Origin of the sequence: Flagellimonas algicida, from assembly GCF_049629585.1 — a bacterium.
In the GTDB taxonomy this organism is placed as follows: domain Bacteria; phylum Bacteroidota; class Bacteroidia; order Flavobacteriales; family Flavobacteriaceae; genus Flagellimonas.
Genome location: NZ_JBMYIX010000001.1, coordinates 1,038,088 through 1,268,773, shown reverse-complemented (window position 1 = coordinate 1,268,773; position 230,686 = coordinate 1,038,088). Strand labels below are relative to the sequence as shown.

General features: G+C 44.2%; 212 protein-coding genes, 1 other RNA gene, 1 pseudogene and 1 riboswitch (2 of these 215 running past the window's edge). Of the genes and pseudogenes, 81 read left to right on the top strand and 133 right to left on the bottom strand.

What is annotated here, in order from left to right:
- The 11 genes from ACPD8L_RS05685 to ACPD8L_RS05635 form a co-directional block, all read right to left on the bottom strand.
- Positions 1–355 carry the beginning of a bifunctional alpha/beta hydrolase/OsmC family protein gene (locus ACPD8L_RS05685; protein WP_423942451.1) on the bottom strand. The gene continues 857 nt to the left of window position 1, outside the view, so only the first 355 of its 1,212 coding nucleotides appear in the window; its start codon is at positions 353–355; its stop codon lies beyond the left edge, outside the window.
- Between the two features lie 68 nt (positions 356–423).
- Positions 424–1,140 carry a DUF2490 domain-containing protein gene (locus ACPD8L_RS05680; RefSeq protein WP_423942449.1) on the bottom strand — a complete coding sequence of 239 codons (717 nt, stop codon included), beginning with the start codon at positions 1,138–1,140 and terminating at the stop codon, positions 424–426.
- Entirely contained in the window at positions 1,140–4,343 is a 3,204-nt protein-coding gene (locus tag ACPD8L_RS05675) for a WD40/YVTN/BNR-like repeat-containing protein (RefSeq protein WP_423942447.1), read from the bottom strand. The genes ACPD8L_RS05680 and ACPD8L_RS05675 overlap by 1 nt, the downstream gene beginning before the upstream one ends.
- Before the next feature lie 112 nt (positions 4,344–4,455).
- Positions 4,456–5,739, bottom strand: a complete 1,284-nt coding sequence (locus ACPD8L_RS05670) for a metal-dependent hydrolase family protein (protein ID WP_423942446.1) — start codon at positions 5,737–5,739, stop codon at positions 4,456–4,458.
- A 29-nt stretch (positions 5,740–5,768) separates the two neighbouring features.
- Complete coding sequence (locus tag ACPD8L_RS05665) at positions 5,769–7,193, bottom strand: amidohydrolase family protein (RefSeq protein ID WP_423942444.1); 1,425 nt, start codon at positions 7,191–7,193, stop codon at positions 5,769–5,771.
- Complete coding sequence (locus ACPD8L_RS05660; protein ID WP_423942442.1) at positions 7,190–7,768, bottom strand: YdeI/OmpD-associated family protein; 579 nt, start codon at positions 7,766–7,768, stop codon at positions 7,190–7,192. The genes ACPD8L_RS05665 and ACPD8L_RS05660 overlap by 4 nt, the downstream gene beginning before the upstream one ends.
- Before the next feature lies 1 nt (position 7,769).
- The gene (locus ACPD8L_RS05655) at positions 7,770–9,383 is read right to left on the bottom strand and encodes a M1 family metallopeptidase (RefSeq protein WP_423942441.1); all 1,614 of its coding nucleotides are present in this window, start codon (positions 9,381–9,383) and stop codon (positions 7,770–7,772) included.
- A gap of 43 nt (positions 9,384–9,426) precedes the next feature.
- Positions 9,427–10,761 carry a M28 family peptidase gene (locus ACPD8L_RS05650; RefSeq protein ID WP_293301264.1) on the bottom strand — a complete coding sequence of 445 codons (1,335 nt, stop codon included), beginning with the start codon at positions 10,759–10,761 and terminating at the stop codon, positions 9,427–9,429.
- An 11-nt stretch (positions 10,762–10,772) separates the two neighbouring features.
- Positions 10,773–11,276 carry a VOC family protein gene (locus ACPD8L_RS05645; RefSeq protein WP_116218021.1) on the bottom strand — a complete coding sequence of 168 codons (504 nt, stop codon included), beginning with the start codon at positions 11,274–11,276 and terminating at the stop codon, positions 10,773–10,775.
- Positions 11,277–11,318: 42 nt separating this feature from the next.
- Positions 11,319–12,848 carry a nuclear transport factor 2 family protein gene (locus ACPD8L_RS05640; RefSeq protein ID WP_423942439.1) on the bottom strand — a complete coding sequence of 510 codons (1,530 nt, stop codon included), beginning with the start codon at positions 12,846–12,848 and terminating at the stop codon, positions 11,319–11,321.
- Positions 12,845–15,055, bottom strand: a complete 2,211-nt coding sequence (locus ACPD8L_RS05635; RefSeq protein ID WP_421809665.1) for a bifunctional alpha,alpha-trehalose-phosphate synthase (UDP-forming)/trehalose-phosphatase — start codon at positions 15,053–15,055, stop codon at positions 12,845–12,847. The genes ACPD8L_RS05640 and ACPD8L_RS05635 overlap by 4 nt, the downstream gene beginning before the upstream one ends.
- Before the next feature lie 103 nt (positions 15,056–15,158).
- On the opposite strand from ACPD8L_RS05635, the gene ACPD8L_RS05630 reads away from it, so the two are divergent.
- On the top strand, positions 15,159–16,961 hold the full coding sequence (locus tag ACPD8L_RS05630; RefSeq protein ID WP_423942438.1) for a glycoside hydrolase family 15 protein: 1,803 nt from the start codon (positions 15,159–15,161) through the stop codon (positions 16,959–16,961).
- A 133-nt stretch (positions 16,962–17,094) separates the two neighbouring features.
- Here the strand turns inward: ACPD8L_RS05630 and ACPD8L_RS05625 are convergent, their stop codons facing one another.
- The 5 genes from ACPD8L_RS05625 to ACPD8L_RS05605 all read right to left on the bottom strand — a co-directional run bounded on the left by ACPD8L_RS05625 (position 17,095) and on the right by ACPD8L_RS05605 (position 23,467).
- On the bottom strand, positions 17,095–18,906 hold the full coding sequence (locus tag ACPD8L_RS05625) for an acyl-CoA dehydrogenase family protein (protein WP_423942436.1): 1,812 nt from the start codon (positions 18,904–18,906) through the stop codon (positions 17,095–17,097).
- A 39-nt stretch (positions 18,907–18,945) separates the two neighbouring features.
- The gene (locus tag ACPD8L_RS05620) at positions 18,946–19,302 is read right to left on the bottom strand and encodes a four helix bundle protein (RefSeq protein WP_272609818.1); all 357 of its coding nucleotides are present in this window, start codon (positions 19,300–19,302) and stop codon (positions 18,946–18,948) included.
- A gap of 33 nt (positions 19,303–19,335) precedes the next feature.
- A complete protein-coding gene (locus ACPD8L_RS05615) occupies positions 19,336–20,526 on the bottom strand; it encodes an acetyl-CoA C-acyltransferase (protein WP_423942434.1) in 1,191 nt (396 codons plus the stop codon).
- 73 nt (positions 20,527–20,599) lie between these two features.
- Positions 20,600–23,005: a 3-hydroxyacyl-CoA dehydrogenase/enoyl-CoA hydratase family protein gene (locus tag ACPD8L_RS05610; protein WP_423942432.1), complete on the bottom strand. Its 2,406-nt coding sequence runs from the start codon at positions 23,003–23,005 to the stop codon at positions 20,600–20,602.
- Positions 23,006–23,020: 15 nt separating this feature from the next.
- Entirely contained in the window at positions 23,021–23,467 is a 447-nt protein-coding gene (locus tag ACPD8L_RS05605; protein WP_116218013.1) for a MarR family winged helix-turn-helix transcriptional regulator, read from the bottom strand.
- Positions 23,468–23,768: 301 nt separating this feature from the next.
- On the opposite strand from ACPD8L_RS05605, the gene ACPD8L_RS05600 reads away from it, so the two are divergent.
- Positions 23,769–25,193, top strand: a complete 1,425-nt coding sequence (locus tag ACPD8L_RS05600; RefSeq protein ID WP_423942430.1) for a BspA family leucine-rich repeat surface protein — start codon at positions 23,769–23,771, stop codon at positions 25,191–25,193.
- A gap of 88 nt (positions 25,194–25,281) precedes the next feature.
- On the opposite strand, the gene ACPD8L_RS05595 is transcribed toward ACPD8L_RS05600, so the two are convergent.
- From ACPD8L_RS05595 to purL, 3 genes are all read right to left on the bottom strand, one after another.
- Positions 25,282–27,051, bottom strand: coding sequence for an AMP-dependent synthetase/ligase (locus ACPD8L_RS05595; protein WP_293301244.1), 1,770 nt, complete (start codon positions 27,049–27,051; stop codon positions 25,282–25,284).
- Positions 27,052–27,222: 171 nt separating this feature from the next.
- Positions 27,223–28,863: a beta-N-acetylhexosaminidase gene (locus tag ACPD8L_RS05590; RefSeq protein WP_421809659.1), complete on the bottom strand. Its 1,641-nt coding sequence runs from the start codon at positions 28,861–28,863 to the stop codon at positions 27,223–27,225.
- A gap of 32 nt (positions 28,864–28,895) precedes the next feature.
- The gene (gene purL / locus ACPD8L_RS05585; protein ID WP_421809658.1) at positions 28,896–32,567 is read right to left on the bottom strand and encodes a phosphoribosylformylglycinamidine synthase; all 3,672 of its coding nucleotides are present in this window, start codon (positions 32,565–32,567) and stop codon (positions 28,896–28,898) included.
- Positions 32,568–33,043: 476 nt separating this feature from the next.
- On the opposite strand from purL, the gene ACPD8L_RS05580 reads away from it, so the two are divergent.
- Positions 33,044–34,636: a zinc-binding metallopeptidase family protein gene (locus ACPD8L_RS05580; protein WP_423942427.1), complete on the top strand. Its 1,593-nt coding sequence runs from the start codon at positions 33,044–33,046 to the stop codon at positions 34,634–34,636.
- 75 nt (positions 34,637–34,711) lie between these two features.
- On the opposite strand, the gene ACPD8L_RS05575 is transcribed toward ACPD8L_RS05580, so the two are convergent.
- Positions 34,712–35,926: an RsmB/NOP family class I SAM-dependent RNA methyltransferase gene (locus tag ACPD8L_RS05575; RefSeq protein ID WP_293301238.1), complete on the bottom strand. Its 1,215-nt coding sequence runs from the start codon at positions 35,924–35,926 to the stop codon at positions 34,712–34,714.
- 59 nt (positions 35,927–35,985) lie between these two features.
- Here ACPD8L_RS05575 and ACPD8L_RS05570 point away from each other — a divergent pair, with 59 nt between their 5' ends.
- Positions 35,986–37,017 carry a WD40/YVTN/BNR-like repeat-containing protein gene (locus ACPD8L_RS05570; protein ID WP_421809655.1) on the top strand — a complete coding sequence of 344 codons (1,032 nt, stop codon included), beginning with the start codon at positions 35,986–35,988 and terminating at the stop codon, positions 37,015–37,017.
- 58 nt (positions 37,018–37,075) lie between these two features.
- On the opposite strand, the gene ACPD8L_RS05565 is transcribed toward ACPD8L_RS05570, so the two are convergent.
- The 9 genes from ACPD8L_RS05565 to ACPD8L_RS05525 form a co-directional block, all read right to left on the bottom strand.
- Positions 37,076–37,426, bottom strand: coding sequence for a DUF6515 family protein (locus ACPD8L_RS05565; protein WP_421809654.1), 351 nt, complete (start codon positions 37,424–37,426; stop codon positions 37,076–37,078).
- A gap of 105 nt (positions 37,427–37,531) precedes the next feature.
- Positions 37,532–37,972 (bottom strand): hypothetical protein, encoded by a 441-nt coding sequence (locus tag ACPD8L_RS05560; RefSeq protein ID WP_421809653.1) that lies wholly within the window; start codon positions 37,970–37,972, stop codon positions 37,532–37,534.
- Positions 37,965–38,489: a hypothetical protein gene (locus ACPD8L_RS05555; RefSeq protein ID WP_421809652.1), complete on the bottom strand. Its 525-nt coding sequence runs from the start codon at positions 38,487–38,489 to the stop codon at positions 37,965–37,967. Before ACPD8L_RS05555 ends, ACPD8L_RS05560 begins: the two co-directional genes overlap by 8 nt.
- Before the next feature lie 33 nt (positions 38,490–38,522).
- A complete protein-coding gene (locus ACPD8L_RS05550; RefSeq protein WP_421809651.1) occupies positions 38,523–39,065 on the bottom strand; it encodes an RNA polymerase sigma factor in 543 nt (180 codons plus the stop codon).
- Between the two features lie 350 nt (positions 39,066–39,415).
- The gene (locus ACPD8L_RS05545; RefSeq protein ID WP_293301228.1) at positions 39,416–39,769 is read right to left on the bottom strand and encodes an IPT/TIG domain-containing protein; all 354 of its coding nucleotides are present in this window, start codon (positions 39,767–39,769) and stop codon (positions 39,416–39,418) included.
- A gap of 497 nt (positions 39,770–40,266) precedes the next feature.
- Positions 40,267–42,093 (bottom strand): ABC transporter ATP-binding protein, encoded by a 1,827-nt coding sequence (locus ACPD8L_RS05540; RefSeq protein ID WP_293301226.1) that lies wholly within the window; start codon positions 42,091–42,093, stop codon positions 40,267–40,269.
- Positions 42,094–42,097: 4 nt separating this feature from the next.
- Positions 42,098–43,804, bottom strand: a complete 1,707-nt coding sequence (locus ACPD8L_RS05535; RefSeq protein WP_423942424.1) for a phospho-sugar mutase — start codon at positions 43,802–43,804, stop codon at positions 42,098–42,100.
- A gap of 56 nt (positions 43,805–43,860) precedes the next feature.
- The gene (locus ACPD8L_RS05530; protein ID WP_116217999.1) at positions 43,861–44,808 is read right to left on the bottom strand and encodes a glycosyltransferase family 2 protein; all 948 of its coding nucleotides are present in this window, start codon (positions 44,806–44,808) and stop codon (positions 43,861–43,863) included.
- Positions 44,809–44,850: 42 nt separating this feature from the next.
- Positions 44,851–45,372, bottom strand: coding sequence for a DUF4199 domain-containing protein (locus ACPD8L_RS05525; RefSeq protein WP_421809648.1), 522 nt, complete (start codon positions 45,370–45,372; stop codon positions 44,851–44,853).
- A 160-nt stretch (positions 45,373–45,532) separates the two neighbouring features.
- Here ACPD8L_RS05525 and ACPD8L_RS05520 point away from each other — a divergent pair, with 160 nt between their 5' ends.
- Positions 45,533–45,802: a type B 50S ribosomal protein L31 gene (locus tag ACPD8L_RS05520; RefSeq protein ID WP_116217997.1), complete on the top strand. Its 270-nt coding sequence runs from the start codon at positions 45,533–45,535 to the stop codon at positions 45,800–45,802.
- Between the two features lie 85 nt (positions 45,803–45,887).
- Positions 45,888–47,063: a GlmU family protein gene (locus tag ACPD8L_RS05515; RefSeq protein ID WP_421809647.1), complete on the top strand. Its 1,176-nt coding sequence runs from the start codon at positions 45,888–45,890 to the stop codon at positions 47,061–47,063.
- Positions 47,064–47,101: 38 nt separating this feature from the next.
- Here ACPD8L_RS05515 and ACPD8L_RS05510 read toward each other — a convergent pair whose 3' ends face one another.
- The 8 genes from ACPD8L_RS05510 to ACPD8L_RS05475 all read right to left on the bottom strand — a co-directional run bounded on the left by ACPD8L_RS05510 (position 47,102) and on the right by ACPD8L_RS05475 (position 57,498).
- A complete protein-coding gene (locus ACPD8L_RS05510) occupies positions 47,102–48,415 on the bottom strand; it encodes a sulfatase family protein (protein WP_421809646.1) in 1,314 nt (437 codons plus the stop codon).
- 128 nt (positions 48,416–48,543) lie between these two features.
- Positions 48,544–49,575, bottom strand: a complete 1,032-nt coding sequence (locus tag ACPD8L_RS05505) for a metallophosphoesterase family protein (protein WP_421809645.1) — start codon at positions 49,573–49,575, stop codon at positions 48,544–48,546.
- A gap of 99 nt (positions 49,576–49,674) precedes the next feature.
- On the bottom strand, positions 49,675–51,135 hold the full coding sequence (locus ACPD8L_RS05500; RefSeq protein WP_423942422.1) for a hypothetical protein: 1,461 nt from the start codon (positions 51,133–51,135) through the stop codon (positions 49,675–49,677).
- A gap of 14 nt (positions 51,136–51,149) precedes the next feature.
- A complete protein-coding gene (locus ACPD8L_RS05495; RefSeq protein WP_423942420.1) occupies positions 51,150–52,598 on the bottom strand; it encodes a hypothetical protein in 1,449 nt (482 codons plus the stop codon).
- 70 nt (positions 52,599–52,668) lie between these two features.
- Positions 52,669–54,717: an amidohydrolase family protein gene (locus tag ACPD8L_RS05490; protein WP_423942418.1), complete on the bottom strand. Its 2,049-nt coding sequence runs from the start codon at positions 54,715–54,717 to the stop codon at positions 52,669–52,671.
- 220 nt (positions 54,718–54,937) lie between these two features.
- A complete protein-coding gene (locus tag ACPD8L_RS05485) occupies positions 54,938–55,603 on the bottom strand; it encodes a hypothetical protein (protein WP_423942416.1) in 666 nt (221 codons plus the stop codon).
- 13 nt (positions 55,604–55,616) lie between these two features.
- A complete protein-coding gene (locus ACPD8L_RS05480) occupies positions 55,617–56,492 on the bottom strand; it encodes a leucine-rich repeat domain-containing protein (protein ID WP_423942415.1) in 876 nt (291 codons plus the stop codon).
- A 73-nt stretch (positions 56,493–56,565) separates the two neighbouring features.
- On the bottom strand, positions 56,566–57,498 hold the full coding sequence (locus ACPD8L_RS05475) for an ankyrin repeat domain-containing protein (RefSeq protein WP_423942413.1): 933 nt from the start codon (positions 57,496–57,498) through the stop codon (positions 56,566–56,568).
- A 489-nt stretch (positions 57,499–57,987) separates the two neighbouring features.
- Here ACPD8L_RS05475 and ACPD8L_RS05470 point away from each other — a divergent pair, with 489 nt between their 5' ends.
- Positions 57,988–59,100 carry a leucine-rich repeat domain-containing protein gene (locus tag ACPD8L_RS05470; protein ID WP_423942412.1) on the top strand — a complete coding sequence of 371 codons (1,113 nt, stop codon included), beginning with the start codon at positions 57,988–57,990 and terminating at the stop codon, positions 59,098–59,100.
- 9 nt (positions 59,101–59,109) lie between these two features.
- Here the strand turns inward: ACPD8L_RS05470 and ACPD8L_RS05465 are convergent, their stop codons facing one another.
- Both ACPD8L_RS05465 and ACPD8L_RS05460 read right to left on the bottom strand, forming a co-directional pair.
- The gene (locus tag ACPD8L_RS05465) at positions 59,110–59,430 is read right to left on the bottom strand and encodes a hypothetical protein (RefSeq protein WP_421809638.1); all 321 of its coding nucleotides are present in this window, start codon (positions 59,428–59,430) and stop codon (positions 59,110–59,112) included.
- Positions 59,431–59,598: 168 nt separating this feature from the next.
- On the bottom strand, positions 59,599–60,216 hold the full coding sequence (locus ACPD8L_RS05460; RefSeq protein WP_423942410.1) for a hypothetical protein: 618 nt from the start codon (positions 60,214–60,216) through the stop codon (positions 59,599–59,601).
- Between the two features lie 123 nt (positions 60,217–60,339).
- Here ACPD8L_RS05460 and mtaB point away from each other — a divergent pair, with 123 nt between their 5' ends.
- Entirely contained in the window at positions 60,340–61,668 is a 1,329-nt protein-coding gene (mtaB, locus tag ACPD8L_RS05455; protein WP_423942408.1) for a tRNA (N(6)-L-threonylcarbamoyladenosine(37)-C(2))-methylthiotransferase MtaB, read from the top strand.
- A 50-nt stretch (positions 61,669–61,718) separates the two neighbouring features.
- On the opposite strand, the gene ACPD8L_RS05450 is transcribed toward mtaB, so the two are convergent.
- A complete protein-coding gene (locus ACPD8L_RS05450) occupies positions 61,719–62,012 on the bottom strand; it encodes a GNAT family N-acetyltransferase (RefSeq protein ID WP_116217986.1) in 294 nt (97 codons plus the stop codon).
- A gap of 160 nt (positions 62,013–62,172) precedes the next feature.
- Between ACPD8L_RS05450 and ACPD8L_RS05445 the strand changes: the two genes are divergently transcribed.
- A complete protein-coding gene (locus tag ACPD8L_RS05445) occupies positions 62,173–62,835 on the top strand; it encodes an alpha/beta hydrolase (RefSeq protein ID WP_423942406.1) in 663 nt (220 codons plus the stop codon).
- A gap of 46 nt (positions 62,836–62,881) precedes the next feature.
- A complete protein-coding gene (locus tag ACPD8L_RS05440; RefSeq protein ID WP_423942404.1) occupies positions 62,882–63,856 on the top strand; it encodes a lytic transglycosylase domain-containing protein in 975 nt (324 codons plus the stop codon).
- A 97-nt stretch (positions 63,857–63,953) separates the two neighbouring features.
- On the opposite strand, the gene ACPD8L_RS05435 is transcribed toward ACPD8L_RS05440, so the two are convergent.
- From ACPD8L_RS05435 to ACPD8L_RS05425, 3 genes are all read right to left on the bottom strand, one after another.
- Positions 63,954–64,628, bottom strand: a complete 675-nt coding sequence (locus ACPD8L_RS05435; protein WP_293301196.1) for a hypothetical protein — start codon at positions 64,626–64,628, stop codon at positions 63,954–63,956.
- A 387-nt stretch (positions 64,629–65,015) separates the two neighbouring features.
- Positions 65,016–65,597 (bottom strand): DUF5063 domain-containing protein, encoded by a 582-nt coding sequence (locus ACPD8L_RS05430; RefSeq protein ID WP_423942402.1) that lies wholly within the window; start codon positions 65,595–65,597, stop codon positions 65,016–65,018.
- A 245-nt stretch (positions 65,598–65,842) separates the two neighbouring features.
- On the bottom strand, positions 65,843–66,118 hold the full coding sequence (locus ACPD8L_RS05425; RefSeq protein ID WP_423942401.1) for a hypothetical protein: 276 nt from the start codon (positions 66,116–66,118) through the stop codon (positions 65,843–65,845).
- A gap of 5 nt (positions 66,119–66,123) precedes the next feature.
- Here ACPD8L_RS05425 and ACPD8L_RS05420 point away from each other — a divergent pair, with 5 nt between their 5' ends.
- On the top strand, positions 66,124–66,252 hold the full coding sequence (locus ACPD8L_RS05420) for a hypothetical protein (RefSeq protein ID WP_423942400.1): 129 nt from the start codon (positions 66,124–66,126) through the stop codon (positions 66,250–66,252).
- Positions 66,253–66,389: 137 nt separating this feature from the next.
- Here ACPD8L_RS05420 and ACPD8L_RS05415 read toward each other — a convergent pair whose 3' ends face one another.
- The 3 genes from ACPD8L_RS05415 to ACPD8L_RS05405 form a co-directional block, all read right to left on the bottom strand.
- Entirely contained in the window at positions 66,390–66,806 is a 417-nt protein-coding gene (locus ACPD8L_RS05415) for an RDD family protein (RefSeq protein ID WP_423942398.1), read from the bottom strand.
- Positions 66,807–67,069: 263 nt separating this feature from the next.
- Positions 67,070–67,639, bottom strand: coding sequence for a hypothetical protein (locus ACPD8L_RS05410; RefSeq protein WP_423942396.1), 570 nt, complete (start codon positions 67,637–67,639; stop codon positions 67,070–67,072).
- Between the two features lie 179 nt (positions 67,640–67,818).
- The gene (locus ACPD8L_RS05405; protein ID WP_423942395.1) at positions 67,819–68,334 is read right to left on the bottom strand and encodes a DUF2892 domain-containing protein; all 516 of its coding nucleotides are present in this window, start codon (positions 68,332–68,334) and stop codon (positions 67,819–67,821) included.
- A 168-nt stretch (positions 68,335–68,502) separates the two neighbouring features.
- On the opposite strand from ACPD8L_RS05405, the gene rpmH reads away from it, so the two are divergent.
- The gene (rpmH, locus tag ACPD8L_RS05400; RefSeq protein WP_082433296.1) at positions 68,503–68,661 is read left to right on the top strand and encodes a 50S ribosomal protein L34; all 159 of its coding nucleotides are present in this window, start codon (positions 68,503–68,505) and stop codon (positions 68,659–68,661) included.
- 92 nt (positions 68,662–68,753) lie between these two features.
- Entirely contained in the window at positions 68,754–71,606 is a 2,853-nt protein-coding gene (carB, locus tag ACPD8L_RS05395; protein WP_421809629.1) for a carbamoyl-phosphate synthase large subunit, read from the top strand.
- Positions 71,607–71,678: 72 nt separating this feature from the next.
- On the opposite strand, the gene ACPD8L_RS05390 is transcribed toward carB, so the two are convergent.
- The 3 genes from ACPD8L_RS05390 to ACPD8L_RS05380 form a co-directional block, all read right to left on the bottom strand.
- Complete coding sequence (locus ACPD8L_RS05390) at positions 71,679–72,926, bottom strand: autotransporter outer membrane beta-barrel domain-containing protein (protein ID WP_423942394.1); 1,248 nt, start codon at positions 72,924–72,926, stop codon at positions 71,679–71,681.
- A 63-nt stretch (positions 72,927–72,989) separates the two neighbouring features.
- Positions 72,990–73,607 carry a DUF7151 family protein gene (locus ACPD8L_RS05385; RefSeq protein WP_116217977.1) on the bottom strand — a complete coding sequence of 206 codons (618 nt, stop codon included), beginning with the start codon at positions 73,605–73,607 and terminating at the stop codon, positions 72,990–72,992.
- 211 nt (positions 73,608–73,818) lie between these two features.
- Complete coding sequence (locus ACPD8L_RS05380; protein ID WP_116217976.1) at positions 73,819–74,259, bottom strand: carboxymuconolactone decarboxylase family protein; 441 nt, start codon at positions 74,257–74,259, stop codon at positions 73,819–73,821.
- A 253-nt stretch (positions 74,260–74,512) separates the two neighbouring features.
- On the opposite strand from ACPD8L_RS05380, the gene ACPD8L_RS05375 reads away from it, so the two are divergent.
- The 4 genes from ACPD8L_RS05375 (at position 74,513) to ACPD8L_RS05360 (ending at position 80,852) form a co-directional block, all read left to right on the top strand.
- Positions 74,513–74,911, top strand: coding sequence for a hypothetical protein (locus ACPD8L_RS05375; RefSeq protein ID WP_293301175.1), 399 nt, complete (start codon positions 74,513–74,515; stop codon positions 74,909–74,911).
- A gap of 147 nt (positions 74,912–75,058) precedes the next feature.
- On the top strand, positions 75,059–76,141 hold the full coding sequence (locus ACPD8L_RS05370) for an efflux RND transporter periplasmic adaptor subunit (protein WP_423942392.1): 1,083 nt from the start codon (positions 75,059–75,061) through the stop codon (positions 76,139–76,141).
- A 24-nt stretch (positions 76,142–76,165) separates the two neighbouring features.
- Positions 76,166–79,435 (top strand): efflux RND transporter permease subunit, encoded by a 3,270-nt coding sequence (locus ACPD8L_RS05365; RefSeq protein WP_423942391.1) that lies wholly within the window; start codon positions 76,166–76,168, stop codon positions 79,433–79,435.
- Positions 79,422–80,852 carry a TolC family protein gene (locus ACPD8L_RS05360; RefSeq protein WP_423942389.1) on the top strand — a complete coding sequence of 477 codons (1,431 nt, stop codon included), beginning with the start codon at positions 79,422–79,424 and terminating at the stop codon, positions 80,850–80,852. The genes ACPD8L_RS05365 and ACPD8L_RS05360 overlap by 14 nt, the downstream gene beginning before the upstream one ends.
- Before the next feature lie 654 nt (positions 80,853–81,506).
- Here the strand turns inward: ACPD8L_RS05360 and ACPD8L_RS05355 are convergent.
- From ACPD8L_RS05355 to gndA, 3 genes are read right to left on the bottom strand one after another with little or no spacing between them, the layout of a single operon-like run.
- Entirely contained in the window at positions 81,507–83,540 is a 2,034-nt protein-coding gene (locus ACPD8L_RS05355; RefSeq protein ID WP_423942387.1) for a S9 family peptidase, read from the bottom strand.
- A 51-nt stretch (positions 83,541–83,591) separates the two neighbouring features.
- Positions 83,592–84,512 (bottom strand): mechanosensitive ion channel family protein, encoded by a 921-nt coding sequence (locus tag ACPD8L_RS05350; RefSeq protein WP_423942385.1) that lies wholly within the window; start codon positions 84,510–84,512, stop codon positions 83,592–83,594.
- Between the two features lie 30 nt (positions 84,513–84,542).
- On the bottom strand, positions 84,543–85,952 hold the full coding sequence (gene gndA / locus ACPD8L_RS05345) for an NADP-dependent phosphogluconate dehydrogenase (protein WP_423942383.1): 1,410 nt from the start codon (positions 85,950–85,952) through the stop codon (positions 84,543–84,545).
- Between the two features lie 167 nt (positions 85,953–86,119).
- On the opposite strand from gndA, the gene zwf reads away from it, so the two are divergent.
- Both zwf and pgl read left to right on the top strand, forming a co-directional pair.
- Entirely contained in the window at positions 86,120–87,652 is a 1,533-nt protein-coding gene (gene zwf, locus ACPD8L_RS05340) for a glucose-6-phosphate dehydrogenase (RefSeq protein ID WP_423942381.1), read from the top strand.
- Positions 87,653–87,753: 101 nt separating this feature from the next.
- Positions 87,754–88,473, top strand: coding sequence for a 6-phosphogluconolactonase (pgl, locus tag ACPD8L_RS05335; protein ID WP_423942380.1), 720 nt, complete (start codon positions 87,754–87,756; stop codon positions 88,471–88,473).
- Here pgl and ACPD8L_RS05330 read toward each other — a convergent pair.
- The 6 genes from ACPD8L_RS05330 to ACPD8L_RS05305 are packed head-to-tail and all read right to left on the bottom strand — an operon-like array spanning position 88,457 to position 93,749.
- Positions 88,457–89,002 (bottom strand): acyl-CoA thioesterase, encoded by a 546-nt coding sequence (locus tag ACPD8L_RS05330; RefSeq protein WP_116217966.1) that lies wholly within the window; start codon positions 89,000–89,002, stop codon positions 88,457–88,459. The two genes, pgl and ACPD8L_RS05330, sit on opposite strands and share 17 nt — an antisense overlap.
- The gene (locus tag ACPD8L_RS05325) at positions 88,999–89,367 is read right to left on the bottom strand and encodes a 6-phosphogluconate dehydrogenase (protein WP_116217965.1); all 369 of its coding nucleotides are present in this window, start codon (positions 89,365–89,367) and stop codon (positions 88,999–89,001) included. Before ACPD8L_RS05325 ends, ACPD8L_RS05330 begins: the two co-directional genes overlap by 4 nt.
- A gap of 3 nt (positions 89,368–89,370) precedes the next feature.
- Positions 89,371–90,717 carry a DNA recombination protein RmuC gene (locus ACPD8L_RS05320; RefSeq protein ID WP_293301157.1) on the bottom strand — a complete coding sequence of 449 codons (1,347 nt, stop codon included), beginning with the start codon at positions 90,715–90,717 and terminating at the stop codon, positions 89,371–89,373.
- 60 nt (positions 90,718–90,777) lie between these two features.
- Positions 90,778–91,557 carry an ABC transporter ATP-binding protein gene (locus tag ACPD8L_RS05315; protein ID WP_423942378.1) on the bottom strand — a complete coding sequence of 260 codons (780 nt, stop codon included), beginning with the start codon at positions 91,555–91,557 and terminating at the stop codon, positions 90,778–90,780.
- Positions 91,557–92,588: a FecCD family ABC transporter permease gene (locus tag ACPD8L_RS05310; protein WP_421809620.1), complete on the bottom strand. Its 1,032-nt coding sequence runs from the start codon at positions 92,586–92,588 to the stop codon at positions 91,557–91,559. The genes ACPD8L_RS05315 and ACPD8L_RS05310 overlap by 1 nt, the downstream gene beginning before the upstream one ends.
- Positions 92,589–93,749 (bottom strand): ABC transporter substrate-binding protein, encoded by a 1,161-nt coding sequence (locus ACPD8L_RS05305; RefSeq protein WP_423942376.1) that lies wholly within the window; start codon positions 93,747–93,749, stop codon positions 92,589–92,591.
- A gap of 54 nt (positions 93,750–93,803) precedes the next feature.
- A riboswitch (cobalamin riboswitch) is annotated at positions 93,804–94,024 on the top strand.
- Positions 94,025–94,093: 69 nt separating this feature from the next.
- Between ACPD8L_RS05305 and ACPD8L_RS05300 the strand changes: the two genes are divergently transcribed.
- Positions 94,094–95,950: a TonB-dependent receptor plug domain-containing protein gene (locus ACPD8L_RS05300; protein ID WP_423942374.1), complete on the top strand. Its 1,857-nt coding sequence runs from the start codon at positions 94,094–94,096 to the stop codon at positions 95,948–95,950.
- 17 nt (positions 95,951–95,967) lie between these two features.
- Entirely contained in the window at positions 95,968–96,903 is a 936-nt protein-coding gene (locus ACPD8L_RS05295; RefSeq protein WP_423942372.1) for an ABC transporter substrate-binding protein, read from the top strand.
- 28 nt (positions 96,904–96,931) lie between these two features.
- Here ACPD8L_RS05295 and ACPD8L_RS05290 read toward each other — a convergent pair whose 3' ends face one another.
- A complete protein-coding gene (locus tag ACPD8L_RS05290; protein WP_423942370.1) occupies positions 96,932–98,425 on the bottom strand; it encodes a S41 family peptidase in 1,494 nt (497 codons plus the stop codon).
- A 210-nt stretch (positions 98,426–98,635) separates the two neighbouring features.
- Between ACPD8L_RS05290 and ACPD8L_RS05285 the strand changes: the two genes are divergently transcribed.
- The 5 genes from ACPD8L_RS05285 (at position 98,636) to ACPD8L_RS05265 (ending at position 101,709) form a co-directional block, all read left to right on the top strand.
- Positions 98,636–99,145, top strand: coding sequence for an RNA polymerase sigma factor (locus ACPD8L_RS05285; RefSeq protein ID WP_293301144.1), 510 nt, complete (start codon positions 98,636–98,638; stop codon positions 99,143–99,145).
- Positions 99,132–99,551, top strand: a complete 420-nt coding sequence (locus ACPD8L_RS05280; RefSeq protein ID WP_116217956.1) for a hypothetical protein — start codon at positions 99,132–99,134, stop codon at positions 99,549–99,551. Before ACPD8L_RS05285 ends, ACPD8L_RS05280 begins: the two co-directional genes overlap by 14 nt.
- A gap of 11 nt (positions 99,552–99,562) precedes the next feature.
- Positions 99,563–100,102: a DUF4252 domain-containing protein gene (locus ACPD8L_RS05275; protein ID WP_116217955.1), complete on the top strand. Its 540-nt coding sequence runs from the start codon at positions 99,563–99,565 to the stop codon at positions 100,100–100,102.
- 113 nt (positions 100,103–100,215) lie between these two features.
- On the top strand, positions 100,216–100,755 hold the full coding sequence (locus tag ACPD8L_RS05270; RefSeq protein ID WP_152130843.1) for a DUF4252 domain-containing protein: 540 nt from the start codon (positions 100,216–100,218) through the stop codon (positions 100,753–100,755).
- 138 nt (positions 100,756–100,893) lie between these two features.
- Positions 100,894–101,709, top strand: a complete 816-nt coding sequence (locus ACPD8L_RS05265; RefSeq protein WP_116217953.1) for a mechanosensitive ion channel family protein — start codon at positions 100,894–100,896, stop codon at positions 101,707–101,709.
- A gap of 27 nt (positions 101,710–101,736) precedes the next feature.
- On the opposite strand, the gene purB is transcribed toward ACPD8L_RS05265, so the two are convergent.
- A complete protein-coding gene (purB, locus tag ACPD8L_RS05260; RefSeq protein ID WP_423942367.1) occupies positions 101,737–103,080 on the bottom strand; it encodes an adenylosuccinate lyase in 1,344 nt (447 codons plus the stop codon).
- Between the two features lie 48 nt (positions 103,081–103,128).
- Complete coding sequence (locus tag ACPD8L_RS05255; protein ID WP_421809615.1) at positions 103,129–103,701, bottom strand: hypothetical protein; 573 nt, start codon at positions 103,699–103,701, stop codon at positions 103,129–103,131.
- Positions 103,702–103,733: 32 nt separating this feature from the next.
- Here ACPD8L_RS05255 and ACPD8L_RS05250 point away from each other — a divergent pair, with 32 nt between their 5' ends.
- Positions 103,734–104,207, top strand: coding sequence for a heme-binding domain-containing protein (locus ACPD8L_RS05250; RefSeq protein WP_116217950.1), 474 nt, complete (start codon positions 103,734–103,736; stop codon positions 104,205–104,207).
- On the opposite strand, the gene ACPD8L_RS05245 is transcribed toward ACPD8L_RS05250, so the two are convergent.
- Positions 104,170–104,868, bottom strand: a complete 699-nt coding sequence (locus tag ACPD8L_RS05245; protein ID WP_421809614.1) for an SIR2 family NAD-dependent protein deacylase — start codon at positions 104,866–104,868, stop codon at positions 104,170–104,172. The two genes, ACPD8L_RS05250 and ACPD8L_RS05245, sit on opposite strands and share 38 nt — an antisense overlap.
- An 88-nt stretch (positions 104,869–104,956) precedes the next feature.
- Here ACPD8L_RS05245 and ACPD8L_RS05240 point away from each other — a divergent pair, with 88 nt between their 5' ends.
- From ACPD8L_RS05240 to ACPD8L_RS05230, 3 genes are read left to right on the top strand one after another with little or no spacing between them, the layout of a single operon-like run.
- Entirely contained in the window at positions 104,957–105,610 is a 654-nt protein-coding gene (locus ACPD8L_RS05240; RefSeq protein ID WP_423942365.1) for a TrmH family RNA methyltransferase, read from the top strand.
- 40 nt (positions 105,611–105,650) lie between these two features.
- Positions 105,651–106,178, top strand: coding sequence for an SRPBCC family protein (locus ACPD8L_RS05235; RefSeq protein ID WP_116217948.1), 528 nt, complete (start codon positions 105,651–105,653; stop codon positions 106,176–106,178).
- 1 nt (position 106,179) lies between these two features.
- Positions 106,180–106,560 carry a VOC family protein gene (locus ACPD8L_RS05230; protein WP_421809612.1) on the top strand — a complete coding sequence of 127 codons (381 nt, stop codon included), beginning with the start codon at positions 106,180–106,182 and terminating at the stop codon, positions 106,558–106,560.
- Here the strand turns inward: ACPD8L_RS05230 and ACPD8L_RS05225 are convergent, their stop codons facing one another.
- From ACPD8L_RS05225 to ACPD8L_RS05210, 4 genes are all read right to left on the bottom strand, one after another.
- Positions 106,561–108,246 carry an alpha-amylase family glycosyl hydrolase gene (locus ACPD8L_RS05225; RefSeq protein WP_423942364.1) on the bottom strand — a complete coding sequence of 562 codons (1,686 nt, stop codon included), beginning with the start codon at positions 108,244–108,246 and terminating at the stop codon, positions 106,561–106,563.
- A gap of 97 nt (positions 108,247–108,343) precedes the next feature.
- Positions 108,344–109,120, bottom strand: a complete 777-nt coding sequence (locus ACPD8L_RS05220; RefSeq protein WP_116217946.1) for a carboxypeptidase-like regulatory domain-containing protein — start codon at positions 109,118–109,120, stop codon at positions 108,344–108,346.
- Positions 109,121–109,195: 75 nt separating this feature from the next.
- The gene (locus tag ACPD8L_RS05215; RefSeq protein ID WP_116217945.1) at positions 109,196–110,962 is read right to left on the bottom strand and encodes a DEAD/DEAH box helicase; all 1,767 of its coding nucleotides are present in this window, start codon (positions 110,960–110,962) and stop codon (positions 109,196–109,198) included.
- A gap of 145 nt (positions 110,963–111,107) precedes the next feature.
- Positions 111,108–111,686, bottom strand: coding sequence for a non-canonical purine NTP diphosphatase (locus tag ACPD8L_RS05210; RefSeq protein ID WP_423942362.1), 579 nt, complete (start codon positions 111,684–111,686; stop codon positions 111,108–111,110).
- A 59-nt stretch (positions 111,687–111,745) separates the two neighbouring features.
- Here ACPD8L_RS05210 and ACPD8L_RS05205 point away from each other — a divergent pair, with 59 nt between their 5' ends.
- Together ACPD8L_RS05205 and serA are read left to right on the top strand one after the other, a co-directional pair.
- The gene (locus ACPD8L_RS05205) at positions 111,746–112,198 is read left to right on the top strand and encodes a methyltransferase family protein (protein ID WP_116217943.1); all 453 of its coding nucleotides are present in this window, start codon (positions 111,746–111,748) and stop codon (positions 112,196–112,198) included.
- A gap of 155 nt (positions 112,199–112,353) precedes the next feature.
- A complete protein-coding gene (serA, locus tag ACPD8L_RS05200; protein WP_423942360.1) occupies positions 112,354–114,246 on the top strand; it encodes a phosphoglycerate dehydrogenase in 1,893 nt (630 codons plus the stop codon).
- Positions 114,247–114,348: 102 nt separating this feature from the next.
- On the opposite strand, the gene rlmH is transcribed toward serA, so the two are convergent.
- Complete coding sequence (gene rlmH, locus ACPD8L_RS05195) at positions 114,349–114,822, bottom strand: 23S rRNA (pseudouridine(1915)-N(3))-methyltransferase RlmH (RefSeq protein WP_423942358.1); 474 nt, start codon at positions 114,820–114,822, stop codon at positions 114,349–114,351.
- A 250-nt stretch (positions 114,823–115,072) separates the two neighbouring features.
- On the opposite strand from rlmH, the gene nadC reads away from it, so the two are divergent.
- Genes nadC through priA form a run of 4 tightly spaced genes read left to right on the top strand, consistent with a single transcriptional unit; the run spans position 115,073 to position 119,796 of the window.
- Positions 115,073–115,930, top strand: a complete 858-nt coding sequence (gene nadC, locus ACPD8L_RS05190) for a carboxylating nicotinate-nucleotide diphosphorylase (RefSeq protein ID WP_423942356.1) — start codon at positions 115,073–115,075, stop codon at positions 115,928–115,930.
- The gene (locus tag ACPD8L_RS05185; protein WP_293301113.1) at positions 115,931–116,911 is read left to right on the top strand and encodes a YihY/virulence factor BrkB family protein; all 981 of its coding nucleotides are present in this window, start codon (positions 115,931–115,933) and stop codon (positions 116,909–116,911) included.
- Positions 116,886–117,335: a DUF2147 domain-containing protein gene (locus ACPD8L_RS05180; RefSeq protein ID WP_293301110.1), complete on the top strand. Its 450-nt coding sequence runs from the start codon at positions 116,886–116,888 to the stop codon at positions 117,333–117,335. Before ACPD8L_RS05185 ends, ACPD8L_RS05180 begins: the two co-directional genes overlap by 26 nt.
- Before the next feature lie 4 nt (positions 117,336–117,339).
- Positions 117,340–119,796, top strand: coding sequence for a replication restart helicase PriA (gene priA, locus ACPD8L_RS05175; protein ID WP_423942354.1), 2,457 nt, complete (start codon positions 117,340–117,342; stop codon positions 119,794–119,796).
- Here priA and ACPD8L_RS05170 read toward each other — a convergent pair whose 3' ends face one another.
- Positions 119,797–120,489 (bottom strand): LytR/AlgR family response regulator transcription factor, encoded by a 693-nt coding sequence (locus tag ACPD8L_RS05170; protein ID WP_100818563.1) that lies wholly within the window; start codon positions 120,487–120,489, stop codon positions 119,797–119,799.
- Positions 120,490–120,726: 237 nt separating this feature from the next.
- Between ACPD8L_RS05170 and rpsF the strand changes: the two genes are divergently transcribed.
- The 4 genes from rpsF to ACPD8L_RS05150 all read left to right on the top strand — a co-directional run bounded on the left by rpsF (position 120,727) and on the right by ACPD8L_RS05150 (position 122,405).
- On the top strand, positions 120,727–121,065 hold the full coding sequence (gene rpsF, locus ACPD8L_RS05165) for a 30S ribosomal protein S6 (RefSeq protein ID WP_116217936.1): 339 nt from the start codon (positions 120,727–120,729) through the stop codon (positions 121,063–121,065).
- Between the two features lie 4 nt (positions 121,066–121,069).
- On the top strand, positions 121,070–121,366 hold the full coding sequence (rpsR, locus tag ACPD8L_RS05160) for a 30S ribosomal protein S18 (protein WP_116217935.1): 297 nt from the start codon (positions 121,070–121,072) through the stop codon (positions 121,364–121,366).
- A gap of 14 nt (positions 121,367–121,380) precedes the next feature.
- Positions 121,381–121,833 (top strand): 50S ribosomal protein L9, encoded by a 453-nt coding sequence (rplI, locus tag ACPD8L_RS05155; RefSeq protein ID WP_116217934.1) that lies wholly within the window; start codon positions 121,381–121,383, stop codon positions 121,831–121,833.
- Between the two features lie 101 nt (positions 121,834–121,934).
- The gene (locus ACPD8L_RS05150) at positions 121,935–122,405 is read left to right on the top strand and encodes a DUF6495 family protein (RefSeq protein ID WP_116218691.1); all 471 of its coding nucleotides are present in this window, start codon (positions 121,935–121,937) and stop codon (positions 122,403–122,405) included.
- A gap of 556 nt (positions 122,406–122,961) precedes the next feature.
- Here the strand turns inward: ACPD8L_RS05150 and ACPD8L_RS05145 are convergent.
- Positions 122,962–123,711, bottom strand: coding sequence for a hypothetical protein (locus ACPD8L_RS05145; protein WP_423942351.1), 750 nt, complete (start codon positions 123,709–123,711; stop codon positions 122,962–122,964).
- Positions 123,712–124,262: 551 nt separating this feature from the next.
- On the opposite strand from ACPD8L_RS05145, the gene hisS reads away from it, so the two are divergent.
- Positions 124,263–125,651, top strand: a complete 1,389-nt coding sequence (hisS, locus tag ACPD8L_RS05140) for a histidine--tRNA ligase (protein ID WP_421809605.1) — start codon at positions 124,263–124,265, stop codon at positions 125,649–125,651.
- On the opposite strand, the gene ACPD8L_RS05135 is transcribed toward hisS, so the two are convergent.
- Both ACPD8L_RS05135 and ACPD8L_RS05130 read right to left on the bottom strand, forming a co-directional pair.
- Positions 125,635–126,186, bottom strand: a complete 552-nt coding sequence (locus ACPD8L_RS05135) for an NUDIX hydrolase (protein ID WP_423942349.1) — start codon at positions 126,184–126,186, stop codon at positions 125,635–125,637. The two genes, hisS and ACPD8L_RS05135, sit on opposite strands and share 17 nt — an antisense overlap.
- A gap of 307 nt (positions 126,187–126,493) precedes the next feature.
- The gene (locus tag ACPD8L_RS05130; protein ID WP_293301097.1) at positions 126,494–127,582 is read right to left on the bottom strand and encodes a M42 family metallopeptidase; all 1,089 of its coding nucleotides are present in this window, start codon (positions 127,580–127,582) and stop codon (positions 126,494–126,496) included.
- Positions 127,583–127,684: 102 nt separating this feature from the next.
- On the opposite strand from ACPD8L_RS05130, the gene ACPD8L_RS05125 reads away from it, so the two are divergent.
- Entirely contained in the window at positions 127,685–128,389 is a 705-nt protein-coding gene (locus tag ACPD8L_RS05125; RefSeq protein ID WP_423942347.1) for a DUF4294 domain-containing protein, read from the top strand.
- On the opposite strand, the gene ACPD8L_RS05120 is transcribed toward ACPD8L_RS05125, so the two are convergent.
- Positions 128,386–128,622, bottom strand: a complete 237-nt coding sequence (locus ACPD8L_RS05120) for a DUF6095 family protein (RefSeq protein ID WP_116217929.1) — start codon at positions 128,620–128,622, stop codon at positions 128,386–128,388. The two genes, ACPD8L_RS05125 and ACPD8L_RS05120, sit on opposite strands and share 4 nt — an antisense overlap.
- A gap of 56 nt (positions 128,623–128,678) precedes the next feature.
- On the opposite strand from ACPD8L_RS05120, the gene ACPD8L_RS05115 reads away from it, so the two are divergent.
- A complete protein-coding gene (locus ACPD8L_RS05115; protein ID WP_423942345.1) occupies positions 128,679–129,998 on the top strand; it encodes a GntP family permease in 1,320 nt (439 codons plus the stop codon).
- Between the two features lie 9 nt (positions 129,999–130,007).
- On the opposite strand, the gene ACPD8L_RS05110 is transcribed toward ACPD8L_RS05115, so the two are convergent.
- The 10 genes from ACPD8L_RS05110 to ACPD8L_RS05065 form a co-directional block, all read right to left on the bottom strand.
- Positions 130,008–130,901 (bottom strand): DUF4249 family protein, encoded by an 894-nt coding sequence (locus ACPD8L_RS05110; protein WP_423942343.1) that lies wholly within the window; start codon positions 130,899–130,901, stop codon positions 130,008–130,010.
- Positions 130,902–130,905: 4 nt separating this feature from the next.
- Positions 130,906–133,314, bottom strand: a complete 2,409-nt coding sequence (locus tag ACPD8L_RS05105; protein ID WP_116217926.1) for a TonB-dependent receptor — start codon at positions 133,312–133,314, stop codon at positions 130,906–130,908.
- A gap of 150 nt (positions 133,315–133,464) precedes the next feature.
- A complete protein-coding gene (locus ACPD8L_RS05100; protein ID WP_423942342.1) occupies positions 133,465–135,687 on the bottom strand; it encodes an NADP-dependent isocitrate dehydrogenase in 2,223 nt (740 codons plus the stop codon).
- 622 nt (positions 135,688–136,309) lie between these two features.
- On the bottom strand, positions 136,310–136,660 hold the full coding sequence (gene rplS, locus ACPD8L_RS05095; protein WP_116217924.1) for a 50S ribosomal protein L19: 351 nt from the start codon (positions 136,658–136,660) through the stop codon (positions 136,310–136,312).
- 113 nt (positions 136,661–136,773) lie between these two features.
- Positions 136,774–137,109: a hypothetical protein gene (locus ACPD8L_RS05090; protein WP_423942340.1), complete on the bottom strand. Its 336-nt coding sequence runs from the start codon at positions 137,107–137,109 to the stop codon at positions 136,774–136,776.
- Positions 137,110–137,115: 6 nt separating this feature from the next.
- A complete protein-coding gene (gene trmD, locus ACPD8L_RS05085) occupies positions 137,116–137,790 on the bottom strand; it encodes a tRNA (guanosine(37)-N1)-methyltransferase TrmD (protein ID WP_293301082.1) in 675 nt (224 codons plus the stop codon).
- A 35-nt stretch (positions 137,791–137,825) separates the two neighbouring features.
- Positions 137,826–138,269 carry a GNAT family N-acetyltransferase gene (locus tag ACPD8L_RS05080; protein ID WP_423942338.1) on the bottom strand — a complete coding sequence of 148 codons (444 nt, stop codon included), beginning with the start codon at positions 138,267–138,269 and terminating at the stop codon, positions 137,826–137,828.
- A gap of 59 nt (positions 138,270–138,328) precedes the next feature.
- Entirely contained in the window at positions 138,329–138,934 is a 606-nt protein-coding gene (locus ACPD8L_RS05075; protein WP_293301078.1) for a tRNA (guanine-N1)-methyltransferase, read from the bottom strand.
- 117 nt (positions 138,935–139,051) lie between these two features.
- Positions 139,052–140,500, bottom strand: a complete 1,449-nt coding sequence (locus tag ACPD8L_RS05070) for a glyceraldehyde-3-phosphate dehydrogenase (protein ID WP_423942336.1) — start codon at positions 140,498–140,500, stop codon at positions 139,052–139,054.
- Positions 140,501–140,632: 132 nt separating this feature from the next.
- The gene (locus ACPD8L_RS05065) at positions 140,633–142,024 is read right to left on the bottom strand and encodes a trypsin-like peptidase domain-containing protein (RefSeq protein ID WP_293301075.1); all 1,392 of its coding nucleotides are present in this window, start codon (positions 142,022–142,024) and stop codon (positions 140,633–140,635) included.
- A 133-nt stretch (positions 142,025–142,157) separates the two neighbouring features.
- On the opposite strand from ACPD8L_RS05065, the gene dapF reads away from it, so the two are divergent.
- The 4 genes from dapF (at position 142,158) to ACPD8L_RS05045 (ending at position 145,298) form a co-directional block, all read left to right on the top strand.
- On the top strand, positions 142,158–142,934 hold the full coding sequence (gene dapF, locus ACPD8L_RS05060) for a diaminopimelate epimerase (RefSeq protein ID WP_423942334.1): 777 nt from the start codon (positions 142,158–142,160) through the stop codon (positions 142,932–142,934).
- On the top strand, positions 142,928–143,461 hold the full coding sequence (locus ACPD8L_RS05055; RefSeq protein ID WP_293301071.1) for a GNAT family N-acetyltransferase: 534 nt from the start codon (positions 142,928–142,930) through the stop codon (positions 143,459–143,461). Before dapF ends, ACPD8L_RS05055 begins: the two co-directional genes overlap by 7 nt.
- The gene (mltG, locus tag ACPD8L_RS05050; protein ID WP_423942332.1) at positions 143,451–144,494 is read left to right on the top strand and encodes an endolytic transglycosylase MltG; all 1,044 of its coding nucleotides are present in this window, start codon (positions 143,451–143,453) and stop codon (positions 144,492–144,494) included. Before ACPD8L_RS05055 ends, mltG begins: the two co-directional genes overlap by 11 nt.
- A 195-nt stretch (positions 144,495–144,689) precedes the next feature.
- Positions 144,690–145,298: a hypothetical protein gene (locus ACPD8L_RS05045; RefSeq protein WP_423942330.1), complete on the top strand. Its 609-nt coding sequence runs from the start codon at positions 144,690–144,692 to the stop codon at positions 145,296–145,298.
- A gap of 55 nt (positions 145,299–145,353) precedes the next feature.
- Here the strand turns inward: ACPD8L_RS05045 and ACPD8L_RS05040 are convergent, their stop codons facing one another.
- Genes ACPD8L_RS05040 through dnaA form a run of 3 tightly spaced genes read right to left on the bottom strand, consistent with a single transcriptional unit; the run spans position 145,354 to position 147,980 of the window.
- Positions 145,354–146,085, bottom strand: a complete 732-nt coding sequence (locus ACPD8L_RS05040) for an SAM-dependent methyltransferase (protein WP_116217914.1) — start codon at positions 146,083–146,085, stop codon at positions 145,354–145,356.
- Positions 146,086–146,089: 4 nt separating this feature from the next.
- Positions 146,090–146,542, bottom strand: a complete 453-nt coding sequence (locus ACPD8L_RS05035) for a low molecular weight protein-tyrosine-phosphatase (protein WP_423942328.1) — start codon at positions 146,540–146,542, stop codon at positions 146,090–146,092.
- 13 nt (positions 146,543–146,555) lie between these two features.
- Positions 146,556–147,980, bottom strand: coding sequence for a chromosomal replication initiator protein DnaA (gene dnaA, locus ACPD8L_RS05030; RefSeq protein WP_116217912.1), 1,425 nt, complete (start codon positions 147,978–147,980; stop codon positions 146,556–146,558).
- Positions 147,981–148,183: 203 nt separating this feature from the next.
- Between dnaA and ACPD8L_RS05025 the strand changes: the two genes are divergently transcribed.
- On the top strand, positions 148,184–148,582 hold the full coding sequence (locus ACPD8L_RS05025; protein WP_423942327.1) for an acyl-CoA thioesterase: 399 nt from the start codon (positions 148,184–148,186) through the stop codon (positions 148,580–148,582).
- 226 nt (positions 148,583–148,808) lie between these two features.
- Here the strand turns inward: ACPD8L_RS05025 and ACPD8L_RS05020 are convergent, their stop codons facing one another.
- Genes ACPD8L_RS05020 through ribD form a run of 4 tightly spaced genes read right to left on the bottom strand, consistent with a single transcriptional unit; the run spans position 148,809 to position 151,928 of the window.
- Positions 148,809–149,417: an IMPACT family protein gene (locus ACPD8L_RS05020; protein WP_423942325.1), complete on the bottom strand. Its 609-nt coding sequence runs from the start codon at positions 149,415–149,417 to the stop codon at positions 148,809–148,811.
- A complete protein-coding gene (locus ACPD8L_RS05015; RefSeq protein WP_423942323.1) occupies positions 149,417–150,280 on the bottom strand; it encodes an EamA family transporter in 864 nt (287 codons plus the stop codon). The genes ACPD8L_RS05020 and ACPD8L_RS05015 overlap by 1 nt, the downstream gene beginning before the upstream one ends.
- Positions 150,281–150,883 (bottom strand): HAD family hydrolase, encoded by a 603-nt coding sequence (locus ACPD8L_RS05010; protein ID WP_423942321.1) that lies wholly within the window; start codon positions 150,881–150,883, stop codon positions 150,281–150,283. It lies immediately after the preceding gene.
- Positions 150,876–151,928, bottom strand: a complete 1,053-nt coding sequence (gene ribD, locus ACPD8L_RS05005) for a bifunctional diaminohydroxyphosphoribosylaminopyrimidine deaminase/5-amino-6-(5-phosphoribosylamino)uracil reductase RibD (RefSeq protein ID WP_423942319.1) — start codon at positions 151,926–151,928, stop codon at positions 150,876–150,878. The genes ACPD8L_RS05010 and ribD overlap by 8 nt, the downstream gene beginning before the upstream one ends.
- A gap of 29 nt (positions 151,929–151,957) precedes the next feature.
- On the opposite strand from ribD, the gene ACPD8L_RS05000 reads away from it, so the two are divergent.
- From ACPD8L_RS05000 to ACPD8L_RS04980, 5 genes are read left to right on the top strand one after another with little or no spacing between them, the layout of a single operon-like run.
- Positions 151,958–152,443, top strand: coding sequence for a GNAT family N-acetyltransferase (locus ACPD8L_RS05000; protein WP_293301051.1), 486 nt, complete (start codon positions 151,958–151,960; stop codon positions 152,441–152,443).
- A complete protein-coding gene (prmC, locus tag ACPD8L_RS04995) occupies positions 152,443–153,381 on the top strand; it encodes a peptide chain release factor N(5)-glutamine methyltransferase (protein ID WP_423942317.1) in 939 nt (312 codons plus the stop codon). The genes ACPD8L_RS05000 and prmC overlap by 1 nt, the downstream gene beginning before the upstream one ends.
- A complete protein-coding gene (locus ACPD8L_RS04990; RefSeq protein ID WP_293301047.1) occupies positions 153,378–153,959 on the top strand; it encodes an LOG family protein in 582 nt (193 codons plus the stop codon). The genes prmC and ACPD8L_RS04990 overlap by 4 nt, the downstream gene beginning before the upstream one ends.
- Positions 153,960–153,962: 3 nt before the next feature.
- A complete protein-coding gene (ligA, locus tag ACPD8L_RS04985; protein ID WP_423942315.1) occupies positions 153,963–155,972 on the top strand; it encodes an NAD-dependent DNA ligase LigA in 2,010 nt (669 codons plus the stop codon).
- A gap of 25 nt (positions 155,973–155,997) precedes the next feature.
- Positions 155,998–156,255, top strand: coding sequence for a hypothetical protein (locus tag ACPD8L_RS04980; protein ID WP_423942314.1), 258 nt, complete (start codon positions 155,998–156,000; stop codon positions 156,253–156,255).
- 62 nt (positions 156,256–156,317) lie between these two features.
- On the opposite strand, the gene ACPD8L_RS04975 is transcribed toward ACPD8L_RS04980, so the two are convergent.
- A complete protein-coding gene (locus tag ACPD8L_RS04975; protein ID WP_423942313.1) occupies positions 156,318–157,787 on the bottom strand; it encodes a hypothetical protein in 1,470 nt (489 codons plus the stop codon).
- Between the two features lie 331 nt (positions 157,788–158,118).
- Between ACPD8L_RS04975 and ACPD8L_RS04970 the strand changes: the two genes are divergently transcribed.
- Positions 158,119–159,864 carry a BspA family leucine-rich repeat surface protein gene (locus tag ACPD8L_RS04970; protein WP_423942311.1) on the top strand — a complete coding sequence of 582 codons (1,746 nt, stop codon included), beginning with the start codon at positions 158,119–158,121 and terminating at the stop codon, positions 159,862–159,864.
- Positions 159,865–160,354: 490 nt separating this feature from the next.
- Here ACPD8L_RS04970 and ACPD8L_RS04965 read toward each other — a convergent pair whose 3' ends face one another.
- Together ACPD8L_RS04965 and ACPD8L_RS04960 are read right to left on the bottom strand one after the other, a co-directional pair.
- Positions 160,355–161,266: a bifunctional metallophosphatase/5'-nucleotidase gene (locus tag ACPD8L_RS04965; RefSeq protein WP_423942309.1), complete on the bottom strand. Its 912-nt coding sequence runs from the start codon at positions 161,264–161,266 to the stop codon at positions 160,355–160,357.
- Complete coding sequence (locus tag ACPD8L_RS04960) at positions 161,267–161,983, bottom strand: 5'-nucleotidase C-terminal domain-containing protein (protein WP_423942307.1); 717 nt, start codon at positions 161,981–161,983, stop codon at positions 161,267–161,269.
- Positions 161,984–162,083: 100 nt separating this feature from the next.
- On the opposite strand from ACPD8L_RS04960, the gene ACPD8L_RS04955 reads away from it, so the two are divergent.
- The 13 genes from ACPD8L_RS04955 (at position 162,084) to ACPD8L_RS04895 (ending at position 174,553) form a co-directional block, all read left to right on the top strand.
- Complete coding sequence (locus ACPD8L_RS04955) at positions 162,084–162,629, top strand: DUF6913 domain-containing protein (protein WP_423942306.1); 546 nt, start codon at positions 162,084–162,086, stop codon at positions 162,627–162,629.
- Complete coding sequence (gene dapA, locus ACPD8L_RS04950; RefSeq protein WP_423942304.1) at positions 162,629–163,519, top strand: 4-hydroxy-tetrahydrodipicolinate synthase; 891 nt, start codon at positions 162,629–162,631, stop codon at positions 163,517–163,519. The genes ACPD8L_RS04955 and dapA overlap by 1 nt, the downstream gene beginning before the upstream one ends.
- Positions 163,520–163,625: 106 nt before the next feature.
- Positions 163,626–164,462 carry an outer membrane protein assembly factor BamD gene (locus tag ACPD8L_RS04945; RefSeq protein WP_421809578.1) on the top strand — a complete coding sequence of 279 codons (837 nt, stop codon included), beginning with the start codon at positions 163,626–163,628 and terminating at the stop codon, positions 164,460–164,462.
- A gap of 23 nt (positions 164,463–164,485) precedes the next feature.
- Complete coding sequence (locus ACPD8L_RS04940) at positions 164,486–164,812, top strand: DNA-directed RNA polymerase subunit omega (protein WP_116217893.1); 327 nt, start codon at positions 164,486–164,488, stop codon at positions 164,810–164,812.
- Positions 164,813–164,815: 3 nt separating this feature from the next.
- Positions 164,816–166,021 (top strand): bifunctional phosphopantothenoylcysteine decarboxylase/phosphopantothenate--cysteine ligase CoaBC, encoded by a 1,206-nt coding sequence (coaBC, locus tag ACPD8L_RS04935; protein WP_423942303.1) that lies wholly within the window; start codon positions 164,816–164,818, stop codon positions 166,019–166,021.
- Positions 166,014–166,904 carry a type IX secretion system protein PorD gene (gene porD, locus ACPD8L_RS04930; RefSeq protein ID WP_421809576.1) on the top strand — a complete coding sequence of 297 codons (891 nt, stop codon included), beginning with the start codon at positions 166,014–166,016 and terminating at the stop codon, positions 166,902–166,904. The genes coaBC and porD overlap by 8 nt, the downstream gene beginning before the upstream one ends.
- Before the next feature lie 46 nt (positions 166,905–166,950).
- Positions 166,951–168,603, top strand: coding sequence for a DNA repair protein RecN (gene recN / locus ACPD8L_RS04925; RefSeq protein WP_421809575.1), 1,653 nt, complete (start codon positions 166,951–166,953; stop codon positions 168,601–168,603).
- Positions 168,604–168,692: 89 nt separating this feature from the next.
- Positions 168,693–169,505, top strand: a complete 813-nt coding sequence (locus ACPD8L_RS04920) for an enoyl-ACP reductase FabI (RefSeq protein ID WP_116217889.1) — start codon at positions 168,693–168,695, stop codon at positions 169,503–169,505.
- Positions 169,506–169,621: 116 nt separating this feature from the next.
- On the top strand, positions 169,622–170,629 hold the full coding sequence (locus tag ACPD8L_RS04915; RefSeq protein WP_421809574.1) for a glycosyltransferase family 2 protein: 1,008 nt from the start codon (positions 169,622–169,624) through the stop codon (positions 170,627–170,629).
- A gap of 3 nt (positions 170,630–170,632) precedes the next feature.
- Entirely contained in the window at positions 170,633–171,589 is a 957-nt protein-coding gene (locus tag ACPD8L_RS04910) for a CdaR family protein (protein ID WP_423942301.1), read from the top strand.
- Entirely contained in the window at positions 171,586–172,176 is a 591-nt protein-coding gene (gene coaE, locus ACPD8L_RS04905; RefSeq protein ID WP_293301014.1) for a dephospho-CoA kinase, read from the top strand. The genes ACPD8L_RS04910 and coaE overlap by 4 nt, the downstream gene beginning before the upstream one ends.
- Before the next feature lie 70 nt (positions 172,177–172,246).
- Positions 172,247–173,830: a sensor histidine kinase gene (locus tag ACPD8L_RS04900; RefSeq protein ID WP_116217885.1), complete on the top strand. Its 1,584-nt coding sequence runs from the start codon at positions 172,247–172,249 to the stop codon at positions 173,828–173,830.
- Positions 173,831–173,839: 9 nt separating this feature from the next.
- Positions 173,840–174,553 carry a response regulator transcription factor gene (locus tag ACPD8L_RS04895; protein WP_116217884.1) on the top strand — a complete coding sequence of 238 codons (714 nt, stop codon included), beginning with the start codon at positions 173,840–173,842 and terminating at the stop codon, positions 174,551–174,553.
- Between the two features lie 69 nt (positions 174,554–174,622).
- On the opposite strand, the gene ACPD8L_RS04890 is transcribed toward ACPD8L_RS04895, so the two are convergent.
- The 10 genes from ACPD8L_RS04890 to ACPD8L_RS04845 form a co-directional block, all read right to left on the bottom strand.
- Positions 174,623–175,957: a GntP family permease gene (locus tag ACPD8L_RS04890; RefSeq protein WP_421809571.1), complete on the bottom strand. Its 1,335-nt coding sequence runs from the start codon at positions 175,955–175,957 to the stop codon at positions 174,623–174,625.
- Complete coding sequence (locus ACPD8L_RS04885) at positions 175,954–176,445, bottom strand: gluconokinase (protein WP_293301008.1); 492 nt, start codon at positions 176,443–176,445, stop codon at positions 175,954–175,956. Before ACPD8L_RS04885 ends, ACPD8L_RS04890 begins: the two co-directional genes overlap by 4 nt.
- Positions 176,432–177,361, bottom strand: a complete 930-nt coding sequence (gene miaA / locus ACPD8L_RS04880; RefSeq protein ID WP_423942298.1) for a tRNA (adenosine(37)-N6)-dimethylallyltransferase MiaA — start codon at positions 177,359–177,361, stop codon at positions 176,432–176,434. Before miaA ends, ACPD8L_RS04885 begins: the two co-directional genes overlap by 14 nt.
- Entirely contained in the window at positions 177,358–178,167 is an 810-nt protein-coding gene (locus tag ACPD8L_RS04875; RefSeq protein ID WP_116217880.1) for an ion transporter, read from the bottom strand. The genes miaA and ACPD8L_RS04875 overlap by 4 nt, the downstream gene beginning before the upstream one ends.
- A gap of 29 nt (positions 178,168–178,196) precedes the next feature.
- Positions 178,197–179,528, bottom strand: coding sequence for an exonuclease domain-containing protein (locus ACPD8L_RS04870; RefSeq protein WP_423942296.1), 1,332 nt, complete (start codon positions 179,526–179,528; stop codon positions 178,197–178,199).
- A 17-nt stretch (positions 179,529–179,545) separates the two neighbouring features.
- Entirely contained in the window at positions 179,546–180,205 is a 660-nt protein-coding gene (locus ACPD8L_RS04865) for a YggS family pyridoxal phosphate-dependent enzyme (protein WP_116217878.1), read from the bottom strand.
- Between the two features lie 81 nt (positions 180,206–180,286).
- Positions 180,287–180,655 carry a hypothetical protein gene (locus tag ACPD8L_RS04860; protein ID WP_423942294.1) on the bottom strand — a complete coding sequence of 123 codons (369 nt, stop codon included), beginning with the start codon at positions 180,653–180,655 and terminating at the stop codon, positions 180,287–180,289.
- Between the two features lie 156 nt (positions 180,656–180,811).
- Positions 180,812–182,047 carry a DUF1015 domain-containing protein gene (locus ACPD8L_RS04855; protein WP_423942292.1) on the bottom strand — a complete coding sequence of 412 codons (1,236 nt, stop codon included), beginning with the start codon at positions 182,045–182,047 and terminating at the stop codon, positions 180,812–180,814.
- A gap of 6 nt (positions 182,048–182,053) precedes the next feature.
- Positions 182,054–182,941 carry a 3-hydroxyacyl-CoA dehydrogenase family protein gene (locus ACPD8L_RS04850; RefSeq protein WP_423942291.1) on the bottom strand — a complete coding sequence of 296 codons (888 nt, stop codon included), beginning with the start codon at positions 182,939–182,941 and terminating at the stop codon, positions 182,054–182,056.
- A gap of 52 nt (positions 182,942–182,993) precedes the next feature.
- Entirely contained in the window at positions 182,994–183,959 is a 966-nt protein-coding gene (locus tag ACPD8L_RS04845; protein WP_421809568.1) for a Gfo/Idh/MocA family protein, read from the bottom strand.
- A 114-nt stretch (positions 183,960–184,073) separates the two neighbouring features.
- Between ACPD8L_RS04845 and ACPD8L_RS04840 the strand changes: the two genes are divergently transcribed.
- Positions 184,074–184,715, top strand: coding sequence for a protein-L-isoaspartate(D-aspartate) O-methyltransferase (locus ACPD8L_RS04840; RefSeq protein ID WP_421809567.1), 642 nt, complete (start codon positions 184,074–184,076; stop codon positions 184,713–184,715).
- Here ACPD8L_RS04840 and smpB read toward each other — a convergent pair.
- Complete coding sequence (smpB, locus tag ACPD8L_RS04835) at positions 184,712–185,173, bottom strand: SsrA-binding protein SmpB (RefSeq protein WP_116217873.1); 462 nt, start codon at positions 185,171–185,173, stop codon at positions 184,712–184,714. The genes ACPD8L_RS04840 and smpB overlap by 4 nt on opposite strands.
- A gap of 80 nt (positions 185,174–185,253) precedes the next feature.
- On the opposite strand from smpB, the gene ACPD8L_RS04830 reads away from it, so the two are divergent.
- The gene (locus ACPD8L_RS04830) at positions 185,254–185,997 is read left to right on the top strand and encodes a DUF6503 family protein (protein WP_421809565.1); all 744 of its coding nucleotides are present in this window, start codon (positions 185,254–185,256) and stop codon (positions 185,995–185,997) included.
- Here the strand turns inward: ACPD8L_RS04830 and ACPD8L_RS04825 are convergent.
- Positions 185,994–186,551 carry a SixA phosphatase family protein gene (locus tag ACPD8L_RS04825; protein ID WP_421809564.1) on the bottom strand — a complete coding sequence of 186 codons (558 nt, stop codon included), beginning with the start codon at positions 186,549–186,551 and terminating at the stop codon, positions 185,994–185,996. The genes ACPD8L_RS04830 and ACPD8L_RS04825 overlap by 4 nt on opposite strands.
- 39 nt (positions 186,552–186,590) lie before the next feature.
- On the opposite strand from ACPD8L_RS04825, the gene ACPD8L_RS04820 reads away from it, so the two are divergent.
- Entirely contained in the window at positions 186,591–188,060 is a 1,470-nt protein-coding gene (locus tag ACPD8L_RS04820; RefSeq protein ID WP_421809563.1) for a PorP/SprF family type IX secretion system membrane protein, read from the top strand.
- A 6-nt stretch (positions 188,061–188,066) separates the two neighbouring features.
- Here the strand turns inward: ACPD8L_RS04820 and ACPD8L_RS04815 are convergent, their stop codons facing one another.
- Together ACPD8L_RS04815 and clpB are read right to left on the bottom strand one after the other, a co-directional pair.
- A complete protein-coding gene (locus tag ACPD8L_RS04815) occupies positions 188,067–188,663 on the bottom strand; it encodes a TetR/AcrR family transcriptional regulator (RefSeq protein WP_293300987.1) in 597 nt (198 codons plus the stop codon).
- 120 nt (positions 188,664–188,783) lie between these two features.
- The gene (clpB, locus tag ACPD8L_RS04810) at positions 188,784–191,384 is read right to left on the bottom strand and encodes an ATP-dependent chaperone ClpB (RefSeq protein WP_293300985.1); all 2,601 of its coding nucleotides are present in this window, start codon (positions 191,382–191,384) and stop codon (positions 188,784–188,786) included.
- 145 nt (positions 191,385–191,529) lie between these two features.
- Between clpB and ytxJ the strand changes: the two genes are divergently transcribed.
- Positions 191,530–191,919 carry a bacillithiol system redox-active protein YtxJ gene (gene ytxJ / locus ACPD8L_RS04805; RefSeq protein WP_293300983.1) on the top strand — a complete coding sequence of 130 codons (390 nt, stop codon included), beginning with the start codon at positions 191,530–191,532 and terminating at the stop codon, positions 191,917–191,919.
- Between the two features lie 26 nt (positions 191,920–191,945).
- Here the strand turns inward: ytxJ and ACPD8L_RS04800 are convergent, their stop codons facing one another.
- The gene (locus ACPD8L_RS04800) at positions 191,946–193,130 is read right to left on the bottom strand and encodes a hypothetical protein (protein ID WP_421809561.1); all 1,185 of its coding nucleotides are present in this window, start codon (positions 193,128–193,130) and stop codon (positions 191,946–191,948) included.
- 250 nt (positions 193,131–193,380) lie between these two features.
- Here ACPD8L_RS04800 and glyA point away from each other — a divergent pair, with 250 nt between their 5' ends.
- Positions 193,381–194,655 carry a serine hydroxymethyltransferase gene (gene glyA / locus ACPD8L_RS04795; RefSeq protein ID WP_423942288.1) on the top strand — a complete coding sequence of 425 codons (1,275 nt, stop codon included), beginning with the start codon at positions 193,381–193,383 and terminating at the stop codon, positions 194,653–194,655.
- A 69-nt stretch (positions 194,656–194,724) separates the two neighbouring features.
- Here glyA and ACPD8L_RS04790 read toward each other — a convergent pair whose 3' ends face one another.
- The 9 genes from ACPD8L_RS04790 to ACPD8L_RS04750 form a co-directional block, all read right to left on the bottom strand.
- On the bottom strand, positions 194,725–195,381 hold the full coding sequence (locus tag ACPD8L_RS04790) for a hypothetical protein (RefSeq protein WP_423942287.1): 657 nt from the start codon (positions 195,379–195,381) through the stop codon (positions 194,725–194,727).
- Positions 195,382–195,558: 177 nt separating this feature from the next.
- The gene (locus ACPD8L_RS04785; RefSeq protein WP_116217865.1) at positions 195,559–196,236 is read right to left on the bottom strand and encodes a response regulator; all 678 of its coding nucleotides are present in this window, start codon (positions 196,234–196,236) and stop codon (positions 195,559–195,561) included.
- A gap of 21 nt (positions 196,237–196,257) precedes the next feature.
- A complete protein-coding gene (locus ACPD8L_RS04780) occupies positions 196,258–198,363 on the bottom strand; it encodes a tetratricopeptide repeat-containing sensor histidine kinase (protein WP_423942285.1) in 2,106 nt (701 codons plus the stop codon).
- Between the two features lie 97 nt (positions 198,364–198,460).
- Positions 198,461–198,673, bottom strand: coding sequence for a hypothetical protein (locus ACPD8L_RS04775; RefSeq protein ID WP_423942283.1), 213 nt, complete (start codon positions 198,671–198,673; stop codon positions 198,461–198,463).
- 36 nt (positions 198,674–198,709) lie between these two features.
- A complete protein-coding gene (locus ACPD8L_RS04770) occupies positions 198,710–198,889 on the bottom strand; it encodes a hypothetical protein (RefSeq protein ID WP_423942281.1) in 180 nt (59 codons plus the stop codon).
- 139 nt (positions 198,890–199,028) lie between these two features.
- Positions 199,029–199,760, bottom strand: a complete 732-nt coding sequence (locus ACPD8L_RS04765) for a LytR/AlgR family response regulator transcription factor (protein WP_293300971.1) — start codon at positions 199,758–199,760, stop codon at positions 199,029–199,031.
- 128 nt (positions 199,761–199,888) lie between these two features.
- On the bottom strand, positions 199,889–201,394 hold the full coding sequence (locus tag ACPD8L_RS04760; RefSeq protein WP_423942279.1) for a choice-of-anchor Q domain-containing protein: 1,506 nt from the start codon (positions 201,392–201,394) through the stop codon (positions 199,889–199,891).
- Between the two features lie 32 nt (positions 201,395–201,426).
- Entirely contained in the window at positions 201,427–201,816 is a 390-nt protein-coding gene (locus tag ACPD8L_RS04755; RefSeq protein ID WP_423942277.1) for an acyl-CoA thioesterase, read from the bottom strand.
- Positions 201,816–202,880, bottom strand: coding sequence for a glutaminyl-peptide cyclotransferase (locus ACPD8L_RS04750; RefSeq protein WP_293300966.1), 1,065 nt, complete (start codon positions 202,878–202,880; stop codon positions 201,816–201,818). The genes ACPD8L_RS04755 and ACPD8L_RS04750 overlap by 1 nt, the downstream gene beginning before the upstream one ends.
- Positions 202,881–202,955: 75 nt before the next feature.
- Here ACPD8L_RS04750 and ffs point away from each other — a divergent pair.
- The 3 genes from ffs (at position 202,956) to fsa (ending at position 204,582) form a co-directional block, all read left to right on the top strand.
- Positions 202,956–203,054, top strand: an RNA gene (gene ffs / locus ACPD8L_RS04745) — signal recognition particle sRNA small type.
- Between the two features lie 24 nt (positions 203,055–203,078).
- Positions 203,079–203,888 (top strand): SDR family oxidoreductase, encoded by an 810-nt coding sequence (locus tag ACPD8L_RS04740; RefSeq protein WP_293300964.1) that lies wholly within the window; start codon positions 203,079–203,081, stop codon positions 203,886–203,888.
- 37 nt (positions 203,889–203,925) lie between these two features.
- Positions 203,926–204,582, top strand: coding sequence for a fructose-6-phosphate aldolase (gene fsa / locus ACPD8L_RS04735; protein WP_116217858.1), 657 nt, complete (start codon positions 203,926–203,928; stop codon positions 204,580–204,582).
- Between the two features lie 60 nt (positions 204,583–204,642).
- Here the strand turns inward: fsa and ACPD8L_RS04730 are convergent, their stop codons facing one another.
- Complete coding sequence (locus ACPD8L_RS04730) at positions 204,643–206,031, bottom strand: TlpA family protein disulfide reductase (protein WP_421809551.1); 1,389 nt, start codon at positions 206,029–206,031, stop codon at positions 204,643–204,645.
- Positions 206,032–206,200: 169 nt separating this feature from the next.
- Between ACPD8L_RS04730 and ACPD8L_RS04725 the strand changes: the two genes are divergently transcribed.
- A complete protein-coding gene (locus ACPD8L_RS04725) occupies positions 206,201–207,829 on the top strand; it encodes an ABC-F family ATP-binding cassette domain-containing protein (protein WP_421809550.1) in 1,629 nt (542 codons plus the stop codon).
- On the opposite strand, the gene ACPD8L_RS04720 is transcribed toward ACPD8L_RS04725, so the two are convergent.
- On the bottom strand, positions 207,826–208,545 hold the full coding sequence (locus ACPD8L_RS04720; RefSeq protein ID WP_423942276.1) for a hypothetical protein: 720 nt from the start codon (positions 208,543–208,545) through the stop codon (positions 207,826–207,828). The genes ACPD8L_RS04725 and ACPD8L_RS04720 overlap by 4 nt on opposite strands.
- Positions 208,546–208,760: 215 nt before the next feature.
- On the opposite strand from ACPD8L_RS04720, the gene ACPD8L_RS04715 reads away from it, so the two are divergent.
- On the top strand, positions 208,761–209,282 hold the full coding sequence (locus ACPD8L_RS04715) for a fasciclin domain-containing protein (RefSeq protein WP_116217855.1): 522 nt from the start codon (positions 208,761–208,763) through the stop codon (positions 209,280–209,282).
- On the opposite strand, the gene pheT is transcribed toward ACPD8L_RS04715, so the two are convergent.
- Positions 209,283–211,700, bottom strand: a complete 2,418-nt coding sequence (gene pheT / locus ACPD8L_RS04710) for a phenylalanine--tRNA ligase subunit beta (RefSeq protein ID WP_423942274.1) — start codon at positions 211,698–211,700, stop codon at positions 209,283–209,285.
- Positions 211,701–211,829: 129 nt separating this feature from the next.
- Between pheT and ACPD8L_RS04705 the strand changes: the two genes are divergently transcribed.
- Entirely contained in the window at positions 211,830–213,068 is a 1,239-nt protein-coding gene (locus ACPD8L_RS04705; RefSeq protein WP_423942272.1) for a peroxiredoxin family protein, read from the top strand.
- On the opposite strand, the gene leuB is transcribed toward ACPD8L_RS04705, so the two are convergent.
- Positions 213,065–214,183 carry a 3-isopropylmalate dehydrogenase gene (leuB, locus tag ACPD8L_RS04700; protein ID WP_423942270.1) on the bottom strand — a complete coding sequence of 373 codons (1,119 nt, stop codon included), beginning with the start codon at positions 214,181–214,183 and terminating at the stop codon, positions 213,065–213,067. The genes ACPD8L_RS04705 and leuB overlap by 4 nt on opposite strands.
- Before the next feature lie 32 nt (positions 214,184–214,215).
- Positions 214,216–215,388 (bottom strand): 2-isopropylmalate synthase, encoded by a 1,173-nt coding sequence (locus tag ACPD8L_RS04695; protein ID WP_116217851.1) that lies wholly within the window; start codon positions 215,386–215,388, stop codon positions 214,216–214,218.
- A 147-nt stretch (positions 215,389–215,535) separates the two neighbouring features.
- On the opposite strand from ACPD8L_RS04695, the gene ACPD8L_RS04690 reads away from it, so the two are divergent.
- Entirely contained in the window at positions 215,536–217,080 is a 1,545-nt protein-coding gene (locus ACPD8L_RS04690; RefSeq protein WP_423942268.1) for a hypothetical protein, read from the top strand.
- On the opposite strand, the gene ACPD8L_RS04685 is transcribed toward ACPD8L_RS04690, so the two are convergent.
- The 3 genes from ACPD8L_RS04685 to panB are packed head-to-tail and all read right to left on the bottom strand — an operon-like array spanning position 217,070 to position 219,021.
- Positions 217,070–217,795 (bottom strand): RluA family pseudouridine synthase, encoded by a 726-nt coding sequence (locus ACPD8L_RS04685; RefSeq protein ID WP_421809546.1) that lies wholly within the window; start codon positions 217,793–217,795, stop codon positions 217,070–217,072. The genes ACPD8L_RS04690 and ACPD8L_RS04685 overlap by 11 nt on opposite strands.
- Complete coding sequence (locus ACPD8L_RS04680; RefSeq protein ID WP_423942266.1) at positions 217,792–218,142, bottom strand: four helix bundle protein; 351 nt, start codon at positions 218,140–218,142, stop codon at positions 217,792–217,794. Before ACPD8L_RS04680 ends, ACPD8L_RS04685 begins: the two co-directional genes overlap by 4 nt.
- Before the next feature lie 60 nt (positions 218,143–218,202).
- A complete protein-coding gene (panB, locus tag ACPD8L_RS04675) occupies positions 218,203–219,021 on the bottom strand; it encodes a 3-methyl-2-oxobutanoate hydroxymethyltransferase (RefSeq protein WP_116217848.1) in 819 nt (272 codons plus the stop codon).
- Positions 219,022–219,092: 71 nt separating this feature from the next.
- Here panB and ACPD8L_RS04670 point away from each other — a divergent pair, with 71 nt between their 5' ends.
- Complete coding sequence (locus ACPD8L_RS04670) at positions 219,093–219,575, top strand: nuclear transport factor 2 family protein (protein WP_116217847.1); 483 nt, start codon at positions 219,093–219,095, stop codon at positions 219,573–219,575.
- A gap of 18 nt (positions 219,576–219,593) precedes the next feature.
- Here ACPD8L_RS04670 and ACPD8L_RS04665 read toward each other — a convergent pair whose 3' ends face one another.
- The 5 genes and pseudogenes from ACPD8L_RS04665 to ACPD8L_RS04645 form a co-directional block, all read right to left on the bottom strand.
- Positions 219,594–220,130: an STM3941 family protein gene (locus tag ACPD8L_RS04665; RefSeq protein ID WP_423942265.1), complete on the bottom strand. Its 537-nt coding sequence runs from the start codon at positions 220,128–220,130 to the stop codon at positions 219,594–219,596.
- A 10-nt stretch (positions 220,131–220,140) separates the two neighbouring features.
- Positions 220,141–220,692 (bottom strand): annotated as a pseudogene (locus ACPD8L_RS04660) (L-serine ammonia-lyase, iron-sulfur-dependent, subunit alpha); the annotation flags it as partial.
- Positions 220,693–220,802: 110 nt separating this feature from the next.
- Positions 220,803–221,468: an SCO family protein gene (locus ACPD8L_RS04655; RefSeq protein WP_423942263.1), complete on the bottom strand. Its 666-nt coding sequence runs from the start codon at positions 221,466–221,468 to the stop codon at positions 220,803–220,805.
- Positions 221,469–223,199, bottom strand: coding sequence for a tetratricopeptide repeat protein (locus tag ACPD8L_RS04650; protein ID WP_423942261.1), 1,731 nt, complete (start codon positions 223,197–223,199; stop codon positions 221,469–221,471). It lies immediately after the preceding gene.
- Between the two features lie 192 nt (positions 223,200–223,391).
- On the bottom strand, positions 223,392–224,816 hold the full coding sequence (locus ACPD8L_RS04645) for an L-serine ammonia-lyase (RefSeq protein ID WP_423942259.1): 1,425 nt from the start codon (positions 224,814–224,816) through the stop codon (positions 223,392–223,394).
- Between the two features lie 227 nt (positions 224,817–225,043).
- Between ACPD8L_RS04645 and dnaK the strand changes: the two genes are divergently transcribed.
- Positions 225,044–226,960, top strand: coding sequence for a molecular chaperone DnaK (gene dnaK, locus ACPD8L_RS04640; RefSeq protein ID WP_116217843.1), 1,917 nt, complete (start codon positions 225,044–225,046; stop codon positions 226,958–226,960).
- Between the two features lie 69 nt (positions 226,961–227,029).
- On the opposite strand, the gene ACPD8L_RS04635 is transcribed toward dnaK, so the two are convergent.
- The 4 genes from ACPD8L_RS04635 to ACPD8L_RS04620 form a co-directional block, all read right to left on the bottom strand.
- A complete protein-coding gene (locus tag ACPD8L_RS04635; RefSeq protein WP_116217842.1) occupies positions 227,030–227,674 on the bottom strand; it encodes a response regulator in 645 nt (214 codons plus the stop codon).
- A gap of 684 nt (positions 227,675–228,358) precedes the next feature.
- A complete protein-coding gene (locus tag ACPD8L_RS04630; protein ID WP_423942257.1) occupies positions 228,359–229,198 on the bottom strand; it encodes a hypothetical protein in 840 nt (279 codons plus the stop codon).
- Positions 229,199–229,452: 254 nt separating this feature from the next.
- The gene (locus ACPD8L_RS04625) at positions 229,453–230,484 is read right to left on the bottom strand and encodes a DUF4421 family protein (RefSeq protein ID WP_423942255.1); all 1,032 of its coding nucleotides are present in this window, start codon (positions 230,482–230,484) and stop codon (positions 229,453–229,455) included.
- Between the two features lie 21 nt (positions 230,485–230,505).
- A protein-coding gene (locus ACPD8L_RS04620) for a tRNA-binding protein (RefSeq protein ID WP_423942254.1) crosses the window boundary here: on the bottom strand, positions 230,506–230,686 show its 3' portion. The gene runs 176 nt beyond the window's last position; 181 of the gene's 357 nt are visible here — the last part of the coding sequence; its start codon lies off the right edge, out of view; the stop codon is at positions 230,506–230,508.

Genomic DNA, 230,686 nt, shown 5'->3' with positions numbered 1-230,686 from the left:
CGGCAAATAGGGAAGCTGCGCCACCGAGGGAATGGCCAATAATCAAGGTAGGCGCTTTATAATTGCCTTTCAAGTAGTCCGAAGCAGCCACCAAATCCTGAACATTTCCAGAAAAATTGGTGTTTTCGAAATCCCCTTCACTCTCTCCCAAGCCCGTAAAATCAAAACGGAGGACCCCAAATCCTTTGGAGGTCAATGCTCGGCTAATATGGGCAACGGCCAAAAGATTCTTGGTGCAAGTGAAACAATGTGCAAACAACACAAAGTTATGGGGATGTTGGTCTACGGGCAGCTCCAAGCGCCCCGCCAAAGTCTGTCCTTCCTTGTTGTTGAATGTTACTTTTTGTAGCCCCATGATGTTTTTTTAGGTTGATAGACATAAAATAGGCCCATTCACCATTACCTCAAAGGGGCCATACATGTTTAACTTTCGTCCTTGGCTTTTTTTGCAAAGACTTTTCTTAAGTCGGGATTAAAGAAGAAACCTATCTGTAACCGATCATAAACGGCATTGGCAAACTGGTTTCTGAGGTAGCCCACCTGTACGCTACTATTTTCCGTGATATGAACACCCACGGCACCATACAAACGGTTTTGTCCAAATAGGTCATCCTGTAGGTTGATGAACAACTCATCATAAAAATTCAAGAAAAAAGTATCGGTGAGGGGTAGGGTCATCTGGATACGGTAGCGTGCCCTGTGCTGGGTGTCGGTAGCGTCCCCTAATTCCAAAAAGCGTTGTTCCAAACGATAGCGGTGTTCAAAAAGTAATTCCCAAACCTTGTTTTTCAGAATAAACTGCTCAAAGATTCTGTGCTCCCTGCCGTCCAATCCGCCAAGGGGCTCATCAAAAGAACCATCGGTCTTGATAAAACCATACCCCATGGTGGCAATGGCATTGGGGTTGATATGGTAATTCAGCCCGGTACGCAACAACAACTGGTTAAAATTGCTGGTGGTCTCATAAAAACGGAATTGGGCCTCGGTGTGAACGCTAAGGCGTTCGGCAATCTTATTGGTGCCAAAATACATATACCAAGCCCCCCATTTGTCCTCTCCGGGTTCTTGGGCATTCAATACTACGGTAGCGGTAAGCGCGACCCAAAGGGTCGATAACAATTTTCTTTTTCTATGCTGCATTAATCTAAACTAAAGGTTTCTGTTTCTTTAAAAGGTGATGTATCCAAGGTTTCAATGGATTCTCGATATGGTTTCCATTTTTCGTTGAAGAAGGCATTGGTCTTGTCCAAGGCCGACTTTAACTCGTCTTCCGCAAAGCGGACCAATCTTTTTTCCGTTTCCGTGATTCCAGACTGGCGGGTGCTCACATAATAACTGGCCGTGCTGAGTCTTTGTTCCACTGATGGCTCTGGGTTTCGGGTAATGCCTTGGCGCTTGTCCTCCTTGCCCAAGTACAGCGCAACTACGGAATCTATCTCTTTTACAATGTTCTTTGAGGCCTCAATATGCTCCTTGAACTTTTCCTTATCCAAGTCTTGGAGCTCTTTTTGGAATTTGTTGGCCAAATTCTTGTTCTCCACCAATTGTTTTACGGCATCGGCGGCGGTTTGTGTAAAGCCTTCCAATTTTTTGCCTAGGGCATACACCTCATTGATGGAAGCCATGGAGGTATTCAACCTTGGGTCCGTTTTTACGGTCACTGAGGTGGAATCTTTTTGCTCGCCATAGTGGGCCACCACTTTATAGGTCCCCGGTTTAACGGATAATCCGCCCGACTCCCTCGGATTTTTTACAATGGTCCTTGATGGGGAAGCAGGGGCTTTCTCGTCCAATTCCCAATAGATTCTATGGAACCCGACCTTTTTGGGTGTCTTGTATTTTAAGGTTCTGATGAGCCTATCGCCATCGTAAAAATTAAAGAAGATGGAATCTTTGGTTTTCTCTTTGGATGTATCCTCTTCAGCGGCTTCGTCCTTGGTTTCATCAGCTTTTTCATCATCTTTCTTAGACGCTACATCTTTGATGTAGTAGGTAATCATAGCTCCTGATGGTCTGTTTTCGGCATTGTACAGGGCATCCCCGCCAAAACGGCTTCCGGTGGGTTGCTGGTAGGCGGCTAAATAGGCATCAGGACTTTTAAACAAACTAATTTCCTTCTGTAAAAGCGATGAGTTGTTGGCCAAGGCCCTTAAAGGTCTAATGTCATCCAAAACCCATGCGGCCCTTCCAAAGGTACCGATGATCAAATCCTGCTCTCTGGGATGATAGGCCAAATCTTTTGTGGAAACGGTGGGGAATCCTTTGTCCCATTTTTGCCATTTGGCACCTGCATCCAATGAAATGTAGAGACCATCATCGGTTCCCAAAAACAGGAGATTGGAATTTTCCGGGTCCTCCAAAATACTCAAGGTATAGCTCTCCACATCAGTTTGGTCCACGATACGGGTCCAGGTTTTTCCATAGTCCTTGGTCCGGTAGGCGTAGGGTGCATAGTTGAACCTTCGGTAATCGTTGGCGACCAATAGGGCCTCACCTTTATTGTTTTGGGAGGCTTTGATTTGGGGAATCCAACTGCCTTTTGGCAATCCTTTGATGTTGTTGGTAACATCGGTCCAAGTGGCACCGCCATTTTGGGTAAAGTGTACCCGGCCATCATCCGTACCGGCCCACAACATATCTTTTTCCACAGGCGAAGGTTCTATGACAATGATAGTACAGTGATTCTCGGCACCAGTGGCATCCATGGTAAGCCCCCCACTTTCACTTTGTTTTTGCTTTTCTGGGTCGTTGGTGGTAAGGTCTGATGAAATGACCTCCCATGTCAATCCTTTATCCGTGGATTTATGGACAAACTGACTTCCAAAATATACGGTGCTGGTATCAAAAGGGTCTTGGCCTATGGCCGCATTCCAGTTGAAACGAAGCTCCACTTTGGGGTCGGGGTGGGTTGGGCGGACGGTATAGTCGTTTCCTGTTTTCCAATCGTAACGGCGCACGTAACCTTGCTGGCTCATGGCATATCCAAATTGACTGTCATCTTTATCAGGGATGACATCAAAACCATCACCAAAGGCAATTTCCTGCCAGTAGCTGTTCCGAATCCCTTGGTCTCTCCACACATAGGCAGGGCCACGCCAAGAGCCATTATCTTGCATTCCTCCGTACACGTTGTAGGGATATTCGTTGTCCACATTGATGTGGTAAAATTGTGCCACGGGCAGATTACCAATGAATCGCCATGTCTTGCCACCATTTTTGGTGATGTTCAACCCACCGTCATTACCGTCCAGCATAAACTGTCCGTTGGTAGGATGTATCCACCAGGCGTGGTGATCGGGATGCACCCCATTGCTCACACCGTAGGCTGGCATCAATTGGGAGAAGTTTTTGCCCCCGTCTTCTGAAACATTGATGTAAGTGAACACGGAATACACCCGGTTTTCGTTCTGGGGATCCACATAGATTTCGGAATAATAAAAAGGGCGGTTGCCAATATCGTTTTTGTCGTTGATTTTTTCCCATTTGAACCCACCGTCGACCGACTTGTACAGGGCATTTTTTTGGGCCTCGACCAGAGCGTAGATCACGTTGGGTTTGTTTCGGGCTATGGCGATACCAATACGCCCCAGGTCACCCTTGGGCAGGCCGTCATCTTCCGTGATTTGTTTCCAAGTGGAGCCACCATCGTGGGTCATGTACAGCCCACTGCCTTCACCACCGGATTTGAAGAACCAAGGGTCACGTTTATGTTCCCACATGGCCGCCATCAATTTATTGGGATTGGTGGGGTCCATGACCAAATCGGCCACTCCTGTTTTGTTATTCACGAACAGTATCTTTTCCCACGTCTTTCCACCATCGGTGGTTTTGAAAACACCTCGTTCAGGGTGCTCGCCCCAAGGGGAGCCAATGGCCCCAACATAGACTACATCAGGATTGGTAGGGTCTATGATGACCCTGTGGATGTGACGGGTTTTTTCGAGTCCCATGGATTTCCAGCTTTTGCCTCCATCCAAGGATTTATAGATACCATATCCACCATTCAAGCTGTTTCTGGGGTTTCCTTCCCCAGTACCGACCCAAATTACGGATGGGTTGGATTGTTGAATGGCAACGGCACCAATGGAGGCAGTAACCTCATGGTCAAATATAGGTTCCCATTGGATACCACCAGAGGTGGATTTCCACAAACCGCCCGATGCGGTTCCCACATACATGATGTCCGGATTGGAAAGGACTACATCAATGGCGGTAACACGACCACTCATTCCAGCCGGACCTATGTTTCTTGGTTTCATATCTTGAACCAAATCCATTGAAAATTCTTGGGCAAAAAGAGATATTGATGCGAAGAGCATCAATAGGAAAAGAGGCTTTTTCATTTTTAAGGTCAATTAGTCGCCTAAAGATACCAAAAACCCCAAGTGGAATTCTTAAAAGGATGTTAACTGGAACCAGACCGCAGGGAAACCCTCTCTATTTGAATTGAATGGGCTATTCGTTTTTATAAACCACTCCATCTTTCATAACGAAACGTACATGTTGCATCTGTTCAATATGGGTAAGGGGATTGCCTTCCACGGCAATGAGGTCGGCCAAAAAGTTGTTTTTGATCTTCCCCAGATTTTCCAGATGGAATACCCTCGCATTCACTGAGGTCGCCGATTGTAAAGCCTTGAGGGGCTGCATTCCATATTCGACCATAAGTACAAGTTCCCTATAGTTTTCTCCATGGGAGAATACACCCACGTCACCTCCAAAGACAATGTCCACACCAGACTGTAGGGCCAAGGCAAAGGATTGCTTCTTTTTTGCGATGCGGTCTGTATCAGCCTCTTTGCCTTTTTTCCATCCTTTGTACTGTTCAATGGCATCGCCGGCAGCCAAGGTAGGGCAGAGGGCCACATTTTTTTCTTTCATCAGCTTGAAAATCTCCGTGGTGCCTCCATCTCCATGTTCTATGGTCTCCACACCACCCAAGATGGCTCGGCGCATCCCTTCGGGGGTGCTGGCATGGGCCACAACATATTTGCCTGCAGTGGTGGCGGTGGCTACCATGGCATCGATTTCTTCTTGTAAAAAGGTAGGTTGCGAGGTTGCACCTGGGCTCCAACGGTAATCTGCATAAATTTTGATCAAATCCGCACCATTCCCCATTTGATTCCTGACTTCCTTGATGGCCTCATCTCTTCCACTGACAGGTTCGGCACCCAAGGGAACGCTGACCCCATCATGAAATCCTTTTGGGCCATAGGCCCCTGTCGCCACAATGGCAGGTCCGGCCACTAACAATCGCGGTCCGGGGATGATTCCGTCATCGATACACTTTTTTAGATAGACATCGGTATACCCCGCACCTTCTGAGCCTAAATCACGCATGGTCGTTACCCCGGCCATCAAGGATTTTTCGGCATGGACGCTACCCCGGATGGCTCGTTCCACAGGGGATTCCTTTAAAACTTGGTCGTTCCAATCCGTTTCGTTGTAGGGATGCAACAACAGGTGGGAATGCCCTTCGATGAGGCCTGGCATCAGGGTCATCCCTTTTAGCTCGTGTTTGGTATAGGAGTTTGGTTTCTTTAGTCCACTTTCTGGACCAGTATAGGTAATTAGATTACCATTGACGGCCACCACCCAATTGGAATGCATTTCCTCACCATCGAATACCCGATCTGGGACCAATAAGACTTGTGCTTTTATAGGTATGGCAAGCAGAAATAGGAATAAAAGCCCCCAAATTTTTGAGCTTACCGTAATTTTTGGAGTGGAAGTGATCATTGTGTATGGTTTTTAAATTGAAATATGCATCAATCCATGATGGCAGAGTCCAATAGTTTCTGTAGCTGGGTTTCGGAGAACACTTGGGTTCCCTTAACTACCATATAAATTTGTTGCGTATTGCGAATATCTTCCAAAGGATTGTCATCCAAAATCACCAAATCCGATACGTTTCCTTTGGAAACACTGCCGTAGTTGTCCGATTTATCCAAAAACTGCGCACCATTGTAGGCTGATGTACGCAAAGCATCCAAAGGTGAAATCCCATTCTGCACCATGACTTCCAATTCTTTGTGGAGTGAGATACCTGGATAGGTGTAGGAGTTAAAGGCACCACTGTCCGAACCCGCCAAGAGTTTCACACCTGCATTATTAAGGGATTGGGCCAGTTGGCCAAAAAACGTATCCAGTTCCTTTCGGTTATTTCTGACTTCTTCCGAAGCACTCATGGCCCGTGCAATCCTACCTTGATAGGTTTGGATGATTCCTTGCCCCATATAGGTCAAGTACGGGTCGTTGGAATGGTCCACCTCATCCAAATAGCTTAATGTTTTTCCAATATGTAGTGTAGGAACCACAAAGACGTTATGATCTTTCAACAGGGTAAAAGTCTGTTGCGCAGTAGAGTCTGAATACGCTTGTAGTAGTGCGGGCATAGCATCCCAAAAACCCATTTCCCCGGATTTAAGCTTTTCGGTTATCTGCAGCTCATTGCTGGCACAACCTTTCATGATATAATAGAGATGCTCAATGGCATCCATACCTGCCTCCATGGTTTCATTCAGCGTAACTGTAAAGGGCATATGGCCCGAGACGGTCATACCTCTTTTCTGGGTTTCCTTGATTGCGCTGAGGTAATTCTCCCCCGAAATCCGGCTATCATAAAGTTTGACGAAATCAATCTGCAGCTCCTGAAGGGAATCTAAGGCGTTCTTAACATCCTCTTCAGTTTCCACTTCAAGAGAACCCGCCCATGTGGCATTAAGTCCATCAATCTTTGGGCCTGAAGTATAAATGGTAGGTCCCACCAAATCCTCGGAAGCAATCAGGTTTTTCCATTGGATGACGGAAGGCGTGAGGTCACCACCTGCGTCGCGGACGGTGGTAATCCCATTGGCAATGAACAGTTTTAAAAAGTTCTTGTTGTTGGCTACCAACGAATCACCTCCCCTAAGATGTATATGGTTGTCCCAAAAACCGGGAAGTACAAATTTTCCAGTAGCGTCTATAAGGGTATCGGGCTCGAAGGTGTTCTTGGTGCCTGCACCCAGAATTGCTTGGATTTCCCCATCGGAAATAAAGATATCCTGAGTCTCCACGGCCCCGGTTTCAAGATGGATGACCTGGGCATTGGTTATGGCCATGTCCACCCGCAGTTTGGAATTTTTGTCCATGCAGGCCATTGCAAGTATGGTCAATGTGGATATTCCCAATGTTTTGATGCTATGTCTCATCTTCCTAGGGTTCTATATTTGATGTTTTGGGCCGACATACCCACGATTTCAGCTATCCGTTTCTGTCGGGTATCTTCCCGCTTGGCCTGATTGAGCCAGTACAGATAACTTTTACGCTGACTATGGGTGAAGTTTTCAAAATTCTCTTGTGCCTCCTTGTTCTGGTCAAATGCCTGTTGAAGGTCCTCGGGAACTACTCCATTCTCCACATCGTCCAATGCGGTCCAAGAACCATTCTCCTTGGCAATTTGTATGGCGGCCAATCCACTTTTGTGCATCAATTTTTGGGATTTCAAATCTTTGATGTGCTCTTTGTTGAGTTTGCTCCATACACTCTTGGGTTTTCTAGGGCAGAAATATTGTCTCCGTTTGCCATCTCCCAGACTTTTAACCGTGCTGTCTATCCACCCGTAGCAGAGGGCAACCCTTACTGCTTCTTCCCATCGCATACTTTCCATATGGTGCTCTACCTTGTATAAAATGAGATGGATACCATCCGAGCTGTCATGGTTTTCGTGTAGCCAATCGCGCCATTCGGAATCGTTTTGGAAATAATGTTCGGGAAGTTCGTTCACATTAGATTTTTTGGGTTTCGATATAAAAATTAGGGTCAAAAATCAACTCGTTCCCCTTGAGGGATTCGGTTTTCCATTCTGAATTCGGGAAGAGCCATTGCTCGTTACCATCCACAAATACACGAATGGGCATATCAAAATCTTCTACAATATCCACATACCTATAGGTTATGGAACTGCCGTTTTGTTGGTATTCAAACTTAGGGATCATGGTGGTGCGCAGGTACTGGTTGAAGAAAGCGGACAGGTCTTTTTTGGTCTTTTCGCTGATGTAGTCCTCAATTTGCTGCGTGGTGACGGTTTTGTGGTAGAATTCGCTGTTCAGACCCCTTAAGATTTGGCGCCATAATTCGTCGTCCTCAATAAGTTGTCGTAAGGTATGGAGCATGTTGGCTCCTTTGTAGTACATATCCCCGGAACCTGCTTGGTTTACCCCGTAGGCACCAATAATAGGTCTGTCGTTTTGGATGTTGTTGCGTGTCCCCACCACATATTCCGAAGCGGCTTTGGACCCATAATGGTAATCCAGATAGAGGTTTTCGGAATAGGCGGTAAAACCTTCATGGATCCACATATCGGCGATGTCCTTGTAGGTGATGTTGTTGGCAAACCACTCGTGGCCCGCTTCATGGATGATGATAAAATCGAACTTAAGGCCCCATCCGGAACCCGAAAGGTCACGCCCCAAATAACCATTGGCGTATTGGTTGCCGTAAGTGACCGAACTTTGGTGTTCCATCCCCAAATAGGGTACTTCCACCAGTTTGAAGCCATCTTCGTAGAAAGGGTATGGACCAAACCAATGTTCAAAGGCCTTGAGCATCATTGGGGTCTGTTTGAATTGCTCTTTGGCTTTTTCCAAATTTTCGGGCAGTACATAATAATCCACATCCAAAGTACCTTTTTCTCCCTCGTATTTTTCGCCAAAATGAACATAGTTTCCAATGTTCACATTCACTCCATAATTGTTGATGGGATTGGCCACGAACCAGTTATAGGTCTTGAACTCTCCATCATTTTCCACGCCTTCCAGTTTTCCGTTGGAAATATCCATCAAATCTTTCGGGACAGTTGCACGGATGCGCATGCTGTCTACCTCATCGTACATATGGTCTTTGTTGGGCCACCATACACTGGCGCCCAACCCTTGGCATGATGTGGCCACAAAAGGATTCCCCTTGGTATCCTCTTTCCAGGAAAAACCACCGTCCCAAGGGGCTCTTACGGCTTCACGGGGATAACCGGAAAAATGGATGTCAATGGTATTGAACTCGCCCGGAACCTGCTCCTTCTTCAAGGTGATGAAGTGTGCATTTCCTTCGGAAAGGACTTCCAGAGGCAGACCTTCTTGGGTCACGGATGTTACTTGCATAGGTTCCTGCAAATCAATTTGCAACACTTTTGCGGCGTTGAGCACTTTGTAGCGAACCACATTGTGTCCTGAGATGAACTTCTTTTCGGGCTCAACCTTTACATTCAGGTCGTAGTAATTTAAATCCCACCATGCCCGTTCTGGGGTAATGCTTCCCCTTAAGGTATCCTGACGGGTAAAATTTTGGGCGGATGAGGCACAAAGCCCCAAAATAAATGCTGATACTATACAATACTGTTTCATATTCGTTCTCTAAAAAGCACTTGGACCAGACGTGCTATTGATTTTATCTAAAAACCTTGTTTGGAAAAACCACGGGGCTTTCATGTCCATCTTTGCCCACAGCAGCCACCCCAAAGAAAAAGTTGTCAATGACGATACCGTTCAGGGTATATTCATCAATATCTCCTACGTATCTGTGGTGGTCCCAAGTAGGGGAAGTGGTATCCCTCCAATAAATCTTGTATCCCACGGCGCCGTCTACCTTGCTCCACTTCAATTTAGCAGCGGGTTCCACAATTCCTCCTATTTCAACGGTTGTTGGTGCGGGAGGTGCCCAAGCTATGGAAGCCAAATTGATGGCATTTACGGCGGTCAATTTTTTGGCATATTCAAAATTCACGTGCTCTAAAACATCGCCATAGGCGATACCATCCTCCATACGGATATCTTGATGCTGTTGGGTATAGTTTTCATGGGCTTCCATGATACGTATCCCGGCAAAACCGGCATCGTTGAAGGGTCTATGGTGTCCACCACGTCCAAAACGGTCCAAACGATAGATGAGCATGGGGTTCATCTCGGGCATGTAGGTCTTGGTGGTTTTGTATACATATCGGGCCAATTGGCGTGAGATACCATCCACCTCACCGCCATAAAAACGTCTGGCGCGTCTTTCTTCCTCGGTTTCGGTAGGGGGGACAGGTTCCGAGAAAATGCGAAAATCCCGATTGCTGACCACGCCATCCACTCCGGTGATGTTGCCGATCATGTCGTTGTTGAAAATCCCAACAATGTCCCAGTTGTTTTGTTTGGCATGTGCGGCCAAGCCCCTGCCACCGTAAAGTCCCTGTTCTTCCCCGGAAAGCCCAACAAAAATGATACTACTCTCAAACGAATATTGGGAAAGCACCCTTGCCGCTTCTAGGGTTCCGGCCATGCCGCTGGCATTGTCATTGGCACCCGGTGAATCTGAAGTAAAGTTATTGGGGTCGCTCACCCGTGAATCAATATCCCCGCTCATGATGATGAAGCGGTTGGGGTATTTGGTGCCCCGTTTGATAGCTACCACATTCACTACCCAAACGTCCTTTACAATCCGGGCGCCTTCACCCTTTTTGATAAGATCCTTTTGATAGAAGACTTCCAAACAGTCCTTGCAATTGGAAGATATTTTTTCGAATTCAGATTTGATCCATCGTCTTGCAGCGCCTATGCCACGAGCTTGGGAAAGGGTGTCGCTCAAGGTGTGTCGTGTGCCAAAGTTGACCAAGGTGGTAACGTCTTTCTCTATCCGTTCCGCGGAAACCGTATTGATGATATCGTACAAACGCGTATCATCTTGTGCTGTTAGGATGGAAAGACTCAATAGTGAGAAAATAAACGCTATGCTTTGTTTCATTGGAATGAATTTTAGTTGCCTATGATTTCAATAAAAACCCCATCTGGATCTTGAATGAGGATAAAAGTTTTTCCATTGGGTAGTTTAATGGGGGTGTCCCCAAGAAATTCGATATTGTTTTCCCGAATTCGTTTTATGATGTCTGCTGTGGATTTTATGAAAAAGGTGGTGTATTGCATGCCGTTTTGGTCCTGTATGTGTTTGTCAAAACCCTTTTTGTCATTGCCGAACGACACCAATTTATACTCCGTGGCGTTCGGACTGTTCTTGAGTTTTAAAATTTTGACCAACAAAGGTCTTCCCCCGGTCAATCCAGAAGCTTTTCCAAAGGAACTGTCCAAATCCAGTTCGCCGGTTTCTTCCATGCCCATGATGTTGGTATAGAATTTAATGGAGGCTTCGAGGTCCGAGACGACCACTCCTATGGATACGGTCAGGTTTTCATAGTCATCTTGGGCACGTATGGTGCTGAAAGTCAATACTAGAATGAGATAGAAAAGGTAGTGGGTTTTCATACAGAGGCTTTTTTAGAAATCCCATGAAAGTAGCAAAAAGACTCATCGTAAAAAAGTGACTTTCACAATTTTTCCATTTTCAACCTCATAGATGGCGACGGCATGTACCTCGGAATCATTGACGGTTACCTGTTCTTCGTCAATGACCTTGTTCCCGATCACCATCCGATTTTTGATTTTACAGTGGAGGTTTGGGGTATTCTTAAAAAAGGTACCGTACCGTTCCTTTATGGCAGTTTTACCCTTACCGGTAACTTGGTTGGGAAAATTATGGAGGGTGATATGGTCTGCATAGGTGTCCGAAAAGCCATCTATGTCCCGAGCATTGTAGGCATCCAATTGTTCCTGTACAACAGATTCTGCATCTGCGGTTTCCTGATCGGGAAAAATAAAGGTCATGGAGGTGATGAGTCCTCCTTCAATGGTATAGAGTGCCACTTGGTGGCCTTGTCTACCATCAACCATGGTGATTTTCTCGTCAATCACTTTATTTCCAATGGTAATTCGTTTGATCACTTCAACCTTTGCATTCTTGGTATTGGCGTAAAACCGTTCGTAATTGGCGAGCATTTTGGCTTTTCCCACATACATGGTGTCGTTGGGAAAGCGTTGTGCCAACACATCATCCGTATAGCAGGATACAAATCCATCCAAATCCCTTTTGTTGAAAGTATCCACTTGTCTTTGCACAATTTCCTTGGGTGAAATCTCTGTGACCAAGGCCAATCGGGTTCCACTCGGGTTTACGGCCAATCGGGATATTTTAAAGACTTGCTCTTTATCAAAAAACTGAAAATCTTTAGTATCCCCCACTTTTGGATTATAGAGGGAAATCCGGTTGTCATTGGGGATAAGGAGTGCGCCATTGGGTAGCCATACCATATCTTCCACTGGGTTGACCAAGGTCAGGATGGTATCGATTTTATCATCGGTTACATCAAGGGATTTGATTTGCCACAGTTCTTTTTCCGAAGACTCCTTGCTGATAAAACTAACCAAATCTGTCCCAGGAATTTTATGCAGGGAGCGCCCCACATTTTTATTCACTATATGGTGGGAGCCTGTATCAAGGTCGATCACTGCCAAATCCATCCGGTCTGCTACCAATACGGTGGATACCAAAATATGGTCATTGTACCACACATGATAGCCTATCTTCAAATCGGAAATGGGTTCGGATTCCCCAGAATGGATATCGTATTCATACAATTGTTGCAGTCCATCCAGATCTAACCGAATGGCCGATATATTATCCTTTCCCGGTATCCTCACAGGCGAATATTCACTTCCCGTGGGGGTATTGGTGACCCAAGAAGAGGTGCTTCCTTGGTTGATATTGAACCGCAAGATGTCTGTTTGCCCCTCCCTTGTTGAGGAAAACAATACCGTATTATCGTCCCAAAACGAAGGCTGGTTGTCATAACCATGATTGTTGGATATATTCTTGGGATTGGACAATGGAGCACCCTTGGTATCCATATCAAGGTCAAAAAGATAGACCTCGGTATTAGCCTGACCGTAGCTGGAGAGGGTTCCCAGCAAACAAAGCACAAAACAAAATCGTTGTATCATGGTTTTGTAAACCGTTTTAAAAGTTCCCGTACCCGTTTGGTGCTCTCAACATGGTATTTGGCTTGGGTCTTTTTAAGCCCTACTTTAACGGTTATGGCCGAGCTGGGAAGTTCTTGGAACATAAATTCATCAGTCCAATCATCACCTATGGCAAACACAAAATCATAGTCATCCTCTCCCAGCATTCGCACTGCGGCCCTTCCTTTGTTCACGTTACTGCTTTTGACTTCCATGACCTTGTTTCCGTTGAGAACGCTAATATCGTCATTCCCAATGAGACTGGTTAAGACCGTATTCAGTTCAGTAGCTCTTTTTTCACCAAAGTCAGGATCAGTGTTTCGGTAATGCCATGCCATGGAGTAGTTTTTCTCCTCGATAAAAGATCCAGGCGTCCGATCTACAAAAGATTCCAGTACGGGTCTTATTTTTTCCATCCACTCGCTTTTTACATTTTCCAAGAGTTTAAAGTCCTCGCCATCCTTGGATATCCAAACCCCATGCTCTACGATCATATTGTACTTTTTGGGAAGGAACCATCTGCCAAAAGTCTGTTTGTCCCTGCCACTGATCAAGAATAGGGTGGTGTCCTTTTGGTTGTGCAACTGGTCCAATAGGATGTACAGTTCCTCATCGGGTGATGCTTTTTGGGGGTCTTTGTGAAACCCGGCCAAAGTCCCGTCATAGTCCAAGAACAACAGCCGTTTTGAAGAGTCTGCGTACTCCTTGGAGATGGTATTAAGGCAGTCGTTTGTAATCTTTTGGGAGATATAGGCATGCCCCAGTGTTTTCTTCTGGTTGAGGGCGCTCATGAATTCGTTGGCCCACACTTCCACATTGTAGCGTTCCAGTCGTTTTTGGAGGAATGTATTTCGGGATTGTTGCTCTTCCAAAGGCATGGTAATGGCCTGGCGCAAGGTATCCGCCTGTTGTTCAAAATTATTGGGATTGATCAAAAGGGCTTCGTTCATCTCATAGGCAGACCCGGCCATTTCACTCAAAATAAGCACTCCGGACTTATCCGTTCGCGTGGCAATGTATTCCTTAGCCACGAGGTTCATCCCATCACGAAGTGGGGTAAGCCATGCAATGTCACTGGAAGTGTACAGGTCGATGAGGTTTTCAAAGGGCAAGGAACGGTAAAAATACCAGATAGGGGTCCAGTTTACCGTGGATAGTTCACCATTGATGCGTCCCACCAACTCATCAATCTCTTTTTTGAGCAATTGGTATTGGGGCACATTGGAACGCGAGGGCACCGCAAGAATGATCAATCGTACCTTTTCCTTGTACTCTGGATATTTGTTGAGGAAATACTCAAAGGCATTGATGCGTTTGGCAATACCTTTACTGTAATCCAAACGGTCTATGGAGAGAATCAATTTGGTGTCCGGGGCAGAGGCCTTATGGTCATCCAACCGTTTTTGTAGATCGCTTCTGTTGTCTTTTTTCCGTTCTCCCTGAACCAAAGCGGCATCCCTGAATTTTTTGTAATCAATACCCATAGGGAAAGAGTCGACCTTAATGACACGGTTGTCCATGAAAATCTCGTTAAAGCTTACTTCCATTCCCAACAGTCTACGTACAGAGCTTAGAAAATGTCTTTCATAGTCGTAGGTGTGAAACCCAATAAGATCGGACCCCAACAAGCCTTCCAATATTTCTTCACGCCAAGGGAGGGTCCTGAAAATCTCGTAGGAAGGAAAAGGAATGTGCAAAAAGAAGCCAATGGAGGTGTTGGGTCGTTTTTCCCTGACCATTTGCGGAACCAGCATCAATTGATAGTCATGTACCCAAATGGTATCGTCCTCATCCGATTGTTCAATAATGGCATCGGCGAATTTCTGGTTCACGGCCTTGTAGGTGTTCCAAAAATCAAGTTCAAATTCGGAATACTTCAAAAAATAATGGAAAAGGGGCCATATGGTCCTATTACTGAACCCAAAATAAAAACCGTCCACTTCCTGGGCATTCAGTTTTACCTTGGCACATCCATTCTCTTTCAGGGCCTTGTCAATATCCTCCTCGAGCTCGGGAGGTGTGTCCTCATCCGTGAGTCCTGACCAACCTATCCAAAGGCTCTCACTGCCACTGTGCACCGATTTCATTCCGGTGGCCAATCCTCCTACACTGGGGATGGCGGTAATGCTTCCATTGTTGATTTGCAATTGAACGGGCAGTCGATTTGAGATTATGATAGTTTTGGCCATAAAAGGGTGTTTTTTGACAGGTTTTACTTTTAAGTTTCTTTAAATTTCGGGAAATTCGACTGTAAAAGCAATACATTCTAAACCTTTTGAGGATAATTAGCCTATGGAGAACCTGGATTATGGAATTATTGGAAATTGTAGGAGTGCGGCCTTGATCTCAAAAACGGGCTCGTTGGATTGGTGTTGTCTGCCCCAGTTCGATTCCACTTCTGTCTTTGCAAAGTTGTTGGATGAGGAAAAAGGAGGGAGCTTTGAGTTTCTTGTGGATGATGCCTATGAAACCCATCAGCAGTACTATGAAAGGACGGCCATATTGATTACACGTTTTTCCCAGGGGGAAGATGTCTTTGAGGTGCATGATTTTATGCCGAGGCACCACAAGCATAATAATGGAAAGTATAATGCCCCGCCCGAAATCGTTCGGTATGTAAAGTATGTTTCGGGAAAACCAAGCTTTAAGGTCAAGTACGATCCCAAACTGGAATACGGGTTGGGACAGACGGAGCATCATGTAAAAAAGGATTTTGTGGCAAGCCTTACCCATAAATTAAAGTATGATACCCTGTTCCTGTATACCTCTTTCAATAAAGAAGAGATTCTAGAGGGAGTGGAGATTTCTTTAAAAGAGGATGGTTATTTCATGATTTGTTACAACGAAAAGATCCTAAAACCCACTACGGAAAAAATGGCCTTGGAGTTGGAACGTACCAAAGTCTATTGGTTGGATTGGGTGGATAAGACCCCTACCTATAAAAAGTTCAACAAGGAGATTGTACGGAGCGCCATTACCCTGAAAATGCTTACTTACGATAAAACGGGGGCGGTTTTGGCCGCTGCAACGACTTCCTTGCCTGAAACCATTGGCGAGGTCCGCAATTGGGACTATCGGTTCTGCTGGATTAGGGATGCCTCCATGGTGATCAAGGTGGTTTCCGAACTGGGGCATAAGAATTCCGCCAAACGATACCTGCAGTTTATCATTGACCTTATGCCGGACAAAGATGAAAAGCTCCAGATCATGTACGGCATCAACCAAGAAAAGAAGTTGACGGAGCAGACTTTGGACCATTTGGAAGGATATAAGGGGTCCAAGCCCGTCCGTATTGGAAATGCCGCCTACAAACAAAAACAGAACGACATCTATGGCATCCTAATGGATGTTATCTATGAGCAGTTGGTGAAATTCAGTAATGATATTGAAAATGTGGAGGAACTCTGGAGCATCACCAAGGGGATTGTCTGGATTGTGAGCAAACACTGGAGGGAACCGGACAAGGGCATTTGGGAATTCCGAGGGGAAGACCGACATTTTACCTTTTCCAAAGTATTGTGTTGGGTGGCTTTGGACCGGGCCATTAAGGTGGCCAAGATTTTTGGAAAGACCCATAAGATTGAAAAATGGACTGCCCTTGAGCAAGAAATCAAAAGGGATATCCATGAAAATGCATGGAACAGTGATATCAATGCCTTTGTACAATCGTATGGTTCCCGTCATTTGGATGCCTCTGTACTATTGATGGAACCCTATGGTTTTATCAATGCCCGGGATCCCAAATATGTGAACACGGTCTACGCCATTGAAGAGGGGTTGAGCAACGATGGATTGTTGTATCGCTATAAAAATGAGGACGATTTTGGAGAACCCTCATCTTCCTTTACCATTTGTACCTTTTGGTTTATCAACAGCCTCTTTAAAATAGGAGAGGAAGAGAAGGCCTTGGAACTTTTTGAGCGTTTGCTGGGCCATAGTAACCATCTGGGACTTTTTAGTGAGGATATCGATTTCAAGACCAAACGTTTATTGGGCAATTTTCCCCAGGCGTATTCCCATTTGGCCTTGATTGAATGTGCCATCAACTTTTCAAGAAAGCAGAGCGAGGAAAAAATACTGGAATCCATCGCCTAGTTTCGGGAAGACACTATTTTTTAAATAGGCCATGGAACCACAGGTGTGTTGTCTGTGTAATCTTAAATGACACATAAAAAAACCGCCCTTTTAGGGCGGTTCTTCAGTTGTTTTGTTTCAAAAAACAATTGCATCAGTCAAAGGTGTACCCGTTATCTGCGGCCACTTTATCCGCAATTTGCGTGCGAAGTGCCACAACATTGGGCTGGTTAGTATATTTTGTGAAACGTTTCAGTCCCATGAGCATCATGCGTTGTTCATCTCCATCGGCAAAAGAAACTATGGCTTCTTTTCCTTTTTGGATGACGATATCCACGGCTCGGTACAAATAGAGTTTGGACATGGCAATTTGCGTGGCTTGGGCTTCTTCACCAAAACGTTTAGCATTTTTTTCGGTACGGAGGATGGTGGACTCGGCCAAATACACCTGAATCAATATATCCGCAGCGGATTGCAACAACATCTGGTGCTGTTCCAAATCCGGACCAAATTTTTGAACGGCGCTACCGGCGATCATAAGAAAGACCTTTTTTAATCGGGCCACCAAATCTTTCTCTTCGGAGAACAGTTCAGAAAAGTCGGGAGTATCAAAAGATGGGATGCCCATCAATTCCTCACCAACAGCAGTGGCAGGACCTAAAAGGTCCACATGACCTTTCATGGCCTTTTTGACCAACATGCCCACGGCCAACATCCGGTTGATTTCGTTGGTCCCCTCATAAATCCGTGAAATACGGGCATCGCGCCAGGCCGATTCCATTGGGGTATCGGCACTAAAGCCCATTCCTCCAAAAATTTGGATACCCTCATCCGTGGTGTGCTGCACATGCTCGGATACGGCCACTTTTAAAATGGAACATTCAATGGCGTATTCCTCAACACCTTTCAGCTCCGCTTCTTGGTGCGAGTTGCCTTCGGACTCCCGAATGGCAATCCGGTCCTCGATGTTTTTAGCCGCTCGATAAGAGGCCGATTCATCCACATAGGCATTGGTGGCCATATCGGCTATCTTGGCTTTGATGGCCCCAAAATTCATAATGGGAGTTTTAAACTGAATACGCTCATTGGCATATTTGGTCGCTTCATTGAGCACCCGTCTTTGAGCCTCCAAACAGGCAGCAGCCAGTTTAATCCGACCAATATTCAGGGCGTTCATAGCAATCTTGAATCCATTCCCTCTTTCGGAAAGCATATTTTCAACAGGTACTTTGGTTTCGTTGAAGAACACCTGTCGGGTAGAGGAGGAGTGGATGCCCAGTTTCTTTTCCTCATCGCCCAATGTGATGCCGTTCTCAGGATTGTTCTCAACTATGAAACCGGTGATGTTCTTGTCATCCTCGATTCGGGCAAAAACAATGAACATATTGCAGAATCCCGCATTGGAAATCCACATTTTTTGACCTGTAATGCTGTAATACTTGCCATCATCCGACAAAACAGCCTTGGTTTTCCCGGAATTGGCATCGGAGCCAGCCCCGGGTTCGGTAAGGCAATAGGCGCCAAACCATTCACCAGAGGCAAGCCTGGGGACGTATTTTTGTTTTTGTTCCTCGGTACCGTACAGGGTAATGGGCATGGTCCCGATTCCGGTATGTGCCCCAAAGGCCGTACTAAAGGAGCCTGTAGCCCCTGAAATGTAGTCACAGACCAACATGGTAGAGACAAAGCCCATTCCCATTCCGCCGTAGGCTTCAGGGACAGCAACGCTCAATAGGCCCAATTCACCGGCCTTTCGCATACACTCCTCGGTATAGGCGTAGTCTTTTTTCTCAAAACGTTCCCAATGCGCCCAAAGTTCCCGGTCTACAAATTCCTTGGTGCTTTCGCGCATCATTTTTTGTTCTTCGGTAAGGTCTTCAAGGGTGAAAACATCCTCACATGGGGTTTCCTTTACCAGAAACTGACCTCCTCTTAAAATGTCTTTATTTGTTGTTTCTGTGCTCATCTTTATAAGATTTTAGATTCAAGAGACAAGAATCAGGACTTATTTCAATCCATCTTGAAAGCTTGATATCATTTTTTGTAGTTGTTGGATTTTATGTTCTAAAAATTCAAATTTCTCTATAGAAATGTACTTTTGGTTCAAGGCAATAATTAATTGGGTTTCCCACTCAAAACTAGAACCAAGGCTTACTTCGATATAATTATTAAAATGCTTATTTGTTGATTTGCTTGTACCTTCGGCAATATTAGATGGAATGGATACTGCACAACGCGTCATTTGGGATACAAGATTGAATTTTTCCATAGCCGGAAATTCTTTTATCATTTGATAAGTTTCATCAACCAAAATCATCCCTTCCTGCCAAATTTTAAGTTTTTTAAAATTATGTCTTCCCATAGTCTTGAATCTTGGTTCTATCCGTCTTGGTTCCTAAGCTAAAAATTCAAATATGCCCGCAGCACCTTGCCCGGTTCCCACGCACATGGTCACCATACCGTACTTGCCTTTCATATTGCGTTTCCGCATTTCATCAAAGAGTTGCACGGATAATTTTGCCCCTGTACAGCCCAATGGATGTCCCAATGCAATGGCACCACCATTCACATTGACAATCTCAGGGTTTAGGTCCAGCTCGCGGATAACGGCCAAGGATTGTGAGGCAAAGGCTTCGTTCAATTCAATTAATTCAATGTCACTTTGCTTCATTCCGGCCTGTTTCAAGGCTTTTGGAATGGCCTTTACCGGTCCAATCCCCATAATCCTCGGCTCAACCCCCGCAGCGGCATAGTTCACCAATCGGGCAATGGGCTCCAGATTCAGTTCTTTCACCATTTCCTCACTCATCACCATGACAAAGGCTGCGCCATCACTCATTTGGGAAGAGTTTCCTGCAGTGACACTTCCGCCTGCCGCAAAAACGGGTCTTAACTTGTTCAGGGTAGGGATATTGGTGCCTTTTCGTGGCCCTTCATCCTTGGTCACAGTGTAGCTGGTAGTTTCCTTTTTGCCTGCTCCATTGATAAAGGTATGTTCCACTTCAATCGGTACAATCTGGTCTTGGAACCGATTTTCTTCTTGGGCTTTTAGGGCCTTCATGTGTGAATTATAGGCAAAGACATCCTGATCTTCGCGGGATACCTTGAACTGTTGGGCCACGGCTTCTGCGGTTAGCCCCATGCCCCAATAATAATCCTCATGTCCTTCTTTGGCTGTGGCATAATCCGGGGTGGGTTTGTAGCCCCCCATTGGAATATAGCTCATGCTCTCGGCGCCTCCTGCAATGATACAATCCGCCATTCCCGATTGGATTTTTGCGGTGGCAATGCCAATGGTTTCAAGCCCAGAGGCACAGTATCTATTGACGGTCACTCCCGGAACATCTTCAATGTCCAATCCCATTAAGGAGATGAGTCGGGCCATATTTAACCCTTGTTCTGCTTCTGGCATGGCGTTGCCCACAATGACATCGTCTATGCGTTTTTTGTCCAACTGTGGCAATTCCTTCATCATGTGTTCGATGGTCTCTGCGGCCAGTTCATCGGGTCTTTTAAAACGGAACAGTCCCCGTGGTGCTTTGCCCACTGCGGTACGATATGCTTTTACGATATATGCTGTTTTCATTTTTTTAGATTTTTAGATTCAAGAACCAAGAGAAAAGACGGCTGTCTTGGTTCCAATGTCTTGATTCTTGTTCCTAATTTCTCAGAGGTTTACCGGTTTTTAACATATGCTGGATGCGTTCCAAGGTCTTCCGTTCCGTACATAGTGAAAGGAAGGCTTCGCGTTCCAAATCCAAAAGGTACTGCTCGGTGACGTAGCTGGCTTCGGAAAGATCTCCACCTGCCATGACGTAGGCCAGTTTATCGGCTATTTTCTTGTCGTGTTCCGAAATGTAATGTCCGGCTTCCATGGAGTCTGTGCCCACCAAGAACATACCCAATGCTTGTTTTCCAAGCACTTTTACGTCTTTGCGTTTAACGGGTTTGGTATAGCCTGCCTCAGCCATTAATTTGGCGTAGGCCTTGGCCGTGGCAATTTGTCGGTCTTTGTTCACGACCACTACATCCTTTCCTTTTTGTAGAATGCCCAAATCGTAGGCTTCATAAGCCGAAGTGGACACTTTGGCCATTCCTATGGTCAGGAAGTATTCCTGTAGCACATTCAACTCCACATCATTTTTCCTAAAAGTATCCGAAGCACGGAGTGCCATTTCTTTGGAACCGCCCCCACCGGGGATGACCCCAACGCCAAATTCCACTAAACCAATATAGGTCTCTGCGGCGGCCACTACTTTATCGGCATGCATGGATAACTCACATCCGCCTCCCAAACACATGCCATGTGGCGCTGAGACGGTGGGAATGGAGGAATATCGCATCCGCATCATGGTATCCTGAAAGTATTTTATGGCCATGTTAAGCTCATCATACTCTTGTTCCACAGCCATCATGAAAATCATACCGATGTTGGCCCCAACGGAGAAGTTGGCGGCTTGGTTACCCACGACCAATCCTTGAAAGTCTTTTTCGGCCAAGTCCACGGCCTTGTTCAGTCCTGCGAGGACATCACCGCCAATGGTGTTCATTTTGGATTGGAACTCACAGTTGAGAATACCATCACCCAAATCCTCAATGACCACACCACTGTTCTTGAACACTTCGTTGGACTTTCGGATGTTGTCCAAAATGATGAAGGCATCCTGACCTGGGACCTTTTCCATGGTCTTTTTGGGAATGTCGTAGAAATAGGTGGCCCCATCTTTTACGGTATAGAACGAATCGATGCCTGCCGCTTTCATTTCAGTAACCCAAGGGGCGGCTTCCAGACCTTCGGCCTTGATGAATTCCAGACCTTTGTCCAATCCCACGGCATCCCAAATCTGGAATGGTCCGTGTTCCCAGCCAAATCCAGCCTTCATGGCATCATCAATTTTATAGAGTTCGTCCGAAATCTCAGGAATGCGATGGGTCACATAGGCAAATAGGGCCCCGAAGCTTTTTCGGTAGAATTCCCCTGCCTTGTCCTTACCATCGACCAATACTGGAAAACGCTCAATGACCTTGTCAATGGTCTTAGTGAGTTCCAAAGTGGCGAATTTTGCACTTTTTTTGGAACGGTAGTCCATGGTATCCAAATCCAATGTGAGGATTTCGCTCTTACCATTGTCACCTTTTACCTTTTTATAGAACCCCTGCCCAGATTTGCTCCCCAACCATTTATTTTCCATCATGGTGTTGATGAAATCTGGAAGTTTAAAGAGTTCATGACGTTCATCTTCCTTGCAATTCTCATAGATACCGTTGGCCACATGCACCAAGGTGTCCAGTCCTACCACATCCACGGTGCGGAAAGTGGCGGATTTGGGCCTACCAATGACCGGTCCGGTGAGCTTATCGACTTCTTCGACGGTCATGCCCAATTCCTTCACGGCATGAAAAAGGCTCTGGATGCTGAAAATCCCAATCCGGTTCCCGATAAAGGCGGGTGTGTCCTTGGCCACTACGGAAGTCTTGCCCAAGTATTGTTCTCCATAGCCGTTCAGGAAATCCAAAACTTCTTGGGAAGTCTTAGGTCCGGGAATGATTTCGAAGAGCTTTAAATATCTGGCCGGGTTGAAGAAGTGGGTGCCACAGAAATGTTTTTGAAAATCCTCACTGCGTCCCTCACTCATAAATTTGATGGGAATACCAGAGGTATTTGAAGTAATCAAAGTGCCGGCAGTACGGTGCTTGTCCAGGTTTTCGAATACCTGCTTCTTAATGTCCAGCCGTTCCACGACCACCTCGATGATCCAATCCACTTGGGCCACCTTGGCGATATCATCTTCCAAATTTCCCGTGGTGATCCTATCGGCAAATTTCTGGTGATAGATAGGAGAGGGTTTGGACTTCAATGCGGCGGCAAGGGAGTCATTGACCAAACGGTTTCTTACGACCTTGTCCTCCAAGGTCAAGCCTTTCGCCTTTTCTTTTTCATTGGGTTCCCGGGGAACAATGTCCAGCAAGAGAACTTCGACCCCTATATTGGCAAAATGGCAGGCAATGCCACTACCCATGATACCGGAACCGATGACGGCAATTGTATTGATATGCCTTTTCATTTATGAATGCTTGTTTTAATTAGTTGTTTTTATGTACACTTTTTTATCGGAAATAAGTTTGTTTATGATTTCAACGGTGTTAAAAAAACCGACCAAATCCTCTTCGGCGATGTGTTCCTTGACCACATCATTGAACCGGAGTACCACTCCCTTGGATTCTTCTCGTTTCTCCAAGCCCAAGGCGGTTAAATGTATCAGCACCCCTCTACCATCGTTAGGGTTGGGTTTACGCTGAATATACCCTCTTTCCTCAATATTTTTTAAAATTCTGGATAAGCTTGTGGCCTCCATGCCCATTTTAGGTCCCAGGGCAGTACTTGGTGTTCCTTTTTTGGGGTCAATGCTCAAAAGGGTAAAACCAATGGCCATGGTGATGCCATAGTTCTTGGCCTCTTCATTGTACATTCTACTGACCGCCTGCCATGTAGCCCGCAATGCATAATCAATGGTCAAATCCTTCATAGCCTAGTTTGGTTTCCTCAAATATAAACAAATTTATTATGCATGCATAATAAATTTAAGTTAACTCAAAAAGGAATAATATTCTGGATAAAGGATTTTTCGACAATACGCCAAATGGCAAGAGGTACAGTAAGATACACAAAAAGTTTGAGTTTTCCCTATCAAAGAATTGGTCATTGTTAATTGAACATTGCTTATTGAAACCCCATCCGTCAACCCAAACGGGCCATCCGTCAATTCAGCCCACAAAAAACCCCTTGGATTGCCCAAATTGCTGTTTTAATCCAAAAACCCAAAAATCATGAAATTAAAAAGATTGCTTTACACGGCTTTTTTTGTTCTGATGGTGGTTTCCTGTGGAAAGGATGACGCGATATCATCAGAAGAAACAAACCGTCCACCAAGTATCAAAGGATCCCAAACCTTTGATGCCAATGAAGATATAGACCATACTACCATCATTGGTACCGTTGAGGCCACTGATGATGATGGGGATGACCTGAGCTTTTCCGTTGCCACCAACAGCGATGGCCTATTCAAGATTACAATGGACGGCAAGTTGAGCCTGATCAGCGGAAAGAGCTTGGACTATGAAACCAAACCTTTACATACCTTGGTCATCAAGGTAGATGATGGAACGGACAGCACCCAAGAAGAGGTGTACGTGTCTGTGAACCTGGCTGCAACGAACCAGTCCCCACAATTGGAGGGCCAAAGTTTTGAAGTGGCGGAGAACATAGGTGATATGGATGTGATTGGCACTGTGGTGGCTATGGACGACGACGACTTGACCTTTGAGATTAAACAGAATGATGGGTATTCCATAAACGAGCCGTTATTTGCCATTTCAGCGGATGGCCAATTGACATTGATAGAGGGAGTCTCCTTGGATTATGAAACCGCCCATGAATTTGGTATTATTGTAACGGCAAGTGACGGGGAAAACATTGTGGAGGCATGGATGTATATTACCGTAATCGATGTGCCCGAGGCCCACCCCGATGACAAGAATGCTTTTGTGACCACTTGGGAGACCACAACCGATAATGAGAATATTCAAATTGGTTTGGAATCACTGTTCGATTATGACTTTACGATAAACTGGGGAGATGGCTCAATCAATAGTATCACAACAAGTAATCCAACTGGAATATTTCACCCTTATGAAACGGCAGGAACATATACCGTGGCCATAGTAGGTGATTTCCCTGCCATAAAAATGAATGCGGTAGGGCAAACAATCGAACAATTAAAAAGTATAGACCAATGGGGCAATATCCAATGGAAATCTATGGTAGGAGCTTTTTATCTATGTTTAGATATGCAGTATAATGCCACGGATGCTCCAGACTTGTCCCAAGTCACCTCAATGAATTCCATGTTCTATGGGGCTACCGCTTTTAATGGTGAGATTGGGGATTGGGATGTCTCCAACGTTACGAATATGGGAACGATGTTTGATCATGCAAATAGTTTCAACCAAGACTTGGGCAATTGGAATATAGCAAATGTTACTCAAATGCACGACATGCTAAATTTCTCTGGACTCGACCAAAGCAATTATAGCAATACTCTTATAGGCTGGTCTGGTCAACAGAATATCCCGTCTGATATTATTTTGGGGGCAGATGGACTTGTATACTGTGGACAAGAAGCCATAGATGCAAGAAATGAACTCATAAATACCTATGGATGGCAGATTTCGGGCGATAGCGAGTGTCAATAACTTTACAAACAGCTGATAAGAGAAAAAATGAATTATTAAAAAGGGGAAACCAATTTGGTTTCCCCTTTTATTTTTAGGAGTCAACCCATCAATGCCCATAAATATCATTGTAGAGGTCTAGATACTTTTCCTTTACGATTTTTCTGCGCAGTTTCATGGTAGGGGTCAGGTGGCCACTGTCCACACTCCAAACATCCGGGGTCAAACGGAACTGCTTTACCTTTTCCCACTTGGCAAAATCCTCGTTGGCCAGATCCACTTCTTCTTGGAAACGGGCAATGACCTTGTCGTTGAGGACAATATCCGAGTTTTCCCCTACTGTTACCTTATGACGTTTGGCCCACTCGTGCAGGAATTCAAAATTAGGTTGTATCAAGGCCGCGGGCATTTTTTCGCCTTCGCCCACCACCATGATCTGTTCTATAAAGCGGGATTGTTTAAATCGGTTTTCCAATAACTGTGGCGCCACGTACTTTCCGCCAGAGGTCTTGAAAATTTCCTTTTTACGGTCCGTGATGCGCAAAAAGCCATCGGCATCCACTTCGCCAATGTCCCCGGTATGGAAATAACCATCGGTGAGTACTTCGGCGGTTTTTTCAGGGTCTTTGTAGTAGCCCATCATTACATTGGGTCCTTTGCAGAGGATTTCGCCATCCTGGGCGATTTTCACTTCAACCCCATCAATGATACGGCCAACCGTACCTATTTTCCAGCCTTTGTTCCGTTGGTCATTCACGGCAATTACAGGAGAGGTCTCGGTGAGGCCGTAACCTTCCATGACCGGCATGCCTGCTGCGGCAAATACACGGGCCAACCGGGGTTGCAAAGCGGCACTCCCAGATACCATGACCGTAAGGTTTCCACCCAGCCCTTCTTGCCATTTGCTAAAGATGAGCTTTCTGGCGAGGCCCAGTTGTTTTTCGTACCACCAACCGTTTTTGCCGTAGGGTTCATATTTCAGGCCCAGATCCACGGCCCAGAAGAACAATTTCTTTTTCACCCCAGTAAGTAAGGTTCCTTTGGCAATGATGGCATCATAGACCTTTTCCAACAATCGGGGAACCACTGTCATTACGTTGGGCTTTACCTCTTTGACGTTATCGCTGATTTTGTCCAACCCTTCGGCAAAATGGATTTCAATACCACAATATTGGTAGAGGTAGAGGATCATTCGTTCAAAAATGTGACAGACGGGCAAAAAACTTAGGGCACTACCACCAGTTTCAAAAGGTACTCTTGTCTCACTGGAAATTACGTTGGACACAATATTGTCATGGGATAACATGACCCCTTTGGGTCTTCCCGTGGTACCCGACGTATAGATCAAAGTGGCCAAATCTTCTGGCTTCACCTGGTCTTTCAGTTTTTCCACCTCATCTTGGTTGGAATCGTCCGCTCCTTTTTCCAAGACTTCCCCCCAATTTTTACAGTTGTCCAGTTGGTCAAAGGAATATACATCCTTCAACTTTTTCAATTTATCGCTGATGGACAGTATTTTTTGGAGTACCTCATCACAGGAAACAAAACAATACTTAGCTTCGGAATGGTTCAGTACATATTCGTAATCCTCTTCGGAAATGGTTGGGTAAATGGGAACGGTCTGCGCCCCGATCTGGAGCACTCCAATGTCCATAATGTTCCATTCCGTTCGGTTGGTCATAGAAATTATGGCAATCTTGTCGTTGGGCTGTACACCCAAACGTAACAGGCCCCTGCTAATGGCATTGGCCTTGTTTATATATTCTTGGGTCGAGGTTGCTACCCATTTGCCATTGTATTTGGTGACCAATGACTTTTCCAGCGGAAGTTTGTTCAACTGGTAATAGGGGAAATCAAACAATCGGGTAACGTTTTGCATACTAAGTTTCTATTAGGTAATTGCAAAATAGGGAAAGGAAGCGGGATTTTAAAATGAAAAATTCAACCATACCCTATTCATTTTGATGAATACTTAAACAGGGATATCAAAAAAGCCTTCAAAAAGAAGGCTCTTACACGTTTGTATTCAATCTTGATTGAATGAAGAATGCTACTCTTCCAAGATTTTGGCATAGTTGATACCAAGGATATCCCACTCCTGCTGCTTTACCTGCAAGGCTTTTAAAAAATTGTTGAAGTCTTTGTTTTCCGTATTTGTCCAACCTACCTCGGCATAAGCTGCAATTCTAGGGAATGTTTGCCGTTCCACATCTTTGTTGGTCGGAGTCCATTCGCACCACATCTGACAGCCAAGTCCATAGATGTTTTTATGGTATTGTGGCTCCAGTCCTTTGGGAATGGGATCAAAACCATAGGCTTTCTCCAACGGGATGCTTTTGTAATCATAATCAAGGTAGGTATTGCTGTGAAGTGAATTGACAATGCCATAACCTTCTTGGGCCGCACTGGTGGCCAGTTCCAAATCCCCTTTCCAAAAATGGACCACTATGTTCTTGGCCAGTTCGGTCTCTGCATCTTTGTCATCTTTCTTTTCCTCAAAATCATCATGGATATTTTTGCCCATGATTTCGTTCCAACCCATCATACGTCTATTATGTTGCTCAATGAATCTGGAAATTTTATTGGTGAACCCTATCTGAAGGTCCGCAACGGTGGTTATTCCATTTGCCTCCATGTAGTCTTGTACATGTTTGCTTTTGTTCCAGACTTCGTAACCTACTTCATCGCCACCAATATGGATTACTTCTGAAGGAAAGAGTTCAAAAAGTTCCAACAGTACATCCTTGACAAACTGTTCCACCTTGGGATTGGTCACATCATAGTTGTCATAATGGCGACCAAACTTTACAGGGACATCAATATCCTCACCAGCAGTCCCAAGCCAAGTATATGAGGCAATTGCAGCACTGCTATGGCCGGGAATCTCAAATTCCGGTACAATGGTAATATGTCTTTCGGCAGCGTAGGCCACCAATTCCATGATCTGTTCTTGGGTGTAAAAACCGCCGTGCGCTTCGCCCGACAATTTACCGCTGCCCCAGGTTTCGATTTCAGAATCACTTCTAAAGGCTCCTACTTCAGTAAGTTTGGGGTATTTTTTTATTTCGACCCGCCATCCGGCATCATCTGTCAGGTGCCAATGAAAAACATTCATTTTTAGCGATGCCATCTGGTCCAATATTTTTTTGACAAAATCAGTCCCATGAAAATAGCGTGCCTCATCCAACATATAGGCCCGCCATCCAAATCGGGGCGAATCTTTTATCGTAATCGAAGGAATGAGCCGGAGTGATTCTTGGGCATCTTTTACAACCAGTTGCTTTAAGGTTTCACTTCCGTAGAAAAATCCGGCCGAAGTGTTTGCAGAAATAGTGATTCCTTTTGGTGACACTTCCAATGTATAGGCTTCCTTCCCTAAATTTGGATCTAGATCAAAAACAATATTTCCATTACCGGAATCGGACACGTATATTTTTGTTGACGTCAAAGAGGAAAGGTCATCACTTAGTTTATGGGCAACTTTTTGTGCCTTATCATTTAAAAAAGCAATGGTCATCCCATCCTCCAATGCAAAGGAGTTTTCGGATAATTGCACTTCATTGGGTTGGGGCAACAAATTGATTTCATCTGCCGTGAAACTTCTATGTTCACGCACACATGCTGTGGTCAAAGTCAAGAGGGTCGCACAGGCTAAAAAGACTGTTTTTACAGAATAAGGTTGGTTATTCACATTTTGGTTTTAAAAGTTATGGTCTAAGGGGGCTATTTTACATTCATTATCCATTCCCTTGCATTTACAAAAGCTTGGAGCCAAGGCGATACCACATCATTCCTATCCTTTGGATAGTGGGCCCAGTTCCATGGAAAGGTAGACCGTTCAATATGCGGCATGGTCACCAAATGCCTTCCGGTTTTGTCACAGAGCATAGCGGTGTTGTAATCGCTTCCGTTGGGATTGGCGGGATAACCTTCGTAGCCGTATTTGGCCACGATGCCATAGTCGCTTTCATCATGGGGAAGACTGAATTTCCCCTCGCCATGTGAAATCCATACCCCCAATGTGGTTCCGGCCAAGTTGGACAGCATTACCGAGTTGTTCTCTTGGATTTTTACCGATGTGAAATTGCTCTCGTGTTTCCCAGACTCATTATAGGTCATTTTGCCATGGGTTTCGTGTTCGGGATTGATGAGGTCCAATTCCATGAACAACTGGCAACCGTTGCAGATACCAACCGAAAGCGTATCGGGGCGGGCAAAGAAATCATTGATCACTTTGTTGGCCTTTTCGTTGTATTTGATTGCGCCGGCCCATCCCTTGGCACTGCCCAGAACATCGGAGTTGGAAAAACCGCCCACGGCACCCAAAAACTGAATGTCCTCCAAGGTCTCCCTACCCGAGATGAGGTCGGTCATGTGCACATCCTTTACATCAAACCCGGCCAAGTACATGGCATTGGCCATTTCGCGTTCGGAGTTGCTTCCTTTTTCACGAAGAATGGCTGCTTTGGGTCGGCTGTTATCTCTCGACTGCGCTCGAGATGACAGTTTCCCATCAAAACTTTCAGGAAAAATGTATTGTAAAGGCTGGTTTTTGTAATTCTCGTATCGATTTTTGGCCAAGCCTTTGGCCGTTTGCCTGTTGTCCAATAAATAGGAAGTCTTGAACCAGGTATCGCGAAGCGAAGCAATGTTCAATCCAATTTCCACCCCATTGTTTTTGATTTTCAAGGTGCTTTCTGAAGTGGGGGTTCCAATTTTTGCAAAATCGATGCCTGCTTCTTGGAGTGTACGTTCCACGGAGTTGTCCTTGGCTTGGAACACTACGCCGGCATTTTCACTGAACAAAAGCTTGATGATATCCGTTTCCCCAAGGCTAGATAGGTCCAATTCCGCTCCAAGGTCATTATCGGCAAAGCAGAGCTCCAAAAGGGTGGTGATCAAACCACCTGAAGCCACATCATGCCCGGCCAAAATCTGATCTTTTTTGATGAGTTCCTGTAAAGTATTGAAAACAGTCTTTACATAGTCAGCATCCAAAACCGATGGGGTTTCATCACCAATGCCATTCAAGATTTGGGCAAAGGAAGAACCTCCCAGTTTATGCCCATCCTTGGAAATATTGATGTAATAGAGGTCCCCACCATCTTTTTGTAGGACAGGCTCCACTACTTTGGTAATGTCGTTACAATTGGCCGCTGCGGAAACAATCACGGTTCCGGGGGACAAAACCTCACTATCCTTATATTTTTGCTTCATGGAGAGGGAATCCTTCCCAGTGGGAACATTGATGCCCAACGCAATACTAAAATCGGAGAGGGACTCAACGGCCTCGTACAAACGGGTATCTTCACCTTCATTTCGGCAAGGCCACATCCAGTTGGCGGAGAGTGATACTGATTTCAAGCCATCTTTCAAAGGAGCCCATACGATATTGGTCAAGGCCTCGGCCACACTATTTCTGCTACCGGCCTTGGCATCTATCAATGCAGAAATGGGGGAGTGCCCAATACTGGTGGCAATACCTTCCTTGGTCTTGAAATCCAAGGACATTACCCCACAGTTGTTCAAGGGTAGTTGAAGAGGGCCGGCACATTGTTGTTTGGCCACATGGCCACCCACACAACGATCCACCTTATTGGTGAGCCAATCCTTGCAGGCCACGGCTTCCAGTTGCAGTACCTGCTCCAAATAGTCGTGGAAATGCTCCAAGGAATAGGATAGGGCAGGGTAGATTTGTTGAGAGGTGGTGTCCTCCATAATGGTCTTGGGAGAGCTTCCGAACATATCCGAAAGTTCCAAATCCATTGGTTTTTCACCTGTTTTTTCTGATTCAAAAGTAAACCGGTGGTTGCCAGTGACCTCGCCCACATTGTACATAGGGGCACGTTCACGGGCGGCTACGCGGTCCAATAAGTCTAAATCCTTTTCTCCGATGACGAGTCCCATGCGTTCTTGGGATTCGTTGCCGATAAGTTCTTTTTTGGATAGGGTAGGGTCTCCAACAGGGAGTTTATCCGTGTTGATGGTACCACCCGTATCTTCCACAAGTTCCGACAAACAGTTGAGGTGTCCACCGGCTCCGTGGTCATGGATGGAGACAATGGGGTTATCATGGCTTTCCAAAAGTCCGCGAACTGCATTGGAAGCCCTTTTTTGCATTTCAGGGTTGGAACGCTGCACGGCATTCAACTCAATGGCAGAACTGAATTCCCCTGTATCGGCGCTTGAAACTGCTGCACCGCCCATTCCAATACGATAATTGTCACCACCTAGAACGACTATTCTGTCTCCTTTCTTGGGGGTATCCTTCAAGGCTTGGTCCTTTTTTCCATAGCCAATACCGCCGGCCATCATGATTACCTTGTCAAACCCAAGCTTACGGGCTTCTTCCTGATGCTCAAAGGTGAGTACGGAGCCAGCAATGAGGGGTTGACCAAACTTGTTGCCAAAATCGGAAGCCCCATTGGAGGCTTTGATCAAAATGTCCATGGGGGTCTGATATAGCCAATCGCGCTTAGCCATACCCTTTTCCCAAGGACGATTTTCTTCCAAACGGGAGTAGGAGGTCATATATACCGCGGTTCCTGCCAAAGGCAAAGATCCTTTTCCTCCAGCCAAGCGGTCCCGGATTTCCCCTCCTGAACCTGTGGCAGCACCATTGAAAGGTTCAACGGTGGTCGGGAAGTTGTGGGTTTCTGCTTTTAGGGATAGGACGGAATCAAATTCTTTTTCTTCGTAGTAATCGGGCTTGTCCGCACTTTTTGGCGCAAATTGAATGGCTTTTGGCCCCTCAATGAACGCTACATTATCCTTATAGGCCGAAACAATATCATTCGGATTGGCTTCTGAGGTTTTTTTAATGAGCTTGAACAATGAGGAAGGCATTTCCTTGCCATCAATGACAAAGGTACCGTTGAATATTTTATGTCTACAGTGTTCCGAATTCACCTGACTGAAACCAAAAACCTCGGAGTCGGTCAATTTTCGACCCAATTTTTTGGAAAGGTCTTCCAAGTAGGTCACTTCCTCATCACTCAGGGCCAAACCTTCTTTTTGGTTGTAAGCCGCGATGTCGTCAATTTCCAAAATGGGTTCCGGAACAACGGCAATGGTGTATATGTCTTGGTCCAACCCTTTGTATTTTTGAAACAGCATAGGGTCGTAATCGGTATGGTCTTCCACAACGGCGTGGAACTCTTCAATCCGCAGGATGCCAACAATGCCCATATTCTGGGTGATTTCCGTGGCATTGGTACTCCAAGGGGTCACCATGGCGGCACGAGGCCCAACAAAAAAGGCGTCCAGTGACGCCGCTTCAATCTTGGGTTGGTTGCCAAACAACCATGTTAGTTTACTGTTGTCTTCCTGAGTAATTTCTTGAGTGGTCTGGACGGCAAAAACCTTGTTAGCCTTGTCCCCAAAAAAATGAATCATACAATGTATGGATTGAACGGTTTGAGAAAGTGCAAATTTACGGTTTTCAGTTTTATTTTTAAACCTCTTCGTTTCGAGTTTTAAACCAAGGATGTTAATTAATTCATGGTGTTTTAAAGGAAAAAATGCCCAACCATCAATTCAAAAGGGGTATTGGTGAATTGGGTTCCCCTTATGATGGATATTTTGGATAGATTTCATGTGTTATGGAAATCGAACAAAACAAGTATTGGGCAAAAAAGAATGTAAAATACTTGGTTGTTGGATTAATGATTGTAGTCTTTGTTTTTTTGATCATTGAATTGGAGGAAAGGGAACAGCTTAATTTTATTAAACATGTTCTGAAAAACTTCATTAGGAGTATAGCAAGGATTCGATAGGTATTGTCAAAAAACAGCATCGCCTCGGAAGTGTCAAAATGCAAACCGATTTATTTGTATTTTAGGAAGATACTTGCTAATTCAAAATCCAACCGTATGAAAATGTTCAAGACCCTATCGTCCGGGTTCCTTCTTCTTTGCTGTATTGCTACGGCAACTGCGCAAAAACAATATTCCAAACGACACATTGAAAAATTAAAGTCCGAAGCTGCCCAAATCGTGGAGGACCATGCCAAACAGTCCCAAGTGATGGTGGACAAAATCTTCAGTTTTGCCGAGCTGGGTTTTCAGGAAGAGGAAAGCTCCAAATATCTGACCGGGATTCTTGAGAACAATGGATTTACCATTGAACATTCCATTTCTGGGATTCCCACAGCTTGGTTTGCCACTTGGAGCAACGGGGATGGTCCCGTAATTGCCTTGGGGAGTGATGTGGATTGCATTCCCAAAGCCTCCCAATATCCTGGGGTGGCCTATCACAAGCCTATTGTTGACGGGGCTCCCGGTCATGGAGAGGGCCATAATTCCGGTATTCCGTTGAACATCACCTCCGCTTTGGCGGTAAAACAGATCATGGAACGCGAAAATATTGGGGGCACTTTGATTCTATGGCCTGGTATTGCCGAAGAATTGGTGGCCGCCAAGGCATGGTACGTTCGGGATGGTCTTTTTGACAATATCGACATGTGCATCTTTACCCATGTGGGCAACAATTTTGGGGTCTCATGGGGCCCAACCCGCGGAACGGGCCTGATTTCGGTGGAATACCTTTTTGAGGGAGAGGCGGCTCATTCGGCCGGTGCCCCATGGCGGGGCAAAAGTGCCTTGGATGCTGCGGAGCTCATGAATATAGGCTGGAACTACAAACGGGAGCATCTACACCCGTTGAAACGGTCCCATTCCATCTTTACCGATGCAGGAGATCAGCCCAATGTGGTACCCTCCAAGGCGGCCATTTGGTTTTATTTCAGGGATATCAAGTATGAAGGTATCATGGAGATGTATGCCGAAGCCAACGATATTGCCAAAGGTGCTGCATTGATGACAGGAACCAAAATGACCTCCAGGGTTTTGGGTACGGCATGGCCCAGACATTACAATAAAGTGATTGCGGAGACCATGTATGAAAACATCAAACAAGTAGGGTTGCCTACTTGGTCTGCGGCCGACCAAGCCCTGGCCAAAGCTGTCCAGATGGAAGTGGGCTCGGAGAAAACCGAAGGGCTTCCTACCGAATTGGCCGAACTGGGGCTTCCTGTATTGGAGCCTGTTAGCGGTGGTTCGGATGATATTGGTGATATCTCTTGGAAGGTGCCCACGGTTACCATGCGTTTTCCTTCCAATATCCCGGGATTGCAGGGGCATCATTGGAGCAACGCCATAGCTATGGCCACTCCCATTGCCCACAAGGGGGTTACGGCCGGGGCCAAGGCCGAAGCGATGACCTTATTGGACTTTTTCTTAAATCCTGAGTTGCTCAAAGGAGCATGGGATTACTTCAACAATGAACAGAGCAAAGAGACCAAATACCAACCCATGATCGCTGCGGATGATATGCCGCCTACGTATTTGAACAAGGATAAGCAGGACACCTATCGCTCGGAATTGCAGAAGTACTACTTCGACGAGACCAAATACGATACCTATTTGGAACAATTGGGCGTGGAATACCCTACGGTAAAAAAATAAAAGTTGTTGAAATGTTATATCGAGTGTGGCCGAAAACCGTTAGGCACATCTCGACTGCGCTCGATGTGACAGTATTTAGGCTTTCCTTTTGAGTAAGGCCATATAAAATCCGTCAAAACCACTTTCAGAGGCATACACGTTTTTCTCCCTGATGAACTCAAAATCCTTTCCATTTTCAGATTCGAGGAATTTTTTGACTTGCTCCGAGTTTTCTTGGGGAAGGATGGAACAGGTAGCATAGACCATTTGTCCACCTTTTTTGAGCATCTTGCTGTAGTTCTGTAGGATATCTTGTTGAACCCCAATGATACGGTCAATGAACTCAGGCTCCAGCTTCCATTTGGAGTCAGGATTTCTTTTGATGACCCCTAGACCGGAACAAGGCGCATCCAACAACAAACGGTCGGCGCTGTTGTACAGTTTTTTGATCACCTTGGTGGAATCTATGGCCCGGGTCTCCATATTGTGCACCCCATTTCGACGGGCCCTGACCTTCAACTTTTTGAGTTTACTCTCATAAATATCCAGCGCAATAAGCTGCCCCTTATTTTCCATATGGGAGGCCAAGTGGAGGGTTTTACCACCCGCTCCGGCACAGGCGTCCACCACACGTTGTCCAGGTTCAACCTCTAAAAAAGGGGCTACCAACTGCGATGAAGCATCCTGCACTTCAAAAAGTCCATCTTTGAAAGCGGAAGTGACAAATACGTTTTTCCGTTCCTTGAGCAGCAGAGCGTCTGGATAACCATCCAAGATTTGAGTTTCAATATCTTCCTTGGCCAAAAACGACCGGAGTTGATTCTTTTGAATCTTTAAAGTATTGGTACGGAGAATCACATCTGCCTGTTGGTTGAGTGCGGCGATTTCCTTGGTCCAAAGTTTGTTGCCCAAGGATTTTTCACCCAATTCATCCATCCAATCGGGAATGGATTCCCTAAACTTTCTAATTTTTGAAAGCTCATCAAACCGTCCTTTTATGCGACGCTCTGGAGTGCCTTCCAACTGTTTCCAGTCCGGGATGCGAATCCCTTTCAACACACACCAAACAGCGAATAGTCGAAATAAATGGGGACGGGTGAACGGTTCGTGGGCTTCGGCAATTTCAGCATACAACCGCTTCCATCGAACAATGTCATAGGTGGTTTCTGCAATAAAACCGCGGTCCCGTGCGCCCCAACGCTTGTCGTAACGCAATACTTTTTCAATGACCTTATCGGCATATTCCCCCTCATTGAAAATGAGGTTCAGGGCATCTATAACGGCAAAAACAAGATTTCGATGTAAGCGCATGGTATAAAATAAGTTGCAAAGGTATCATTTCTACTTACTTTTATAGCAAAATATCCACTATGCGATTTTCTGTTGGTATGCTATTGGCCATAATCTTGGTTTCTTGTATTGATGAAAAACAATCCCAGCCATTTAAAACGGTATCCGTGACCCCGGTTTATGAAGATTCGGTGAGCATCAGGGCCATTACTTTTTTGGACAACAATACCTTGGCCTTTGCGGGAAGTAGAGGTACCTATGGAACGGTGGATGTGAGGACCCAAAAAGTACGGACCAATATCCAGAAGTACGATTCCATTGTTCCCGAGTTTAGGGCCGTTGGAAATACGTCCACAGATTTTTTCATGCTTTCCGTGGCGAATCCGGCTTTGTTGTACAAAACGGGTGATCGGGGAAAAATGGAAGTGGTATATAAAGAAGAGGGCGAAGGCGTATTTTATGATGCCATGGCCTTTTGGAATGACGAGGAAGGTATTGCCGTTGGGGACACTGTGAATGGTTGTCTGTCCATTATCCTTACCACGAATGGGGGACAGACCTGGTCCAAGATATCCTGTGAAAATCTTCCAGAAGGAGTTGAGGGCGAAGGAGCCTTTGCGGCAAGCAACAGCAATATTGCCATTGCAGGCAATCACGTGTGGATTGGTACCACGGAGGGGAGAATCTATCATTCTTCTGATAAGGGAGCCACCTGGAGCGTACAGCAGAGTCCCATCATTCATGAAGAACCTACACAAGGCATCTATTCCATGGCCTTTTATAATGAAAGTATAGGTTTTGCCGTTGGTGGGGATTATACCCAACCGGATGCCAATACCGCCAACAAGATCATCACCCAAGATGGTGGTAAAACTTGGAATTTAATTGCCGATGGTCAAGACCCTGGCTATAAAAGTTGTGTGCAGTTTGTTCCCAATTCCGAAGGAAAAGGATTGGTGGCCGTAGGCTTTACAGGGATTTCCTATTCGGCCAACGGAGGTGAAAGCTGGAAATCCATGAGTGAGGAGTCTTTTTATACCTTACGCTTTTTGAATGATACGGTCGCTTTTGCCGCTGGAAAAAACAGGATTGCGAAATTGGTCTTCCAATAAAAAAAGAGCGACGAGATATCGCCGCTCCTTTGTTCAACAACTAACCAAATCAAAAAAACTATACGGTAACGACCCTGTAATATCGTCCTGTTCTTTTATACCAAACCCCTCTGTATTGGTATAATCTTCTGCCGTTAACATAGACCACCTTGGACCCTCTGGGCAAAACGGATACTTTAACCCCGCTGGGTGCGGCGCAGACCACATAGCTTCTGCCTCGGGCTCTGTACCAAATGCCATCGGCATAATAAAAGTTCTTGTTCTTATGTACCACCACATGGGGGCGGTTTATGGTGGTCACTACGGTTCCATAAGCTGGATATGTTCTTATTACAGTTCTCTGCGCATTGGCCACCGTCATACTTCCTATAAGGGCGACTATGATCAAAATTGTTTTTAAACTTTTCATGACTAATGGATTTTAAGGGTTTATATGGGTAAGACTTGGGTTGTTGAAAAAGGTTTAATCAAAAAAAGAGCCTTAAGGCTCTTTTATTTTTTGAAGTGATGGGAGTTATTCCCCTCCATTATGTTTCCGGTATTGCTGCAACAAACGCTTTTTAAAATCCTCTTCGGCCTTGATGAGCAGCAATGTTTTTTTGGCCGAGATGACCGTCCTGATTTTTGTGATGAAATCCTGTTCGGCATTGTGCTTTTCTTTCTGAAGGGCCATAAGATTGTTCAAAAGGGTGGAAGATTCACTGTCCGTTAAGTCTTGGGCCAGGGATATTCGGGAGCGAAGCTCCCTGCGTTCCTTTCTTCTAATGTTCTCCAGAGTTTCCTCATGGGCGTTGTAGATGGGCCAAAATTGTTGTGCTTCCTGACTGGTGAGCCCAACCCTTTCCGTGATAAAGGCCACTTTTAGGGTCTTTATACGGTCCCTGACCGGACCTTGGGCGTGCAAGTAAGCGGTTCCCATCAACAGAGCGAACAGTATGAGTATTCTTTTATTCATAATCGCTGTAATCTAAGTTTAGTTCGTCAATATCGTCTACGGTTTCATCCAAATATTGCAAAATATTTTCGGCATCCAGATCCTGTTCCAAAACATCGTTCAATTCCACATTGTCCAACGAGACCAGTTCGGCAAGTTCATAGGTATTGATATCCAGCTCATTACTTTCAAAATACTCATCTATCTCGGCATTGGCCAAGTCATCAAATGCAACGGTTGGAGTGGATTTCCAGTTGATGCCGAAGACCAAAACAAAGACTGCGGCCACGGCAGCGGCACCATAGTAAAACGTTCTATAGGATTTTAACTGGATGACCTTACCATTTTCCTTGACTGTTTTGGACATGATTTTTGGGGTTACCCCATCCCAATAGCCTTCGGGAATGGCAAAACCATCCGATTTTGGGATAACGGAATCCGTTTGGGCCTCTTTTTCCATCCGGGCCATAAGCCGATCATGGAAGCTGTCAAAGTAGCCTTCCGGGGTATTGAAACTATTTTTTTTATCCTTTTTCATGTCCTTAATTTGACTCCAAAACAAGCCAAAGGTTTAATTTTCCTTAAGATACGATTCAATTTTCTTTACGGCCAAATGATAGGAGGCCTTTAGTGCGCCGACCGAGGTTTCCAAGGCCTCGGAAATGTCCCCATATTTCATTTCCTGAAAGTATTTCATGGTGAAGACCAGCTTTTGTTTGTCCGGCAGGGTGGCCAGGGCCCTTTGCAATTTCAATTGGATCTCGTCCCCTTCAAAATATACATCGGATTGCAGGTTCTCCACCATGCGGTTTTTGAGTTCCTCATCACTGATTCCGGCTTTCTTGGATTTCTGCTTTAAAAAGGTCAGCGATTCATTGGTGGCGATACGGTACAGCCAAGAATACAGCTTGCTTTCGCCTTTAAAGCCGTCAATGTTACGATATACTTTAATAAAGGTATTTTGCAGCACGTCATCGGCATCGTCATGGTCCAGGACAATTCTTCGGATGTGCCAATATAGGCGTTCTTTGTAAGTGTTCACCAACACCTCAAAGGCCTTTGCTTGGCTTTCCTTTTGTTTGAGTTCTTTGATTAGGGCTTCTTCGACAATCAATTGTCCGTACAATTTGGTGCTTTGACTAAGATAGGGGTAAAAGGTTTAATGCAATTGGCAATTTTCAATGGACAATTAACAATGAGTAATGTGAGACCGTTATTTCGAACGAACGTGAGAAATCTGTTTTGGTGCATAGGGTTCAGTTGTCAGAAATCAGACCTCAGAAATCGGAAACCAAAATTTGGGCAAAGATGGTTTGAGCTTGAACTTGATATTTGAACTTTTAGGGGTTTGACACGAATTACACCAATTTGCACGAATATTTTAATAAAAAGAAAACCCCCGCTTAAGCGGGGGGTACTTCCATCAAATAAATCAAAATATGGGAATGGTACTTTCTTGTGATGTTATTTGAGTACCGAAAAAGTTCCGGTACTGGTAACGCTCTTGCCTTCTACAATAATGTTGATTTTGGAAGTTTTCGCTCCTTCGGGAACCAAAACTTGTATTGAAGAAGCTGTGGTATTGTCCACAGTGGCTAGAACTGTTCCGAATTTTACAACGGTATTGACCGAATTTGGACTAAAGTTTTCCCCAATAATGGTAACCATTGTGCCCTCTGCACCTAATGAAGGGCTAAAGCCTGTAATGGAAGGGGAGTTTTCCAAGGAATCATTTGAGGTGTTGTCTTCTTTACTGCAGGAAAAAACTGCTAAACTTAGGAACATGATAAATGATGTTCGTTGAATAATTTTCTTCATAATTTAAAATTTTCGGCAAGAAAGAGAAGAAATCAGAAGAAAGAGGAGGACAATTGACGGATGCCCCGTTTGAGTTGACGGATGAGTGCCAATAAGCAATTTTCAATGGACAATTAATAATGAAAAATAAACAATTGTCATTTCGAGCCTTGTCCAGAACGAAGTCGGAGGAGGTGTGGGAAATCTGTTTTGCCAATCAGAAATCAGAAATCGGACCCCGGAGTTTAGGTAGCGTTGAACTTGATTTTGAAATTTGAGCTTTCAAAAGGTCTGACACGAATGGCACCAATTTGCACGAATGTACCGGATGTCATTTCGAGCCCTGTCCTGAGCGAAGTCGAAGGAGCTGTGGGAAATCTATTCAAATATTAAATATTCAGACCTTAGTAATCGGAAACCAAAATTTGGGCAAAGATGGTTTGAGCTTGAACTTGATATTTGAACTTTTAGAGGTTTGACACGAATTGCCCTAATTTTCTCTAATGTGCGTCTTCTTTTTAGGAGGAGAACGATTGCATCTCTACGAGCTTTTTATAGCCTTTTTCGGACTTCATAAGCTCTTCATGGGTACCCTGTTCCACAATTTCACCTTTGTTCAACACCACAATGGAGTCCGCATTTTGGATGGTGGACAGGCGGTGTGCAATGACAATGGAGGTGCGGTTTTTCATCATTTTCTCCAGTGCATCCTGTACCAAGCGTTCACTTTCGGTATCCAAGGCCGAAGTAGCCTCATCCAAGATCATGATCGGTGGGTTTTTGAGTACGGCCCTGGCAATGGAGAGCCGCTGTTTTTGTCCGCCACTTAATTTATTGCCACTGTCTCCAATGTTGGTGTCGTACCCATGCGGAAGTTCCATGATAAATTCATGGGCGTTGGCCACTTTGGCTGCGGCAACAATCTCTTCGGTGGTGGCATTTTCCTTGCCCATGGCAATGTTGTTCTTCACCGTGTCATTGAACAAAATGGAATCCTGGGTCACCAGTCCCATAAGCCCGCGAAGGGACTTTTTGGAGATTTGTTTGATGTTGGTCCCGTCAATGAGGATTTCCCCTTTATTGACATCGTAGAAACGGGTGACCAGATTGGCCACGGTACTCTTCCCGCTTCCGGATTGACCCACCAAGGCTACGGTATGGCCCTTATCAACTTTTAGGTTGAAGTTTTTCAGCACATAATCGTCCTCATATTTGAAAGATACATTTTGAAGCTCAATACCTTGGTTGAAATCGGTTTTTTCCAATGCATTTTCGGCATCTTTAATGGGATTTTCCGATTCCAGGATTTCCAAGACCCGTTCCGCAGCGGCGTTTCCTTTTTTAACCCCGTAAGAGGCCTTGCTTATGGCCTTGGCCGGAGTAAGAATATTAAAGGCCAGACCCATGTAGGAAATAAAGGAGGCTGCGTCCAACGAGCCTTCCAATAATACCATCCGGCCTCCAAACCACAACAGCACCCCAAAGACCAATATCCCCAAGAACTCTCCCGTTGGCGATGCCAAGTTCTGTCGGTTCAACAAGGAGTTGGAGAACTTGAAAAAACGAATGGTGGAATTTTGGAAGGTCTTAAAGAATTTGGATTCAGCATTGAAAGCTTTGATGACCCGCAGTCCGCTCAAGGTCTCTTCCACGATGGAAAGGAACTCGCCCTGTTCTTTTTGGACCCGGTCCGATTTGCGTTTGAGGGATTTACCAATTCGGGAGATGATCATTCCGGCAATGGGAATAAAAATGAACACAAAAATGGTAAGCTTCACACTGATCAGGAACATTACAATGATCGTGAACAATATGGTTAGGGGTTCCCGTACGATCAATTCCAAAATGGAGAGGAAGGAATGCTGTATTTCCAGTACATCGGAAGTGATCCGTGCAATGACGTCCCCTTTTTTCTTTTCCGAAAAATAGGAAATGGGGAGGTCCACAATCTTTTCGTACATCTTGTTCCGGATGTCCTTGAGTACCCCATTCCGTAAAAACGTGATAAAGTACATGGCCAAATAGTTGAAGATGTTTTTGAACAGGAACAGGAACAAAATCAGCCCCACCGCCAAAATAAGCCCTTTCATGGGGTCATTTCCCGAATACTGGGTGACTTGGTAGTTCATGTAGTCCATGAAGTAATCCTTCAATCCACCGATGCCTTCCAATTTTGGAGGAGTGTGCACTTGCTGGGTCTTATCAAACAAAACATTGAGCATTGGGATAAGGGCAGCATAGGACAACGCACTGAAAAGCGCATAGAGGATATTGAAGAAAATGTTCAAAAAACCGTATTTACGGTAAGGTCCCGCAAAACGGAGAATCTTTCTAAAGTAGTTCATTCACCTACAAATTCAGTTCGGAAAGGATGCCGTCTATTTTGGCTTCCAACTGCGAATTTACGGATTTAAAATCCTCGGCCTTGTCCAATTTGGCATTTGTACTGATGTAAAACTTCACTTTGGGTTCCGTACCGCTGGGACGGGCGGCGATTCGGGTACCGTCCTCGGTTTCGTAAATCAACACATTGGATTTGGGCAGGTTGATGGTTTTTTCCTCACCGGTTTGCACATTTTTGGCGATGGAGGTATTGTAATCCTCAACCCACAATAATTTGGACCCTTGCACGGATTCCACAGGATTTTCTTTGAAATCCATGAGCATTTGTTTGATTTCCTCTGCGCCACTGATGCCTTTTTTGGTCAAGGAAATCAACTTCTCCTTATAGAACCCAAACTTGACAAAACAGTTGATCAGTTCCTTATAGAAAGAACCTCCTTCGGCCTTGGCACTGGAAGCGGCTTCGCAGGCGAGTAGGGTAGCGGTAACGGCATCCTTGTCCCTGACAAAATCCCCCACCATATACCCAAAGCTTTCCTCACCGCCCCCAATAAATTTGGAGTTGGGGAAATCCTTGATCATTTTACCGATCCATTTAAAGCCGGTCAAAGCCGTCTTGTACTCTACTCCATAGGCTTTTGCCATTTGTTCCACCATGGGAGTGGATACGATGGTTGAGGCTATGAATTCGTTGCCTTTAAATCCCTTTTCCTTGTAGCGGTCCAACAAGAATTTGGTCATCAGCACCATGGTTTGGTTGCCGTTGAGCAGTTCCATTTTCCCTTCAAGGTTTCTAACGGCTATTCCCAAGCGGTCACTGTCCGGGTCGGTACCCACCACCATGTCCGCACCAATTTCTTCGGCTTTTGCGATGGCCATGGCCAGTGCTTCCGGTTCTTCCGGATTGGGGGATGCCACTGTGGGGAATCCACCATCGGGCTTTGCCTGTTCTTCAATGATAGTGACATTTTTGTAGCCTGCGCGTTTCAATACCTCTGGAATGGCCGTGATGGAAGTGCCGTGCAAGGAGGTGAACACAATCTTGAAATCATCCTTGCCTTTGGTATTGAAACTGCCATTTTCCACAGAAGCTTTAAAGAAGGCCTCGTCTACCTCTTTGTCAATATGTTGAATCAGACTTTCATCGGCATTGAATTTGATATCCTCAAAGGAAAGGGAATCGATTTCCGCGATGATCTCGCCATCTTGGGGCGGGACAATTTGACCGCCATCTGCCCAATATACTTTGTATCCGTTATATTCCGGTGGATTGTGGGAAGCCGTGAGGACAATCCCCGCATGGCAACCCAAATAACGAACTGCAAAGGATAGTTCGGGGGTGGTGCGTAGTTCGGAGAACAGATATACCTTGATGCCGTTGGCCGCAAAGACATTGGCCACGGTTTTGGACAGCGTATCCGAATTATGCCTACAATCATAGGCTATCACCACTTTAAGGTCGGAGTCGGAATACGTTTTCTTTAAATAATTGCTGAGACCTTGGGTGTTCTTCCCCAAGGTATATTTATTGATTCTATTGGTGCCCACACCCATAATGCCTCGCATGCCCCCTGTGCCAAATTCCAAATCCTTGTAAAAGCGTTCCTTGAGTTCTTCTGGGTCGTTCTGGATCAGGTTTTGGATTTCTTTTTTTGTGGCATCATCAAAAAAATCGGTCAGCCAGGATTGTGCTGTGGAAGTAATGGCGTCCATAGTGTTTAGCTAAAATTTATTGTCTTAAAAATACAAAGATTATGGGTTGCAAACCCCTAAAGATTGATTTTATTGGAAATGGTATACCGTGTATCATTTTTTCTGGAGCGAACCATGATTTCACCAATAAACCCCGCCAAAAACATTTGGGTGCCTATGATCATGGCAGTCAGGGCGATATAGAATTGCGGTCGTTGTGTGATCAGGCGTCCGGTTGGGTTCAAAAACAGCTTGTCTATGCCCAAATAGAGGGAAAATCCGAAGCCTACGATGAACATTAAAACCCCCATGGCTCCAAAAAGGTGCATGGGTTGCCTGCCAAATTTGGAAACGAACCAAATGGTGATCAGGTCCAAAAATCCATTGATGAAGCGTTCCACTCCAAATTTTGTGGTGCCGTATTTTCGAGCTTGGTGTTGAACGACCTTTTCGGTAATCTTTGTGAACCCGGCATTTTTGGCCAACACGGGTATGTAGCGATGCATTTCGCCAGAAACTTCTATGGTCTTCACCACGTTATGATCAAAGGCTTTTAAACCACAGTTAAAATCGTGCAGTTTTACCCCAGAGGTTCTCCGGGCGGCCCAATTGAACAATTTGGATGGGATATTTTTGGTGATGACGGAGTCGTACCTTTTTTTCTTCCAGCCCGAAACTACTTGGTTGCCTCCTTGGACAATCAATTGGTACAGTTCTGGGATTTCCTCGGGATTGTCCTGTAGATCGGCATCCATGGTGATGACCACATTGCCCTGTGCTGCCTTGAACCCGGCGTGGAGGGCTTGGGACTTCCCATAATTCTTTAAAAAACGGATTCCCCTTACATGTCCATTCTTTTCGGAGAGATGGGTAATCGTTTCCCAAGATCCGTCCGTACTGCCATCATCAATAAAGATGATCTCATATAAAAAATGATTGGATTGCATTACACGTACAATCCAATCATGCAGTTCGTTGAGCGATTCTTGCTCGTTAAGTAAAGGAATTACAATGGAAATCTGCATTTCTTGTTTCTGGAATTCCCTTCAAAAGTAGTATTTTTTGCCTTAGTAGGCAGGTTTTGCCTTTTTCAAAATAAGACCGGTGATCAAACCCAAGACCAAGCCAATGACGCAACTGATGATCAAACCGATGGGGTAACTTATCCAGTTCATCTTTTTCCGCATCGTCACACCTTGTTCCCATTGTTCTTCCGTAAGCGATGGATTTTGTTCAAAGGTTTTTGGTTTTGCGATTTCCATGGCCTTGTCAATAAAATCAGGTTCTATGAAGTTGGTAAGGACATATTGGTACAATAGCGAGATAATGGCAGAAATCAATGCAATGCCAACAGCTACCTTTAAAGCTTCCCCGATTTTAAGATATCCTCCATTGGCCTTTTTAAATGCATTGACGCCCATAAAAATGGCTACGGCCGTTAAAATAACGGAAACGATCATGATTGGAGTGCTCATTTCGTAATGCATCTTTTGTGTGTATAGCATTACCCCGAATACTACAGAGACCAGGCCTAATAAAAGGCCATAGTTAAGAGCGAATTTACCGGTTTTTAGTTGTTGTTCTTCCATATAAAAAGTTTTTAGTGTTGATCTGTTTGTTAGTGGCAAAAAGCATAATTTTGTTACAGCTAAAGGTAGTTTTTTTCTTTTTTCCATTTTTAAAGTTGGAGGTATCAAAGAAATCATTAAATTTGCACCTCGAAAATTCTGAGATTAAGTATTTAAGACGATGAGAAAAGGTATACACCCAGAGAATTATAGATTAGTGGCTTTCAAAGACATGTCCAATGAGGATGTGTTCATCACCAAATCCACTGCAGAAGCGAAAGAGACCATCACCGTTGATGGTGTTGAGTATCCTTTGGTAAAGTTGGAAATCTCAAGAACTTCGCATCCTTTTTACACCGGTAAGACCAAATTGGTGGATACTGCTGGTAGGATCGATAAGTTCAAGAATAAGTACAAGAAATTCAAGAAAGAAGAGAAGAAGGCCGAGTAGGTCCTTACTTTCAACGAAATATATGAACGCTCCTGATGCTTTATCAGGGGCGTTTTTTAATTTTAGGGCAATCTAAATACGCGATATGAACTATATCCTTTCTGATGGTGATTACCGAAAAGCGATGCTTCCCTTCACATTTACCCGGCCCGTGGCCGAGATTCGTATAGGGATTTTGACCCTACGGGAGAAGTGGGAAAAATGGTTGCAGACGCAAGTCAGTTTCCGTACCGAGGAATATCTTTCTGTAAAGTTCCCACTTGTTGCCGCAGATAAGAATGTAGTGATCATAGGGAATATCCTTCCTGATGCCCCATTAGTGGAACAGATAAAACAGTTGGGGATGGGGCAAGCCTTGGTCTACAAAGACGAGGTGGTCGCCTACGGGACAAACGAACCGGAAAAACCTTTCCTCTTGGATGATTATGAAAGGGTTGAATATAAAGTGGAAGTCTTTGCCCTAAAAAATACATGGGATATTTTCAGTAGAAATGGAGAGGCCTTGGAAGCTGATTTTGAATTACTGACCAAGGGTAGGAAGAGTGCCTCCATATCGGACACCAATAGCCTGATACACCCGGAGAGAATCTTTGTGGAGGAAGGAGCTACGGTGGAACACAGTATCTTGAATGCCACTAAGGGGTCTATCTATATTGGTAAAAATGCCGAAATCTGGGAAGGAAGCCTTATCCGCGGTGGATTTGCCCTTTGCGACCACGCCATTGTAAAAATGGGCGGCAAGATTTATGGCCCTACCACTGTTGGACCTTATGGAAAGGTTTGTGGGGAAATAAACAACTCGGTTATTTTTGGACATTCCAGTAAAGGCCATGAAGGCTATCTGGGAAACTCCGTTTTGGGAGAATGGTGCAACATAGGGGCGGCTTCCAACAATTCCAATCTAAAGAACAATTACGCCAAGGTCCGGTTGTGGAATTATGATACCGAATCATTTGACCATACAGGGCTCCAGTTCTGTGGCCTTATGATGGGCGACCATAGTAAAACGGCCATCAATACCATGTTCAACACGGGTACGGTCATTGGGGTGAACAGTAACATCTACACGCCCGGATTCCCTCGGAATTTTATCCCAAGTTTTAGTTGGGGCGGAGCATCAGGGTTTAAGGAGTACCATCCCAAGAAAGCTTCTGAGGCTGCCAAGGTGATGATGGCCCGCAGGGGCAAGGAGTTTGACGAGGTTGAGGAAAATATCCTGAACAAGGTCTTTGAGCTCACGCAGAAGTGGCGCAAGTACTAGGGAAAGTCCACTGATTTCAGTCTATAAATTCTACAATATTATTTCCAATCTGGATGCCGTTTCAATTCCTTTTCCAAAGCAGTTTTAATATCCACTTGTTCGGTGGTAAGTGAATCTGAAAACAAGGGATTCTTTTCCAATAAATCGTTGCTCAGGTGATAAAACGTGCTGTCCGGGTACAATTTATAATCCAACGAACGCACAAATTGATTTCGATACCGGTTTACATTTTTGCCCCACTGGGGGTCATAATGAACAAATGCGGTTTCCCTTGGTGTATATGCCCCTCCGGTCAATAGCGGATAAAAGCTTTTCCCATCGGAACTGACCTCAGCCTTGACCATATCTCCAAATGTTGGGAAAAAGTCACTGAATTCTATCAGGTCATTAAAAACCTTACCTTCTTTGATTTGAGAGGGCCAATAGGCCACTAGGGGCACATGGGTGCCTGCATCTATGGTGTTTCCTTTGGCTCCTTGAACAGCGCCTTCGACCAGTTGTGATGTAATGGAGGGATGGGTGCCATTGTCCCCTGTGAAAATGATCAGTGTGTTTTCATCCAGTTGTAATTCTTCGAGTTTGCGAACAATCTTGCCCACAATCTTATCGGTGTAGGCAACCATGTCCTTAAAATAGGTGGTGTCGTTCTTATATCGGTTTTCGGAATCATTCCAATTCTGGGAATCCGGGGTGGGAACAAATGGGTCATGGACCAAGACCATGGGGTAGTATACAAAGAAGGGTTGGTCCTTTTTCCGTTCAATAAAATCCAGAATATAATTGGCAAAAATATCCGGGCCGTAATCATCCGAATTGCGGTCCAAGATTTGTCCATTTTGTTCGATCAAGGGGTCGGCATAGCGCCCACCATCGCTTCTTTGTTTGGTCAATTGCCATAGGCAGTATTCGTCAAATCCAAACTTGTTGGGCCTGGTATTGTCATTCCAATCCGATATGATGTCCTTATAGGCCAAACCGTTCAATTGCCATTTTCCGGCAATACAGGTTTCGTATCCTGCATCTTGCATCAGGTTCCCAAAGGTGTATTCTGAAAGGTTTAAATGTCCAAAATGATCATAATTGCGGTAATTGTATTTGCCTGTCATGATCTTTACTCTGGAAGGCGTGCATAGGGGTTGGGAGACGCAATTGGCAAAACGGATGCCCTGTGAGGCCATTTGATCGATGTTGGGAGTTTGGTAGGAAGTGGAACCATAGGCCCCAATACATTCGTACCCCATGTCATCGGCCATAATAAGAATCACGTTGGGCATTCGGGTGCTCTTTTCCTTAGTGCATGAAGCTGCGCATACGGCAAGCATTAGGATTAGGAGGTTAAATTTGGTTTTCATGGTGGTTGGAATGGTTATAATCTCTTGTAATGAAATCGGATTGGCCCTTTTTCAAACATAGGTGTTGGCAAAATCATAAATGTAATGGAAAAATACCTTGGAATCAATGGATTGAGGTATTTATGGAGTCACAGTTGCGAAATCAGTTGTTTGTCCTGTTCCGCCAAAGGCAAAAAGCTTATATCCAAATAGCCTCCACTGGCATTGTCATCACTTACTATTTGAGGTTTCCCTTTAATGGCTTCCAAGGAATTTTGATGGATGTGACCCGTAAATATGCCTAAGAGGTTCGGGGCATTGAAAACCTCCTTATGAAAGTTGAGCGTGGTGGCGCTATGCCCCTTTTCCGGCCATTTGGGGCGCCGTTCCAATTTAAAATTCCGGTCAGTGGCCGCATTCCAATTTGGATTCCCACAGCCAAAGGAAACACTCTTTCCGGGAGCATACATGGGAATATGTACCAACAGGACCAAGGGAACCCCACTGGCTACGTGCTCCTTAAAAAATGCCAGTTGCTCCTGATTGATTTGATAGGTGGAATTATCGATGGCCAAAAATCGCACCCCTTTGATGTCATAAGCGGCCATCAAAGGATGGTTTCCTTGGTAGAGGGGCAATAACCGTTTCTGGATCCAGGTATCGCGTAAATCCTCTAAGGATCCTTCCATGCCCTCGTAGTGCCAATCATGGTTCCCAGCAACGTAGATGTAGGGAATGCCGGTTTCCTTCAATTTTGACAATACCCACTCAATGGCCGCTTCGGAGGGGAAACTAAAAATATCCCCGACCAAGGTGATCACATCGGCATTGACTTTTTTGGCGAAAGCCAGGGTTTCTTCAAAGGCTTCTTCAGGATCGGTTTGTGCCCGTGTTTTAAAATGGGTGGTCTGATTATAGGCTTTGGCCATTCGGCCACTATATTCTTGATAAGGTATTCCCCTATCATCATCCTTGAATAAATGGGTGTCGGCAATATGAACCACCTTAATGGATTCATGGATGACCTCGGCATAGAAAAAGACTTTTTCCTGTTCCACGGTGGTACAGACCTTTAGGGGTTTATTGGTTTTCTTCCCCAAAGTACTTGAAAAAGCCTCCGAGGTAAGTCCCACCCCCATTAGGGCGGCAGTGGTTTTTTTAAAAAATGGCCTACGTTTCATAAACTATGGTTGGTTGGTCAAACACAAAAGCCCATGCAGGTCAGCCATATCTTTTGACCGCATATCATAATTTTCGGGCGATAGCGTACTTAAAAATAATCATTCCCGTGTTATGGTAAAATATTCTCCAATTGCCCCATATTGTAAAATATGGTCATAGGTAGGGTCAAATTCATTACGTAGAAACTCTGGGTAATCCCTATCCTGCAGGTAAATCGTGGATGACTTATACTCCATTTGATCAAAAGGAATCAAATCGGGATACATGGTATAGAGCTCGTCCGGAAGAGCAGATAGTGTTGGATAATTTTCTGGGTCACTTTCTATCCCCCAACTGGTGATATTGCAATTATCAGTGCCCAATGGTTCCGAACCTCCAAAATAATCAGACCTTCTTACATAACTGGTGTTCGTTGTAAGATCAAAGCCATTGATGCCGTCTTGGGTAAAACTTATACTAGGCTTTTCGGGTAAGGAAGTGATATTGGGCTTTGGTCCCAATAGGTGGTAATGGTAGCGTGCATTTTCATCAATTGTCATGTTAAAAAAAGTTTTGTAATGCGTAAATCGGTCCAGAAAACCTAGGGGAATCTGCATACCATTGTTAACATCGTTGACTTCCAGACAAAAATACCCGGTATGGGTCTTAAAGCTGGTTTCATTTTCATATCCTACCATTTGCAAGGTATAACGTTCGTTTTCAGGAATCACAGGAAAATAAGCATAGCTGTCGAAAGGTTGGAAATTTCCATAGTCAATGGTCAGGTCACTGCCCGCATCGGGGTTCTGAAAAAAGAGATACTTTAAACCTTCATCGGCATGTAGGATACTCATCATATAGGTAGTGTCTTCCCAATTGTTGATCGCATATTCAATAACTTTTGTGAATCCACCGTTTTGGGAGGTTTCGGCGGTAGCTCCAAATTCAGCGAATCGTAGAGTGGATATGTTACCTGAATTCACATTCCCCACGTTACTTATAAAGTTATTGAGTATTGGATATTGTCCTGGAATATTCTCTAGAGTCAATGTGAAAGATCCCAAATTGTTAAAAGGATTTCCGGGCAATCTGGTCTGGTATCTGGATTTTACCCAACTACTTCCTTTGGAAATGCCGGGATAAGACATGATATTGGATTGAGAACCATCACAAGACATACTTACGTTGTCTACAGTAAAGTATCGGGTTAGTTCCCTGTAAGAGAATAGGGTAACGGTAAATGTTTCTGTCAGTTCCGAGTCCAAGGCCGTGAACTCCAATGTCTGTCCACTTTCATAGGGCTTATGGTCTAAAATATCCCCGTTGGAATCATACAAAATGACCCAATTATCCTCGTTGTCAGTTTCTATTGTTCCATCAGATAAAAAGGTAAAATAAACCACAGGTTCTGGTTCCGGTTCTGGCTCGGGTTCTGGCTCGGGTTCGGGTTCCGGGTCTGGAGTTGAGCCCACGGGCTCTTTTTCAACAGGGGCTTCTTCCTTGGAGCAGCCAATGGCCAAAAACAAACTGAAAAATAAAAGCAAAAAAACTTTTGGGGCGAGGTTGGATTTTTTATTCATGGTAAAGGTTTCGATTATTCTTTTTTTACCCAGAAGCTTTCAACTTCTTGGCCATATTGGATGGTATCGTCATAATAGGAATCAAATTCAAAACGGATATGCTCCGCATAGTCTCTCCCTTTTATATAAAAAATTGACCCGGAATACTCAATTTCATCTAAAGGGGCCATATCTGGATACTTGGTGAGCAATTCTTCGGGAAACTCGTTTATCACGGGGTAATTTTGTGGATTGCTTACCACGGACCATCTTGTACTGTGGCAAAATTCCCCAGAGGTTGGCCAGGGTGTTGCCCAGTTATCAATTCTTCTTATGTAATTGAGGTCGGTAACCAAATCAAACCCATTGATCTGTTCAAGGGTGTAGCTTACACTTGGTTTTTCGGGATAGGAACTAATGTCCGGTTTAGGACCAAATAGGGTGTATTTATATTCCGTATTGTCCCGCACTATCCGCACGTCACTTCTGTAATGGGTGAAGCGGTCCAAATACCCAAAGGGTATCTGCATACCATTGTTCACATCATTGATGTAGATGCAAAAGTAGCCTACATCTGTCTTGAAGCTGTTTTCGTTCTCAAAAGCTCTAAGGGCAACCGTATAATCATCATTTGATGGGATTGCAGGAAGGTATGAGTAACTGTCAAAGCTCTGAAAGTCGGCATAATCCAAGGTTAGGTCATGGCCTACTTCAGGATTTTGGAAGAAGAGGTATTTCAATCCTTCATCTTCATGCAGCACACTCATCATATAGGTGGAATTCTCCCAGTTTTTCACCTGTTCGGTGCTCACCGTAGTAAATCCTCCATCATATGTAGCTTGATTGTTGTGGCCGAACTCTATGTATTTGAGGGTGGTGATGTTACCTGCGTTGTCATTATCCAGATTCCATCCCGAATTGTTTAGAATTGGATATTCACCAGGAACATTGGCCAAGGTCAAAGTGAATTCTCCCAGATTGTTTGGTGTTGGACTTGGTTGTACACTGGAGGGAATATACCTTCCTTTTTCCCAATGGCTCCCAATGGCGATATCCGGGTAAGTTGTGGCCGAGGTTTCGGTACCTTCACATGATTGAGAGGTTCCATCCACATCAAAATAATGCGTATAGGGTTCATTTTGAAGGATGGTGACGGTAATCTTTCCTGTGGGTTCTTCATCTTCTGCCCTGAACTCTACCATATCCCCACCTTCATAAGGTTTATAATCCAATAGATTCCCTTCGGAATCATGTATGATTATCCAATTGTCCATTTCACTGGTGTCTTCCGTAGTCCAATATGAGGTGAAAGTAAAATAGGGAGGAGGTTCTGGATCTGGCTCGGGTTCCGGCTCAGGTTCCGGAGTTTGCCCCACAGGTTCTTTTTCTGTTGGGGAATCCCCTTTTGAACAGCTGCTTATCAATACAAGACAAAAGAAAAGTAAGGGAATACTCCCCAAGGTGAGGCCGATTTTTTTTACCATATATTTAAATGTAGGATAAAAATTACATTTTTAATAAAAATATTAGATGAAAGGAAAAAATAGGGTCATGCTACTGCTTGACTTCCGGTTTTTCCGTAAAAGGCCGTATCCCAAACGCGGGATACACTTCTGTGGGATAGTAAAACGTACCTCCTTTGGATACCAATGAAATGGTCTTGATATCCTTGATGTTTTCTGCAGGATTACCGGGCACCAAAAAGAAATCGGCCAGTTTTCCGGGTGCAATACTGCCCAGATTATCCTTTCCGAGGTATTGGGCCATGTCGTAGGTGGCCAATTTCAGCAATTCAGCAGGAGTATAGCCCAGTTGTTGGTAGAGCTCCAGTTCGCGGTGCAGGAAGAACGCCCCGCCCAAATCGGTTCCAGGGACTATAAAAATGCCTTTTTCTTTCATAAGGGTAATGGTCTCCACAATTTTTTGATAGGCTTCCTTGTAGGCTTTGTCCTCCTCTTCATCGGCAATCTGTGCCATGGCCACTTTAAAACCGCGTTGCTCGTTGGGAGGTAAGTGGTCTATAAAATCTGTGGTGCCGGGAGAAATTTCACCGTTTCGGGAGAGCATCAATAACTCATGAATGGCCAAGGTGGGGTCTATTGCTGTGTTATTGGCCACAAAAAGGTCCAAGGTTTCCTGTACCTTGGGACTGTTCAAGTCCAACTCGGGGAATCGCTTCATGGCCGTTAGGCGCAATAGGGTACGGGTATCCTCCTCTGGCTCCAGTACCCAACCCAACATGGTTTGGTTAATGTGGGTCATTTCATCAAAACCAGCCCTGAGCATGGCATTGGCATTGGAGAAGGCAGGTACGTGTCCTGTAACAAACATACCCTTGTCATGGGCCTTTTTAACGATGTCCGGAGCCCAATCCCCATTCATGCTATTGTATAGTTTGATTCCATAGAAGCCCAAACTGTCATAGGTGTCCACGGCGGCCAAGGCTTCTTCCTTACTTTCCACCAAAATACCATTGTTGCTGTTGTACGGACTTTTTCCTTCAATAAAGCCGAGACGGGTAACACGTGGTCCGGCCAGCACTCCAGATTCTATTTTTTCAATAAGGTTGCTCAACACTTCGGTATCGTTCCCCATATCCCTGAACGAAGTGACCCCTGCCAAAATATTCAACAAGGCATCGTCATCTCCGGTATGGGCGTGCATTTCAAAAAGACCGGGCACCAAGGTACCTCCGTTGCCCTCGATTTCAACCTCACCTTCACTGCCTTGGGCATCAGGAGCCTCAATGGCGGCAATCTGTTCGCCATCGACCACTACGGAAACCGGTTCGGACAAGGCCAAAGCTTCTGGGTCAAAAACGCGGACATTGCGAATGCGTACTTTACCATCATACTTGTGGGCAAACTCTTTTTGTATGTTTTCATACCGATCGGCGGAATAATTTTCCGAGAGTTCGCGCATATCCTTTTCCACGGCCTCATATCCTTCCCGAATGGCAATGTATCGAGGGGTGATGTAGGCAAAGAAACGCTGGGCATCATCCAATATAAAATAAGAAGGGTCCAACCCTGCGCCGGATAGGGCATAGGAGGTCAGGGTCAATTCACTATCACCTGAAGGGTTGGGAACACTTAAAGTTTCCATTTCTTGCAAGGTCAGTTGACCTGCCGGGAGGACCTCCAAAGTATTTTCCGGGGCTTGGAGCAGTACTCTGGCTGTCAAAGCGTCCCCGTACGGACTTCCAAATTGATTTACGTATAGTTTTGGGGTTTCAATTGTGGCATTGCCTGAACCCGTGGCATCGGTCCACGAGGCATTTTGGCCATCCAAATTGTACTCCTCGTCAACGGCATTGCCAAAAGTGGTGTTCCCGGTTATGTTCCAATGAACTGGAAAGCCATCAGCGTTGAGCACGATGGTTTCTTTCATGGTTGGTCCACGTCCATTGTTCTTGTAGTCATAGTCAATGAGAATGGTATCTCCCGAAATGTGGGTCTTGAGATGTCCTACCTTGTTTTCGCCAACTATGACGGTATAGGTTTCATCACCTTGATAATTAATTAGGGAAGCAGGAGAGGCTTCTTTTTTACAGGAATAGGTGGCCAGAACAACAAGGCCCAAGAACAGCAAACGGAATTTCATACGGGTTGATTTTTAGTACTGGGCTTAAGGTATGGATTTTTATGGAATGAGGTGGAAAAACAAAGGGGTTGAATTTCAGGTTGTTGGCGAAATTCCAACTCAATGTGTAGGAAGAATAATGCTCCACTCAAATCGGTTCCGGGGAATACGTTGCCTGCCGCGATGTCTGCTACTGTGTTGTAAACTGTTTCTGCAAAGGAGGTGGACTATTTCAGTTCTTCTACATAAAATTGTCAAGTTTCTCACCGGGGAATAGTTGTGGGATGTAAAAAAATAAGCTGCTATTGTTTCTAAGAAGTTCTTCTTTCCTAATAGTAAAAGTTTGTTGCCATCCTACAAAACCTTTGGCTTGAATTAAAGCGTCAATGTACTCTGCAAAAGTACATTCTAAAGAACAAAATCCGTCACTTCCACTCTTTAAGTAATATAATTTATCTGTTATCGCTCCATTTTCAATAATGAAACCTACTCTTATCCAATCATTGTTATCATTATCATCAATATGACGAAAATTGAATAAATCTTCTTTTTCTTCCTCAATTATAGTATCAGCCCAATTGTCTAAAAACTTATCATAATTGAGTAAACTTCCCAAATTAGGGATATTGATTACCCCTTTTATATAATCTAAATCATCATAATTATGTTGTTTTTTTAAGAAATTTTGTCCATTATTAGGTTCATAATGCCATTCTATTTCTACTCCGTCCATTTGCCTATAAAATGCCAATACACTTTCTGGCATCTCACGGATTTTATAGTAATCTTTTAGGTCTTCAATATCCTCATCATCTAAACTAAGTGAAAGGAATTCTGTATCTACCTTAATGTAAGGATTATCTTTTAGTTGGTTTAATAAATCTTCAAATTTTTTAGTATAGTTCATTTTTCCTTTTAACCTATTTGGTTATTATAGTAATCTTTTGTTGTTCTTTCCAAATTTGTGGTAGATCAACCAACTCACTATTGCAGATTTCTATATAATTTAGATTTTCCATTTCTAAGAGTTTAGTGGGCAATTCTCTAATTTGTGTATTATTCAAAAAAAGTTCTCCTAATTGCGGAAGTTTGTAAATTACTTCTGGAATAAATTCTATGGGATTATGACACAATGAGAGCGTTGTGAGCTTTTTTAATTTTGCTATTGTATCTGGTAATTCAGTTAAATTATTACCATCAACACGTAGATCATCTAAATTTGTTAAGTTCAAAAGCCAATCGGGTAATTCGTGTTGAAATAATGCTGAAATATCTAAACGTTCAAGTGATATCAAATTACCAATCCAGGGAGGAACAATTGTAAGAGGGTTATTACCAATACTTAGGCTTTCTAATTGTTTACATTCTCTTAAACAATCTGGAATACTTTTTAGTTGGTTCTCTCTTAAATCAAGATAGGTTAGTTGTTCAAGTTGACAAATGGCTGGATCAACTTCAACGAGCTTGTTTTCAGCTAATGAAAGAAGATATAAATATCTTAATTTATTGATTTCAGCAGGCACAGAGATAATATCATTGTTATCTAATTGCAATGTCCTAAGTGCTGTCTTTTGAAAAACTGGTTCTGGAATTTTTTCCAACTTGCAAGATTCTATCCGTAGTTCATAAAGTCCTGGATTATGGTCCCCTAATACAAATTCTGGGATTTCAACTCCTTGTAAGTCAATCCCTCTTATGCTTATAAAAGCTGCTTCATCGCCTATAGCAGCTGAACCAAGTGGCACAGGCCTAGTTCCGTGAGGTACTTGTTTCTTTAATTCGTTTATAATGTCCATCTATTGCTAGTTGTTTTTAATATGCCATCTCATTATATCTTCTAAATTGCCTATGGTAGTGTAACTGATTTAATTAACTTTTCAAATATTCTATAATTTCCTTATTTCCTACTCGCTCTGCAAAATCTAGAGTGGTTTCGTTCTGAATATTTTTAATTCCTTCAATTTTAGCTCCTTTATTTATCAAAAATTTGACCATATCAAGATTTTCATACGAGATTGCCGTCCATAAGGCAGTGCCGTATCCTCCTTCGGCATTAATATCAGCTCCGTTTTCCAATAAAAAATTAACCATTTCTAAATTATCATTTTGATTATATAAGGCAACCATTAATGGAGTGCGTCCTTGCCTTATTTCATTGATGTTAACACCATAACTTATTAATAATTTAATACATTCTAAGCACCCTATTGCGGCAGCTTGTGTCAAAGCACTATCACCATTTTCGTCAACTAAATTAGGGTCGGCTCCTTCTTTGAGCAATAGGCCTACATTATTCGGATTAGAATAACTGCAAGCAATGATTAGTACGGTACGACTCAAATAATTTTCCTGAGAGTTAATATCAAATCCATTATCCAGTAAATAAATGATACATTCTTCTGCATTTTCTATCTTCACAACTACCCCAAGTAAGCTTTCATCATATTCATCCAATGAAAAAATATCAGCTCCTTTTTCTACCAACACTTTCATTTCTTCTAAATTAAGTTCTGATGCTTTGTTAAAAAGTTTTTTATTTAAATTAGATTTCATCATTATAATCTTAGAATGTAATTTGTCTTTAAGCTCCGTAATAAATTCTCTAACTTGTTCTGTAAGGCTACTGAGTTTTCTATTTAATGTTGCTTGAGGGGCCCCATTAGATATACCACCGTGGGTATCTATTTCTTTAGTACAGCCAACATCTAGGTCTTCAAATCCATCTAAATTAGTATTTGGATCAAGAGGCTCACCTTTAAACCCTCTTTTTCCATATCTTGTTCCCTGTTCAAATTTTTCCAATGCTTAATTTAACGTGGAATTTCCGATTACAATTTCCCATGGGGTTCTTTGATGAGGTGCTTAAATCCTCTCAATAATCTCTCTAATTTTCTTAGAGATGTCGCCTAAGCCTAAGAGTGAGGCTAAGAAACCTAAAACAATTGGGATCGTTTTTGCTAAAGCATCTTCCAATATTCTGGTATCCTCCAAAAATCAGATAAGGTTGTCAAATAACTGAAAAATATTACGGAGCACTAGTAAAGTACTGTTATCTTTTTCTTTTAAGAAATGCTTTTTGTACTACACAATATTTTTTGGTTCTTTATAAAATTACTTGCATCTTATTTTTTTTACTAAACACAAAACGAATCAATTTTATAAAATTCTTTAAAGGCCTACTATATTGTCTATAATTTCAATATGTAAAGTAGCACATTTAGAAAAAATTTAAAACTTTGCAAGTAATTTCATATAGAGCCTTTTTTTTATATTAATAAAAATTATGGTGCCATGAAATATTATACACTTCAGGAACTTTCAGCAACAAATCCTAGGAATGTTGTTAGGATTCAAGATCATCAGAAAGATGTTTCTGACTTTTTTAATAGGATAGAAGATTTTGAGAATCTAGAAGCCTTACATCTTACAAATTGTAATATTCAAAATATACCTGAATCTCTTTTTCTACTACCTAAGTTAAGGGTACTAAGTCTTGGGGATAATCAAATACAAGATTTACCTTCATTAAACAACGAAAATATTAGTATTGGAATGGTTTTCTTGGAAAACAATAGGCTTACAAGAATCCCAACTATTATTCTAAAATGTAAAAATATAGCTATATTAGAATTAGAGAATAATTTTATTAAAGAGTTACCTGAAGAAATAGGCTACCTTACTTGGCTCAAAAATTTATCTCTTAGTAATAATCAAATTCAACGATTGCCCGAAAGCATAGGTAGTTCACTTTTTGAATTAAATTCATTACGTATAAATAATAATCAGCTAAGTGAGATACCAAGTTCTATTGGAAATTATCAATATAATTTCAATTTTTTAGATGTGGGTAATAATCAAATTGAAGAATTGCCAGAAGAATTGATGAATCTAGAAAATTTAGAAAGCTTATACATTCACAATAATAATTTAGATGAAATGCCTTTTTGTATAAAAGGTATGGTAAACTTAGAAAACTTAGATTTATCGCAAAACAAAATTAAATATATTCCTACTTGGATAAATGAACTCAAACAATTAGTTTCTTTATATATTTCTGAAAATTTATTACAAAACATTCCAAGTTCTATAGGTACATTGAAACATCTAGAAACTTTACATTTATTTGAGAATAAACTTACAAAGTTACCTTCTGAGATTGGTAATTTAGAATCTCTTCAGGTTTTAGCAATAAATCAGAATCCAGTTCAAGAAGTCCCCCAAGAAATAGCTAATCTTCTGAATCTAAATGAGCTCTATATAAATGATACATCAATCAAAGAGTTACCTAATTCTTTACAAAACTTGACTAAGTTAAAGAAACTAGATATAACAAATAGTAAATATACCAAAAAGCAAGTTGAAATTCTAAAAGAAGAAATGCCTTATACTCAAATATATAGTTAGAAAATAACCCTAAAATGTAGGGAAAGCTGTTTCTATCATAAATTCAGCAGGATTATTACTTGCCATCATTAGTACCGCACTTGTGCCTTGTCCTTTAAAGCTAAGTTCATGATGTTCATTCTCCAAAGTAAACTCTACTTTTGCGTTCCACCAATCTTTTATTTTTTGTACAGTATCTTTTCCAAATTTAATTATTCCTTGTGCTAACTTAATCACCTTTTCCAACACCCAATCAATCGCTTTATTAATAGGTGCTTGAATCCTCTCAATAATCTCTCTTATCTTCTTAGAGATGTCGCCTAAGCCTAATAAGGAAGCTAAGAAACTCAATACACTTTTTTAGGATTTGATATACTTCTACATTATTTGCGACAAAGACTATATCAATGAATTAAATTTGGTGATTGCGTTCTCAATGGTTTCTATCAAATCTTCACAATTGTTTATCCAGTCTTCTTTTCTTATTTTTTTGATGATTGGAATGATTTCTTTTATTTCCTAAGCAACTAAAATCTCTATAATTTTTTCAATCGAATCACAAGTTTCTTCCTTTTCTATTCTTTCAATCAGTAATGGTACAAATTGTTTGAGTTTTTGGTCTTCGATATAGTTTACAACAGCTTCTCTTACAGCAATACGTCTATGAGTAAGATAAGGAATGATTAGGTTTACAGCTTCTTGGTTATCAATATCATGAGTATTTAAAGCCCAAATAACTTTTTCAACAAAATATTGAGTTTTTTTATCTTCTAACTGTAAGATGTTTATATAGATGGGTATGTTCCTTTCATCATCAACATCTTGTAAGATATCAAAAAATCTTTCTGCATTTTCTAAGCCTTGGTAATCAAAAATTTTGAAAGATATATCTAAAACGGTGTCAAACTGTTCTTTTCTTACAAGACTAACTAAAATTAATTCTAACTTTAGTTCCATTGACTTTTCTTCTCCAATCTTCATTAGATATTCATAGGCCAATTCTTTTAAAATTTCTATTGGATTGCAATTTCTAAGTTGCTCGAGGCATATACTACGAACCTTAACATAATCTTCAAGTGTATCAAATTGATTATCAAGACTTGCTAAAATTTTGCATATTTTAGTATGTTCGTCCATTTTTTATATTTTTTTCTTCACATACTTGCATTGGCAATTTTCCATAGGGTTCTTTGATGAGGTGCTTAAATCTAGCGAAAAAACAAATCACTATCTTTGCACCCCTCAATTAAAGGCTTGGTAATGAACAAAAAAGTCGCTTTTTACACCTTGGGCTGCAAGCTCAACTTTTCCGAAACCTCCACGATTGCCCGAAGTTTTGAGAAAGAGGATTTTACGCGTGTGGATTTTTCCGAGGAAGCGGACATCTATGTGATCAACACCTGCTCGGTGACCGAGAATGCCGATAAGCGGTTCAAGACCATTGTAAAGCAGGCCCAGAAGGGCAATCCCCATGCCTTTGTGGCCGCTGTGGGATGTTATGCCCAACTAAAACCCGAGGAATTGGCCGCTGTGGATGGTGTGGATTTGGTGTTGGGGGCCACGGAAAAGTTCAAGATCACGGATTACTTGAACGATCTTTCCAAAAATGATAGGGGAGAGGTGCACTCCTGCGAGATAGCGGATGCGGATTTTTATGTGGGCAGTTACGCCATTGGCGACCGTACCCGGGCCTTTTTAAAGGTGCAGGACGGATGCGACTACAAATGCACCTATTGCACCATTCCATTGGCTAGGGGCATATCACGCAGTGATACTTTGGAAAACGTGCTGGGAAATGCCCGTGAGATTGCCTCAAAGGATATCAAGGAAATCGTTTTGACCGGCGTCAACATTGGGGATTATGGTAAAGGGGAATTCGGCAATAAAAAGCACGAGCATACCTTTTTGGATTTGGTGAAGGCCCTGGATGCCGTAGATGGGATCCATCGTTTGCGCATATCCTCGATCGAACCCAATTTGCTGAAGAACGAGACCATTGATTTTGTATCACAGAGCGATACGTTCGTGCCCCATTTCCATATTCCTTTGCAAAGTGGAAGCGATGAAATTTTAAAGTTGATGCGCCGCAGATACCTGTCCAATCTTTATGTGGATCGGGTAAAGCGCATTAAGGAGACCATGCCCCATGCCTGTATTGGAGTGGATGTAATTGTTGGTTTTCCGGGGGAGACGGATGAGCATTTTCTGGAAACCTACCATTTCCTGAACGAATTGGACATTTCCTATTTGCATGTGTTCACCTATTCGGAAAGGGACAATACCTTGGCCGCTGAAATGGACCAGGTGGTGCCACAAAACGTACGGAGCAAGCGAAGCAAAATGCTTCGTGGGCTATCCGTCAAAAAAAGAAGGGCATTCTACGAAAGTCAGTTGGGTACCGTACGCACTGTTTTGTTTGAAGGGGAGAACAAGTCTGGTTACATTCACGGTTTTACCGAGAACTATGTAAAGGTCAAGGCGCCTTGGAATCCTGAATTGGTGAATACCTTGCACCAAGTGGAGCTTACCCAGATAGATGAGGACGGTCTAGTACGGTTTGAGTTTGTTTCCGATGCCGTAACGGCATAAAAAAAACCTCTCAAAGTAGAGAGGCTTTCAATGTTTTCATGCTGGTTTGGTCAGATGCGAATCCCTACGGGCAACATCTCCTTGTACTGTCTGTTTTTCCGTAAAAAACCTGCAATATGCGGGCTGGTGGGAACTACTCTCAGGTTCTTCTCCTGAATGTGGTGCAGAACGGCCTTGATAAAGGCTTCCTTAAAACCATCTTGGGTAATCCCTTCAGGAATTACCAACTTGGTCAAAAATACTTTACGCTCCTGTGAAGAGTACTCAATTTTAGCCAAAACGCCGTCGACTTTGGTCTCAAACTGGCGCAAGAAGCTATTGTCATTGATTTCAATTTCAGTCATATAGTATTGTTTTTAAAATTGACTCGACCTAAATTACCAAAGCGGTAATTGACTATCCCTTTAAAAAAAGCATTATGTCACGTGAGGTTCATTACAAAAGGGGTACAAAATTACTCAAAAAATTGCTAATTTCCTAACCCTTATCGATATTTGGTGCGAAATGCCCGACAATCCCATCCATATCTACCTCATGCCGGGAATGGCTGCCAACCCATCCATTTTTGATGGCCTAAAACTTCCTGCCGATACCTTCGAGATGCATACCCTGGAGTGGTTTGTTCCGGAAAAGGGTATGGACTTTGAGACCTATGCCATAAAGATGTGCGATAGGATTGCACATGATAACCCTGTTCTTCTTGGAGTGTCCTTTGGGGGTATGTTGGTACAGGAAATGGCAAAGCATATACAGACCCGAAAGGTGATTGCGGTATCCACGGTAAAGACCAAGGATGAACTGCCCAAGCGGATGATCTTTGCCAAGTATACCAAGGTGCATAAACTATTGCCCACGGGATTGGTGAACAATGTGGAGCTTTTGGCCAAATACGCCTTTGGGGAAACGGCCACTAAGCGTTTGGATCTCTACAAAAAATACCTTTCGGTGCGGGACAAACAATATATAGATTGGTCCATAGACCATATCGTTAACTGGAACCAGACCCGACCACCACAAAATTTGGTGCACATCCATGGCGGGAAGGATGCGGTTTTTCCCATGGCCAACATCAAAAATTGCATTACCGTAAAGAACGGAACCCACACCATGATCATACACCGGGCCAAGTGGTTCAATGAAAATCTCCCCTCAATTATTTTAGAATAAGGCCGTTCTTATAGTATCTTTACTGTAAATTTTATAGAATCTTGGTATGAAACAGATAAAAAATATATTGGCGATTATTGGTTTGGTGGCAGTGGTGAGTACGCTCATATTTGCGGTTCAGACCGATTCAGTGGACACGATTGAAAAGAAGGAGACACCTCCCAATGAGGTTAAGGATTTGGACAAGAATGTGGCCGACACCTATCAGATCAGTGCCATAGAGATTCCAAAGGATTTAAATTTTGCGGGCGAACCCGTTCCCCAGGAAGATCCAGAGATCATGGAGCGTGTGGACCGTGAATTTTTGGTGAACACCTATTGGCAGTCCAATGCCCTCTTGTTGATGAAACGGGCCAACAAATACTTCCCGATCATTGAGCCCATACTTAAAAAAAATGGCATCCCTGACGATTTTAAATACTTGGCCGTGGCAGAAAGTGGCTTGGAAAATCTGGTTTCTCCAGCTGGGGCCACTGGTTTTTGGCAAATTATGAAAGGGACTGGCAGGGAGTATGGTTTGGAAGTGAACTCCAATGTAGATGAGCGGTACCATGTGGAAAAGTCGACCCAAGTGGCCTGTGATTACCTTAAAAAATGGAAAGAACGTTTTGGAACCTGGACCTTGACGGCAGCAGCCTATAATGCGGGACCCGGAGGCATCCAAAAATATATGGGCATCCAACAGGTGAATGATTACTACGATTTGCTATTGGGCCAGGAGACCGGACGCTATGTGTTCCGTATTTTAGCGATTAAGGAAATTATCTCCAACCGCGATAAGTATGGTTTTCAGTTGGATGAGGAGGACATGTACGAAAAAGTACCAACCTTTACCGTTGAAGTGGATACCGCAGTGACCAGCTGGGCGGATTTTGCCGAACTTTACGAAATCAACTACAAGGTACTGAAACGCCACAACCCTTGGTTGCGCGAACCCCATTTGAACAACGCTTCACGCAAAAAGTACACTATTGAAATCCCCAATAAAGGCTACTACCGCGTGGGGAGTGTAGGGAGGTAAATAAGTGTACCGGATTTGAGGGTTCACTTATCGGTTTGGCTATGATTTCGTTGTGGAATCTTCGCAGGATTATTCCGACGAAATCCAGCCGTTTGATTTATAGATTAAACATCGATTTAGCTTTTTGCCACAATGAATTATAGCCATTGTTGCCATTAGTTTTTATTCCGTCAATTAAAGAATCCAATTCGGTTTGTTCCAAGTTGTTTGTATTGTCATAAATCAAATAAAAAGTCAATACAAAATTCCGAACCTCGTAAGTCAAAATCCTCAAATTTGAAGGAATTGTTTCAGTTCCATTTTTGGTTTTGTAGTCAAATCCATATTCCGTCGAAAGTGCGCCAGTCAATTCGTTTTTCAATATCCTTTTGGCGTTCATTTCTACTAGGTTAGTCTTTTTTGCCAAATAAGGTGCCCACATTAACTCAAACTTGTTTATACTCCGAATATTGAGATTACTTCCGCCTTTTAATGCTTTGATATCAAAAAGATAGCACGCAATTATTGGTCTTCCATTATTTTTTTTGAGTGTAAAAACAGGTGAAAAAATCCCGTTTTCAAAGCTCTCTCTGTCCTTTTTTGAAAATTCAGAGTTTTCTGGAAAAACATATTCCTTTTTAAAGTTTTCAAATATTCCGCCGTCATCGACAGTAAATTCTTTGGGAATTGGAATTGAAATACCTATGTCGTTCAATTCAACAGTATTTTCTAAAATTTCAACCTTTGGTTTGAATTTCAGCTCTCGGATTTTTATTTGGTCAGTTAGTTTCATTCAAATTAATGGCAACTTTAAAGATATGATTCGTTTTTAATGAATTATATCAGTCGATAAGTGAAGTTAATATTTTTTTGGTATAGATTCCAGTTGAAATTGAGGGTTAATTGACCAATACCCCATTTGGATTGACGGATGGCCAAAAAAAGGGAAAAGTCGTATGAAAGAACACCAACAAAAGCTGTTACCGCGCGGGGAGTGTAGGGAGGTAAATAAGTGTACCGGATTTGAGGGTTCACTTATCGGTTTGACTATGAGCAGGCGGGCTTTAGAAGCGCTTTCTTGTCAGCCGAGCCGATAGTTAGTTTATAGTTTTACCCTTTCGTATTACACTGTCGCCCCGCTTGCTTATAGTTTTTGTTAGCCACAGTATTTTTTCTTTTTTCACATTGCTACTTTTCCGTCATACCACAAATAATGTAATGCTCTCATTGCGTTAATGCAGTGATTCCCCCAATGGTGATTAAATCCGAATTTCAGTTGCCATAAAGCGTCTTCAATTGATTCGTCAGTTCCGATTTGGTCAATCTTAGTCAGTCCTTCTTTGAGGTCAGCGTAAATGTCGGCAAAGTCGTCAACTAACCAACCTTGAGAGGGTTCTCTATCGGTAATTTCCCACTCTTCACCTGGCTTTCCATTTTCTTCCGTGTATGTTGGGTCGAAAACTTCCCAATAAAAACTGTCTTTGCCAAGATTCGAAATCAGATTCATATTCATTTTTCTGAGTTCGTCTTTGTCAATTTCGTCAAATTTGCTCTCGGGTCCTGAATGAATCAACTCAATCGTTTCAAGGTTTAAAGCTGTTCTATATAATTCAGATAACGCTTTATGTGATTCTTTGTAGAATTGTTTTTGGTTTAAATCACCATTTTCTAACAACGTCACGAAATGTCGAGCTGCATTTAAGAAGTCAGTCGTTGATTTCTTATTCAGCAATTCTGTTATTTCAGTCGACAGTTGTTTCATTGTCTTTTCATATTGTGGTTAACTTTAAAGATATGATTCGTTTTTAATGAATTATATCGGTCGATAAGTGAAGTTGATGGTTTCCTGGCAAAAATTCAAGTGGCAATTGACCAATACCCCATTTGGATTGACGGATGGGCATAAAAAGGGAAAAGGTATATGGAAGAGACCCGAATAAGGGCTATTACCGCGTGGGGAGTGTAGGGAGGTAAGCTGCAATGGAGCTATCTATGGGATAAAAAACTCTAGTCACAGATTATATAAAATTCGGAATTCCCATATTCATCTGAAATTCCAAAGTCCAATTTGACTTTTGAAATTTTACCATCAATTTTTTTGACCAATTTGAAGGGGATTTCAAAATCAAAGGGAAGATTTGTTGCATCTTCTGGATGATCCAACCCAAGAACGGGTAATTTTTCAACCAATGTCTGTTGGGTACCATAAGCATCCGTAAAATAAAAGCGCAAGGCTCCCGGGTAAAAATCAAGAATATATTCCATGGCAGTGACCTTGAGCATAATCCATGTTTGTTGGTAATGGTCGTGAAGAAAAAGAAAATCAACGGGAAAACCCCAATCAATTGATCAATGCTTCATTTGAATTGACGGATGGCGATAAAAAGGGAAAAGGTATATGGAAGAATACCAAATAAGGGATGGATGGTAAGGCTGTTTCGGTTGAGGGGGTAGTACATGTTATAGTAGGACGAAAATTATGACATTGAAAAGTGAATAATACGTATCTATTGTTGGATAGGGTGAGTTTGGTTGATTCCAATGGAAAACATGATTAAATTTTATCTTCTACCACTAAGGTCTTCGAAATTACATCATGCCAAGCTTTTGCATTCCCACCCAAGAGAAGCGAAAATGTTTCAAAAGGTATCCACCTACAAAAGTATCTGACCATTGAAGTCTTAAAGTCAATATTCTTACCAGATAAATTAACGACTCTTGTTTTAGTGAAATGTTTCCCCACTGTTTTTCCTAAAAAAAACTCCATTAATATATAATATCCGGCAGAAGTAAAAATAAGAATCAATTCTTTGGGGATATATATGTTTATATACAACTTTTGTGTTTCCTGAATGACAAATGCCAATAGAAAACAAAACATTGTATCGATCAGATAATTGAAAAATCTTTTTTTCTTGGAAGCTTCTACAATTTGTATTGAATTGGAAACATTTGAATGGGGTATTTTCATTTTAAAATAAGTTTTTATTCACTCCTACTGAGGAATGAAGAAATGACTTATTCAAGAATAAAATCGGAATGAATTGACCAATACCCCATTTGAATTGACGGATGGGCATAAAAAGGGAAAAGTCGTATGAAAGAACAGCAACAAAAGCTATTACCGCGCGGGGAGTGTAGGGAGGTAAATAAGTGTACCTGATTTGAGGGTTCACTTATCGTTGAGTGTACGGTCGTTTTAATACCATTTATGCATTCATTTTTACAAGCTTTTTATTTAAATGTCAGTAATACAATAGTTTTAATTATCCAATTGGCTAATTCGGATTCATTAAATGCATTACTTTCTCTATACCTGAAGTTTCCAGGATTAAAAACTGACTGCCAATCTTCGTGCCCCAGCTTCTTGTAAGAACAATAGTTAAAATTCGGGATAGTATCATTTATAGGTTTGTTAATATTAATTACAATTTTTTCAATATCTCCATTATTTGAATCATGCTCGGAGAAATTGATAAACCGATGAATATTTGGGTGATATTCACTAATTTCATCAAGTATTATATGCTCGGATTCATCAATTTTTCGAATTCCTTGCCAATCGTTATTGTTTTCTTTGTCAACAATATAGCCATTATTTAAAAGTTCTTTTTTTACCAGATCGATAGAGTTCCTATATATATTTGTACTATCCAGATTAACAAATTCTATATAAAAAAATTTATCTTCTGCTTGTTCAACAGCCTGAATTTTCTCGCCTGATTCAATTGATGATTGTGAAATGTTTTTACAGGAAGTCAATAAAAATGCTGCGGAGAGATATATATAGAAAATCCTTCTCATTTTATTGTTTGTAATGTAAGATACAATTCAGTTTATTTTTTATGAATTATAATGACCATAAGTGAAGTAATAATTTCTTTGAATAATTTGCCACGGGCAATTGACCAATGCCCCATTTGGATTGACGGATGGCCCATCCCAACGAAAAAAAGAAAGTAAAATAAAGAAGCGGAGAACCCTTAGATCTTCTTCATCTGCTGCTGCATCATCTTGATCTGCTCGGTAAGCATATTGTTCTTGTCCAGCTTTTTGGCCTCTTGCAACAATTGGGTGGCCTCACGTTTTCTGCGCTTTTGCATGGCAATGCCTGCCAAGCTCAATTTGGCCATGGCCACATCATAATCCATGGTCAATCCCAGTTTTAGGGCCTTTTTAAAGTATTTTTCGGCCTGGGTAAGGTTTTTTTGTGAAAAGATGATCCCGTGTAGGTAGTTAAAGTACCCCTGTTGTTTTTTGATCAAGGCAGCTTCGGGGTTCTTGATCTTGTTCAACCACTTTTGGGTGCCTTCCAAATCCTGTTTGCGCATGCGCAAGAAGGCCAAAAGGATAAACTCGTTCCTGAAGTACAGAAAGATGAATACCAAGGAGAGCAGGATCAATGAAATACCATTGCCAATGTATCCTTCCACAAATTGGTATACGGCATAGGCTATAATGAGACCGGCTATAACGAGCTTAAGATTTTTGTTGAACATATTCCAGTTGATTTTCTTTGGATTAAAAGAGGTGGCAAAAGTAGTAAAAACTAAATTAAATATTTTTGTTCAGGGCTTGTCAAAGTAAAAAGTCTTCGTATATTTGCGCCCAGAATTTTTCGGGAAGACAATCTTTCCACCAACAAAATCCATTAAAAGAGTTCCGAAATGAAAAGAACGTATCAGCCGTCAAAAAGGAAGAGAAGAAACAAGCATGGTTTTAGGGAGCGCATGGCGACTGCCAATGGTAGAAAAGTTCTTGCGAGAAGAAGAGCCAAGGGAAGAAAGAAGTTAACGGTTTCCTCTGAGCCAAGACATAAAAAATAATGATAGTATTTTAGATTTAAATTAAAGGTGTTACTTTTCTAGGTAACACCTTTTTTTTGACTTGAAACCAAAAACGAGTAACACTTTTTAGAATGCCAAAGAGAAAAGATTTAAAATCCATTTTGATTATCGGTTCTGGCCCCATCATCATTGGCCAGGCATGTGAGTTTGATTATTCTGGTTCCCAGGCCCTTAGGTCGCTGCGTGAAGATGGGATAGAGACAGTCTTGATCAACAGCAATCCCGCTACGATTATGACAGACCCTTCCATGGCGGATCATGTATACTTGAAGCCCCTTACCACAAAATCAATCATTGAGATTTTAAAGAACCACCCCAATATAGATGCCGTTCTACCCACTATGGGAGGACAAACGGCCTTGAATCTTTGTATTGAAGCCGATGAAAAAGGCATCTGGGAAGACTTTGGCGTGGAGATCATAGGTGTGGACATCGACGCCATCAACATTACCGAAGACCGTGAAAAGTTTAGGGAGTTGATGTTGAAAATAGGCGTGGGCATGCCTCCACAAGCATCGGCCACCTCTTTCCTAAAAGGAAAGGAAATAGCACAGGAGTTTGGTTTTCCTTTGGTAATTAGAGCTTCATTTACCCTTGGTGGGGCTGGAGCGGGTATCGTATATGATCCAGAGGATTTTGATGATATGTTGAGCCATGGTCTGGAAGTATCACCCATTCACGAGGTGATGATCGATAAGGCCTTGATGGGTTGGAAAGAATACGAATTGGAATTGCTTCGGGACAAGAATGACAACGTAGTGATCATCTGTACTATTGAGAACATGGACCCCATGGGTATCCATACCGGAGATTCCATTACCGTTGCTCCCGCGATGACCTTATCTGACAGAACCTTCCAACGCATGCGGGATATGGCCATCCATATGATGCGAAGCATTGGGGATTTTGCTGGGGGATGTAATGTGCAGTTTGCCGTAAGCCCGGACGAAAAAGAAGATATTATTGCCATTGAGATCAACCCAAGGGTTTCCCGCTCATCTGCTTTGGCCTCCAAGGCCACAGGGTATCCGATTGCAAAAATTGCAGCCAAATTGGCCATCGGCTATACCTTGGACGAACTGGACAACCAGATTACCAAGTCCACATCGGCCTTGTTTGAGCCTACCTTGGATTATGTGATCGTAAAAATCCCAAGATGGAACTTTGATAAGTTTGAAGGTTCCGACAGAACCTTGGGACTTCAAATGAAGTCCGTAGGGGAAGTAATGGGTATTGGACGTTCGTTCCAAGAAGCCTTGCACAAAGCCACACAATCTTTGGAAATCAAAAGAAATGGATTGGGAGCCGACGGCAAGGGATATAAGGATTACGAGACTATCATTGAGAAGTTGAGAGTGCCCAGTTGGGACAGGGTTTTCGTGATTTACGATGCCATTCAACTTGGAATTCCATTGAAACGTATCCACGAAATCACCAAGATAGATATGTGGTTCCTAAAACAATACGAGGAATTGCATTACTTGGAGATGGAGATATCCAAATACACCATAGAAAGTCTGCCCAAAGCACTTTTGTTGGAAGCAAAGCAGAAAGGTTTTGCCGATAGACAGATTGCCCACATGCTGGATTGTTGGGAGAGTGAGGTGCACAGCAAGCGAATGGACCTGAACATCAATCGGGTGTATAAATTGGTGGATACCTGTGCGGCAGAATTCAAGGCCGTTACGCCTTACTATTACTCCACTTTTGAGGAAGAGATCGAAACTGCCGATGGTCAGCGTTATGTGGCCAACGACAGTGAGGTGACCGATAAAAAGAAAATTGTGGTACTAGGCTCAGGACCAAACCGTATTGGGCAAGGAATCGAGTTCGATTATTGCTGTGTGCACGGAGTTTTGGCTGCGGCCGAATGTGGTTATGAGACCATCATGATCAACTGTAACCCGGAAACGGTATCCACGGATTTTGATACGGCGGACAAGCTGTACTTCGAGCCTGTTTTTTGGGAGCATATTTATGACATCATCCTGCATGAAAAGCCCGAAGGGGTCATTGTTCAGTTAGGTGGTCAGACCGCCTTGAAGTTGGCCGAGAAACTGGATAAATACGGAATCAATATTATAGGAACCAGCTTTGAATCCTTGGATTTGGCCGAGGATAGGGGAAGCTTTTCCACACTATTGAAAGAGAATAACATTCCTTACCCAAAATTTGGGGTGGCCGAAACGGCAGATGAAGCTTTGGCCCTTGCCGATGAACTGAATTTCCCCCTTTTGGTGAGACCCTCCTATGTTTTGGGAGGACAAGGGATGAAGATTGTCATCAATAAAGAAGAGTTGGAGGCCCATGTGGTGGATTTGCTACGAAGCATTCCCAACAACAAGCTCCTTTTGGACCACTATTTGGATGGGGCCATAGAGGCTGAAGCCGATGCCATTTGTGATGGGGAAGATGTGTATATCATCGGAATCATGGAGCATATAGAACCCTGCGGTATCCACTCCGGGGATTCCAATGCCACTTTACCCCCCTTTAACTTGGGTGAGTTTGTAATGCAACAGATCAAGGATCATACCAAGAAGATCGCTTTGGCCCTGAACACGGTGGGATTGATCAATATCCAGTTTGCTATCAAAGATGATATAGTGTACATCATTGAGGCCAACCCGAGGGCATCCAGAACAGTTCCTTTCATTGCAAAAGCATATGGGGAACCCTATGTGAATTATGCCACCAAGGTAATGCTGAAGGAAAAGAAGGTGAAAGACTTTACGTTTGACCCTAAATTGGATGGATACGCCATTAAACAACCGGTTTTCTCCTTTAATAAGTTCCCCAATGTAAATAAGAACCTAGGGCCGGAAATGAAGAGTACAGGCGAAAGTATATTGTTTATTGATAGCTTAAAAGATGATGAGTTTTACAACCTATATTCTCGTCGAAAAATGTATTTGAGTAAGTAAAAGTAGAAAGAGGATAATAAAAAAAGGGGTTGATTTATCAACCCCTTTTTTATTTTTAGCCTGTTGTGGGGCTTATTGTTTCTTGGCATTTTCAATACTTTCCAGACGTTCGGAGAGCTTTTCAATAAGCTTATTTTGCTCTACTAGCTTGGTATTGATGTTTTTTAAGCTATCAATCTCTTTTTGTTGTTGGATGGTATGTAATGTCAACTCTTCTATTTTTTGCAATAAATGAGCGTCCATTTTACCAAGATTGATGCCTTCTTTTTTTACTTCTTCCGCACTTGGGATATTGGGAAGGTGACCATGTTCCTTTATATAAGACTCTACTTCAGATAAACTGAGAAGTTTGTGGTCTTTGGTAAATACAAAGTCGGGCCAATTTCCTTCAAGTTCAACTTTTACGCCTTCGGCAATGACATTTCCTGCCACTGCAAGCATATAACCTTGGGTATTGGTGGTCCCTATTCCTACATTTCCCATGCTATAAGAAAGATCGTTGCCGCTAATGGACCATGGGGATGATGGTAATGCCGATCCGTTGACCAAAATATTGGTGGCGTTGAGGGTTCCGTCCACATCCAAGGTGTATCCCGGGGTATCGGTTCCAATACCCACGTTTCCAGAATCAAAATAGGCATCCCCAGAATTGAGGCTCCACAAGGGGGATTCCAAGGCCAATCCATTGACCAAAATGTTGGTGGCGTTGAGCGTTCCGGCCACATCCAAGGTGTATCCAGGGGTGTCCGTTCCAATACCCACGTTTCCAGAATCAAAATAGGCATCCCCAGAATTGAGACTCCATAGTGGCGATTCCAATGCCGATCCATTGACCAGAATATTGGTTGCGTTTAGCGTTCCTGCCACGTCCAAGGCATATCCCGGAGAATTGGTTCCTATTCCTACATTCCCGGTACTGTAATAGGTGTCGTTTCCTGCTACCGTCCATGGTGAGGAAGAGTTCTCCAAAGGAGCTCCGTTCACCAAAATATTGGTAGCGTTAAGAGTGCCTGCTACATCCAAGGCATAATTCGGGGAATTGGTTCCAATACCTACATTTCCCGAAGTGTAGAATGCGTTGTTTCCCGTCAGACTCCAAATGGGTTCTTGAATAGAAGACCCATTCAACAGAATGCTACTGGCATTTATGGTGCCAGTAATGATGTTGGTTGCGTTCATTGTGCCTGATACATCCAAGGTATAGTTGGGAGACAGTGTCCCTATGCCCACATTCCCAGATGCTGGGAATGAGTTTTGTCCATAAGAAGACGTAAACACTAGGGCCAAAAAAAGTATGTAAATCGGGATTGTTCTTTTCATGATAATTCTAAAATCTAAATTTTAAGATATGTTTAGAGGTTTTGGATGTACCCAACATCTGTATTATTCATATTCCCTAAGCTCAAAGGATAAGTTTTCAAAATTATCGGCAAATACATTAATTCCATTTTGTAACTCCAGTCTAACCTGGTTATTGCCAACCAATTCACCTCGAACCCCGGTATGGGTGCTGGGGGTATTATAAAAAATGACCGTTTTACCAATGTCGATAGCCCTATCCAAAGTTCCCAAATATCTTCCTTGGGATTCCCGGACCCATGATATGCCCAAGCTCAAGGAATTTTCAACAATAACGCTGGTTGGGTCATCGGTCCCAGACTGACTTATCAATGATACGTATGAAGTAAATGGGAAACCTGAGGAATCCATGTTGCATAGGTATTCTGAGGAATCCACTTCTCCTGCCTCCAGTTCTCCATTATCATTGGCGTCCAAGCCAACATCGATACGAAAACCTCCTTGGGAGCAGTTCTCTCCGGGTTGTTCTATGAAAGTTGCTATTAGGCTGTTGAGTCCATCCGATCCGTCACTTCCATTAAGACCGTTGGTACCATCTTTGCCGTCAAGACCATTGGTTCCATCTTCGGGACTGCAAGAAAAAATAGAGAAAAATAAGATTGTTAGCACACCTAGTAGCGGCAGAGGTAAGTTCTTTTTCATGGGGGTTATCGGCAATATTATTTTATGTGTGTAAAATTAGGAAACCATCTCCAAAAAAAAATTACCATTAGGTGGAAAGCTCAATAAATCAGATGAAATGCACAGTAGGAAACATCTTTAAAGGGATTTTTCCAAGAATGGCCTAAATGACCAATATCCATAAAAAACAAAAGTCTCATTTGGAGTCCTTTGTGGTTTAAGAATGTATAGTTTAATATACTAAGGGTTTTTGTGTACTTATGGCTATTCGGTTCCATGCATTTATGGTAACAATTGCCATAATGATCTGGGAAATATAGCTGGCATCAAATCGTTCCATAGCTTTTGAATAGGTTTCCCGGGTGAGTCCTTGGTCATGGATCATCGTGACTTCCTCGGTTATTTTTAGGATGACTTTCTCCTCTTCACTGAACAGCTCGGTGTCCCACCAGGCATCTAAAAGGAACAATTTTTTAGGGTCTTCGCCCATTTTTAAGGCCTCTTGGGTATGCATATTGATGCAAAAAGCACAGCCGTTCAGTTGTGAAGCCCTTATTTTGATGAGTTCATAATGCAATTTGCTCAATTTTCCCTGTTTTAAATATGCCTCCAAGCCAAACATGGCCTTATAGGCCAAAGGTTCGGTTTCATCAATTTGAATTCGTTGCTCCATTGTTTATCTTCTTTTTAGATTTTAAGGCTAAGGTATCCAACCTAAAAACTAAAAAACTTAAGCGGGTTTAAGAACGTTTTTTGGCCAGACCGCAAATGCAGGAATATGTAGGGGAAGTATTTTGCGAAGAATTGAATTTCACGGTATTCCTACAAAATTTTTGACAAAAAAAGCAGACGATTTATCGAATTTAACCAATATTAACAATGACTATTTGTGCGTGTTGTTTGCGTGACATAGTTTTGTTCCCCAAATGAAAAAGGCACTAGCGCAATATTTGGTTCCCTTATGTATGCTTCTCTTGGGAGGATTCATGAACCATACCTATGCAGATGCGCAAGACACTTCGGAAAGTGCCTGTATCATTGACCATCAACACATCGATAATTCTACCGTTGCCATTCCTCTAAATGGGGTGGAGAAGAATCTTTTTGTGGAGATCACCGATGTGGAGGAACAGGAAGAACGTGATGAGAATACTACTTCTTCTAGTGTAGATGTACGGTTGGGCAGTTATTTGACTGCCTTTTTTAATGGCTCGCTCTCTGAGCAGACCTTTGGTCAACTTGAGACCAATCCAAGACATTTGGAACCTAATTTCACTACCGCAACCCAAAAGCGGCATATTAGGTTTCAAGTATTCCGAATTTAGAATTTTCCGCTTTTAGCTGGTCTCGTGGAATATGAGGCCGCTTTCCATCCTTTGAAATAATTTCAACACAATGGGGTAGGTCCATGGTAAACTGGATTTGGACTTCCCTTCAATCAATTAAACCAATTTTTTAAACCTGTAAACATTATGAGGAGAATTTCCATCTTCATTGGCATGTTTGTATTGCTGTTCCATGCAAGCTGCGAGTCCAAAAAACATGAAAAAAAGGACGAAACCAAGTATCTGGTCAGCAGTCCCATACGTATGGACACATCCATCACCAAAGACTACGTTTGTCAAATTCATTCCATTCGCCATATTGAATTGAGGGCACTTGAAAAAGGATACCTCCAACATATCTATGTGGATGAAGGGCAGCACGTAAAGAAAGGACAGCAGATGTTCCACATCATGCCCAACGTTTATCAAGCAGACCTTCAAAAGGCCAAGGCGGAAGCAGAAGTGGCCAAAATTGAATATCAGAACACCAAATTGTTGGCCGACAGCAATGTGGTGTCCGAAAATGAACTGGCCATGGCCAAAGCGGAATATGACAAAGCCAAAGCCGAGGTGACCTTGGCGGAAACCCATTTGGGATTTACAGATATCCGTGCCCCATTTGATGGGATCATGGACCACCTTGAAGCAAGGGAGGGTAGCCTTCTGGACGAAGGCGAACTGCTGACCACACTTTCCGATAACAGTAAAATGTGGGTCTATTTCAATGTTCCTGAGGCCGAATATTTGGATTATATCACCAGCGCCAACAAGGATAACAAACAAGCGGTGGACCTTTTGATGGCCAACAACAAGAAATTTAATCAATCCGGTATCGTGGAAACCATAGAAGGGGAATTTAACCACGAAACGGGAAACATCGCCTTTAGGGCCACTTTTCCCAATCCCGATGGGATACTTCGCCACGGGGAGACCGGTAGCATCTTAATGAAAGTTCCCTTGCAGAATGCCATGCTCATTCCCCAAAAGGCCACTTTTGAGGTATTGGACAAAAAGTACGTTTTTGTTTTGGACAAAGAGGACAAAGTGCAGCAACGAGAGATTACCGTGGGTGCCGAGTTGCCCCACCTTTTTGTGGTGGAAAGCGGAATTTCTGAAAATGACAAAGTCTTGTTGGAAGGCATACGAATGGTTCGGAGCGGGGAGAAAATCCATTACGGGTTTGAAAAACCGGAGGAAATCCTTTCCAAGCTAGACCTGTACACTGAGTAGTAGAACCCAAAATCTTTCAATAAGATGTTCAAAAAATTTATTCATAGGCCCGTTTTGGCCATAGTGATCTCCGTGATCATTGTGTTTACGGGGCTACTAGCCATAAAACAATTGCCCATATCGCAGTTTCCCCAGATTGCACCAACTACGGTAAATATCTTTATTGCCTATCCGGGGTCAAGTGCGGATGTGTTGGTGAAATCGACCTTGATTCCTTTGGAAACCTCCATCAATGGGGTACAGGGAATGCGGTACATAGCTTCCGATGCTACGAGTGCGGGGGAGGGTACCCTGCGTGTGATCTTTGAACCGGGCACCGACCCCAACCAAGCTGTGGTACGGGTAAAGACCCGGGTAGACCAGGTAATGCCCCTCTTGCCCGAGTTGGTACAACGTGAAGGAGTCATCATCACCCCGGTACAGCCCAGTATGCTGATGTATGTGAACCTGTACAGTGATGGCAAGGACAACGATGAGAAGTTCCTCTATAACTATGCCTACACCAAGATGATTCCAGAGATCCAACGGATCAACGGGATTGCCAGTGCGCAGATTTTGGGGAGCCGTAAATATGCCATGCGGGTTTGGTTGAAGCCAGACCGTATGCGGGCGTATAATATTTCAGCAGAGGAAGTTCTCGAAGCCATGGAAGACCAAAGTATTTTGGCACGTCCCGGGCGTTTGGGAAGAAGTTCCGGTAAAAAGGCCCAGTCCTTGGAATATGTTTTGGTGTACCAAGACCGGTACAGCGAACCTGAGCAGTACGAAGATATCATCATTAAGGCCAATGAAGAAGGAGAGTTGCTCAAGTTGGGTGATGTGGCCAATGTGGAACTGGGGAGTGAATTCTTCGATATCTATTCCAACTTGGATGGAAAGCCTTCAGCGTCCATTGTATTGAAACAAACCTTTGGAAGTAACGGTAGCGATGTGATCAAATCCGTTAAGGAAAAGCTGGATGAACTCGAAGCTGAAATGCCTCCGGGCATCGATTACAAGATCAGCTACGACGTATCCAACTTTTTGGATGCATCCATTGACCAAGTGCTCCATACGCTTCGGGATGCCTTTATCCTGGTGGCCATTGTGGTGTTTCTCTTCTTGGGGGATTGGCGATCCACATTGATACCGATCATTGCGGTACCTGTTTCCCTTATCGGTGCTTTCTTTGTGATGCAGCTTTTTGGTCTGTCCATCAACCTGATCACTCTGTTCGCACTGGTATTGGCCATTGGTATTGTGGTGGACAACGCCATTGTGGTGGTGGAGGCGGTGCACGTGAAAATGCACGAGGAAAACCTCACTCCCTATAAAGCTTCCTACGAAGTGTTGGGCGAAATTGGAGGCGCTATTATCGCCATTACCTTGGTAATGACCTCGGTATTTATCCCAATTTCCTTTATGACCGGACCGGTAGGGGTATTCTATCGGCAGTTTTCCATTACCATGGCAGGTTCCATTGTTATTTCAGCCATTGTGGCCTTGACACTGACCCCGGTACTCTGCGCCATGATGTTGAAAAATACCCATGGACAGCCCAGAAGAAAATCACCCGTAAACCGATTCATCGATTGGTTCAATGGAAAGTTTGAGAAACTCACGGGAAAATATGTAGGCTTTTTGACCAAGATCGTAAACCGAAGAGTGGTCACTTTTGGGGCCTTATTGGCGTTCTGTGCCGGTATTTTCCTTACCAATCAGGTATTGCCCGCAGGATTTATCCCCAATGAGGATCAAGGGATGATCTACGCTATTATCCAAACGCCTCCTGGGGCAACTTTGGAGCGTACCAATGAGGTGGCGCGTAAGCTTATGAAAATCTGTGAAGAGACCGAAGGAGTGGAATCCGTATCCTCTTTGGCCGGATATGAGATCATGACCGAAGGTCGGGGTTCCAATGCTGGTACCTGTCTCATCAACCTTAAACCATGGTCGCAACGAGAACATTCCGTACACGAGATCATGGAAGAGCTGGAAGAAGAAACCAAAGACCTAGGGGCGGTTATAGAATACTTTGAGCCCCCCGCCGTCCCAGGCTTTGGTTCCTCCGGCGGATTCTCCATGCGATTGTTGGACAAGACCAATGGTACGGATTACCATGAGTTTGAGCGTATCAACAATGCATTTATGGAATCCCTTCGGGAGCGCAAGGAGTTGACAGGTTTGTTTACCTTCTTTGCGGCCAACTATCCCCAGTACGAGTTGAAGATCAATAACAAAGTGGCCATGCAAAAGGGTGTTTCCATTGGTAAGGCGATGGAAAACCTTAATATTCTGATCGGGAGTACCTATGAGCAAGGCTTTATCCGTTTTGGACGTTTCTTCAAGGTGTATACCCAAGCGGCGCCGGAGTATCGTGGCATGCCTTCGGATTTGGAGAAATTCTATGTCAAGAATGAAGAAGGGGAGATGGTTCCTTACTCGGCTTTTATGACCATGGAGAAAAAGCTGGGTCCCAACGAGATTACCCGATACAACCTGTACAATTCTGCGGCCATTCGCGGATTACCGGCAGCGGGGTATACCAGTGGGGATGCCATCAAGGCCATCCAGGAAGTGGCGGAGCAGACCCTGCCCCGAGGGTACGATATTGCTTGGGAAGGTCTCTCCTATGATGAGGCACAGCGCGGTAATGAATCCATCTACATTTTTATTGTGGTATTGATATTCGTGTATTTGGTTTTGGCTGCACAGTATGAAAGTTTCCTATTGCCACTGGCAGTAATTCTATCGCTGCCTGTTGGGGTGTTTGGTTCATTCTTCTTGCTCAAGGTCATGGGGCTGTCCAATGACGTGTATGCCCAGATCGGGATGATCATGCTGGTGGGACTGTTGGGTAAAAATGCGGTATTGATTGTGGAATTTGCTGTGCAGAAGCACCGTCAGGGAGCTACCATACTTGCTGCGGCGATTGAAGGTTCCAAACAGCGATTCCGACCCATTTTGATGACTTCTTTTGCCTTTATCGCAGGTTTGATTCCGTTGGTGGTGGCCACTGGGGCTGGTGCCATTGGAAACCGGACCATTGGTGGTTCCGCATTGGGTGGAATGCTCATTGGAACCTTGTTCGGCGTATTGTTGATTCCAGGACTGTACTACCTTTTTGCCAAAATGGCTGAAGGCAAGAGTCTTATCAAGGACGAACACCATGAGCCTATTTCTGAAGAATTGTTCAGGACCAGTGAGGGAGAGAGCAAGATTAGAACAAGACTTCGTGAAATCAACAAGCTGTTGAAAAAAATGGCCACAAGAAATGGTAACAACAAGAAAAATGGAGACAATGATACGGAATAGGAAATTATACGGGGTCGCTGTGCTGGCAGCAGCGGCCTTTTACGCCTGTGTGCCCACTCGTGAAATCCGGGACGAAAACAGGACAGTGCCCGAGCAATATCAAAGCCAATCGACCGATACCGTGAATACAGGAGCGGTACAATGGAAGGAGTTTTTCAAGGACCCCAACCTGGTGGCCTTAATCGATTCGGCCTTGGTGAACAACCAAGAGTTGAACATCATTTTCCAACAGGTGGATATGGCCAAGAACGGAATTCAGGCCAAAAAAGGGGAGTATTTGCCCTTTGTGAACCTTTTGGCAGGAGCCGAAGTGGAAAAAGTGGGCGAATATACCCGAAATGGCGCCGTGGAGAAAAACCTTGAGGTCAAGGAAGGGGAGGAGTTCCCTGAACCGTTGACGGATTATAAGGTTGGGGCCTTTGCCACTTGGGAACTGGATGTGTGGAAGAAGCTTCGCAATGAGAAAAAGGCGGCTGTTTTTGAATACCTGTCCAGTGTGGAGGGCAAGAATTTTATGGTAACCCAGTTGGTTTCGGAAATTGCCGATTCATATTATGAGCTGATGGCGTTGGACAATGCATTGGCCATTATTCAGCAGAATCTCGAAATTCAGCAGAATGCCCTAAAAATGGTTAAGCTCCAAAAGCAGGCGGCAAGGGCCACCGAGTTGGGAGTCCGTCGTTTTCAGGCAGAGGTGTTGAAAAACCAAAGCCATAAATACGAGATTCAGCAAGAGATCGTGGAAACGGAGAACAAGCTCAATTTCTTGTTGGGACGTACCCCGCAACACATTCAAAGGGAGTCCGACAACTTTATCGATACCACTATTGATAGCATTTATGCCGGGATTCCATCACAATTGTTGCAGAATAGGCCTGATGTACGTCGGGCGGAGTTTGAGTTGGCAGCTGCCAAGTTGGACACCAAAGCTGCCAAGGCCAATTTTTATCCCCAGTTTACCATAAAGGCAGGCTTGGGATTGCAGGCGTTCAATACCAAATATCTTACCACCACCCCAGAATCCGTGTTGTATTCGGTCATGGGTGATATGGTAGCTCCCTTGATCAACCGAAATGCCATCAAAGCGGAGTATAAAAACGCCACGGACCGACAGTTGCAAGCGGTTTTTGAATACGAAAAGGCTATTTTGAATGCCTATATCGAAGTGGCCAATCAGTTGTCCAACATCGACAATCTGAAAAAGAGCTATGAATTAAAAGACGGTCAAGTACAGGCCCTCACGGAATCCATTGAGTTGTCCACACGCCTTTTCCAATCCGCACGGGTGGAATATATAGAGGTATTGTTGGCGCAGCGCGAAGCCTTGGAGTCCAAGATGGAGCTGGTAGAGACCAAAAAGGACCAGATGCTGGCCCAGGTGCATATGTATCGTGCCTTGGGCGGAGGCTGGAATTAAAAACCCCAAATCAATAGTTGTTGTGCCTACGTAATGCGCTATTGGTTTCTCAAAATGAACCCCCATTTACATTTGTAAATGGGGGTTTTAATATTCCTTAATTTTAATACTAAAACACTTTTATATATTGAGATACTTAGCTTATTTCAATGGAATTATATTTAAAGGGTACTTTTTTATCCTTGAATAAAATATTTCCGCACTTACAATATTTATTTGTGGGTCTATGGAGATTCTGTTGTGTACTGACTATATTTTCTTCTAGACATTGAGAACATTTTAAAGTGAAATATACTCTAGCCCAACTAGACTTGAAATTTGATTCTATATTATACTTTAAATCGATAAAAGGGTGGTAATCAAATTCAATTAAATAATTGATTTTTATGCTATTTGTATCCTTTATGACTTCCCTTAGAACTATGCTGCCAGGGAAACCTCTACACTTACTTTTGGGTGTGCAGACCCCTTTTTGGTTTATACCTTTAAATAGGATTGTTCTACGGTTTCTTTGACAATTAATACATGGTAAAGATATTTCCAACTCATCAGCAACTCTAACGAAGCTGTTAGGGCTTATCTTTAGATCGCAGTTTAAGCTATATTGAACCTTTTTCAAATTATAGAACCTGTTAATTAAACGAACAAAAAAGATTATTCTTTATCCTTATACTTCTCAAACCAAGCCAACACACTGGCTATTTTAGCGATCAAGTTACTAGGCTTGTTGGCTATTCCGTGTGAAGCTCCAGGAATTCGCACCATCGCAGTTTCCACATTCTGTAATTTCAAAGCGGCATAAAACTGCTCGGATTCCGCAATCGGGGTTCGGTAATCCTCTTCACCCGTCATGAGCATGGTTGGTGTGGTTACATTGCCCACATAGGTGAGGGGAGAACGTCTCATATAGTTTTCAGGATCTTCCCACGGTTTTTTTCCGAACCAATATTTGGAGAAGAACTGTACGCCATCGGCATAAAGGACAAAACTATACCAATTGATAACCGGTTTGGCCACTACGGCCGCCTTAAAACGGTCTGTTTTACCCACGATCCAAGCTGTGAGTACCCCGCCGCCACTACCTCCGGTGACAAAAAGGTTGTCTTGGTCCACAAAACCTTTGGCCAACAAAGCATCCACGCCAGACATGAGGTCGTCATAATCATGGTTGGGATAGTCATGATGGATAAGGTTGCCAAATTCCTCCCCATAGCTGGTACTTCCCCTAGGGTTGGTATAGAGCACCACATAACCAGCCGCTGCATAGGCTTGGATTTCCGCAGAATACACAAAACCGTAGCTGGTGAAGGGACCTCCATGGATTTCCAGGATCATAGGATATTTTTTGGAAGGGTCAAAATTGGGAGGCGTTACCACCCAGCCCTGTATTTTGCGTTGGTCATAGGAGGACTCCCACCACATCTCTTCCACCTTGCCCAAATTTTTGAACGAAAAGAGATCATCATTGAGCGCGGTCAAGCGTTTGCTGTTCCCTTTGGCATCCACAACCGCCAAATCTGAAGGATGGTCCGTTGTACCCAAGGTATAGGCGAATTTGTTGTTGGAAGAACCGGAAAAGCTGGCTGCATTGTAAGGTCTGCCCAAGGACAATCCTCCGAGACCTTCCACTATATCGGTCACCTTTCCGGATAGGGTCATAGAGGCCAGTTTCCCCAATCCCTTATCGGTGTAGGCAACATAGAGCCCATCTCCCTTGCTGTTCCAGACCATATCTTCCACATCCCTGTCAAAGTTCCCGGAAATTAATTGGGCATTGCTTCCATCCGCATTCATTACATAGAGATCGGTCAATTGGTAGCCTTGAAGACGGTCATCAAAACCCAAATAAGCAATTTTGGAACCGTCAGGGGAAAGCACGGGATTGCCATCAGGACCATTACGGTCGGTGAGGGCTTTGGTTTCACCGATGCCTACACTGATTTGGTAAATTTCGCTATCCAAGGCCTCAAACTCTTCATCCTTGTGAAAATTGGCACTGAAATAGAGATGTGTATCATTCTTGGACCAAATAGGACCTCCGTGGTCAAAATCGGTAAAAGTGAGCTGCTTGGGCGTTCCCCCGGAAATGGGTAGGGTGAACAATTGCATGTTTCCACCTTTTATATATCCTTGGCCATCCCCGCGATAGTTCATTTGGTCAATGTATTTGGGTGGGTCGTTCCATTTGGCGCCTTCGGGTTTGGCTGGCATCTTAATAATGGATTTATTTTCCTTGGGCACAAACATGTTGAAGGCCACATACCGGTCGTTGTGCGACCAAGAAACCTGCCCCGGAGCTTGTGGCGTATTGGTCAAGGCCATGGTTTCCTTGGTGTCCAACCACATGAGGTAGAGCTTCATCTTTTCATCGGCCATATTGGATTTGAAGACGATTTTTGTGCCGTCATGGGACCATTTGGGCGCAAAATCATTATGGTTTCCCGTGGTCAACGGACGGTTGTTGGAACCATCGAAATTCACGATCCAAAGATTGGATAGGTTTCTGTCGGTCATGACGTCCTTAAAATTCCGTACATAGATAATTTTGGAGCCATCAGGGGAAATCTGCGGGTCCGAAACGTACTCCATGTTGAAGATATCCAACAATTCCAAGTTGGACTGTACTTGGGTATATCCCAAAGGGATATAAGCGACCAAGAGAATGAAAGTGCTGAGCAGTTTTTTCATGGTATTGCGATTAGTTGATTAGTGTTTTGGGCGCTGGCCCAAAGCTTGATTTTATTTTTGAATGCTTTTATCCTGATTGACTTCCAACGTTGGGATTCTCACGATTTCAAATGTTGAGGATGCCAAGGTCACTTTACCGCCAGTCGCTAAAATCCTTCTGCCAATCTCTTCATTGAGAAGATGTTTGGTCATCCGCCGTTTTTTGTAGTCCACAATGTATCTCAAATTGAACTGAATCCAGTTATCGGTCATGGTGATGGCCAGCGTGGGATCTACTTGGGCATCTTCAATGTAGTATTTGTTAACGACATCTTTCCAGCCTGCAATGGAATTTTTCACATATTCCGATAATTTTTCCTGGGCTACGGAAATTACAATTTGTTTGGCCAATTCCATATCCGAGCCATATCGAATCGGAAGGTCGAACTCATCCCAAACAAAGGGGAAATCGAGGGAGTAATTATAAACGGGACCCTTAAACACAAAGGCATTGCTGATTTTGACAATCCGTCCACTGTAATTATCGCTGGACACCCATTCCCCGATTTCCATCATGGTGGTGTAAATGCTGTCTATATCGATGACATCTCCCTTTATGCCGTTCAATTCGATTCTGTCGCCCGGTTTGTAGACCCGTACAAAAAAGATATAGAAGGAACCGGCAATGCTCAGGATCAATTCTTGCAGGGTGATGGTGATGCCCGCCGTGAGCAACCCAATGGCAAGACCAAAATCATTGATGTTTCCCGTAAAATAGGAAATGGTGATTAGGATGATCAGAAAATATCCGATGACCTCTATGGCCTTTTGGGCTTTGTATTTCAGGGAATTGTCAGGAAGGTTTTTCTTGACCAATTGTCGTACCCATTTGACAAGCAGAAAAACCAAAACGACCCAAACCAAATACTTGATAATGGCAGTTGATACCGGATGGTCGGTAAGCCATTGTTGAATGTTTGATATGAGGTCCATAGGTTATTTAGATGTCATACGTTATGGGAGCTATTCCTCCCATTCGGTATGGAAAATTCCTTCTCGGTCTACCCGCTCATAAGTGTGGGAACCAAAATAATCGCGCTGCGCCTGAATGAGGTTCAGCGGTAAACGACTGCTGGTATAGGCATCAAAGTAGGTAAGGGCATTGGACAACCCGGGTAGGGGAATACCATTGGCCGCACCATAGGCCACCAGTTCACGGGCTGCATCAACCGTTCCCTGCACTTTTTTCACAAAAGAAGGGGAGAGCAATAGGTTTTGCAAGTCTTTATCCGCTCGATAGGCTTCGGTAATATCTGCCAAAAGGGCGGCTCTGATGATGCATCCAGCACGCCATATTTTGGCAATTTCCCCCAGTTCCAGTTCGTAACCGTACTCTTTGGAGGCATCTGCCAATTGGTGCATGCCTTGGGCATAAGTAATGATAAAGGCAAAATACAACGCCTGTTCCGCTTTGGAGGTAAAGTCGTTTTTGTCAACACCTTTAGGTGTTGGGTGGTTGTACAGTGCATCCGCTTTGACCCGTTCGTCCTTTAGAGCTGAGATTTCCCGCATGCTCACCGCCACATCAATGGTGGGGATGGGAATGCCCAAGTCCATGGCATTTTGGGAAGTCCATTTTCCGGTTCCCTTTTGTTTGGCCTTGTCCAAAATCATATCCACGAGGTCACCATCTCCCAAATCATCCTTTTGCTCGAAGATTTCTGAGGTGATTTCCACCAAAAAGGACTGTAATCGCCCTTGGTTCCATTCAGAATAGGTTTTGTGGAGTTCCGCATTGGAAAGTCCCCCCGCTTTTTTGAGCAAGTCGTAAATTTCTGACGTAAGCTGCATCAACCCATATTCAATACCGTTGTGCACCATTTTTACATAGTTTCCGGCCGACTTAGGCCCCAAATACGCTACACAGGGTTCACCTTTATACTTGGCAGAAACCGCTTCAAAAATGGGTTTTACATGTTGGTAGGCCTCGCGGGAACCCCCTGGCATGATGCTGGGACCTTTTCTGGCCCCCTTGGCACCACCGGAAACCCCGGCCCCAAAAAAGTTGATGCCTTTTTCCTTTAAATAGGCCTCGCGTCGGTCCGTATCCGTAAAAAAAGAATTCCCACCATCAATGATGATATCGCCTTGGTCCAAATGGGGCAATAAGCTCTCAATAACTATGTCCACTACCTTTCCGGCAGGGACCAAGAGCATGATTTTTCTAGGGGTGGTAAGGGCTTGTACAAAGGTTTTTACCTCAGTAGTAGCGTTCACTTTTGAGGTATCGCCACCTTCTTGGATCAGTGCATTCACTTTTTCGGTATCCAAATCGTTCCCGAAGGCGGTAAAGCCATTATCGGCCACATTCAAGATAAAATTGCGTCCCATTACTCCCAGGCCTACTAGGCCAAAATCATACGTATCTGTCATTGTGCTTCGTTTTCAGCTTCTTATGTTAAGACAATTTAAAGTAAGCTATTTGTTGAAATCAGAACCTAAAATAAACCTTATATTCGTTATGCTCAAATATAAAAGGACTTCATTGGATGACGTGTGCGATCATCCGAAGAAATTACTCAGCCAATATCAACTATCGTATGAAAAAGACCGAAAACCAAATGCTCGTGATTTTTGGGGCATCTGGCGATTTGACCGCAAGAAAATTGATTCCAGGCCTCTTTAATCTCTATTTGGCCAAGCAGCTCCCGCCCAATTTTGTGGTATTGGGAGCCAGTAGAAGTGACCTTACGGATGAGGCATTTCGGGATAGGGTGGTGTATAAAAGCCCCTATCTGAAGGAGAAATTACAAAAGCTGGGTGAAAGTGAGGTGAAAGGCTTCGCCGATAAGCTTTTTTATATGGATTTGGGGAAGGATTACGATACGGATTATGCGCCGCTTCGCAAACGGGTTGAAAGCCTGAAGGCCGATCATGATACCTCTGGGAATATCATGTATTACCTTTCCACTCCTCCTACATTGTATGAGACTATTGCCCAAAATTTGTCCGAAGCGGGCATGAATACCCAAAACAACGGCTGGAAGCGTTTGATCGTGGAAAAGCCTTTTGGATATAGTCTGGAAACCGCAAGGCAGCTCAATAAAGGACTTCACAAATATTTTACGGAACCCCAGATATACCGGATAGACCATTATCTGGGAAAGGAAACGGTACAGAACCTATTGGTGACCCGTTTTTCCAACAGCATTTTTGAGCCATTGTGGAACCGAAACTATATCGACCATGTGGAGATTACCAATGCCGAAAGCGTGGGAGTGGAGAAAAGAGGAGGGTATTATGACAAATCCGGGGCGCTACGCGATATGTTCCAGAACCATTTGTTGCAGATTGTATCCTTGGTGGTGATGGAGCCACCCATTGGGGACCAACCTGAGGAAATTCGTAACGAGAAAGTGAAAGCGCTGAAATCACTTCGTATCATGAAGGATGAGCAAACTTTGTTCGACAATACGATCCGTGCGCAATATGTAGCTTCCGAAATCAACGGGGAAAAGGTGAAGGGATATCGAGAAGAGGAGGGGGTAGACCCCAATTCCACTACCGAAACCTATGCGGCCATTAAGTTTTATGCGGACAACTGGCGCTGGCACGGGGTGCCGTTTTATGTGCGTACCGCAAAGCGGATGCCTACCAAGGTCACCGAGGTCGTGATCCACTTTAAGGCACCGCACCACCAGATTTTCAAGGATTCGGGTATGCAAAGCAAGGACAATAAACTGATTATCCGAATACAACCGGATGAAGGTATTTTGATCAAATTTGGGGTTAAGGTCCCGGGACAGGGTTTCAAGGTGGAGCGTGCCAATTTGGATTTTTATTACTCCAGTTTAGCTGAAACCTATGTCATGGAAGCTTATGAACGACTTTTATTGGATGCCATGCAGGGAGATGCCACACTTTATGCCCGTGCTGATGAGGTGGAAGCCGCTTGGGAATTTGTGGACCCAATTCTGGATTATTGGAAGAATGGCAAGGATGTGCGCATGTACGGATATGCTGCGGGGGTATGGGGTCCTGAAAATGCCGATAACCTTATGAATGGTTTTGGTTTTTGGCGGAACCCAGGGGAAAATCTCGCCGATGACCCCGGATATTGTGTGATTTGCTAATAACAATGAACAATGAACAATGAACAATGAACAATGAGCAATTGTCAGTTCGAGCGCAGTCGAGAACCAGTTTAGTCAAGAACAAATGAAATTAGATGTTGATGGAATTAAAAGTATATAGTGACAAACAAGAAGTAGCGGAGCAGTTTTCAACCTATTTTAAGGAGAAGGCCAGTTTGGGGGAGTTCCATGTGGCCCTTTCCGGGGGGAGCACGCCCAAAATTGTATTTGATGTACTGGCTGAAAAATTTTCGGATGAAATTGATTGGAGCAAGATTCATTTTTATTGGGGGGATGAACGCTGCGTTCCTCCTACCGATGATGACAGCAACTACAAAATGACCGTGGAGCATCTATTTTCAAAAATTGAGGTGCCCGAAGCCAATATCCATCGTGTATTGGGAGAAAATGACCCCAGTGGTGAAGCCATGCGCTATGCCAACCTGTTGGAAATCAATTTGGATAGGATAGAAGGCATTCCCCAGTTTGATTTGGTCATTCTGGGTATGGGCGATGACGGACATACGGCTTCCATTTTCCCCCATGAGATTGAGCTTTGGAACGCCGAGGACCATTGCGTAGTGGCCACCCATCCCGATTCAGGTCAAAAAAGGGTTTCCATTAATGGAAAGGTCATCAATATGGCCAAAGAAGTCGCTTTTTTGGTCACCGGAGCCTCCAAGGCAGAAAAAGTAAAGGCAGTTGTGGAAAAGACTGAAGATTCTGAAGTATATCCAGCTACCCTTGTTGACCCTTCATCAGGCAATCTGGTTTGGTTTTTGGATGAGGATGCTGCCGCTGGGCTTAGTCCAAATCCATAGTCACATTTTCCCCTTCCAAAAACTCCAAAAACTCGTTTACCTTAAAGTTGTTGGATTCGTATTTGCTGTCGCGATTATAGGCGGATTGCTTCCGTTCCTTACTTCGGGCGAATCGACGGATGTCCTGCTTGCTTTTTAAAATCAACCCGGGAACCGCTTTGTTTTTTCCGTTAGTGCCTTTGGATACCATGGTGAAATAGGAAGAGTTGCAGTGTTTTACCTCACCGGTGGTCACATTTTCGGATTCCACCCGGACCCCGACCACCATGGAGGTTTTTCCGGTGTAGTTGATAGAGGCCTTCAGCGTGACCAATTCACCTACTTCAATGGGATTTAAAAAATCTACCCGGTTCACGGAGGCGGTCACACAATAGCTTTGCGAATGCTTGGAGGCACAGGCAAAAGCAATCTGGTCCATAAGGTTAAGAATGTGCCCACCATGCACCTTGCCCCCAAAATTGGAATGGGAGGGAAGCATCAGTTCGGTAATGGAGACCCTACTTTCTTTGGACGACTTAAATTTTTTCATTGATTTCTGAATAGCGGTGACTTTTCCGTTTCCACTTCGGTGATAAAATATTTGGTATCGCCCAGCCAAAAGAAGGTGGCGTAGCGTTCCTTGTAGGTCACTTTGATGTACTGGCCTTGGTATTCCTTCATTTTTTCAATGATCTCCGTTTGGCTGTCCTCCACGGAAAAGGAAAATACATTGGTACCCGAAAGTCCCTGACTGATTTGTCCTTCCCAGGTTTTTACCACAACACCCCTACGACTGAATTTGATGAGTTCCCCAGAGCGATAGCCTTCACTGAAGGGCACGTAGTAGATAAAGGCAAAATAGGCTGCAATTCCCAACACTATGGCGGAAATGGCGATAAATAAAAACTTTCTCACGGCTTATAGTTCTAGTTTAGGGTCTTCTTCAAAATCATCCTCGTGGGCACGCTTTAAAATAGGCTCAGGCAAGGATTTTTTGGCTTTGGCCCCCATTTTTTTCAATCGTTCAATACTGGTAATGATGTTGCCACGGCCATCCACCAACTTGTTCATGGCGCCACGGTACTCACTTTTAGCTTCGTCCATTTTCTTGCCCACTTTGGTCAAATCGGATACAAAACCTTCAAACTTGTCATAGAGGGCGCCGGCCTGTCGGGCAATCTCAATGGCATTTTTTTGCTGTTTCTCATTGCTCCACATGGTATCAATGGTGCGCAGTGTGGCAAGCAATGTAGAGGGGGTCACAATGACAATGTTTTGTTCAAAGGCCTTGTTGTAAAGCGAAACGTCCTCGTTTATGGCCACGGCAAAGGCGGGCTCAATAGGTACGAACATCAATACAAAATCCGGACTTTCCATTTCATAGAGGTCCTCATATTTTTTGGCGGATAACTGTTCCACGTGCTTTCGCAGCGAGTTGATATGGTCTTTTAGGAATTTGGGCTTGTCATCTTCCTCGGCATTGGTATACCGCTCGTAATCGGTCAATGAGACCTTGGAATCCACGACCATTTTTTTACCATCGGGTAGGTGGATGATGACATCGGGCATGACCCTACTGCCATCATCACGAGTAAAGCTTTGCTGGACACTATACTCCCTATCTTTCTCCAAACCAGACTTTTCCAAGACCCGCTCCAATACCAATTCTCCCCAGTTTCCCTGCATTTTGCTATCCCCCTTCAATGCCTTGGTCAGGTTTTCGGCCTCTTGGGTAATTTTAAGGTTTTGGTTTTGGAGGTGGAGCAACTGTTCTTTGAGGGCAGAGTGTATGCTGATGTTCTCCTTTTGCGAATTTTCCACCTTTTCCTCAAACTCCTTTATCTTTTTGTTGAGAGGAGTGAGGATGTTCTCGATGTTCTCTTTATTGCTCTTGGTGAACTTTTCACTTTTTTCTTCCAGAATTTTGTTGGCAAGGACCTCAAACTCTTTGGTGAACTTTTCCTGTAGTTTTTCAACCTCTTCCTTTTGTTCCCTGTTTTTGAGTTGAAGGTTTTCCAAATCGGCCTGATAACGCACCAACTGGTTGCTTTGCTGTTCCTTTTCGGATTGTAACTGTTTCCGTTCCTCATCACCCAACAACAATTTGTCATTTAAGGATTTGATGGAGGCATGGAGTTGCTGTTCCCGTTCGCCCCAAACACTTTCGGTGGACTTGGTCTTTAACTTTTGGATGTACATACCACCAAACAGCCCCAAGGCCAATGCAATGATTCCTATAATGAGATAGATAAGTTCTGCGCTCATGAAAAGATTTCTTCGGATAAAGATAACGGATTCCGACGGATGCCGAAATGGAAAACATACTTACTTATTCACCTTGAATGTACCTGTTTTGGCATCAAACTGAATCATTTCCGAAGGAAACAAGCGCTCAAAATGGTGCTGCTCAATCAGTTCGCATGGTGTCCCGAACGGGTTGTTTACGCCGTCCAGAATCAAGGTCTTATCGCACAATTGAATGGCCAAATCAATCTCATGGGTAGTAAAGAGAATGGTTTTTTGGTTTTGATGGGCCAATTGCTGTAACAATTTCAAGATTTGAACCTTGTGGTAGAGGTCCAAATGGGTGGTGGGCTCATCCAACAGAATCAAAGGAGTGTCTTGGGCCATGGCCCGGGCAATAAGAACCCGTTGCAACTGACCATCGCTCAGTTCGTGGCATTTGGCATTCCGTAAATCGTTGAGTAAAAAAGCATTTATACTTTGGTCAATGTGGTCTTTGTCCATTGAAGAAAGGCTTCCCAACCAATTGGTATAGGGTTGTCTTCCCAAGGCAATGAGTTCCTGTACGGTAAGATTTTTGGAGGCAGGGGGTTCGGTAAGGACCACACTGAGTTTTTGGGCCATTTCAGATGGGGAATGGTTCTCCAATGTTTTACCCTTCAAGTAAATGTTGCCGCCTAGTTTGGATTGAAAACCACCCAAGGTTCGGAGTAAGGTGGATTTCCCGATTCCGTTGGCTCCTACAATACCGCACAGCGTTCCCGTTTCCAAAGAAAAATTGATATGTTCTGCCACAACTTTTGAGCCATAGCCAATGGCCAGTTCCTTGGTGGAAAGGATATGTTTTTCAACGTTTTCCATCAGAATATCATTTTACGTTTTCGTACCAACAACCAAATCACCACAGGTGCCCCTACCAATGAGGTAATGGCATTAATGGGCAATACGTTCACCGAGTTGGGCAATTGGGCCAAGGTATCACAGAGCAGCATCAAGATGGCCCCATAAAGGAACACGGCAGGCACCAAAATGCGATGCTCCATGGTGTCGAATATCTGTCGGGTAAGATGGGGCACCGCCAATCCGATGAAGACAATGGGTCCGGCAAATGCGGTTATGCCACCGGCCAACAAACCCGCGGCGGCGATGATGACCAACCTTGATTTTTTCAGGGAAACCCCAAGACTTTGGGCATAATGTTCCCCCAAAAGGAAGGCATTCAGCGCCTTGATGGAGAGCACACAGAGCAAGACACCTAAAATCACAATCCCCGCCAACAAGGACAATTGTTGGGAACTCAAATTGCCCACGCTACCAAAAGACCAAAATATGAAGCGCTGTAAACTTTCCGCGCTGGTAAAATAGGCCAGTACGCTGACCAATGCCGAGGTGATACTGCCAAACATCAACCCGATGATCAATAGGGCCATGGTGTCACGAATACGTTGTGCAACAATGAGCACTACGGCCAGTACCAAAAAACTACCTAGACTGGCAGCAATGGCCAAGGAAACATCACCCACAAAAGACAGGGAAGCAAAGCTTGAAACAAAAGAAGCCCCCATTAAAAGCAGTGCAGCTCCCAGACTGGCGCCGGAGCTAATGCCCAAGACAAAGGGTCCTGCCAGTGGATTTCGGAACAGGGTCTGCATCAAGAGTCCGCTCAGGGAAAGTCCACCGCCTACCAAAAGTGCCGTGAGCGCCTTGGGAACCCGATAGTCCCAAAGAATGTATTCCCATGAGGGCACTTCCAAGGGTTTGCCCAAAAGCCCGGAGAGGGTTGCCGAAAAGGGAATGGAAACGGAACCCGAACTGATGTTCAATACCACTGCAAGGCAGAGTGCGACCGAAATCAGCACAAAGGAAAGGCGATATGATCTTGGGTGCGACATCTACTGCAAAGGCCTGTAAAAATGGGGTTCATAACTAGGCAATAGTCCCGGATGCAAGATGGAAATAAGGTCTTTCAACACCAAATCGGGGCGTTGGGGCGCCAATTCATAAAAAACCAATCCACCCGTGGCTCCCTTCCTGATGGCATTGGAATATACCTTCTTATTGGAAAATGCCGAAAATTGGAGGTAATGGATGTTGGCTTGTTCCAATTCTTCATATGTTCCGTGAAGGGACGGATTCAACCAATAATCCACTTGTTGTGCTTTTTCCAGGACGGCTTCCAAACTTAAACCGATTCCCCCGGTCTCTTCGGTATCGGCCCAGATATAATCAGTATTGGCATCTTCTAAAAATTGGGCCATCCAACTTTTTCCACCGGAAACGTACCACACATCCTTGTAGAGACCCCCAGTAAGTACGGTAGGACGTTCTTTGGCATTTTTGGCCAACAGTTTGGCCTCTTGATAGGACTTTTCAATATCGTTAAAAATGCTGTCGGCTTCCATTTCTTTCTGAAAGAAAGGGGCAAAGAATTTGATCCATTCCGCTTTTCCCAATGGGGTCTGTTCCACCCAATCCCCATTATAGACCACAGGAATCCCCGACCGTTTGATGATGTCATAGGCCTTGTTGGTATCATTGATGCCAAATCCCATGACCAGTTCGGGGTTGAGCTCCAGCACCACCTCGGTATTGATATTCTCATTGGTACCCAATTCTTTGATCAGGCCTTGGTCGATTCGCTGCCGGGTGGCAGTAGATGAAATCAAATCGGTATTGGGAAACCCGACTACGGATTCGAGTACACCCAAGGCTTCCAAGGAAGGAATATGAGTAGTTGAAGTGATTACCATGCGCTCAACCGGTATCGCCACAATGGCATCATAGGCGTCGCTAGGCAAGGTAATGGCCGCTAATTTCTCCCTGGGTACCAAGGCATACTTGAAGCTTTTTTCAGTACCAGGCCAAGCCGCTGTGACTTCAATTTCGGTAAACTGGCCATTGTGTTGGACCGTAAAGCCCGTAGCATATTGGATTTGGGATTCCTCCGCAGTTACTAGGTCGATGACTGGTGCCTTCTTTTTTTCTCCGCAGCCCAAAACCAAGAGCAAGGAAGCGATTCCAATGAGGAGTCTGGATAACTGTTTTTTTGCCATGGACCAAAAGTAAGATTAATTAACTTTTGCCAAAAAAGATTAAACAGATTGATTACTTTCGCGTTGAATTTTGGTTTACACGTTGTTGTTGACGTGTGATTAAAAGGGAATCCGGTGAAAATCCGGAACTGTTCCCGCAACTGTAAGTTTATGCCAAACTTGTTTTGGCACCCTTGTGAAAAGGGATGTTGTTTCTTCAAAACCACTGTCCGTTGGATGGGAAGGTTAAACTACATAAGACAAGTCAGGAGACCTGCCAAATTCAAACAAACAATGTTAAACTTTCGGGATAAAAGTTTGCGTATGAACACCATACTACGCTCCCGTTTATTGATTTAAACGAAATGAAGAAAAATCATTTATGGTTATGTGCCGCCCTTTTGGCAGGCAAGGGACTTTGTGCCCAACAACAAGATTCGGCCCACGTGCAACAATTGGATGAGGTTGTAGTGAGCGATTCCAAATTTGAACTGAAGCGTGAGAATTCAGGAAAAACGGTGATCAAGATCACTGCAGAGGAATTAGAACGAAAACAAGGCCAGACCGTGGCCCAGATCATCAACACCAAGAGTGGGATCGAGATTACGGGAAGCCGTGGACGTGACGGCGATGTTTTGGGCGTTTTTGCCCGTGGAGGTCGAGGAAGACAGGTTTTGGTCATCATTGACGGGGTCAGGGTTTCCGATCCATCATCCTTTAGCCAAGAATACGATTTGCGATTGCTTTCCACGGCAAACATTGAAAGTATTGAGATCATCAAAGGAGCGGCGAGTACCCTCTACGGGACCAATGCCGCTACGGCTGTGATCAACATCACCACCAAGAAAAGCTCCAAAGAGAAATTGGCAGGGAACTTTCAAACCACGATGGGAAGCAATCAGACGGCTGATGACCAGAACTACAATTTGGGCAACCTCAGCAATGCGGTTTCCTTGAACGGGACCTTGGACAAGTTCGATTATGTGGTGGATTTCTCCAACCGTAGTTCCAAAGGGCTTTCCGCTGCGGTGACCCCGGAAAATGAAGAGGACAATTTTTCCCATTTCAGCACCAACGTTAAATTGGGCTATCAATTTTCTGAGAACTTTCGATTGTCCGTATATGGAAACCAGACCCGATATTCGAATGAATTTGATGCCGATTTCATGGAGGCCCCTAACCGTTCCAGAGTGGACCAGAAGAGGGCCGGAGTCACCTCATCTTTTGCATATGGGAAGGGATCGTTGCACCTGAACGCAGCATATACGGATTACGAAACGGATTCCAAAAGCACCTATGGGGAGAGTATTTCGGACGGAAAGAATCTGGTACTTGATTTTTACAACAAATATGTGATCCACGATAAATGGCATACCATTTTGGGCGTAAATTATCTCAAGGATGAGGCGACGTTTTCCAATGATACGGATTTCAATATTGTTGATCCCTATGCCAATGTGGTCTATGTTTCTGATTTTGGATTGAATTTGAATGTGGGTGGACGTTGGAACAATCACTCCGAGTATGGCAGTCATTTTGTGTACAATCTTAACCCTTCCTACGTTTTTTCATCCGCCAATGGGTATGTAAAGCTGTTCGGGTCGTATGCCACATCGTACATTACCCCAAGTTTGACCCAATTGTTCGGGGATTTTGGGTCCAATCCGGACTTGGAACCCGAGGAGAACAGAACCCTTGAAGGAGGTGTGGAGTATAAAGTCAATGATGGATTGCGTTTGAGTGCCCTGTATTTCAATCGAAATGAAAAGAATGCCATCGGGTATGACCAGAACTTTACCAGCATCAACATTTCTGATGAAATCGATGCCAATGGGGTGGAAGTGGAGCTGTCTTGGAACCCTTTTGATGTTTTGGACATCAATGCGAACTATACTTTTACGGAACGAAAAGGGGACAATGCCATTCGAATTCCCAAGCACAAGGTGAATTTGGCATTGGGCTACCAAGTTTGTGAAACCACTAACCTTTCCTTGAGCTACGCCTATACTGGGGAACGTTTTGACACCAATTTCATGACTTTTACGGATGAACCCTTGGAGGCATTTTCCTTGGTGAATCTGTATGTGGAGCATCAATTGTTGCCCAACAGGTTGAAGGTCTTTGTTAACGGTTATAACCTATTGAACGAAGAATATACTGAAGTCATCGGCTTTACCACTCGTGGTAGGAATGTGGCCTTTGGGTTGAATTTGAACCTATAAACACCCGTTGCAATCCTATGCTGAAAGTCTGTTCCTTTTTGCCGGCCGTTACCCAAATGCTTTATGATATGGGGCTCGATGGACATTTGATGGGAATCACCTTTGAATGTCCCGAACAGGCCTTGAGGGAAAAGAAACCTGTGGTACGCTGTATTCTTGAAGGTAAGAATTTGTCCAGTCAGGAAATCGATTCCCTTTTCTCGGCCAGTAAGCACCAAGGGAAGCAATTGTACTATGTGGATGAAAAGCTTTTGGAGCAAATGGCCCCAGATATTATTTTCACCCAGGATATGTGCGATGTTTGCCAGATTGATACCGCTTGTACATCGACTGCCGTGGCCAATCTGAAAAAGCAACCTGAGTTGATATCCATTAGCCCTGAATCCTTGGAAGATGTTTTTGAATCGGCCATTACCATTGCGAAGGCTTTGGACCGGGAAGAAGTGGCCTATAGGTATTTGGAAGGACTTCACAAGCGTATGGAGTCTGTGACCGACCAATTGCGTGCGGCCAAGGCACTGCCCAAGCGGGTCATGCTCATGGAGTGGATTCAGCCCATATTCAACTGCGGTCATTGGATTCCCCATCAGATTGCCTATGCGGGAGGTGTGGATATGCTTTCGAACCCGTCTGGGGATAGTGTGGTCACCTCTTGGTCAAAAATCACACAATACGACCCAGAGGTTTTGGTCATTGCTCCCTGTGGTTTTGGGATTGACCGAACCATGGAGGAAATCCATCTTTTAATGCAGCGGCCGGGATGGGATGGCATCAAGGCGGTCAAGGAAGGAAAGGTTTTTATTGCGGACTACGATATGTTCACGCAATCATCGGCCAATACCTTGGTGAACGGAATAGAAGTGCTGGCAGGACTTTTCCATCCTGAGGCACTGGAAATACCGGAAAACTTAAGGAGTAAATGTCGAAAACTAAATCTTCAAGCAGTAGAGTAAAAAAGAAAAGCGGCCTAGGCCGCTTTTTTTATTGTAGATATTGGTTCTTGCTCAACGTTAGGTTTACGTCCAACGGCTTGTCCAGATACATATTATCTCGTACTGGGGTCAAAACCCTGGAACTAATAAACCCTTTTGCAGGTATCTGGACCGAAAAACTTTTCTTGGCCGACACTCCGGTGATTTCCTCTATGGCACGGGCCAAAAGTGGCTCATTAGGGTCTCCAAGAACCCCAAGGTTGGCCAAATCTTCTTCAAGGGGAATATTAGGGACAAGTCCAGAAGTGTAATCTGAAAACCCATCGGCGTTTTCATTTCTTCCTACCAAGGGCTGTATACCCCAGCTATTTTTGGAGTTGATGTTGCCTTCACGGTCCTCATCATAAATGAATGCATTTTCCGGATCGTCGACCAGGGTTATGGAAAATTCATTTTTCCCCCGTGTCGTTTCACCAATATGGATGACATCGACATAAGGGGCCAGACCATTCATGACCAATTCACTGGCTGAGGCGGAATCGTCCGTGGCCAGTACATACACTTGGCTTAAATTAAGTGAGTTTATGGCACTTGCCCCGGTAGAGTTGGTAAAATAATCCTCTAACTGTGCAGTGCTTAATTGGCTTTGTATTTTATCATTCCAGCGTTGTCTAATATAGAGTTCGTTGGTATTGGTGCCATAGATCATACTGGCCAGAAGACGGGATGTGTTTACCGAGCCCCCTGGGTTGTAACGCATATCGAGCACAAGCTCGGTGGCCCCATCCGTCTTGAACTTTCCAAAGGCGGCATTGAGTTCTTCGTTAAAATTGCTCAAGAACCGATTGTACATCAGATAAGCGATTTTGGTGCCGTTTATATCCAAGGTCTCGGCCACCAAAATGGGGTTTTCCACTTGGTTTTCAATCTTGGTCAAGGTCACTTCAGTATCATTGTCCACAATTTCACCCCCAACAATGTCGGCCATACCCAACGTATAGGTATCGTTGTTTCCAAAAAGAAGGCTGATGTAGTTGTCTTCGGTCAATTGTTGACCATCCACGCGGGTAAAGATATCTCCCCTTTGAATGGTTTTGGTCGAGGCATCAGAATCGGGCACAATGTAAATGACATACCCGAAGACATTGAACCCATCTTGAAAATATTTAAGATTGAATTCCAGTCCGTTGCTTTTGGAAACTCCGGAAAGGTTGCTGACCAATTCGGTATAATCATCGTTCAAAAAGCTGAAACGGTCATCGTTAAAAAGGAGAACATCGTAGTAAAAATCACTGGGATTGGGGGTAGCTTCCAAAAACGAGGTGTATTCGTTATTGGTGGAGAACCTATCATCGGCAAGATCGGGCACATCACCTTGCCAAAAATACCAAAGGTTCATGGCTTGCCACATAAAATTTTGTGCAATGGCGGACGATCCCTGGTTCATGGTAGGGGTTTCCCCATTCTTGATCTGGTCATCATCATTGTTGCAGGCTGTAAAGAAGAGCACTAACCCCAATAGTGGAAGAAGATATTTTTTCATAGCTGAATTTTTATTGGATTCCTCAATTTTTGTTCCAAATATGTGATGAGGTTGGTAAGTAAGGCGATAAATTTTATAATTTCTTACAAATTTGCTGTACAAAATAGGTACATAAAAGCAGAATACAAATTTTTTGTAACAAATTTCGATATGCGTCGTCGTGATAATGTAGGCCAATATAGAGGGGCCGAAAACAACTAAGACAAACCAATGAAGCAATCAGAGTTTTTAAATGTGGTGATGCCCTTTAAGGACAAGCTGTACCGACTGGCCAAGCGCCTTTTGGTATCGCGGGAGGAAGCAGAGGACGCCACACAGGAAATCCTGATGAAACTATGGTCAAAGAATGAGTCAATGGGACAGTATAAGAACGTTGAGGCCTTTGCCATGACCATGACCAAGAACTTTTGTTTGGACCGATTGAAATCCAAGCAGGCCGGAAACCTAAAATTGGTGCACAGCAACTATAGTGATGAAAACACTTCGTTGCAACGCCAGTTGGAAGCCGAGGACAGTGTGCAATGGATGGAACGGATTATGCAGGAACTGCCCGAACAACAAAAAATGGTATTGCAATTACGCGATGTGGAGCAATACGAATTTGAGGAGATATGTGAGTTGATGGACATGAAGCCCACCGCCGTACGGGTGGCATTGTCCAGAGCAAGAAAGACAGTACGACAAGAATTGATAAAAAAACACAGCTATGGCATTGGATAACATAGAAAAATTATTGGAAAAGTACTTTGAGGCCAGCACAACGGTGGCCGAGGAAGAGCAACTTAGGGAGTATTTCGCACAAGAAAGCGTTCCAGCGCACCTTGAGCAGTACAAATCCATGTTCAATTACTTTTCCAACGCCAAGGAAGAACGGTTTACCAAGCAGGTTCCATTAAAAACCAGAAGTAATCTATACAAATGGATTTCCGTTGCAGCGGTCGCAGTTTTGACCTTTGGCATTTACTTGGGTAATGAGTACCAGGAAAGAAAAAAAGCGGAGTACGCATACCAAGAAACCAAAAAGGCTTTTGAACTCTTGGCGGAGAATTTTGGCCGGGGAACGGAGAAAGTGGCCTACCTAAAAGAGTTCGAGGAAGCAAAACAAAAAATTTACAACAACAATTAAAAACGAAAAACATGAGAAGGAATATTTTAATCATTTTGATCGCAGCTCTCCCATTGTCGGGGTTTTCACAATCCTTGTTCGATAAGTTCGAAGACTTGGATGAAGTCACCTCCGTGGTGGTGAACAAGAGCATGTTCAACCTATTGGCAAAAATCGATGTGGAAGTGAACGACCCAGAGGCCCAGGATTTTATGGATATCGCCAGCAGCCTTAAAAGTCTAAAAGTCTTTACCACGGAAAACAAAAAGATAGGGGACGATATGAGGTCGTCCGTGAGCAGTTACCTGAAATCTTCCCAGATGGAAGAGCTTATGCGCGTGAAGGACAAGGATGCCAATGTGAAGTTTTACATTAAACAGGGAAGGGATGATGACCATGTAAGCGAACTGCTGATGTTGGTCACCGATCTGAACGAAGTAGAGGCCGATGGCAGAAAGATAGAGACCGTACTACTTTCTTTGACGGGTGACATTGATTTGAACAAGATCAATTCCCTGACCAAAAAAATGAACCTCCCCAAAGAGTTGAACAAGGCGGGCAAGCAAGAGTAGGGAATGTATTCGGTTGGCAGTGATGGGGCCATGGTGTAACAAAATGCAAGTTTCATCAACCAATCACTGTCAGCTGATTCTATTAAAAAATAAATCAATCAAAAAACGTACAGATGAAAAATATAGTAAAAGGCATTTTGGTAATGGGAGTGGCCCTTTTGGCTTCTTGCTCCTCACGCCAGAGTTTACAGGAATACTACGTGCACAATTCGGAGAACCCCAATTTTATTGTTGTGGATGTCCCGGCAAGCATCCTTAAAATGGATGCAGTGGATTTGACCCCTACCCAGAAAGAGGCAGTGGAATCCCTGCGTAAGTTCAACTTGTTGGCGTTCAAAAAGAATTCGGGCAATGCTGCGGAATTTGAAGTGGAGCGGAACAAGGTGCGGGAGATCCTAAAAAACGGTGACTTTGTGGAACTCATGAAGATCAACTCCAAATACGGTAAAGGTGTAGTGAAATATTTGGGTGAGGAAGATGCCATTGATGAAGTGATCATCTACGGGGATAGTGATGACAAGGGCTTTGCCCTGGTTCGCGTTTTGGGCAAGGATATGAATCCGGCCCACATCATACAACTCATGCAGGCCATCCAAAAATCGGACTATAAAGGAGAGGGATTGGGAGAGATCGGCGAATTTTTGAAAGGATAACCATATTCGGGCACAACACAATCAAGGGGCAACTTTAGTTGCCCTTTTTTATTGATATCTGCCAAATTCTCGGGGTTTTGTGACCTTCTTTTCTATCTTAGTGTCTCATAATAGGAACACTAACAAATCAACTACACTATGGAAAAAGCAGAAGAATGGATGAACTACGGCCTGGAATTGGCCAAGGAGTTTGGACCCAAGCTCCTCACCGCTATCCTTATCTACGTCATAGGCGCGTGGATCATCAAAAAGATTGTAAAGACCGCCAGAAAGGTCATGTCCAAAAGTAAATACGATGAGTCCTTACAACGATTTCTGTTGGATTTGGTGTCATGGGGCCTCAAGGTATTTTTGATCATCATAGTCATTTCAAGATTGGGTGTGGACGTTACCACCTTCGCTGCGGTAATAGCGGCGGCCGGTTTGGCCGTGGGTCTGGCCTTGCAAGGTTCCCTTTCCAATTTTGCCGGTGGGGTATTGCTCATGATCTTTAAGCCCTATCGTATTGGCGACCTTATAGAGGCCCAAGGCGTGTTGGGTGTGGTAAAGGGCATCGAAATCTTCACCACCAAACTGGTGACTCCACAGAACAAACTGGCCATTATCCCCAATGGGGCCATGGCCAATGGAAACATCATCAATTACACCGCCGAAGGCAAAATGCGGGTAGATACCGTAATCGGGGTGGGCTATGGAGAGGACATCAAAAAAACCAAAGAGGTGCTGCTAAAAGTCCTCACCACGAACCCCAAGGTTTTGGAAGACCCGGCCCCTTCCGTAAACGTATTGGAACTGGCCGATAGCTCCGTGAACTTTGCCGTGCGGCCTTTCTGTAAGCCCGAGGACTACTGGGATGTGTACTTTGCCACCTATGAAAACTGCAAATTGGCCCTGGATGCCGCTGGAATTGAAATTCCATACCCGCACCAAGTGGAAATCCACAAGGAGGGATAATCAAAAAATCAAATAGTTTGAGTTTAATTAAACCCCGGTATAATTCGCTGGGGTTATTTGTTTTAATTCTGTTTTGATGGCATCCGAAACTTCCAAGGTTTCAATAAAATCCGCAATGGACTTTTGGTTGATCTTCTCATTGGTCCGGGTCAAGCCCTTTAGGGCTTCGTACGGATTGGGATAGCCTTCGCGGCGTAAAATGGTCTGGATGGCCTCGGCTACCACGGCCCAGTTGTCCTCTAGATCTTGTTCAAATTTTGCTTGGTTCAGTACCAATTTGTTCAACCCCTTTAACGTGGATTGAAACCCGACCAAAGTATGGGCAAAGGGCACCCCTACGTTTCGCAATACGGTACTATCCGTTAGATCGCGCTGCAATCGGGAAATGGGAAGTTTGGCCGATAAATGCTCAAAAATGGCATTGGCCAGACCCAAATTTCCTTCGGAATTCTCAAAATCTATGGGATTCACTTTATGGGGCATGGCCGATGAACCCACTTCTCCCTTTTTTATTTTCTGTTTGAAATAGTCCATGGATATGTAGGTCCAAACGTCCCGGTTGAGGTCGATCAAGATGGTATTGATGCGTTTAAGGCAATCGAACAAAGCGGCCATATGGTCGTAATGTTCAATTTGGGTTGTGGGGAAAGAGTGGTAAAGACCCAATTTTTCCTGTACAAACTTACTGCCGAAGGCTTTCCAATCGATATTGGGATAGGCCACTTTATGGGCATTGTAGTTTCCTGTGGCCCCTCCAAACTTGGAGGCACTGGGGATGTCGTTCAATAAATTGAACTGTTCTTTCAAACGTTCCACAAACACATCGATTTCCTTGCCCAAACGGGTAGGGGAGGCTGGTTGTCCGTGGGTACGCGCCAACATGGGTACGTTTTCCCATTCCTTGGCCAATTCCTTCAATTTTTCGAACACCTCAAAGTAAGAAGGAACGTAGCTATCGTTCATCGCTTCCTTGATGGAGAGTGGAATGGCCGTATTGTTGATATCCTGTGAAGTCAACCCGAAATGGATGAATTCTTTATGGTCTTCCAATCCCAAGGCATCAAAACGCTGTTTAATGAAATACTCCACGGCTTTTACATCGTGGTTGGTGGTTTTTTCAATTTCTTTGATGGCCTGTGCATCCTCAGCAGAAAAATCCTTGTAAATGGACCGTAGCTCCTCGAATTTGGTTCCATCAAAATTAGACAATTGGGGCAGCGGTATTTCACAAAGGGCAATGAAATACTCGATCTCTACCTGGACACGGTATTTGATGAGGGCTTCCTCGGAAAAGTAATTTTGTAAGGATTCAGTTTTGTTTCTATACCGACCATCGATCGGTGAAATGGCATTGAGTTGCGTTAAGGACATTTTTGCGTACTGTTTTGGAAGTGGCAAAGATACTTAAACTTGTAGAGTTTATCGGCTTAATTTGGCCAGCTTGTCCAGTGTTTTTTTGGCTCGGTTCTGGTATCCCACCGTACCTGTGGCATAAGATTCCTCCAAAATCATGCGTAATTCAGGATGTACCCAATCAAATTTCAGTCCCAAATAGTAAAGACTGGTCATGGAAAATACCTTCGGGGCCATGTTCATGGGGCTGATGAGCCAGTCAAAACAGGTGATCATTATTTTCTCTAGATGTTCATCGGCTATATTCTTGATGAAAACAAGGTCTTTTTTCTTGAAATAGGCCTCTGTAACCATTTCGCAGACATGGGCCATGGGACGGATGCAGGATTCGCACCGTAGTTCGGACAGACTGTTTGTGAAAAGGGTCATCATGGGCAATAGATAGACCAACCTTTTCCGCATCAAGTGATCAAAGGTCCAGCTGGCATTGAATGTCCCTTCCTTGTCTTCTTTCAATACCTCAAGAAAGAGTGCTTCAGCCAATGAGGGCTGTTGTATCAATTGTTCCACCAATTGGTCTACTTCGGACTTTGTAAGTCTGCCGGAATGCAATTTGGTATGTAGCTGTTGTTTGGTCACAAAAGTGTATTTTTAGTTAAAATCCGGTTCGAATGAAAATAGCAAAAAAAATAGGCATTGTCTTGTTGGTGGTCTTTATAGGCATGCAATTTTACAGACCGAACAAAAATCTGTCCGATAGTGATTATGTTGCCGTTTTTGAGGCCGAGACCCAACCCAGCACCGAAGTCAAGCAGATTTTGAAGTCTACGTGTTACGACTGTCATAGTGGAAACACGGTCTATCCTTGGTACAACAATGTGGCCCCGGTTTCGTATTGGTTGGACCACCATGTCCAGGAAGGCAAGGAGGAACTCAATTTTTCGGATTGGGGAAATTATTCGGACAAAAAGAAAGATCATAAGCTGGAAGAGTTGGTTGAAGAGGTTAAAAAGGGCAAAATGCCTTTAAAGGAGTACACCTGGACCCATAAAGAGGCCAGACTTACGGAAGCACAGAAAAAGAGTTTGTTGGATTGGGCCATTGGGGTCAGGTCATTGTATCAGATAAGTGATTCACAAGAGTAGGGACTCCTTCCGCAGCAGTTTCGGAAATTATGGTAAGGTTCCCAAAATCTGATGGACGTACACTGGGTTTGGGATCCACAAAAAAGATAGGGGTCTGTCCCGATACGTAATTCGCTAAACTGGCTGCAGGGTATATCTGCATGGAGGTTCCTATAATGATCAGGATATCGGCCAATTGGGTAATTTGGGCCGCGGTTTCCATCATAGGAACCATTTCACCAAACCAGACTATATGGGGTCGGAGTTGGTGTCCATTTTTGTCCAAATCACCAAGAATCAAGTCCTTTTTCCATTCCAACACATGGTTTTCATCCATGGTGCTCCGTACTTTGAACAGTTCGCCATGCAAATGTACCACATGGGAGCTGCCGGCTTGTTCATGGAGGTTGTCCACGTTTTGGGTCACTATGCTCACCTCAAAATGTTTTTCCAAGTCCACCAAAGCATGGTGTCCCGCATTGGGACTGACTTCCAAAAGCTGTCGCCTGCGCTGGTTGTAAAAATCGAGGACCAATTCCGGATTCTTGGCAAAACCTTGGGGAGAGGCCACTTCCATGACATCATGACCTTCCCACAGACCATTGGAATCGCGAAAGGTCTTGAGGCCACTCTCTGCACTCATTCCCGCGCCAGTGAGCACCACTATTTTCTTTTTGACCATTGTTTAGTTTTCTTTGTTGGAAGTTTGGGGCGACCAAAGCAGGGGAGGTTCAAAAATAGGAATTTCATTTTTTTCTATCTTGGCATTTATGCAAAATGATGATTTGTTGACCTATTTAGAAGGGTATTTGACCGATGAGCGCAAGCAGCGCTTCCTTGAGGTATTGCAAAACCGCACCAAATTCCTCACCGTGGCTATTGAGGATGTGTATCAAATGCACAATACCAGCGCTATCATGAGGAGTTGCGATGTATTTGGTGTTCAAGAGGTACATGTGGTGGAAGATCGTTTTCAAAAGCGATTGGACAAGAACATTGCCGTTGGGGCCGAACAATGGGTGGATATGCATACATATGGGGATGCCTCTGAATGTATCTCCAAATTGAAGCAGTCGGGGTATCAGATCATTGCTACAACCCCACATAACGATTCCCTACTGCTCCCGGATTTTTTCCCAAGGGAGAAGACTGCCTTGTTTTTTGGAACGGAAAAGGAAGGTTTAAGTGAGGAGGTAATGCAACAAGCGGATGGATACCTGAAAATTCCTATGGTCGGTTTTTCAGAAAGCTTGAATGTTTCCGTATCGGCAGCGATCATTATACAAGAGCTCGCCCAAAAAGTCAGAAAATCCAATGTGGATTGGCAGCTTACCCAGGCCGAAATCCTTGAGAAACGGTTGGACTGGACCAAGAAATCCATCAAAAGTGTGGAAGGTATTATTGAGCGATATCTTTCGGAATAAAGTTTTTTGTACATTTAGTATCTAACCAATTCAAAGACAAATGACTACGATATTTTACATTCTAGCCGGGATTGTGCTGCTCATCCTTATTTTGGCAGCTATTGCACCCAAAACGTACCATGTTTCAAGATCGATTGTGATTGCGAAGCCCAAATCCGAGGTTTTTGAAAATCTTCGATTTCTTAAAAACCAAGATCAATGGTCGCCTTGGAACCAGAAGGACCCCGACATGGAGAAAAAGTTGACCGGAACAGATGGAGAGGTGGGAGCGATGAGCTATTGGAACGGGAATAAGGATGTTGGGGAAGGAGAGCAAGAGATCACCAAAATTGTGGATGGGGAGCGTGTTGAGTCCGAACTTAGATTCCTGAAGCCTTGGAAGTCCACTTCCGATGCCTATTTGGCCACCGAAGCGGTGGATGCCAATTCGACTAAGGTGACTTGGGGATTTTCTGGAAAAAATAAATTTCCGTTCAGCATTATGATGCTGTTCATGAACATGGACAAAGCTGTTGGAAAGGATTTTGAGGAGGGACTTGACAATTTGAAATCAATCTTGGAGGAATAATATGGAACAAAACATGGTGGGTTGGTTCGAGATTCCCGTTGCCGATATGGACCGGGCCAAAGGGTTTTACGAAGCGGTTTTTGGGGTTGCCATCCAGGTTCATGATATGGGTGGGACCAAGATGGGATGGTTTCCGTGGGATGAGACCAAAACCGGGGCTGCAGGTTGTCTTATCCAGAATACGGATTGGTATACGCCTAGCAATACGGAAGGAGTCCTGATTTATTTTGCCTGTACCGATTTACAACAGGAATTGGACCGTGTGGAGCCGTCTGGAGGCAAAATTTTAAAGCCTAAGACCCAAATTAGTCCGGATGTGGGGTATATGGGATTGTTCTTGGATTCGGAAGGAAATCGGATTGCACTGCATTCCCGGAATTGATCATTCCACCAATTCCAAAAGGGCCATATCAAATGCATTGTCCAGAAGCACTTTCCCTTTAGTAACGGTTACTTCGGTGCCTGAATAGGTATCGTACAATTTGGTGCCATCCCCAAAGAAGCCCTTAACGTTGAGTGATTTTTTTCCTTTGGGAAGGTCAAGTCCTACGACCACTTTATCCCGATAGTCCCCATCAACATAGGTTCTGGAGAACACGTAAGGGGATTTGGATAAACGCTTATGGCGTCCGGCCCCAATAGCAGGGTGGTCCCTTCGGAACTGCCCCAATTTTTGCCAGTGTTCGAGAATCTTTTGAACATTTGCCAAACTGTCCAGTTCTTTCCAGTTCATAAAGGAACGAAGGGTGGCATCGCCTTCGGCCCCTTCTATCATAAGGCTTCTGGAGGTTTCGTCCCCATAATATACCTGTGAGGCACCAGGTGTCAACAACAGTACATTGGCAGAACGGTACGGTTTTTTGCGTTCCTTGTCAAAAGGGGCGCCATCATCATGGGATGTAAGATAGTTGAGGACACTTTTTCCTTTTAGTTTGTTATTGAGTAGGTTGTTGTATTTTTTGAAAATGGTTTCGTACGTCTTCATTCCATCGTCCTTCAATTCAAAATTGATAAGACTATTGAAACCATAGTTGAAGTAATCCACCTTTTTATCCCCAAAATCGAATTCCCGTCCTCCTGAAATACCATAATTGTACACTTCACCCACCATATAAAAAGGGTTGTTATCCAGAATACGGTCCGGGTGTTTCTTTTTCCACATTTCAAAGGCGTAATTGGCCTCTTTGTGCAAATCGGCCCAAGCATTTTCGTTCACGTGCTTTACAGTGTCCACGCGGAACCCATCCACTCCAAAATCATTGATATAGTCGGTGAGCCACTTGATGATGTAGTATCTTGGAGCTCTGGGATATCCTGTCCTTTCAAAGAAAAGCTGCAATTCGTCCAGTTCTTGGCTCAATCGGCCTTCTTCCTTCCATTTGGCCAAAAGGGCATCGGGAAGCTCCACGGATTCATTGGATTCGGTAAGCACATCGGGTAAATTTTCCACCAAGGTGCATGCGGTGGTGGTTTCGTATGTGGTGAAATCGCATTTTGGACCTGTGCGAACCCAATCATCCGGCCAGGCTGGGTCTTTTTCGGTAACAGGACCGGTATGGTTGAGCACCACGTCCAAAAGAATTCGGATGCCTTTGGCATGGGCTGCCTTGACCATGTTTTCCAAATCCTTTCGAGTGCCAAAATTAGGGTCCAAGGCCGTCCAATCCTTGGCCCAGTATCCATGGTAGCCATAGGTTTTTCCGGTTCCTTCGTCCGTTGCGCCATGGATTTGCTCCACCAGCGGAGTGAGCCATATGGCATTGATGCCCAAATCGGTAAAATAGCCCTCCTCTATCTTTTGGGTGACCCCTTGGAGGTCGCCTCCTTCAAAGCCCCGGAGTATGGCAGTATCCTCCGTTCTGTCAAAATTGACATCATTGTCCGGGTTTCCGTTGTTGAAACGGTCCGTAAGCAGAAAGTAAATATTGGCCCCTTCCCAAACAAAAGGAACCTCTTTTTTTGGGCTTTGTTCCTCAACTACCTGTTCTGTGGTTTGTTGCTCTTTCTTAGCTTCCCTACAACCGAACAAAATGGACAGAATTGACATGAGTACAAGTAGTTTTTTCATGCATTGGGATTTTCCCTAAAGCTATAAAATGAATATGGAAAACTAAAATTTATTTATCGTCCCAAGTCGCTACGGGTAAAGCGTAAAAAGGTGTTCGTTACTTTCGGTTGAGTACTTTGTACTCTTCGTAACAGCTGGAAATGGCATCCAATATCTGCAGGTCATTGGCCGTATTGATGAAGGATTTTGAATAGTTGCAGTTGTTGAGGATGTCCTCGATGTCCACTTTTTCCAATTGGAGCAGCTCGGTGAGGGTTTCCCGATCAAATTTAGAGGCCAGAAGATTCCGGATGTTGTCATCTTCTTTCATCTGACGCAATTTTCGCATCTGTCTGGGCTTTTTGCCAAAGAGGTTCCGCAGGAGATCTGCCGGATTTAGGATGGCCCCCAAGACCTTGGTCACGGCACTGGGACTCTTGTTTCCTCCTTCATAACTGGTGTTCAGACCAGAGATGCTGTATTGATAGGCATTGTTGATGGGAAGGTTCTTTACATCGATTTCCAAATAGCCTGTAAGTTGATAAGGTTTTACGATGACTTCTTCCAAGGCGTAGGCCAGCTCCGTCAACGCTATTTTGGTGTCCTTGAACCGGAACATATCATTGGTGACCCGTACTTTTTGGGTCTTAAAACCCAAGTAGGATAGGTATAAGGTATCGTTTACGGCAGCTTGAATGGTAAACTTTCCATTTTGGTCCGTGATGGTACCCTTTACCTGATTCAGGTTAATGACGTGCACACTTTCCAAGGGGAAATCACTTTGAGCGTTGATTACCGTAGCGGTCAACTCCTCCTGAACGCTGGATTCGTCGTCATTTTGGGCAAAGCAAAATCCAACGGTCAAGGAAAAAAGTAAAAGTAGATATCTTCTCATGCAATCTTTGTAGGTATAAAAATACTAAACAAAGAAAAATAAACAGGAAGCCCGTGTGATTTAATATAGAATTAACTAATAAAAGCCAGACCTCTTTTTGCCACCTTTCTTACCGTATCCACCTTTTTTTCCTCCTTTGAAGGATGGTTTGTTGCTTCCGCCTTTTCGGTGTCCACCTTTTCGATGTCCACGTTTTTTGCCTCCACCTTTTCCACCGCCACCACCGGGCTTGGTAGAAATTTCTACATTGATGAAGCGACCTTCCAATTTGAATTCGCTAAAGGTTTGAATAATTAATTCAGCCAGATGCGCATCAGAATTGAAGAAAGAGAAACTGTCTTTGGTGTCTACATTGAAAATGTCTTCTTTTTCCAGGTTCAATGTATCTCTTAGGAAGTCTTTCAGCGACATCCAATCGTAACCATCGCGCTCACCAACATTGATGAAGTAACGCACGGAACCTTCAGATGGAATTTCTCCTTTGGAAGTCCCTTTGCCATCTCTATCCCTGCCACCATCTTGACTATTAAGGTCTTTGGTTTTGCTGTAATAGTTGTAGAATTGGGTGAACTCTACGGAAACTATTTTCTTGATAAGCTCCTCACGGTCGATACCCTCCAATACATCATTGATGGCAGGAAGGTAACTATCTATCTCCTTGTTGATCTTGGTATCCTTAATCTTGTTGGCCAAGTGATATAATTGAATCTCGCAGATTTCGATACCATCAGGAATATTTTTCTTTAAAAAGTCCTGTTTGATCTTATTTTCAATGGACTTGATCTTTCTCAGTTCGGAACGGGTGACAATGACCATGGAAATACCTGATTTTCCGGCTCGTCCCGTACGTCCGCTTCGGTGGGTATAGGTCTCGATCTCATCGGGCAATTGATAGTTGATCACGTGGGTCACGTCGTCCACATCAATTCCACGGGCAGCCACATCGGTGGCCACCAACATTTGTACCTGCTTTTTTCGGAAGGCATTCATGACCAAATCACGCTGGTTCTGGCTTAGATCACCATGCAATGCTCCTGCATTGTACCCATCCTCGATTAATTTTTCGGCTACCCGTTGGGTGTCACGCTTGGTTCTACAGAAAACCACGGAAAAGATACCGGGATTGGCATCGGCCAAACGTTTTAGGGCCGCGTAGCGATCGCGTCCACCCACCACATAATATTCGTGCTGTACCGTTGATGCCCCTGCATTTTTGGTGCCCACGGTGATTTCCACAGGTTGGTGCATGAATTTTTTGGCGATGGAAGCCACTTCCTTGGGCATGGTCGCTGAAAACAACCAAGTCAATTTTTCTTGTGGAGTGTTGGATAGGATGTCCTTGATATCTTCATAAAAGCCCATGTTGAGCATTTCATCAGCTTCATCCAAAACACAGTAATCAATTTTGGAAATGTCCACCATCCCACGGCCGATCATATCCTTCATCCGGCCTGGCGTGGCCACTACGATCTGCGCGCCGCGTTTTATCTGTTTGGCCTGTTCGGTGATACTGGCGCCACCATAGATGGCAACCGTATTCAGACCTTTAACGTATTTGGAGTATAATTTTAGTTCGTTGGTGATCTGCAAACACAGTTCACGGGTGGGTGAAAGGATCAATCCTTGCGTAGTCCTGCTCTCCGCATGGATCTTTTGGATCATGGGAAAACCAAAAGCAGCGGTCTTACCTGTTCCTGTTTGGGCCAAGGCCACCAAATCGGTGTCTTGTTCCAAAAGAATGGGGATTGATTTTTCTTGTACTTCGGATGGAGATTCAAATCCAAGATCGGAAATAGCATCCAATAGGGGTTGATCTAACCCCAAGGCTTCAAATTTTGTCATAGCGGTGTATACCTTAAATCGCAAATATGTTGTGTTGCATAGAGCGATTTTCGTATAACCCTTTCAAGCCCATCGCAACACCTTGCCCATACCGGCGGCGTTAATAAAGCGGCAAATGTACGCTAAATATATTCCGTGGAAGCTATTACGCCTTCTTTTTTAAAAAGTCCACCAGTTTCTGGATGGCCCTTCCTCTGTGGCTGATGGCATTTTTGGTCTCCGAGGATAGTTCCCCAAAGGTTTTGTCATAGCCGACAGGGATAAAGATGGGGTCGTATCCGAATCCACCTGTTCCGGTCTCCTTTTCGGTGATGACACCTTCAACAATGCCTTCAAAAACAAGGCTTTTGCTGCCTGTATTCAAGTGGATGGCGGTTTTGAAATGCGCATTCCTATTCTCTTCCCCTTTCATTTCTGAAAGTAATTTGTCCATATTGTCTTGGGCATTTTTTTGCTCCCCGGCATAACGGGCAGAATGGACCCCGGGTTGGCCGTTGAGCGCATCCACCAAAAGCCCGGTATCGTCCGAAAAACAGTCGAAACCATAGGTTTGGGTGACAAAATCGGCCTTGATTTTGGCATTTTCCTCCAAAGTCTCCCCAGTTTCAGGGATTTCATCAAAACAGCCGATATCCTTTAGGGAGAGCAGTTCAATGGAGTTGGGAAGTAATTGTTGTACCTCACGTAGTTTATGGTCGTTATGGGTGGCAAAGACAAGTCTCACGCTGGAAAAGATTCAAATAAGGCCCAAAAGTAGTAATTTCGAAGCATAACTTTTGGAATATGGGACTACGGATTCCCCCAGCTTTGGTGCTACTTGTTTTTAGCGGTCTGATGTATGTTTTGGATAGGTTTTTGCCCTTTGGGGAGTTTGACTTTTTTGGACGCAAAACACTTTCAATGATACTCTGTGCATTGGGTATTTTGGTGATACTTATTGCAGTGGGGCAGTTTTTGGCCTCCAAGACCACGGTGGATCCCTTGAGTCCCAAAAAGGCCGAAAAATTGGTGACCAACGGTATTTACGTGTACACCCGTAACCCTATGTATTTAGGAATGCTTCTTTTTTTACTGGCCTTTGGCCTTTGGTTGGGCAACGCGTTCAACACCCTTTTGGCTGCCGGATTTGTATCGTATATGAACCATTTTCAGATTCAAAATGAAGAAAAGGCATTGGAGGAGGTATTCGGAAAGGAATATCGGATGTATTCCAAGATTACCCGGCGTTGGTTTTGAACGCAATCATTACAAAAAAGTGGATTTCGGGTGCCATTTCAAACATTTTAAAAGCGTTTTTTGATTTATCCGCAATTCTGTAAGGTTTTGGTAGGCTTCCAATTTGGTTGATGGAATTAATGCTTAATTTTACGCCTTAATTTTTTGAGAACATCATGGTAGAAGAGGGACGCAAATACGTTTTCGATTTTGATAGCACCCTTACCCGGGTAGAGGCATTGGATGTTTTGGCGGAAATTACCCTTCAAGGCAAATCCAACAAGGAAGAAATTGTAAAGGAGATCCAGAGGATCACCAACTTGGGAATCGATGGGGACATTTCATTTACGGAATCCCTTGAAAAAAGAATACGTCTATTGAATGCACACAAGAACGATTTGGAGCATTTGGTGGGTGAATTGCGACACAAAATTTCCAAATCCATAACATCCAATAAAGACTTTTTTAAAGAGTTTTCGGATGATATTTATGTAATTTCCTGTGGATTCAAGGAATTTATCGACCCCATAGTGGAAGAATACAACATTCCATCCGATCGGGTTTATGCCAATACCTTTAAATTTGATGAAGAAGGAAACATCATTGGATTCGACGAAGCCAATGTTCTCGCTTCCCATAATGGGAAAATTGAGTGTTTGAAGAACTTGGATTTGGACGGCGAGGTCCAAGTAATTGGTGACGGCTATAGCGACTATGTGATGCGCGAGGCCGGTATTGCCCATAAGTTTTTCGCCTATACAGAGAATGTGCACCGTGAGAAAGCAACGAACAATGCGGACCACGTAGCACCTAACCTAGATGAATTTTTATTTGTGAACGATTTGCCACGTAATTTATCCTATCCCAAGAACCGAATCAAGATATTATTGCTTGAAAATGTCCACCCCGATGCTTTTAAAAACCTATCGGAAGAAGGATTTTCCGTTGAATTGGTCAAGCACAGTCTTCCTGAGGAAGAGCTCATAGAGCGAATCAAAGGGGTGCATGTGTTGGGAATACGTTCCAAGACCCAGGTGACCCAAAAGGTTTTGGATGCCGCCAACAAACTTTTGGTAGTGGGTGCCTTCTGTATTGGTACCACCCAAATCGATTTGGAATACAGCAAGAAAAAAGGGGTTGTGGTGTTCAACGCACCGTATAGTAACACCCGTTCGGTAGTGGAACTGGCCATTGGGCAGACCGTTATGTTAATGCGGAGCATTTTTCCGCGAAGTACGGAAATCCACAATGGCGAGTGGAACAAAACCGCAGCCGGTTCTCAGGAAGTGAGAGGCAAAAACTTGGGTATTGTAGGTTACGGAAACATAGGAAAGCAAATGTCCGTTTTGGCAGAGGCCATGGGGATGAAAGTATATTATTACGATGTAAACGACCAGTTGGCCATTGGTAATGCCATTAAATGTAGCACCTTGGAAGACCTGTTGTCCGTTTCTGATGTGGTAACGTTACACGTGGATGATAACAAGGCGAACAAAAATTTCATTGGTGAGCGAGAAATCAACCAAATGAAAGACGGCGCCAAGCTTATTAACCTTTCCCGTGGATTTGTGGTGGATATCGATGCTTTGGCCGCAGCCATTAAAAGTGGAAAGTTGGGTGGAGCGGCTGTGGATGTGTACCCTTCCGAACCACGAAGCAACGGTTCGTTTGAAACACCACTGCAAGGACTTTCCAATGTGATTTTAACACCACATATTGGTGGAAGTACGGAAGAAGCCCAACGCGACATTGCTGACTTTGTACCGAACAAGATCATGGATTACATCAATTCAGGGAACACGGTGGATGCGGTGAATTTCCCAAATATCCGACTGCCTAAGCAGAACAAGGCGCACCGCTTTTTGCATATTCACAGGAATGTTCCGGGGATCATGGCCAAAATCAATGAGGTGTTGGCTAAATACGGGTTGAACATCACGGGTCAGTACCTTTCCACGGATTCTGAAGTGGGGTATGTGATCTCTGATTTGGACAAGGAATACAACAAAGATGTGATCAAGGAGCTTAAGGGTATAGAAAATACCATTAAGTTCAGGGTACTTTACTAGGCAAAACTCAAGTGTCAAGACTAAAGAACCTAGAGCCAAGACTCAAGAACTAATAGGCGGTCTTTTCTCTTGAATCTTTAAGCGAAGCGGTCTAAGATTTAATCATTGATGGTGATAAGGTTCGTTCCGTAGAATAGAGAACCCTCGGTACAACTGCTCTACAAAGAACAAGCGCACCATTTGGTGGGAAAAGGTCATTTTGGAAAGACTTATTTTTCCATTGCATCTCTGATAGACAGCATCACTGAAGCCGTAGGGTCCGCCAATGACCAGCATCAAATTCTTTATGCCACTGTTCATTTTCTTTTGGAGGAATTGGGAAAACTCGACCGAGGTATACTGTTTTCCTTTTTCATCGAGCAGAACAAGTACATCTGAATTTTGAATCTGTCCCAAGATTTGTTCCCCTTCCTTTTCCTTTTGTTGGGCTTCGGAAAGATTTTTACTGTTTTTGATGTCGGGAATAACCTGTAACTGAAACTTGATGTAATGTTGCAACCGCTTTTCGTAAATGGCGATAAGTCGTTCTAGATCAGGATTATCGGTTTTGCCTATGGCGATCAAGGTAATCTGCATCCCCAAAAATAGATTATTATAGTGAAAGTAGGAAGTAAGAGGATAAAGGTAAGTTCAAGTTCAAGTTTAAACCCCTTGTCATTTGCGATTGAGTTTAAGTTTGAACTTGAACTTGGGCTTGAACTTGAACTTGGTCTTGAGTTAGTTAACTCCGAACACGGGATTTCACACCCAAATACCTTAAGATCTCAGCGACTAAATTACAGAACGGCAGCAATGTTTTTACTATTTTCGTTAAAACCCCTTGTGGATGATATCCGAAGAACAATTTCAGAAAGAACTCAGTTTGATCATAGCCAATGCCATTCGTGAAGATGTTGGCGATGGCGACCATAGCTCCTTGGCCTGTATTCCGGCAACTGCTACGGGTAAGGCAAAGCTCTTGGTGAAGGACGAGGGTGTACTGGCCGGTGTGGCCTTTGCCCAACAAGTTTTTGAATATGTGGACCCGCAACTTAAGGTCGAGGTTTTACTGCCCGACGGTACCTTGGTCAAGCATGGGGATATTGCCTTTTACGTGGAGGGAAGTTCCCAAAGTATTCTAAAGGCAGAACGCTTGGTGCTCAATGCCATGCAGCGGATGAGTGCCATTGCCACGAAGACCCAATACTATGTGTCGCTTTTGGAAGGTACGGGTACCAAGATTTTGGACACCCGAAAGACCACTCCGGGGATCAGGGCTTTGGAAAAATGGGCGGTAAAGATTGGGGGAGGGGAGAACCATAGGTTTGCCCTCTACGATATGATCATGCTTAAGGACAACCATATCGACTTTGCGGGAGGAATCACCAAGGCTATCCAAAAAACCCAACAGTATCTAAAAGAGCAAAACAAGGATTTAAAGATCATTGTGGAGGCAAGGAATTTGGATGAAGTGGAAGAAATCTTGCAATCCAAAGGCGTCTACAGGATTTTGCTGGATAATTTCGATTATGAAGATACCAGAAAGGCTGTGCAGCGCATAGGAGAGCAGTGCCTTACCGAGTCTTCTGGCGGAATTACTGAAGACACCATTCGAAAATATGCCGAATGTGGTGTGGATTACATATCCTCTGGGGCATTGACACATTCCGTATACAACATGGACCTTAGTTTAAAAGCGGTTTAGATGTCGGTAGCCATAGAAGAGCAGTTGGAGAAAATACCCGTGGTCAACTGGTTGGTGCGGTTATTAAAAAACATAAAGCTCAAGGCTTTTGAAGGACTCTCTTTCTATGATCTGATGGAAATGTACGTGGTAGGTATCGTGAAAGGTGCCGTGTCCACGCGTGCTAGTTCCATTGCGTTCAGCGTATTTATGGCCTTGTTCCCCTTGCTCATTTTTATGGTGACGCTCATTCCTTTTGTCATTCCGTATGTGCGAGTGGGAAATGAAAATTTTGATGCCCAGTTCCTCCTTTTCCTGGAATCTTTCCTGCCATCGGCCACAGGAGATTATTTTGGGGACATCTACCAACAGATCAAGGACCAAAAACAAGGAGGTTTGTTGTCATCGGCCTTTCTGTTGTCCATTTTTTTGGTGGCCAATGGGGTCAATGCCATTTTTGGAGGTTTTGAAAACTCCTATCATGTAGAACTCACCCGGAATTTTTTCAGGCAGTATATCTATGCCCTCATGGTTGGGCTGTTATTGTCCATTTTGTTGATTGTGGGTGCCGTGGCCTTCGTGTATTTTGAGTTCTATATTGTGGAATACACCAGTGAATACTTTGGGAAGACCTTTGGGACCGATATTGAGAAAGGGGATACGGTGGGAATCCAACTGGCCAAAATCCTGTTTTTCATGGTACTGTCCTATCTGACTACCTCCATCCTCTACTATTTTGGGACGGCAGAAGGGCGTAAAGCCAGGTTCTTTTCAGCGGGTGCCTTGATGACCACCCTGCTGTTTGTGCTCACTTCCTATCTTTTTGGAATCTATGTGGAAAAGTTTGCCCGATATAACGAACTTTATGGGGCACTGGGAGGATTGTTGATTTTGATGGTGTTCATTTGGTTGAATTCCAATATCTTATTGTTGGGGTTTGAGCTGAATGCCACCTTGAATTCATTAAAGAAGCGGCATGAAAGGTATCAAGATGTTCCATAAATGTTTTTTTGTTTTGACCGTGCTGTTTTTCCAGAACATGTGGTCCCAATCCGTATTTGGAAAATGGAAAACGATGGATGATCGAAGCGGAAACGCCAAGGCCATAGTAGAGATTTATCGCGAAAATGGACTGCTACAGGCGAGAATCATCGATATTTTGGAAAAAGGGAAGAAAAATGCGCTTTGCACTAAATGCAAGGGAAAGTTTAAGAACCAACCCGTTTTGGGGATGAAGATTTTTCGGAACCTTAAAAGGAACGATAAGGATGAGTATAAAGGCACAGATATGTTGGACCCGGAACACGGAATGACCTTTAGGGGGAAATTGTGGCTTCATCCAGAGGATATGGACAAACTAATGGTCAGGGGCTATTTGGCATTTTTGTACAGGACCCAAACGTGGCATCGGGTTAAGGAAGAATAAGTGTATGGAGTATTTTTTGGATGTCGTCCTACCTATTCCTTTGGAACGACTTTTCACCTATAAGATCACACAAGAAGAGGCGGATTTTTTACAGCCAGGGATGCGTGTGGCCGTTCCCTTCGGGAAATCCAAGATATATACGGCCTTGGCCTATCAAATTCATACCAATGCTCCTATGGCCTATGAGGCCAAGGAAATCTACCAGATTTTGGATGAACAACCTTTGGTCAATGCCATTCAATTGAAGCATTGGCACTGGATGGCTCAGTATTATATGTGCACTTTGGGCGAGGTGGTGCGAAGTGCCCTTCCCAGTGCTTTTTTGTTGGAAAGTGAAACCTTGGTCATGCCCAATAAAGATGCCCAGATTGATGAAATGCAGCTGGGGGACGATGAGTTTCTGGTATATGAGGCCTTACAGCACCAGAGCGCGCTGAAAATATCCGAGGTGAGTGACATTGTGGATAAAAAAAATGTTCTGAAACTCATCAATGGACTGGTGCATAAAGGGGTGGTACTCCAAAAAGAAGAGTTGTACGAACAGTATAAACCAAAACTGGTCCGTTATGTCAAGCTTTCCGAAACCTATGAGGATGAGGCCCAATTGGAGCAATTGTTGAACGAACTGACACGGGCACCAAAACAGAGCCAGGTGGTGTTGTCCCTGTTTCAAATAGGGGCAAAGACCAAAAAACCCATCCCCATAGCCGATTTGGAAAAGGAAAGTGGCAGTTCCCGGGCCGTGATCAAAGCCCTCATTGATAAAGAAGTTTTAAAGGAATACCACATTCAAACCGATCGGGTAAACTTTGACGGCCAATCGGAAGAATCCCAACATATGCTCCTGAATGAACACCAGACCAAGGCTTTGGAAACCATTCAGGCTGGTTTTTTGGAAGGCAAACCCGTTCTTTTGCATGGGGTTACCTCTTCAGGAAAGACCGAGGTGTATGTAAAACTCATCCAGCAATGTTTGGAAGAGGGCAAACAGGCCTTATATCTGTTGCCGGAGATTGCACTGACCTCGCAATTGATCAACAGATTACGACATTATTTTGGACACAAAGTGTCCGTTTACCATTCTAAATACAGTATTCACGAAAGGGTCGAGGTCTGGAACAATGTGGTGGCGAATGCGGAGAAGGCACAAATTGTCATTGGTGCCCGCTCTTCCCTGTTTTTGCCATTTTCAAATTTGGGATTGGTCGTGGTGGATGAAGAGCATGAAAGCTCCTTCAAGCAGTTTGATCCCGCTCCACGATACCATGCTCGCGACGCGGCCGTTGTGTTGGCTTCCCTTCATGGGTCCCATATTGTGTTGGGGTCGGCCACGCCCAGTATAGAGAGTATGGACAATGCCAAAAAAAGAAAATATGCATATGCTTCCATACAATATCGCTATGGCAATGTGCTCATGCCGGACATCAGTTTGGTGGATATCAAGGAGGCGACCCGAAAGAAGCGGATGAAGGGGCATTTTTCAGAAGTGCTGCTCAAAGCCATTTCGGAAACCTTGGAGGAGGGGGAACAGGTAATTTTGTTCCAAAACCGTAGAGGATTTGCCCCTGTGGTGGAATGTACCACCTGTGGCCATGTGGCGCAATGCCCCAATTGTGATGTGAGCCTGACCTATCATCAGCGGAGAAACCAACTTCGTTGTCATTATTGTGGTTATCATATGGCCTTGCAGCAAGCCTGTTTAGCGTGTGGCAGTGCCACTTTGGACAACAAAGGCTTCGGTACGGAGCAGATTCAGGAAGAGCTGAGTCATCTCTTTCCCGATGTTGCCGTAGGTCGAATGGATTTGGATACCACCCGAGGCAAATATGCCTACGAAAAAATCATTTCAGCGTTCGAAAACCAAGAGATGGATATTTTGGTGGGAACCCAAATGGTCACCAAAGGGCTGGACTTTAGAAATGTGAGTTTAGTGGGCATCATGAATGCGGATTCCATGTTGAACTTTCCGGATTACAGGGCGCATGAACGCAGTTTCCAAATGCTCACACAAGTAGCGGGTAGGGCAGGGCGAACCCAAAAAAGGGGCAAGGTACTTATTCAGACCTATAACCCTTATCACCAAATATTGCAGCAGGTCACTACAAATGATTATGGAAAGATGTTCTCGGAGCAGTATTACGAGCGGGAGCAGTTTAAATACCCACCTTTGGTGCGCATTGTCAAAATCACTCTAAAGGATAGGGATTTCAACAAGCTGAACGAGGCCGCCAGTTGGTTGGCAGGTTCCCTCAGAAACGTATTGGGACAGGACATTCTGGGCCCCGAGTATCCTCCAGTGGCCCGTATAAGAAGGGATTATCTAAAAAACATCCTTATTAAGATTCCAAGGCAACAATCGTTGGTACAAACAAAAAATAGCATTAAAAGAATTGAGAAATCCTTTAATGCTATTTCCAAGTATAAAAGTGTAAGACTGGTCTACAATGTGGACCACATTTAGTTATACGTTGGCCAGTGCTTCTGCCAATTCAGTCTTTTTGTTTCTACTCAAAGGAATCTGTCTGCCCCCTACTTCAACATTTTTACTGTTGAATTTTTCAATCTTCTCCAGATTCACAATATAGGATTTATGGATTCTCAGAAATTTTTCGGCCGGCAATTGCTTTTCGAAGGATTTCATGGTGGATAGGATTACGATATTGGCTTCATCGGTTACCAATTTAATGTAATCTCCAAGGGCTTCTATCCATTTAATGTCGTTTAAGATAACCTTACGCTTTTTAAGGTTACTTTTTACAAAGATGTGCTCTTCATCCTCATCAACACGGTTCATTTGCTCATATTTGGCCACGGCTCTTTTCACAGAGGCTTCAAAACGTGCAAGTGTGATGGGTTTGTGAAGGTAATCGGTCACATCATAATCAAATGCCTTAAGGGCATAGTCAGGTTTTCCCGTGATCAAAATAACCTGTGGTGGGTTCTCTAGGGCCTCTAAAAGGTCAAAACCACTGATGATCGGCATTTCAACATCTAAAAAGATAAGGTCGATTTCGTGGTTCTTTAGGCCATTTTTTGCTTCAATGGCGTTGCTGTACTCCGCAACCAAAGCAAGGTGTGGATGATTGTTGACCAACTTTGCAACGGCCATCCGTTGCATCGAGGAATCGTCTACAATTATACTTTTTAATTTCATAGAATGGGGTGATTTGTAGGGTTTTAAATCATCGGCAAATTACACAAAAAACACGTTTAAGAGCAACAAAAGATGTAAACATGGTCTATTTTGTTGTGTACATTGCCATATACGATACGTAGGTTTATTGGGTTCTTTTTTGTTAATAACTCTTGGAATTTAAACGAAGTTTTTTTGCTTTTCTTGCAGGGAGAAAGAAATATTATTAATTTTGCGCTCCTTTAAAAATATATTATAATGAACCATTACGAAACTGTTTTCATTTTGAATCCCGTTCTGTCTGAAACACAGATAGAGGAAACAGTCAAGAAATTTGAGGATTTCTTGATTAAGAATGGTGCCAAAATGGTCTCCAAAGAGAATTGGGGACTTAAAAAGTTGGCCTATCCCATTCAGCACAAGAAAAGTGGTTTTTACCACTTGTTCGAATTCCAAGCTCCTGGAGAGGCTATTGGCCCGTATGAGTTGGAATTTAGGAGAGACGAGCGCGTTATGCGTTTTTTGACCGTTAAATTGGACAAGCATGCCATTGCTTGGGCCGAGAAAAGAAGAACCAAATTAAAAGCAAACGCATAGGGTTATGGCATCTATAGAGCAACAGGCAAAAGCAAAAAAAGACGGGGAAATCAGATATTTGACCCCTCTTAACATTGAGACCAGCAAGCAAAAGAAATACTGTAGGTTCAAAAAATCAGGTATTAAGTACATTGATTACAAAGACCCGGATTTCTTGATGAAATTGGTAAATGAACAAGGAAAACTGCTTCCCAGAAGACTTACAGGTACTTCCTTAAAATACCAAAGAAAAGTGGCCCAGGCCGTTAAACGTGCCCGTCACCTAGCGTTAATGCCGTACGTTGGCGATATGTTGAAATAAAAAAATACCGAAGAATGGAACTTATTCTAAAAGAAGATGTACAGGATTTGGGATTTAAGGATGATATCGTTACCGTAAAGAACGGTTACGGCAGAAACTTTTTGATCCCTCAAGGTTTGGCCTCATTGGCTACTCCATCTGCCAAAAAAGTTTTGGCCGAAAACCTTAAGCAAAGAGCCCATAAAGAGAAAAAGATAGTCGACGAGGCCACTAAAATTGCCGAAGCACTTAAACAATTGGAAATCCGTATTGCTGCCAAAGCAGGATCTGGAGATAAATTGTTTGGATCTGTGACCAATATTGATTTGGCCGCTGCTTTGGACAAAGAAGGTCATCAAATCGACAGAAAATTCATCAGTATCAAAGGAGGGGCCATCAAAAGGGTCGGTCCTTATGATGCCGTCATCAGACTTCACCGTGAAGTTATTGTTGATTTTCCTTTTGAAGTGATCGCTGAAGCAAAATAAGCTGATTTCAGCCAATATTATGGGAGGGCTATGCTTGCATGGCCCTCTTTTTTGTTATACCTACTATCAAATTTTTATCCAAAGCCTTTTATTTTTGTGGTATGAAGTATAGAAGACTTACGAAAGAGCAGTTGGAGGAGTTACATCCGGAGTTCATCAATTTTTTGGCCACCCAATCCATAACCGCAGAGGAATGGAATGCCTTAAAAGCAGAAAAGCCTGAAGTGGCTGAAGAAGAAATCGATGTCTTTAGCGATTTGATATGGGAAGGGGTGCTCAACAAGGTGGAGTACTTGGAAAATGTCTCTGAAATGCACATGCACCTATTCCACCTGACCGAAAAGGAAATGAAACTACTGTCCGTAAAGGTCATGAACCCTGAAATTGACCTGCGCACCAAAGTGGGCTTCGATTGGTTCAAACGGAATTTCCAATCCGATTTTGTGGAATACCTTACCGCCTCCAAAGCGTATGGGGAGGACAAGAATGTGGACAAGTTTGAACTCATCAAACAAGGCGCTGTCATTACCAAAGGGGAGCTTTACCAATGGTTTGAGCAGATTATGGAGTAAAGAAAATTAAAGTTTCAAGTTCAAGAGCAATTACCATTTGTCATTCCGAATGAACAGCGCGATTGAGGAATCTAAACCGAGGTCATTTTGAGACACCTCTTTCCGTTAAACACTTGTCATTTCGATGGAGCGAGGCATGGGCGACGAGAAATCCCAAAATCAAACAGATTTCCCACAGCTCCTTCGACTTTACTCAGGACAGGGTTCAAAATAACGCGAAGGGTACTGAAATTGTCAGTTCGAGCGTAGTCGAGAACATATCAGAGGTAAGAAATACGCTTTATATTTCTGCGTCATTCCGAAGAAGCAGCGCGACTGAGGAATCTCAACCATTGTTTTTTGGGATACTTCTCTCCGTTCAGCACATCAGCTATCGGTCTTGTCATTTCGACAGAGCGAAGCATGGGCGACGAGAAATCCCAAACCTATAGATTTCCCACAGCTCTTTCGACTTTACTCAGGACAGGGTTCAAAATGACACGAAGGGTACTGAAATTGTCAGTTCGAGCGTAGTCGAGAACCTATCTAATGCAATAAATACAAAATGAACTAGGGTCTATTCCTTATTAAAATAGGGAGAAAGGACTTTATGGTCTTCAATAACAATGTCCGTCTCCATAAGCGCTTTTTGGATTTGCGCTGTTTGGCCCTTGTCCTCCAAGGCAGAAATTTTGATAAGGGTAATGTGTAAAAAGTCCCATTCACCCAACCATCCTGGATTGGTATCTGACCCATCGAAAGTTGAAACTGATATATAAACAAATCCGGGTTCAAAAAACACATTGTAACTTCTATCAAATTCAGCTACCCCTCCAGGAATGGGTAAGTACACACTATTGAGTTGAACATACTCCAAATAAAATAATAACACATAATCTTCTATGTTCTCCGGTGTAAGTTGTGGAACAGTAAATTGGATAATGGAATCATAGATATATGCATCATCAAAATCCAACACAATCCTCTGCACATCGGCATTACCGTCTGCTCCTTGGCAGTCGGTTACATCCCATTTGCCATCTTCATTGATGTCTTCCTCGGGGTCGTTCATAAAATCGGCATCCAAGTCCCAACAATTGACCCCATTTTTGCCATTGAGCCCATCCATTCCAATACAGTCCAAGTTGTTCCATTCACCATCGTCATTCGTGTCCTCCTCTGAATCATTGAACCGATTGGTGTTGGTGTCCCAACAATGATAGCCATTTTCCCCGGATTCCCCTTGCGGACCAACGTCCCCATCTTCACCGGAGCATGACATTAAAAGTAAGCTTACAATAAACAAAAAAAGCAGTGGTGTCCTCATAACTGAATGATTTATATTGAAATATAGCCTCAAACCATCTCGATGTCCTTCCCAAATTGATGAATGCCCCATTTGAGTTGATGGATGAGGGAAATTATTGGCAGTTTGGGGTCAGAACTAGGATTCAAACAATGGGTATTGGGGAAGGCTACCGTTCTTTGTCATTTCGACAGAGCGAGGCATGAGCGATGAGAAATCCTAAAATCAAACAGATTTCTCACAGCTCCTTCGACTTTATTCAGGACAGGGTTCAAAATGACACGAAGGGTACTGAAATTGTCAGTTCGAGCGCAGTCGAGAACATATTAGTTTACATTTCTGTGTCATTCCGAAGAAGCAGCGCGACTGAGGAATCTCAGCCAATGTCATTTTGGGATACTTCTCTTCGTTCAGTATGACATTTTGGTCTTGTCATTTCGACGGAGCGAATTATGAGCGACGAGAAATCCAGCCCGCAATGGATAAGATTTCTCACATTCGTTCGAAATGACTTCGCAAGCATTCTATACATGTAACAAACCCCGTATATTTGCACGAGAATTTTAGACTACATGGCACAAAAACCATCCATACCCAAGGGAACACGAGACTTTTCGCCAGCTGAAGTGGCCAAGCGCAACTATACCATCCAGACCATAAAAAAGCATTTTGAAACCTATGGTTTCCAGCCCATAGAGACCCCGTCCTTTGAAAATTCGGACACTTTGATGGGCAAGTATGGGGATGAAGGAGACCGCTTGATTTTCAAAATATTGAACTCCGGGGATTTTATCTCAAAGGTGGACGATGTGACCTATAGTTCCAAAAATTCAGCATCGCTTACACCAAAGATTTCGGAAAAGGCATTGCGTTATGACCTTACCGTGCCTTTTGCCCGTTATGTGGTAATGCACCAAAATGAAATTGATTTTCCCTTTAAAAGATATCAGATACAGCCTGTTTGGCGGGCGGATAGACCCCAGAAAGGCCGTTTTCGTGAGTTTTACCAATGTGATGCCGATGTGGTAGGGGCCAATTCCCTTTTGCAGGAAGTGGAGTTTGTACAGCTCTACGATGCCGTTTTCACCGATTTGGGATTGAATGGTACCACCATCAAAATCAACAACCGAAAAATTCTTTCTGGCATAGCCGAAGTGATCGGGGCCAAACACCTGTTGGTGGATTTCACCGTGGCATTGGATAAATTGGACAAAATAGGGGAAGGGAAGGTCAAGGAAGAAATGCTGGAAAAGGGTATTTCCGAAAGTGCCATTGAAAAGGCGCAGCCCTTGTTTTCCATGGCGGGTACCGCCTCGGAGCAGTTGGAGCAGTTACGTGGTCTCTTGGCCGATTCTGAAGTTGGTATGGCCGGAGTGGGCGAGTTGGACGAAATCATTTCCACCGTAGAGAATATTGGGTTGCAATCGGCCCAATTGCAGTTGGATGTGACTTTGGCCCGTGGGCTCAATTATTATACAGGTGCCATTTTTGAAGTGGCCGCGCCGGAAGGTGTCCAGATGGGTTCCATTGGAGGTGGAGGCCGTTACGATGACCTTACGGGTATTTTCGGATTGAAAGATGTGAGCGGAGTGGGCATTTCCTTTGGATTGGACCGGATTTATCTGGTTTTGGAGGAATTGGACCTCTTCCCGGACAGCTTGGATACGTCCTTGGACGTACTTTGCCTCAATTTTGGAAAGAACGAAGGTCTGGCGGCTTTAAAATTGGTCTCAGGACTGCGAAAGGAAGGTCTTCGGGCCGATTTATACCCAACGGATGCCAAAATGCAGAAGCAATTTAAGTATGCCGATAAGAGAGGGGTTCCGTATGTAATCCTATTGGGGGAACAGGAACTGCGCGATGGCAATTTTGTGGTAAAAAATATGGTGACCGGGGAACAAAATGCCTACAAGCTGGATGCTTTGGGTCAATTTTCGGAATTGGTTAAAGCCTCTTTTTAATCTCCTGAACGATTTTTTTATAGTAGGTAGGGCCATGCGGGACATACTTTGCCGTATTGGCCAATCCCCAGGTTTCTTCTGCGAATTTGAAAAGAGGGATTAAATCCAAATCATCCACTTCACTATCCTGTTTGGTCAATTCACTGATGGGAACGTTCAATTTGCACAGAAAAATATGGTGCAGTTCGGCATCGATAAAATCATCCGAAATTTTATGGACTGCCTTGTAGGTACCGATGGACTCCAAGTCCTTTTTTGAAATGGTCAAACCCACTTCCTCCTGTACTTCCCGTACTGCGGCCCATTCAATATCCTCTCCGGACGATACATGTCCGGCTACGGAAACATCCCAAAGTAGGGGATGGGTATCCTTGTGTTTTCCCCGTTGCTGGAGCAATATTCGCCCGTCTTTGGTGTAGAGCCACACATGGATGGTAGGGTGCAACAGGCCTTTTCGGTGCGCTTCGGATTTTAAACAGGACGCTCCCGTTGGGTTCCCATGCTCATCCAAAATGTCGACCCGTTCATCCATCATAAGAATAAAGATATGAATTTGTCATATCGAGTGCAGTCGAGATGGCACATAATTTAGAAATGAATTTAATCGAGTATGTAATTCCTGTGAAAGTGGGAATCTATTTATGTCGAGACCCTGAAATAAGTTTGAGGTGACGAATTGCATCAAAAAAAGCACAAAAACCAAAAAGGTTGATGTGCTTTCAATTTTATTTCAACAGGGTCATTTCGAAATGAGATACTTTGTATCGATTGAGAAATCTAAAGGTGAGATTTCTCACAGCTCCTTCACTAAACGTTCAGGACAGGGTTCGAAATGACAGGGTTTAATCAAAATAGCTAAATGTTTCACCTTCCTTGATGGTCAACAGGGTTTCGTAGATCAAACGGATCACATTCTCCACATCGTCCTTGTGCACTGTCTCCACAGTGGTGTGCATATAGCGCAAGGGCAACGAGATCAAAGCTGAGGCCACCCCACCGTTGCTGTAGGCAAAGGCGTCTGTATCTGTACCCGTGTATCGGGATGCCGCCAATCGTTGGAAGGGTATTTTTTTCGCTTCGGCCGTTTCCAGAATGCGTTCCCGCAACTTGTTCTGCACTGCGGGCGCATAGGAAACTACCGGCCCCGAACCTATGGAGGTTTCCCCTTCCTTCTTCTTATCGATCATAGGGGTGGTAGTGTCATGGCAAACATCGGTGACGATGGCCACATTGGGCTTAATGGTCTGGGTGATCATCTCAGCCCCGCGCAACCCAATTTCTTCCTGTACTGAATTGGTAATGTATAGGCCAAAAGGAAGCTCTTTTTTGTTCTCATGGAGCAAACGGGCCACTTCGGCAATCATGAAACCGCCCATGCGGTTATCCAAGGCACGGCAGACAAATTTATCCTTGTTCAGGATGTGGAATTCATCGGGATAGGTAATGACACAGCCCACATGAACCCCCATTTTCTCCACTTCGGCCTTGTCTTTGGCTCCTATGTCAATAAAAATGTTCTCCACCTTTGGTGATTCTTCCTTGGCCCTATCGCGGGTATGGATGGCGGGCCATCCAAAAACACCTTTTACAATACCTTTTTTGGTATGGATATTTACCCACTTGGATGGTGCGATTTGGTGATCGCTCCCTCCATTTCTGATCACATACAGCAGTCCATTGTCCGTAATATAGTTCACATACCATGAAATCTCATCGGAATGTCCCTCAATGACCACTTTGTACTTGGCCTTTGGGTTAATGACGGCCACGGCGGTCCCATAGGTATCCGTGATGAATTCATCCACATAAGGTTTTAAGTACTCCATCCAAATCTTCTGTCCTTCCCATTCGTAACCCGTGGGAGAGGCATTGTTTAGATATTTTTCAAGGAATTTAAGGGATTTAGCGTTGATGATCTTAGCTGCTGCCATGTGTTCAATTTAGTACACAAACATACTAATATTCACTTTTATTTAATAGCCAAATCTTACCTTTATCCTTAATTTTGGCAGGACTTTTGAACAATGGACCACATGTGGCGTACTAGTTTTTTAATCGTCTTTTTAAGCCTGCATGGCCTTGGGTTTTCGCAGGAGAGGGAAACGGACTCCTTAATGAATCCCAAGGATTCCATTGAGGATTACTATGTGCGGTTCGAAGGTGACTCTATTTTGTACAGCTCCATTGCGTTGGATGAAGTGTATATTTTCGGGAAACTGGAATTTGCCGATCGCAATGAAAAACTACGTTACTATATCCTAAGGCGAAAAACCCTAAAAGTATACCCATATGCCAAGTTGGCCGCAGAACGATTGGTGGAACTGAACGATAGTCTGCAGCACATTAAAAAGCGGCGACACCAGAAAAGATATACCCGGAAAGTGCAAAAATTCATCGAAGAGGAGTTTTCGGCCGAGTTGAAAAAATTGACTAGGACCGAAGGTCAGATTTTGGTGAAACTGATCTACCGGCAGACGGGTACCACTGCCTTTGATTTGGTCAAGGAATTGCGAAGTGGATGGCGGGCCTTTTGGTACAATACTACCGCAAGTATGTTCAGTATTAGCTTAAAAGAGGAATTCCGACCGGAACAGGTGCACGAGGACTATCTTATTGAGGATATTCTGCAACGGGCATTTGCCTCGAACCGACTAGATCGCCAGAAATCGGTTTTGGATTATGATTATGCCCAACTCAGCAACAAATGGAAAAATGCCCCGCCGAGCTCCAAAAATTAATCCTTTGATTTCTTTCCAAAAAGGGCGTCCATTACAATATTCACGGACCTGAACCCCAAATAAATGGCCAGTCCGGCAAATAGGATTCCCAATATCAAAACGGGAATATAAAAAGGGTGGTCTTCATTTTTAAATGCCTGATACAGTAGAAAGGGCCCTAAAAACATAGCGGCAACGGTGTAGCCAAACGATTTGATTCCCTTTACCAAAAGCTCCTTGTCCGTGTGTCTCATGGGACCAAAGTAGGAATATTAGCTTATATTTAATGGATATCGCATAAAAATTGAACATGGAACTATTGGTTTTGGCCTTGGTGGTGCTCTTTATCATTGTGGCAACGGTGAAATTTAAGATGCACCCCATTTTTTCCCTGACCATAGCGGCGGTGGCCTCGGGGTTTCTTTTGGGACTTTCCCCTGCGGATATTATGAAAACCATAGGAGAAGGGTTTGGCAAGACCCTTTCGGGGATTGGACTGGTGATAGCATTTGGGACAGTGATTGGCATTTATTTGGAAAAAACCGGAAGTACCCAGGTTCTTGCCAATAGTATTTTGAAGATAATCGGCCTTAAGCGTTCGCCCTTGGCCATCAATCTGGCCGGGTATGTGATTTCTATACCCGTATTTTGCGATTCGGGCTTTATCATCCTTTCCTCACTCAACAAGGCCATCAGCAGAAGGACAGGGATTCCGGTGATGGTATTTGCCATATCCTTGGCCACGGGATTGTATGCGGCCCATGTTTTTGTACCCCCAACCCCGGGACCTTTGGCGGCGGCAGCTTTATTGGAGGCCGATTTGGGCCTGGTGCTGCTCTTGGGGCTTGCGGTGTCCATTCCCGTTTCACTTACCGGTTACTTTTGGGCCAGAATTATCGGCAAATCCTTGAAGGAGGAAAAAAATAGTGATGACGTTTCGGAAAAAGAGGAATTCCAGACCTCCATAAAACCTATTCAGGCATTTATGCCACTCTTGGCGCCCATACTCCTAATTGCCATGAAATCCATTGTCAACTATCCTACTCATCCCTTGGGGGAAGGAGCGGTCTTTCATCTCCTCGACTTTTTGGGAAATCCCATCATGGCCTTGTTGGTGGGAGTATTTTTGGCGCTGTCCCTCGGGCGTAAAGTGCCTACCAAAGAGAAGGAGGGCTGGGTCCCGGAAGCCTTCAAACAAGCTGGGGCCATTGTATTGATTACCGGGGCCGGAGGGGCTTTTGGAGCCATTCTGCGCACTATGGATATTGCGTCCCTAATCAATTTGGAATCCAGCTCGGGAATAGGAGGCCTGTTGATTGCTTTTGTGATTGCTGCGGTGTTGAAAACGGCCCAAGGGTCGTCCACAGTGGCCATCATTACCACTTCGGCGATTATTGCACCCTTGCTGGAAAGTTTTGGATTGGTTTCCGCCATGGATAAATCGTTGGCCGTACTGGCTGTTGGGGCAGGAGCCATGACCGTTTCCCATATCAATGACAGTTATTTTTGGGTGGTTTCCCAATTTTCCAACATTACCGTTAAAACTGCCTTGCGGGGGCATACTTTGGGGACCCTATTTCAGGGTGTAGTGGGTATTTTGATGGTGCTAATGTTGTACTTTTTGCAGTGAGAAATGCTATCATTCTATAACAAGAGACCGTGAAAACTCCTGGACCACGGCAAAGTAACCCAAGGCATATTCATCTGGGCGCTCCACATTGTCAAAAATGTCGATATTGTCCAGTCCGGTAACGTCAAATACGTTACCCCGGACCGTGGCCACGGGGGTTTGGAACACCCCGCCATCGGCCTGTGTTTGCTCCACCAAGAGATCCATGTAGTTATAAAAATCTCGATCAGCTCCCAAGATACTTACGGTAATAGTTTGTCCCGGGTTTAGGTTTTCATCATAGAAATAGGAGAAATCAAATTGTTGTCCCATAATAAATCGGTCATCCAATGCTTGAAAATTACCAAAGTCAAAATCAAAAATGTAAAAATTGGTATGGTCGGGATTATCGGTGAATGTTACGATGATTTCAGTGTCTTCTTCATTAAAAAGTGTGTTTTCCCCCTGTTCCAAATTGTCTATGGGGACCGTAGGGGCATACTCCGTTCTGGCATAGTAGCTTTTGTCCTTGTGTTGTATTTGTAAAATAAATACCACCCCCAGTTCCACTTCCGAGGTGCGTATGCGTTGGTCCGATGAGAAGTTGGGGTCCGGCACATAAACACCTGTATTTGGTGCCTCTTCGGTCAAAGAGGAAAAGGCCAATTGGGTGAGTTCCCCAAATTGGTTGGGTACACCGTAGCCAATGACCGCACTTTCCACTTGGGTTATGGTGTTCTCCTCAAAAAAGTTGGTGGTTTCGCGCATTTCTATGCGCACATCAACAAACTCCTGACTTTTGTCCACTCGTAACAGGCCATTTACAATAAGCCTGGGCTCGGTTTCGGGCAGATCTACGTCAACCACATCCTCACAGGAAACCAGTGCCAGCAAAATCAATATGTAGAAGATTTCTTTTTTCATAACACTAGAATTTAAAGTTATAGGTTATGGACGGGATAATCCCAAAAATTGCCGTGCGTACAGCCTCATTTCTTCCAGTGTCCTCATTCTCCCTAAAGTTGATGGAGGCTGCATTTTTCCGGTTGTACACGTTGTAGATGCTGAATACCCATTCGGATTGTACTTTTTTCCGGTCATTCCGTTTTGGGGTCAAGATGGCTGATACATCCATTCTGTGATAGTCCGGTAACCGTTCTTTGTTTCGCAGGCCATAATAGGGAACTGCCAAGCCCTCAAATTCAAATTGTCCTATAGGGTAATTGGTGGGCTGTCCGGTCTGGAATATGAAGTTGGCATTAAAACTCCAAGCTTTGCTCAACTCGTAGCTGCCATAGAGCGCAAGGTCGTGTCTTTTGTCATAGGGAGTGCTATACCATTGTCCCAGATTAATGCCCGTTTCCAGGTCGGAGCGCCCCGTGTCTATTCCAAAAGCCGTGAGATCTCTAGGCGGTGTCCGTTGTTCTGATTTGGACCAAGTGTAGGCCAACCAACCGGTAAGTCGTCCTTCATTCTTGCGGATAAGGAACTCAAGACCGTAAGCACGGGCCTCACCGTTCAAGATGATGCGCTCAATAGCCTTATTGGCAATGAGGTTGGCCCCATCGATATAGTCGATTCTATTTTGTATTTCTTTGTAAAATGCCTCTGTTTCAAAAGAAAAAGTACCCTCTTGAATATCCCTAAAATACCCAACGGCATATTGATCCAGCAATTGGGGTTCTACAAACGGGCCGCTGGGGGTCCAGACGTCCAAAGGGGTAGGGGAACTGGTGTTGGACAATAAGTGTAAATACTGTGCCAATCGGGTATAACTGGCCTTTACGGAGCTTTTTCCATTGAAATTGTAGGACGCCGACACACGGGGTTCCAGATTGAAGAACTTTTTAAGGGTTCCGCCTCTTCCGGGGTTGATGGTGTCTATGGGCTCAGCTTCCCGATAGATCAAGGTGAATGGATCGAACAACACGGGGTTGTCATTTTCATACACATAGAACTCATCTTGCCCCAATCTGTTGAACTGACTGGCCCTTAGTCCGTAGTTCATACTGAGGTTGTCCGATATCTTGTGTTCAACATCCAAATAAATGGCATTCTCATTGGCGTACTTTTTTGTTAGTTGCTCCTCAACAATACCAGAATCAGGGCTATTGGGACGTATTCTTCCCGGATTGAACACGTAATAGGTATTGTGCATGCCATAATTGAGTTGGAGTTTATCGTCAACGTAATGTTTCAGGTCGTATTTGAGGTTAAAGTTTTGAATGCCGGAATCCCATTCAAATCCCACAAAATCAAGCTCCAAGCCGTAGAAATAATCGGAATAGATAAGTGATAGGTTGGAAAACAGTTTGTCCGAAAACAAATGGTTCCATCTAAAATTCCCCACAGCATTGCCATAGGTGTTCACAAAGTTTTCGCTAAGACTAAAAAGGTCCCTTCCAAAGTACCCGGATAGAAAAATACTGTTCCGGTCATTGATCTTGTGGTTGATTTTCGTGTTCAGGTCGTAGAAATAGGCTTTGTTGTCCACATCGAACAGGGGAAGGAAAAGATGCGCATAGGAAGCCCTTCCGCCCACTAAAAAGGCAGTACGGTCTTTTGTGATGGGCCCTTCAAGCAGCAATCTACTGGCCACGGCACCTATGCCTCCGTTGACTTTGAAATCCTTGCTGTTCCCTTCTTTTTGAAAAATCTCCAGTACAGAGGACACTCTTCCACCATACCGGGCGGGAATACCTCCTTTGAAGAGTTTTACATCTTTGATGGCATCTGGATTGAAGACCGAAAAGAAACCGAACAAATGGGAGGAATTGAACACCGTGGCCTCATCCAAAAGAATAAGATTTTGGTCGGCAGCACCACCTCTAACGTTAAAACCAGAGGAGGCTTCACCGGCGTTGGTCACCCCGGGCAGTAGCAGGAGTGATTTCACCACATCGGCCTCTCCCAAGACCACCGGAATTTTTTTGATGGTTTTGGCAGCCAAGGTGGTCACACTCATTTGGGGTTTTCGAATGTCCAATCGTTCTGCATCGTCGGTGACCACAACTTCTTCCAATTCTTCCGCAGTTTCCAGAAGGCTGAAATCTTTCTTGATGTTCCTATCAAGGCGAATGGTTTCCTGAATGTCCTGGAAGCCTAGGTAGCTTAGTATAATTTCATATTCCCCTTGGGGAAGGGTAAGGGAGTAAAAACCATATTCATTGGTAGTGACCCCTGTTTTAAGGGCCGGGACGGCAATGGTGACTCCTATCAGGGTTTCATTGCTGTTGGCTTCCGAAACGGTACCGCTCAATGTGAATTTTTGTTGCGCCTGTACAAAACCAATTTGCACTAACAGGGCAAAAATTAAAATGAGGTTCCGTTTGGACATTCCATGGGTTTGACTAAAAATACACATTTATGGAGAATAGAAAAGTAAAAACAGCAAGTAACCTTCTGAAAAACAAAATGAATCAAAAAGGGTGCAGTGCCAGATTTAAATCAGCACTACACCCTTTCAAAGATGAATTCAAATACGTTGCTAGGCGATGGTCTCCAGAATTGTATTCAAGGTATCGCTGGGACGCATGGCTTTTGAGGCCAATGCGGCATCGGGGAGATAGTATCCACCAATGTTCACTGGCGCACCTTGCGCATCGATCAATTCCTGTGCAATCTTTGCCTCGTTGGAAGACATGGCATCGTATACTTTGCTGAAAGCTGATTTCAGTTCTGCATCCTCATTTTGATTGGCCAATTGTTCGGCCCAGTATAACGCCAAATAGAAGTGGCTTCCACGGGTATCCAATTCGTTTACCTTTCGCGAAGGGGATTTATCATTGTCAAGGAACTTTTCAGTGGCTTTGTCCAATGCATCGGCCAATACCTTGGCTTTGTCATTGTTGTTTTTCTCACCGTAGTGCTCCAAGGAAACACCAAGGGCCAAAAATTCACCCAAAGAGTCCCACCTCAAGTGACCTTCCTCCAAAAATTGTTCAACGTGTTTTGGGGCAGAACCTCCGGCACCGGTCTCAAATAGTCCACCACCGTTCATCAAAGGAACAATGGAAAGCATTTTGGCACTGGTACCCACCTCTAAAATAGGGAAGAGGTCGGTAAGGTAATCCCGTAGCACGTTTCCGGTCACGGAAATGGTATCCTTACCATCCTTGATGCGTTCCAATGTAAATTTGGTGGCTTCAAGAGGTGATAGGATTCGGATATCCAAACCTTGGGTATTGTGGTCTTTAAGATATAGATTGACTTTTTTGATAAGCTCGGCATCATGCGCCCTGTCTTCATCCAACCAGAAAACTGCGGGGGTGTCCGTAGCCCTAGCTCGGGTCACGGCCAATTTCACCCAATCCTGTACGGGTGCATCCTTCACTTGGCACATTCTCCAGATATCGCCTGCTTCAACTTTGTGCTCGATCAAGGTTTTTCCGGTTGCTGCATCAACCACTTTTACGGTGCCGTCAGCAGGAATCTCAAACGTTTTGTCGTGTGAGCCATATTCCTCGGCTTTTTGGGCCATAAGTCCCACATTGGGCACTGTTCCCATGGTAGTGGGATCAAAAGCACCGTGCTCTTTACAAAAATCGATGGTGGCTTGGTACACCCCGGAATAGCTGCTGTCTGGAACAACGGCCTTGGTGTCTTGGGGCTTTCCGTCCTTGTCCCACATTTTACCAGAGTTTCTGATCATGGCAGGCATGGACGCATCGATGATTACATCACTGGGGACATGGAGGTTGGTGATTCCCTTATCGGAATTTACCATGGCCAAATCAGGGCCGTTTTCAATACTGGCTGCAATAGCTTGCTTAATTTCTTTGTGTTGGTCATCAGGAAGACCGGACAATTTGTTCAAAAGGGTTTCCAGACCATCATTGGGATTGATGCCCAATTTCTCGAATGTGTCACCGTACTTTTCAAACAAATCGGCAAAATATACCTCAAGGGCATGGCCAAAGATGATAGGGTCGGAGACCTTCATCATGGTCGCTTTGAAGTGTAGTGAAAGTAGGATGTTGTTTTTTCGCGCATCGGCAATTTCCTTGGTAAGAAATTCAACCAATGCCTTTTTGCTCATTACGGTGGCATCAATGACCTCGCTTTGCTGCAAGGCGATTTTGTCCTTCAATACACTGGTGCTCCCTGTGTTGTCCTGCAACTCAATACGAACATCACCTGCATGATCCATGGTCAATGACTTTTCATTGGCCTTAAAGTCGCCATGTGTCATGGAAGCTACATGGGTATTGGAGTTGGGTGACCATTCTCCCATGGAATGTGGGTTTTTCTTGGCGTAATTTTTCACGGCTTTTGGAGCTCTTCGGTCGGAGTTACCTTCACGCAATACCGGATTTACGGCGCTTCCCTTGATTTTGTCATATCGGGACTTGATGTCCTTTTCCGCATCATTTTTAGGCTCATCGGGATAACTCGGAAGCTTGTAGCCTTTGCTTTGTAATTCCTCGATAGCTTCTTTTAGCTGAGGAATGGAAGCGCTGATGTTGGGTAGTTTAATGATATTGGCCTCCGGTGTTTTGGCCAAATCTCCCAGAATGGCCAAGTCATCCGAGATTTGCTGTTCCTTATCCAGAAACTCTGGAAAAGCAGCAATAATCCTGCCTGCCAAGGAAATGTCCTTAGTTTCAATGGAAATATTGGCGGTCTCGGTATAGGCTTTTACAATGGGTAAGAAAGATAAAGTTGCTAAGGCTGGTGCCTCGTCGGTTTTGGTATAATAAATTTTGGCCATTTAAATGTATTTGTTTGAGCGGTGCAAATATACGACTTATGAATGGTGCGGAATAAAGGAAATAGGCACAAAAATGAGAGGGAATGTGAAAAAACAAAAGCCATATCGATGTATGAACATTGATATGGCTTTCTGAAAAGGACTAAAAGACTTGTTTTGTGTTGCTACAAAACTGCAAATCCGAAGACTGCATCTGTTGCCCTTTTAACGTTTACCTTGCTTTCTGTCCTTAATTCTTCAACTAAACAACGTCTTGCAAAGTGGTACCGGTTGTTTCCTAAATCTTATCAAGATGGAAAATTGCTCTTCCACCCGCACATAAAATTTATTATTTCTCCCCAAGCAGCCTGAGCCTTACCTTGACTTGAAATTCCTTTTGTGATCAGTAGTGTTACCAATTTTAAAGGGAAACATCAGCTTTTAAAGAACGTCAACTTTAAAACCGAAATAAGAATTTGATGGTATCATTTTCATTATTTCTTCTGCTAAGATAGGATTAAGTCTCAGATATCCAAATTTTGTAACCGATTAAAAATCAACAATGTATGAACCGATGTTATTAACAATTGTTCATAAAAAAAGCACCTTGAAAAGGTGCTTTTTATTTGGTGTCGGGGTTTTGTTATCCCCTAATCTCTTTGATACGGGCTTTTTTACCGGTAAGTCCTCTAAAATAGAAGATTCTTGACCTACGTACTTTACCTCTTTTGTTTACTTCAACACGTTGAAGTGCTGGCATGTTGATGGGGAAAATTCTTTCCACACCTACAGTACCGGACATTTTTCTGATGGTAAAGGTTTCTGTGGCACCGCTTCCCCTTCTCTGGATCACAACTCCTTTAAAGAACTGGGTACGTGTTTTTTCACCTTCCTTGATTTCGTAGTATACCGTGATGGTATCTCCGGAAGAGAATTTTGGAAAATCTTTTTTTGGAACAAATTCGTCTTCAACAAATTTTACTAGGGATTCCATGATGTTTTTTTTAAGTGTTTAGCAAGATCAACTTTCACGTACTTCGTCAGAGGTTGATTTTGAGATTGCAAAAGTAATGCAATATTTAGAATTGGCAAGCTGTTTTTTGAACTTTAAGCGCTTTCTTGTTCCAGATGCTTCTTTTTTACCTGGTTTGTGGCATACAAAATCAATCCAATGGCAAAAATGGCATAGGGGAGAGGGCCTAAAAGCGCCATGATCTTATTGGCCATTAACAGGGAATCCACTCCGTCCCGGGCGGCAACAAAGTTCCATACGTATCTGCCCATGGAAAACAGTAGGGCCAGAATTTGTCCAACCAACATTAAAATGGTTGCACTGCTCTTTTGTTTGGCCACTAAAATGATGCAGGCCACTATCACAACCAATTGTATGATACCATTCAGTAGACCGCTTGCGGCAAAGTAGATGGAGTCGGTGTTGTCCATATGAGTTTATTTTAATAGATCGGGTCTTCGTTTCGTTGTACGTTCAAAAGCTTGTTCTTCCCGCCACTTTTCAATTTTTGGAAAATCCCCACTCAGCAGGATTTCAGGAACCTTCCTTCCTTTGTATTCGGCAGGTCTCGTATATACAGGAGGGGCCAGTAGATTGTCCTGGAACGTATCGGTTAGGGCCGAGGTCTCATCGTTCAGGACCCCGGGCAGCAATCGTATTACGGCATCACATAAAATGGCGGCGCCCAGTTCCCCTCCGGACAATACATAATCGCCCACGGAGATTTCCCGGGTCACGAACATATCCCTTACCCGTTGATCTACTCCTTTGTAATGCCCGCATAGGATGATCAGGTTTTTCTTAAGGGAGATTTCATTGGCCATACGTTGGTTCAAGGTGTGGCCGTCGGGGGTCATGTAAATGATTTCATCGTATTCCCTCTCACCTTTAAGTTGGGTGATGCATTTATCTATGGGTTCAATCATCAAAACCATTCCGGCACCTCCACCAAATTGATAGTCGTCCACCTGGCGGTAATTGCCGGTGGTGTACTCCCGCAAATTGTGTAAATGTACCTCCACAAGACCTTTTTCTTGGGCCCTTTTTAATATGGAGGCCTCAAAAGGACTTTCAAGGAGTTCGGGCAGTACGGTGATGATGTCAATTCTCATGGATGTATAACAAATAATAGTGTTTGGTAGTTGTGCTATTTGGGATTCTTCCAAAAGTAATGAAAGAATGCGGTATCCTTTTGCCAATCTAAGCGTTCGTATAGTTTTTGGGCCGGATTGTCCGCAGCGGTCTCCAAAGCCAAACCTTTAAAGCCCACCTCTTGGCAGTGCACTTTTGCTTGTTCCAACAAGGCCTCTCCAGCACCATTTTTTCGATGTTTGGGCAGCACAAAAAGATCGTTCAGGATATAGAGGGGTTGCATGGAAACCGATGAGAAGGTTTTGTAGAGTTGTGTGAACCCTATGGGCCTTTCATCCTCAAAAGCCAAAAAAACAACATTATCTTTATTAATAAATCGTTCTTTTAAAAAAGAACGGGCTGCTTCAAGGTCCGAGGGTTGTCCGTAAAAAACCCTATAGGCATCAAAAAGGGGGGCGATATGCTCCAAATCGGATTGGGTTGCCTTTTTTACGGTCATGGGGTTGGTTCTCGGCTTTTATTGGATAGGTGAAAGGCTTCCTTCAGGAAGCCTTTTCTTTATTTTTTCTGCTTGTTCAATTCATCCTGTAATTGACGGCTTATTTTCTGCTCCCGTTCCAGGGCGCGTCTTCTGTGGTCCTCATATTCTTTTTCCAGATCGGCAAGGGCAGATTTGGCCTGATGCGTCAGGAAGTTACTGTTTCTGAATCGGTAGATAAAGAAGAGCAAAAACAGCAAAAGGGCAAAAATGATGGCCCACAAGATAAAATTATAGGTCCCTTTACTGATCAAAGCGCCAAAAAAGGATATACTGTCCTTTTCCTCTGTGACCGTGTTCAACTTATTGGTGGTGTCCTGCAGTTTTGTATTAAGGTCCTCTATCTGTGCCTCGTTACCGGTAATGGTTGCGGAAAGGTCCTTGATGCTCTTGTTCGCCGTATTGATGGAATCAAAGATATTGTTCTTTACTTCATACAGATCGGACAATTTAATGACCTCGTATCTTATCCCATTGGCCCGGTAGTTGCCCGATTTACGTTCCAGTTCCTCAAATTGTCCAACAAGGGTATTGTTTTCCTCGGAAGTGGAATCGTCTTCTTGGGCATGGGATGAAAAGAAAGTTACAAGTAGGGCGAGGGGCAATAAAACTCTTAAATGCTTCATGGTCAATAGTATTCTCGTATTAAATTTAGATTAAGGGTAGGGCGAAATTACATCAATAAACCAGAAATCAAAAGAAAAACCTTTAGACGCTGGCCGAAACGCTTTCGCATTACACTACTAATAATACGTATAACGCCTAACCTTGGCGATGTATTTTGCCAACCGAATGACTTGGCGCGAATATCCGTATTCGTTATCATACCAGATATAGAGCACCACGCTCTTTCCATCCCCGGACACCAAGGTGGCCTTGCTGTCATAAATGGATGGTGCTGAGGTTCCTACGATATCCGAAGATACCAACTCATGGCTCAGGGAATATTTTATCTGTTCCACCAAATCGCCCTCCAATGCATATTTTTTTAGGATGGTGTTGATGCCTTCCACGGTGGTCTTGTTCTTTACTTCCAAGTTCAGTACCACCAGCGATCCATTGGGAACTGGAACCCGAATGGCATTGGAAGTCAATTTTCCCTTTAAGGAAGGCAATGCCTTGGCCACTGCGGCCCCAGCACCCGTCTCCGTTATGACCATGTTCAGTGCGGCAGCACGTCCCCGGCGATATTTGTTGTGCATGTTGTCCACCAAATTTTGGTCATTGGTATAGGCATGAATGGTTTCCAAATGCCCCTTTTTAATGCCCAAGGAGTCCTCGATGACCTTTAATATAGGTGTTATGGCATTGGTGGTGCAGGATGCGGCGGAGTAAATTTTGATCTTGTCCGGGTCAAACTCCTTATGGTTTACCCCATGGACAATATTGGGCACCTCTTTTCCGGGGGCAGTGAGCAATACCCGACTGGCTCCTTTGGACTCCAGATGTCGGGACAATGCCTCCTTGTCCCTAAAAGCTCCGGTATTGTCTATGATCAAGGCACCGATGATGCCATATTTGGTGTAGTCAATGTCTTCCGGTCTTGCCGCACTGATGAACTTTACTGTGGTGCCATTGATGATAAGGGCTTGGTTTTTGACATCCACGTCCACCGTACCCATAAATTGCCCATGGACCGAATCGGTGCGAAGCAGGGCAGCCCTTTTTTCCAGGACTTCTTCCGTTAATTGGTCACGGACCACAACGGCCCTGAGCCGCAATTGACTTCCTCTTCCGGTTTTGGCCATAAGTTCCCGCGCCACCAATCTGCCTATTCTTCCAAACCCGTACAACACTACATCCTTGGGTTTGATTTCTTTGGAAAATTGGGCATCCTTGAGTTTGTCCAGGACAAATGCCTTTACATTGAGATGGGTGTTGTCGTCGGAATGGTACTCGTAGGTAAGTTTGCCAATATCCAATTTGGCTGGTGGAAGACTGATGTCGTTAATGGCACGTAAAATTTCGACCGAATCAAAAATGGAGATGGGCTTTTGGACAAACTCCCCTGCATATTCGTGCAGGTTGATGATGTCGCTCACGTTCTTGTCAATAATTTGATTTTTGAAGAGTACCACCTCAATGGCCTTGTCGTACCACAGGTCACTGATGATCTTTATGAATTCCGTGGTCGCCTTTCTTCTGTCGGCTTGGAAGGCAAGCTCTTTTTCGTAGGATTTGATGTCGCTCATAAGCTCTTGGAAACGATTGTTTTAGTTAGATAGATGTTGGCAAAATTAGATATTTCAAACGTTTTCGTAAAAGAATTCGATATAAAAAAAGCACCTCTATTGAGGTGCTTACCTATTTTGTTTTCCATGCGCTTATTGCAGGATCATATGTTCTTTCTCACCTTTTTCGTTGATCATGGTGAAACTGGTCCGGCCATACCTTGAAATTTCACCGAAATGCCGTTTGGCGTCATCAATATTGTTGACTTCATTGCCATCTACTTCTGTGATGATCTTGTTTTGCAGACCATACCTTCCGTAAGCTTCGGGAACATCTATAATTTTCACCCCTTTGGAGATTCCGAATTTCTTTTGGTCTTCCTTGGAAAGGTTTTTAACCGTAAAACCGGTCATGGGAAGGATAATGCTGGACTGTTTTTTGAGCGTGACTCTTTTGGAAACACTCTTTCCATCGCGATCTACAACTACTTCAACTACATCACCGGGTCTTTTGGAAGATAGATATCCGGACAATTCCGAAAATTTATGGACGGCTATGTTGTCCACTTGTCTGATAATGTCCCCTTCTTGAAGCCCAGCCTCGGCAGCGCCGGACTCCTCGGTCACTTTGGAAACATAAACCCCATCTGAACCACTAAGGCCTTTTTCCTCGGCCAGGGAAGAGGTGAGGTCGCCTCCTTGGATACCCAGCAATCCTTTTTGTACGTTGCCAAACTCCATGATATCCTCCACCACTTTTTTGGCAATATTACTGGGTACGGCAAAGGCATAACCCACATACGAACCTGTTTGCGAGGTAATGGCGGTATTGATTCCAATAAGGTCACCGTTGGTATTGACCAAGGCGCCACCACTGTTGCCGGGATTTACAGCCGCATCGGTCTGGATAAAGGATTGGTTTCTGCCCAAAGACCTTGCCTTGGCACTTACAATTCCAGCTGTTACGGTAGAAGTAAGGTTAAAAGGGTTGCCGACAGCCAGTACCCATTCCCCGATTTTTGCATTGTCCGAATCTCCAAAGGCCAAGTAGGGCAGAGGTTCTTCGGCATTTATTTTTAATAGAGCAATGTCGGAATCGGCATCGGAACCGATCACTTCCGCATCATAGGTTTTATTATTGTTCAGGTTCACCTGCAATTGGCTGGCATTGGCGATTACATGGTTGTTGGTGACAATGTAGCCATCGGGAGAGATGATCACACCTGAACCAGACCCGATCTGCGGGGTTTGTTGGCGTTCAAAACCATAAAAGAAATCGGATAGACTGCTCGGGCCTTTGCTCAAGGTCAAGTTTTTCACGTGCACCACGGAGTTCACGGTTTTTTCCGCGGCCAAGGTAAAGTCCACCTCATTGATGCCAGCGCCCCTCGGCGAGGTAGGCAGATTGCTTGTGCTCAACAAAGGAATCTCTTCTTGCGAAGCGGCCCATTGGTAATGGTCTTTTTCAAAAAATAATTTGTAAGCTCCCAGGGTGATTGCCCCTGCGAATAGGGATACCAGAAATAAACTAGCTATTCTCTTCATAATCAATACTAATTTAACATTTAGCTCTAACAAAATTAAAAGAATTGATTTTTTGGTTTTATGGGTTTAACTCGTTTTTAACTACAAAAAAACTCTTAAAGAATGCCCTATATTTGTTCCTTTGTAGCGAATTATGGAACTACAGTTTTTTAAATATCAAGGGACCGGGAACGATTTTGTGATCATTGACAATCGCCAGGAACTATTTCCCAAAAACGACACCCAGCTGGTGGCGCATTTGTGCAATCGGCGGTTTGGGATAGGAGCGGATGGATTGATTCTTCTGGAAAATGACCCCGATACGGACTTTAAGATGGTGTATTTTAATGCCGATGGGGCCGAGGGCAGTATGTGTGGTAATGGAGGAAGATGTTTGGTGGCCTTTGCCCATTTTCTTGGAGTGATCGGTAATGAGACCACCTTCAATGCGGTGGATGGCCTGCACCATGCCACCATTGATGGGGATATGGTAAAATTGAAGATGGTGGATGTGGCCGAGGTTCGCGAAAAGCCCAATTACAGTTTTTTGGATACAGGCTCCCCACACCATGTACAGCTGGTGGAAGATTTGGAGCATTTCAATGTACCCAAGGAAGGGGCCAAGCTCCGATACGGAATCTATGGAAAATCTGGGAGCAACATCAATTTTGTGGAGCAATCATCGGATGATGCCTTTCAGGTGAGAACCTACGAGAGAGGCGTTGAAAACGAAACGCTCTCTTGTGGAACAGGGGTAACGGCCGTGGCCATTGCCATGCACCAATCCGGGAAGACCGCATCCAAAGTTGTAAAGGTGAAAACGCCAGGAGGTAACCTTACCATAAGTTTTGAACAACAGGATGATACCTATACGAACGTCTTTTTACAAGGACCGGCCGTGCAAGTATATAAAGGTGTAATAGTATGTTGACCTTAAAAGGAGAACATATATACCTGAGGGCCTTGGAGCCCACGGACCTGGATTTTCTATATCAGTTGGAAAACGATACTTCCATTTGGGAGATCAGTGGGACCTTACGACCATATTCCAAAAAAGTACTTCGTCTATACTTGGAGAATGCCCACAGGGATATTTATGAGGTAAAGCAATTGCGATTGTGCATCTGTAATACGAACGACCAGTGCATTGGCCTCATTGACGTGTTCGATTTTGACCCGAAGAACCGAAGAGCGGGAATAGGCATTGTGATTGCCAATCCTGAAAATCGAAATAAAGGAGTGGGAGCGGAAGCACTCAATTTGCTATGCGATTATGCCTTCTCCGTTTTGGACCTTCATCAGTTGTATGCCAATATTCTGGAGGAAAACACCAATAGCATCCATTTGTTTGAAAAGTTGGGATTTGAAAGGATAGGGGTAAAAAAGGAATGGATCAGGACCAGTTCAGGGTTCAAGAATGAGATAATGTTTCAAAAGATAAGAACGAATGTACCTTAAAAAAATACTTTGGACAGTGGCCTTGCTTGGGCTTTTGGTATGTGGATTTGTCGCTTACCAAATCTATAATGCCATTTTTAGTCCAAATACACAGTTCAATAACAATGAGGCTTTTGTCTATATTGCCTCGGATGCCACCTTCACAGATGTAAAGTCCAGCTTGGAACCCTTATTGAAAGATTTGTCCACTTTTGAAGCTGTAGCCAAACGAAAAGGCTATGTGACCAATATAAAGGCAGGAAAGTACGCCTTAAAAAAGGGGATGAACAACAACGAGATCATCAATACGTTGCGGAGTGCCAATATTCCGGTTCGGGTATCCTTCAACAATCAAGAGTCCTTGGAGTCTTTGGCCGGTCGTATATCGGAACAGTTGGAAGCGGATAGTGTGTCGCTCGTACAGGCATTCAATGATTCGGATTTCCTTCGCGAAACCAATTTTGATGAAGACAGCAAGTTGGGGATGTACCTTCCCAATACCTACGAATTTTTCTGGAACACCAAGGCAGAAGGCTTCCGCGATAGAATGCTCAAGGAGTATCGTGCATTTTGGAATGAAGAACGTTTACAGAAGGCCAAAGCACAAAACCTAACCCCGGAACAAGTAATTGCCTTGGCAGCCGTGGTACAAAAAGAAACGGCCAAAGTGGATGAACGCCGTAGGGTAGCAGGGGTATATCTCAACCGAATCCGAAAAGGAATCCTGTTGCAGGCCGATCCCACGGTCATTTTTGCCATTAAAAAGGAAACGGGGAATTATGACACCATAATCAAAAGGGTGCTGTATCGCGATCTGGAGATGGATTCCCCATACAATACCTATAAATATGCCGGGGTTCCACCAGGTCCCATAACCATGCCCGATATCTCTTCCATAGAGGCGGTTCTCAATCCGGAAAAGCACGAATATCTCTATTTTGTGGCCGATGTATCCAACTTTGGGTACCATATGTTTGCCAAAACTTTGGCGCAACATAACCGGAATAAAGTGCAATATACCCGATGGCTCAATGAGCAAAAAGTACTCAGATAACGTTATTCATCGTTAATTTTCAGCTATTTAACGTAATTTAGGCCTCTTTTAAGAAAATCTTAGGAGCTTTACACCAATCAACAAGAACACTCCCCCTATCTTTGCCGGCCAAAATTAATTTCAATACGTATATGTATTGAGATCACTAATATGAGCATTATGAAAAGATGGATAGGTTTTATACTACATCTTGCCATGATTGTAGTTTTGACAAGCTTTGGTTCTTATACCCTTACGAAGAAAAGGAACATGGAAGTTCCTGATTTTCTGAAGGTAGAGGAAAACATGGGACTTTTTGCACCTCAGGATTCAGTTGCTGTAAATGAGGTTGATGAAGTGACACCTCCCTTCCTTGGGAAAGCATATTTTGGATTTAAGGAAGCGCTGGCTTTCAAGGAATCCCAAGGGAAATATCACGTTGTAAATACATTGGGCTATTTGGGTAAATATCAGTTTGGGGGAAGTACCTTGAGCTTGATGGGCGTTTATGACATTGAAAGCTTTTTGGATGACCCCATGCTCCAAGAAAAAGCCTTTGACACCAATATTTCACGGAACAAATGGATATTGCGCAGGGACATCAAACGGTTCAAGGGGAAACGCATAGGAGGAGCCGTGGTAACGGAATCCGGTATTTTGGCCGCTGCCCATTTGGCTGGGGCCGGGAATGTGAAGAAGTACCTTCGGTCATATGGTCAAAATGATGTGGCCGATGCCTTTGGGAGTAGCATTTCGTACTACATTAAAAAGTTCTCGGGATATGATGTTTCGATTATACCTCAGAAGAAGAATCCAAAGATTTGATTCGGCAAGAAATAAAGAATGGAAAAGCCCAGAAATATAATTGTTCTGGGTTTTTTTATGCCTGAATGATATAGATGGTGGGACGTTTGTCCAGATCTATGTTGATTTCACTCCACTCGTGGGCACTTTTGGTCTGGATGAACTCCGTAGGAAGCGTAATATCGCAGGCAATGCACAAACGGGTGCTTTTTTGCAGGGTCCTCACCAATTCCTGGACCAACTTATTGTTTCGGTATGGGGTTTCCATAAAAATCTGGGATTGGCCTTTGTCCCTTGAGAGGCGTTCCAGGCTTTTTATCATGGCTTTACGTTCCTTGTTATCAATGGGCAGATAGCCGTTAAAAGCAAAATTTTGCCCGTTCATTCCGCTGGACATCATGGCCATTAAAATGGAGGAGGGGCCTACCAGGGGTACTACTTGGATTCTTCGTTCATGGGCCACCTTGACCACATCGGCGCCAGGATCTGCAATCCCTGGGCACCCTGCTTCGGATAAAAGGCCAATGTTAAAACCATGGATGCAGGGATCTAGATAAGAAGGGATCACGGAAGGGTCAGTATACTTGTTCAGGGATTCTATATGTAAGTCGGGTTGGGATTTGCTTGGGCTCACTTTTTTGATAAAATGCCGAGCTGTTTTCTCATTCTCAACAATATAGTGGTCTATGTTTTCAATGGTGCGCTTAATGGAAATGGGCAGCACTTCAAGCGGGGCATTGTCCCCAAGTGTTGTGGGGATCAAATACACCTTGCCCATGACCAAACCCGGTTTAACCTCTTCTTCCATAGGTTTAATTTAGTTTTTTTGCAATTGCCTCACAAGCCATATCGATCATTTGATATACATCTTCAAAGCCATCCACACCTCCATAGTAAGGGTCGGGTACTTCCTTGATGCCTAGATTGACCTCGTCCAAGAGTAATTTTACCTTGCTCATTTCTTCCGAGCTCTTGGCCAGATCTATCACATTGGCCAGATTGCTTCGGTCCATGACATAAATCCAGTCAAACTCCATAAAATCCATCTCGGAGAATCGCCTGCATTTTTGGGTTCGGATGTCAAGCCCATGCTTTTGGGCCACATCAATGGACCTTTGGTCCGGGGGATTTCCCACATGGTAACCGGCCGTTCCGGCGGAATCCACAAATACTTTGCCCGAATCCACTTTGGATCTTAAAATGCCTTCGGCCAACGGTGATCTGCAAATGTTGCCCAAGCAGACCATCAACACCTTGGTTTTCATTATGTATTGGAGGTTAAGAGAACTTTTTGTTCAAGTCTTCGATATACTTTCGGAACTGCTTGTCGGTTTCCGCGAGGTTGTCCACGGTTTTGCAAGCGTGCAATACGGTGGCGTGATCTCGTTTTCCAATTTGTGAACCGATACTGGCCAAAGAGGCCTTGGTGAACTTTTTGGCAAAGAACATGGCCAATTGTCTGGCTTGGACAATGTGACGTTTTCTGGTTTTGGATTGAAGGGTGGCCACATCCATTTCAAAATAGTCAGAAACCACTTTTTGGATGTAGTCTATGGAAACCTCACGTTTGGTGTTCTTCACGAACTTTTCCACAACTTGCTGGGCCAGTTCCAAGGTTACTTCGCGCTTATTGAAAGAGGATTGTGCAATCAGTGAGATAATGGCGCCTTCCAGCTCGCGAATGTTGGTCTTGATGTTCTTGGCCACATGATCAATGATATCATCGGGCATCTCAACACCATCACGGTACAGCTTGTTCTTTAAAATGGAAATACGGGTTTCGTAATCCGGACTCTGCAATTCGGCGGAAAGTCCCCATTTGAAACGGGACAGCAATCGTTGTTCTATGTCCTGCATATCAACCGGAGCCTTGTCCGAAGTCAGGATGACCTGCTTTCCGTTCTGGTGCAAATGGTTGAATATGTGGAAGAACACATCTTGGGTACCAGATTTACCGGATAGGAACTGTACATCATCTATAATGAGTACGTCGATCAACTGGTAAAAATGGATGAAATCGTTTCGGGTGTTCTTTTTTACGGATTCGATATATTGCTGGGTGAACTTCTCCGCAGAGATATAGAGTACCGTTTTTTCAGGATACTTGTCCTTTATTTCCACCCCAATAGCGTGTGCCAAGTGGGTTTTTCCCAAACCAACACCGCCAAAAACCAAAAGAGGGTTGAAAGAAGTTCCACCCGGTTTGTTGGCCACGGCCATCCCGGCCGATCGAGCCAATCGGTTGGAATCACCTTCCAGGAAATTCTCAAAATTGTAATTGGGGTTTAGTTGGGATTCTATTTTTATGTTCCGTATCCCGGGAATAACGAACGGGTTTTTCAACTCGGGACTTTTGGAGGTAATGGGCACGTCCAATTCCTGGGGTGCTACAGCAGTACGGTTGGAACTTGGAATCTGTTCGGTGAACGGTTCTTTGTTCCCGTACTTGTTTTCCATTTTAATAATGTAAATCAGTTTTGCATTGCTGCCCAGTTCACGCGTCAAGGCTACCTTTAAAAGCTTTACATAATGCTCTTCCAGCCACTCGTAAAAAAACTTGCTGGGAACTTGAATGCTCAGTGCCTTATCGGTCAGCTTGATGGGCTTGATCGGCTCAAACCACGTTTTGAATGCCTGCGGTTGGATATTATCTTCGATAAAAGCCAAACAGTTGTTCCATACGGAATTAGCAGTAACACTCATGAAGTTTTTCCTCGTTTTTTGTTGGTTAGCAATAACACTTTTAGATGTAACATCTAGGGGTATTTAGATGCCCAATGGATGCGACAAATATGTGAACAATTCTTTTAAAAAAAAAATGAATCGCTCATTGAATATTTTGTTTTTTTTTCGCATGTTACCCAAATGTTAACCAAGTCTCTAATATATAATTTTTCAGTTAAAATATGAGGTTAAATTCGCATTCTTTTCGGGTTCGTTATGGAGAAACCGACCAAATGGGGGTAGTTTACCATGGTAATTATGCACAATACTTGGAAATGGGTCGGGTGGAATGGTTAAGGGCGCTTGGAATCACCTACCGAAGCATGGAGGAGAATGAGGTCATGTTACCCGTAATTTCTTTGCAGATTGACTATAAAAAATCTGCGCTTTATGACGATTTGATTACCGTGGAGACTTCCTTGACCAAAAAACCTTTGGTAAAAATAGAGTTCGATTATAAGATCTACAACGAAGCCAAGGAACTTTTGGCCACGGCCCATACCGTTTTGGCGTTTATGGACAAGAAAACCAATCGACCTATTAAATGTCCCGAATACATTTTGGAAAAACTGGAAAGATGATATTTCCATTAAAGCAAAGTCACCTTATATAGGTATAGGTTAAGTCCATTTTCTTGTAGCCTCTGTAAAAAAGCACCGCAGATTAACCTGAACTTGAGTCAGAACTTGAACTTGCACTTGAGCTTGAGCTTGAACTTGAGCTTGCACTTGAGCTTGAACTTGCACTTGCATTTGGGCTTGAGCTTGAACTTGCACTTGAGTTTGCACGTGACCAAACTGTGGTTCCTCACCCCATTTTCTTGATACGTACATGCTGCATCTCTTCAAAAAACTGTTGCGTTTGTTCCGCTTCACTTTCCCGTACTGAAATAATGAGTTCACAGTCCATCTCCATTTTTTGGGAAACCATATCCAAACCACGCTGCTTGATGCCCCGCATGACCTTATCCATTTCAGGGTAGCCAAACCGCAATTGGAATTTTGTGGTCAGGGTCTTCTCAATGATTTTGGAATCTTCAAGGGCCATTTGCGCAGCAGCACGGTAGGCTTGGATCAAACCCCCGACGCCTAACTTGGTCCCTCCAAAAATTCGGGTCACGGTAACCAGTACATTGGTTACATCAAAGGACTGTATCTGTCCATAGATGGGCATTCCGGCAGAATTATTGGGTTCGCCATCATCATTGGCGCGATAGGTGTGTTCCTTCTCGCCCAATTGCCATGCATAGCATACATGGTTGGCGGTATGGTGTTTTTTGCGAAGCTCCTCAACAATGGGTTTTACCTCATCCTCGGATTGGATAGGGAAGGCTTGTGCAAAGAATTTGCTTTTCCGGTCTTTGAAGAGAACCTCGGATGAAGGCCTTGCTATGGTTTTGTAGCGATCATCTTCCATTAAAACAAAGCTACAAGGATTATGCTGAATACGGCCAAAACTACTCCGCCCCAGTTTTTCAAGCTAAGCTTTTCCTTGAACATCAGAATCCCCATAAGGGTGGAAAACATGACGATGGCCACATTGTTCAGCGTGAACAGAGCGGAACTTTCCAACATTTCTGAGCGCAGGGCGCGAATCAAAAAGAAGATGGAAAAGTAATTGGGTACCCCCAGCGCTATCCCGCCCAAAATATTCTTCAGGTTGACCCGTAGTGGATTTTTAACGGATTTCACTCCAATAAAGACCAACCCGGTCAAGGCGGCACAACCGAACACCATGGAAGAGAAGAGAGGAATTTCTTGGGAGGTCAGATGCTGTTCCTCAAAATATTTAATACTCGTATCGATAACCCCTGAACCCAAGAAAACCAAAGCGGGCAATATCAGGTCTCTTTTATGGATGGTGATATGCTGCTCTTTTAGCGAAGCCATATAAACGGCTACGAGGGCTAGCAGAATTCCAATGATCTGCCATGAGGACAAATGCTCTTGATAAAAGAGTACCCCGAACAGTACGGGAATGACCAACGACATTTTAGTGGCCACGGAAGCCACGGATACCCCTGCAACCTGGGCGGTTTTGGCCATCAAGTTGAAAACTGTGATAAAAAGGACTCCCAAGAGTACCGGTCCTATAAACCAAGAAGCTTCGATAATTTTAGATGGTTCTACACGTCCTTCGTAAAGGAGAAGTCCAACGATGCAGGCCACTACATAATTGGTGATGATGGCATAAAGTGTCTGGACCTTGTATACATCAAATAATTTAAAGACCACAAAAATTAGGGTGGAACTCAGAATGCTTAGGGCCAGGTCAATCATTTATAGGTAGTGCTTAAGTTGGGTGATGTCTTCTTGGCCCACCAAAAGGTTCCAGGTTTGGATACCGAGCTCGGCCGCAGCATCCGTGTTCTCTTTGGTGTCGTCCACAAACAAGGTTTCGGATGGGGTTAAGTCGTTTTGCTCCAATACGAATTCAAATATCTCCGCATCAGGTTTGCTCATTCCCATTTCATACGATAGGTAGAACACCTCAAAGGCATCCTTGAACCGATTGAACTTTTCCATTCCCATTTGCTGCTTTATATATTCAATATGTAGGTCATTCGTATTGCTCAATAGGAAAAGGCGGTGTTGGTTTTCTTCGGCCAGTTGTTCCAGAAAGGTAAGTCGCTCATCGGGAAAATCCTTTAAAATGGCATTCCATGCCTGGACCAGGTCATGTTCCCTAGCTTCGGGGAAATACCCTGAGACTTGTTCAAGGAATTTCTGGGAATCCAAGGCTCCTTTTTCGTAGGCTAAAAATAAGAGGCTCAATTCCGGGGTAACGCCCGAAAAACCAAATTTGATCATTTCCCTTGCTGTGGCAGGTTTGTCCAGGTTGATGAATATATCCCCAAAATCAAGTATTATGTTTTTAATCATGTGTAAAGATGGCTAAAGTGTCGGATAAAATGAGTTGTTCTCTTATGGGTTTGTCGTGAAGTTTCGGTGCGGAGGCCCCACTGCCAAAAACCGATGTTCCAGTAAAGACCCGTGCCTCGTCCCATAGATTTTCATTGATAAAGGTTTGAAGGGTACGTGAACCACCTTCAATAATGATACTGGTTATGGAATGTTGATACAGCACATGGCAAATTTGTGCGGCAATGGCCTTCGAAAAATCGATGATCTCATAAACAATACCTTCGCAATAGCGGGTGACGTCATCGACTTGGGTCAAAACAATGGTCTTTACGGTTTGGTCCATGACATGAAAAGTCGAATCAATTCTCAAATCCCTGTCCAAAACCACCCTCACCGGGTTTTTTCCACTCCAATCACGGGTGGTCAGTTTTGGGTTGTCCTCCAAAACGGTATTGGTGCCTACCAAAATGGCCTGTTCCTGACTCCGCCACTGGTGCACCAGTTGTTTGGAGTAGGGATTGGTGATCCAAAAGGGTTCAGGAGTGGCTGTCCTAAGATTTGGGTCCGGTGCGATAAAACCATCTATGGTCTCTGCCCACTTCAATATAATGTAGGGGCGCTTTTTCTCTTGAAAGGTCAAAAATCGCTTAAGGTGCTCGCGACATTCTTTTTCCAAAATCCCAACAGTGACCTTGCAACCCGCCGCTTCCAACTTTTGGATGCCTTTTCCGGCAACCTTGTCGTGGGGATCTTTGATTCCGATGACCACTTCTGGAATGTGATGTTGAATAATCAGGTCGGCGCATGGAGGGGTTTTTCCATAATGGGAGCAGGGCTCCAAGAGAACATACAATGTAGCTTTGGGAAGCAGGCTTTTATCCTTTACGGAATGAATGGCGTTCACCTCGGCATGGGGGCCACCATAAGGACTGGTATATCCCTCACCAATAATCTTTCCTTCATGCACAATAACACAACCCACCATAGGATTCGGAGCAGTGGTGCCCAGCCCCTTTTCGCCCAGTTCTATGCACCGGAGGATGTATTTTTGGTGTATCTTCACCCAACAAAAATAGAACAATAAAACGCAATATGAAGGATGCGGTGATACGGGAAATAACACCGAAGGACAATGCTCAGGTTGCCCAAGTGGTCCGGAAGGTTTTGGAGGATTTGGGGGTGCCCAAGGTAGGAACAGCCTATGCTGATAAGGCCCTGGATGATATGCATGCTGCCTATGATGTGCCCAAATCCACCTACTTTGTTGTGGAGTATGATGGTAGTATTATCGGTTGTGCGGGAATTGCGCCTTTGGAAAACTACGATGGAAATGTGTGTGAACTTCAAAAAATGTACTTTTTGGAAGAAGCTAGGGGGAAGGGGCTTGGAGCACAGATGATCACGACATGTCTGGAGAGGGCCAAGACGTATGGTTTTGAAGCCTGCTATTTGGAGACCATGCCCTATATGGAATCGGCTCAAAAGCTCTATCAGCGTAGCGGTTTCGAATATATTGATGCCCCCATGGGCAATACAGGGCATTATTCCTGTCCGGTCTGGATGCTAAAAAAACTGTAATGCTACTCCAAGAAGTCAAGACCATTTTTCATAAGGAATTGGATGGTATCTACCCCAAAGAGGAAGTGGACGCTTTTTTTTACCGCTGTATTGAACACTACTTGGGATTGCAACGATTTGTATTGGCGGTGAAACCCAACACTACAGTGACCAAAGAAGACGAGCAGCCTCTGTTTGAAGCTTTGGCACAACTGAAGCAAGAACGACCCCTGCAGTATATTTTAGGTACGGCCCATTTCATGGATATGGAGTTTGCCGTCAATGAAGATGTGCTCATTCCCAGACCTGAAACCGAAGAACTGGTACAATGGATTATGGATGATGTGAAAAATCAGAAATCAGAAAGAGAACATCGGACATCAGAAATAAGAATCCTCGATATCGGAACAGGAAGCGGTTGTATTGCCATTGCCCTCGCCAAATACATTCCCACTGCAAAGGTCTATGCCTTGGATATTTCAGAAAAGGCCCTCAAGGTAGCTCGTAAAAATGCCGAAGCCAACTCTGTGGACGTTACCTTTTTAAAACAGAGCATTCTTGAACCTGAACTTGCACTTGAACTTGTACTTGCACCTGAACTTGCGCCTGAACTTGCACTTGGACCTGAACTTGCGCTTGAACTTGAGTTTGATATTGTTGTATCCAATCCACCTTATGTCAGGGAGTTGGAAAAAAAAGAGATAAAGAAAAATGTAGCCGGCCACGAACCCCACTTGGCACTCTTTGTCCCTAATGAGGACCCTTTGCTGTTTTATAGGGCCATTGCCCATTTTGCCAATAAAAACCTGACCAAAAACGGAAGCTTGTATCTGGAAATCAATCAATATCTGGGAGTTGAAACCCAAGCCCTTTTGAAAGCCCATAATTTTTCGGAAATTGAACTCCGAAAAGACATCTTTGGCAATGATAGGATGATCAAGGCGAATCCCAATCCATGAAAAGTATTTCGGTTTTTTGCGGTAGTAGTAATGGAAATGATACCACCATTGTCCGTGCATCGTATGCATTGGGTACATTATTGGCACATGAACATATCACCTTGGTGTACGGTGGGGCCAAAGTGGGTCTTATGGGGCAGGTGGCCAACGGGGCATTGGATCATCAAGGAGAGGTTATTGGGGTGATTCCCGATTTCCTGCGTTCCAAGGAAATTTTCCATGACAGGATTACCGAATTGATCGTAGTGGGGAGCATGCAGGAAAGAAAAATGAAAATGCACGAACTTTCCGAAGGCACTATTGCCCTGCCCGGTGGATTTGGCACCCTTGAAGAATTGTTCGAGATGGTCACCTGGGCACAATTGGGCCTACACACCAAACCCATCGGTATTTTGAATATTAATGGGTATTATGACAAGCTGTTGGAATTTCTGGATGGCATGGTGGCCACAGGATTATTGAAGCAAGAAAACAGGGATATGCTTTTGGTGGATGAAACTTCCGAAGGACTTCTGGACCAGATGAGAGCATACCAGCCTACGGCAACCCCAAAATGGATTAAAAAAGATCAGATATAGCAAATGAGCAACATCGAACAAAAAATCACATCCCTACGGGATGAACTCCGGGAGCACAACTACAAATATTACGTATTGGACCAACCTTCCATTTCGGATTATGAGTTCGATATGAAACTCAAGGAACTTCAGAAACTGGAAGATCAGCATCCCGAGTTCCATGACCCAACATCACCGTCTTTACGGGTTGGGGGAGCGGTGACCAAGAACTTTGAGACCGTGGTGCATGAACATCGGATGTATTCGTTGGATAATTCGTATTCCAAGGAAGATTTGGAGGATTGGGAAAAACGCATCCAACGTATTTTGGGTGATGTGAAGGTGGAATTTACCTGTGAGCTCAAATACGATGGGGCTTCCATAAGCCTTACCTATGAGGACGGACAATTGGTACGGGCGGTGACCCGGGGAGACGGCTTTCAAGGCGATGAGGTCACCACGAACATCAAGACCATCAAATCGGTGCCTTTGCAATTGAAGGGCGATTACCCACAAAAGTTTGACATCCGAGGCGAAATCATTCTCACTCTCGAAGGTTTTGCCAAGATGAACCAAGAACGTATCGAAGCGGGTGAAGATCCTTACATGAATCCACGGAACACGGCATCGGGAAGCCTTAAACTACAGGACAGTGCCTTGGTGGCCCAACGTCCATTGGAGTGCTTGTTGTACAGCATCACCGGGAACAATTTGGGCATCAACACCCAATTTGAGATGCTGGAAAAAGCAAGGCAATGGGGATTTAAGGTGCCTACCGTGGCCAAGTTGTGCAAATCCACCCAGGAAGTGATGCAGTTTGTGGACTATTGGGACACCCATCGTCATAGTCTGCCCTACGAAACTGATGGGGTAGTGGTCAAAGTGAACAATATCCAGCATCAAGAGGAATTGGGGTATACAGCCAAGTCCCCGCGTTGGGCCATGGCCTACAAATTCAAGGCGGAACAGGTATCCACCGTACTCAATGAAATCACTTATCAAGTGGGACGTACCGGAGCCATTACCCCAGTAGCCAATCTGGAACCCGTATTGTTGGCCGGGACAACGGTAAAACGGGCTTCCCTGCACAATGCGGACCAGATTGCCAAGTTGGATGTGCGCGAAGGGGACACCGTTTTTGTGGAAAAGGGAGGGGAGATCATCCCCAAGATTATTGCGGTGGATTTCACGAAGCGTTCTACCGATTCAAAACCTACGGAATACATTACCCATTGCCCGGAATGTGGCACCGAACTGATCAGGAAAGAGGGAGAGGCACAACACTTTTGTCCCAACGACACCGGTTGTCCCACCCAGATTACGGGTAGAATCCAACATTTTATCTCCCGGAAGGCCATGGATATTGAAGGGATGGGGAGCGAAACAGTGGAATTGTTGTTCAAGGAAGGACTGATTGCCAATTATGCCGATTTATATACCCTGACCAAGGAGCAGGTGGTGCCTTTGGAACGAATGGCGGAAAAATCTGCTGAAAATTTGGTGAATGGCGTAGCAGCATCAAAAAGCATCCCTTTTGAAAGGGTTTTGTTCGCTTTGGGAATCCGCTATGTGGGGGAGACCGTTGCCAAAAAATTGGCCAAGGCCTATAAAAATATCGATGCCTTGATGGTGGCCACCCAAGAGGAATTGATCGCTGTGGACGAAATAGGGGAACGGATTGCGGAAAGTGTGATCAATTTCTTTGCGGAACCCACCAACGTGACCCTTGTGGAACGGTTGAAGTCTTACGGATTACAGTTTTCATTGTCCGAAGAACAATTGGAAAATCAAACCGACAAATTGAAGGGACAGACCTTTGTGGTGTCCGGCGTTTTTGAAAGCATCAGCAGAAATGACCTTAAAAAACTCATTGAGGACAATGGAGGCAAGGTAGCCTCCTCTATTTCGTCCAAGACCAGCTTTGTGGTGGCAGGCGACAATATGGGACCCAGTAAAAAGACCAAGGCGGAGAGTTTGGGGGTACCTATCATTTCGGAGCAAGAATTTATGGAAAAAGTAGTGCATGATCCCTGAAAACTATCAGACATTTCAAAAAACTTTGACAGAAGCAAAGCATCCACAAGAATGGCCCTTGGCCCTTCAGGCTTTGTGGTATGATGCCAAAGGGGATTGGGAGGCTTCCCACAATATTGCCCAGGATTTGCATACTACTATGGGTAGTTGGATACACGCCTACCTTCACAGAAAAGAAGGGGACGATTGGAACGCCAAATATTGGTATGGTCAAGCGGGTCTTTCTTTCCCCGGATATGGTTTGGAGGAAGAACTACAGCGGTTGGTGGAAGCCAATCTGTAAACAAAAAAATGCCGACTTTTAGTCGGCATTTCCATAGTACTTTAATAAGTATCACTTTGTGATCATTGTTTGAACAGTTTTACGACTTCACTGGAATTGTCATCATACGTCAATTGAAGGAAGTACAGTCCGGCAGGGCCTTTGGAACTGGATAGATCCAAGGTAGTCTGCGGTCCACTGCTTATTTTCCCTTTGGGAACATTGTATTTGTATCCACCGCCATCAGTAAGAATTGCCTTTTTGATGGATCGTCCCTCTGACAAAGTAACATTTATGCTGCTTGAGAAAGGATTCGGATACACAGCCACAACATTTTCAGCTCCGGCCGAAGGATCATCCCCTCCATCATCCTGCGCATTGGGACTCTCCTTGACTTCGCGGTTCACCTTGCCGTTCCAACCTATGTCATCAAAAATGGAAAGGACAATGGGACCAGGATTATCAAAAGAGGCTCCTGTGGACAAAAATGGAACCATGAGTCCGTTGGTTCCACCGACGTAGGTAAAATAATCCAAGTGCGAATAGCTTGAGCCGGGCAACCAAATATCGGTAAGACCTGGAATTTCGCCACCTAAAATATCAGAATCCAATATGGTGAACACCTGGGCACCTTTACCTTGGGTGGTTCCTTTGATTCGGGGTCCTTTGGCGGTCAAGGGGCCGGAAAGGAGCATATCGCCCAATGTTGTGGTAAAATTCCCGTATTTGTTTTCCTTCAAAATGGATTTTCCATCGGCCGAATAGGCCAATCGATCATAAATGGCAGGGAAAACGGGATTGGGAATGCCAAATCCATAATCTCCGATACCCGTTTCATTGTCAACGAACAGGGAGCCGAAGAAGCCCAGTCCATGGCCCAGTTCGTGCAGCACTACAGACTTAAAGTCGTACATGCCTGCAGGAGTGTTGCCATCGGTGCCATAATACCAGTTAGGAAAAACCGTGCTGAAGTTGGCCACAATGTCATAACTGGTGGGGTTTAAATCTTCACCGGCAAGTTTGTCGGCCAAGGCATCGCCATACCAAGTATCTCTTTCCAATCCAGGGGCGTTGGCAAAAACGCTGGTAGGTCCTGCAGAACCCAATACCCCTTCATCCAACGGCTGAAAAACAGCGGCAACATAAATTGGCACATCCGAGGACAAGAGGCTGGCCCATGCATCCACCGCGGATTGGAATGCCGTGGCGGCAATAATAAAATCTTCCACGGGCAGTGTAGGGTCGAAATTATAATAGTCCACAATAAGGTTGGCGCCCGTGGCCGCTTTTTTAGTGTTCGAAGCAGATTTAAGGCTTCCGTTCACCCGTAGACCGGAGCGGGAGTTGCCAATACTGTGGTGGGTTGCCGCAGCGGCATCGGCTGCGTGGATTTCACAGGCAATATCGCCATTGCTGTTTACCGTCAATTCACTGATGGGTCCCGGAAGGGATTGTTGGCTTTGCGCCCATGAAATGGAGGAGATCAAAAGAAAGCTAAAGAGTAGGGATAAAGGAAGATGTTTGGGGTGTGAGGTAAAAATCTTTTCTTTCATATGTAATGGTTTGTGTGATTCCTCTAAAATGTTAAAAATTTAACAAAAAACAAAAGGTTTGTTCCACTTTTTCAGCCAAATACAGCAAAGCGATCACAAAGCTGTATTTCAACGGATAAATCATTGTTTTTGTCTGATGGATGGCCTTGTAAGTTGAAGTCTAAGTCCAAGTATCAAGTTCAATGGGGACGGTATTGTCCATTGTCCACTGTTTATTGTCCATTGTCCATTGACCCCTATCCGTCAACTCAAACGGGCCATCCGTCAATTCACCGCCCTGAATTACCGGCAAAATGGGCAAATTGTGGTTTTAACCATAAAACAGTTCATCATGAAATTAAAAAAATTGCTCTACACGGCCCTTTTTGCCCTTATGGTGGTTTCTTGCGGTAAGGACGATGCCCCAAAGCCACCGATCGATAAAAACAATGCCCCACAAATTGAGGGTAAGACCTTCAATGTCAATGAGAACATAACGGACGCCCATGTGATCGGTACCGTGGTAGCTTCCGACGATGACGACGATGACTTGGAATTCTCCATCAGCACCAACGACAATGGTCTATTTGAGATCGGTGCCACGGACGGCAAGCTTAGCTTGGCCGCCAACAAAACTTTGGACTATGCTTCCAAACAGCAACACACCATCACGGTGAGTGTGAGCGATGGGGAGCTTTCGGCAAATGCCAATATGACCATCAATGTCACGGAAGCGGAGCAGACCAACCAGCCTCCTACGTTTGAAGAAGAGGGATATACATTTGAATTGGCCGAAAATACTCCCAATGAAAGTGTCTTTGGCACTTTGGGAGCTTCTGACCCGGATGATGACACCTTGGAATATGCCATGGTCCAAGATGATTCGGGACTGTTCATTGTTTATGGGGAGAGTGGTAGCTTGGCCATCAAAGGAGGGAAATCCCTGGATTTTGAAACGGCACAGCAGCACACCTTCACGGTATCTGTAACGGATAATGTAAACGACCTGGTAGAGGTCCAGGTGACCATTACGGTGACCGATGTGGCTGAGGCCCACCCCGATGACAAGGCTGCCTTTGTGACCACGTGGGAAATACAAAATACTGGAGACAATGTAATTTTAAACCTAGATCCAGAGTATTCCTATGATTTTACCATCAATTGGGGGGATGGTACCGTGGAAGAACTAAGCCCGGAAAACCCCACCACCATTAATCACAACTATGCCACAGCGGGGATTTATAAAGTGGCCATAGTGGGGACTTTCCCTTCCTTTTCAATGGTTGAGGATAATGCTGTTACCGATCAGCTGATACGTATGGACCAATGGGGCACCACGGTATGGCAAAAGTTGGCCCATGCATTTTACAATTGCAAAAATATGATGTATTACGCCATGGACGTGCCTGACCTGACCAATGTGGAAAGCCTGTCGTATATGTTCCGTGGAGCCAGTTCTTTCAATGCGGATTTGAACGGATGGAATGTTTCCAATGTAAAATATATGAACTACATGTTTGCCTATGCAGCTGAGTTCAATTCCGATCTGGATCAATGGAAGGTTGAGAATGTGATCACCATGGAAGCTATGTTCAATTTTGCAAGTAAATTTAACGGGAACATTGAAAATTGGAAAGTGGGCAACGTTACCAACATGTATGCCATGTTCTCCAATGCTTCTGAATTTAACAGGGACATCAGTGATTGGGAAACAGGGAAAGTGACCAATATGTTCGCCATGTTTGCCTTTACTCCATTTAACCAGGATATTAGTGGGTGGGACACCGCAGAGGTCACCGTAATGAGCAGTATGTTTCTGGGAGCCGTCCATTTTGACCAAAACCTTGGTGATTGGGATATTGGTAGCATAACGGGCATGGTACAGATGTTCAATAGTGCCGGAATGTCCTCCCTAAATTATGGCAGCACCTTGATAGGTTGGTCACAAAAGGTCAGTAAACCACAGAACATTACATTGGGCGCAATAAATATACCCTATTGTCAGGATGATGCAATTGTTCAAGGTGCCAGGGATATATTGGTGAATTTTGATGGTTGGAATATATTAGGGGATGTAGCTGAAGATTGCGGTATCTAAATTGAACCTAACGGAACCATGCACTGGGAGGCTTTACGGCCTCCCTTTTTTATGTCACCTAGAGTTGAATCCTGAATGGGGTCGAACGGGTAATGGGGGTGTACTTACGGGTACTGTCATTTCGAGGGAGTTTGCGACCGAGAAATCTCTTTTTTGATTGCTCAGATTTCTCCCATGCGGTCGAAATGACGAAAAGGGCAACATGTCATTTCGAAATGAGCGTAGCGATTGAGAAATCTCTTTCCTGTATACAGATTTCTCACGTTACCCTTCGACTGCGCTCAGGATGACAGTTCGAAGTGATCCAAAAAAAACGAGCTGTCATTCCGCACTTGATGCGGAATCCACCGCAATGCCTTTGTGGATATTCGTGTAATTCGTGTCAAAACCACGAAAACTGAGGAACCAAGTATCAAGTTCAATGGGGACGGTATTGTTTATTGCACATGGTCCGTTGATTATGGTTTATTGCCAATTGGTCATTGGAAACCTAAACGGAAATACTCACTCCTTGAGCCGTAGCCTTTTTAGTGGCATCAAAATAAAAATCGATTCGGCCCACATTTAAGCCATAACAGCCTACTTGGTTCACCAGTACGGAATCCCCATTTTGGTTGATGCGGACATCGGGTTTTTCCAAAAAGGTATGGGTGTGGCCACCAATGATCAATTGGGTGTGGCGGGTGCGTTGTGCCAATTGCGTATCGGAAGGGCGTTGTGGATTTTCATAATCGTACCCCAAGTGGGACAAACAGATGATAAGGTCGCACTGTTCCTCTTCCTTGAGTTGGCGTTCCATGTCCGAGGCCATTTCAAACGGGTCCAAATATCGGGTTTCTTTATAGAGACGTTTGGTCACCAGTCCGTCCAAGGCAATGCCGAGGCCATATACCCCAATTTTGATGTCATCCACTACATAGGTTTTGTAAGGTTTCACATAGCCGTCCAGTACCGTGTTGGAAAAATCATAGTTGGCCGATAGCATTTCAAATGAAGCATAGGGCATTTGGGCCAACAGTCCGTCCACGCCATTGTCAAAATCGTGGTTGCCAATGGTGGCGGCGTCATACTTGAGCTTGCTCATCAATTTAAACTCCAGCTCGCCCCCATAAAAATTGAAATAGGGCGTGCCTTGAAAGATATCCCCGGCATCAAAAAGCAAGGTGTTGGGATTCTCATTGCGAATCTGCTCCACCAAAGTCGCTCGTCTTGCCACCCCGCCCAAGTTGGGATATTGGGAGTGGGAGGAAGGAAAGGGGTCTATGTGGCTGTGCACATCATTGGTATGGAGAATGGTGATTTTTTTTTCGCCAAGGTTGGAACAGGAGCTAAGTCCCAGTCCGCCCATACCCACCAAAGTGGATGCGGCAGCCGTGTTGGTGATAAAGTCCCTTCGTTTCATTTAATCCAATTGTATAAATCTATCGTCGACCACAGCATTCAAGGTATCCACTTTTCTAAAATGGTCAATGATGGCATTGCGGAGGTAGTAATCAATATCGGTTGTGGAGATAGTGTCCTTAAAAAAACCAATACTGGGCCCACCCTGCACCAGATAGTCCGAGGTGCCCACAAAATAGGTCCGGGTTTCATCAAAGGGCATGCCTTGGATGTTCACGGATTCCAAACCGCCCTTTTTGTCCAAAACAATCTGCATACCCGAAAAAGGATGCCTTCGGGTAGCATTGATCAAAAAGGAAATAAGTTCCCGCACTGCCGAACCACTCATTTCCACAATGGCAATCCGGTTTTCAAACGGCATGACCTCATAGGCATTACGGGCGCTCACATTTCCTTCGGAAATTATGGAACGGACCCCGCCGTAGTTGAGGACCACAAAATCCAGATCATTACCCGTTCTGGATTTGAATAGGGGTGCGGCTTCCTCAAAAACAATGTCGGCCATAAGGTTGCCCATGGAGGTATTGCGTTTGCCATCATCCAACAAAAAAGGTTTGGGGGCATAGGCCAGGGTGCTGTCGAGCACTTCGTTTATCCGGTTTCTGAACGGGGCAACAAAGGACGTAATGGAATCCACTTCCTCCAATGAAGCATTGATGGGAAGCTGTTTCCCTTCAATTTTTGAAAGTTGCTGAGGTCCCTCTTTGCAGGAAACCACAGAACATAATGTTATAAATATAACAAACTGTTTTAATTTTAAAACACTCACCTGCGTATCTTTGTCATGTAGTCTTGGTAGAATATTTACCTTTGTAAAAATGCATAAAATTATGTTTATAAAGGGGCTCCAAGATAAATTTAAGGTTAAATCAGGGCTTAAATATTTAAAGGAGGAAATGGAAAAACCTCCTGTTCCCGTAAATCGGGAAAAGGGAATTACCAGCATAGGCTGTATAGTGGATGCCGATAATTTCCAGAATGCAGAGGCCTTTTATGAGTTGATCGGTGAATATTCCCTAAAACCCAATGCCATAAAGATCATTGGATACAAACGGGAATACGACAAAAGCTCCCCTTATGCCATTCAAATGTATTGCGATAGGGATTTGGGATGGAAAGGACAAATAGAGAACGGTTATGTTCTGGAGTTTTTGGGAAGGGAATATGATATGTTGATCAATTATTATGAGGAGGACAACCTCATGATGAAGTTGTTGTCCGTAAAGGCCCAAGCCCGATTAAAAGTAGGTTTGGGAACCCAAGACCCCAAAGTCAATGATTTGATCTTGAGTACACCTTTGAAGGATTTTGAGTTGTTCAAAGGAGAGTTAAAAAAATACTTGAAGGTTCTAAAAGAATTGTAATGGAACAGTTGGTAGGAACGGGAGTTGCTTTGGTAACCCCCTTTACAGAAGATTTTTCGGTTGATGTGAACGCCTTGGAGCAGATTGTGGAGCACAATATCCAAGGTGGGGTAGACTATCTTGTGGTCATGGGGACCACGGGGGAATCCGCTACCTTGTCCAAGGCCGATAAACTTTTGGCCATGGATGTTGTAGTGCGTACCAATGCGGGGAGATTGCCCTTGGTATTGGGAGTGGGGGGAAACAACACCGCTGCGGTTGCGGAGGAATTGAGTACCCTTGACCTATCCGATTTTGATGCCATACTGTCCGTTTCCCCGTATTACAACAAACCTACCCAGGAAGGTATCTATCAACATTTCAAGGCCATAGCAAAAGCTTCCCCAAAACCTATCATACTATACAACGTACCCTCCCGAACAGGAAGCAACATGTTGCCGGAGATCACATTGCGACTGGCCCATGATGTTCCCAATATTATTGGCATCAAGGAAGCTTGTGGAGATATGGTGCAGATCGATAAGATCATCAAAGGAAAGCCTGAGGACTTCATGGTTATCTCTGGGGATGACTTTACGGCATTGCCTACCGTTTTGGCGGGTGGCGCAGGCGTGATCTCTGTTTTGGGACAGGGATTGCCCGGTCAATTTTCCAAAATGATCAACCTTGGGTTGGAGGAGAGTGTGGATGAGGCCTATCAAATTCACCACAGCCTGTTGCCTTTGATGCAGCTTATTTTTGAGGAAGGTAACCCTGCCGGGATAAAAAGTGTCTTTGAAAGCCTTGGGCTTTGCGGGTCTACGGTACGCTTGCCCTTGGTGGATGCCACAGCTTCGCTCAAGACCAGAATCGGTACTTTTTTACGGGCAATGGACACGGCCCATGCCTAAATAAAGTTAAAAGTTGCCCAAAACCTTGGTGAGTGGCCATGGTACCCCTTACTTTTGGGTACCAAATTCTTTTTTTAAATCCGTTCATTATCACTAATTTTGCAAAATGTTTTTGAAAATGAGGTCCATTCTCCCTTTTCTGTTTGCGATAGTTTTTCTTTCGTCCTGTAGCGAGTATCAAAAAGCGCTTAAAAATGAGGACGTAAAGACCAAATATGACATGGCCGAAAAACTCTATGAGGAAGGCGACTATAAAAGAGCCGTCCGATTGTTTGAGCAGATTGCCCCAAAGTATGTGGGAAGACCACAAGGTGAAAGGGTGATGTTCTTTTTCGCCGACAGCTACTTCCAGAACAAGGACTATTATCTTTCGGGGTATCAGTTTGAACGTTTCATGAAATCCTATCCCAAGAGCGAAAAGATACAGGAGGCCAGTTTTATGGGGGCTAAAAGCTATTACATGCTTTCCCCGGCCTATTCCTTGGACCAGACGGATACCGATAAGGCCTTGGCCAAACTCCAGACCTTCATCAATACCTATCCGGAATCGGAACATTTTGAAGAGGCCAATACCATGGCCAAGGAGTTGACCTCCAAAAAGGAGAAAAAACAGATAGAGATTGCCAAACAGTTCAATAAATTGGGTGCTTGGGATTATTCCATATTGGTTTCCGCGATTACCGCATTGGATAACTTTGTTTCGGACAATCCAGGTTCCATATACAGGGAAGAGGCATTGTACTACCGTATCGAAGCTACAGCCACATTGGCCCTGAACAGTGTGGACAATAAAAAAGAAGAGCGTCTAAGAGACGCTCTTGATTCGTATAAAAATCTATTGCGCTACTATCCTGAATCAAAGTTTAAGAAGAAAGCGGACGATTTATCCGATAAGATTCAAAAGGAGTTGAGCGCAGTTACCGTTATTTCCGATTCCAAATAAATAGTTTTTTAAAACAGTTGCACATGCAAGATTTGAAAAATACAAAAGCCCCGGTTTCCACAGTGACCTTGAACAGAAATGAGTTCGATGACAAGACCGGGAACATTTATGAAGCCATTTCCATAGCTTCCAAACGTGCCATCCAGATCAATTCCGAGATCAAAAAGGAATTGTTGGAAAAGTTGGAGGAGTTCGCCACTTACAGCGATAGCTTGGAAGAGGTTTTTGAGAACAAGGAGCAGATCGAGGTTTCCAAGTTCTACGAAAAATTGCCAAAACCACATGCCTTGGCCGTATTGGAGTGGTTGGAAGACAAAATCTACTACAGGAATACAGAGAAAGACGCCTAAGAAATGTTGGGCGGTAAAAATATCCTTTTAGGTATTACCGGGGGAATTGCCGCCTATAAGACCACATTTCTGGTCAGGTTATTGATAAAAGCTGGTGCCCAGGTCAAAATAGTGATGACCCAGAGTGCCGGCTCTTTTGTTTCTCCCCTTACGCTATCCACCTTGTCCAAAAATCCGGCGCTCACCGATTTCGTCAATGAGGAAGATGACAGTATCTCATGGAACAACCATGTGGAGCTCGGTCTGTGGGCCGATATTATGCTCATAGCCCCTGCAACGGCAAATACCCTTTCCAAAATGGCCAATGGGGTATGCGACAATCTGCTTTTGGCCACCTATCTATCTGCTAAATGTCCGGTGTACTATGCCCCGGCCATGGATTTGGACATGTATCAGCACCCTTCTACCAAAGCTTCCATTGAAAAATTGGAGTCATTTGGGAACATCCTTATTCCGGCTGAGTCTGGGGAACTGGCTAGCGGATTGCATGGTGAAGGCCGTATGGCGGAACCAGAAAACATTGTAAGTTTTCTTCAAAACCATTTGGCCGAAGGACTGCCCCTTAGCGGAAAGAAAGTACTCATCACGGCAGGGCCTACCCACGAAGCTTTGGACCCTGTACGCTTTTTGGGTAACCGATCTTCCGGGACCATGGGTTTTGAACTGGCCAAGAAAGCGGCCGATTTGGGAGCAGAGGTAATTTTGGTCTCCGGGCCTACGAATCTGTCCATAGAGCACCCTTCTGTTACATTGATAAGAATCACTTCGGCCCAAGAAATGTACGATGCCTGCCATGAACACTATGCCAAAACCGATATTGCCATTTGTGCGGCGGCCGTGGCCGACTATCGCCCCAAGCATGTGGTCAAAGAGAAAATGAAAAAGAAGGAAGGCGATTTGCATATTGAATTGGAGCGGAATCCGGATATTCTTCTTTCATTGGGAGAAAGCAAGATCCATCAGTTTTTGGTCGGATTTGCCTTGGAGACGGAAAATGAACTTGACAATGCCAAAGGCAAACTGCAGCGCAAGAATCTTGATGCCATTATATTGAACTCCCTGAAGGATGATGGGGCAGGTTTTGGTGGGGCCACCAATAAAATTACCTTCATTGATAAGAATTTGGGGATAAAAACGTTTGGATTGAAGACGAAGCCCGAAGTGGCCTCGGATATTTGGGAAGAAATCATTGCAGCGATCCATGCGTAACATATTAGTGTCCACTTTTTTTCTATTTGTTTCTTTGGCGGTTTCCGCGCAGGAACTCAATTGCGTAATTACCGTCAATTCGGACCAAGTGGGTCAGACCAATCAACAGATTTTTAGGACATTGGAACGTTCATTGAATGATTTTGTGAACAACACCAAGTGGACCAATAGGGTCTATCGGGAGAACGAAAGGGTCAGTGCCCGGATGTTCATTACGGTGACCCAGTACGAATCCGATCGTTTTGAGGCCAATATCCAGATACAGTCCTCCCGTCCGGTTTTCAATACATCCTATGAAAGCCCGGTTTTTAATTACAAGGACGATGCTTTTAATTTCCAGTACCAAGAATTTCAACCGTTAGTGTACAACCCCAATGTGTTCGATTCCAACTTGGTAGGAGTCATCTCATACTACGTCTATGTGGTCCTGGGCTTGGATGCCGATACATTTTCCTTGGAAGGAGGAAGTGACCATTACCGAAAGGCCCAAAACATTGTTACCCAGGCGCAGGGTTCCAACTACAGCGGATGGAGCCAGGAAACTGGGGAACGGACCCGTTTTGAGTTGGTGGACAACCTTATGGGCAATTCGTTCCGGGAATACCGTATTGCCATGTACAATTACCATAGAAAGGGACTGGATATCCTTGGGGACAACAACAGCACCGGAAAGCAGGTGATCGCTGGGAGTCTTCGTTTGTTCGAGACCTTGATCAAAAGACGCCCCAATGCCTTCTTGATCCAGACTTTCTTCGATGCCAAATCGGAGGAAATCCAAAATATCTTTTCCGATGGTCCCAAGATCGATATTGTAAAGCTCAAGGAAACCTTGAACAAAGTGGCCCCATTTTATTCCAATACCTGGAACGAAATAAATTACTAGCGCAGTTCTCCAAAGACATTTATCTTTACGGAGAAAATATTCCAATTTGCTAGCAAATCTTTCCATCCAAAACTACGCTTTGATTGACGACGTCAATGTCACCTTTTCCAATGGTTTCACCACCATTACTGGGGAGACAGGGGCAGGGAAATCTATTTTGTTGGGAGGTCTTTCCTTGGTTTTGGGCAAACGGGCCGATTTGTCTTCGCTCAAAAACACGGAGCAGAAATGTGTGATCGAGGCAGAATTCGACATCTCCAAATATGGATTGAAGCCTTTTTTTACGGAAAATGATTTGGACTATGAGGACAGGACCATTGTGCGTAGGGAGATTTTGCCCAGCGGTAAGTCAAGGGCTTTTGTCAATGATACCCCGGTTACTTTGGATGTGCTCAAAGCATTGGGCGATCGGTTGGTGGATGTGCATTCCCAGCACCAGACCCTCCGTTTAACGGAAAACGATTTTCAATTGAAGGTGGTGGATGCACTCGCGGCAAATTCAGAAAACCTACAGCAATACAAGGTCCATTTGGGCCAACATACCAAGGCTTCAAAAGAATTACGGGAATTGGAGGATTTTCAATCCAATGCCGATAAGGAGCACGAGTACAATAGCTTTCTATTACAAGAATTGGAAGCAGCCAAGTTAAAACTTGGAATGCAGGAAGAGCTGGAGGATGAATACGAGCAGTTGAGCAATGTAGAGCAGATCATGGAGCAACTGGCGGCCGGATACCAGCTATTGAATGAGGAACAACTGGGGATTTTGGGACGTTTGGCCGATTTGAAACGGGCCTTTCAAAGCCTGTCAGGTTTTGGTTCCGCCTATGCATCCCTTAACGATAGGATACAATCCGTCTTTATTGAGACCGATGATATTGCCACGGAGTTGGAAAGCATGAAGGATGCCGTGGAGGCCAATCCGGAGCGTTTGGAAACCGTCAATGGACAATTACAGCAGTTGTACGATCTGCAGAAAAAGCACCATGCGGCTACTGTGGAAGAACTTATCGCCATACGGGAAGAACTGTCCCAAAAAGTAGAGGCGGTCGCCAATATTGAGGCAAACATTGAAGCCAAAAGGGCAGAGGTTGCCCAAATCACCAAACAAGTGGATGATTGGGCCGGAAAAATAAGTAAGGCCCGGCAATCGGTCATTCCGCAACTTAAAGATATGTTGCAAGAGAACCTGTCCGACTTGGGTATGCCTTCAGCAAGTTTTAAGATTGAGGTAAATCCGACCGAAACCTTCAAAGCAAACGGCAAGGACGATTTGGTCTTTTTGTTCTCGGCCAATAAGGGTTCGAACTACGGAGAATTGAAAAAGGTAGCTTCAGGCGGGGAACTGTCCCGGATCATGCTCACCATAAAGTCCATTTTGGCCACTTACGAACAATTGCCCACCATGATGTTCGATGAAATCGACACGGGGGTTTCCGGGGAAATTTCAAACAAAATGGGAGAGATCATGCAACAGATGAGCAAGACCATGCAGGTATTTTCCATCACCCACTTGCCCCAAGTGGCCTCAAAGGGCCAGCATCAATTTAAAGTGTTCAAGGAAGAGCAGGAGGGGAGTACCAGTACCCAAATGAAAAAGCTCAGTGTTGACGAACGTGTCCAGGAATTGGCCGAGATGTTGGGAGGCAAGTCCCTGTCCGAATCGGCCTTGGCCCATGCAAGGCAGCTTTTGCAGTAAGGGTATAGACCATACATTTGGCCAAAAAGCACAAAACTTCAAAATAGAATAAATATCTTTGTCGCAGAACCAACAATAGCAAAACACCTATGGCGTATAATCTTTTAAAAGGAAAAAGAGGAATTATTTTTGGAGCTTTGGATGAGAATTCCATCGCTTGGAAAACCGCAGAGCGTGTGCACGAGGAAGGCGGTACATTTGTACTGACCAACGCACCCATTGCCATGCGAATGGGACAGATCAAGGAATTGGCGGCGAAGACCAATTCAGAGATTATCCCTGCCGATGCCACCAATGAGGAGGATTTGAACAACCTTGTGGAAAAGGCTACGGAAATCTTGGGCGGAAAATTGGATTTCGTACTTCATTCCATAGGAATGTCCGTGAACGTGCGCAAAGGAAAGCATTACACCGATGAGAACTACGATTTCACGGCAAAGGGCTGGGACGTTTCAGCGCTTTCTTTCCATAAAGTGATGCAGAGTCTTTACAAGGCCGATGCCATGAACGAATGGGGTAGTGTAGTGGCCCTTACCTATATGGCGGCCCAACGGACTTTCCCAGATTATAATGACATGGCCGATAACAAGGCCTATCTGGAATCAGTGGCCAGAAGTTTTGGCTATTTCTTCGGGAAAGAGAAAAAAGTAAGGGTAAACACCATTTCACAGTCTCCTACGCCCACTACGGCCGGACAAGGAGTGAAAGGATTTGATGGTTTTATCAACTATGCCGAAAAAATGTCGCCCTTGGGTAACGCTTCGGCCGATGATTGTGCCAATTATACCGTGAGTCTCTTTTCTGATCTCACCAAGAAGGTGACCATGCAGAACCTCTTCCATGATGGAGGGTTCTCCAACACAGGGGTAAGCCAAGAGGTAATCGATGAATTTACCAAGTAACTAACCTAGACCAAAGAGGTTTTCGGTTGTCACATCGAGCGCAGTCGAGATGTATATTACGTATTCAGGATTTTTAAAGCGTTCTCGACTGCGCTCGAACTGACATCAATACTTTTATGAACACTCTTTTCTCCATAGTGGTTCCCGTGTACAACAGGCCCGACGAAATTCGGGAGTTGTTGGAAAGCCTTTCCGAACAGACTTTTCAGAAAGATTTTGAGGTGGTCATCGTCGAGGATGGCTCTTCGGAAAGTTCTGAGGATGTGGTAAGGACTTTTCAGGATGCCCTAGCCATTTCCTACTATTACAAAGAGAATTCAGGGCCGGGGGACTCCCGTAACTTTGGTATGCAAAAGGCCAAAGGGAATTACTATATCATCTTGGATTCAGATTGTATTTTGCCCAAGCAGTACCTCACAGAAGTGGATAAAGAGCTCGAGAGGGAATTTGTACACTGTTTTGGCGGCCCCGATGCTGCGGACGCATCGTTTACCACGGTACAAAAAGCCATCAACTACGTAATGACATCGTTTTTTACCACCGGGGGCATCCGTGGTGGGAAAAAGTCCGTGGGAAAGTTCCAACCGCGTAGCTTCAATATGGGAATTTCCAAGGAAGCTTTTGAAAAAGCGGGAGGATTTGGACGTATCCATCCCGGGGAAGACCCAGATTTGACCTTTCGGATTTGGAAGGCTGGATTCGATACCCGTTTGTTTCCCCATGCTTATGTGTACCACAAAAGACGTATTGACTGGAACAAATTCTACATTCAAGTGAACAAGTTTGGAATGGTGCGCCCCATTTTGAACCTTTGGCATCCGGGCACGGCCCGTCCAACCTATTGGTTTCCCACTTTTTTTATGTTGGGACTCTGTGTATCCCTTGTATTGGCCTTGATGGGAGTTTTACTGCCATTGGTGTTGTACGGCTTCTATTTTTTACTGCTGTTTGTTGATGCCTTGCTCAAGAACGCGAACCTAAAAGTGGCTATTTTGGCCCTATTTGCGGCGTTGACACAGTTTACAGGATATGGAATAGGTTTTTTCAAGTCCACAATCTTGCTTACATTTAGTAAGAAGGAACCTGAGGAATTGTTTCCAAAGCTGTTTTTTAAGAAGAAGTAAAAAGTGTTCAAAAAACTATTGCACGGCCTCAATCAAAGAAAAGTGAAAGTGTTTTCACTGTTTTTGCTGTGCTCTTTTTTGGCTTGGTTTCTCAGCAATCTGTCTGAATCCTATGAATCCAGGGCCGATTTTACCATCAACTACAGAAACCTTCCCGATACACTTTTGTTGGGCAAGAATTCGGAAAACACCCTGGAGGCCAAGTTGAAGACCAGTGGGTTTCAGTTTTTGTACTTTAATTTTTTCAAGAAGCGTATCGATTTGGATGTATCCCAAGTGACACATCAAAATGGGAATTATGTGCTGACCGAGGCTACTCTAAAAAAACAGATAGAGCAACAGTTGTCCCAAAACATTTCACTTATGGATTTGGGGCGGAATCAATTGAAGGTCGACCTTTATCAAGTGGTGTCCAGGGAAGTGCCCATAAAAGCGGATGTAAGCCTTCAATTTGAACAAAACTACATATTGGACGGAGCGTTGGAAATCACCCCAAATCATGTGGTGGTCAAGGGTCCGGGAAATGAAGTGGACACTTTGAAGTCCATTGTAACGGGACCTCTTCAACTGGCAAACCTATCGGCTGACTTTTCAAGGGAAGTCCCTTTGATTTTCCCCAAGGGATTGGACAATACCATTTTCTCCAATGGAAGGGTCAATGTCTCGGGAAAGGTGGTGCGGTTCTCCGAGAAAGTGTTTCAGGTGCCCGTTCAAGTAGTGAATCTGCCCGAAGGGTATCAGGTAAAAACCTTTCCCAATGTGGTAACGGTACTTTGTAAGGCCACTGTGGACCGATTAAAAGAGCTGTCCCTCAATGACTTTGGGGTTACTGCGGATTATGGGCAGTTGAATGGGACGGATAAGAACACACTCTTTCTTAGATTGAGCAAAAGCCCAGAAAATGTGTACGATGTTAAACTACAGGAACCCTCGGTGAACTTTGTATTGGAACAGGAATGAAGATAGTTGGGCTTACAGGAGGTATAGGAAGTGGAAAAAGCACCGTGGCGAAAATGTTCATGGATTTGGGTGTTCCGGTCTATGATTCGGACCTTGAGGCCAAAAAGTTGATGCACTCCTCAAAAGAATTGAAGGAAAAGATCATAGATCTACTCGGTGAGGATGCATACCAAGAAGATATGCTCAATAGGTTGTTCATTGCCCATAAGGTGTTTAACGATTCCGTATTGTTGGAGCAATTGAATGGGATAGTGCACCCCGCGGTCCGGAAGCATTTTTTGGATTGGTCGGATATGCAGAAGGCTCCATATGTTATTCAGGAAACTGCGCTTATTTTTGAGAATGGCTCCCAAGACCAATATGATTTTGTTGTTTTGGTGACTGCTCCGTTGGATATGAGATTGCAGCGGGTCATGGAACGGGACGGGGTTTCCGAAGGGCAAGTACTGGAGCGGATGAAAAACCAAATGGAGGATGCCCAAAAGTTAGACCTAGCTCATTTTTGTATCGTAAATACAGATTTGGAAACCACAAAGAACAAGGTTGGAGAACTTCACGCCAGACTTGTAGCCTTGAGCTCTTCATAATTTTAACATTTTTGTTAAGGTTAGGTTAAACGGCCAAAGGTCTAAATGTTAAATATTTAATTTTGACCCAATGAACAAGAAGCTATTCGTTCTTCTCGTCATTCTTATGAGTATGTCCCTGGTGGGGATCATATTCGTTCAGGTGTATTGGATACGGACATCCATAAACGACAAGGAAGAACAATTTTCAAGGACAGTCACGGATATATTGGACAAAGTGGCCAGTAGGGTGGAGATGAAGGAGATGAAGGACTATTCCGATCGTTTGGCTTCACTTGTGGATAGTATTGGTCAGCCCAAAAGTACCCAGTTCAGGAATTTTTTGTTCGTGGACAGGGATTTAAACTCTGATGAGATTCTTTTTTATTCCCACGGAATCCTTGAGGAAGATTACAATATAACATCTACGTTCTTTGATAACATAGGCGGAGAGGAAGATACCACTACGTTTAGGAACTATACCAGCAAGCGTACCAAGGCCATATTTAAGGAAGAATATGGATTGGATGGAAAGAGTTATAGTTTGACCCCCATTCAGAGGGCGGAAAAAATTGGTGGACTCTCCAAAATCGACAAGGCGGCATGGGAAGATGTCTTTATGGAATATGCCAAGACCAGACCCATTCACAAAAGGATATCCAACAAAGAATTGGAACTTTTGTTGAGTCAAGAGCTGAAAAACAGAAACATCGATATTGATTATGAGTATGGGGTGTATAGTCAAGGCTACCCTACCAAAATCAGGTCCAAGAAGTTCAAGTTTTCCGGGACCAAGATGTATAAAGCCCCAATTTTCAAGGACAGCGAAGGATTTACCAATTTTTCAATACTGTTGACTTTTCCTAAGATGGATAAGTTCCTGTTCAGTTCCATAATGGGAATGGCTCTATTGTCCTTGATATTCACTTTGGTGATTTTGGTGGCGTATTCCAGTGCGATATACCAGTTGATAAGGCAAAAACAGATATCCGAGATCAAATCGGATTTCATCAACAACATGACCCATGAGTTCAAGACTCCCATTGCCACCATCAATCTGGCCGTGGAAGCCATTCGCAACCCGAAAGCCATAGAGGACAAGGAAAAAGTATTGCGGTATCTGGGGATGATCAGGGATGAGAACAAGCGTATGCACGCCCAAGTGGAAAATGTGCTGCGCATATCCAAATTGGAGAAAAACCAGTTGGATATCAGTAAGGACAGGGTAGACATGCACGACATTATTGGTGATGCCATTGCACACGTTGAATTGATAGTCCAAGATAGGGGAGGTTATGTGAACGCCCATCTTGATGCGGAAAGGTCAGAGATTTTGGCCAATGATATGCATATGACCAACGTCATTGTGAACATTTTGGACAATGCCATAAAATACTCCCCAGAGTCTCCTAAAATAGATGTGTACACTGAGGTGGTGAAAAATAATATCATCATCAAGGTGGAGGACCAAGGAGCGGGGATGAGCAAGGCCGTACTCAAAAAAGTTTTTGAGAAATTTTACCGGGAACATACCGGTGACATACATAACGTAAAGGGCCATGGATTGGGATTGGCCTATGTAAAAAGAATAACAGACGACCATCAAGGCGAGGTTTATGCAGAAAGTGAAAAAGGAAAAGGAAGCACCTTCTTCATAAAACTCCCACTAATTTAAAAGCAAACTATGGAAACAGAAAAAAAGAAGATATTATTGGTGGAGGACGACCCAAATTTTGGGATTGTCCTAAAGGATTATTTGTCCATGAACGACTTTGATGTGGTTCTCGCCAAAAACGGAATGGAAGGTTTTGAAAAGTTCAAAAAGGACAATTATGACGTCTGTATCTTGGATGTGATGATGCCCTATAAAGATGGATTTACCCTTGCCAAGGAAATCCGTGAAAAGAATGAGAACGTTCCGATCATATTCCTTACCGCCAAGACCATGAAAGAAGATGTACTCAAGGGATATAAGGCCGGTGCCGACGATTACCTGAACAAGCCTTTTGATTCGGAGGTGTTGTTGATGAAACTTAAAGCCATACTTCAAAGAAAGGCATCCAGCACTTTAGCGGACAGCAAGCAATTTGAGTTCCAGATTGGAAACTTCCACTTGAATTCCAAGCTACGGTTTCTAAAATTCAAGGATGAAGAGCCTATTAAGCTATCTCCCAAGGAAAATGAACTCTTGCGTTTGTTGGCTTTGCATGAAAACGATTTAATGCCCCGTGAATTGGCATTGACCAAAATCTGGAGGGACGATAATTATTTTACTTCCCGAAGTATGGACGTATATATCGCGAAGCTTAGAAAATATCTAAAACGTGATGATACGGTAGAAATCCTTAACATTCACGGAGAAGGATTCAGATTGGTCATCAAGGCTGAAAATCAATAAGAAAAAATCTTTAAATAGTTATAAAGCCGTCCGTTGGGCGGCTTTTTTTGTGCTGAAAATTGCCGGGGTTTATACGAACAAGTATACCAAGCACACGGAAAGCATCCCCACAACTGATAAAATAGTGGTCATGACGGTCCAAGACCTGAAGGTCTGCTTTTCTGTAATACCCAAGTACTGTCCCACCAACCAAAAGCCGCTATCATTCACATGGGAAAAAATACTGGCACCAGAGGCAATGGCGATGACGATGCAGGCCAACTCCACAGAATTTAACTCCGTATTGACCAGTAAGGGGGAAACCAATCCGGCGGCGGTGATCATGGCTACGGTAGAAGACCCTTGGATGACCCGAACAATGGCAGCACTGATATAGGCGAAGATGAGAATTGGAATTCCGGCATTACCCAATGATGTGGCCAAAAGTTCCCCAGCTCCAGTATCGGTCAGGACCTGTTTGAAGACACCTCCGGCACCTGTCAACAGTATAATGGTCCCTGCCGGTGTCAAGGATTTGGTCGATATCTTAAGAAGCTGATCTTTGGAAAACCCTTTGCGGATACCAAATACATACCATGCCAGCAAATTGGCAATGATCAAGGCTGAAAAAGGATGGCCCACCAAAGAGATGAAGTTCAAAACGGATGCATCCACCCTGAACGTCCCAGCTGAAAACAAGGTATTGGTGAGAATCAATACGATGGGAAGGCCTATGATCCATAGCGTCTGACCAATGGGGGGAAGTTCAACAGATTGTTGGTCCTCAATCTGTTTTGGCGCTTCCACGAATATTCTTTTGGAGATGTACTTTCCAAAGACCAGTCCCGCAATCAATGCCGTGGGGATTCCAGCCAGAAAACCCATTAAAATGACCCAGCCCAAATCCACTCCTATGATATCGGCTACGGCAATGGGTCCCGGAGTAGGCGGGATGAAAGCATGGGTTATTGCCAGTCCGGCCAAAAGCGGAATGGCATATAGCAATAGGGACTTCCCGGTCTTTCGTTGCAAGGCATAGATCATGGGCACCAGAATAATAAAGGCCACATCAAAGAAAACAGGAATGGCAATCAAAAAACCGGATACGACCATGGCGGCAGGGGCATTTTTCAACCCAAATTTGGAAATCATGAAGTCTGCAATGGTCTTGGCACCACCAGATGCTTCCAAGATGCCTCCAAAAATGGCCCCCAGACCCACTACTGTGGCTACAAACCCAAGTGTGCCACCCATCCCTTTTTGAATGGTGTCTATCATTTGCTTGGCATCCAATCCAGCAATCAATCCCACGGCAATACTCCCAATCAAGAGTGCTATAAAAGCATGTATACGGAGCTTTAAAATCAAAAAAAGAAGAATGGCAATGCCTGCAATCACGGCGATAAACAAATTGGTATCGGTCATTTGAGCTGTTTTAGGACTTCTTGCACAATTAAATCGGGTTTTTGCGCTATGGATACGGAAATGGCCTTGGAGGGAGGTTCCAAGGCTTCAAATTGGGTCTTTAATAGGGCGATGGGCATAAAATGGTCTTTTCGGTTTTGCAAACGTGACTTGACCAAATCAAAGGAGCCGTTCAGGTAGATGAACTGTATGCCACTTCCCATGCCGGCCCTTAAGAGACTACGATAGGTTTTTTTCAATGCCGAACAAGCTATCACAGCTCCCGTATCTTGTTTTTCCAAGGCTAATTGGTTTAATTTTAGGAGCCACCCTTTCCGGTCGTCATCATTCAACGGCTTGCCCGAAGCCATTTTTTTTATATTTTTTTCGGGATGAAAGTCATCCCCATCAAAAAAAGGATACCCCAATTGTTCCGAAAGCAGCTTGCCCACGGTGGTTTTACCCGTACCGCTGACCCCCATGACCACAAGCACCTTAGTCTTGGTCATGGTGAAGGCTTTTTAATCGGTCCGATACCGCGGCAAGAATATCCGTTGGTTTTGTATCGTGGTTCACCCAGAGTATGTTTTCGTTTTTTCGTAACCAAGTCAATTGCCGTTTAGCAAAGCGTCTGGTGTTCTTTTTGATTTCGGACACGGCAATTTCCAAGGAACAGTGTCCATCAAGATATTCAAAAAGTTCTTTGTAACCAACTGTTTGTAGCGCATTTAGATGTTTGTGGGGATGCAATTTTTTTGCTTCTTCCAATAATCCAGCCTCCATCATCAGGTCAACGCGGGTGTTGATACGTTCATAAATGGTTTCCCGTGGTGCTTCAATGCCTACATACAGGGTTTTGAACGCTCTTTGGGGTTTGTTTTGGTTCAAAAAGGAGGAATAGGGCTTGTTGGCGGTGATGCAAACCTCCAGTGCCCGTATCAAGCGATGCGGATTTTCCAGGTCTACTATGCGATAATAGACAGGATCTCTCTTTTTTAATTCGTCCTGAAGACTTTTTAAACCCTCCTTTTCCAATTGTTCATTAAGGGATTCGCGGGTTTTGGGAGATACTTCCGGGAATTCATCCAAACCAGAGACCACGGCGTCCACATACAATCCGCTTCCGCCTACCATGATGGCCACATCCATTTTTTGGAACAGCCTGCCTAACAACGCAATGGCTTCTTTTTCAAAATCCCCTACCGAATAAGGCTCGAAAATGCTTTTGTGTTGGATAAAATGGTGTGGAACGGCATTCAATTCCTCGGAAGAGGGAACAGCTGTACCGATTTCCATCTCTTTGAAAAATTGTCTGGAATCCGCTGAAACAATTTCGCTTTTAAAGTGTTTGGCCAAGAGGATTCCCAAGGCGGTCTTTCCTATGGCCGTGGGTCCCACCACTGCTATCAGTACTTTGGAACTCATAACGAATGACCACAATTATAGCAATGCGTGGCGTCATCACGATGCCCCTCTGCGGAACAGCTGGGACACGCCTGGGTGTTTACATGGACCATGTTTTGGTCATCTGCCTGCCCCTTTTTACCGCGGGAAAACTCAGCGGTGACAATCCCCGTGGGCACAGCAATAATGCCATAACCCAAAATCATGATTACGGTGGCCAGAAACTGCCCTAAGCTGGTCTGCGGTGCAATGTCGCCATAGCCCACAGTGGTCAGGGTTACAATGGTCCAGTAGATGCTACGGGGAATACTGGTGAAACCAGCCTCATCCCCTTCAATAAGGTACATTAAAGTGCCCAATATGACCGAGAGGATCAGTACTACATAAATAAAAACGGCAATCTTGGTACGACTGGCCTTTAAGGCCGATTGCAGCTGTGAGGCCTCCCCAATGAACTTAACCAATTTTAAGATCCGGAAAATACGTAATAGGCGAAATGCCCGTACGGCCAAAAGTACTTGCGAGCCCGCCAAAATATAGCTGATGTATAAAGGTATAGTGGAAATAAAGTCGATGATGCCGTAAAAACTGAAGATATACTTCCATGGTTTTTTTATACTGATGACACGGGCGATGTATTCCAAAGTAAAGAAGATGGTGACACCCCACTCCAAGGTCAGGAGTGTTTTGTGGTAGTGCTGGTCAATGCTCTCTACGCTTTCCAGCATTACCAAGATTACGCTAAGAATGATCAAAAAGAAGAGGGCGATGTCGAACAATCTTCCCATCGGGGTATCCGCTTCATAGATGATTTCATGAAGTTTCATTCTCCAACTGGGCTGTTCATTCTGTTCTTTCAAGGCGAAGGGGTTAACGCTATGGTTTTGATCCTATGGTTCTTCCGTAAATAAGATTCAATGATAAATGTGGTGTTTTCATCACTCGGCATGGTCGTCATTATGGATTCCAATATATGAATATTATTCATTTGATGATTCAGCTCCACATATCCAAAACCTTGAAGTTGACCATTTTTGATAAGAATGAAACTGCGTTCCCCAGTTTCCCTGCCTCGGTCCACAAGCACCACGTCCTTGTTGTGTATGCTATAGGTGTTGAAGGCAGAAGAGGCCTTTTCATTGCAGTTGTGTATGGTTTCCTTGGTGTCACCGCCCCCTGCTTTTTTATCTAAGGAAGAGGGGCAGAGGTCAAACTCGGACTGTATCCGATCCAAAAAACTCTTGGCGGAGGCAACTCCGTTGAACCGTATCTTTTGGGTGGCTTGGGAAGTGCCATTTTCGATACCCAAAGTAATATGCCCTGAACCATTTTGGTTGAAGCTTACCACATGGGAAAAGAGTTTCCGTTTCTTGTTGCCGTTATGTCGCGGGTTGGTCTTCCGTAGTTCTTGGTACTCCTTCAAGAGGGCGATCAATTCGCTGCCCGTAGGCTCGTACGACACTCTTTTGGTCTCCTTTTGGAGTTTCCGGGCCAGACCTCCCACATTGGTAAAATGTTGGTTGACCCTTTTTTTGATGTTTGTGGTCTTTCCCAGAAAAATAATATCCCCCTCTTTGTCGTGCATGTAATATACCCCAGTTTCAGAGGGCAGTGAAACAACCATATCCAGTTGGTTGGGGGAGAGTTCGCCATGGGCCGCTTCGCGAATGACCTCTTTGATGATGCCCTTATCGGAATCCTTGTTCAACAACAGCTTAAAAAGTTTAACGGTAGCAATGGCATCTCCATTGGCCCGGTGACGGTCGCTCATGGGAATCCCGAGGGAACGTGCCAATTTCCCCAAGCTGTGCGATTCTGCATCGGGAATCAATTTTTGGGACAGATCTACCGTACACAAGGTTTTTCGCTGATAGTCGTATCCCAAACGCCTGAATTCCGTCCTTAGGATACGATAATCAAATTGGGCGTTATGGGCCACCAAGATGGTCCCTTCCGTAATTTCCACGATTCGTTTGGCCACCTCATGGAATTTTGGGGCGGAACGAAGCATTTTATTGTTGATTCCCGTTAGCTTGGAGACAAAGGGCTGGATTTCCCGTTCTGGATTGATCAAGCAGATGAATTTGTCCACCACTTGGTGCCCATCAAACCGGTGGATGGCAATTTCCATGATACCTTCCTCATTGTATTTTCCTCCGGTACTTTCAATATCGAGTATGGCGTACATGAAACTGCTTTGCTGTTTTATGAATAGTTTCTGGTTCCAAAGATACTACTTCCAATACGTACCATGGTGCTTCCTTCCTCAATGGCCAGGTTGTAATCCCCGCTCATGCCCATGGAGAGCACCGAAATACCGGAAAGCTCTTGCTTAAGGGTGTCAAAAATTACCTTGAGATGGGCAAATTCCTTCCGAATCTGTGTTTCATCCGAAGTATAGGTGGCCATACCCATCAATCCTACAATCTTTATATTTTCCATGGCTTTGAAGGTTTCGGATTGCACAAGTTCTTGCAACTCCGATTCGTCCAGTCCAAATTTGGTGTCCTCTTCCGCAATGTGCATTTGTAGCAGACAAGGGATGACCCGGTGGTGCTTTTGGGCCTGTTTGTTGATTTCCTGCAACAACCGAAGACTGTCCACACCATGGATCAAGGAGACGAATTCGGCCATGTATTTTACCTTATTGCGCTGCAAATGGCCAATCATATGCCACTCAATGTCCTTGGGAAGTGTTTCCCACTTTTGGGTCATTTCCTGTACTTTGTTTTCACCAAATACCCGTTGTCCGGCCTCATAGGCTTCCAATATGGCTTCATTGGGCTTGGTTTTGGAAACTGCTACCAAGGTTACGGAATCTTGAAGGTCGGTTTTTAATCGATTGAGATTTTCTGTTATTGACATGTTGGCAAAATTAACAAAGGATGTCCAATTGGACATCCTTTACTCATTAAGATTGCATTGTGACTCTTTATTGGCAAGAGTCTAATCTGCCAACTTAATACAAATATTCGAATAGAATTTATCACTCTCTGGCTGATAGTGGATATACATGACCCGGTTATTGGAAACCACGGTTTCTTTACCGGTACCATCAACAATGCGAATTGAATTTTCCAAAGCTTCAATTTTTGTGGACTTTTGGTCAAAGTCAATGGTGTTCTTAACAAACTCGACTTTACCATTGCTTTGATTTTTGTGGCCAAAAACACCACGTTCAATGAAAACATGCTTCACGCTTGATACGGGATGTTTTTGTGAAAAATCCTGGACTTCTTCTTTGGAAATTTGCCCATGAAGGGCACTTGTGGCCGGTAAAATAGTTGCGGCAAACAAAATGATAATCTTACTCATAATGAATCAATTTGGTTAAACGATAAATTAAATGAGGTCGATTAAAAGAATGTTGGGCAAACAATGAAGGTTACCTGTGGACTAATTTAAACATTTTTTTGGGTTTTGTGAAACCAAATTGTCTTTTGACCAACAGGTGGCTGCGTCTTGCCTCCTTCAAAACGCATAAATTGCCAAACCACTCCGAAGTTTAGGCTCAATGTATGTACTCTTTGGGGGCATCACCAAACCGGCATCGGCAATGGCCTTGATTTCCTCTATGGTTATGGGCATCATACTAAATCCCACCGCAAATTTCCCCTCATCCACACTTTCCTTCATCGCAATGGGACTGCCCTTGCCATGACCATAAGAAATGCGTTGGTCGTTCCGGAAATCCCTTATCCCCAAAATAGGTTCCAAAATGGTCTTACATAGAATTTGGGTGTCCAGTTTGCTCAAGGCATCTGTGAAGGTATAGTTGGTCCTTCTGAGGTAGAGTGAATAAAACCCGCCATCCAAATACATGCAGAAATGATGTTTTTTGGTAGGTCTGTGGAATCCATCCTTCTGCTTTTCAATTCGAAAATACCCATCCAATTTGATCAAGAACTCCTTTGGGGTAAGACCGTTCAAGTCTTTCACCATGCGATTGAACCCATGGATTTTAATGTGCGACTCTGGAATGAGGTACGCCATAAAAAAATTATAGGAGCCATTAGGGTCATTGGTCTTTTTCTGTTGCTCCATTTTTTGGGCCAAAAGATTGGAAGAAGCGCTGCGATGATGCCCGTCAGCAATGTACAGGGCTTCTTTCTGGGCAAAAATCGCCTCAATCTTTGCAATGGTTTTTGGGTCGGATATCTTCCAAAGCTTGTGGCCCACCCTATCCGGGGTGGAAAAATCGAATTCAGGCTGTTGTTGGATTTCTTTTTGAAAAACCCCATGGATTTGGTCATCATCTTTGTAGGTCATCAAAACGGGTTCCGCATTGAAACCTACGGCATGTAGATAGTCGGCAAAAAGCCGCTCCCGGTGTTGGATGGTATCCTCATGCTTTTTGATGACATCCGTACGATAATCCATGACGCTACAAGCGCAAAAGAACCCTAAACTTGTGAAATCATCTTTTTCAATTTGATAGAGGTAAAAACACGCTTGGTCGTCTTTTTGGAAAATGTGTTCCTCCAAAAATTCCAAATAACGATTGTGCACCAATCGAAACCGCTCTTTTCCAGTAATGCTCTTATCAAACTTAAACCCGGGATTGATGATATGTAGAAAGGAAAGCGGATTGTATTTCAATACCGATTTCAGCTCATCTTTGGAATACTCCTCGTACGAACGCGATGCCACAAAGGAGACTTTGTCCTTGGTGGGCCTTATGGCCTTAAAGGGTTTTACAAGGGCCATGCAAATCTATTTGAATTGCACAGAAACATGCTCCGCTTTTCTGGACTCGGAATAATCGTAAAAACCTTCACCTGATTTTACACCCCATTTTCCGGCCATGACCATATTCACCAATAGGGGACAAGGGGCATATTTTGGGTTTTTGAACCCATCGTACATCACGTTCAAAATGGAGAGGCATACATCGAGCCCAATAAAATCGGCCAATTGCAGAGGACCCATTGGGTGGGCCATGCCCAGTTTCATCACCGTGTCTATTTCTTGAACACCGGCCACGCCATTATATAGGGTTTCAATAGCTTCATTGATCATGGGCATAAGAATACGATTGGCCACAAACCCGGGATAATCGTTCACCTCGGTTGGGGTTTTTCCCAACTTTTGGGAAAGCTCCATAATAGTTTTTGTCACAGCATCAGAAGTGTTGTATCCACGGATGATTTCCACCAATTTCATGATGGGAACCGGATTCATAAAGTGCATCCCAATGACCTTGTCCGGACGTTGGGTGGCCGCACCGATCTGTGTAATGGAGATGGATGAGGTGTTCGTGGCCAAAATGGTTTCTGCTTTGCAGATTCCATCCAAGTCCTTAAAAATCTTGAGTTTGATATCCAAATTCTCCGTGGCGGCCTCGACCACCAAGTCCACTGAGGAAACCCCGGACTTTAGATCGGTATGGGTGGTAATGTTGCCCAAGGTGGTTTCTTTGGTGTCTTGGTCAATGACCTCCTTGGCCAGCATTCGGTCTAAATTCTTGGTGATGGTGGCAATTCCCTTATCCAGGGAGGCTTGGGAAATATCAACAAGATTGACTTGAAATCCATTTTGGGCAAAAACATGGGCGATTCCGTTGCCCATAGTTCCTGCACCGATGACTGCTATGTTTTTCATGGTATTCGGATTGAATGTATGCCAGTTCGAGCGTAGTCGGGAACGACATACCTTATTTTTCAAACGATTCTATAATCTGTAGGGCCACTTGAAGTGCTTTTGCACCTTGCTTCAAGGTCACTACAGGTGTGGTGTCATTTTGTATGGCATCGGCAAAAGTCTCCAGCTCATCCAAAATGGCATTATTCGCCTCGATTTCCGGGTTTTCAAAATAAATCTGTTTTTTCTCTCCTTCGGCATTCTGTAGGATCATATCAAAATCCCCTGGATTTTCCGGGGCATCCTTCATTTTCACTACTTCCACTTTTTTCTCCAGAAAATCTACAGAAATATAGGCGTCCTTTTGAAAAAAACGGGATTTCCTCATGTTTTTCAAGGAAATACGGCTGGCGGTCAAATTGGCCACGCAGCCATTTTCAAACTCTATTCGGGCGTTGGCGATGTCCGGGGAACTACTGATCACGGATACTCCACTGGCATTGATTTGACTTACTTCGGAACCTACAACACTCAAAATCACATCAATATCGTGGATCATAAGGTCGAGCACCACGGGAACGTCGGTCCCCCTCGGATTGAACTCTGCCAAACGATGGGTCTCAATGAACATGGGGTGTTCAATCTTGTGCTTTACCGATAAAAAAGCCGGGTTAAACCGCTCCACATGGCCCACTTGGCCTTTTACGCCATGCTTTTTGGATAAAGCAAGCAGTTCTTGGGCTTCTTCATAAGTGTTGGTAATCGGTTTTTCAATAAAAACGTGCCTTCCTTTTTCAATGGCCTTTTTGGCGCAATCGAAATGGGAAAGGGTAGGGGTAACAATATCTACCACATCCACAGCATCCATCAAGGTGTTGATGTTTTCAAAATAGGTATAGCCAAACTCGGCTGCGACTTTTTTTGCATTGATTTCATCCGGGTCGTAAAAACCAACAAGTTCATACTTTTCCGATTGGTTCAGGAGACGTAGATGGATTTTACCCAAATGTCCCGCACCCAGGACACCAACTTTTAGCATAGTATCTGTTTTTGTCAAAAATAAGGATATGGTGGCACTCTTCCATAAAAATAAGACGGGAACCAAGGGAAAGTTTTTGGAGAACTTTTTAAATTCGTGGACCAGACCAATACCATGAAGGATACGCTTAAGCACAAGGGCATGCGCAATAAGTTGGCAGAATCGTTGTCTGCCAAGGGAATAACGGACAAAAAGGTGATCGAGGCCATCAAGACCATCCCAAGGCATCTGTTTTTGGATAGTAGTTTTGAGGATCATGCCTATCAGGACAAAGCCTTTCCCATAAGCGCGGAACAAACCATTTCACAACCCTATACCGTGGCTTTCCAAACGGAATTGCTCCAAGTGAAACCCAACGATTCCATTTTGGAAATTGGTACGGGCAGTGGCTACCAGACCGCCGTATTACTCCATTTAAAGGCCAAAGTATACACGATTGAACGCCAACAGGAGCTTTTTAAGAAGACCCGATTGTTTTTCAATAAAATGCATTATCGACCCAAGAAAATGATTTTCGGGGATGGGTACAAGGGATTGCAGGAGGAGGCTCCTTTTGACGGCATCATTGTAACGGCCGGAGCACCGGAGGTACCCAAAGCGCTCATGTCCCAATTAAAAGTAGGGGGTAGATTGGTGATTCCCGTTGGGGTGGATGAGCAGGTCATGACTCTTTTTATACGAAAATCGGAAAAGGAATTTGAAAAACAGGAATTGGGGGCTTTTCGGTTTGTACCCTTGCTGGAGGACAAAAACTAGTTGTTGAAATCTTTCTTGATTCGGGAAAGGTTGCGCTTGTTGTCCCGGTCTTTGATGGTTTCCCGTTTGTCGTACTGTTTTTTACCCTTGGCCAAACCAACATTCATTTTGGCAAGACCGCGGTCATTGATGAAGAGATTGAGCGGGACAATGGTAAGCCCTGATGTAGCCACCTCTTTTCGGAGTTTTCTGAGTTCTCCTCGGTTCAGAAGTAGTTTTCGTTCCGCTTTGGGCCTGTGGTTGTAATGCCCGCCATGACTGTATTCGTCTATCTGCATATTGATCACAAACAGCTCCCCCCTGTCATTGAATTCGCAAAAACTTTGGGATAGGTTGGCCTTTCCCAATCGAATGGATTTGATTTCGGTACCTCCCAGCACAATACCAGCGGTGTAGGTGTCCAAAATCTCGTAATCGAATCGGGCCCGTTTGTTCTTTATGTTGATGTTTTTCATCATGGAGGGCAAAAATATAAACTCTTCGGTAAGAAAATTGTAATGTTGTGGCTTATTTTACGATTATCTATAAAACCCAAACCATGAATAGATATATTGCGGCCCTTTTGTTGGTCACATTCCTTGCCTGTAAAGAAAAACCAGAAAACAGTTTGACTGCCCAAGACATAGTGGACAAATCGATAACCATAAGTGGAGGGGGACTTTATGCCGATCATAACACCTCTTTTGTATTTAGGGATCGTACATACCGTTCTGATTTCGTTGAAGGAAGAAAAGTGCTGAAAAGAACCTTTCAATTGGATTCCGTGACCATCACCGATGTGAAAAAAGGCAATGATTTTGAACGGTTCTTGAACGATTCCCTTGTTGCTGTACCCGATACCATGGCGGTCAAATATGCCAATTCAGTAAACTCCGTGCACTATTTTTCACGCCTGCCGTATGGCTTAAATGATGCCGCGGTGAACAAGGAACTTCTTGGGGAAGAAACCATTGAAGGGAAAGTATTTTATAAAATAAAGGTAACATTCGACCAAAATGGAGGAGGTGACGATTATGATGATACCTATGTGTATTGGTTTGATAAAGAAACATTTAAACCAGAGTACCTGGCCTATGACTTTCATGTAAACGGAGGGGGGCAACGGTTCAGGAAAGCGTACAACGAGCGGTACGTGAACGGTATCAGATTTGTGGACTATGAAAACTACAAACCCAAGAACGAGGGTTCGGGTATCCTGGAAATTGGGAAACGGTTCAGCAGCGGGGATTTGGAACTGCTTTCAAAAATTGAGCTTACGGATATTACGGTGGAAAAGGATTAATCCATTTTCAATCGAAAATCGGTGGGAACACCGTCAATGATGCGGACAATAAAAAGGCTACTGTTGTCATTGTCATCCATTGGGTCGTATTTTTCAAACCCTATCATTTTGTTCACAAAGGCCGGTGTGGTATTGCTATGCCCGACCACCAAAACGTTTTGGCCTTCATTTTCAGACTTAAATTCATCTACATCAAGGCTGTTGGGGTCATAGTATTTAATATCCACATTTTTTTTGACCGAGGTGGGGGCAGCGGTCATGGATGTGCGTTCGTAGTTGGTGGAGTAAATAACATCAATGGAAATGGGATCAAAGACCTCGGCCCAACGAATGGCGCGATCTAGTCCATCTTGGTTCAGCTCTGGATCGGGATTTTCTGCATCTGTTCGATCCTTTTCTGCATGTCGTATAAAATAAAAGGTGGAGATGATAGGATCTTCCGCAATTTTCGTATCTTCTTTGCAACTGATGGATGCTATAAATAAAATTGCAAGTGCAATTAGAGGTTTAATGGTCCGCATAGTATTGAGATAAAGTTCCCGCGTTTGTATCATTTTGATTTTAAAAGTAACGTTTAATTTTTATTTTTTCGCATGCCAAAGATTTTGTGTCGCCTTTCTTTGTTACTGGTTTTTGTTTTAGGAGAGGCACAGGAAGTGGAACTGCCCTCGGATTTTAGACAACATACCCTCACCCAGTTCAATGCCAATCTCCTAAATCCAACCTATGCCCAAAATTGGAACAATCCCAATTCACTTGCTGTTTGGTCACGGTGGCAATGGCAGACCTTGGATGGGGATCCCACCACCATTTTTGCCAATTACACCCATCAAATCAGTGAATCATCAACTGGCGGTTTAGGCTTTTTGCAGCACAATACAGGTGTTTTTTTGGATATTGGAGGTCACCTCAATTATGTGTACAAGTTTTCGCTTGGTGATGGTATTGCCTTATTGGCGGGCGTTAATCTTTTTGCTTCGCAACGCACCTTGGCGGATGATTTTTTTATCTCCGATGCCGAGGTTGATCTGACCCAGTTGGAGGCTGCTGAAGGTTTCATGGTGCAGTTTTCCCCGGGAATCCGACTTCAAGCCAATCAGTTTGGCGTGGGGCTGGCCTTTGAGAATGCTATTGGGTTGGGGGCTAGCGATAATGATATTTTGGAAACCACAAACTTTAAGACCATCACGGGTAGCTTGAACTATGATGTTCCCATATCTCTTTTTTCAGGTTGGGGGAGTAGTTTTATACGTCCAATGGTGTATGTTAAATCCATTCCAAATGGCGATACCCAGGTGGGTATAAATGGATTGCTTTCCACTCCAAAAGTATGGTTGCAGGGAGGGTATAACAGTTTTTATGGAGCCTCGGCAGGACTGGGAGTAACTCTTGGGGAGGCTTTTTCCGTTGGGGGGCTTATGGAATTTGGGACCGATACTTCACTAAGTGGGGAAGACCCTACTTTGGAGTTGTTGGTGGCATATCGGTTTGCAAAGCGAGATACGCAAGAGGAGAAGCTTGAGGAAGAAAAACCAGAAGATACTTCTGTTTCTGAGACAGAAGAAGAATTGCGGCAAGACCAAGAAGCTTTGGAAGAGCAGCAGCGCTTGGAGCAGGAACAGAGAGATAGGGAACTGGAACAAGAACGCTTACTGAAGGAAAAGGAACAACAGCGAAAAGATTCCATTCAGGAAGCGCAAGCGCTGGCATTGCAGCGGCAATTGGAGCAACAGCGTCAAGATAGCTTGGTACGCCTGCAAAAGGAGAAAGTGGCCGTGCAACCCAATGAAAGATATGAGGAAGTGACCCAAGCCGATGGTCTCACACCCGGTTTTTACCTCATTGCCAATGTCTTTGGCACCAAAAAGTATTTTGAAAACTTCATGGAAACGCTGCAACAAAAAGGGCTGGAGCCAAAATCTTTTTACCGCAGCGCCAACAAGTATAACTATGTGTACTTGGAACGGTACAATACCATGGAAGAAGCCCGAAGGGCGAGGGACAGTAAATTTTCAGGCAAGTACCCCGATAAGACTTGGATCTTTAGGGTAAAAGCGGATTGAGGAAAACTATTTCCGTATCTCGCTACCTACCAAATGCTCCAAATAGGTAATGGTGTTGATTAGGTATTTTCGATCTCTAGTCATGGTACTCATGGCAATGGCCCCTTGGATCATGGTGAACAGTTGTTTGGCAAACTGGAGTGGAGGAACAGGTAATTTGATTTCTCCATTTTTACCACCGTTTTCCAGGACCAGGGCTATTTTACCCTCGATTTCCTTGATGGTCTCTTTCACGGCGGCAGCCAAAAGCTTGTTGTTATTTTGGGCGTCCACACCTACATTAAGGATGGGGCATCCGCCCAAGGGCAGGGAAAAGACATCGTATTGCTTGTAGAAGTTCATTAGGGAAAATAACTTCTCCATGGCATTGCCTTCCACATCAATCTTTTCATCGATTACGGCCAGTAAATGGTTCCGATTATATTCAAAAGCGGACAGGGCAAGGGCTTCCTTGTTTTCAAAGTTCCCGTAAATGGCACCTTTGGTGAGGCCTGTGGCATCGGTAAGATCGCTCATGCTGGTACCTACATAGCCAAACCTATTGAATATAGGCGCTACGGTCTCAATAATATAGGCAGTGGTACGTTCTGCTTTTTTTGTCATGGTGGTCTAGGTTGGTTGAGGAGTAACTAAGATATAAAAAAACAGATACTGCACGGTATTTTACAAAAGCAAAAGCCCCCACTTTAACAAAATGGGGGCTGTTCATTTTAAAATTGGGTCTTATTCCACCAATTCGTTTTGGTTTCTGAAGACCAATTCGTCATCGAATGAATCCAAAAGTACAATGCTGTCTGACTTTATCTTTCCGGCCAATAACTCTTTGGATAAGTTGTTGAGCACTTCTTTCTGTATCAATCGTTTTACGGGTCGTGCACCATACTGTGGATCGTACCCTTTTGCGGCCAAATAATCAATGGCTTCCGAAGTGGCATCCAAAGTGATGTGCTGTTTGGACAACATTTTCTTCAAATTGTTCAGTTGAAGCCCAACAATATCCTTGATATCCTTCTTGTTCAATGGGGCGAACATGATAATGTCATCGATTCGGTTTAAAAACTCGGGACGGATGGTCTTGCGCAGCAATCCCATGACCTCTACGCGTGCTGCTTCCGAAGCACTCTCCATATCCACGGCATTTTCAAACTTCTCCTGAATGATATGGCTTCCCATGTTGCTCGTCATGATGATGATGGAGTTTTTGAAATCCGCTACACGACCTTTATTATCGGTCAACCTTCCTTCATCCAATACCTGTAACAGGATGTTGAAGGTGTCAGGGTGTGCCTTTTCAATTTCGTCCAGCAAAATCACGGAATAGGGCTTTCTACGGACGGCTTCGGTCAACTGACCTCCCTCGTCATATCCCACATATCCTGGAGGTGCCCCTACCAATCGGCTTACGGAGTGGCGTTCTTGGTATTCGCTCATATCAATTCGGGTGATGGCGTTCTCATCATCGAACAGATAAGCGGCCAAGGTTTTGGCCAACTCGGTCTTACCAACCCCCGTGGTTCCCAGAAAGAGGAAGGAACCAATAGGTTTTTTATCATCCTGCAATCCAGCCCTACTTCTGCGTATGGCATCCGATACGGCCACAATGGCCTCATCCTGACCAATGACGCGTTTGTGGAGCACATCTTCCAATTGCAAGAGTTTCTCGCGCTCGCTTTGCATCATCTTGGTGACGGGAATCCCGGTCCATTTGGCGACTACTTCGGCGATATCCTCATAGGTCACCTCTTCTTTGATCAAGGTGCCGGCGCTTTGCTGCTCGGCAAGTTCCTCTTGGAGTTTGTCCAACTTTTCCTGTGCATCCTTGATTTTACCGTAGCGTAGCTCTGCCACCTTGCCATAATCACCATTTCGTTCGGCACGTTCCGCTTCCAATTTAAAGTCCTCAATGTCCTGTTTGGTCTTTTGGATATTGTCCACCACGGTTTTTTCGCTTTCCCATTGTGCAAAAATTTCGTTGCGTTCCTCTTTGAGATTGGCCAATTCCAAGTTCAAGGTTTTCAACTTTGCCTTGTCGTTTTCACGTTTAATGGCCTCTATCTCGATTTCCAACTGCATGATTTTTCGGTCCAACACATCCAGTTCCTCGGGCTTGGAGTTGATTTCCATGCGCAGTTTGGATGCAGCCTCGTCCATAAGGTCAATGGCCTTATCGGGCAAAAATCGGTTGGTGATGTAGCGTTGTGAAAGTTCCACGGCACCGATTACCGCTTCATCCTTGATGCGCACTTTATGATGGGTCTCATACTTTTCCTTGATGCCCCTGAGGATGGAGATGGCACTTTCCGTATCGGGCTCATCCACCATGACCTTTTGGAACCTTCGCTCCAAGGCCTTATCCTTCTCAAAATATTTTTGGTACTCGTCCAAAGTGGTGGCCCCTATGGCACGGAGTTCCCCTCTGGCCAAGGCAGGTTTCAAGATATTTGCGGCATCCATGGCCCCTTGTCCTCCACCGGCACCTACCAAGGTGTGGATCTCATCAATAAAGAGTACAATATTACCATCAGAGGAGGTAACCTCTTTGATGACGGCCTTCAATCGCTCCTCAAATTCTCCTTTATACTTGGCTCCGGCGATCAAAGCGCCCATGTCCAAGGAGTAAAGTACCTTGTCCTTTAGGTTTTCAGGCACATCACCCTGTACGATCCTGTGGGCCAATCCCTCGGCAATGGCGGTCTTACCCACGCCGGGTTCACCCACAAGCATGGGGTTGTTCTTGGTACGTCGGGACAAAATCTGCAACACCCTTCTAATTTCTTCGTCCCTGCCAATAACGGGGTCCAACTTGCCGTTATCGGCCAATTGGTTAAGGTTCTTGGCATATTTATCCAAGGAGTTATAGGTTTCCTCGGCACTTTGGGAAGTAACTTTCCCTCCTTTGCGCAACTCCTCAATGGCAGCGGTAAGGTCTTTTTCGGTTACCCCTTGATCCTTTAGGATCTGGGCAATCTTACTTTTTGATTTGAAGACCGCCAGCAACAGGTGCTCCACGGACACAAATTCATCGCCCATCTTTTTGGCAATGATACTGGCTTCGTTCAGTGTTTTTCCACCCTCACGGGACAACATGATCTCGCTTCCCGATACTTTGGGGAAACTCTGTAGTTCCTTGTCCAAAATCTGATTGACGAGGGAGGTATTGACATTCAGTTTTTTTAGGATGAACGGCAATACGTTTTCATCCACCTCGGCAATGGCCTTGAAAAGGTGTTCGTTTTCTATTTGTTGGTGGCCATGTTCCTGGGCCAATTGCTGGGCCCTTTGGATGGCTTCCTGGGATTTTATGGTAAAATTATTAAAGTTCATAGTGTACTGTTTTTTTATGGATGATGTCAACAACCTTACCAGAGAAAACATACCGTCAAAATGGCGTGAAATCCACAGATACGCAAGACATTTCGTCAGTTGTAAGGTTTTTGGTTCTGCTCGACATATCTCCTAAATTTGCAGCATGGGATTATTTGACAATGTATTTGGAAAACGTGAGAAAGCTCCAAATAAAGATACAAAATCGGCTTGGGTTTCTTTGACAACCTTGGAGCAGTTGGATGAATTAAAGGAACGTTCAAAAGAAAAGACACAACTCATCTTTAAACATTCCACAACCTGTGGTATCAGTGGAATGACGTGGCGTATGTTCAAGGATTCCTATGAATGGGAAGGACACTGCGACCCCTATTTTTTGGATATCCATGCGCATCGCGACATATCCAATGCCATTGCCTCCATGTATAGCGTACGGCATGAATCCCCACAACTATTGATCGTTAATGGAGGGAAAGTTTCCTTTCACACCTCACATGGGGCCATCACGGATATCAATATTGGGGATTACCTATAAAAAAAGCCCCGAATCGGGGCCTTTTTCTAATTGAACTGATATTTTGAGACAATGCCTTTTAAACGTGTCTTGAGGTCTTCTCCTGCATCGTAGACCATTTGCTCGTTGGACGGGAAGGGTACCTCCCTTGCGTTCAAGTATACCAAAAGGTCATCTTCCAAGGCTCTTTTATCGCCTTGAAAGTTGGCGAAAATATGTTCGAACACAAATTGACTGGATAGGGGATAGGCGTTGATTTCCTGCCCGTTCCTTAGGTCCGTGAATCGGACCTTGGCACCAATTTGGGCACTTTTGCTCTGTGTAAATTGGAAAAACTTACAGGTCACGGTGCGCATTTTGTCCACTTTGATCTTGTTACCCAAGCTGTCCTTCACCACATTTCCATTTCTGTCCAATAGATATTCCCAACCGTCCTTGATCTGTCTTTCCTTGATGATCTGGGTCTCGTTGACACGTTCCGGTGAAACATTGATTTCCATAAAATCCAAGTTCATGGCGTAGTCATACTTTACATTGGACAAGGGATTGGTATGATATTGCAACCAAAAGTTATCAATACCGAAAGCGTTGAAGTCCAAAAGTTCATTCTCCAATCGTTCTGGGATGATCTGTTCGGTCTGGTTGGCGATCTCCACCCTTACAAACTCCAGTCCTTTATTGTAGGCTTCATCCATTTTGGCAACAGTGGCCTTGTAGCCAGGGTTGATTTCCTGCAAGTAGTTGAGGTCATCATAGGCAGCTCTATAGTCTGCTTTGGTCCGGGCACTGGAAAGTAGTCCTAGGGCATTGTTGTATAGATGTTCCGAAAGGTCGTCCTTGGTGTTCAGGATTTTGGCGTCATAGTTCACAAAACTGAACCGCGCATCGCGCCCTTCCTCATAAATAGTGAGGGGCAATAGGGGCCTGATGCGTTGTTGGATTTCCTTTAACTGCAGATATTTGTTGTAAATGGTTTCCAGATTGGCCGGATTGCCATCGTTCTGAAGAAATGAAATCTCTGACTGCTCCCTTTGGGTGTTTTTGGCAAAAGCATCCTCCAATAGGATAATGTAGGTTTGGTTGCCTTTTTTGGTCTTGTTCTCCGCAAGGTTTTTTATGGCCCTGTTCATGGCCGAGACATAGTTTCCTGAGTTCAGGGCCTCAGAGGTTTTCTTGACACCGCTACAGGCGACCAAAAGAGTGATTATGCTAAAAAGTAGAATTTTTTTCATGGTCGTTGAATTTATTTGGTTGTGTTATTGTTTTCAACAGCTGTGCCAAAAACCCACAACTTATAAACGAAAAAGGACGAACGGTAGTATATGTCCGATGAAATGACCTTAAAATGGCTTGTTTTCAGTAGGTTATGTGAAAGTGAAAAATGTTGATCCCTGTTTGAAAAAATCACATACTCGTTCCTTTTTTTTGGAATTATTCAGTAAGCAATTCGTAATTTTAGCCCTTGTTAAATTTAATTGCCAAATGCAAAGAGACCAGAAGATTTTTGACCTGATAGCACAGGAAAGGGATAGACAAATAGAAGGATTGGAACTGATCGCTTCCGAAAATTTTACCAGCCCACAAGTAATGGAGGCCGCAGGATCGGTATTGACCAACAAATATGCCGAGGGTTACCCCGGAAAGCGCTATTATGGAGGTTGTGAAGTAGTGGATCAAGTGGAGCAATTGGCCATAGACAGGGCCAAAGAGCTTTTTGGTGCCGAGTATGCCAACGTACAGCCCCACTCCGGTTCTCAGGCCAATGCCGCTGTATACCACGCGTGCTTGAAGCCCGGGGACACCATTTTGGGCTTTGATTTGGCACATGGGGGGCATTTGACCCACGGTTCGCCCGTGAATTTTTCAGGTAGGTTGTACCGTCCCGTTTTTTATGGGGTGGATGAGGAAACCGGAACATTGAATTACGACAAGATCCAAGAGATTGCCGAAAGGGAAAAACCCAAATTGATCATTGCAGGGGCTTCCGCCTATTCGCGTGACATGGATTTTGCCCGTTTCCGGGAAGTTGCAGATAGTGTGGGTGCCATTTTAATGGCGGACATATCGCACCCGGCAGGATTGATAGCAAAAGGCATCTTGAACGACCCTGTTCCACATTGCCATATCGTGACCACGACCACCCACAAAACCTTGAGGGGCCCAAGGGGAGGTCTTATTTTGATGGGAAAGAACTTTGACAACCCATTTGGGATCAAACTAAAGAACGGTAACCTCAGAAAAATGTCGGCCTTATTGGATTTGGCCGTTTTCCCAGGAAACCAAGGAGGACCTTTGGAGCACATCATCGCAGCCAAGGCAGTGGCTTTTGGTGAAGCCTTGACCGATGAGTTCCTACACTATATGCTCCAAGTAAAAAAGAATGCCGAAGCCATGGCCAAGGCTTTTGTGAAGCGGGATTACAAAGTAATCTCTGGAGGTACGGACAACCATATGATGCTCATCGACCTAAGGAACAAGAACATCACTGGAAAAGATGCCGAAAAGGCTTTGGAACTTGCGGCCATCACAGCGAACAAGAACATGGTTCCATTTGATGATCAATCACCGTTCATCACTTCGGGTATTCGTTTTGGTACTGCGGCCATCACCACTAGGGGGCTAAAGGAAGAAGATATGGAGACTATCGTGGAGTTCATAGATCAAGTACTTACCAATTCGGAAGATGAGGGCAATATTGCCCAAGTACGGAAAAAGGTCAATGAGCTTATGAAGTCAAGACCTTTGTTCAAAGCATAACAAGTAAGTCTATAAATAAAAAAAGCGCTGTAAATTTTACAGCGCTTTTTTTATTTAAGGGATATTGTGTTACTCCAATAGAAAAAGGTCATCTTGGTTAAGCTTTCTTTCCTCAAGGGAGTATACCATTACTTGGTGTTGTTTTTCATCCTCAAAGTAGAGGCCCCAAAAGTCAAAATAGTCATTGAGCTTTTGTAGGGGTTCCCCGGCCTTTTGGGCTTTATCCTCGAATACCGGGACAAATATTTCATAGGGCATTTCGGTAAGTCCTTTGGTAAGGTACACAAAATGTTTGCTGACCATCAGAAGGATATCGCCCAGTTGTTGCGGAATGCTCTGATCGTATAGTCTGGATACAATAACGGAAGTGTCCCTAAAATGAAAGGATATTTCCGCAATATCAATGGAATAGGAGTTTTGTTGGTTCAAGCGCAACAGGGAATCCTTAAAAGACGAGGAGGCCAAGGTGTTATGTTCTGTAAACGTCATTCCTCCCCATGACCCTTTGTTGAGATAATGTAGACTTTCGGTAATTCCGAAGTTGAGATGGATGCCGAGTACGAGATCGGTTTTTTTGGTCTCAGCATCAAAATTGCACTGTACTTTGGCTTCTGCGAAAAAATCCCTTTCCAGGACTTTCAGAAACTCATCCAGCCCATTTGCGACCTCATATACTCGTGAGCCGCCAAGGTGGAAATTTAGGTTGGTTTTCTTTGGGAATGACATGTGAAAAGTGTTCTAATTTTTTTTTACCCTTAAAGTTAGAATGAATCTTTTTTTTAGGGTTGAAGGAAATCCTTAAAAATTCTGGGGGTTTTGTACAGTTTGTAGGTTTTTTACGGCATAAACTGCAAAAACCAGTTACCAATTTCCCTTGGTCCGAAGAAAAAGGGAAAGAACGCTCTAAATAAACCCTCGGTTTTTGGCGGCAAGAATCAAGGCAAGATCGTTCTCGTTCTCGGTACCAAAAAGGGTTTTCATGTGTCGTTTTCTGTTCTCTATGGAAGAGGGGGAAAGCCGTATGAATTTTTCAAGATCCTTGGTCTTGGTCCCTTTGGAAAGGTGGTACAAAATCTGTCGGTCCTTCTCATCAATGTCCAGATCGTTGGACATTTTCTTCCGTATGGCGGACAACGCCTTGGAAGAATAATAGGGCGGATTCTGGATTACGGTCTTAATGGCCTCTCTCAAGGTTTTGGGGTCTATGTCCGTCTTGACCAGATATCCGTCCGGGTCCACGGTTTTCAGAATGCCGTTGATCCTAAAGTTATCGCTAAAGGAGGACATAAAGGCTATTTTGGTCTCCGGCACAATTTTTCGGGCCAAGATGCCCAATTCCTCCCCGGTTTGGGGCTGTTCGCTACTTTCGTCCGGATTCTGCAATTGTACATCAAGCAGTAATAGGTCGTATTTAAAGGAATTCACGGAATCCTCAATGAGTTTTTTCGCTTCCTCATAGGTGTTGGTGGTATCCACAATAATGGTATCATAGTCATCTAACGTGATGGCCTCCAAGGTGAATTTATATCCCAAAGTGGTCATTTCATGGTCGTCTATGGCCAATATTCTCAGTGTGTTCATGTGTTCTATTTTGTGTAGGATTTAGGCATTAATAACTTGTTGTTCAAAATCTTCATCATCAGTGTTTGGGGCTGCAGCCAGTTTTTCGTACTTACAGGGAATTGTAACGACAATGGTGGTCCCTACGTTCTTGGTACTGTCCACGGTCAAGGTTCCCTTTATCTTTTCCACTCTGGAGGCAATGTTCTTGAGGCCAATGCCCTTCTTGCCCTTGTCCACATCAAAACCAATTCCGTCATCGGCGATGGTCACTTTCAATTTTTCGCCCTGTACGTCAAAATTCACCTTTATGTTTTCGGAATGGCCATGGGTGGTCGAATTCTTCAAGCTTTCCTGGATGATCCGTATCACGTTGATCTTGATCTCCATCCAGAGCCTGTCCCAATTTACCTCGCTGCTGTACGTTAAAGAGCATTTGGCCATGGAAGAATCCTCTGTCTCGCTGAGCAGGGTCTCCACGGATAAGATAAAATTATGAAATTTTTTATAGGCCGCATCGTTCAGTTCGTGCGAAATGGTACGGATATCTTCCTCCACATGCTGCAAACGCTCCAGAAAATCGCTCCGCTTCCGCACAGAGGCCTCGTCATCCTTGTTGTTGAGTGCGCTGAGAATGAGTCGTATGCCCAGCATTTCGCCCAAGACGCCATCGTGTAGTTCTTCGGAAATACGTTTTTGTTCCAATTGTTTGCCTTCCTGAAATTTGCCCTGCTGCTGGAGCATGAGGTCGTAGACCTTTTGGTTGAGCTTTTGCTGCTTTTCCTCGGACTTTAACCTGTCGTTGCTGATTTTCTGTACCGAGATGATGTAACCTCCCAAAAGAAAAATGACGGTCAAGACAGATATCCCTGCCCAAATTTGGCTTTGGCGGGTAAGGACCACATTTTCTTGGGCAATCTCATCGGTTTCCATACGTATGCGGGCAAACTTGTCCCGTTTGGTGCGTTCCTCTGCCTTTATGGTCTCGTTAAGATCGTAGTACTCGTTGGAGTAGGCCGCGGCATTATTGCTGTCCAGTTTGGTGAGCAGGCGCAGTACCTCCATCAACCCTTCATTATTATAGGTCTGTTTGGCCAGGCCACGGGATTCCTTGGCGTAGGTAATGGCGTTGGCCGTATCGCCCTGATCGGCCAAAATCTCGGCATAGTATTTTTTAACTCGTGCTTGCTCAAAGGGATAATCAATACTATCGTTGATCCTTATGGCCTGTTGCAACAACTTTTTGGATTTCTCCAGATCGTTTTCATCCTTATAGAGGGAATAGGCCCTGCTGGAGAGGGATAGGGAATACAATTCCGGGTTCCGGGCAAAAATCCCCTCGTTTTGGAGCAGCTCCCCAAAGGCTACCTTGGCGCGGCCGTAATCCTCTTTCTTTAAAAACTCATGGGCAATATTGTTTTGGGTCTGCTCCGTATATTTTATGCGGTCCATACTTTCCATATCGTCTATGTAGGAACGGGCTTTTTGAAAGTATTCCAAGGACTTGTCGCTATTGCCCATGCCGCTGGCTATGATGCCCAACACGTTATAGCAATTATAGATTCTTTTGGTGTCCTCTAAATCTGTAAAGATTCGCAAGGCTTCCGTAATACTGGTTTCAGCTCCTAGATAGTCTTTATAGGAATCCTGTATTTTCCCCATGCTATAGAGCATCTTTGCTTTTAGGGAGCGGGAGTTTGGATCTACGGGTAACAACTCAAAGCTGTTCATTGCCTTTTGATAGTGATAAAAGGAACTGTCCAGAACCCCATTGTTTTTGAAAAAGGTGGCCAAGTCCCAATGGGAATATCCCAAAGTGGTATAGAGTTCTGTTTCTTTGGACATTAACAAGACCTGTGCGTTGGTCTTCCGGAAGGCTATAGAATCCGGAAGGTCCCTATACGCTAAGGAAATATTCGAAAGATTGGTCAACAGCAGGCTGTCATTGGGCAAGGCGAAGGTGATTTCCTGGGCCTTATGCAAAAACTGCCGGCGCTCTTCCAAAGGAAGCCCCGTACTGTCCCGCGCGGAACCGATCAATTGCTTAATGGCCTCGATCTTTTCCGCTGAGGGGTCCTCGTTTCTTGGGGCGTTTTGGGCGCACCCCACCAGAAGGATCAAGACGATGGTAAAATATCCAATTTTCAAAATATAGTAGGTTTAGTACATATTAAGCCCATACAAGGTAACAAAAAAGCCCCATACCGTGAGTGAGGTTGGGGCTGTATCATATGTAGTCTATCTTTTAGAGTTTCCGGTCGTCTGCGTTGGATCGGAACCCGGACAGATGGTGTCTAAAGCTGTTCAGCCTCACCTTATCCGGTGGTAAACCCGTGTCGTCCAAGTCTATCAGGGCCGATTGTATCTGTAGGTTACCTGTGGGGGACCTTTCCTGATCGTTGGCAACAAGTGCACACACTATAAGAGTACCTATAAGGAGGCGAAACATTTTTTTCATGACCTAAAACTATAGAGAATCAGCGGAATACAAAAATTAATTGCTTCCTCCGCGATCTTCGTCATCGGATTGCTTTCCTTCCGTGGCACTTTGATCAATGTCCACGCTAATGCTCTTTACCATAGCTTCGGTGTCTTGTACGTCGGTTTCCGCTTCGCAAGAAAATAGTCCAGTAGTAAGAAGGGCAATCGCAAAAATAGATAGTAATTTTTTCATAATATTAGGTTTATGGTTTAATGAAATAGGTTTGTGCAGCCAAATTATCTACCTAATACCGAGAAGTTTACTCTATTGAAGGATTTTTAGAATTTGTAGGGATTCTGCTAGAATTTTGCAGGAATCTGTTAGAATTTGCTCAATTTAACTCCCCAACCGCCGTTTTGGAGAGAAAATCCTTAAGGCCATCCACTTGTTCCTTATAGGTTTTGGAGAACGGAAGCTCTTCCTGTCCGTTCTTTAGGGTACAGAGGGATTTACCGTAGTTGATACGCGAAACGTAGTTGCCATTGAGGATATAGCTCTGGTGTATACGGATGAACCCTTGGGGCAATTTGTCCTCAAAAGACTTGAGGGTCTTAAAGGCGCTTACCACGCTGCCGTCCCGCATAAAAAAGTCGGTGGCGTTGTTGTCCGATTTTAAATAAAGGATATCCTTGGTGTCCAGATACCTATAGTCGTTATAGGATTTAAGGCAAATGGTGGAAGGAATGTGGTGCTTGGGATGTACTTTGCGGAGCCTCATAATGGTCTTACGTACGTCAAATTCATTATGAGGCAGTATCCAATAGTCGAAAAAGCCACTTTTAATGGCATTGTACGCATATTTTTTGGTGTCGGCATACCCAATGATGATAGGGAGTGTGGGCATGTACTGGTTGAGTTCCGTTACCATTTGGAAACACTCCAGACCATCTTGGGCCAAATTCACGAACACCACGTCTGGGGAGAACTTTAAAATAACGTTCAACCCTTCTGTAGCGCTGGTGGCCTCCCCTGCACAGACCAAGTCTTCATATTCCTGCAAATAGAGCTGTAATTGAAGCTTTGAGGTTGCGCTGGAATCTATGACAGTGTAGGTGTAATCCATATGCAAAATGCTGATTGCAAGTTACTAACGTGCAAAATAAACTCATTGCAGTTTTACCTTAAAAAAACTATGGGTTTCCCTCTAAACTGGGCTATTTTCCTACTTTTTTCACAAAAAAAGGTTAAAAATCAATTGTTGTCCGTGAATTCATAGGCGCCCAAGTCTGGATTTTGGGTCCTATCCATTCCTAAAATATCTGCGGGAACGGAAAGTGAAGCGTCGGGGTCGCCCTTGTCAATGGCTGCAGAGTTGTCATGAATGGTCAGTTGGTTTTTAGATGGGTTGAAAAAGTTTGGCTCTTGGTTCAACACTATGTTACGGTAAAGGTCCGTATTGCCAAAATTATAGAGGGGATTTTCTCCAAACTGATCATTGTTATCGTTAAACTGCAGCAAACAGTGGTCAAAGCCAAAGTTGAAATTGGCGCTGGAATCCTGTAGTAGGGCCAGTTCCAAAGACAGACTCCCGGCCACAATACAGTTGATAAAGTCCGCTTGTTGCAGGTCATTGGCCACCCCGCCCGCAAAGTTGGCGAGGGATAGGGTAGTGCCGCTCCTAAAGCCATGGCTCCAATAATTGGCCAAGGTGGAGTGCACAAAACGGTATTGTCCGCCCAGGTCTATGTATAGGGAAGAGCTTCCCGCTCCGCCCAGAACGGTGTTTTGGGCCTGTATGTGTGCGGCGGTGGCCCAAAGGTTGTGCTCTTGGCTGTTATAAATTTGGGTGTTCCGTACATGAAGGGTGGGGGTGTCCAAGATGCCGTCCCCTTCTACCCGTAACCCAACGGTGGCATTTTTTAGGGTGAGATGGTCAATGGAATTGCCGGTGCTGCCTTCCCTGATCCAGAGTGTGCCCCATTGTCCGGGGACATCGGCATAGCCGGGTTCCAAGCGGTCCCCTTCAAAGATGACCTCATTTTCCAAGGCCGTGGGATCTTCGCTCAAGGCCCCATTGATGTGGAGGGTTGCCCCTTCATTTACAAGTATCCCGGAACGGTTGTGAAAATGAACCCTAGCGCCGGGTTGTACGGTAAGGACATTGCCATCCGGGACGGCTGCGTAGCCGTAGATCACATAGGGCTTTTCGTTGGTAAAGTCCAGTTGGTCCGGTTCCAGAAAAAACCCTTCTACGGTAATATCGTTCCCTGCTTCGTCCTGTCCCAAGACCAGGGTTTCCTTGGTGCCATCGGATTGGGTAGCGGGGTATAGAAAAACGGCATCCTTGACCAAGGTGACCAATTCCACCCTTTGGGTGGAGCCGCCGTTGCCGAACAGAAGGCCTTCGGTATATAAAAATTCGTTGAGGGTGGTCTGGGTAATATCAAAAGTGGTCTCGATGAACACAAAAAGGCTGTCCTTGGCCAAGAGGGGCACATTGTTGAACTCCTTGCCCGCCATGCCATCCACATTGAGTCGATAACTACTGTTCTGCCCGGTTTCCAATCCCACATAGGGGATAAGGATATCCTGTTGGGAGCGGTTATATACCTTTAAGGTATAGGTGCTACTCCCGATATTGGTGAAAACGGTATCCAAAAAAACAGTGTCCTTGGAAAATGCCAACTGGCCGGAACTGGGCACAAATTCAAAATCGTTGCGGCATGATGCCCCAAGTACAATAAGGACAAGCCCCACTGTGATTGATAAAAGTTGTATGTGCCGGACCACTATAAGAATAGGTTATGAACGGTCTCCGGGACACGTTTGGGACGAAAGGTCTTCGCATCCAATAGACACCATTCGGTATGGGCATTAACTAAAAGTTGCCCTGTTTTATTGTTTTTGATCTCCACCACTCGGGTGGACAACGGGCCGGTATTGTCCTTTATATAGGTAGAGATTTGCAGGGTGTCGCCCAAAACGGCGGATTTCAGATAGTTGATATTGTGGTTGCGCACTACCCAGACCATTTCGTTGCGCATGGCTTGTGGGGCGACTTTTTCCCAATGTTTTTTGGAAATGTCCTGAATCCATTCAATGTAACGGATGTTGTTCACGTGGTTCAGGTCGTCCAGGTCTTCTTTGGATACGTCCAATACTTCAGCGTAGGTCTTCATCAATCTTTTTTACGAATGTTCACCTCGAACAACTTGTCCCAATTCTTTCCGGTGACAAAAAAAGTGCCCCTTTCCTTATGGTAGGCCACTCCGTTGAGCACGGAATTGGTGTCGTCCCAGTTGGGTCCTTTATTGACCTTGCCCTTGAGCCCACCAAAGTTGATGACCCCTTCAATGGCGCCGGAAGTGGCATCAATGATCATCATACTTTCCTTTTGGTAGACGTTGGCGTAGATTTTTCCGTCCACATATTCCAGTTCGTTGGCCTTGTTGAAAATGGATTTGTTGGTCGCTGTTTCAATATGGCCTATTTCTTCAAGGGACTCGGGGTCCAAAAACCAGATTTTTTCGGTTCCGTCGCTCTTGTAGAGTTTTTTGCCATCGTTACAGAGTCCCCAGCCTTCCCGACTTTCGCCATAGCTGAAATTCTTGATTTTTTCCAAGTTGGAGGTATGGTACACATAGCCCAGGCCGCTTTGCCAGGTAAGTTGGTAGAGGCGGTCGTTGAGAAGGGTAATGCCCTCTCCGAACACCGAATTGTCCATATCTATTTTTTGGAGCACCTCGCCGGTTTCAAAATTTACTTTTCTAACGGTGGAGGCTCCTCTCTTCCCGGTACTTTCATATAGTGTTCCGTTATGGAACTCCAAGCCTTGGGTGTAGGCTGTGGGATCGTGGGGATAGGTGTTCACAATTTCATAGGTGTAGATTTCCGGGGCTTGGGCGGCCAACAGTCGAAAATCTTCCTTGATCTCCACGGTTCGCCCCTCAATTTCAATTTGGGCCACTAGGGTTTTATTCCCCAACGTTTTTGCGTCCATGGTAATTTGGTTGTCTTCCAAAGAAAGTTCCCGGCCCTCCAGAATGTACTTGATGCTGGAAATCTCAAGGTCTTTTTTGTTCTTGATGGCAACACCTACTTTTTGGTTTTGCTGTATGTTGTTGTTTTCCAATTGAATGGAGAACAGTTTGGATGGGTCGTTCTCTCCGCCGCAACCTAGGAAGAAGAGCAAAAACCCAAAAATGGAAGCTAATTTTATCATGGTCTTAAGTGCATGTTTCATAGTGGAAATGCTTACCCTTCGAAATTAAGCATGAAATAGGATTGTGGCAAATTTTAAAAGGTCGTATATTTGCACAGGCAAGTCCTACACGACCAGCTCCTGCAGAATCCCCCAGGGCGGGAACGCAGCAAGGGTATGCGGTCGTAGCGGTGCGATGTAGGTAGCTTGCCTTTTTTTGTTCCCTAAACTCAGATGGCCATGGATAAGAAAGTTGTTTTGATCACCGGCGGCTCCTCTGGCATAGGCAAGGCCATTGGAACCTTTTTGACCTCCAAAGGCCTTACGGTTTACGGGACCACACGAAACCCGGACAATCACCCTTATTTTGATGCTTTTGAGCTCATCCAGTTGGATGTGAAAGATGTGGAGAGCATCCAAAGAGCCGTTTCCACGGTCGTTTCCAAGGAAGGTCGTTTGGATGTGTTGATCAACAATGCGGGAAAAGGAATTACCGGCCCCATTGAGGAAACCCCCCATGAAGAAATCCTGGATGTATTTGATACCAATTTTCACGGACCTGTCCATGTGATGAAAGCCGTACTGCCGCAAATGCGCCAGCAGGGTGGGGGAGCGATCATCAACATTACCTCCATTGCAGGGTATATGGGCTTGCCGTTCCGAGGATTTTATTCGGCCACCAAAGGTGCTTTGGGACTGATCACCGAAGCGTTGCGCATGGAGGTCAAGGATTTTGGCATTACCATTACCAATGTGGCCCCTGGGGATTTTGCTACCAATATTGCAGCAGGGAGATACCATGCCCCAGTGCTTAACGGTTCGCCTTACGAGGACAAGTACGCCCATACCATTGAATCCATCAATGATGATGTGAACAGTGCAGGGGACCCCATTCAAGTGGCCGAGGCCGTATACAAGATCATTGACCAGAAACGCCCCAAGGTGCATAATCCCGTGGGTGCCTTTATGCAAAGGTTTTCCTTGGTGCTAAAGAACATTTTACCCGATAAACTCTACGAAAAACTACTGATCAACCATTATAAATTGTAGTTTTATACCTCATACTAATCACTTATATATTAAAGGAATGAAGTTTTTTATTGATACCGCTAATCTTGATCAAATAAAGGAAGCACAGCAATTGGGCGTCTTGGATGGTGTTACTACCAATCCGTCCTTGATGGCCAAGGAGGGCATTACCGGGAAAGACAATATTTTAAAGCATTATGTGGACATCTGCAACATTGTTGATGGGGATGTATCCGCAGAAGTTGTGGCCACTGAATTTGATGCCATGGTCAAGGAAGGTGAGGAATTGGCCGAGCTGCATGAACAGATAGTGGTAAAAGTGCCCATGATCAAAGATGGGGTAAAGGCGTTGAAATATTTTTCGGATAATGGTATTCGTACCAACTGTACCTTGGTCTTTTCTGCAGGACAGGCCTTGTTGGCCGCTAAGGCGGGAGCGACTTATGTTTCTCCGTTCTTGGGTCGTTTGGATGATATTTCCACCGATGGGTTGAACCTCATTTCCGAGATTAGGTTGATTTATGACAACTACGGATTTGATACCCAGATTTTGGCCGCTTCCATTCGTCATACCATGCACGTAATCGATTGTGCGAAGATCGGTGCCGATGTCATGACCGGACCTTTGTCGTCCATCACTGGATTGTTGAAACACCCACTTACCGATATCGGACTTGAAAAATTCTTGGCCGATTACCGAAAAGGAAACTCGTAAGAAAAGAAAATACGATGAAGAAAGAGCCTTGGGAAACCGAGGCTTTTTTTTTGGGGTCAATTAAAAGGAAGCATATAGATTGCCAAAGGCGTTGACAATCAAAGAGTCTTGGGTGATTACACATTTATTGAGGCCATCCACGATCATGGCCATTTGGATTTCCTTGAAATCCTCCCCGTGATATTGGTTGGTCTTGTCCAAATGAAACTCTTCCAGCATATTTACCCATTGGGTGTGGCTTGTCTTTAAGTTGATGCCAACAAAATTGTATTCTGGATGTTTCTTTTCAAGTAGTGCAATACGTTGGGTAATGTTTTTAAAATGCCCTTTTTGGTCGGCGGTCCAAAAATAAAAGACGGTATTTTTCTTTTTGCTGACCACATCTTTAAGATGAACCTCATTATCGTCCACATCCCTTACCACAATATCTGGGAGACTGTTGTTGGGCTGTAGGCTCTTGATGCCGGAATATAGTGCGTCAATCTCCTTTTTGTGGTCATCATTGGAAGAAAGGGAACGGAACTTGTCTATGAACACCCGGCATTCTTCGCTGGGGTTGTGTTCTTTCAACAGGTAATCCACGGCAATGTTCCTGAAAAGGATGTCCCTAAGCTCTTGCTCTTGGACCAGACTGTCCACAAGATGAAGCTTGTGGTTGTTAAAGTGGAGACGGTCACTTATAGGAGCTTTTCCCATGTGGCAATCATCCATGCAGGTCATGTAGGACAGGTTGCCAAAATGCCATTTCATGAAATCAAAATAAGGTCTAAAATACGTAAGGTCCTTATTGTTGAGGTTTAGGTTCTTTCGGTACTCATAAAACGAACTGCTGAGTTCATGTACGGTATCCTCACCGGTTCGTTTCTTATGGTAAAAAGGATATTTTTCCTTGTACAGATAACTATTGTAGTCAATGGCCGCTTTGGCCATGGCCAACTCTTTCCCCGTAAATTGACCGTTGTCGGTTTCCAATTCCTTCAAGTGGGCAATCTTTAGGGCTTTTAACGAATCAATCTTTTGGTCGAAGGATTTAGGGTCCAGTTCGTATAGGTCGTAAATAAGGGGCTCTTCGTTTTCATGTGCGAGGAACATTTCAATCAAGAAATTGTTGATTTCGCTTCCCTTTCCGGAGAATACAAGGGACTCGTCAAATTCCAAGGTGTTCAATCGGATAAGCAGGCTGTCCCCTCCTTGTAAATACACATATTGCAGTTCAGGACTGTGGTCAAAATGATACAATCCCTCTTCTATTCCTTCAAGATCAAATGAGAAACGACTGTTGTTGTCCAGTTTCACCGAATCCACGTAAACGTCATTTCGATACAGGACCACATAGTCGCTGGTAGGGTTCACTATCTCCCCACCAAAGAAAACAGCAGGACAATCCGAGGATTTTTTCCCGCATGCTAGAAAAGACAGTAAGGTGAGGCCGAGTAATAATCTTACCATATAATGGGAACCATACATTAACACACAAAATTAAGCATCCCCTTAGCCCGATCCTGTTAATGGTGAGTTAAATGTTGTAAAACCCTGTTTTTGTGAGGCTTAATAAAGTGCGTTTAAATTTCGAAATAAGGAGTGGTTTTAGCTACTTTTGCAAAAAAATAAATAGTACATGTTATCAGTATCCAATTTATCGGTACAGTTTGGAAAACGAGTGTTGTTCGATGAGGTCAATGTAACCTTTACCCATGGAAATTGCTATGGGATCATTGGTGCCAACGGCGCTGGGAAATCAACCTTTCTGAAGATTTTATCAGGCCAGATAGACCCCACATCAGGGCATGTGCACCTGGAACCGGGCAAGCGGATGTCCATTCTGGAGCAGAACCACAATGCGTACGATGAATTTACGGTGTTGGAATCCGTGGTGATGGGGAACAAGCCCTTGTTCAACATCAAAAAGCAGATAGATGCACTGTATGCGGACTATACCGATGAAAATGCCGAAAAGATAGGGGAGTTGCAGGTACAGTTCGAGGAAATGAACGGATGGAACGCCGATAGCGATGCCGCTGCCCTTTTGTCCAATCTGGGAATTTCTGAAGATATGCACTATACCACCATGGCAGACATGGATTCCAAATTAAAGGTGCGGGTACTATTGGCCCAGGCCTTGTTCGGAAACCCTGATGTGTTGATCATGGATGAGCCTACGAACGATTTGGATTATGAGACCATTAACTGGTTGGAGAATTTCTTGGCCAATTATGAGAACACCGTTATTGTGGTTTCTCACGACAGGCACTTTTTGGATGCCGTCTGTACCAGTATTGCGGATATAGATTTTGGAAAGATCAATCTCTTTTCCGGAAATTACACCTTCTGGTACGAGAGTAGCCAATTGGCTGCCCGCCAGCGTGCACAGCAGAACAGAAAAGCGGAGGAAAAAGCCAAGGAACTGCAGGAGTTCATCCAGCGTTTCAGTGCGAACGTGGCCAAGAGCAAGCAAGCGACTTCCCGTAAAAAGATGTTGGACAAACTCAAGGTGGAAGATATCAAACCGTCCAGTAGAAGATATCCCGCCATTATCTTTGATAGGGAGCGTGAGGCCGGAGATCAAATTTTGAACGTGGAGAAACTATCGGCCATGTCAGAAGATGGGGATTTGCTCTTTCAGGATGTGAACATCAACTTAGCCAAAGGCGATAAGGTGGCCATTCTGTCCAAGGATTCCAGGGCCACTACGGCTTTTTACGATATCATTACTGGAAAGACCAAGGCCAATGGAGGCTCATACCAATGGGGAGTAACCACGACCCAATCTTATTTGCCCGCCGATAACTCCGATTATTTTAAGGAAGATGTCAACCTGGTGGATTGGCTACGCGAATGGGCCAAGACCGAAGAGGAGCGCGAAGAGGTTTATATCCGTGGATTTTTGGGTAAAATGTTGTTCAGTGGGGAAGAGGCCCTTAAAAAATGTACGGTACTCTCCGGTGGTGAAAAGGTGCGTTGTATGTTGAGCCGCATGATGATGCTCCGCGCCAACGTTCTACTTTTGGATGAACCCACCAACCACTTGGATTTGGAAAGCATCACGGCATTCAACAACTCTTTGAAGAACTTTAAGGGAACCATATTGCTCACCACCCATGACCACGAATTTGTACATACCGTGGCCAATCGAATCATTGAGCTTACCCCTAAAGGCTCCATAGACCGTTATTTGACCTTTGACGATTACATGTCGGACAAGGCGATCAAGGAACAACGGGAAAAGATGTATGCTGTTACGGCCTAGGCATTAAAGTACTTACTGTTCCAGATAGCGGGGTTGAAATTCTTGCCCAAGGCAAATCCGTAGAAGATGACTACGGAGGCAATGCACTTGAACATGAAAAAGAAGATGATCCAAAACTCCGCCGTTGTATTTTTCTTGGAAAATAGCCCGTCGGGTACCATCAGTGTTACCAAATAACTGATCAACACCACAAAAAGGGTGAGGTTCACTATATTTTTAAACGGCCAGACCATTATCTTTCTAAGGGGGTGGAGGTCATTGCCCCATTTGTGCACCAAATAATAGTATCCGTTGCCAATGGGGGCAAAGAGCAAAGGGTCGTCCTTGTCTTCCAATTTAAAAAGCTTGGAGGGTGCCATAATCTTGTAACCTTTGATATCGATATCATGTAAGGCTTCCAATGCCTTGATTTTGGAAAGGGCACTCTGGGGAAAATGTCCCTTAAAAAAGGAACTGTCCAGAAAGCGAAGCCGATAATCGATACAGATTTCCTTGATATGATCTAAATGATAGATTCTATCGGTTTCCAAAAGGTCAAAAACAAAGGAATTCCCAACAGAAGTGGTTTTGGAACGGAGTTCTTTGGTGATTTTTTCTTCCTTCAAGACGTCCTTCCTCAAAATTTCATGGACATCTTCCAATATTTGGACTTCTTTTTGTCTTTTTTTCCTAGCTCTAGAGAGTTGTTTTTCAATATCCGTTTTAGCGAAAATCATAACATTTTTCTTAGCAATCCACTCAAAGTTAAGGAATTGTGTAGGGGATTGATCCTTAGGGAAAAACATGTTATGTTAACGTTGTGTTAAATCAAATGTGATGGTAAAAAAAATGCAGCTGATTCCAGTTAAAAGATGTAACTTATCGAAGTTTTTTAGCATTTAATCGACAAACCATACGAAACCACTAAAGTCCCAAATTTGAGCCGACTCCGATGAAATCCCCCCTTACCAAACTATTCTTGGGTCTTTGTATGGCCTTCTCAATGTGTTCTTTTGCCCAGAATAATGTCCCAAGGGCAAAAACCATTGATTCCGAACATCATAAAATACTTTTGGAAGCTGTAAAGGTCACTGAAATGGAAGAAATTCTGGAGAAATCGGGACCGTTCACCATTTTCGCACCTTCAGATGCTGCCTTTGAACGGTTTTCCACCGAAAAAATAAAGGAACTCCTCAACTCCAAGGACAAAAGTGCACTCAAGTCATTGCTTACCTATCACATCGTTGCCGGACACTTGACGGCATCCCGTATTTTGCGTGCCATGTGTAGAGGGAATGGTAAAGCAAGCTTTACTACCATTCAGGGGAAAAAACTTTTGGCCCATATGGACGGGTATGATATTGTTCTTACCGACCCCATTGGTAACACTGCACGTATTACATCGGCCGATCTCAATTTAAAGAACGGGGTGGTTCATGAGATCGATAGTGTAATTCTACCCACTCAAATGTAATTAGCGTAATTCTGCGCTGAGCTCTTTCTGGAACTGGGCCAGTAATTTGGCCATTATCTTGTCGATTTGTTTGTCCGTAAGGGTCTTTTTGTCATCCATAAGCGTAAAGCTCACCGCATAGGATTTTTTGCCCTTGGGTAGATTTTTACCTGTGTATACATCAAAAAGATTTACCTTCTTCAGGAGCTTCTTCTCCGTTTTCCATGCAATGTCGTACACTTGCTGGAAAGTGGCCGAATCATCCAGTAACAAGGCAAAATCACGGGTCACTTCTGGAAACTTGGGAATTTCCTTGAAGATGATGTTCTGTGTGCCTACTAGTTCCAAAACAGTATCCCAATCAAAATCAGCATAGAAAACGTCCTGTTTAATGTCGAACATCTTAAGCGCGGATTTCCCCACTAATCCAAAGTCTGCCAAAACTTTTCCGTCTTTATGGTACGACAGGCCTTCCGCATAAAGATCATCCTTGCAGGGTGTAGTTTGGATGTCACGCAGACCCAAACGCTCAAATAACGACTCCACGATGCCCTTGAGGTAAAAGAAATCCGTTTTTTGGCCAGGGGTGTTCCAGCTATCTGCCGTGCGATTGCCAGAAGTGAAAATGGCCAAATGTTGACGTTCCTGATTTTCACCGTTTATCTTATGGTAGGTTTTTCCAAGCTCAAAGAGCTTAAGGTTTGTTTTCTGCCGATTGTGATTGTAGCTTATAGCCTGAAGTCCGGAAAACAACATGGAGGTCCTGAGAACTGATAGGTCAGAACTCAAAGGGTTCAACATGCTGATTTTCTCTTCCTCCTTGTTGGGCGCATGGGCATCAGGAGAGACCAAACTATTGGTCATGATTTCATAAAAACCCTTTGCGGCCAACAAGTTTCCAACAACATCTTGGATCCTATGATTTTCAAAACGTGAGGTTTTGGCAATGGAAGCCGTAAGTTTTTCCTTGTGGTCAATGTTGTTGTAACCGTATACCCGTAAAATTTCCTCGATGACATCCACTTCACGGGTCACATCCACACGGTAGGTGGGAATGGTAAGTCCCAATCCGGATTCGGTGACATTGTTGATGCGGATTTCAAGGGAAGACAGGATGGATTTTATGGTATCCCGCGGGATTTCCTGCCCGATCAATGAATTGATTTTATCAAAAGTAAGGAACACTTGACGGTCCTGTGGCTTCTTGGGGTATAGATCTACCACTTCCGAAGTGATGTACCCGCCCGCAATCTCGCGAATCAACAAAGCCGCTCTCTTCAACGCATACTCGGTAAGGTTGATGTCGATACCACGCTCGAACCGAAAAGAAGCATCCGTATTCAAACCGTGTCTTTTGGCCGATTTTCTGATGGATACGGGGTCAAAATAGGCACTTTCCAAAAAGATGGATGAGGTGTGCTCCGTAACACCGGAGTTAATTCCTCCGAATACCCCGGCAATACACATGGGTTTTTCAGTATCGCAAATCATAAGGTCATCCTCATGCAACTCGCGTTCCACATCGTCCAAGGTCTTGAACTTGGTTCCCGCCGGAAGGGTCTTCACCTCAATCTTGTTACCCTTGATTTTGGAAGCATCAAAGGCATGCAGGGGCTGTCCCAGTTCGTGGAGCACATAATTGGTCACATCCACCACATTGTTGATAGGGGATAGGCCAATGGCCTTCAATCTATTTTTTAACCAATGGGGAGACTCTTGCACCACAAGATTGCTGATGGTAACACCGCAATATCTTGGAGCTAGTTGACTGTCCTTGACCTCCACATCAATCTTTAGTGATCTATTGTCAATGGAAAAGTTACTGGTGGAAGGGGTAACCAATTCCTTTTGTATCTCTTTTTGCTCCAATCCGGCCTTTAGGTCGCGGGCCACGCCAAAATGGCTCATGGCATCGGAGCGGTTGGGGGTAAGGCCTATCTCAAAGACCTCGTCGCTTTCAATATCGAATACTTTGGAGCAAGGGGTTCCGGGTTCCAAGGTCTCGGACAGAACCATAATGCCATCATGGCTGCTTCCCAGTCCCAATTCATCCTCGGCACAGATCATCCCATGGCTTTCCTCGCCCCTGATCTTCCCTTTTTTGATTTCCCAAGCTTCTCCATCCTTGGTGTATAGGGTAGTTCCAATGGTAGCGACCGGAACCTTTTGTCCTGCCGCCACATTGGGGGCGCCACATACAATCTGTAAAGGTTCTCCCTGACCAATATCCACGGTGGTCAATTTCAATCTATCGGCATTTGGGTGTTGCTCACAGGTGAGCACATGGCCTACCACAATACCCTTCAGGCCGCCTTTGACAGACTCAAAGTGGGATATGCCTTCAACCTCAAGGCCTAAATCCGTTAAAAGCTCACCGGTCTTTTGTGAATCCCAATCAATCTGCAAAAACTGGCGTAGCCAGTTGTAAGAAATCTTCATACCCCAATTTTAGAGTGGACAAATATAAAACAATAGGGCAACAGATTCAATGTAAATAACCCTGTGTTCTATTTGGAATTTGTAAGATTTATGTAGTATTTTCTACTTTTAGGAAAAATCTTTCAATATATGAACCGGATAGCACTGTTATGTTTACTCATTTTGACGGTAATTTCATGTAAAAAGGAAAGCAAGGAATTGTTGTTGGGTGACTGGCTGGGGAAGATGAAGGTGTCTTCCTCCAAAGAACTGCCCTTTACCTTTACGTTGTTCAAGGATGATGATGGGGATTACCGCATGGAGATGTATAATGCCGATGAGGTGATTGCTGTTGATCAAATTGAAATTGAAGGAGATTCCATACGGATTCAAATGCCCATTTTTGAAGGATATGTCTCAGGAACTTTTTCCAAAGATGAAATCCAAGGTGACTTCATAAAGGAAAGTCTGGACCGGATAGTTCCCTTCACCGCGGTTCACGGAAAGCAAGACCGTTTTGAGGTGGGTCAAGATGCCCAAGTCAATATTTCGGGCATTTGGGAAACCTATTTTGACCTCAATACAGATGGTGAATATCCGGCCAAGGGAATTTTTATGCAGAATGGCAATCGGGTCAAGGGCACCTTCAGGACCAAGACCGGGGATTACAGATACTTGGATGGTGTGGTTACAGGGGATAGCTTAAAACTTTCCGCTTTTGATGGGGCGCATGTGTACCTGTTCATGGCAAAGGTAACGGACAGTACCCTTGAAGGACAGTTTTATAGTGGAAATCATGCCGTTGAAGAGTTTATGGGGGCTAGGAACGAAGCCTTTGAGCTCCCTGATGCAGATTCATTGACCTTTCTCAGGGAAGGGTATGATCGGCTCGACTTTTCGTTCCCGGATACTTCAGGAAAAATGGTGAGCCTGACCGATTCAAGATTCAATGGAAAACCGGTATTGGTACAGATTATGGGTTCTTGGTGCCCCAATTGCTTGGATGAAACCCGATTTTATGTGGAATTTTTAAGGAACAATCCGGATTTGGATATTGAGTTGGTGGCCCTGGCTTTTGAATATGCCAAGACCGAGGAGAAAGCTCTGGCAGGTATTGCACGCCTCAAGGAAAGGGCTCAGGTGGATTATCCCATACTGTTGGCCCAATACGGAACCTCAAACAAGCAAAAAGCAAATGAGAAACTACCGATGTTAAATCATATCCTGTCGTATCCCACCACTATTTATATTGATAAAAATGGGGCGGTAAGAAAAATCCATACCGGGTTCAATGGTCCTGCAACGGGAGAGAAATATGAGCAGTTTAAAAAACAATTTGCCGAAACGGTCCGTGGGTTGGCTGCAGAGCCTATCGAAACGGATTCTTAAATAATGGTGGATTTTCCCAAGTGGATGTTTTCATCATTGATATTGAAATCATCATCAATATCAACAATATTGTTGGCAATATAATCGCCTACTTGGTTGGTCCCGAAATGACTGTTGGGTTTTAAGTCTGGAGTGACAATTTCCTTTTTCAAGGCTTTGTCAACGGCATTTCGGACCGCCAAGGACTCATCGATTAGCCCAAAATGTTCCAACAACATGGCCACGGAAAGTATGGAGGCAATGGGGTTTGCAATGTCCAGTCCCTTGGCTTGGGGATAGGACCCATGGATGGGTTCAAAAAGGGCACTTTCCTCACCAATGGAGGCAGAGGCCAACAATCCTATGGAGCCACCGATGACACTTCCTTCATCGGAAATGATATCACCGAACATGTTTTCGGTAAGGATAACATCAAACTGGGTGGGGTTTAGAATGATTTGCATGGCGGCATTGTCCACAAACAGGTATTCCAAGACCACATCAGGATAGCTTTCACCGATTCTGGTCACCACTTTTCGCCAAAGTCTGGAGGATTCCAGCACGTTGGCCTTGTCCACCAAAGTGAGTTTTCCTTTTCGGTTCTTGGCGGCCTTAAAGGCCAAATGGGCAATACGGCTGATTTCTTTTTCGGAATACTCGCAAAGGTCGGAAGCCACTGTGCCTTCGTTATTTAATTTTTTCTCACCAAAATAAATCCCTCCCGTCAACTCACGGTAAATGACAAAGTCAGTTCCCAAGACAATCTCCTTTTTTAAAGGGGATTTGTCCACTAGGGAAGAATGCGCTATCACGGGCCGTATGTTGGTAAAGAGCCCAAGTTCCTTGCGAAGTTTCAACAAGCCCTGTTCCGGGCGGATGGGTGAATCAGGGTTGGCATCGTATTTTGGATGGCCAATGGCTCCCAATACCACGGCATCGGCTTCTTTGCAGAGCTTTAGGGTATTTGTGGGCAAGGGAACCCCCTTTTTATCAATGGCAATGGCCCCAATAAGGGCTTCTTTGTAGACAAAATTGTGATTAAAGGTTTCTTCAACCGCTTGTAGGCACTTGACCGCTTGGGCCAAAACTTCAGGTCCTACGCCATCTCCGGGAAGCAATGCAATGTTCAAGTTCATATGATGACAGGATTGGAAAAAGGTGCCTGGTATTAAGCGAGGCTTTGTAGGCTGATGTTGCTGGTTTCCACAATTTCGTGGATATCCTCATCCAAGATTTCCTTTTTGGTATCCGCAAATTTCAAAAAGTTCTCATAGACGGCATCCAATTGGACCTTGGTAAGCTCGTAACCTACTTTTTTGGCCCTGTACGCCAATGCGGCCCTTCCGCTCCTTGCGGTAAGCACAATGGAGGATTCGTTGACCCCTACATCTTTAGGGTCAATGATTTCATAGGTTTCACGTTGCTTGATGACCCCATCTTGGTGGATTCCGGAACTGTGGGCAAAGGCATTGGAGCCCACAATGGCCTTGTTGGGTTGTACGGGCATTCCCATTTTCTGGGAAACCATTTGGCTTGTGTCCCATAATAGCTTGCTATTGATGCCGGTATCAAGGTTTAGGTAAGGGTGTTGCCTAAGAATCATCACCACTTCTTCCAAGGAAGTGTTACCTGCACGTTCCCCAATACCGTTGATGGTACATTCAATCTGTCGTGCCCCGTTGATCACACCAGCTATGGAGTTGGCAGTGGCCAATCCTAGGTCGTTATGGCAGTGGCAAGAAAGAATGGCCTTGTCTATACCTTTTACGTTTTCCTTTAGATATTTCATTTTGGCACCATACTCTTCCGGGAGACAGTATCCAGTGGTGTCAGGAATGTTAAGCACGGTAGCTCCGGCCTTTACGACCGCTTCGCAGACTTGTGCCAAAAATTCATTGTCCGTTCGTCCGGCATCTTCAGCATAAAATTCAACATCTTCCACAAAGGTCTTTGCATAGGCAACGGCCTCCACGGCACGTTCTATGATTTGTTCCCTTGTAGAGTTGAATTTATATTTAATGTGGGAATCAGAAGTTCCGATTCCGGTATGTATTCTTGGTTTTTTTGCTGCTTTCAGGGCCTCGGCGGCCACTTCAATGTCTTTTTTTACGGCTCGCGTCAATCCGCAGACTGTAGCATTTTTGACCAATTTGGAGATTTCGTGCACAGATTTGAAATCACCAGGGCTTGAAATGGGAAATCCTGCCTCGATCACATCAACACCCAGTTCGTCCAGACGTTGAGCGATGACCAATTTCTGTTCCGTGTCCAACTTGCAACCCGGAACTTGTTCTCCATCTCTTAGCGTAGTGTCAAAAATTTGTACCTTATCTTTACCCATTATCTTTTGTCTGTTGTTCGAATTCATACGAAAATAGAGAAGGAGGGCCAGAAGGTAAAAGGAGGGTCGAAACCTTATACAACGTTAAATTGGATTTGGTGTCAATTAATAAATTGATAATCAATTGTTTAAATTATATTTTTTACGATGACAAATGCCCATAAGGATGCTTTGTTTGTGCTGGTAAAATCGTTGTCCAAATCGGAAAAGCGTCAATTTAAACTGTACGTGGGCCGTTTGGGGGTCAACACGGATGCCAAATTTTTGGCACTTTTCAATTTGTTGGACAAAATGCGGCGTTATGATGAGCGTCAAATTTTGGAAAGTGGTATTGTGAAAAAAGCGCAACTATCCAATCTTAAGGCGCATCTCTACAAACAGATTTTGGTAAGCCTTCGTTTGAACCCTGTAAATCAGAATATACGGATCCAAATTAGGGAACAACTGGATTTTGCCACCATTTTATATCAAAAGGGACTGTATAAGCAAAGCTTGAAGATTTTGGATAAGGCCAAGACGGTGGCCATTGAGAATGAAGAAAAGAATGTGGCTTACGAAATTGTGGAATTTGAGAAGATCATAGAGACGCAATACATCACCCGAAGTATTCCGGATAGGGCCGATGAATTGGCGATACAGGCCAAGGAGCTTTCTGCACAAAATGTAATGACGAGCAAGCTTTCCAATCTTTCCCTTCAGCTATACGGAATGATGCTCAAGGTGGGGTATGTCCGTAGCGATGAGGACCTGCAGAAGGTTAAATCCTATTTTGAGAGCCATTTACCGGACTATAATCTGGAGAGTCTGGGTTTTAGGGAGAAGCTATGGCTGTATAAGGCCTATCTGTGGTACAGTTTGTTGATACAGGATTTTCTATCGGCTTACCGTTATGCCAGCAAATGGGTAGATCTTTTCTATGACCATCAGGAAATGATTGCGCTGAATCCTGTTTTTTACTTAAAAGGGAACCACTACCTTTTGGAGTCACTTTTCTTTGTGAAGTATTCTTCCCAATTCAGGGAAACCTTGGATCGTTTGGAAGTGCAAGTAGAAAGCTCAAGTTTTCCACAGAATGATAATATTGCCTCTTTGGCCTTTTTGTATATCAACTCCAATAAGTTGAATCTTCACTTTTTGGAAGGTACTTTTGATAAAGGGTTGTATCTGGTCAATGTGATTGAATACGGTATAAAAAAACACGGGGAGCGCATAGATGAGCACCATATCATGCTGCTTTACTATAAGATAGCCTGTTTGTATTTCGGTAACGGTGATAACAAAAATTGCATTGCCTACTTAAAAAAGATCATCTCCAATAAGAACCTTAAGATGAGAGAGGATTTGATGTGCTTTGCAAGGGTACTGAGTTTGGTGGCCCATTATGAAGCGGGAATGGATTACCACCTTGAAGTTCAACTGAAGAGTACATATAAATTCCTGTTGAAAATGAACGACTTACATGCCGTTCAAAAGGAAATGATCAAGTTCTTGAGAAACCTTGGGGATATCTATCCACACGAGCTTAAGGATGAGTTTCAAAAACTGTACAATGAGCTCAAGAAATACGAGAACCATCCGTATGAGAAAAGGGCGTTTTTGTATCTGGATATCCTCTCTTGGTTGGAAAGTCACTTACAGAACAAGCCTGTTTCCCAGATCATTCGCGAAAAGGCCCTTGCGCTTACCCGTTAAGGCAGGCGTTCCAGACGGGATCGTTGGGAGGTGGGGCCAAAAAAGAGAGCGGCTCTTTTTTTACGGGATGTTCCAATTCCAAGCTACGGGCGTGTAAATGGATGCTTCCATCCTTGTTGCTTCGTTCGGCTCCGTATTTTAAATCCCCCTTGATATGACAACCTATGGCCGCCAGCTGGGCACGGATTTGATGGTGTCTGCCTGTTTTCAAATCAATCTCCAATAGATAATAGCTATCCAATTTTTTTAGGATTCGGTATTCCAAAATGGCCTTTTTACTATTGGGGACTTCTTTGGTGTGGGCATAAGACTTGTTCTGTTTAGGATTGCGAACCAACCAATGGGTCAATGTCTCACTTTCTTTCTCTGGAGCATTTTTTACCACGGCCCAATAGGTCTTTTGGGCGTTTCCTTCGGAAAAAAGCTTGTTCAAACGAGGTAGGGCCTTCGAGGTTCTGGCAAAAACCACAATCCCGGTTGTGGGCCTGTCCAACCGATGGACCACACCTAGGTACACATTTCCCGGTTTGTTGTACTTCTCCTTCAGGTATTGTTTGACCACATCGCTAAGGGGTGTATCGCCGGTCTTGTCACCCTGTACAATATCCCCAGACCTTTTGTTGACCACAATAAGGTGGTTGTCCTCATAGAGCACTTGGAGGTTGGAGGGATTGGATGTATTGGGTTTTTGGACTTTTGGATTTTTGGAACTCACTTAAGGATGGATTTAAATTTAGAAGTCATTTTAATGATTGCGTTTAATTTGCCCACTAAGAATTCCAATCTTTTGTCTGACAAAAAGCCTAAATCATTTGATATAAGGAGTTGTGTTTCTACTTCGTACATGGAACCCATGGCGATTTCTAAAAACCTTGAAAAGTCCTTATTGGATTTTCTTGAGCATCCTTCTGAAATATTTGAAGGGATAGAAACAACTGCTCGTCTTAGTTGATTGGAAATTCCGAATTTTTCGGTCTCGGGGAAGCTGCCTGTCACTTCGTAAATATCAGAACAGAATTCTCGGCTCAATTTCCATATGTCCAAGTCTTTGAATCGATGCATGAGTAGGATTTTGTAGGAAGAAAGATATCAAAATATCCACTAATCCAATATTCCAACACTCTAATAAGACTCTTCCTCGTTGGGAAAGTCCCTGCTCTTTACATCATCCACGTATTGGGAAATAGCATTGCTCATTTCGTCATATAGGTTCATGTACCTTCTAAGGAAACGAGGGTGGAATTCATGGGTCATGCCCAGAAGGTCGTGTACTACCAAGACCTGTCCGTCAACCCCGTTTCCGGCACCGATTCCAATGATAGGGATGGAAACACTTTCTGCCACTTCTTTGGCCAAACTTGCCGGAATTTTTTCCAGAACAATACCAAAACAGCCCAACTCTTCCAACATTTTGGCGTCTTGTTTCAATTTTTCGGCCTCTTCCTCTTCTTTGGCCCTAACGGTGTAGGTGCCAAATTTATAGATGGATTGGGGGGTAAGTCCCAAATGCCCCATTACGGGAATGCCAGCTTGCAGAATGCGGCTTACCGAATCTTTGATTTCTGCCCCACCTTCGACCTTGATGGCATGGGCGCCACTTTCCTTCATGATTCGGATGGCGGAACGCAAGGCTTCCTTGGAATCGCTTTGGTAGCTTCCAAAAGGGATGTCCACCACTACAAGTGCCCTTTTTGCGGCACGGACCACGGAACTGGCATGGTAGATCATTTGGTCCAAGGTAATGGGCAAGGTGGTCTCATGGCCGGCTATGACATTACTGGCGGAATCCCCCACCAAGATGACATCCACATTGGCGGCATCAACGATTTTGGCCATGGAATAATCGTAGGAGGTGAGCATGGAAATTTTCTCCCCATTTTGCTTCATCTCGATCAAGGATTTTACCGTGACTCTTTTGTATTCTTTTTTGGCGACAGACATTTGGTTCTTTTTTACGGGCTAAATGTAAGCAGATTTGTTTAATTTGGGCTTCAATCAAAAAACTACATCTCATGAGAACAGTATTAAGTTTTGCATTTTTGTGCATGACGTGCCTTACGGTCACGGCCCAAGGTCCAAACCCTCCAAAGGTTGATTCGGAACAGCAGATAAAACAGGTGATTGAAACCTTTTTTGATGGCTTTCACAAACAGGACTCGACCATCATAAAAAGTGTTTCGGCCGATCATGTGGTGCTCCAGACCACTGGGAGGGACCAAGAGGGCAAGACCCGATTCCGCAATGAAGAGTTTTCCAAATTCCTTACCTCCATTTGCAGTATTCCGGACAGCATAAAATTCGAGGAAAAACTGACCTCATTTTCCATTCAGGTAGACCGGACCATGGCCAATGCTTGGGTAGGCTATGAATTTTGGTTGAACGATACCTTCAGTCATTGTGGTATAAATTCTTTCCAACTTGTGGACTTTGATGGTGACTGGAAAATCATCTACTTGATAGATACCAGGGGCAAGGCTGGTTGTATGGAAGAGTGATTACGGGGCTAACAGGTTTTAGTGCGTGGCGTTGAACGCCTCCCAATATGTTGTTAGTTTATTTTTCAGTTGTGCGTGGTCAATATTTAGACCATTTGAGGAAATATTAAATGGAGAGCTGTAATTTTCTATATTGTATTTCATTAACTGTCTCCTAACTTGGTTCTTTTCTTTTTCTAGCCAAGAGTCCGGATTCTTTACATTGATGATCAAAATTTTGGTCCCGTGGATACTGATTTCATCAAATCCAAGAATTTCGTTCCATCCAATAAGCCCCGTTATTGATTTTTTGGGATCGACATTTAACCCTTTGGGGGAAATGATCAGCATGAGTTGGGAGGAAACCAAGCGTTTGATGCCTGCATATATCCCCAATCCAAAGAAAAGTATGGCGAAAATCCCCACACCTTGCAGGAGAATTGGGTTTCTGTTCATGGAGGTTGCCAAATCATTGGCTTCCAATGTAAACCAGATTCCTAGGCATACAAAAATTAAAGAACCCAATAGCAATAAAATGGATTTCTTTTTACTGGTATATATTTCAATATTTTCCATGGTAAGGTGATTAAATGTATCCACACTTAAAACGAACCAAACGAAAAAATATTTGTCTGTTTTTAGCAATCACTCGGGAAGACACCCCTACGGCCAGACCGCCTTCTGAGGTTTCCTTGTATTTGGAACTCATGTCTTTGGCGGTTTCCCAGATGGTGTTCACTACTTTGTCCAAAGGAACCTAGGGTCGGTATCAAGGGCCAGTTCCGCGGCATTGATGGCCTTTATGGCTCCCATGGCGGCTGAGATGGTGCCCCCTTTTTTTAAAATGCTCCCCACTTCGCTGGCCACCAATAAAAACTATCGTACATCATCAAAGTCGGAATCGTGGTTTTCAATTACCATATAGTACATTAAAACGGCCGGAATTAACCCTGCGCTGCCATTGGTAGGTGCAGTGACCGCTCTCCCCAATGAGGTGCCTCGTTTACGGACAGGGCAAAGCAACTGACCCATTTAGAATCTACCGGAACCTCACTTCGGTATCCCGTGTGCTCTCCAATCATTCCTGGGGGGTAGAGTAGGGCACATCACCTTTAAGTTTTTGATAGATTTCAAAGGCAAGACTCTATCATCATGAAAAGTGTTTCGGCCGATCATGTGGCACTCCAGACCAATGGAAGGGACCAAGAAGGCAAGACTGGCTGTATGGAAGAGTAAGCATTGATAAGATTACTCGGTCAAGGTTTTTATGGCGTCAATCAGTTTATGGATTTCGTCCTTGTCGGTGCCATCATATACACCACGGATTTGCTTTTTTTTGTCAACAAGCACAAAGTTTGGAGTATGGATAAAGTCTTGTAGGCCGCCATCTCCATAATCCACAGCCGCAAAATAACTTTTACGGGCCAGGTTGTAAATATGCTCTTTGCTGCCCGTAGTGATGTTCCATTTGTAATCCATGACCCCGTTTCTCAGGGCATATTCCTTTAAAATGGGGATGCTGTCCATTCCAGGAGTTACGGAAATGGATAAAAACATCACATCTGGGGTATCCCGAAAAACCTCCTGGAGCTGTTCCATATGGTTTGTCATTATGGGACAAATACTGGGACATCTTGTAAAAAAGAAGTCGGTAACGTAAATCTTGTCGGCATAATCTTCTTGGGTAATGATTTCTCCATTCTGATTGATCAATTCAAAATTGGCAACCCTATGAGGTGCTGCATTATTCTGTAAGCTGTTGTCCACCAGCTCCACATTGAAATCTTTTGGGCCAAGAACAGGCAATTTTGAGTTCTTTTTGAAAATGCCATAAACCACCGCCAAAACACCAAGGGCAATGAGTGCCATTGGTATTTTGGAGCCGTTTTGTTTTGAAGATGAAGGTTTTACCATCTATAAAATCGAAGTTTCTATGGAGATGTCTGAGTGTTTCCAAGCCCTGTCAAACTCATCTTTTATGGCCTGTGCCTCTTCCATTTTGCCTTGGGCCTTCAAGCTGTTGTATAGTCCGATCAATGACCAGCCATTTTGCCTGAGCACGCTTAAATCTTCCCGATAGATCTTTTCGGCCTCTTGGTATTTTTTGGCATTCATCAAGACTGCACCCAAGTTTTGTCTTGTAGGAATGTGCCAAGCAGCGGGCTCCGTGTAGGTGAGCCCGTCTTCAAATTCAACGGCTTTGCCCAAGTGTTCTATCGCACCGTTGATGTCCCCGTTCAAGGCGGCCAGTTCTCCCGCAACTACTTCATAGGCAATGTTCGCGGCATTAACGGACGGATTATGTGGTGTGGCTACCAGGGTTTCCAAATCTGGATCATTTTTTAAGGATTCAAGCGCATCCAGCTCTTCCTGTGCTTCTTTTTTGTTCCCTTTTCGTACAAATGCCATTCCCCGGGCATAGTGTCTGATGAGATTCAGGTGCTTTATGTCTGGATTGGGGGCAGGAATGGTCAAGATTTCATTCCATTTGCCAAAACGCGTATAGGCCAGCATGGGAGTGGAGGCAAAGTCTTGGAGAAATGGCATGGTGATAAATTCGCCCACGGGAACCTTTTCAGCCGTTTTCTTTGCGGCGTCGATGGCAATATCACTATCACCCAACAAGCTGGCTGCGGACCATAAAAAATGGATGTTGTGCGGATAATACCCCAAGGGGTAGAGTCCTTGCGAATAGCACTGGGAAATGTAATCCTCATCCGCTAAAATGGCAGCTTGATTTGCTTTTACGGCATCTAAATAACGCCCAACCCGAATGTAGATATGTGAGGGCATGTGTACAATATGTCCGGCTGCGGGCATAAGTTTTCCTAGTTTATCGGCACTGGCCACACCTAAATCGGGTTTGGGTAATTCTACCATGTGAATATAGTAGTGGTGTGCCCCCGGGTTATTGGGATTGATTTCCATTGCCTTTTCCAGAGCAGCCTTCGCTTCTGGAATGTTGGGGGATGGATTCCCATCTTGATCCCAATAGTTCCAAGGGACTGTGTTCATCACCGAAGCAGCATAAAGTACTTGCACCTCAGCATCTTCGGGGTATTTTTTCAAAACTTTTGCCATTTCGTTCATATAGGCCATATTCAATTCCGCGACATCTTTGGTAAGATCTTCACTATATCTTGCTGTAAGTGCTAGGATTAGTGCCTGCTCTTTTGGAGTGGCCGAGGAGATAAGGCTTTTGGCCTTTGCCATGGCCTCATTGGTTTTTATTTTTCGGTCTTCTGGAGGCAATGGGTCGTTGATGTTTGGTCCCAATGCATAGGCTTGACCCCAAAATGTCATGGCCGAAGTGGGGTCTAATCGGGATGCTTCCATATAAGACCTGTGGGCCTCTGCATGGTTAAACGCATAGGTGAGCCGCAAACCTTGATTAAAAAAGGTTTGGGCTTTTTCGCTTTTAGTGGTAATGGGGTAGCTCAAATCACCCAAGTTTTCAAAAAGGGGAGCAATTTGTTGGGTTGAATCCACTACATCCAAAAGATAAGTGGTAGGAGTACATTTAATAAAACTGAATGATGCTTTTTGTCTGTCCTTGTTCACGATGGATTGGGATTCATCGGTGGTAAGGTGAATGGCCATTAGCACCGCTAGTGCCAAAATGGTCAGGCTTAATTTTGTTTTCATGATGATGATGTTGTTGTGTGTTAGGCAACCGATGTTCGGAACATCCGGCTCTGTGGGGGAAGTAATCAATCGAGCTCTCTGTCACATGAAAGAATCCAATTGCTCTATAGTTCTACACTAAACTAATGAAATTTAACCGATTAAGAAAGAAAAAAGCAGTATCTGGAGCCGTCTTTTTTGATGAGATCTCATTTAACAGTCGCTAAGGAAGACCCCTACGGCCAGACCGCCTTCTGAGGTTTCCTTGTATTTGGAACTCATGTCCTTAGCGGTTTCCCACATGGTATTGACCACCTTATCCAAGGGAACCTTCACCTCATTTGGGTCGGTGTCAAGAGCCAGTTCCGCAGCGTTGATGGCCTTTATGGCTCCCATGGCATTGCGCTCTATGCAGGGCACTTGAACCAGCCCTCCAATGGGATCGCAGGTGAGTCCCAAATGGTGTTCCATGGCAATTTCGGCAGCTATCAATACCTGTTCGGGGGTACCGCCCATCAGCTCCGTAAGTCCGGCAGCGGCCATGGCTGACGATACTCCAATTTCAGCTTGGCAGCCTCCCATGGCGGCTGAGATGGTGGCCCCTTTTTTAAAAATGCTCCCTACTTCACTGGCCACCAATAAAAACTGTCGGACATCATCAAAGTCGGCATCGTGGTTTTCAATCACCATATAGTACATCAAAACGGCAGGGATTACCCCTGCGCTGCCATTGGTAGGTGCCGTGACCACTCTTCCCAATGAGGCATTGACCTCGTTTACGGACAGGGCAAAGCAACTGACCCATTTAATAATCTGCCGGAACCTCACTTCGGTATCCCGTATGCTCTCCAACCATTCTTGGGGGGTAGAGTAGGACACGTTACCCTTCAGCTTTTGGTGGATTTCAAAAGCACGACGTTTTACATTGAGCCCTCCCGGAAGTTTTCCTTCGGTATGGCAACCCGTGTACATACATTCGAGCATGGTATCCCAAATGCGTTGCAATCCTTTGTCGATTTCATTGGCTGGGCGCAACGAAAGTTCATTCTCCCACACGATTTCCGAAATGGCTTTTTGGTGCTCCTGACAGTATTGCAGTAATTCTTGACCAGTTTTTACAGGATGCGGAAACGTTTTGAACGTTTCCTTATTCTCTTTGGAATGTGTCAGTTCTTCCTTGACCACAAACCCTCCTCCAATGGAATAATAGGTTTCGGAAACGGATTTCCCATTCGTCAACTGGGCCTCAAAGCGAATACCATTGGAATGAAAGGGGAGGAATTCTTTTTTAAAGACAATATCATTTTTAAAATCAAAGGCTATGGAATGGGTTCCGCCCAAGTTTAGTGTAGAACTGCTCTTTACGTTTTCAATGGCCCCATCAATGCTGTCAATGGGAACCGTTACGGGATCGGTACCCAGCAGTCCCATGACAACGGCAATATCTGTGGCATGACCTTTTCCTGTTAGGGAAAGAGAGCCAAAAAGGAAGACTGAGACCTGTTGAACATCATCAAAGACCTCCTGTTCTTTAAGTTCACCGATCCATCGTTCCGCGGCCCTCCACGGGCCAAGGGTATGGGAGCTTGAGGGTCCCACGCCGATTTTGAGCATATCAAATACACTGATACATTCCATAGGTCCAATTTACTCTTCCAAATATAACAAGTAGGTTGGGATAAAGCAGGAAATAAATCTCAATGATTTTATGCCTATAAGGTTGCCTTAGCATGGCAATTTGTGAGTGTTCATGGAATTTGATGGGGATTGTCTGACACCTTGTCATATTCTGGGTCGTGGCATGATCATTGACACTTCATGAACGAGACAAAAATGAATTTCAAACAGATATAACTTTAGATACAATGAGCAAAATTATAGGTATAGACTTGGGTACGACCAACTCCTGCGTCTCTGTAATGGAAGGTAACGAACCTGTGGTAATTCCAAATGCCGAAGGTAAACGTACCACCCCTTCCGTGATTGCATTTGTGGAAGGTGGAGAGATCAAGGTGGGAGACCCTGCCAAAAGACAGGCGGTTACCAACCCCAACAAAACAATTTATTCCATCAAGCGATTCATGGGGAACAAATTCTCTGAATCCAAAAAGGAAGCAGACAGAGTTCCTTATAATGTGGTAAAGGGCGATAACGATACCCCAAGAGTGGATATCGACGGTCGTTTGTATACCCCACAGGAACTATCGGCCATGATCCTTCAGAAAATGAAGAAGACTGCCGAAGATTATTTGGGTCAGGATGTAACCCGTGCGGTGATCACGGTTCCTGCCTACTTTAACGATTCACAAAGACAGGCCACCAAAGAAGCTGGTGAGATTGCCGGTCTTACCGTGGAACGAATCATCAACGAACCAACGGCTGCTTCATTGGCCTATGGTTTGGATAAAAAAGACACCGATCAAAAAATCGTAGTGTTCGATTTTGGTGGAGGTACGCATGACGTTTCCATCTTGGAATTGGGCGACGGTGTTTTTGAAGTATTGGCCACTGATGGGGACACCCACTTGGGAGGTGACGACGTAGATCAAAAAATCATTGATTGGTTGGCCGAGGAGTTCATGAAGGATGAGGATATGGATCTTCGTAAGGATGCCATGGCACTTCAGCGTTTGCGTGAAGCTGCCGAGAAGGCCAAGATAGAATTGTCTTCCTCTGCACAGACCGAAATCAACTTGCCTTACGTAACGGCAACTGCGTCAGGTCCTAAACACTTGGTGCGTACCTTGTCAAGGGCCAAGTTTGAACAGTTGATCGATGATTTGGTAAAAAGAACCATTGCACCTTGTGAGACGGCATTGAAATCTGCAGGTCTTTCAAAAAGCGATATTGATGAGATCATCTTGGTAGGGGGTTCTACCCGTATCCCTGCGGTACAGGAAGCTGTTGAGAAATTCTTCGGCAAAAAACCATCCAAAGGGGTGAACCCGGATGAGGTAGTGGCCGTAGGTGCCGCTATCCAAGGAGGTGTATTGACCGGAGACGTGAAGGATGTACTTCTTTTGGACGTTACCCCGCTTTCATTGGGTATCGAGACCATGGGAAGTGTGTTTACCAAATTGATCGAGGCAAACACCACCATTCCTACCAAAAAGTCACAGGTATTCTCCACAGCTGCGGATAACCAACCTTCGGTTGAAATCCATGTGTTGCAAGGAGAGCGCCCCATGGCTGCAGATAACAAGACCATTGGAAGGTTCCACTTGGACGGGATTCCACCGGCACCAAGAGGTACGCCTCAGATTGAAGTGACCTTCGATATCGATGCCAATGGTATCATCAAGGTTTCTGCAACGGACAAGGCTACCAATAAGACCCAAGATATCCGTATTGAGGCATCTTCAGGTTTGACCGAGGAAGAAATCAAAAAGATGAAAGCTGAGGCCGAAGCCAATGCCGAGGCGGATAAACAAGCCAAGGAAAAAGCTGATAAATTGAACGAGGCCGATGGTATGATCTTCCAAACTGAAAAGCAGTTGAAAGAGTTTGGAGATAAATTGTCCGATGACAAGAAAAAGCCGATTGAAGATGCTCTGGAAGAGTTGAAAAAAGCCTATGAGACCAAAGATGTTGCTGTGATAGAGCCTGCTTTGGAGAAAATCAACGAGGCTTGGAAAGTAGCTTCCGAGGAGATGTACAAGGCCCAGGCCGATGCAGCCCAAGCCAATGGTGCGGACCCATCTGCCGGTGCTGATAGCGCTGCTGGAGGCAACGCCAAGGAAGGTGATAATGTAGAGGATGTTGACTTCGAGGAAGTGAAGTAACACTCTAATAGCATAAACCATAAAAAACCCTGACCAAAGTCAGGGTTTTTTGTTTGCTTGATTTGGGTTTTATGCTGCGTTCAATTGGCGCATTTCCATTTCACGAAGCTTTTCCAACGCTTCTGATTTTGAGTTGACATTGAGTTTTACGTAAATGTTTTGAATATGGAAATTGACCGCACTCGGCGTAACGCAGAGCTTGTCCGCAATCATCTTATAGGTGAATCCTTGGGTAAGGAGTTCGGCAATTTGGTTTTCCTTTCTCGAAAACGAGTCAAACGATTTGGTCTGGAAAGAATGGATGATTTTTTTGGCCACATCGTGCTCCAGGGCTACACCGTGCTGATCTAGTGCTGCAACGGCAGCAAAGAGCCTTTCTTTGGTCAAAGGTTTGGTAAGGTAGCCACTGGCACCCTTTTTAAAAGCTTCCTTGATGAGCTTGAAATCATTTTTTCGGCTCATCATCAAGATTTTCAGGTCTTCATCTTTCCTGAGGAAGTATTCCAGGCCATCAATTCCGGAAATTCCGGTCAAGGCCACTTCGGATAGAATGATATCCGGGGCTTTTCTTCCAAAATTGGACAAAAGTTCATGAACGGTCCTATAAATACCGTGCAGTCCATATTCAACTGTATCTTCAAAATACAATTTATACATAGGGTTTAGGCTTTCATCGTTATCGATGATCGCAATTTGTAAAGGGTAAGTTCTCATGACGCATAGATTTGGGGGTCATCTGATTCTGTTACTGTAATTAAATCCCTTTTAGGTAAAATTTGGGCAAAAACTACCTGTTCCGCCAGTTGAATGGGGAGGAAAATGGAACGCATATCAAAGAAGCATTGCATTGAATGTCAAATGCACGCGCCTAATGCTGCCATTGTCCGAACCAAACAAATAGGGCAGGTCGACCCTTATGGGGTCAGATCAAAATGTAGTTTAGAAAAGGTTATTGGGTACCTTAGAAAAGTAGCTTGTAGGTAGCTTTAGGTATGCCTTTTTTCCGAGAATTGTAGTTTGTTTTCATGACTAATAGATTTGGGTTTGTATTATTTCAAAAATTAAATTAGTTTTTTTTTCACTCCCACAGAATTTTTTGTAGTGTTTTTCGTTCAAATGCATTCCGGCAATTGGATTGGATTTGCTGAAAATCAATGGTTATGAAGCAATTATTTAGGTGTAAATAGTTGCTTTACAATGGAATGAAAAAAAATAGGATGCATTTTAATGCATCCTATTCTTGGTAAAATCGGTCAGATTGAAATAATACAACCCGCTTCTATGATAGACTGTCAGTTCCCCCTGTCTTTCTTATCATGGTCATGAGTGTTTCGAATCTCGGCTATGAAACAGAATCTGATGACACCTCAGGTAGTTGACCGACTTTAATTTCATATTTTATTTATCCTCAAAGGAAGTACTGGTGTACTCTTGGGTGGTGTTCATGGCGGTTTGGATGTTGGCATCCCGCTCCGCAACGTATCGGTTGTCCTCCTTTTTGGAATGTCCGTAGGCTACGGTATACTGTGAAATGGTGTGGTTTTGTCCTCGATTGGAGACTACAAATCCCAATCCCTTTTCAGGGCTCAATTGAATGGCGTAGTCGTCACGATCACTGTTGATATGGTCTCCCAGGTTTACGGAAGGGGTCAAGGTGTTCAACACAACCTGTGTGGCATATAGGTCCAGGCCACCATAACCATCCCTTCCTTCGGAAGCAAAGAACAGCAAGGTTCCATTATAGAGGTTAGGGTATAGCTCATCTTCTTTGGTGTTGACCTTGGGCCCTAAATTTTTGGATACGCCCAAACTGCCATCAGATTTGATTTCGGCTACATAGATATCGTATTTTCCATAGCTGCCTCGCATGTTGGAAGCGAAGAACAAACGCTTACCATCATCAGAAATAGTGGGGTGCTTGGCGGAAGCATATTTTGGACAAACCTCCATTTTGGTCACATTTTTCCATTCGCCGTTGATGTTTTCGGCCCTATAAATTTCATGGATGAGTTCTTTTTTGGAGAACACACCAGTTAAAGGTTTTTGGTAGGTCGCTTTACTGAAATAAGCCGTTTGGCCATCTTGGGTCACCGTCATGGAAGGTACATAACCATCCAAGGTAGATAAATTGCCTTCCATGGCATGGGATACAAGGTCCTTGTCCATTTGGGCGTTGGTATTTTGACTATACATTAGTATTCCAGAGAAAAGTAGGCTGTAGATAAGTGAACGTGTCATGATATTCTGATTTGGGGGTTAATACATGACAAAGATCAAAAAGATTTTAAGGGAATACTTATGAATTTTTCATAGGTTTTTACTTTTACCGAGTAAAAAGTGCATTTTATCGAAAAAATTTTAAAGATTTTTCATTCAAACAACATCTAAGTAACGTTTATCGGTGATTTTTAACCTTTTATCTGCTTAAAGGTGACCTTTTTATATATATAAAGACCGCAATCTGAGGTTGATGGGCACATGAGGGGCTAATCTCAATTCGCCGTAAAGGGTCGGAATACCTTTTTTACAAATCGTGGAGGTTCAAAGCGATACCCCAGATATAGTACCCCATAGAATTCGTCATTCTTCACACTACTGTTGCTGTCTTCGTTATACCAATTGGAGTTAAGGGTAAGATTGACTCCAAAGATTACTTTCTCCGAACTGTATCCCAAATTGATGCCGCCTGAAGCGGAACGGGTAAAATAGGTCTTTCGTTCAATCTCGGTGATTCCATTTTCTGTGGATTCATCTTTGGAGAAGCGAGCACCTAGGGAAGGGGATACATTTCCGGAAATAAACCAATTCTCATGGAATACATGGGTGTAGAAATATCTTGGGGAAAATCTCAGGTTAAAAAACTTTTCCTTGCTGCGGAGCCCCAGTTCATCAAAAGAAAAAATATTGTAGTCATAATATAAGGTTGGGATAAGACTGCCGCTGCTTACTTTTTGCCACTCATTTTGATAGACAATGTTCCGATATGAAAAATTTGGGTTGAGTACATACGAAGTAGACATGCCATAATGCGAGTTGGTAAGGTTGTTGAATTGTATGTACGAGTTGGTTCCCTCTATCCAGCCCGGGGCAAAATCGGCTGTGTTCTTTACGTAATAGCCAGAAGTTTTGCTATAATTGAGACCTTGTACCCATTTGCCCAAGAAGAACCGAAATTGATAGTCGGTAAATGACGATTTTCCCTTAAGGTCCTCATCGGCATTGGCCCCAAGGAATTTTGGAACGAGCCCTACACTTACCCCGATGAATTCATAATCCAAGGAAAGAAAAAGCCGGTACCTGCTGTTTGGAGCCAGTTCCAGTCTGGCATCCTCAGTACGGTTTCTATAAAGGAGTACATCGGTCCGGGTATCTATATTGGCTTTTAAAATGATTTTGTCCGTGTATGTGACTATCCTGCTCGTATCTTGCTGTGAATGGCCGTGCCAGCATGTAAAAAATAGACCAAGGGAAAAAATCCCAAAAAGGGAAAAGTGTATGGGGCCATTAAGAAAGTATCTGGACATATAGCCACAAGATACACAGCTTTAGCCAATCCGCGTTCCGTTTTTCACGTTTCGCTCCGGTTGGATAAGGATTACTTCCTTGTTGTCCCCAATTCCGCCAAGGACAAGGCATTCGCTCATGATGTTTGCAATCTGCTTAGGGGGAAAGTTCACCACGGCCACCACTTGCTTTCCAATAAGGTCTTCGGGGGTATACAGTTGT

Coding starts and splice junctions, on each gene's coding strand:
- trmD (WP_293301082.1), bottom strand. CDS start 137,790: ATGAGAATTGACATCATCACCGTACTGCCCGAACTCCTTGAAAGTCCT.
- fsa (WP_116217858.1), top strand. CDS start 203,926: ATGAAGTTTTTTATTGATACCGCTAATCTTGATCAAATAAAGGAAGCA.
- ACPD8L_RS04815 (WP_293300987.1), bottom strand. CDS start 188,663: ATGACAAAAAAAGCAGAACGTACCACTGCCTATATTATTGAGACCGTA.
- ACPD8L_RS05410 (WP_423942396.1), bottom strand. CDS start 67,639: ATGAGAAGGATTTTCTATATATATCTCTCCGCAGCATTTTTATTGACT.
- ACPD8L_RS05445 (WP_423942406.1), top strand. CDS start 62,173: ATGCCCGACAATCCCATCCATATCTACCTCATGCCGGGAATGGCTGCC.
- ACPD8L_RS05635 (WP_421809665.1), bottom strand. CDS start 15,055: ATGGCCAAAACTATCATAATCTCAAATCGACTGCCCGTTCAATTGCAA.
- ACPD8L_RS05540 (WP_293301226.1), bottom strand. CDS start 42,093: ATGAACTACTTTAGAAAGATTCTCCGTTTTGCGGGACCTTACCGTAAA.
- ACPD8L_RS05230 (WP_421809612.1), top strand. CDS start 106,180: ATGGAACAAAACATGGTGGGTTGGTTCGAGATTCCCGTTGCCGATATG.
- ACPD8L_RS05655 (WP_423942441.1), bottom strand. CDS start 9,383: ATGAAACAGTATTGTATAGTATCAGCATTTATTTTGGGGCTTTGTGCC.
- serA (WP_423942360.1), top strand. CDS start 112,354: ATGGTAGAAGAGGGACGCAAATACGTTTTCGATTTTGATAGCACCCTT.
- purL (WP_421809658.1), bottom strand. CDS start 32,567: ATGATTCATTTTTTTGGGGACAAGGCTAACAAGGTTTTTGCCGTCCAG.
- ACPD8L_RS05100 (WP_423942342.1), bottom strand. CDS start 135,687: ATGGCCAAAATTTATTATACCAAAACCGACGAGGCACCAGCCTTAGCA.
- ACPD8L_RS05595 (WP_293301244.1), bottom strand. CDS start 27,051: ATGCAAAACGTTACCCGATTGTTTGATTTCCCCTATTACCAGTTGAAC.
- ACPD8L_RS04670 (WP_116217847.1), top strand. CDS start 219,093: ATGAGAACAGTATTAAGTTTTGCATTTTTGTGCATGACGTGCCTTACG.
- ACPD8L_RS05075 (WP_293301078.1), bottom strand. CDS start 138,934: ATGAAGCATTTAAGAGTTTTATTGCCCCTCGCCCTACTTGTAACTTTC.
- ACPD8L_RS04665 (WP_423942265.1), bottom strand. CDS start 220,130: ATGGAAAATATTGAAATATATACCAGTAAAAAGAAATCCATTTTATTG.
- ACPD8L_RS05470 (WP_423942412.1), top strand. CDS start 57,988: ATGAAATATTATACACTTCAGGAACTTTCAGCAACAAATCCTAGGAAT.
- ACPD8L_RS04650 (WP_423942261.1), bottom strand. CDS start 223,199: ATGAAAACAAAATTAAGCCTGACCATTTTGGCACTAGCGGTGCTAATG.
- ACPD8L_RS04970 (WP_423942311.1), top strand. CDS start 158,119: ATGAAATTAAAAAAATTGCTCTACACGGCCCTTTTTGCCCTTATGGTG.
- ACPD8L_RS04770 (WP_423942281.1), bottom strand. CDS start 198,889: ATGAAAAAATTACTATCTATTTTTGCGATTGCCCTTCTTACTACTGGA.
- pgl (WP_423942380.1), top strand. CDS start 87,754: ATGGAATTAAAAGTATATAGTGACAAACAAGAAGTAGCGGAGCAGTTT.
- ACPD8L_RS04655 (WP_423942263.1), bottom strand. CDS start 221,468: ATGGTAAAACCTTCATCTTCAAAACAAAACGGCTCCAAAATACCAATG.
- ACPD8L_RS05420 (WP_423942400.1), top strand. CDS start 66,124: ATGTTTGTTGGTAATGGTCGTGAAGAAAAAGAAAATCAACGGGAAAAC.
- ACPD8L_RS05010 (WP_423942321.1), bottom strand. CDS start 150,883: ATGATTAAAAACATAATACTTGATTTTGGGGATATATTCATCAACCTG.
- leuB (WP_423942270.1), bottom strand. CDS start 214,183: ATGAACTTGAACATTGCATTGCTTCCCGGAGATGGCGTAGGACCTGAA.
- ACPD8L_RS05290 (WP_423942370.1), bottom strand. CDS start 98,425: ATGAAAAAATATCTTCTTCCACTATTGGGGTTAGTGCTCTTCTTTACA.
- ACPD8L_RS04850 (WP_423942291.1), bottom strand. CDS start 182,941: ATGAAAAACATAGCAGTCATCGGTGCAGGAACTATGGGCAACGGAATC.
- ACPD8L_RS04825 (WP_421809564.1), bottom strand. CDS start 186,551: ATGATACAAACGCGGGAACTTTATCTCAATACTATGCGGACCATTAAA.
- ACPD8L_RS05080 (WP_423942338.1), bottom strand. CDS start 138,269: ATGACCGTAAAAAAGGCAACCCAATCCGATTTGGAGCATATCGCCCCC.
- miaA (WP_423942298.1), bottom strand. CDS start 177,361: ATGAGTTCCAAAGTACTGATAGCAGTGGTGGGACCCACGGCCATAGGA.
- rplS (WP_116217924.1), bottom strand. CDS start 136,660: ATGGAATCCCTAGTAAAATTTGTTGAAGACGAATTTGTTCCAAAAAAA.
- ACPD8L_RS04725 (WP_421809550.1), top strand. CDS start 206,201: ATGTTATCAGTATCCAATTTATCGGTACAGTTTGGAAAACGAGTGTTG.
- ligA (WP_423942315.1), top strand. CDS start 153,963: ATGAGCAACATCGAACAAAAAATCACATCCCTACGGGATGAACTCCGG.
- ACPD8L_RS05295 (WP_423942372.1), top strand. CDS start 95,968: ATGCTGAAAGTCTGTTCCTTTTTGCCGGCCGTTACCCAAATGCTTTAT.
- ACPD8L_RS04860 (WP_423942294.1), bottom strand. CDS start 180,655: ATGAGTAAGATTATCATTTTGTTTGCCGCAACTATTTTACCGGCCACA.
- ACPD8L_RS05630 (WP_423942438.1), top strand. CDS start 15,159: ATGGAGAACCTGGATTATGGAATTATTGGAAATTGTAGGAGTGCGGCC.
- ACPD8L_RS04730 (WP_421809551.1), bottom strand. CDS start 206,031: ATGGTAAGATTATTACTCGGCCTCACCTTACTGTCTTTTCTAGCATGC.
- ACPD8L_RS05020 (WP_423942325.1), bottom strand. CDS start 149,417: ATGGAAGATGATCGCTACAAAACCATAGCAAGGCCTTCATCCGAGGTT.
- ACPD8L_RS05305 (WP_423942376.1), bottom strand. CDS start 93,749: ATGGCAAAAAAACAGTTATCCAGACTCCTCATTGGAATCGCTTCCTTG.
- ACPD8L_RS05045 (WP_423942330.1), top strand. CDS start 144,690: ATGATTGTAGTTTTGACAAGCTTTGGTTCTTATACCCTTACGAAGAAA.
- ACPD8L_RS04900 (WP_116217885.1), top strand. CDS start 172,247: ATGAACAAGAAGCTATTCGTTCTTCTCGTCATTCTTATGAGTATGTCC.
- ACPD8L_RS05510 (WP_421809646.1), bottom strand. CDS start 48,415: ATGAAAACCAAATTTAACCTCCTAATCCTAATGCTTGCCGTATGCGCA.
- ytxJ (WP_293300983.1), top strand. CDS start 191,530: ATGGGATTATTTGACAATGTATTTGGAAAACGTGAGAAAGCTCCAAAT.
- ACPD8L_RS05525 (WP_421809648.1), bottom strand. CDS start 45,372: ATGGAAGAACAACAACTAAAAACCGGTAAATTCGCTCTTAACTATGGC.
- ACPD8L_RS05360 (WP_423942389.1), top strand. CDS start 79,422: ATGATACGGAATAGGAAATTATACGGGGTCGCTGTGCTGGCAGCAGCG.
- purB (WP_423942367.1), bottom strand. CDS start 103,080: ATGTCCTTAACGCAACTCAATGCCATTTCACCGATCGATGGTCGGTAT.
- ACPD8L_RS05570 (WP_421809655.1), top strand. CDS start 35,986: ATGCGATTTTCTGTTGGTATGCTATTGGCCATAATCTTGGTTTCTTGT.
- ACPD8L_RS05610 (WP_423942432.1), bottom strand. CDS start 23,005: ATGAAAAGGCATATCAATACAATTGCCGTCATCGGTTCCGGTATCATG.
- ACPD8L_RS04920 (WP_116217889.1), top strand. CDS start 168,693: ATGGCGTATAATCTTTTAAAAGGAAAAAGAGGAATTATTTTTGGAGCT.
- ACPD8L_RS05430 (WP_423942402.1), bottom strand. CDS start 65,597: ATGAAACAACTGTCGACTGAAATAACAGAATTGCTGAATAAGAAATCA.
- ACPD8L_RS05650 (WP_293301264.1), bottom strand. CDS start 10,761: ATGAAACAAAGCATAGCGTTTATTTTCTCACTATTGAGTCTTTCCATC.
- ACPD8L_RS05170 (WP_100818563.1), bottom strand. CDS start 120,489: ATGAAATTAAAAAGTATAATTGTAGACGATTCCTCGATGCAACGGATG.
- ACPD8L_RS04885 (WP_293301008.1), bottom strand. CDS start 176,445: ATGACCAAGACTAAGGTGCTTGTGGTCATGGGGGTCAGCGGTACGGGT.
- ACPD8L_RS05320 (WP_293301157.1), bottom strand. CDS start 90,717: ATGAGCGCAGAACTTATCTATCTCATTATAGGAATCATTGCATTGGCC.
- carB (WP_421809629.1), top strand. CDS start 68,754: ATGCCAAAGAGAAAAGATTTAAAATCCATTTTGATTATCGGTTCTGGC.
- ACPD8L_RS04865 (WP_116217878.1), bottom strand. CDS start 180,205: ATGTCAATAACAGAAAATCTCAATCGATTAAAAACCGACCTTCAAGAT.
- ACPD8L_RS04940 (WP_116217893.1), top strand. CDS start 164,486: ATGCAAGATTTGAAAAATACAAAAGCCCCGGTTTCCACAGTGACCTTG.
- ACPD8L_RS05205 (WP_116217943.1), top strand. CDS start 111,746: ATGGGACTACGGATTCCCCCAGCTTTGGTGCTACTTGTTTTTAGCGGT.
- dapA (WP_423942304.1), top strand. CDS start 162,629: ATGGAACAGTTGGTAGGAACGGGAGTTGCTTTGGTAACCCCCTTTACA.
- ACPD8L_RS04630 (WP_423942257.1), bottom strand. CDS start 229,198: ATGACACGTTCACTTATCTACAGCCTACTTTTCTCTGGAATACTAATG.
- ACPD8L_RS05180 (WP_293301110.1), top strand. CDS start 116,886: ATGAAAGGTATCAAGATGTTCCATAAATGTTTTTTTGTTTTGACCGTG.
- ACPD8L_RS05530 (WP_116217999.1), bottom strand. CDS start 44,808: ATGCAGATTTCCATTGTAATTCCTTTACTTAACGAGCAAGAATCGCTC.
- ACPD8L_RS05365 (WP_423942391.1), top strand. CDS start 76,166: ATGTTCAAAAAATTTATTCATAGGCCCGTTTTGGCCATAGTGATCTCC.
- ACPD8L_RS04855 (WP_423942292.1), bottom strand. CDS start 182,047: ATGGCCCTTGTAAAACCCTTTAAGGCCATAAGGCCCACCAAGGACAAA.
- ACPD8L_RS05675 (WP_423942447.1), bottom strand. CDS start 4,343: ATGAAAAAGCCTCTTTTCCTATTGATGCTCTTCGCATCAATATCTCTT.
- ACPD8L_RS05495 (WP_423942420.1), bottom strand. CDS start 52,598: ATGGTAAAAAAAATCGGCCTCACCTTGGGGAGTATTCCCTTACTTTTC.
- zwf (WP_423942381.1), top strand. CDS start 86,120: ATGAAAAAGACCGAAAACCAAATGCTCGTGATTTTTGGGGCATCTGGC.
- ACPD8L_RS05310 (WP_421809620.1), bottom strand. CDS start 92,588: ATGTCGCACCCAAGATCATATCGCCTTTCCTTTGTGCTGATTTCGGTC.
- ACPD8L_RS04635 (WP_116217842.1), bottom strand. CDS start 227,674: ATGAGAACTTACCCTTTACAAATTGCGATCATCGATAACGATGAAAGC.
- ACPD8L_RS04875 (WP_116217880.1), bottom strand. CDS start 178,167: ATGAAACTTCATGAAATCATCTATGAAGCGGATACCCCGATGGGAAGA.
- ACPD8L_RS05450 (WP_116217986.1), bottom strand. CDS start 62,012: ATGACTGAAATTGAAATCAATGACAATAGCTTCTTGCGCCAGTTTGAG.
- ACPD8L_RS05300 (WP_423942374.1), top strand. CDS start 94,094: ATGAAGAAAAATCATTTATGGTTATGTGCCGCCCTTTTGGCAGGCAAG.
- ACPD8L_RS05285 (WP_293301144.1), top strand. CDS start 98,636: ATGAAGCAATCAGAGTTTTTAAATGTGGTGATGCCCTTTAAGGACAAG.
- ACPD8L_RS05545 (WP_293301228.1), bottom strand. CDS start 39,769: ATGAAGAAAATTATTCAACGAACATCATTTATCATGTTCCTAAGTTTA.
- dnaK (WP_116217843.1), top strand. CDS start 225,044: ATGAGCAAAATTATAGGTATAGACTTGGGTACGACCAACTCCTGCGTC.
- ACPD8L_RS05055 (WP_293301071.1), top strand. CDS start 142,928: ATGTTGACCTTAAAAGGAGAACATATATACCTGAGGGCCTTGGAGCCC.
- ACPD8L_RS05415 (WP_423942398.1), bottom strand. CDS start 66,806: ATGAAAATACCCCATTCAAATGTTTCCAATTCAATACAAATTGTAGAA.
- ACPD8L_RS05390 (WP_423942394.1), bottom strand. CDS start 72,926: ATGAAAAGAACAATCCCGATTTACATACTTTTTTTGGCCCTAGTGTTT.
- ACPD8L_RS05090 (WP_423942340.1), bottom strand. CDS start 137,109: ATGGACAACACCGACTCCATCTACTTTGCCGCAAGCGGTCTACTGAAT.
- ACPD8L_RS05380 (WP_116217976.1), bottom strand. CDS start 74,259: ATGGAGCAACGAATTCAAATTGATGAAACCGAACCTTTGGCCTATAAG.
- ACPD8L_RS05215 (WP_116217945.1), bottom strand. CDS start 110,962: ATGACAAAATTTGAAGCCTTGGGGTTAGATCAACCCCTATTGGATGCT.
- ACPD8L_RS04840 (WP_421809567.1), top strand. CDS start 184,074: ATGAAGGATACGCTTAAGCACAAGGGCATGCGCAATAAGTTGGCAGAA.
- ACPD8L_RS04775 (WP_423942283.1), bottom strand. CDS start 198,673: ATGAAAAAAATGTTTCGCCTCCTTATAGGTACTCTTATAGTGTGTGCA.
- ACPD8L_RS05580 (WP_423942427.1), top strand. CDS start 33,044: ATGAAAATGTTCAAGACCCTATCGTCCGGGTTCCTTCTTCTTTGCTGT.
- coaBC (WP_423942303.1), top strand. CDS start 164,816: ATGTTGGGCGGTAAAAATATCCTTTTAGGTATTACCGGGGGAATTGCC.
- smpB (WP_116217873.1), bottom strand. CDS start 185,173: ATGATGAAAAACATCAACATAAAGAACAAACGGGCCCGATTCGATTAC.
- ACPD8L_RS05385 (WP_116217977.1), bottom strand. CDS start 73,607: ATGAAAAAGAACTTACCTCTGCCGCTACTAGGTGTGCTAACAATCTTA.
- ACPD8L_RS05315 (WP_423942378.1), bottom strand. CDS start 91,557: ATGGAAAACGTTGAAAAACATATCCTTTCCACCAAGGAACTGGCCATT.
- ACPD8L_RS05065 (WP_293301075.1), bottom strand. CDS start 142,024: ATGAAGAGAATAGCTAGTTTATTTCTGGTATCCCTATTCGCAGGGGCA.
- ACPD8L_RS05185 (WP_293301113.1), top strand. CDS start 115,931: ATGTCGGTAGCCATAGAAGAGCAGTTGGAGAAAATACCCGTGGTCAAC.
- ACPD8L_RS05265 (WP_116217953.1), top strand. CDS start 100,894: ATGGAAAAAGCAGAAGAATGGATGAACTACGGCCTGGAATTGGCCAAG.
- ACPD8L_RS05275 (WP_116217955.1), top strand. CDS start 99,563: ATGAGAAGGAATATTTTAATCATTTTGATCGCAGCTCTCCCATTGTCG.
- ACPD8L_RS05460 (WP_423942410.1), bottom strand. CDS start 60,216: ATGGACGAACATACTAAAATATGCAAAATTTTAGCAAGTCTTGATAAT.
- ACPD8L_RS05620 (WP_272609818.1), bottom strand. CDS start 19,302: ATGGGAAGACATAATTTTAAAAAACTTAAAATTTGGCAGGAAGGGATG.
- ACPD8L_RS05605 (WP_116218013.1), bottom strand. CDS start 23,467: ATGAAGGATTTGACCATTGATTATGCATTGCGGGCTACATGGCAGGCG.
- ACPD8L_RS05645 (WP_116218021.1), bottom strand. CDS start 11,276: ATGAAAACCCACTACCTTTTCTATCTCATTCTAGTATTGACTTTCAGC.
- ACPD8L_RS04715 (WP_116217855.1), top strand. CDS start 208,761: ATGAAATCCCCCCTTACCAAACTATTCTTGGGTCTTTGTATGGCCTTC.
- rpsF (WP_116217936.1), top strand. CDS start 120,727: ATGAACCATTACGAAACTGTTTTCATTTTGAATCCCGTTCTGTCTGAA.
- ACPD8L_RS04765 (WP_293300971.1), bottom strand. CDS start 199,760: ATGGATTACACCTACACTGTCATAGATTCCAGCGCAACCTCAAAGCTT.
- ACPD8L_RS04785 (WP_116217865.1), bottom strand. CDS start 196,236: ATGAACACACTGAGAATATTGGCCATAGACGACCATGAAATGACCACT.
- ACPD8L_RS05225 (WP_423942364.1), bottom strand. CDS start 108,246: ATGAAAAAACTACTTGTACTCATGTCAATTCTGTCCATTTTGTTCGGT.
- ACPD8L_RS05350 (WP_423942385.1), bottom strand. CDS start 84,512: ATGGACCTCATATCAAACATTCAACAATGGCTTACCGACCATCCGGTA.
- ACPD8L_RS05490 (WP_423942418.1), bottom strand. CDS start 54,717: ATGAAATTCCGTTTGCTGTTCTTGGGCCTTGTTGTTCTGGCCACCTAT.
- ACPD8L_RS05135 (WP_423942349.1), bottom strand. CDS start 126,186: ATGATGGATGAACGGGTCGACATTTTGGATGAGCATGGGAACCCAACG.
- ACPD8L_RS05370 (WP_423942392.1), top strand. CDS start 75,059: ATGAGGAGAATTTCCATCTTCATTGGCATGTTTGTATTGCTGTTCCAT.
- ACPD8L_RS05270 (WP_152130843.1), top strand. CDS start 100,216: ATGAAAAATATAGTAAAAGGCATTTTGGTAATGGGAGTGGCCCTTTTG.
- ACPD8L_RS05480 (WP_423942415.1), bottom strand. CDS start 56,492: ATGGACATTATAAACGAATTAAAGAAACAAGTACCTCACGGAACTAGG.
- ACPD8L_RS04695 (WP_116217851.1), bottom strand. CDS start 215,388: ATGGGTAAAGATAAGGTACAAATTTTTGACACTACGCTAAGAGATGGA.
- ACPD8L_RS05120 (WP_116217929.1), bottom strand. CDS start 128,622: ATGAGACACACGGACAAGGAGCTTTTGGTAAAGGGAATCAAATCGTTT.
- ACPD8L_RS05245 (WP_421809614.1), bottom strand. CDS start 104,868: ATGGTCAAAAAGAAAATAGTGGTGCTCACTGGCGCGGGAATGAGTGCA.
- ACPD8L_RS04955 (WP_423942306.1), top strand. CDS start 162,084: ATGCATAAAATTATGTTTATAAAGGGGCTCCAAGATAAATTTAAGGTT.
- ACPD8L_RS05440 (WP_423942404.1), top strand. CDS start 62,882: ATGAAACAGATAAAAAATATATTGGCGATTATTGGTTTGGTGGCAGTG.
- priA (WP_423942354.1), top strand. CDS start 117,340: ATGGAGTATTTTTTGGATGTCGTCCTACCTATTCCTTTGGAACGACTT.
- hisS (WP_421809605.1), top strand. CDS start 124,263: ATGGCACAAAAACCATCCATACCCAAGGGAACACGAGACTTTTCGCCA.
- ACPD8L_RS04895 (WP_116217884.1), top strand. CDS start 173,840: ATGGAAACAGAAAAAAAGAAGATATTATTGGTGGAGGACGACCCAAAT.
- ACPD8L_RS04690 (WP_423942268.1), top strand. CDS start 215,536: ATGACAAATGCCCATAAGGATGCTTTGTTTGTGCTGGTAAAATCGTTG.
- ACPD8L_RS05560 (WP_421809653.1), bottom strand. CDS start 37,972: ATGAATAAAAGAATACTCATACTGTTCGCTCTGTTGATGGGAACCGCT.
- ACPD8L_RS04750 (WP_293300966.1), bottom strand. CDS start 202,880: ATGAAACATGCACTTAAGACCATGATAAAATTAGCTTCCATTTTTGGG.
- ACPD8L_RS05330 (WP_116217966.1), bottom strand. CDS start 89,002: ATGAAAAAATTTAAGTCGTCCAAAGAAAGTAGGGTCTCCATTACCGAA.
- ACPD8L_RS05250 (WP_116217950.1), top strand. CDS start 103,734: ATGAAAATAGCAAAAAAAATAGGCATTGTCTTGTTGGTGGTCTTTATA.
- ACPD8L_RS05235 (WP_116217948.1), top strand. CDS start 105,651: ATGACTACGATATTTTACATTCTAGCCGGGATTGTGCTGCTCATCCTT.
- ACPD8L_RS04870 (WP_423942296.1), bottom strand. CDS start 179,528: ATGTACGCCATACTCGATATTGAAAGTACCGGAGGAAAATACAATGAG.
- ACPD8L_RS04800 (WP_421809561.1), bottom strand. CDS start 193,130: ATGAAAAAAATTCTACTTTTTAGCATAATCACTCTTTTGGTCGCCTGT.
- ACPD8L_RS05000 (WP_293301051.1), top strand. CDS start 151,958: ATGAAGGATGCGGTGATACGGGAAATAACACCGAAGGACAATGCTCAG.
- ACPD8L_RS05145 (WP_423942351.1), bottom strand. CDS start 123,711: ATGAGGACACCACTGCTTTTTTTGTTTATTGTAAGCTTACTTTTAATG.
- ACPD8L_RS05240 (WP_423942365.1), top strand. CDS start 104,957: ATGCAAAATGATGATTTGTTGACCTATTTAGAAGGGTATTTGACCGAT.
- rplI (WP_116217934.1), top strand. CDS start 121,381: ATGGAACTTATTCTAAAAGAAGATGTACAGGATTTGGGATTTAAGGAT.
- ACPD8L_RS05575 (WP_293301238.1), bottom strand. CDS start 35,926: ATGCGCTTACATCGAAATCTTGTTTTTGCCGTTATAGATGCCCTGAAC.
- gndA (WP_423942383.1), bottom strand. CDS start 85,952: ATGACAGATACGTATGATTTTGGCCTAGTAGGCCTGGGAGTAATGGGA.
- ACPD8L_RS05280 (WP_116217956.1), top strand. CDS start 99,132: ATGGCATTGGATAACATAGAAAAATTATTGGAAAAGTACTTTGAGGCC.
- ACPD8L_RS05425 (WP_423942401.1), bottom strand. CDS start 66,118: ATGCTCAAGGTCACTGCCATGGAATATATTCTTGATTTTTACCCGGGA.
- ACPD8L_RS05640 (WP_423942439.1), bottom strand. CDS start 12,848: ATGATACAACGATTTTGTTTTGTGCTTTGTTTGCTGGGAACCCTCTCC.
- ACPD8L_RS04720 (WP_423942276.1), bottom strand. CDS start 208,545: ATGATTTTCGCTAAAACGGATATTGAAAAACAACTCTCTAGAGCTAGG.
- rlmH (WP_423942358.1), bottom strand. CDS start 114,822: ATGCAGATTACCTTGATCGCCATAGGCAAAACCGATAATCCTGATCTA.
- ACPD8L_RS05375 (WP_293301175.1), top strand. CDS start 74,513: ATGAAAAAGGCACTAGCGCAATATTTGGTTCCCTTATGTATGCTTCTC.
- glyA (WP_423942288.1), top strand. CDS start 193,381: ATGCAAAGAGACCAGAAGATTTTTGACCTGATAGCACAGGAAAGGGAT.
- prmC (WP_423942317.1), top strand. CDS start 152,443: ATGCTACTCCAAGAAGTCAAGACCATTTTTCATAAGGAATTGGATGGT.
- porD (WP_421809576.1), top strand. CDS start 166,014: ATGCGTAACATATTAGTGTCCACTTTTTTTCTATTTGTTTCTTTGGCG.
- ACPD8L_RS05435 (WP_293301196.1), bottom strand. CDS start 64,628: ATGAAACTAACTGACCAAATAAAAATCCGAGAGCTGAAATTCAAACCA.
- ACPD8L_RS05125 (WP_423942347.1), top strand. CDS start 127,685: ATGTGGCGTACTAGTTTTTTAATCGTCTTTTTAAGCCTGCATGGCCTT.
- ACPD8L_RS05070 (WP_423942336.1), bottom strand. CDS start 140,500: ATGAGCGACATCAAATCCTACGAAAAAGAGCTTGCCTTCCAAGCCGAC.
- ACPD8L_RS05040 (WP_116217914.1), bottom strand. CDS start 146,085: ATGGAAGAAGAGGTTAAACCGGGTTTGGTCATGGGCAAGGTGTATTTG.
- ACPD8L_RS05665 (WP_423942444.1), bottom strand. CDS start 7,193: ATGAGACATAGCATCAAAACATTGGGAATATCCACATTGACCATACTT.
- clpB (WP_293300985.1), bottom strand. CDS start 191,384: ATGAACTTTAATAATTTTACCATAAAATCCCAGGAAGCCATCCAAAGG.
- rpmH (WP_082433296.1), top strand. CDS start 68,503: ATGAAAAGAACGTATCAGCCGTCAAAAAGGAAGAGAAGAAACAAGCAT.
- ACPD8L_RS04740 (WP_293300964.1), top strand. CDS start 203,079: ATGGATAAGAAAGTTGTTTTGATCACCGGCGGCTCCTCTGGCATAGGC.
- ACPD8L_RS04705 (WP_423942272.1), top strand. CDS start 211,830: ATGAACCGGATAGCACTGTTATGTTTACTCATTTTGACGGTAATTTCA.
- ACPD8L_RS04890 (WP_421809571.1), bottom strand. CDS start 175,957: ATGACCGATACCAATTTGTTTATCGCCGTGATTGCAGGCATTGCCATT.
- ACPD8L_RS05500 (WP_423942422.1), bottom strand. CDS start 51,135: ATGAATAAAAAATCCAACCTCGCCCCAAAAGTTTTTTTGCTTTTATTT.
- ACPD8L_RS05515 (WP_421809647.1), top strand. CDS start 45,888: ATGAACTATATCCTTTCTGATGGTGATTACCGAAAAGCGATGCTTCCC.
- ACPD8L_RS05600 (WP_423942430.1), top strand. CDS start 23,769: ATGAAATTAAAAAGATTGCTTTACACGGCTTTTTTTGTTCTGATGGTG.
- pheT (WP_423942274.1), bottom strand. CDS start 211,700: ATGAAGATTTCTTACAACTGGCTACGCCAGTTTTTGCAGATTGATTGG.
- ACPD8L_RS05565 (WP_421809654.1), bottom strand. CDS start 37,426: ATGAAAAGTTTAAAAACAATTTTGATCATAGTCGCCCTTATAGGAAGT.
- ACPD8L_RS05150 (WP_116218691.1), top strand. CDS start 121,935: ATGAAGTATAGAAGACTTACGAAAGAGCAGTTGGAGGAGTTACATCCG.
- ACPD8L_RS05110 (WP_423942343.1), bottom strand. CDS start 130,901: ATGAAAAAAGAAATCTTCTACATATTGATTTTGCTGGCACTGGTTTCC.
- ACPD8L_RS04820 (WP_421809563.1), top strand. CDS start 186,591: ATGCCAAAGATTTTGTGTCGCCTTTCTTTGTTACTGGTTTTTGTTTTA.
- ACPD8L_RS05625 (WP_423942436.1), bottom strand. CDS start 18,906: ATGAGCACAGAAACAACAAATAAAGACATTTTAAGAGGAGGTCAGTTT.
- ACPD8L_RS05485 (WP_423942416.1), bottom strand. CDS start 55,603: ATGAACTATACTAAAAAATTTGAAGATTTATTAAACCAACTAAAAGAT.
- ACPD8L_RS05025 (WP_423942327.1), top strand. CDS start 148,184: ATGAGGTTAAATTCGCATTCTTTTCGGGTTCGTTATGGAGAAACCGAC.
- ACPD8L_RS05520 (WP_116217997.1), top strand. CDS start 45,533: ATGAGAAAAGGTATACACCCAGAGAATTATAGATTAGTGGCTTTCAAA.
- ACPD8L_RS04915 (WP_421809574.1), top strand. CDS start 169,622: ATGAACACTCTTTTCTCCATAGTGGTTCCCGTGTACAACAGGCCCGAC.
- ACPD8L_RS04830 (WP_421809565.1), top strand. CDS start 185,254: ATGAATAGATATATTGCGGCCCTTTTGTTGGTCACATTCCTTGCCTGT.
- ACPD8L_RS05105 (WP_116217926.1), bottom strand. CDS start 133,314: ATGTCCAAACGGAACCTCATTTTAATTTTTGCCCTGTTAGTGCAAATT.
- ACPD8L_RS05035 (WP_423942328.1), bottom strand. CDS start 146,542: ATGAAAACCAAGGTGTTGATGGTCTGCTTGGGCAACATTTGCAGATCA.
- ACPD8L_RS04975 (WP_423942313.1), bottom strand. CDS start 157,787: ATGAAAGAAAAGATTTTTACCTCACACCCCAAACATCTTCCTTTATCC.
- dapF (WP_423942334.1), top strand. CDS start 142,158: ATGGAACTACAGTTTTTTAAATATCAAGGGACCGGGAACGATTTTGTG.
- ACPD8L_RS05670 (WP_423942446.1), bottom strand. CDS start 5,739: ATGATCACTTCCACTCCAAAAATTACGGTAAGCTCAAAAATTTGGGGG.
- ACPD8L_RS05130 (WP_293301097.1), bottom strand. CDS start 127,582: ATGGCAGCAGCTAAGATCATCAACGCTAAATCCCTTAAATTCCTTGAA.
- ACPD8L_RS04755 (WP_423942277.1), bottom strand. CDS start 201,816: ATGAAGACCTACGCTGAAGTATTGGACGTATCCAAAGAAGACCTGGAC.
- mtaB (WP_423942408.1), top strand. CDS start 60,340: ATGAACAAAAAAGTCGCTTTTTACACCTTGGGCTGCAAGCTCAACTTT.
- nadC (WP_423942356.1), top strand. CDS start 115,073: ATGATATCCGAAGAACAATTTCAGAAAGAACTCAGTTTGATCATAGCC.
- rpsR (WP_116217935.1), top strand. CDS start 121,070: ATGGCATCTATAGAGCAACAGGCAAAAGCAAAAAAAGACGGGGAAATC.
- ACPD8L_RS05555 (WP_421809652.1), bottom strand. CDS start 38,489: ATGAAAAAGGATAAAAAAAATAGTTTCAATACCCCGGAAGGCTACTTT.
- coaE (WP_293301014.1), top strand. CDS start 171,586: ATGAAGATAGTTGGGCTTACAGGAGGTATAGGAAGTGGAAAAAGCACC.
- ACPD8L_RS05535 (WP_423942424.1), bottom strand. CDS start 43,804: ATGGACGCCATTACTTCCACAGCACAATCCTGGCTGACCGATTTTTTT.
- ACPD8L_RS04845 (WP_421809568.1), bottom strand. CDS start 183,959: ATGCTAAAAGTTGGTGTCCTGGGTGCGGGACATTTGGGTAAAATCCAT.
- ACPD8L_RS05355 (WP_423942387.1), bottom strand. CDS start 83,540: ATGAAAAAACTGCTCAGCACTTTCATTCTCTTGGTCGCTTATATCCCT.
- mltG (WP_423942332.1), top strand. CDS start 143,451: ATGTACCTTAAAAAAATACTTTGGACAGTGGCCTTGCTTGGGCTTTTG.
- ACPD8L_RS05615 (WP_423942434.1), bottom strand. CDS start 20,526: ATGAAAACAGCATATATCGTAAAAGCATATCGTACCGCAGTGGGCAAA.
- ACPD8L_RS04680 (WP_423942266.1), bottom strand. CDS start 218,142: ATGCATCGATTCAAAGACTTGGACATATGGAAATTGAGCCGAGAATTC.
- panB (WP_116217848.1), bottom strand. CDS start 219,021: ATGTCTGTCGCCAAAAAAGAATACAAAAGAGTCACGGTAAAATCCTTG.
- ACPD8L_RS04625 (WP_423942255.1), bottom strand. CDS start 230,484: ATGTCCAGATACTTTCTTAATGGCCCCATACACTTTTCCCTTTTTGGG.
- ACPD8L_RS04945 (WP_421809578.1), top strand. CDS start 163,626: ATGTTTTTGAAAATGAGGTCCATTCTCCCTTTTCTGTTTGCGATAGTT.
- ACPD8L_RS04790 (WP_423942287.1), bottom strand. CDS start 195,381: ATGTCATTCCCAAAGAAAACCAACCTAAATTTCCACCTTGGCGGCTCA.
- ACPD8L_RS05115 (WP_423942345.1), top strand. CDS start 128,679: ATGGAACTATTGGTTTTGGCCTTGGTGGTGCTCTTTATCATTGTGGCA.
- ACPD8L_RS05220 (WP_116217946.1), bottom strand. CDS start 109,120: ATGAGAAGATATCTACTTTTACTTTTTTCCTTGACCGTTGGATTTTGC.
- ACPD8L_RS04965 (WP_423942309.1), bottom strand. CDS start 161,266: ATGAAACGAAGGGACTTTATCACCAACACGGCTGCCGCATCCACTTTG.
- ACPD8L_RS05015 (WP_423942323.1), bottom strand. CDS start 150,280: ATGATTGACCTGGCCCTAAGCATTCTGAGTTCCACCCTAATTTTTGTG.
- ACPD8L_RS04990 (WP_293301047.1), top strand. CDS start 153,378: ATGAAAAGTATTTCGGTTTTTTGCGGTAGTAGTAATGGAAATGATACC.
- ACPD8L_RS05405 (WP_423942395.1), bottom strand. CDS start 68,334: ATGTTCAACAAAAATCTTAAGCTCGTTATAGCCGGTCTCATTATAGCC.
- ACPD8L_RS04645 (WP_423942259.1), bottom strand. CDS start 224,816: ATGGAATGTATCAGTGTATTTGATATGCTCAAAATCGGCGTGGGACCC.
- ACPD8L_RS05505 (WP_421809645.1), bottom strand. CDS start 49,575: ATGAAACGTAGGCCATTTTTTAAAAAAACCACTGCCGCCCTAATGGGG.
- dnaA (WP_116217912.1), bottom strand. CDS start 147,980: ATGAGTGTTACTGCTAATTCCGTATGGAACAACTGTTTGGCTTTTATC.
- ACPD8L_RS05680 (WP_423942449.1), bottom strand. CDS start 1,140: ATGCAGCATAGAAAAAGAAAATTGTTATCGACCCTTTGGGTCGCGCTT.